At 64.7% G+C, this 228,936-nt stretch carries 212 protein-coding genes, 5 tRNA genes, 1 other RNA gene, 1 pseudogene and 2 riboswitches (1 of these 221 only partly in view); of the genes and pseudogenes, 149 read left to right on the top strand and 70 right to left on the bottom strand.

Annotated features, from left to right (window positions below; translation table 11 throughout):
- Positions 1-1,159: the 5' portion of a GH25 family lysozyme gene (locus CXX84_RS01095; RefSeq protein WP_102974888.1), read on the bottom strand. It extends 272 nt beyond the left edge of the window; 1,159 of the gene's 1,431 nt are visible here — the first part of the coding sequence; the start codon lies at positions 1,157-1,159; the stop codon falls past the left edge of the window.
- A 571-nt stretch (positions 1,160-1,730) separates the two neighbouring features.
- Here CXX84_RS01095 and galE point away from each other — a divergent pair.
- From galE to CXX84_RS01065, 5 genes and pseudogenes are all read left to right on the top strand, one after another.
- Positions 1,731-2,774 carry a UDP-glucose 4-epimerase GalE gene (gene galE, locus CXX84_RS01090; protein WP_102974887.1) on the top strand — a complete coding sequence of 348 codons (1,044 nt, stop codon included), beginning with the start codon at positions 1,731-1,733 and terminating at the stop codon, positions 2,772-2,774.
- A 109-nt stretch (positions 2,775-2,883) separates the two neighbouring features.
- Positions 2,884-3,150: pseudogene (locus tag CXX84_RS01085) on the top strand (CpaF family protein); the annotation flags it as partial.
- Between the two features lie 40 nt (positions 3,151-3,190).
- The gene (locus tag CXX84_RS01080) at positions 3,191-4,591 is read left to right on the top strand and encodes a recombinase family protein (RefSeq protein WP_102974886.1); all 1,401 of its coding nucleotides are present in this window, start codon (positions 3,191-3,193) and stop codon (positions 4,589-4,591) included.
- Between the two features lie 620 nt (positions 4,592-5,211).
- On the top strand, positions 5,212-5,925 hold the full coding sequence (locus CXX84_RS01070; RefSeq protein ID WP_102974884.1) for a hypothetical protein: 714 nt from the start codon (positions 5,212-5,214) through the stop codon (positions 5,923-5,925).
- 244 nt (positions 5,926-6,169) lie between these two features.
- Positions 6,170-6,403 carry a hypothetical protein gene (locus CXX84_RS01065; protein ID WP_102974883.1) on the top strand — a complete coding sequence of 78 codons (234 nt, stop codon included), beginning with the start codon at positions 6,170-6,172 and terminating at the stop codon, positions 6,401-6,403.
- On the opposite strand, the gene CXX84_RS01060 is transcribed toward CXX84_RS01065, so the two are convergent.
- Positions 6,400-7,599 (bottom strand): HNH endonuclease, encoded by a 1,200-nt coding sequence (locus CXX84_RS01060; RefSeq protein WP_102974882.1) that lies wholly within the window; start codon positions 7,597-7,599, stop codon positions 6,400-6,402. The two genes, CXX84_RS01065 and CXX84_RS01060, sit on opposite strands and share 4 nt — an antisense overlap.
- 429 nt (positions 7,600-8,028) lie before the next feature.
- Between CXX84_RS01060 and CXX84_RS01055 the strand changes: the two genes are divergently transcribed.
- The 3 genes from CXX84_RS01055 (at position 8,029) to CXX84_RS01045 (ending at position 11,125) form a co-directional block, all read left to right on the top strand.
- Complete coding sequence (locus CXX84_RS01055) at positions 8,029-9,207, top strand: phage major capsid protein (RefSeq protein ID WP_146031804.1); 1,179 nt, start codon at positions 8,029-8,031, stop codon at positions 9,205-9,207.
- Between the two features lie 190 nt (positions 9,208-9,397).
- Positions 9,398-10,027 carry a hypothetical protein gene (locus CXX84_RS18915; RefSeq protein ID WP_146031803.1) on the top strand — a complete coding sequence of 210 codons (630 nt, stop codon included), beginning with the start codon at positions 9,398-9,400 and terminating at the stop codon, positions 10,025-10,027.
- Positions 10,028-10,261: 234 nt separating this feature from the next.
- Positions 10,262-11,125 carry a DUF3800 domain-containing protein gene (locus CXX84_RS01045; protein ID WP_102974879.1) on the top strand — a complete coding sequence of 288 codons (864 nt, stop codon included), beginning with the start codon at positions 10,262-10,264 and terminating at the stop codon, positions 11,123-11,125.
- 87 nt (positions 11,126-11,212) lie between these two features.
- Here CXX84_RS01045 and CXX84_RS01040 read toward each other — a convergent pair whose 3' ends face one another.
- Both CXX84_RS01040 and CXX84_RS01035 read right to left on the bottom strand, forming a co-directional pair.
- The gene (locus CXX84_RS01040; protein ID WP_146031802.1) at positions 11,213-11,752 is read right to left on the bottom strand and encodes a hypothetical protein; all 540 of its coding nucleotides are present in this window, start codon (positions 11,750-11,752) and stop codon (positions 11,213-11,215) included.
- A 130-nt stretch (positions 11,753-11,882) separates the two neighbouring features.
- Entirely contained in the window at positions 11,883-12,356 is a 474-nt protein-coding gene (locus CXX84_RS01035; protein WP_102974877.1) for a DUF6416 domain-containing protein, read from the bottom strand.
- A gap of 29 nt (positions 12,357-12,385) precedes the next feature.
- On the opposite strand from CXX84_RS01035, the gene CXX84_RS01030 reads away from it, so the two are divergent.
- From CXX84_RS01030 to smpB, 12 genes are all read left to right on the top strand, one after another.
- A complete protein-coding gene (locus CXX84_RS01030; protein WP_411266181.1) occupies positions 12,386-13,492 on the top strand; it encodes a CpaF family protein in 1,107 nt (368 codons plus the stop codon).
- Positions 13,489-14,346 (top strand): type II secretion system F family protein, encoded by an 858-nt coding sequence (locus CXX84_RS01025; protein WP_102974875.1) that lies wholly within the window; start codon positions 13,489-13,491, stop codon positions 14,344-14,346. The genes CXX84_RS01030 and CXX84_RS01025 overlap by 4 nt, the downstream gene beginning before the upstream one ends.
- Entirely contained in the window at positions 14,343-15,284 is a 942-nt protein-coding gene (locus tag CXX84_RS01020; RefSeq protein ID WP_102974874.1) for a type II secretion system F family protein, read from the top strand. Before CXX84_RS01025 ends, CXX84_RS01020 begins: the two co-directional genes overlap by 4 nt.
- Positions 15,285-15,352: 68 nt before the next feature.
- Positions 15,353-15,574 (top strand): hypothetical protein, encoded by a 222-nt coding sequence (locus tag CXX84_RS01015; RefSeq protein WP_102974873.1) that lies wholly within the window; start codon positions 15,353-15,355, stop codon positions 15,572-15,574.
- 3 nt (positions 15,575-15,577) lie between these two features.
- Positions 15,578-15,994, top strand: a complete 417-nt coding sequence (locus CXX84_RS01010; RefSeq protein WP_102974872.1) for a TadE family protein — start codon at positions 15,578-15,580, stop codon at positions 15,992-15,994.
- A 109-nt stretch (positions 15,995-16,103) separates the two neighbouring features.
- Positions 16,104-16,496: a hypothetical protein gene (locus tag CXX84_RS01005; protein ID WP_189337447.1), complete on the top strand. Its 393-nt coding sequence runs from the start codon at positions 16,104-16,106 to the stop codon at positions 16,494-16,496.
- 29 nt (positions 16,497-16,525) lie between these two features.
- The gene (locus CXX84_RS01000; RefSeq protein WP_102975329.1) at positions 16,526-16,939 is read left to right on the top strand and encodes a pilus assembly protein TadG-related protein; all 414 of its coding nucleotides are present in this window, start codon (positions 16,526-16,528) and stop codon (positions 16,937-16,939) included.
- A gap of 82 nt (positions 16,940-17,021) precedes the next feature.
- Positions 17,022-18,137: a peptide chain release factor 2 gene (gene prfB, locus CXX84_RS00995; protein ID WP_102974870.1), complete on the top strand. Its 1,116-nt coding sequence runs from the start codon at positions 17,022-17,024 to the stop codon at positions 18,135-18,137.
- 179 nt (positions 18,138-18,316) lie between these two features.
- Entirely contained in the window at positions 18,317-19,096 is a 780-nt protein-coding gene (ftsE, locus tag CXX84_RS00990) for a cell division ATP-binding protein FtsE (protein ID WP_102974869.1), read from the top strand.
- Positions 19,093-20,007, top strand: coding sequence for a permease-like cell division protein FtsX (gene ftsX, locus CXX84_RS00985; RefSeq protein WP_102974868.1), 915 nt, complete (start codon positions 19,093-19,095; stop codon positions 20,005-20,007). The genes ftsE and ftsX overlap by 4 nt, the downstream gene beginning before the upstream one ends.
- Positions 20,008-20,033: 26 nt before the next feature.
- Positions 20,034-21,512: a peptidoglycan DD-metalloendopeptidase family protein gene (locus CXX84_RS00980; RefSeq protein ID WP_102974867.1), complete on the top strand. Its 1,479-nt coding sequence runs from the start codon at positions 20,034-20,036 to the stop codon at positions 21,510-21,512.
- An 84-nt stretch (positions 21,513-21,596) separates the two neighbouring features.
- Complete coding sequence (gene smpB, locus CXX84_RS00975; RefSeq protein WP_050054575.1) at positions 21,597-22,070, top strand: SsrA-binding protein SmpB; 474 nt, start codon at positions 21,597-21,599, stop codon at positions 22,068-22,070.
- A 3-nt stretch (positions 22,071-22,073) separates the two neighbouring features.
- On the opposite strand, the gene rfbA is transcribed toward smpB, so the two are convergent.
- Positions 22,074-22,955 (bottom strand): glucose-1-phosphate thymidylyltransferase RfbA, encoded by an 882-nt coding sequence (rfbA, locus tag CXX84_RS00970; RefSeq protein WP_102974866.1) that lies wholly within the window; start codon positions 22,953-22,955, stop codon positions 22,074-22,076.
- 63 nt (positions 22,956-23,018) lie between these two features.
- Here rfbA and rfbB point away from each other — a divergent pair, with 63 nt between their 5' ends.
- The 3 genes from rfbB (at position 23,019) to ssrA (ending at position 25,909) form a co-directional block, all read left to right on the top strand.
- Positions 23,019-24,017: a dTDP-glucose 4,6-dehydratase gene (rfbB, locus tag CXX84_RS00965; RefSeq protein ID WP_102974865.1), complete on the top strand. Its 999-nt coding sequence runs from the start codon at positions 23,019-23,021 to the stop codon at positions 24,015-24,017.
- Between the two features lie 4 nt (positions 24,018-24,021).
- Complete coding sequence (locus CXX84_RS00960) at positions 24,022-25,458, top strand: sugar nucleotide-binding protein (protein WP_102974864.1); 1,437 nt, start codon at positions 24,022-24,024, stop codon at positions 25,456-25,458.
- A gap of 82 nt (positions 25,459-25,540) precedes the next feature.
- Positions 25,541-25,909, top strand: a transfer-messenger RNA (tmRNA) gene (ssrA, locus tag CXX84_RS00955).
- Between the two features lie 272 nt (positions 25,910-26,181).
- Here ssrA and CXX84_RS00950 read toward each other — a convergent pair.
- The 10 genes from CXX84_RS00950 to CXX84_RS00905 all read right to left on the bottom strand — a co-directional run bounded on the left by CXX84_RS00950 (position 26,182) and on the right by CXX84_RS00905 (position 34,684).
- Entirely contained in the window at positions 26,182-26,547 is a 366-nt protein-coding gene (locus tag CXX84_RS00950) for a hypothetical protein (RefSeq protein WP_102975328.1), read from the bottom strand.
- Positions 26,548-26,620: 73 nt separating this feature from the next.
- Positions 26,621-27,040, bottom strand: coding sequence for a fluoride efflux transporter FluC (locus CXX84_RS00945; RefSeq protein WP_102974863.1), 420 nt, complete (start codon positions 27,038-27,040; stop codon positions 26,621-26,623).
- The gene (locus CXX84_RS00940) at positions 27,037-27,459 is read right to left on the bottom strand and encodes a fluoride efflux transporter FluC (RefSeq protein WP_411266180.1); all 423 of its coding nucleotides are present in this window, start codon (positions 27,457-27,459) and stop codon (positions 27,037-27,039) included. Before CXX84_RS00940 ends, CXX84_RS00945 begins: the two co-directional genes overlap by 4 nt.
- A 2-nt stretch (positions 27,460-27,461) precedes the next feature.
- Positions 27,462-28,190, bottom strand: a complete 729-nt coding sequence (locus tag CXX84_RS00935; protein ID WP_102974861.1) for a metal-dependent transcriptional regulator — start codon at positions 28,188-28,190, stop codon at positions 27,462-27,464.
- A gap of 49 nt (positions 28,191-28,239) precedes the next feature.
- Positions 28,240-28,998 carry a class I SAM-dependent methyltransferase gene (locus CXX84_RS00930; RefSeq protein WP_102974860.1) on the bottom strand — a complete coding sequence of 253 codons (759 nt, stop codon included), beginning with the start codon at positions 28,996-28,998 and terminating at the stop codon, positions 28,240-28,242.
- An 89-nt stretch (positions 28,999-29,087) separates the two neighbouring features.
- Positions 29,088-30,506 (bottom strand): aminotransferase class V-fold PLP-dependent enzyme, encoded by a 1,419-nt coding sequence (locus CXX84_RS00925; RefSeq protein WP_102974859.1) that lies wholly within the window; start codon positions 30,504-30,506, stop codon positions 29,088-29,090.
- A 34-nt stretch (positions 30,507-30,540) separates the two neighbouring features.
- Positions 30,541-30,654: riboswitch (SAM riboswitch) on the bottom strand.
- Between the two features lie 160 nt (positions 30,655-30,814).
- Positions 30,815-31,627 carry a histidinol-phosphatase gene (hisN, locus tag CXX84_RS00920; RefSeq protein ID WP_102974858.1) on the bottom strand — a complete coding sequence of 271 codons (813 nt, stop codon included), beginning with the start codon at positions 31,625-31,627 and terminating at the stop codon, positions 30,815-30,817.
- A 47-nt stretch (positions 31,628-31,674) separates the two neighbouring features.
- Entirely contained in the window at positions 31,675-32,790 is a 1,116-nt protein-coding gene (locus CXX84_RS00915; RefSeq protein ID WP_102974857.1) for a ribosome small subunit-dependent GTPase A, read from the bottom strand.
- A complete protein-coding gene (gene aroA, locus CXX84_RS00910) occupies positions 32,774-34,162 on the bottom strand; it encodes a 3-phosphoshikimate 1-carboxyvinyltransferase (RefSeq protein WP_102974856.1) in 1,389 nt (462 codons plus the stop codon). The genes CXX84_RS00915 and aroA overlap by 17 nt, the downstream gene beginning before the upstream one ends.
- A gap of 6 nt (positions 34,163-34,168) precedes the next feature.
- Positions 34,169-34,684: a DoxX family protein gene (locus CXX84_RS00905; RefSeq protein ID WP_102974855.1), complete on the bottom strand. Its 516-nt coding sequence runs from the start codon at positions 34,682-34,684 to the stop codon at positions 34,169-34,171.
- A 337-nt stretch (positions 34,685-35,021) separates the two neighbouring features.
- On the opposite strand from CXX84_RS00905, the gene CXX84_RS00900 reads away from it, so the two are divergent.
- Together CXX84_RS00900 and rsrA are read left to right on the top strand one after the other, a co-directional pair.
- On the top strand, positions 35,022-35,789 hold the full coding sequence (locus CXX84_RS00900; protein ID WP_223252913.1) for a sigma-70 family RNA polymerase sigma factor: 768 nt from the start codon (positions 35,022-35,024) through the stop codon (positions 35,787-35,789).
- Entirely contained in the window at positions 35,786-36,046 is a 261-nt protein-coding gene (rsrA, locus tag CXX84_RS00895; protein ID WP_102974853.1) for a mycothiol system anti-sigma-R factor, read from the top strand. The genes CXX84_RS00900 and rsrA overlap by 4 nt, the downstream gene beginning before the upstream one ends.
- A gap of 100 nt (positions 36,047-36,146) precedes the next feature.
- Here rsrA and CXX84_RS19505 read toward each other — a convergent pair whose 3' ends face one another.
- The 5 genes from CXX84_RS19505 to CXX84_RS00875 all read right to left on the bottom strand — a co-directional run bounded on the left by CXX84_RS19505 (position 36,147) and on the right by CXX84_RS00875 (position 42,469).
- Positions 36,147-36,221 (bottom strand): 50S ribosomal protein bL37, encoded by a 75-nt coding sequence (locus CXX84_RS19505; RefSeq protein ID WP_369299106.1) that lies wholly within the window; start codon positions 36,219-36,221, stop codon positions 36,147-36,149.
- Between the two features lie 122 nt (positions 36,222-36,343).
- The gene (locus tag CXX84_RS00890; RefSeq protein ID WP_102974852.1) at positions 36,344-36,955 is read right to left on the bottom strand and encodes a PadR family transcriptional regulator; all 612 of its coding nucleotides are present in this window, start codon (positions 36,953-36,955) and stop codon (positions 36,344-36,346) included.
- Positions 36,955-37,782: a DUF4097 family beta strand repeat-containing protein gene (locus tag CXX84_RS00885; protein WP_102974851.1), complete on the bottom strand. Its 828-nt coding sequence runs from the start codon at positions 37,780-37,782 to the stop codon at positions 36,955-36,957. Before CXX84_RS00885 ends, CXX84_RS00890 begins: the two co-directional genes overlap by 1 nt.
- A gap of 86 nt (positions 37,783-37,868) precedes the next feature.
- Positions 37,869-38,468, bottom strand: a complete 600-nt coding sequence (locus CXX84_RS00880; RefSeq protein WP_102974850.1) for a GDSL-type esterase/lipase family protein — start codon at positions 38,466-38,468, stop codon at positions 37,869-37,871.
- Positions 38,469-38,674: 206 nt separating this feature from the next.
- Complete coding sequence (locus tag CXX84_RS00875; protein ID WP_102974849.1) at positions 38,675-42,469, bottom strand: multifunctional oxoglutarate decarboxylase/oxoglutarate dehydrogenase thiamine pyrophosphate-binding subunit/dihydrolipoyllysine-residue succinyltransferase subunit; 3,795 nt, start codon at positions 42,467-42,469, stop codon at positions 38,675-38,677.
- A 547-nt stretch (positions 42,470-43,016) separates the two neighbouring features.
- Between CXX84_RS00875 and CXX84_RS00870 the strand changes: the two genes are divergently transcribed.
- From CXX84_RS00870 to CXX84_RS00850, 5 genes are all read left to right on the top strand, one after another.
- Positions 43,017-44,387 carry a hemolysin family protein gene (locus CXX84_RS00870; RefSeq protein WP_102974848.1) on the top strand — a complete coding sequence of 457 codons (1,371 nt, stop codon included), beginning with the start codon at positions 43,017-43,019 and terminating at the stop codon, positions 44,385-44,387.
- Positions 44,384-45,454 carry a hemolysin family protein gene (locus tag CXX84_RS00865; protein ID WP_102974847.1) on the top strand — a complete coding sequence of 357 codons (1,071 nt, stop codon included), beginning with the start codon at positions 44,384-44,386 and terminating at the stop codon, positions 45,452-45,454. Before CXX84_RS00870 ends, CXX84_RS00865 begins: the two co-directional genes overlap by 4 nt.
- A gap of 130 nt (positions 45,455-45,584) precedes the next feature.
- The gene (locus tag CXX84_RS00860; RefSeq protein WP_102975327.1) at positions 45,585-46,574 is read left to right on the top strand and encodes a metal ABC transporter solute-binding protein, Zn/Mn family; all 990 of its coding nucleotides are present in this window, start codon (positions 45,585-45,587) and stop codon (positions 46,572-46,574) included.
- Positions 46,571-47,386 (top strand): metal ABC transporter ATP-binding protein, encoded by an 816-nt coding sequence (locus tag CXX84_RS00855; protein ID WP_102974846.1) that lies wholly within the window; start codon positions 46,571-46,573, stop codon positions 47,384-47,386. Before CXX84_RS00860 ends, CXX84_RS00855 begins: the two co-directional genes overlap by 4 nt.
- Positions 47,386-48,264: a metal ABC transporter permease gene (locus CXX84_RS00850; RefSeq protein WP_102974845.1), complete on the top strand. Its 879-nt coding sequence runs from the start codon at positions 47,386-47,388 to the stop codon at positions 48,262-48,264. Before CXX84_RS00855 ends, CXX84_RS00850 begins: the two co-directional genes overlap by 1 nt.
- Here the strand turns inward: CXX84_RS00850 and CXX84_RS00845 are convergent.
- Positions 48,261-48,725, bottom strand: coding sequence for a Fur family transcriptional regulator (locus CXX84_RS00845; protein WP_102974844.1), 465 nt, complete (start codon positions 48,723-48,725; stop codon positions 48,261-48,263). The two genes, CXX84_RS00850 and CXX84_RS00845, sit on opposite strands and share 4 nt — an antisense overlap.
- A 94-nt stretch (positions 48,726-48,819) precedes the next feature.
- On the opposite strand from CXX84_RS00845, the gene CXX84_RS00840 reads away from it, so the two are divergent.
- Positions 48,820-49,476, top strand: coding sequence for an MBL fold metallo-hydrolase (locus CXX84_RS00840; protein WP_102974843.1), 657 nt, complete (start codon positions 48,820-48,822; stop codon positions 49,474-49,476).
- On the opposite strand, the gene CXX84_RS00835 is transcribed toward CXX84_RS00840, so the two are convergent.
- Positions 49,473-50,576, bottom strand: a complete 1,104-nt coding sequence (locus CXX84_RS00835; protein WP_102974842.1) for a PLP-dependent cysteine synthase family protein — start codon at positions 50,574-50,576, stop codon at positions 49,473-49,475. The two genes, CXX84_RS00840 and CXX84_RS00835, sit on opposite strands and share 4 nt — an antisense overlap.
- 76 nt (positions 50,577-50,652) lie before the next feature.
- Here CXX84_RS00835 and CXX84_RS00830 point away from each other — a divergent pair, with 76 nt between their 5' ends.
- The 3 genes from CXX84_RS00830 to CXX84_RS00820 are packed head-to-tail and all read left to right on the top strand — an operon-like array spanning position 50,653 to position 53,116.
- Complete coding sequence (locus tag CXX84_RS00830; RefSeq protein WP_102974841.1) at positions 50,653-51,549, top strand: sulfurtransferase; 897 nt, start codon at positions 50,653-50,655, stop codon at positions 51,547-51,549.
- Positions 51,546-52,694, top strand: a complete 1,149-nt coding sequence (locus tag CXX84_RS00825) for an NAD(P)-dependent alcohol dehydrogenase (protein WP_102974840.1) — start codon at positions 51,546-51,548, stop codon at positions 52,692-52,694. The genes CXX84_RS00830 and CXX84_RS00825 overlap by 4 nt, the downstream gene beginning before the upstream one ends.
- Entirely contained in the window at positions 52,691-53,116 is a 426-nt protein-coding gene (locus CXX84_RS00820) for an HIT family protein (RefSeq protein WP_102974839.1), read from the top strand. Before CXX84_RS00825 ends, CXX84_RS00820 begins: the two co-directional genes overlap by 4 nt.
- A 17-nt stretch (positions 53,117-53,133) precedes the next feature.
- Here CXX84_RS00820 and hrpA read toward each other — a convergent pair whose 3' ends face one another.
- Positions 53,134-57,132, bottom strand: coding sequence for an ATP-dependent RNA helicase HrpA (gene hrpA / locus CXX84_RS00815; protein ID WP_102974838.1), 3,999 nt, complete (start codon positions 57,130-57,132; stop codon positions 53,134-53,136).
- An 80-nt stretch (positions 57,133-57,212) separates the two neighbouring features.
- The gene (locus CXX84_RS19035; RefSeq protein WP_189337446.1) at positions 57,213-57,380 is read right to left on the bottom strand and encodes a hypothetical protein; all 168 of its coding nucleotides are present in this window, start codon (positions 57,378-57,380) and stop codon (positions 57,213-57,215) included.
- 81 nt (positions 57,381-57,461) lie between these two features.
- Here CXX84_RS19035 and CXX84_RS00810 point away from each other — a divergent pair, with 81 nt between their 5' ends.
- Positions 57,462-58,430 carry a GlxA family transcriptional regulator gene (locus tag CXX84_RS00810; RefSeq protein WP_102974837.1) on the top strand — a complete coding sequence of 323 codons (969 nt, stop codon included), beginning with the start codon at positions 57,462-57,464 and terminating at the stop codon, positions 58,428-58,430.
- Between the two features lie 55 nt (positions 58,431-58,485).
- Here CXX84_RS00810 and CXX84_RS00805 read toward each other — a convergent pair whose 3' ends face one another.
- The 7 genes from CXX84_RS00805 to CXX84_RS00775 all read right to left on the bottom strand — a co-directional run bounded on the left by CXX84_RS00805 (position 58,486) and on the right by CXX84_RS00775 (position 64,073).
- Entirely contained in the window at positions 58,486-58,815 is a 330-nt protein-coding gene (locus CXX84_RS00805; protein WP_102974836.1) for a protealysin inhibitor emfourin, read from the bottom strand.
- A 59-nt stretch (positions 58,816-58,874) separates the two neighbouring features.
- Positions 58,875-59,927 (bottom strand): M4 family metallopeptidase, encoded by a 1,053-nt coding sequence (locus tag CXX84_RS00800; protein ID WP_102974835.1) that lies wholly within the window; start codon positions 59,925-59,927, stop codon positions 58,875-58,877.
- A gap of 142 nt (positions 59,928-60,069) precedes the next feature.
- Positions 60,070-60,816, bottom strand: a complete 747-nt coding sequence (locus CXX84_RS00795; protein ID WP_102974834.1) for a hypothetical protein — start codon at positions 60,814-60,816, stop codon at positions 60,070-60,072.
- A 186-nt stretch (positions 60,817-61,002) separates the two neighbouring features.
- A tRNA-Arg gene (locus CXX84_RS00790) sits at positions 61,003-61,078 on the bottom strand.
- 116 nt (positions 61,079-61,194) lie between these two features.
- The gene (locus CXX84_RS00785) at positions 61,195-62,739 is read right to left on the bottom strand and encodes a ferredoxin--NADP reductase (RefSeq protein WP_102974833.1); all 1,545 of its coding nucleotides are present in this window, start codon (positions 62,737-62,739) and stop codon (positions 61,195-61,197) included.
- Complete coding sequence (locus tag CXX84_RS00780) at positions 62,736-63,608, bottom strand: FAD:protein FMN transferase (protein ID WP_102974832.1); 873 nt, start codon at positions 63,606-63,608, stop codon at positions 62,736-62,738. Before CXX84_RS00780 ends, CXX84_RS00785 begins: the two co-directional genes overlap by 4 nt.
- Before the next feature lie 3 nt (positions 63,609-63,611).
- Positions 63,612-64,073 carry an FMN-binding protein gene (locus tag CXX84_RS00775; RefSeq protein WP_102974831.1) on the bottom strand — a complete coding sequence of 154 codons (462 nt, stop codon included), beginning with the start codon at positions 64,071-64,073 and terminating at the stop codon, positions 63,612-63,614.
- Positions 64,074-64,242: 169 nt separating this feature from the next.
- Here CXX84_RS00775 and argS point away from each other — a divergent pair, with 169 nt between their 5' ends.
- From argS to CXX84_RS00725, 10 genes are all read left to right on the top strand, one after another.
- Positions 64,243-65,907 (top strand): arginine--tRNA ligase, encoded by a 1,665-nt coding sequence (gene argS, locus CXX84_RS00770; protein WP_102974830.1) that lies wholly within the window; start codon positions 64,243-64,245, stop codon positions 65,905-65,907.
- A 5-nt stretch (positions 65,908-65,912) separates the two neighbouring features.
- Positions 65,913-67,397 carry a diaminopimelate decarboxylase gene (lysA, locus tag CXX84_RS00765; RefSeq protein WP_102975326.1) on the top strand — a complete coding sequence of 495 codons (1,485 nt, stop codon included), beginning with the start codon at positions 65,913-65,915 and terminating at the stop codon, positions 67,395-67,397.
- Complete coding sequence (locus CXX84_RS00760; RefSeq protein WP_102974829.1) at positions 67,398-68,714, top strand: homoserine dehydrogenase; 1,317 nt, start codon at positions 67,398-67,400, stop codon at positions 68,712-68,714.
- Positions 68,715-69,821: a threonine synthase gene (gene thrC / locus CXX84_RS00755; RefSeq protein ID WP_102974828.1), complete on the top strand. Its 1,107-nt coding sequence runs from the start codon at positions 68,715-68,717 to the stop codon at positions 69,819-69,821.
- A 38-nt stretch (positions 69,822-69,859) separates the two neighbouring features.
- A complete protein-coding gene (gene thrB, locus CXX84_RS00750; protein ID WP_189337481.1) occupies positions 69,860-70,798 on the top strand; it encodes a homoserine kinase in 939 nt (312 codons plus the stop codon).
- Between the two features lie 296 nt (positions 70,799-71,094).
- Positions 71,095-73,272: a transcription termination factor Rho gene (rho, locus tag CXX84_RS00745; RefSeq protein WP_102974826.1), complete on the top strand. Its 2,178-nt coding sequence runs from the start codon at positions 71,095-71,097 to the stop codon at positions 73,270-73,272.
- A gap of 231 nt (positions 73,273-73,503) precedes the next feature.
- Positions 73,504-74,577 carry a peptide chain release factor 1 gene (gene prfA / locus CXX84_RS00740; RefSeq protein WP_102974825.1) on the top strand — a complete coding sequence of 358 codons (1,074 nt, stop codon included), beginning with the start codon at positions 73,504-73,506 and terminating at the stop codon, positions 74,575-74,577.
- A gap of 23 nt (positions 74,578-74,600) precedes the next feature.
- Positions 74,601-75,488, top strand: coding sequence for a peptide chain release factor N(5)-glutamine methyltransferase (gene prmC / locus CXX84_RS00735; RefSeq protein WP_102974824.1), 888 nt, complete (start codon positions 74,601-74,603; stop codon positions 75,486-75,488).
- Entirely contained in the window at positions 75,485-76,339 is an 855-nt protein-coding gene (locus CXX84_RS00730) for an L-threonylcarbamoyladenylate synthase (RefSeq protein ID WP_102974823.1), read from the top strand. Before prmC ends, CXX84_RS00730 begins: the two co-directional genes overlap by 4 nt.
- Positions 76,339-77,097 (top strand): WecB/TagA/CpsF family glycosyltransferase, encoded by a 759-nt coding sequence (locus CXX84_RS00725; protein ID WP_102974822.1) that lies wholly within the window; start codon positions 76,339-76,341, stop codon positions 77,095-77,097. Before CXX84_RS00730 ends, CXX84_RS00725 begins: the two co-directional genes overlap by 1 nt.
- Here CXX84_RS00725 and CXX84_RS00720 read toward each other — a convergent pair.
- The gene (locus CXX84_RS00720; protein ID WP_102974821.1) at positions 77,094-77,990 is read right to left on the bottom strand and encodes a glycosyltransferase; all 897 of its coding nucleotides are present in this window, start codon (positions 77,988-77,990) and stop codon (positions 77,094-77,096) included. The two genes, CXX84_RS00725 and CXX84_RS00720, sit on opposite strands and share 4 nt — an antisense overlap.
- 286 nt (positions 77,991-78,276) lie before the next feature.
- Between CXX84_RS00720 and CXX84_RS00715 the strand changes: the two genes are divergently transcribed.
- The 14 genes from CXX84_RS00715 (at position 78,277) to CXX84_RS00650 (ending at position 91,775) form a co-directional block, all read left to right on the top strand.
- Complete coding sequence (locus CXX84_RS00715) at positions 78,277-79,389, top strand: MraY family glycosyltransferase (RefSeq protein WP_102974820.1); 1,113 nt, start codon at positions 78,277-78,279, stop codon at positions 79,387-79,389.
- A 107-nt stretch (positions 79,390-79,496) separates the two neighbouring features.
- Positions 79,497-79,979: a hypothetical protein gene (locus tag CXX84_RS00710; protein ID WP_102974819.1), complete on the top strand. Its 483-nt coding sequence runs from the start codon at positions 79,497-79,499 to the stop codon at positions 79,977-79,979.
- The gene (locus CXX84_RS00705; RefSeq protein ID WP_102974818.1) at positions 79,972-80,310 is read left to right on the top strand and encodes a hypothetical protein; all 339 of its coding nucleotides are present in this window, start codon (positions 79,972-79,974) and stop codon (positions 80,308-80,310) included. Before CXX84_RS00710 ends, CXX84_RS00705 begins: the two co-directional genes overlap by 8 nt.
- 81 nt (positions 80,311-80,391) lie before the next feature.
- On the top strand, positions 80,392-81,192 hold the full coding sequence (atpB, locus tag CXX84_RS00700; protein WP_102974817.1) for a F0F1 ATP synthase subunit A: 801 nt from the start codon (positions 80,392-80,394) through the stop codon (positions 81,190-81,192).
- Positions 81,193-81,272: 80 nt separating this feature from the next.
- Entirely contained in the window at positions 81,273-81,491 is a 219-nt protein-coding gene (gene atpE / locus CXX84_RS00695; RefSeq protein ID WP_011775261.1) for an ATP synthase F0 subunit C, read from the top strand.
- 54 nt (positions 81,492-81,545) lie between these two features.
- Complete coding sequence (locus tag CXX84_RS00690; protein WP_102974816.1) at positions 81,546-82,097, top strand: F0F1 ATP synthase subunit B; 552 nt, start codon at positions 81,546-81,548, stop codon at positions 82,095-82,097.
- Complete coding sequence (locus CXX84_RS00685) at positions 82,097-82,924, top strand: F0F1 ATP synthase subunit delta (protein WP_102974815.1); 828 nt, start codon at positions 82,097-82,099, stop codon at positions 82,922-82,924. Before CXX84_RS00690 ends, CXX84_RS00685 begins: the two co-directional genes overlap by 1 nt.
- 83 nt (positions 82,925-83,007) lie before the next feature.
- On the top strand, positions 83,008-84,645 hold the full coding sequence (gene atpA, locus CXX84_RS00680; RefSeq protein ID WP_102974814.1) for a F0F1 ATP synthase subunit alpha: 1,638 nt from the start codon (positions 83,008-83,010) through the stop codon (positions 84,643-84,645).
- A gap of 73 nt (positions 84,646-84,718) precedes the next feature.
- Positions 84,719-85,609: a F0F1 ATP synthase subunit gamma gene (locus CXX84_RS00675; RefSeq protein ID WP_102974813.1), complete on the top strand. Its 891-nt coding sequence runs from the start codon at positions 84,719-84,721 to the stop codon at positions 85,607-85,609.
- Between the two features lie 84 nt (positions 85,610-85,693).
- A complete protein-coding gene (gene atpD, locus CXX84_RS00670) occupies positions 85,694-87,148 on the top strand; it encodes a F0F1 ATP synthase subunit beta (RefSeq protein WP_102974812.1) in 1,455 nt (484 codons plus the stop codon).
- A 1-nt stretch (position 87,149) separates the two neighbouring features.
- Positions 87,150-87,434, top strand: a complete 285-nt coding sequence (locus CXX84_RS00665; RefSeq protein ID WP_018760117.1) for a F0F1 ATP synthase subunit epsilon — start codon at positions 87,150-87,152, stop codon at positions 87,432-87,434.
- Between the two features lie 10 nt (positions 87,435-87,444).
- Positions 87,445-87,876 (top strand): DUF2550 domain-containing protein, encoded by a 432-nt coding sequence (locus CXX84_RS00660; protein WP_102974811.1) that lies wholly within the window; start codon positions 87,445-87,447, stop codon positions 87,874-87,876.
- A gap of 6 nt (positions 87,877-87,882) precedes the next feature.
- Positions 87,883-89,193 (top strand): alpha/beta hydrolase, encoded by a 1,311-nt coding sequence (locus tag CXX84_RS00655; protein ID WP_102974810.1) that lies wholly within the window; start codon positions 87,883-87,885, stop codon positions 89,191-89,193.
- 47 nt (positions 89,194-89,240) lie between these two features.
- Positions 89,241-91,775: a bifunctional lysylphosphatidylglycerol flippase/synthetase MprF gene (locus CXX84_RS00650; RefSeq protein WP_102975325.1), complete on the top strand. Its 2,535-nt coding sequence runs from the start codon at positions 89,241-89,243 to the stop codon at positions 91,773-91,775.
- Between the two features lie 125 nt (positions 91,776-91,900).
- On the opposite strand, the gene CXX84_RS00645 is transcribed toward CXX84_RS00650, so the two are convergent.
- Positions 91,901-92,104: a cold-shock protein gene (locus tag CXX84_RS00645; protein ID WP_011692441.1), complete on the bottom strand. Its 204-nt coding sequence runs from the start codon at positions 92,102-92,104 to the stop codon at positions 91,901-91,903.
- A gap of 294 nt (positions 92,105-92,398) precedes the next feature.
- Positions 92,399-93,094 carry an endonuclease NucS gene (nucS, locus tag CXX84_RS00640; protein WP_102974809.1) on the bottom strand — a complete coding sequence of 232 codons (696 nt, stop codon included), beginning with the start codon at positions 93,092-93,094 and terminating at the stop codon, positions 92,399-92,401.
- Positions 93,095-93,199: 105 nt separating this feature from the next.
- Here nucS and CXX84_RS00635 point away from each other — a divergent pair, with 105 nt between their 5' ends.
- On the top strand, positions 93,200-93,556 hold the full coding sequence (locus tag CXX84_RS00635) for an ATP/GTP-binding protein (protein WP_102975324.1): 357 nt from the start codon (positions 93,200-93,202) through the stop codon (positions 93,554-93,556).
- Between the two features lie 40 nt (positions 93,557-93,596).
- Positions 93,597-94,397 carry an alpha/beta hydrolase gene (locus CXX84_RS00630; protein WP_102974808.1) on the top strand — a complete coding sequence of 267 codons (801 nt, stop codon included), beginning with the start codon at positions 93,597-93,599 and terminating at the stop codon, positions 94,395-94,397.
- 35 nt (positions 94,398-94,432) lie between these two features.
- On the opposite strand, the gene CXX84_RS00625 is transcribed toward CXX84_RS00630, so the two are convergent.
- Positions 94,433-95,743 (bottom strand): AI-2E family transporter, encoded by a 1,311-nt coding sequence (locus tag CXX84_RS00625; RefSeq protein ID WP_102974807.1) that lies wholly within the window; start codon positions 95,741-95,743, stop codon positions 94,433-94,435.
- Between the two features lie 191 nt (positions 95,744-95,934).
- Between CXX84_RS00625 and CXX84_RS00620 the strand changes: the two genes are divergently transcribed.
- The 9 genes from CXX84_RS00620 (at position 95,935) to CXX84_RS00580 (ending at position 105,628) form a co-directional block, all read left to right on the top strand.
- Complete coding sequence (locus CXX84_RS00620; protein WP_189337480.1) at positions 95,935-97,647, top strand: hypothetical protein; 1,713 nt, start codon at positions 95,935-95,937, stop codon at positions 97,645-97,647.
- A 53-nt stretch (positions 97,648-97,700) separates the two neighbouring features.
- On the top strand, positions 97,701-98,681 hold the full coding sequence (locus CXX84_RS00615; protein ID WP_102975322.1) for a tetratricopeptide repeat protein: 981 nt from the start codon (positions 97,701-97,703) through the stop codon (positions 98,679-98,681).
- Positions 98,681-99,778: an NADH:flavin oxidoreductase/NADH oxidase gene (locus CXX84_RS00610; protein ID WP_102974806.1), complete on the top strand. Its 1,098-nt coding sequence runs from the start codon at positions 98,681-98,683 to the stop codon at positions 99,776-99,778. The genes CXX84_RS00615 and CXX84_RS00610 overlap by 1 nt, the downstream gene beginning before the upstream one ends.
- 11 nt (positions 99,779-99,789) lie before the next feature.
- Positions 99,790-100,113 (top strand): DUF3253 domain-containing protein, encoded by a 324-nt coding sequence (locus CXX84_RS00605; protein WP_223252912.1) that lies wholly within the window; start codon positions 99,790-99,792, stop codon positions 100,111-100,113.
- A gap of 77 nt (positions 100,114-100,190) precedes the next feature.
- Entirely contained in the window at positions 100,191-101,030 is an 840-nt protein-coding gene (locus CXX84_RS00600; protein ID WP_223252911.1) for an ABC transporter ATP-binding protein, read from the top strand.
- The gene (locus CXX84_RS00595) at positions 101,012-102,583 is read left to right on the top strand and encodes a transporter (RefSeq protein ID WP_102974804.1); all 1,572 of its coding nucleotides are present in this window, start codon (positions 101,012-101,014) and stop codon (positions 102,581-102,583) included. Before CXX84_RS00600 ends, CXX84_RS00595 begins: the two co-directional genes overlap by 19 nt.
- Before the next feature lie 20 nt (positions 102,584-102,603).
- Positions 102,604-103,386: a glucosamine-6-phosphate deaminase gene (gene nagB / locus CXX84_RS00590; protein WP_102974803.1), complete on the top strand. Its 783-nt coding sequence runs from the start codon at positions 102,604-102,606 to the stop codon at positions 103,384-103,386.
- Positions 103,387-103,505: 119 nt separating this feature from the next.
- Positions 103,506-103,847 (top strand): DUF3039 domain-containing protein, encoded by a 342-nt coding sequence (locus tag CXX84_RS00585; RefSeq protein WP_102974802.1) that lies wholly within the window; start codon positions 103,506-103,508, stop codon positions 103,845-103,847.
- Complete coding sequence (locus tag CXX84_RS00580; RefSeq protein ID WP_102974801.1) at positions 103,847-105,628, top strand: DEAD/DEAH box helicase; 1,782 nt, start codon at positions 103,847-103,849, stop codon at positions 105,626-105,628. The genes CXX84_RS00585 and CXX84_RS00580 overlap by 1 nt, the downstream gene beginning before the upstream one ends.
- A gap of 83 nt (positions 105,629-105,711) precedes the next feature.
- Here the strand turns inward: CXX84_RS00580 and CXX84_RS00575 are convergent, their stop codons facing one another.
- Positions 105,712-106,350: an isochorismatase family protein gene (locus tag CXX84_RS00575; protein ID WP_102974800.1), complete on the bottom strand. Its 639-nt coding sequence runs from the start codon at positions 106,348-106,350 to the stop codon at positions 105,712-105,714.
- The gene (locus CXX84_RS00570; RefSeq protein WP_102975320.1) at positions 106,350-107,678 is read right to left on the bottom strand and encodes a nicotinate phosphoribosyltransferase; all 1,329 of its coding nucleotides are present in this window, start codon (positions 107,676-107,678) and stop codon (positions 106,350-106,352) included. The genes CXX84_RS00575 and CXX84_RS00570 overlap by 1 nt, the downstream gene beginning before the upstream one ends.
- Before the next feature lie 214 nt (positions 107,679-107,892).
- Between CXX84_RS00570 and clpS the strand changes: the two genes are divergently transcribed.
- The 6 genes from clpS (at position 107,893) to rdgB (ending at position 112,215) form a co-directional block, all read left to right on the top strand.
- A complete protein-coding gene (clpS, locus tag CXX84_RS00565; protein ID WP_102974799.1) occupies positions 107,893-108,276 on the top strand; it encodes an ATP-dependent Clp protease adapter ClpS in 384 nt (127 codons plus the stop codon).
- Positions 108,269-108,835 (top strand): DUF2017 domain-containing protein, encoded by a 567-nt coding sequence (locus tag CXX84_RS00560; protein WP_102974798.1) that lies wholly within the window; start codon positions 108,269-108,271, stop codon positions 108,833-108,835. The genes clpS and CXX84_RS00560 overlap by 8 nt, the downstream gene beginning before the upstream one ends.
- A 123-nt stretch (positions 108,836-108,958) precedes the next feature.
- Entirely contained in the window at positions 108,959-109,957 is a 999-nt protein-coding gene (gene murI, locus CXX84_RS00555; RefSeq protein ID WP_102974797.1) for a glutamate racemase, read from the top strand.
- The gene (locus CXX84_RS00550; RefSeq protein WP_102974796.1) at positions 109,954-110,751 is read left to right on the top strand and encodes an MBL fold metallo-hydrolase; all 798 of its coding nucleotides are present in this window, start codon (positions 109,954-109,956) and stop codon (positions 110,749-110,751) included. The genes murI and CXX84_RS00550 overlap by 4 nt, the downstream gene beginning before the upstream one ends.
- Before the next feature lie 55 nt (positions 110,752-110,806).
- Entirely contained in the window at positions 110,807-111,565 is a 759-nt protein-coding gene (gene rph / locus CXX84_RS00545; protein ID WP_102974795.1) for a ribonuclease PH, read from the top strand.
- The gene (gene rdgB, locus CXX84_RS00540) at positions 111,562-112,215 is read left to right on the top strand and encodes an RdgB/HAM1 family non-canonical purine NTP pyrophosphatase (protein WP_102974794.1); all 654 of its coding nucleotides are present in this window, start codon (positions 111,562-111,564) and stop codon (positions 112,213-112,215) included. Before rph ends, rdgB begins: the two co-directional genes overlap by 4 nt.
- A gap of 97 nt (positions 112,216-112,312) precedes the next feature.
- Here rdgB and CXX84_RS00535 read toward each other — a convergent pair whose 3' ends face one another.
- Entirely contained in the window at positions 112,313-113,110 is a 798-nt protein-coding gene (locus CXX84_RS00535; RefSeq protein ID WP_102974793.1) for a VTT domain-containing protein, read from the bottom strand.
- Between the two features lie 67 nt (positions 113,111-113,177).
- On the opposite strand from CXX84_RS00535, the gene CXX84_RS00530 reads away from it, so the two are divergent.
- Entirely contained in the window at positions 113,178-114,185 is a 1,008-nt protein-coding gene (locus CXX84_RS00530) for an exonuclease domain-containing protein (RefSeq protein ID WP_102974792.1), read from the top strand.
- Positions 114,186-114,244: 59 nt separating this feature from the next.
- Here CXX84_RS00530 and CXX84_RS00525 read toward each other — a convergent pair whose 3' ends face one another.
- Positions 114,245-115,375, bottom strand: a complete 1,131-nt coding sequence (locus tag CXX84_RS00525) for an ADP-ribosylglycohydrolase family protein (protein ID WP_102974791.1) — start codon at positions 115,373-115,375, stop codon at positions 114,245-114,247.
- Positions 115,376-115,534: 159 nt separating this feature from the next.
- On the opposite strand from CXX84_RS00525, the gene CXX84_RS00520 reads away from it, so the two are divergent.
- The 4 genes from CXX84_RS00520 to CXX84_RS00505 all read left to right on the top strand — a co-directional run bounded on the left by CXX84_RS00520 (position 115,535) and on the right by CXX84_RS00505 (position 122,283).
- Positions 115,535-116,512: an aquaporin gene (locus CXX84_RS00520; RefSeq protein ID WP_102975319.1), complete on the top strand. Its 978-nt coding sequence runs from the start codon at positions 115,535-115,537 to the stop codon at positions 116,510-116,512.
- Between the two features lie 57 nt (positions 116,513-116,569).
- Positions 116,570-117,751: an exonuclease SbcCD subunit D gene (locus tag CXX84_RS00515; protein WP_102974790.1), complete on the top strand. Its 1,182-nt coding sequence runs from the start codon at positions 116,570-116,572 to the stop codon at positions 117,749-117,751.
- Entirely contained in the window at positions 117,748-120,822 is a 3,075-nt protein-coding gene (locus CXX84_RS00510; protein WP_102974789.1) for an AAA family ATPase, read from the top strand. The genes CXX84_RS00515 and CXX84_RS00510 overlap by 4 nt, the downstream gene beginning before the upstream one ends.
- 96 nt (positions 120,823-120,918) lie before the next feature.
- On the top strand, positions 120,919-122,283 hold the full coding sequence (locus CXX84_RS00505; RefSeq protein ID WP_223252910.1) for an MFS transporter: 1,365 nt from the start codon (positions 120,919-120,921) through the stop codon (positions 122,281-122,283).
- Here the strand turns inward: CXX84_RS00505 and CXX84_RS00500 are convergent.
- Entirely contained in the window at positions 122,280-123,014 is a 735-nt protein-coding gene (locus CXX84_RS00500; RefSeq protein ID WP_102974788.1) for an IclR family transcriptional regulator, read from the bottom strand. The genes CXX84_RS00505 and CXX84_RS00500 overlap by 4 nt on opposite strands.
- 275 nt (positions 123,015-123,289) lie before the next feature.
- Here CXX84_RS00500 and CXX84_RS00495 point away from each other — a divergent pair, with 275 nt between their 5' ends.
- The gene (locus CXX84_RS00495) at positions 123,290-124,621 is read left to right on the top strand and encodes an MFS transporter (protein WP_102974787.1); all 1,332 of its coding nucleotides are present in this window, start codon (positions 123,290-123,292) and stop codon (positions 124,619-124,621) included.
- Positions 124,622-124,761: 140 nt separating this feature from the next.
- Here the strand turns inward: CXX84_RS00495 and CXX84_RS00490 are convergent, their stop codons facing one another.
- From CXX84_RS00490 to CXX84_RS00480, 3 genes are all read right to left on the bottom strand, one after another.
- Positions 124,762-125,409, bottom strand: coding sequence for a phosphoribosyltransferase (locus CXX84_RS00490; protein WP_102974786.1), 648 nt, complete (start codon positions 125,407-125,409; stop codon positions 124,762-124,764).
- A gap of 136 nt (positions 125,410-125,545) precedes the next feature.
- Positions 125,546-126,373 (bottom strand): alpha/beta fold hydrolase, encoded by an 828-nt coding sequence (locus CXX84_RS00485; RefSeq protein WP_102974785.1) that lies wholly within the window; start codon positions 126,371-126,373, stop codon positions 125,546-125,548.
- 69 nt (positions 126,374-126,442) lie between these two features.
- The gene (locus CXX84_RS00480) at positions 126,443-127,846 is read right to left on the bottom strand and encodes an amino acid permease (RefSeq protein ID WP_102974784.1); all 1,404 of its coding nucleotides are present in this window, start codon (positions 127,844-127,846) and stop codon (positions 126,443-126,445) included.
- A 235-nt stretch (positions 127,847-128,081) separates the two neighbouring features.
- On the opposite strand from CXX84_RS00480, the gene CXX84_RS00475 reads away from it, so the two are divergent.
- From CXX84_RS00475 to CXX84_RS00455, 5 genes are read left to right on the top strand one after another with little or no spacing between them, the layout of a single operon-like run.
- Positions 128,082-128,792: an NUDIX hydrolase gene (locus CXX84_RS00475; protein ID WP_102974783.1), complete on the top strand. Its 711-nt coding sequence runs from the start codon at positions 128,082-128,084 to the stop codon at positions 128,790-128,792.
- The gene (gene nadA / locus CXX84_RS00470) at positions 128,789-130,093 is read left to right on the top strand and encodes a quinolinate synthase NadA (protein ID WP_102974782.1); all 1,305 of its coding nucleotides are present in this window, start codon (positions 128,789-128,791) and stop codon (positions 130,091-130,093) included. Before CXX84_RS00475 ends, nadA begins: the two co-directional genes overlap by 4 nt.
- Positions 130,093-131,841, top strand: a complete 1,749-nt coding sequence (gene nadB / locus CXX84_RS00465) for an L-aspartate oxidase (protein ID WP_102974781.1) — start codon at positions 130,093-130,095, stop codon at positions 131,839-131,841. Before nadA ends, nadB begins: the two co-directional genes overlap by 1 nt.
- Position 131,842: 1 nt before the next feature.
- Positions 131,843-132,766: a carboxylating nicotinate-nucleotide diphosphorylase gene (gene nadC / locus CXX84_RS00460; RefSeq protein WP_102974780.1), complete on the top strand. Its 924-nt coding sequence runs from the start codon at positions 131,843-131,845 to the stop codon at positions 132,764-132,766.
- A gap of 3 nt (positions 132,767-132,769) precedes the next feature.
- On the top strand, positions 132,770-133,933 hold the full coding sequence (locus CXX84_RS00455; RefSeq protein WP_102974779.1) for a cysteine desulfurase family protein: 1,164 nt from the start codon (positions 132,770-132,772) through the stop codon (positions 133,931-133,933).
- 31 nt (positions 133,934-133,964) lie between these two features.
- On the opposite strand, the gene CXX84_RS00450 is transcribed toward CXX84_RS00455, so the two are convergent.
- Positions 133,965-134,624 carry a DUF1684 domain-containing protein gene (locus CXX84_RS00450; RefSeq protein WP_102974778.1) on the bottom strand — a complete coding sequence of 220 codons (660 nt, stop codon included), beginning with the start codon at positions 134,622-134,624 and terminating at the stop codon, positions 133,965-133,967.
- A gap of 83 nt (positions 134,625-134,707) precedes the next feature.
- Here CXX84_RS00450 and CXX84_RS00445 point away from each other — a divergent pair, with 83 nt between their 5' ends.
- Positions 134,708-135,508 carry a hypothetical protein gene (locus CXX84_RS00445; protein WP_102974777.1) on the top strand — a complete coding sequence of 267 codons (801 nt, stop codon included), beginning with the start codon at positions 134,708-134,710 and terminating at the stop codon, positions 135,506-135,508.
- 69 nt (positions 135,509-135,577) lie between these two features.
- A complete protein-coding gene (locus CXX84_RS00440) occupies positions 135,578-136,384 on the top strand; it encodes a transglutaminase-like domain-containing protein (RefSeq protein ID WP_102974776.1) in 807 nt (268 codons plus the stop codon).
- Here the strand turns inward: CXX84_RS00440 and CXX84_RS00435 are convergent.
- The 8 genes from CXX84_RS00435 to bcp all read right to left on the bottom strand — a co-directional run bounded on the left by CXX84_RS00435 (position 136,381) and on the right by bcp (position 146,423).
- Complete coding sequence (locus tag CXX84_RS00435) at positions 136,381-136,875, bottom strand: MarR family winged helix-turn-helix transcriptional regulator (protein ID WP_102974775.1); 495 nt, start codon at positions 136,873-136,875, stop codon at positions 136,381-136,383. The two genes, CXX84_RS00440 and CXX84_RS00435, sit on opposite strands and share 4 nt — an antisense overlap.
- Complete coding sequence (locus CXX84_RS00430) at positions 136,875-137,984, bottom strand: LLM class flavin-dependent oxidoreductase (RefSeq protein WP_102974774.1); 1,110 nt, start codon at positions 137,982-137,984, stop codon at positions 136,875-136,877. The genes CXX84_RS00435 and CXX84_RS00430 overlap by 1 nt, the downstream gene beginning before the upstream one ends.
- A gap of 116 nt (positions 137,985-138,100) precedes the next feature.
- A complete protein-coding gene (locus CXX84_RS00425) occupies positions 138,101-141,334 on the bottom strand; it encodes an efflux RND transporter permease subunit (protein WP_102974773.1) in 3,234 nt (1,077 codons plus the stop codon).
- A gap of 69 nt (positions 141,335-141,403) precedes the next feature.
- A complete protein-coding gene (locus CXX84_RS00420) occupies positions 141,404-142,906 on the bottom strand; it encodes a malate:quinone oxidoreductase (RefSeq protein ID WP_102974772.1) in 1,503 nt (500 codons plus the stop codon).
- A gap of 79 nt (positions 142,907-142,985) precedes the next feature.
- The gene (locus CXX84_RS00415; protein WP_189337445.1) at positions 142,986-144,656 is read right to left on the bottom strand and encodes an ABC transporter substrate-binding protein; all 1,671 of its coding nucleotides are present in this window, start codon (positions 144,654-144,656) and stop codon (positions 142,986-142,988) included.
- A gap of 186 nt (positions 144,657-144,842) precedes the next feature.
- On the bottom strand, positions 144,843-145,523 hold the full coding sequence (locus tag CXX84_RS00410; RefSeq protein WP_102974771.1) for a fasciclin domain-containing protein: 681 nt from the start codon (positions 145,521-145,523) through the stop codon (positions 144,843-144,845).
- A 245-nt stretch (positions 145,524-145,768) separates the two neighbouring features.
- Positions 145,769-145,850: transfer RNA gene (locus CXX84_RS00405), tRNA-Leu, on the bottom strand.
- A gap of 99 nt (positions 145,851-145,949) precedes the next feature.
- On the bottom strand, positions 145,950-146,423 hold the full coding sequence (bcp, locus tag CXX84_RS00400) for a thioredoxin-dependent thiol peroxidase (RefSeq protein ID WP_102974770.1): 474 nt from the start codon (positions 146,421-146,423) through the stop codon (positions 145,950-145,952).
- A gap of 96 nt (positions 146,424-146,519) precedes the next feature.
- On the opposite strand from bcp, the gene CXX84_RS00395 reads away from it, so the two are divergent.
- Complete coding sequence (locus CXX84_RS00395; protein ID WP_102974769.1) at positions 146,520-146,969, top strand: MarR family winged helix-turn-helix transcriptional regulator; 450 nt, start codon at positions 146,520-146,522, stop codon at positions 146,967-146,969.
- 193 nt (positions 146,970-147,162) lie between these two features.
- Here the strand turns inward: CXX84_RS00395 and CXX84_RS00390 are convergent.
- From CXX84_RS00390 to CXX84_RS00380, 3 genes are all read right to left on the bottom strand, one after another.
- Positions 147,163-147,238: transfer RNA gene (locus CXX84_RS00390), tRNA-Lys, on the bottom strand.
- Between the two features lie 114 nt (positions 147,239-147,352).
- Positions 147,353-147,565 carry a PQQ-dependent sugar dehydrogenase gene (locus CXX84_RS00385; protein ID WP_223252943.1) on the bottom strand — a complete coding sequence of 71 codons (213 nt, stop codon included), beginning with the start codon at positions 147,563-147,565 and terminating at the stop codon, positions 147,353-147,355.
- 43 nt (positions 147,566-147,608) lie between these two features.
- A complete protein-coding gene (locus CXX84_RS00380) occupies positions 147,609-148,751 on the bottom strand; it encodes a hypothetical protein (RefSeq protein WP_102974768.1) in 1,143 nt (380 codons plus the stop codon).
- 267 nt (positions 148,752-149,018) lie between these two features.
- On the opposite strand from CXX84_RS00380, the gene ilvD reads away from it, so the two are divergent.
- The 10 genes from ilvD to CXX84_RS00330 all read left to right on the top strand — a co-directional run bounded on the left by ilvD (position 149,019) and on the right by CXX84_RS00330 (position 164,248).
- Positions 149,019-150,737 (top strand): dihydroxy-acid dehydratase, encoded by a 1,719-nt coding sequence (gene ilvD, locus CXX84_RS00375; protein WP_102974767.1) that lies wholly within the window; start codon positions 149,019-149,021, stop codon positions 150,735-150,737.
- Between the two features lie 383 nt (positions 150,738-151,120).
- Positions 151,121-153,028: an acetolactate synthase large subunit gene (locus tag CXX84_RS00370; protein ID WP_102974766.1), complete on the top strand. Its 1,908-nt coding sequence runs from the start codon at positions 151,121-151,123 to the stop codon at positions 153,026-153,028.
- A 2-nt stretch (positions 153,029-153,030) separates the two neighbouring features.
- A complete protein-coding gene (gene ilvN / locus CXX84_RS00365) occupies positions 153,031-153,543 on the top strand; it encodes an acetolactate synthase small subunit (RefSeq protein ID WP_102974765.1) in 513 nt (170 codons plus the stop codon).
- Positions 153,544-153,634: 91 nt separating this feature from the next.
- On the top strand, positions 153,635-154,660 hold the full coding sequence (gene ilvC / locus CXX84_RS00360; protein ID WP_102974764.1) for a ketol-acid reductoisomerase: 1,026 nt from the start codon (positions 153,635-153,637) through the stop codon (positions 154,658-154,660).
- A 127-nt stretch (positions 154,661-154,787) separates the two neighbouring features.
- Positions 154,788-156,377, top strand: coding sequence for a phosphoglycerate dehydrogenase (serA, locus tag CXX84_RS00355; protein ID WP_102974763.1), 1,590 nt, complete (start codon positions 154,788-154,790; stop codon positions 156,375-156,377).
- Between the two features lie 214 nt (positions 156,378-156,591).
- Complete coding sequence (locus CXX84_RS00350) at positions 156,592-159,387, top strand: ABC transporter permease (RefSeq protein ID WP_102974762.1); 2,796 nt, start codon at positions 156,592-156,594, stop codon at positions 159,385-159,387.
- Positions 159,384-160,139, top strand: a complete 756-nt coding sequence (locus CXX84_RS00345; RefSeq protein WP_102974761.1) for an ABC transporter ATP-binding protein — start codon at positions 159,384-159,386, stop codon at positions 160,137-160,139. The genes CXX84_RS00350 and CXX84_RS00345 overlap by 4 nt, the downstream gene beginning before the upstream one ends.
- A gap of 34 nt (positions 160,140-160,173) precedes the next feature.
- Positions 160,174-161,733, top strand: coding sequence for a methionine--tRNA ligase (gene metG, locus CXX84_RS00340; RefSeq protein ID WP_102974760.1), 1,560 nt, complete (start codon positions 160,174-160,176; stop codon positions 161,731-161,733).
- Between the two features lie 244 nt (positions 161,734-161,977).
- Positions 161,978-163,030 (top strand): 3-isopropylmalate dehydrogenase, encoded by a 1,053-nt coding sequence (locus CXX84_RS00335; RefSeq protein ID WP_102974759.1) that lies wholly within the window; start codon positions 161,978-161,980, stop codon positions 163,028-163,030.
- A 105-nt stretch (positions 163,031-163,135) separates the two neighbouring features.
- The gene (locus tag CXX84_RS00330; protein ID WP_102974758.1) at positions 163,136-164,248 is read left to right on the top strand and encodes a branched-chain amino acid aminotransferase; all 1,113 of its coding nucleotides are present in this window, start codon (positions 163,136-163,138) and stop codon (positions 164,246-164,248) included.
- A gap of 78 nt (positions 164,249-164,326) precedes the next feature.
- On the opposite strand, the gene CXX84_RS00325 is transcribed toward CXX84_RS00330, so the two are convergent.
- Positions 164,327-164,926, bottom strand: a complete 600-nt coding sequence (locus tag CXX84_RS00325; protein ID WP_189337444.1) for a hypothetical protein — start codon at positions 164,924-164,926, stop codon at positions 164,327-164,329.
- 122 nt (positions 164,927-165,048) lie between these two features.
- Here CXX84_RS00325 and CXX84_RS00320 point away from each other — a divergent pair, with 122 nt between their 5' ends.
- From CXX84_RS00320 to CXX84_RS00280, 9 genes are all read left to right on the top strand, one after another.
- Positions 165,049-165,852 carry an MBL fold metallo-hydrolase gene (locus CXX84_RS00320; RefSeq protein WP_102974756.1) on the top strand — a complete coding sequence of 268 codons (804 nt, stop codon included), beginning with the start codon at positions 165,049-165,051 and terminating at the stop codon, positions 165,850-165,852.
- A 42-nt stretch (positions 165,853-165,894) separates the two neighbouring features.
- Entirely contained in the window at positions 165,895-166,671 is a 777-nt protein-coding gene (locus tag CXX84_RS00315; protein ID WP_102974755.1) for a fumarylacetoacetate hydrolase family protein, read from the top strand.
- Positions 166,672-166,723: 52 nt separating this feature from the next.
- Positions 166,724-168,238 (top strand): glutamate--tRNA ligase, encoded by a 1,515-nt coding sequence (gene gltX / locus CXX84_RS00310; RefSeq protein ID WP_102974754.1) that lies wholly within the window; start codon positions 166,724-166,726, stop codon positions 168,236-168,238.
- Positions 168,239-168,251: 13 nt separating this feature from the next.
- Positions 168,252-168,998, top strand: a complete 747-nt coding sequence (locus CXX84_RS00305) for an HAD family hydrolase (protein ID WP_102974753.1) — start codon at positions 168,252-168,254, stop codon at positions 168,996-168,998.
- Positions 168,999-169,147: 149 nt separating this feature from the next.
- A tRNA-Gln gene (locus CXX84_RS00300) sits at positions 169,148-169,219 on the top strand.
- A gap of 128 nt (positions 169,220-169,347) precedes the next feature.
- Positions 169,348-169,423 (top strand) — tRNA-Glu (locus CXX84_RS00295).
- Between the two features lie 5 nt (positions 169,424-169,428).
- On the top strand, positions 169,429-170,595 hold the full coding sequence (locus CXX84_RS00290; protein ID WP_102974752.1) for an acyltransferase family protein: 1,167 nt from the start codon (positions 169,429-169,431) through the stop codon (positions 170,593-170,595).
- Between the two features lie 7 nt (positions 170,596-170,602).
- The gene (locus CXX84_RS00285; protein ID WP_102974751.1) at positions 170,603-172,396 is read left to right on the top strand and encodes a dynamin family protein; all 1,794 of its coding nucleotides are present in this window, start codon (positions 170,603-170,605) and stop codon (positions 172,394-172,396) included.
- Positions 172,393-174,006, top strand: coding sequence for a GTPase (locus CXX84_RS00280; protein WP_102974750.1), 1,614 nt, complete (start codon positions 172,393-172,395; stop codon positions 174,004-174,006). Before CXX84_RS00285 ends, CXX84_RS00280 begins: the two co-directional genes overlap by 4 nt.
- Before the next feature lie 31 nt (positions 174,007-174,037).
- Here CXX84_RS00280 and CXX84_RS00275 read toward each other — a convergent pair whose 3' ends face one another.
- Together CXX84_RS00275 and CXX84_RS00270 are read right to left on the bottom strand one after the other, a co-directional pair.
- A complete protein-coding gene (locus CXX84_RS00275; protein ID WP_102974749.1) occupies positions 174,038-174,589 on the bottom strand; it encodes a DUF1697 domain-containing protein in 552 nt (183 codons plus the stop codon).
- 53 nt (positions 174,590-174,642) lie between these two features.
- Positions 174,643-175,362 (bottom strand): IclR family transcriptional regulator, encoded by a 720-nt coding sequence (locus CXX84_RS00270; protein WP_013601431.1) that lies wholly within the window; start codon positions 175,360-175,362, stop codon positions 174,643-174,645.
- A 113-nt stretch (positions 175,363-175,475) separates the two neighbouring features.
- On the opposite strand from CXX84_RS00270, the gene leuC reads away from it, so the two are divergent.
- The 6 genes from leuC (at position 175,476) to CXX84_RS00240 (ending at position 181,999) form a co-directional block, all read left to right on the top strand.
- The gene (gene leuC / locus CXX84_RS00265) at positions 175,476-176,930 is read left to right on the top strand and encodes a 3-isopropylmalate dehydratase large subunit (protein ID WP_102975316.1); all 1,455 of its coding nucleotides are present in this window, start codon (positions 175,476-175,478) and stop codon (positions 176,928-176,930) included.
- Positions 176,931-176,938: 8 nt separating this feature from the next.
- Positions 176,939-177,541: a 3-isopropylmalate dehydratase small subunit gene (leuD, locus tag CXX84_RS00260; RefSeq protein ID WP_102974748.1), complete on the top strand. Its 603-nt coding sequence runs from the start codon at positions 176,939-176,941 to the stop codon at positions 177,539-177,541.
- Positions 177,542-177,691: 150 nt separating this feature from the next.
- Positions 177,692-179,017, top strand: a complete 1,326-nt coding sequence (murA, locus tag CXX84_RS00255) for a UDP-N-acetylglucosamine 1-carboxyvinyltransferase (protein ID WP_102974747.1) — start codon at positions 177,692-177,694, stop codon at positions 179,015-179,017.
- Between the two features lie 9 nt (positions 179,018-179,026).
- Positions 179,027-179,800 carry a lysophospholipid acyltransferase family protein gene (locus CXX84_RS00250; RefSeq protein WP_102974746.1) on the top strand — a complete coding sequence of 258 codons (774 nt, stop codon included), beginning with the start codon at positions 179,027-179,029 and terminating at the stop codon, positions 179,798-179,800.
- Complete coding sequence (locus tag CXX84_RS00245) at positions 179,797-180,849, top strand: NAD(P)H-dependent glycerol-3-phosphate dehydrogenase (protein WP_102974745.1); 1,053 nt, start codon at positions 179,797-179,799, stop codon at positions 180,847-180,849. The genes CXX84_RS00250 and CXX84_RS00245 overlap by 4 nt, the downstream gene beginning before the upstream one ends.
- A gap of 1 nt (position 180,850) precedes the next feature.
- Positions 180,851-181,999: a D-alanine--D-alanine ligase family protein gene (locus CXX84_RS00240; RefSeq protein ID WP_102974744.1), complete on the top strand. Its 1,149-nt coding sequence runs from the start codon at positions 180,851-180,853 to the stop codon at positions 181,997-181,999.
- A 50-nt stretch (positions 182,000-182,049) separates the two neighbouring features.
- Here CXX84_RS00240 and CXX84_RS00235 read toward each other — a convergent pair whose 3' ends face one another.
- A complete protein-coding gene (locus CXX84_RS00235; protein WP_102974743.1) occupies positions 182,050-182,553 on the bottom strand; it encodes a DUF3515 domain-containing protein in 504 nt (167 codons plus the stop codon).
- A gap of 261 nt (positions 182,554-182,814) precedes the next feature.
- Between CXX84_RS00235 and thiL the strand changes: the two genes are divergently transcribed.
- The 4 genes from thiL to rsmD are packed head-to-tail and all read left to right on the top strand — an operon-like array spanning position 182,815 to position 187,697.
- A complete protein-coding gene (gene thiL, locus CXX84_RS00230) occupies positions 182,815-183,765 on the top strand; it encodes a thiamine-phosphate kinase (protein WP_262982119.1) in 951 nt (316 codons plus the stop codon).
- 22 nt (positions 183,766-183,787) lie between these two features.
- Positions 183,788-184,774 carry a DAK2 domain-containing protein gene (locus tag CXX84_RS00225; protein WP_102974742.1) on the top strand — a complete coding sequence of 329 codons (987 nt, stop codon included), beginning with the start codon at positions 183,788-183,790 and terminating at the stop codon, positions 184,772-184,774.
- Positions 184,764-187,028, top strand: coding sequence for an ATP-dependent DNA helicase RecG (locus CXX84_RS00220; protein WP_102974741.1), 2,265 nt, complete (start codon positions 184,764-184,766; stop codon positions 187,026-187,028). Before CXX84_RS00225 ends, CXX84_RS00220 begins: the two co-directional genes overlap by 11 nt.
- 45 nt (positions 187,029-187,073) lie before the next feature.
- Entirely contained in the window at positions 187,074-187,697 is a 624-nt protein-coding gene (rsmD, locus tag CXX84_RS00215; protein ID WP_102974740.1) for a 16S rRNA (guanine(966)-N(2))-methyltransferase RsmD, read from the top strand.
- 43 nt (positions 187,698-187,740) lie between these two features.
- Here the strand turns inward: rsmD and CXX84_RS00210 are convergent, their stop codons facing one another.
- Both CXX84_RS00210 and CXX84_RS00205 read right to left on the bottom strand, forming a co-directional pair.
- Positions 187,741-188,520, bottom strand: a complete 780-nt coding sequence (locus CXX84_RS00210) for a spermidine synthase (protein ID WP_102974739.1) — start codon at positions 188,518-188,520, stop codon at positions 187,741-187,743.
- The gene (locus CXX84_RS00205; RefSeq protein ID WP_223252908.1) at positions 188,520-189,749 is read right to left on the bottom strand and encodes an aminotransferase class I/II-fold pyridoxal phosphate-dependent enzyme; all 1,230 of its coding nucleotides are present in this window, start codon (positions 189,747-189,749) and stop codon (positions 188,520-188,522) included. The genes CXX84_RS00210 and CXX84_RS00205 overlap by 1 nt, the downstream gene beginning before the upstream one ends.
- Positions 189,750-189,792: 43 nt before the next feature.
- Between CXX84_RS00205 and coaD the strand changes: the two genes are divergently transcribed.
- The 9 genes from coaD to ftsY all read left to right on the top strand — a co-directional run bounded on the left by coaD (position 189,793) and on the right by ftsY (position 200,444).
- Complete coding sequence (gene coaD / locus CXX84_RS00200; protein WP_102974737.1) at positions 189,793-190,293, top strand: pantetheine-phosphate adenylyltransferase; 501 nt, start codon at positions 189,793-189,795, stop codon at positions 190,291-190,293.
- A gap of 123 nt (positions 190,294-190,416) precedes the next feature.
- Positions 190,417-190,941 (top strand): YceD family protein, encoded by a 525-nt coding sequence (locus tag CXX84_RS00195; RefSeq protein WP_102974736.1) that lies wholly within the window; start codon positions 190,417-190,419, stop codon positions 190,939-190,941.
- A gap of 36 nt (positions 190,942-190,977) precedes the next feature.
- On the top strand, positions 190,978-191,181 hold the full coding sequence (gene rpmF / locus CXX84_RS00190) for a 50S ribosomal protein L32 (RefSeq protein ID WP_009356569.1): 204 nt from the start codon (positions 190,978-190,980) through the stop codon (positions 191,179-191,181).
- A 21-nt stretch (positions 191,182-191,202) separates the two neighbouring features.
- A complete protein-coding gene (gene rnc / locus CXX84_RS00185) occupies positions 191,203-191,931 on the top strand; it encodes a ribonuclease III (protein ID WP_102974735.1) in 729 nt (242 codons plus the stop codon).
- 4 nt (positions 191,932-191,935) lie between these two features.
- On the top strand, positions 191,936-192,910 hold the full coding sequence (gene mutM / locus CXX84_RS00180; protein ID WP_102974734.1) for a bifunctional DNA-formamidopyrimidine glycosylase/DNA-(apurinic or apyrimidinic site) lyase: 975 nt from the start codon (positions 191,936-191,938) through the stop codon (positions 192,908-192,910).
- A 153-nt stretch (positions 192,911-193,063) separates the two neighbouring features.
- On the top strand, positions 193,064-194,332 hold the full coding sequence (locus CXX84_RS00175; protein ID WP_102975314.1) for an MFS transporter: 1,269 nt from the start codon (positions 193,064-193,066) through the stop codon (positions 194,330-194,332).
- Positions 194,329-195,453 carry a hypothetical protein gene (locus CXX84_RS00170; protein WP_223252907.1) on the top strand — a complete coding sequence of 375 codons (1,125 nt, stop codon included), beginning with the start codon at positions 194,329-194,331 and terminating at the stop codon, positions 195,451-195,453. Before CXX84_RS00175 ends, CXX84_RS00170 begins: the two co-directional genes overlap by 4 nt.
- A 122-nt stretch (positions 195,454-195,575) precedes the next feature.
- A complete protein-coding gene (gene smc, locus CXX84_RS00165) occupies positions 195,576-199,160 on the top strand; it encodes a chromosome segregation protein SMC (RefSeq protein ID WP_189337442.1) in 3,585 nt (1,194 codons plus the stop codon).
- A gap of 75 nt (positions 199,161-199,235) precedes the next feature.
- Complete coding sequence (gene ftsY / locus CXX84_RS00160; RefSeq protein ID WP_102974733.1) at positions 199,236-200,444, top strand: signal recognition particle-docking protein FtsY; 1,209 nt, start codon at positions 199,236-199,238, stop codon at positions 200,442-200,444.
- A gap of 39 nt (positions 200,445-200,483) precedes the next feature.
- On the opposite strand, the gene CXX84_RS00155 is transcribed toward ftsY, so the two are convergent.
- Positions 200,484-201,722 carry an MFS transporter gene (locus CXX84_RS00155; RefSeq protein ID WP_102974732.1) on the bottom strand — a complete coding sequence of 413 codons (1,239 nt, stop codon included), beginning with the start codon at positions 201,720-201,722 and terminating at the stop codon, positions 200,484-200,486.
- A gap of 225 nt (positions 201,723-201,947) precedes the next feature.
- On the opposite strand from CXX84_RS00155, the gene CXX84_RS00150 reads away from it, so the two are divergent.
- Positions 201,948-203,309 carry an ammonium transporter gene (locus tag CXX84_RS00150; RefSeq protein WP_102974731.1) on the top strand — a complete coding sequence of 454 codons (1,362 nt, stop codon included), beginning with the start codon at positions 201,948-201,950 and terminating at the stop codon, positions 203,307-203,309.
- A complete protein-coding gene (locus tag CXX84_RS00145) occupies positions 203,306-203,644 on the top strand; it encodes a P-II family nitrogen regulator (protein ID WP_102974730.1) in 339 nt (112 codons plus the stop codon). The genes CXX84_RS00150 and CXX84_RS00145 overlap by 4 nt, the downstream gene beginning before the upstream one ends.
- 84 nt (positions 203,645-203,728) lie before the next feature.
- Here the strand turns inward: CXX84_RS00145 and CXX84_RS00140 are convergent, their stop codons facing one another.
- Positions 203,729-205,132: a glucose-6-phosphate dehydrogenase gene (locus tag CXX84_RS00140; protein WP_102974729.1), complete on the bottom strand. Its 1,404-nt coding sequence runs from the start codon at positions 205,130-205,132 to the stop codon at positions 203,729-203,731.
- Positions 205,133-205,249: 117 nt separating this feature from the next.
- Here CXX84_RS00140 and ffh point away from each other — a divergent pair, with 117 nt between their 5' ends.
- A complete protein-coding gene (ffh, locus tag CXX84_RS00135) occupies positions 205,250-206,833 on the top strand; it encodes a signal recognition particle protein (protein WP_102974728.1) in 1,584 nt (527 codons plus the stop codon).
- A gap of 97 nt (positions 206,834-206,930) precedes the next feature.
- A complete protein-coding gene (locus tag CXX84_RS00130; protein ID WP_102974727.1) occupies positions 206,931-207,662 on the top strand; it encodes an alpha/beta hydrolase in 732 nt (243 codons plus the stop codon).
- Between the two features lie 48 nt (positions 207,663-207,710).
- On the opposite strand, the gene thiC is transcribed toward CXX84_RS00130, so the two are convergent.
- Complete coding sequence (thiC, locus tag CXX84_RS00125; RefSeq protein WP_102975311.1) at positions 207,711-209,537, bottom strand: phosphomethylpyrimidine synthase ThiC; 1,827 nt, start codon at positions 209,535-209,537, stop codon at positions 207,711-207,713.
- A riboswitch (TPP riboswitch) is annotated at positions 209,532-209,639 on the bottom strand. It overlaps the preceding gene by 6 nt.
- A gap of 76 nt (positions 209,640-209,715) precedes the next feature.
- Here thiC and CXX84_RS00120 point away from each other — a divergent pair.
- The 17 genes from CXX84_RS00120 to CXX84_RS00035 all read left to right on the top strand — a co-directional run bounded on the left by CXX84_RS00120 (position 209,716) and on the right by CXX84_RS00035 (position 223,143).
- Positions 209,716-210,798, top strand: coding sequence for an amidohydrolase family protein (locus CXX84_RS00120; RefSeq protein ID WP_102974726.1), 1,083 nt, complete (start codon positions 209,716-209,718; stop codon positions 210,796-210,798).
- Between the two features lie 104 nt (positions 210,799-210,902).
- The gene (locus CXX84_RS00115) at positions 210,903-211,778 is read left to right on the top strand and encodes a VOC family protein (RefSeq protein ID WP_102974725.1); all 876 of its coding nucleotides are present in this window, start codon (positions 210,903-210,905) and stop codon (positions 211,776-211,778) included.
- 153 nt (positions 211,779-211,931) lie between these two features.
- Positions 211,932-212,372, top strand: coding sequence for a hypothetical protein (locus tag CXX84_RS00110; RefSeq protein WP_102974724.1), 441 nt, complete (start codon positions 211,932-211,934; stop codon positions 212,370-212,372).
- Between the two features lie 216 nt (positions 212,373-212,588).
- On the top strand, positions 212,589-213,011 hold the full coding sequence (gene rpsP, locus CXX84_RS00100) for a 30S ribosomal protein S16 (protein WP_102974722.1): 423 nt from the start codon (positions 212,589-212,591) through the stop codon (positions 213,009-213,011).
- 1 nt (position 213,012) lies between these two features.
- Positions 213,013-213,255, top strand: a complete 243-nt coding sequence (locus CXX84_RS00095; protein ID WP_013601399.1) for an RNA-binding protein — start codon at positions 213,013-213,015, stop codon at positions 213,253-213,255.
- A gap of 113 nt (positions 213,256-213,368) precedes the next feature.
- Positions 213,369-213,917, top strand: a complete 549-nt coding sequence (rimM, locus tag CXX84_RS00090) for a ribosome maturation factor RimM (protein ID WP_102974721.1) — start codon at positions 213,369-213,371, stop codon at positions 213,915-213,917.
- The gene (gene trmD, locus CXX84_RS00085; protein ID WP_102974720.1) at positions 213,918-214,730 is read left to right on the top strand and encodes a tRNA (guanosine(37)-N1)-methyltransferase TrmD; all 813 of its coding nucleotides are present in this window, start codon (positions 213,918-213,920) and stop codon (positions 214,728-214,730) included.
- Positions 214,731-215,010: 280 nt separating this feature from the next.
- Positions 215,011-215,370 carry a 50S ribosomal protein L19 gene (gene rplS, locus CXX84_RS00080; protein ID WP_050054723.1) on the top strand — a complete coding sequence of 120 codons (360 nt, stop codon included), beginning with the start codon at positions 215,011-215,013 and terminating at the stop codon, positions 215,368-215,370.
- 86 nt (positions 215,371-215,456) lie between these two features.
- On the top strand, positions 215,457-216,134 hold the full coding sequence (lepB, locus tag CXX84_RS00075; RefSeq protein ID WP_102974719.1) for a signal peptidase I: 678 nt from the start codon (positions 215,457-215,459) through the stop codon (positions 216,132-216,134).
- On the top strand, positions 216,135-216,965 hold the full coding sequence (lepB, locus tag CXX84_RS00070) for a signal peptidase I (RefSeq protein ID WP_102974718.1): 831 nt from the start codon (positions 216,135-216,137) through the stop codon (positions 216,963-216,965). It begins immediately after the preceding gene.
- A 1-nt stretch (position 216,966) separates the two neighbouring features.
- Positions 216,967-217,737, top strand: coding sequence for a ribonuclease HII (locus CXX84_RS00065; RefSeq protein WP_102974717.1), 771 nt, complete (start codon positions 216,967-216,969; stop codon positions 217,735-217,737).
- A gap of 50 nt (positions 217,738-217,787) precedes the next feature.
- On the top strand, positions 217,788-218,114 hold the full coding sequence (locus CXX84_RS00060) for a DUF2469 domain-containing protein (protein WP_018768279.1): 327 nt from the start codon (positions 217,788-217,790) through the stop codon (positions 218,112-218,114).
- A gap of 132 nt (positions 218,115-218,246) precedes the next feature.
- Complete coding sequence (locus CXX84_RS00055; protein WP_102974716.1) at positions 218,247-218,603, top strand: YraN family protein; 357 nt, start codon at positions 218,247-218,249, stop codon at positions 218,601-218,603.
- Positions 218,604-220,148 carry a YifB family Mg chelatase-like AAA ATPase gene (locus CXX84_RS00050; protein ID WP_102974715.1) on the top strand — a complete coding sequence of 515 codons (1,545 nt, stop codon included), beginning with the start codon at positions 218,604-218,606 and terminating at the stop codon, positions 220,146-220,148.
- 11 nt (positions 220,149-220,159) lie between these two features.
- Positions 220,160-221,347 carry a DNA-processing protein DprA gene (gene dprA / locus CXX84_RS00045; protein WP_223252906.1) on the top strand — a complete coding sequence of 396 codons (1,188 nt, stop codon included), beginning with the start codon at positions 220,160-220,162 and terminating at the stop codon, positions 221,345-221,347.
- 125 nt (positions 221,348-221,472) lie between these two features.
- Positions 221,473-222,399 carry a tyrosine recombinase XerC gene (locus CXX84_RS00040; RefSeq protein ID WP_102974713.1) on the top strand — a complete coding sequence of 309 codons (927 nt, stop codon included), beginning with the start codon at positions 221,473-221,475 and terminating at the stop codon, positions 222,397-222,399.
- Between the two features lie 240 nt (positions 222,400-222,639).
- Positions 222,640-223,143, top strand: a complete 504-nt coding sequence (locus tag CXX84_RS00035) for a DUF3145 domain-containing protein (protein WP_102974712.1) — start codon at positions 222,640-222,642, stop codon at positions 223,141-223,143.
- Between the two features lie 86 nt (positions 223,144-223,229).
- On the opposite strand, the gene fabF is transcribed toward CXX84_RS00035, so the two are convergent.
- The 6 genes from fabF to CXX84_RS00005 form a co-directional block, all read right to left on the bottom strand.
- Positions 223,230-224,465 carry a beta-ketoacyl-ACP synthase II gene (fabF, locus tag CXX84_RS00030; protein WP_102974711.1) on the bottom strand — a complete coding sequence of 412 codons (1,236 nt, stop codon included), beginning with the start codon at positions 224,463-224,465 and terminating at the stop codon, positions 223,230-223,232.
- A gap of 207 nt (positions 224,466-224,672) precedes the next feature.
- Positions 224,673-224,918: an acyl carrier protein gene (locus CXX84_RS00025; RefSeq protein ID WP_066292130.1), complete on the bottom strand. Its 246-nt coding sequence runs from the start codon at positions 224,916-224,918 to the stop codon at positions 224,673-224,675.
- Between the two features lie 80 nt (positions 224,919-224,998).
- Complete coding sequence (locus CXX84_RS00020) at positions 224,999-226,060, bottom strand: beta-ketoacyl-ACP synthase III (RefSeq protein WP_102974710.1); 1,062 nt, start codon at positions 226,058-226,060, stop codon at positions 224,999-225,001.
- On the bottom strand, positions 226,057-226,986 hold the full coding sequence (locus CXX84_RS00015; protein ID WP_189337441.1) for an ACP S-malonyltransferase: 930 nt from the start codon (positions 226,984-226,986) through the stop codon (positions 226,057-226,059). Before CXX84_RS00015 ends, CXX84_RS00020 begins: the two co-directional genes overlap by 4 nt.
- An 88-nt stretch (positions 226,987-227,074) precedes the next feature.
- Positions 227,075-228,319, bottom strand: a complete 1,245-nt coding sequence (locus CXX84_RS00010; RefSeq protein WP_102974708.1) for a PucR family transcriptional regulator — start codon at positions 228,317-228,319, stop codon at positions 227,075-227,077.
- Between the two features lie 154 nt (positions 228,320-228,473).
- Positions 228,474-228,936: transketolase-like TK C-terminal-containing protein (locus CXX84_RS00005; RefSeq protein ID WP_411266179.1), on the bottom strand; the 463-nt coding region annotated here is incomplete at its 5' end.

Genomic DNA, 228,936 nt, shown 5'->3' with positions numbered 1-228,936 from the left:
AGTCGCTGCCTGTTCCTCCGGCTGCCAACCATGCCTGTCCTATGGCGCCGGGTGTAAAAATCGTCTGAACCCCATTTGCTGCAGTCCAATAGGCCGTCCGGGTCTGAAACACCTGGTAGCAGTAATTAGCTGCACATTTTTCGTTGTCCAGCGCATGACCCCAGGAGCTTGATGTTCCTCCCGCTGCGAGCCATGTCTGGCCTATAGCGCCGGGAATAAAGACCGTCTTAACGCCTTGGGCGGCAGTCCAAAAAGCTGCTCGCCGCTCAAAGGTTTGGACACAATAGGTCGAGGTGCAGGTTTCATTGCTCGTCGCATTTCCATAAAGACCGTTTGCGCCGCCTGCTGCAATCCAAGCGGAGCCAATGGCCCCGCTTGTCGAGACCGTGAAGTTCCCGGCAAATCGCTTGAGCGCTGCGAGATCGCCGTTCCATACGTTGGAGTCGCCGGCAAGAGGACCTTTGCTGCTGTACTGCCAGATACTGTAGTTACTCCAACTCGCAGTCGGTACGGGTCCTGCATTGTTGGTAGGTGAGGGGGGATATGACGCCACCCATAGCGGGTAGTCTCCAAAGCCGGCGGGATTGCCCAAGCACTGGTTCCACCAGCTTGTGTTGGTGTAAATAACGGGCAACCGTCCAGTCATTGAACGGACAGTGCTGCCAAAATCCCGGACCCAGGATGTGAGCTGTGCCGGCGACATGTTGTAGCAGGTGTTGCCAAAGTAGAAGCCATTAATTGTTTCGCCCTCATAGGGGTTGAACTCGAAGTCCAAAACCGGTGGCATGGTGTAACCGTCAGCAGACCAGCCCCCGCCGTTTTGAACGAAGTAGCGGGCCTGATCAGCACCGGACGACCAGTTCGGGATAGCAAAGTGGTAAGCACCGCGAATCATTCCAACGTTTCGTGCCCCCTGATATTGAGAGCTGTAATAAGGGTTTTTGTAGTAGTTGCCCTCTGTTGCTTTTACATAAGCGAAACGAGCACCAAGATTCCATTGGTACTGCCAGTCGAGTATCCCCTGGTGACTGCTGACGTCTAGGCCTTGAACACCGAAAGTGGGCATCCACGTTTGTTCTGCGGACAGCGCTTCAATGCTGAGGCGCTTGAACGACTCTGAGGGTTTGGCTGCGGTGACGCGTGCAGACCGCTGGCCCATCTCTGCGTCTCCGGTGCGAAGCCTCTCTGCCATCGAGATGCCAGCGTTCGTCGGTGGCGCAGACGGCGCTGGGTCCGCTGGGCCAAGTGCTGCTGGAGTCGGCGTCGGTCCAGCAAGCTGTGTCGGATGCGGTTGAACGGATTCAGTTTGGGCTGGGACGGGGGTTACGGCCGACGATGGGGTTGGTTTTGGACTGGGTTCCAGGGTAGATGCCACGGCAGCCAAACCTGGAGCGGCACTCAAGGCGGCGCATAAGAGCGCAATCCCAAAGTATCTTTGAATTGAGCGAGGGGAATGAGACAGGTTCCGCTTCATGTGGGCTCCGGAGGCAATGAGGCGTTCCTGGAACCCTCATCTGGCTAGCTGCAGGGCGTTCCCCCCAGGGAACGTCCGACAGATGTATCGAGAAATAACGCGCTCACCATAGCACCGGTGGACTGCTGGGGCTAGTGTTCCCACTGTTACGGATGTTAAAGAAGACGCGTACGAAGCCTGGCGGAGATGTATCCGTTCAAAGTGGGTTTGAAGGCGGGGTCATACGTGCCTTTGAGTTTCTTCTAAGCTGGAGTGCATGAAGGTATTGGTCACCGGCGGCGCCGGGTACATAGGATCGCACACGTCACTCTGTCTCCTTGACGAAGGACACGATGTAGTAGTCCTCGATAATCTGCTGAATTCGAATCCGGAGTCGATCCGACGTGTAGAACAGCTCACGGGCAGGAACATCGATTTTCGGAAAATTGATCTTCTGGATGCAGCGGCGGTGGACCGACTTTTTGCGGCAGAACAATTTGAAGCGGTCATCCACTTTGCAGGGCTCAAAGCTGTAGGTGAGTCGGTCGAAAAGCCGCTCTGGTATTACCAAAACAACGTCGTTGGCACTCTCAATTTGCTGCATAGCATGGAGGCGCATCGGGTTCGCCGCTTGGTCTTCAGTTCCTCTGCAACTGTTTATGGTGCTTCCGAAGACGTGCCACTCGTCGAAAAAGCTCCCCTTGATGCCACAAACCCGTATGGCCGTACGAAGGAGCAAATCGAGGACATACTTTCTGATTTGGGCGCTGCTGACCCTAGCTGGAGCATCGCACTCCTCCGTTACTTCAACCCCGTTGGAGCTCACGAGTCGGGACTGATTGGCGAGGACCCGCAGGGCACGCCCAACAACTTGCTCCCGTTCGTGGCGCAGGTCGCCGTGGGACGCCGGGACAAGGTGATGGTTTTCGGCAATGACTATCCGACGCCCGATGGTACCGGCATACGGGATTACATCCATGTGATGGACCTGGCTGCCGGTCACCTTGCTGCGCTCGGTTATGTTGCGGACAAGCAGGGCGTGTTCCGCTGGAACTTGGGGACGGGCCGTGGATCGTCTGTGCTGGAGGTCATTGAAGCATTCGGCAAGGCCGCGGGTCACCCAGTGCCCTATGAGTTTGCTCCTCGGCGACCTGGCGATGCAGCGGTCAGTTATGCCGACCCTTCTGCGGCTCTCGCGGACCTGGGCTGGTCCGCCCACCGGAATCTCGAGCAGATGTGCCAGGATCACTGGCGCTGGCAGGAGAACAATCCGATGGGCTATTCCCAGGAAATAGACACCAATCCAGCTAACGTGGGATAAACGTTTTCCACATTCTCTAAAACATGACTTGGCGGCATGCCGGCTGCTCTTTATGCTTTATCCAAGTTGCACTGCCTCCGCCGGGGGCGGCAGTTGTATTGGGGAACATATGGACGCGTTGGGAATTGTCGAGGACGAGGTCCGCGAGCTTATCCGTCGCCGTGGGCTGGATCCGCTTCACCAGGCGGGTGAGGTCCGCCGTCTTGTGGAGGCGGCTGTATCGGACTACGACGAGAGGGCCTTATTGGGCCCTCTCCCTCCCATAGGTCCCCTGGACGCAGCCCGCAGGTTCCTTTTTGATGCTGTTGCCGGGTTTGGCGTGTTGCAGCCACTGCTGGATGATCCTTCGATTGAGGAAATTTGGCTCAACGCCCCCGTCTAAATACTTTATACGTTGCTTTCGCTAGGCTTTGGGTATGACCACACAGGTGCAGTCCTGCGGTATCTATGCCCGCATCTCACAAGACGATGGAACCGCGTTGGGTGTAGGGCGGCAGATCGACGATTGTGCCGCCGAGGCCCTGCGGCGTGCATGGCCTGTCGCCGAAATTTTTTCCGATAATGACGTCAGTGCGACACGAACCAAGCCCCGACCCGAGTATGAGCGCCTACTTCGTGAGATTGAACTAGGGGCCATCGACGCTGTCGTCGTTTTCGATGTTGATCGATTGACGCGGACTCCGTCGGAGCTTGAGCGGTTCATTGATCTAGCAGACCGTCACCACGTGGCCCTTGCCTCGGTAGGGGGAGAAGTAGACCTGGCGACGCCCCAAGGTCGCCTGACTGCACGCATCAAGGGAAACGTCGCGCGCCACGAGGTCGAGCAGATGTCCCGCCGCCTGAAGCGAAAGTTTCAGCAGAGTGCAGCGGAGGGAAAATCCCATGGGGTGGTCCCATTCGGATACCGCCGTTTGCGCCAGCTGGACGACCATGGCCGTGACGTTGGAGGCCAAGACGTTGTGCACCCGGAAGAGGCCGCAGCCGTCCGGGAGTTGTACAAGCTCGTCGTGGCAGGGGCGTCGCTAAGAAACCTCGCAAAATACCTTAATGACCAAGGCTTCAAGACGAAGCGGGGCAACCCCTTCCAGGGCAATGTTGTCGGCAATATGCTTCGAAAGCCGCGGTACGCAGGTCATCGAACTCACGCTAACCAGATTATTGGCAAGGGTGATTGGGAACCGCTGGTCAGTCAGGATCTCTACGACGAGGCTCTCGCCGTCCTGAGTGCGCCTGGACGGCGGCATTCCAGGGGCCTGGAGCCCAAGTATCTTTTGTCCGGTCTGGGCCTCTGCGGGCGCTGTACAAGCGTTCTCCGGCCGAATGTGGGAACACGGCGGCCTCCGTCTTACGTTTGCCCTAAATGTATGAAGCTGACGCGCCAGATTGCGCCTGTGGATGCTGTGGTGAATGCCGTCATTGTGGGCCGCCTTTCGGAGCCAAGCTTATTGGCTAATCTTTCCCCGGAGCCCTCGGCACTGATGGACTCAGTCCAAGCCAGGGATGCCATCCTGGGCCGCATGGACTCAGCCGCAGACAGTTTCGCCGCGGGGGAAATCACCGCCCGGCAACTCGGCCGAATCAACGAACAACTGCAAACCCAGCTGCAAGCGGCCGAAATCAGAGTAGCCAGAAATCAGCCGTCGCGTGTTTTAGACGGCATGACCGGTGCCAGTGCTGCTGATGCCTGGGCCGCTGCATCGATCGATCGTAGGCGCGCAGTAATTTCCGCACTGGCAAGCATAACGGTGCTGCCCACCGGCCCGGGCATCCGCTTTTCGCCCGAGCAAGTCCGCGTCGACTGGAAGGAAAACGCGTGAGCCGCTCGCGACCTCGGGCATCGCAAGTCTACGGAATGGTTGTCTTGAGGTGTCCCGACGGTCACCAGATTGGCCGTGTCATGAGAAGGAACACGGGCCGGTACTCAATAGTAGACGGGTTGTTCGCCAGCAAGGACTACAAGCGACAACCCTTGTCCGTGCGCTGCGTTAGATGTGAAGGGGTCGGCAAGTTCCGGGACCTAAGGGGTTCGTGGGAAAAAGTGTTTGCCCTTGCGGACGAATTGCAGGTCAGTACCAGGGTAAACGTTCAGGACTACTTGCTCGGCGGCTGAGCAGTGCTACAGTATTGCTCAATAGCCTGGCTTCGGCTCTGGCGGGCCCCTGCAGGACCCCTCAACATAGCAGAGTAAGAACCGAGCCCTTCCGGTGAGGTGCAGATTTATGCATCCCGAGAGGGCTCTTCCTGTGTCTGTAGAAATTAGACGGAGCAAAGCGAAGCTTGCTGCTGCTACCCGATACCACCCGAACGCCGAGCACGCCGAACTTCGTCGTGACTTGGCCGCAGCCAAACTAGAGGCGTATGTGGCCAAGACAGTGGCGGAAGCTCCGCCGCTGACCCCTTCGCAAATAAGGCGCATTGCCATTCTGCTGAGCACGCCATGACCTGGACCAAGTTGTCAGACGACTACAGCGACGACACCTGGCGGCTCTCCGACGCTGCTTTCCGATTGCATACTGAGGCCCTCGTCTGGAACAACCGGAAGCTGCTGGACTGCCTCATCCCCAAGGACGACCTGCGAAGGTTCGCCAAGAACCCGGGGCCAGTCCAGGAACTCTTGGCTGCCGGATTCTGGCAGGACTTGGGCGACAAATATCTAATCATCCACCACGCCCAGTACCAACGTGACAGTATCGCCGTCATCAAGCAGCAGGCAGCGAACAGGGCCAATGGCGGCAAAGGCGGACGCCCAAAGGGCAAGCCGAGAGAACAGAAAACCCATTCGGTTAGCGAGTCGCGAAGCGACGGCAGTACCAAAGGTTTTATGGCACCCGTGCACCTGACGAATCAGCAAACCCCTGAAAAGACGCGGGTGAAAACCCAGTCGGTTAGCGAATCGCACGGCGGCGGGGAAACCAAAAGGGCCTGGCCGGGAATAGAAGTAGGTAATTCCCCCGAACGATCACAATTTCAGAAAAACGCGGACGAGGCGTGGATGGCCTATGAACCCATCCCTGTGGGACCAGCCCCGGTACCCGTGGTGAAGGTCGAGGGTTGGTGTCCGGATTGCGGTGTCGAATTGACCACCGAGTACCTCAGGGAGACGTTGGGGCGCTGTTTCGCGTGTGAAGCCGCAAGGGTGGTCCGGGCATGAGCAGCTACGACGCCGAACGGCGGCAGGACCTTGGGTTGCCCTGGCTGCCGGCAGAACCGGAAGCAGAGCCGCACAGATGCACCAATGGATGGCTCCCAGACCTGGACGGGCGGGCAGTCCCGTGCCGCCGCTGTAAACCGCACCTTAGCCGGGAAGTACTGCCGAACGGCCAAACCTCCTGGCGCACAGCACGCGCCGCCCATCCCACAGCAACGCCGATTTCCTCTCAACGAAAGGAACAGAAGTGAGCAAGCAAGCTAATCGACAGACGAACCGCCTTGAGGCCCTTGCGGTGGTGCGACTTATGGCCGAGAACCGCCAGGATGAGGTTTCGCTGATGCTGGCGGAGTCCGAGGACCCGATCGGCCTTGCCCATGCCGCCTGTGGGCTTGCAGTTGCGGCGCTCTATGCCCTCGGGCCGGATCGGGCCAGCCGGATGTTCGATCAAGCGGCTCAGGCCGCTCTGGCGGAGGGCTAGGCGGGCTTTTTCTGCTTGGCTTGCCAGTCTGTCCAGGCCCGGCTCAGGGCCTCGCTATGCGGGAGGCGGACCAGGTGTGACAGGTCGGCACGGATGATTGCCAGGTCGTCCAGTGTCGGCCCGTCCGCTTTAGTTTGTAGTTTCAGGTCTTGGTCAATACACCAGTAACCGCGGTCGAACGCGAGATGGTGGTTGGCGCAAAGCGGCAAGCCGTTTCGGGCGTCGTCGGTTCCCTGGTTGCTCTTGGAGACAATGTGGGCCGCCTGTATCAGCCCGTCCACATCCACCGGGCAGACGGCGCAGCCGGCCCCGTAGCGCTTGAACACTTCAAACGCGAAGCGCACCTGGTTGGGACGGTTTTTGCGCCGGCTGTAGGTCTCGGGGGCTTCATCGTCGGTGATGTTGAACGCCGCCTCCAACTCTTCTTTAGTCGGCGGCGGCGGCAGTTCCCCGTCGGCAAAGGTGACGAGCAAGACCTGCCGAGCGTCGTCCATATCCTCGATGTAACCGCGATGGACTGTACGGGTGTTTTGGGGTGATCCCGTGGTGATGAAAAATACGGGCAGGCCGAGTCCGAACGCGGCTTTGGCTGCGTTGACTTCGGATTCGTCGTGCCGTCCTCTGCGGTTGGTCTTCGGGTAGTGGTAGATGGCCCCTGTTGCGGTTACTTCGTCGTCGTAGTGCTTGCCTGTGTTCAGAAAGGAGACGACAACACCGTCGGGTGTTGCTGGCGTCCTGGTCATTGCTGGGACACAGAATCCTGGCTGCCCCTCGAAAATTCCCAAGTTATTGAGGAGGCCGCGCTCCACGTTGGTAGGTCCACCGTTGTCCAAGAGTGCCTGCCACATCTGTTGCCGGCGCTCCAATTCCTGTTCCCGGCTGTATCCGGCCAAGGTCAGCGCGCGGGCCGCGGCCCACCCTTGCGGAGTGAGCGTCCAGACGTCTTCGCCGGCATGGAGTTCGAGAAGTTCGTCCTCCACCATCCGAGCGCGCTCGGTGCCGAGCCTGGACCACCATTTGGGCTCGGTTCCTCGTTTCGGAAAGCTCCCTCTGTCCCCGGCTGTCCACGTGTCGCCATAAATTTTGTTCACGCGGTTCTTGGCCTCGGTAGCGCCAAGTGAACCGGATTCCGTGGATGCAAGGACTGACAAGATGCGTTGCCGTAAAACTGAGTGTGGGGTGAGCATGAGAGCCATAGCCACATCATGCCTTGCCGGTCCGACAATCTTCGGGCCGAATCGGCGGGCCGGCGTGTCACTTGTTAATTGACACCGAGCCACGTTAATCTGGCGGCAGCGTAAGTGACCAGCGCCGGCAGGCTAAGGACGAGGGGTTTAGCGGCTCAAGTCTGAGGGCCTTTCCGGTAGGTGGGGCGCAGCGTCAGGGATACGGCCAACGGTCATACCGGAGTCTTCCGGGTCAATCCGCCCGTCTATACGGTCCCGCCGAGGAATGTGTGCCCCACCAGCGGCACCGGTGCAGGGCCAATGAACAGGCGCGCCAGCGCAATTCACAAGGCCCCGTTGGACCGGTACGCCGTCCGTCGGAGCCCGCCCGGTGTTGATCCCTATTCCACTTGAGTGCGCCTGCTTCCGGCGTACCTTCATGCCCTGGAGGGCAATCCCATGAGCACACAACGTATGGAAATGTGGCGCGGAATCGCTACCGCAGCTGCGCAAGAAGCTCGGACTATCGCGGAGAAGGCCAACGCTGCCGGCCGTGACCTCACGGCAGAGGAAAAGGCGGCCTATGACAGGCACATGACCAAGGGCCGGGAAGCCCTTGAAGAGCTCAAACGGGCAAAGTCTGACGTGGAGATTCTGGCTCAGGTAAAGACGCTGGCGGCCGAAGTCGGCGAACCGGTCAAGGTCGCGGCCGCCGGCAGCCGCGGGCGAGGGTCCTGGGCGAAAGCTGCCGCGGACCGCATGGCAAAGACCATGACAATGGAAACAGACGGGCAGAAGTCCCTCATTACGGGCAGCATCGGCGTGCCCGCGCCGATCGAAACAGACATCGTCACCATGTCCGAGGCCCCCCGTTCCCTCCTGGAACTGATCCCGGCCAAGGGCCTCAACGGAGGCTACGGCACCGGCAACAGCTTCAGCTTCCTGCGGCAGACGGTCCGGACCAACAACGCGGCCCCCGTCGCTGACGGAGCGCTGAAACCAACGTCGGTCTACTCGCTGGCAGAAGTTGAGGACCGGGTTCGGGTTATCGCCCACCTATCGGAGCCGGTCCCTGAGCGGTACTTCGCCGACCATGCAAACCTTGAAGACTTCCTGCGGACCGAGATGGAGGCTGGCCTTTACCTTGCTCTCGAAAACCAGGTGGTGCACGGCGACGGAACCGGCGAAAGCCTGACCGGCCTGCTCAACACGTCCGGCATCATTGTTCAAGCGTTCGCCACGGACACGCTGACCTCCATCCGTAAGGCCATGACAAGCCTGGAGGTCTACGGCATCACGCCCACGGCGTTGGTCCTGAATCCAGTCGACGCCGAAGCGTTGGACCTCCTACGGGACTCCGGGGCCACCGGAAAGTACTTGCTGGGCGATCCGGGCGGCGACGGCGTGGAGAAGCTGTGGAAGGTCCCGCGCGTGCCTTCCACCGCGGTTCCGGCCGGCACGGCCGTCCTGGGCGATTGGCAGCAAGCCCAGGTCATTGTTCGGGAAGATGCGACCCTGGCCCTGGACCGGTCCGGTGAAAACTTCACCAAAAACCTCGTAACCATGAGGCTCGAGGGGCGTTTCGGTTTCGCCGTAAAGCGTCCTAACGCCTTCGTAGAAGTCGCACTGGCCGCGTAGTCGGCGGTACGGGCGTCAACCTCACCCGCCGCTGTCGTCCCATCACACTACGCGGGAAGGATGGAAAGACGAGTCCCTATGGCATGAGGGGTGAAGAGGCTTTCCAGCGCCCAAAAGGCTGGCGGTCGGAGCAGGGACCAATCATTTCCGACCGTCAGTCCTTGCCCCTCTTTGGCGATAACCTCAGCTAATGGACTTACCCACACTGCTCACTACATTGCTAACCGAGACGCCTCTACCTGCCCCAACTCCCTCCGGGGCTAACCCTGTTGGTTCGGACAGCAATGGGATCTCGCAGTGGCTCCCCCTCGGGACTGCATTCATCGCCGCTGCTGCGGCTGTCGGAGCATCTGCCCTTTCGCAACACCTGTCGGCCCGCAACGAGGGGACCCGCAGAAAAGAGCAATACAGGCGTGAAGACCTCCAACGGCGACGTGATGAATTGAAGGCTACCTACAGCGAACTCATTCGCCATATGGACGAACTCAGCCTGGCTATGTACCGATACGACGGTCATCAAGATCTCCTGCGGAAGTGGGAGCAGGAAAAGAACGCAGACGGCGTCATCAAAGTGGTAACGGTTCAAAATGAACTGACAGAGCGGATACTCGTCACCGTCTCCTCGATCAACTCCTTGCTTGGCGTCGTTGACCTGCTTGAGGAATCCGCGGTGCACAAAGCTGGCACCGAGTACTTGGTCTACCTCCAACACTTGAAGGCAGGGGACCAAGAGGGAATGGCCAAGGGCCAGCGGCTCAACAGGACTATGAAGGACGCTATGCGTAGGTCATTGGCGGGCGAGCCGGAGCCGGTCATGTAGCTACCACCCAGGGGGCGTTCAAATCGCATCCAGTTATCAGTCCGGCCCTCTCTGCCGGCAGTGATCCATCTCCCCCCGGGGCTGACCGGGGGTCGCGCGCGCGAGGTAGGCCCTTCGCCACTGTCTATCGTTTATGGACGGTACCTTATGCTCAGTACTGCGGTTCCTCTTCGTGGCGGGGCCGTTTGACCTCCTAGTTGCTGGTGGTCTGGAACGGTACGGAGGTCAAACGGGTTGCGGATCTACTACTTCGACGATTCGGGGGACCGTGGCAAGGATCCGAATGCTCCTTACTTGGTGATGGGTGGCTTCGGAATTGATGCCGACCAAGTGCACGTCCTACAGGCGAATGTCCGCCGTGCCGCCAACGGTTTTGGTTTTCGGATGCAGCACCCGCATGAGTTGAAGTTCAACCATGTCGGACGCAACTCTGACAACAAAAGCAACAAGCCCCACTGGATGATCCGTGAGGGCATAACTGTTAGGGAAAAGCGGCGGGCTCTTGTGTATGCCTGCTTACGGGAGGCGCTGCGTACGCCGACGGCAAGGGTTCTGGCAGTTGCGGTCCACCAGCCGAGCATCTTCGGCAACAGAAAGCCCATAGAACACGGGCTCCATCCGTTGCTTGAGCGTATCAACATGGACTGTGCGGCCTACAACACCTCTGGCCTGATTGTGATGGATGAAGAGCAAGCAGACGACAAAGCGCTGCGTGCGGCAACCCGGGGCGGCTCTGCGTTTATGCAGTTCGGACGCCTGATCGACACGATCTCGTTTATGCCGTCGGATGAGAGCATTGGAGTGCAAATCGCCGACCTGATAGCCGGAGCAATTGGACGGTATCTGAACCACCAGGATCCTGGCTATCTCCGAGTCATCTGGCCGCGCGTCCGGCACGTACACGGCCAGCGCGATCGGTACGGCATCAAACTCTACCCAAAGGGTCAGTGTCTGACTCCACCCGTACAACCCGTACCTTGGCCCAACGGTGACCGTTTGGTCCATGAGTACGAGATGCAGTCGACGGGGAGGCATATCAACTGGCATTGGGATGGTTCGCCCGACTGGATCTTTACCGAACTCCCAGAGAACGGGTGACATTGAAAGTAGGAAACCGGGGGCTCACGTTAGCGTGAGCCACGGGGCCGAAGAACCCCTCCCGGTCAGGCTGTGAGCATACCATGCCTACATTTCGGCAGCTTTCCACTCAGGGGCGAAATGCGCGATGTACTCGCGTGTATCCCGTTGCAATGGCAGGTTTACGTCACCGTGACCTGAGCGGACCTTGCACCTGATTCTCTTTAAGTAGGACATGTCGCCTCGAGTCGCTCGTGCAATCTGCTCCAGATCAAACCCGAAGACGAACGTCGCGCCAGGTTCAATCTTTTGCGGGAGGTCATGGCTTGACGTAGCAGGTTGCACCAGCATGATTGGCCGCTTGCTCTTTTCCATGGGTATTTCCATGATGATGGATGAAATGACAGTGGAATCAACACGCCCCTCGTTCTTCACGGCGATATTGACGAAGCCCTTGCTGCCGTTGGCATCTGCTTCATCGAGGTAAGGCCAACTGAGGCCGTCAGTCTTGGCCGTGACCCGGGCCAAGGACCGGTTTTTGTCCCAAATTGTCCAGATGAGCGTGCCTAGCGATAGCACGATCGCCACTATGGGCAGCAGGTCGTTCCACCACGGACCTACGATTTCCACGCGAATTGCAGTTTTCACTGCCTGAGGTTACCGCTGGTAAGCCATGAGTTCGAATTGTGGGTCGGCGTGCCTGCACGTGTCCGCGGTGGGGGCGGAGGGGCCCTGCCCCCGAAGGTGCTCGGGCCAGGAGCCAGAGAGACGTTACCTTTCAGCCGTCGAGGTCAGCGCGCACCGCTTTGAACAGCGCCGCGACGTCAGGCTCCATCCAGTACGCGGACGGAGCACCGTCCTCGCCATCCTTCCAGCGCTGGGGCAACCGTCGGTTCATATTCCAGCAGTACCGGCCCGGCCAGGCGAGTACACCGCGGACGCCGCTCGCACCGTTGGCGATGTTCAGCTCCTTGGCGATCTGATCCCCAGTGAACTTGATTCCCGGCGCGTCGATCATGAGGTTGTATAAGCCCTTCGCGCGGCTGGTCAACTTGGACCATAACTTCTCAGCATCCTCCCGGTCCTCGTCCAACCCAGTCCAGTGCCTGCGCTTGCCCGCTTCTTTCGAATCCTCTGGGAAGGTCTGAATAGTGCCACCAGGAAGAGCCGACGAGCCTCCGAGCCACATTCCGAAAAACTGGTAAAACTCCGGAACCCGGTCGTCGGGGACGGGAACAGTGATGTCGGGCATTGCATTCTCCTTGTGCAGTTGGAGGCTCTATGTCTCCGTCTAACACAACTATGAAGCAGCTTTTACTTTCTGTCTACTTAGTCTGGCTTGCTTTTTACTTTCCCAAACTGAGCTGCGCTGTACATCGCCTCTTCGGGGTGCGTCGTCATGAAAGCAACGTTTTTCGTAATACTTCCCCCAACGAAATCTTTGTGGCACGCAACGGCGAATCCGAACTCACTTCCCTTAGCCTCACCGAGCAGCAGGTTCGGGACCTGGTCGAGAGGATGCTGAAGAGCTCTGGGCGGCGGTTGGACATGTCCTCGCCCTTCGTGGACGCTGCGCTCCCTGACGGTTCAAGGCTCCATGTGGTGATCCCGGATGTAACCCGCAAGCACTGGGCCGTGAACATCAGGAAGTTCGTCGTAAAGGCGAGCCGGCTCGACCACCTTGTGGAGTTGGGAACCCTGACTCCTCAGTCAGCCCGGTTCCTTGGCGCTGCGGTATCAAGCGGGCTCAACATCCTGGTTTCTGGTGCCACCCAGGCCGGCAAGACGACCATGCTCAACTGCCTCGCCGCCAGTATCGGCAGCAGGGAACGCGTCATCACCGTTGAGGAAATCTTTGAGCTGCAGTTTCCGCTGCGCGACGTCGTAGGCCTTCAGTGCCGCCAGCCCAATCTTGAGGGGGAGGGGGAAATTCCACTTCGAAGGTTGGTCAAGGAAGCCCTCCGGATGCGGCCTGACCGGCTGGTGGTGGGGGAGGTCCGGGAGGCGGAAAGCCTGGACATGCTCATCGCCTTAAATAGTGGCCTTCCTGGGATGTGTACCGTCCATGCGAACTCAGCTCACGATGCTGTCACCAAGATCTGCACCCTGCCCCTGCTTGCGGGCGAAAATATCTCCTCAGCCTTCGTTGTCCCCACCGTCGCCTCCTGCATCGACCTGGTAGTTCACTGCAGCCGGCACCCGAATGGACGCAGGGAAGTGACGGAGATCCTCTCCCTGGGCCGTCGGGTGGAGAACGGCATCATAGAGTCCTCCCCGGTCTTCACGATGGCAGAAGGAATCCTGCAAGCGAGGGCCAATTCGATGCCTGCCGCAGAAAAGTTCAGCCGGGCAGGGTACGACGTCGCTGCGCTGCTGGATCCGCGATGACGTCGGCACTGCTGGGGCTAACGGCAGGGACGGGTCTTTTTTTGGTTTGGTGGTCCTTTTGGGAAACACCCGAACAAGGCCCCAGAGAGAAGAAGGTCAGCCGCTTGGCTGATCTCCTCGCCTCCGCCGGTGTCGACAAGGTATCTACGGGCGGCCTGGTGGGAACCTGCGTTGGGCTCGGACTTTTCGTGGTGTTGGTGTTTTACACCATCAGCCGTTCCTGGCCCATAGCAGGCTGCTTCGGGCTGTTCGCCGCCTGGCTCCCCGTCAGTATCCTGCGTTGGCGGGCAAGAAAGAGAAGCGCGCTGTTGCGCCAACTGTGGCCAGACGTCGTTGATCATCTCCGTTCCGCCATACGCGCCGGCCTGCCGCTGCCAGAGGCTCTCATTCAGTTGGGGGACAAAGGCCCTGAGGAGCTTCGGTACGTGTTTCGCGAGTTTGGTGCCGATTACCGGGCCGGAGGACAGTTTGATGCGTCGCTCAACAAACTCAAACACCGGCTCGCGGACCCCGTTGCCGACCGCATCGTCGAGGCCCTGCGCCTTACCCGCGAAGTCGGGGGTTCGGACTTGGGGAAGCTGCTGGGAACGCTGGCTGAGTTCCTGCGCGAAAGCGCCCGCACCCGCAGCGAACTTGAGGCAAGGCAGTCCTGGACTATTAACGCGGCCCGCCTTGCGGTCGCGGCCCCCTGGATTGTCATGATCTTGCTGGCGACAAGACCGGAAGCGGTACAGGCATACAACACAGCGGTGGGTGCCGCCGTCCTGCTCGGAGGCCTTGTGGTTTCACTGGTCTGCTACTCCATCATGCTGAGGATCGGGGCCTTGCCCCAGGACGAGCGGGTGCTGCGATGATGGACATATCGCCTGCCGCTGTTGCCTGCGGCATAGTTATGGGCTGTGGCTTCTGGCTCGTCATTTTCAGATCCCCGGTAATGCGTGCGACCACGCTGACGCAACGTATTGAGCCGCAGCTCAAATCCCAGAACCTCGGATCGAGGCTATTGAGCGCGGGCGAGCACAGTTCAACGCCCTTCGGACCCCTTGAAAGAATACTGCGCCCAATCTCCCGCGACGTCGTCACGGCGCTCGGCAGGATGAACCCCTCACCGGGCGCAACATCACGACGACTGGCACAAGCAGGAATCAAGAAGACGTCCATCGACTTCCGGGCAGAGCAGCTTCTGTGGGCAGCCGCGGGCTTTGTCCTTTCTCTTGGCTTTGTCTTCCTGGGAGCAGCAGGAGGCCGGTTCAGCCCGCTGCTCGGTGCTGTCGCGGTCGTGGGCAGCGCGGTGGGCGGCTTCATGCTGCGTGACTACTGGCTCGGCGTGCAGGTCAGACGGCGCGAGGAACGGATGATGGCCGAGTTTCCAAGCCTGGCAGAGCTCATGGCGCTGGCCGTCAGCGCAGGGGAGAGCGCCACAGGGGCACTGGACAGAGTCTGCCGCAGTGCCAAGGGCGAACTCACCAGGGAGTTTTCCAGCATCCTTGCCGAAACCCGTGCGGGAAAGCCTCTGGTGCAGGCCCTGCAGGAGTTTTCCTCGCGAACAGACTTGGCGCCACTGGTCAGGTTCGTTGACGGGATCATTGTCGCCGTCGAGCGCGGGACACCGTTAGCGGACGTACTCCGCGCCCAGGCGCAGGACGTTCGGGATACGGCCAAGCGGGACCTTATGGAGGCCGCGGGAAAGAAAGAGATTGCCATGATGGTTCCTCTTGTTTTTGGCGTACTCCCGCTGACTGTAGTGTTTGCCGTTTTTCCTGGGGTTGCCGCCATAAACCTCGGACTCTAGGACGCGCCGCACATCGTCGAACCAGAAAACAAGAAGTTCAAAGAACCGAATCAGGAAGAGGACGGGATATGAAAAACAAGGGAAACCGCTTTGCAGCACTGCTTATTGCACTCGGTACTGCTTTGTGGGCAGGAGTCCCAAGCGGCGACGACAATCCCGAACGGGGCGACGTGCCGGGTTGGGTCATGATCACCTTAATGTCCGCTGTGTTGGTAGCGGCACTGCTGGCACTCGCCGGACCGGCACTAGAGTCCATGTTCAACCAGGCTATGGATACGGTCGGAAGCTGACTGGTGTCGAGGTCCTCTCACCCGCTCCGCAAGCAACATGGCCAGAGCGGGACAGGAGAGCAGGGCTCGGCAGTCGTGGATTTTGTCCTGGTGGGCGGACTCCTCACGATGTTTTTCCTGGCCATCATCCAGCTGACCCTGATCCTGCACGTCCGCAATACGCTGATTGATGCCGCAGCGTCGGGGGCCCGCTACGGGGCCCTCGCCGACCGAAGCGCCGTCGACGCCGAGGAGCGGACGCGCAACCTGATAGCGACGGCCCTCAGCCCAGGTTTTGCCGAACAGGTGAGCACCAGCGAAGCGACTGTTGAAGGTCTTCGAACCCTGGAAGTGACAGTCCGAGCGCCCATGCCGGTCATCGGCCTCATCGGCCCGCGGGATCTGCTGGAGGTGAGGGGGCATGCTGCCGTGCAGCCGTAGGGTCCCCGAGCTTCTCCTTAGAGGCAGGTTCGCCGAGGCCTTCTGCCCGGGACTGTCACCAACGGCGAAAGTGCCAAAAAACACGCAGGAACACGAACAGGGGAGCGCCGTGGTCGAGTTCATCTTGCTCGGCCTCCTGCTCATGGTTCCGTTGGTCTACTTCGTCATCACCGTGGGACAGATTCAGGGCGGCTCTTTCGCGGTAGTGGGAGCAGCGGACCAGGCCGCCAAGGTCTACGTCGCCCAGCCTGACGGGTCCACCGCTCAAGCCGCAGCTGAGCAAGCCGTCTCCATCGCGCTTGCCGATTTCGGGCACCGGCCGGACGAGGCCACCATTGCAACGACCTGTTACCCAACAGACTGCCAAGCGCCGGGGACCGCCGTCACCATCACGGTGAGCCTTACCGTGCCCCTTCCCTTTGTGCCTTTCAGTGACAGCTTTCGCCTCGCAGCCAGTGAGGTGGAAGCATCATCAACGCAACTGGTGGGCCGGTTCCGGTGACCGCAAGGATAAAGGACGAGACCGGCCAGATGATGGTGATGATTCTCGGCTACGTGACCCTGGCCCTGCTGGTCACAACTGTGGTCATTGGCATTTCATCCGTTTACCTGGAGCATAAGCGGCTGCTTTCACTGGCGGACGGCGCCTCTTTAGCGGCCGCGGACAGCTATACGCTCGGTGAGGTAGATACTCAGCGCGGCAGCCCATCAGCAACCCTGAACCCTGCCCGCGTCCGGAACGTCGCCGCCGACTTCGTCTCAAGCAGCCCCGCTGCCCAACGCTTCAACGGGCTCGCCGTCACAAGCGCCACAGGCAGCCCCGACGGTGCCACCGCCGTCGTAGTATTGACAGCCGCAGTCCATCCTCCCGTCGTCAATTTCCTGGTGCCGGACGGCATCAGGATCGAAGCGACCTCGACGGCGCGCTCGCGCTTAACGCGCTGACTGTGCCCGGCAGCGCCACCTCAGGCACGCTGAACGGTGGCCCGCCAGAGCCTGATGCCGGATAGCGTAGGCTTAATCCACCATGGCCAATATTGATTTTTCCGCTGAAATCCGCGCTCTTCGCGCCACCTACGAATCGATTGAACGAGTCTCTGACGTAGAAACGCTGAAGGAAGACATCGCCGAGCTAAGCGAGCGGGCAGGCGAGCCGGACCTATGGGATGACCCCGCAGCGGCGCAAAAAATCACCTCCAGGCTGTCCCACCGGCAGTCCGAGCTTGAGCGTCTCGACAACCTGGCCTCAAGAATCGATGACCTCGAAGTCCTGGTGGAACTGGGACAGGATGAGGACGATGCCGCTTCAATGGGGGAGGCGGCTTCGGAACTGGAATCCATCAAGAAGGCCCTGAAGGAACTGGAAGTGGTGACCCTGCTGTCCGGCGAGTACGACGAGCGGGAAGCTGTCGTCTCCATCCGGGCAGGAGCCGGCGGAGTGGACGCTGCCGACTTCGCCGAAATGCTGATGCGGATGTACCTTCGCTGGGCAGAGCGTCACGGTTACCCCACCACCATCATGGACACCTCCTACGCCGAGGAAGCGGGCCTGAAGTCTGCAACCTTCGAGGTAAAGGCGCCCTACGCTTTCGGAACCCTCAGTGTAGAGGCCGGCACCCACAGGCTCGTCAGGATCAGCCCCTTCGACAACCAGGGAAGGCGCCAGACGTCCTTCGCCGCCGTCGAGGTCATCCCGCTGATCGAGCAGACTGACTCGATCGAGATTCCGGATAACGAGATCCGTGTGGACGTGTTCCGCTCCTCGGGCCCGGGCGGCCAATCGGTCAACACCACGGACTCTGCCGTTCGCCTGACCCACATTCCCACGGGGACTGTGGTCTCCATGCAGAACGAAAAGTCGCAGTTGCAGAACCGCGCTGCCGCTATGCGCGTCCTCCAGTCCAGGCTCCTGCTGTTGAAGAAGGAACAGGAAGACGCCGAAAAGAAGGCGCTGGCGGGCGACGTCAAGGCGTCATGGGGCGACCAGATGCGGTCCTACGTCCTCAATCCTTACCAGATGGTCAAGGACCTGCGGACGGAGCACGAGGTGGGCAATACCTCCGCAGTGTTCGACGGCGAAATTGATGACTTTATCGACGCCGGAATCCGCTGGCGCACTGATAACCGCAACGCGGAGAAATAAGGCGCAGAAGCGGCTGCGCCCGTCGGATCGCGCGACACGCCCCTGATACTGGTGTGAAACGCGCTGGCTCCTGCGTATAGTCGAGGGGCCGGGGCCCTATTTCCCCAAACGAAACCCGCGCACCGGCTGCAGAACTGGGCTGCATCAGAATCAGCCATGCCTGCAGGGTACTTAGGGCCATGATCCGATTCGAAAATGTCACCAAGGTCTACGACCAGAAAGCCCGGCCTGCGCTGGACTCCGTCAACCTTGAGATTGACCGCGGCGAGTTTACCTTCCTGGTCGGCGCATCCGGATCCGGCAAATCCACGTTCCTCCGGCTCGTCCTCAAGGAAGACCGGGCAACCTCCGGCGCTGTCTACGTCGCCGGCCAGAATGTCGCCAAGATTTCCAGCTGGCGGGTGCCACGGCTTCGCCGCGGAATCGGCGTCGTGTTCCAGGACTTCCGGCTCCTTCCCCAAAAAAACGTCTTCGCAAACGTAGCCTTCGCCATGCAGGTCATCGGCAAGAGCCGGAGCGTCATCCGCGACACCGTCCCGGAAGTCCTGAAAACCGTCGGGCTTGAAGGCAAAGAGCACCGCATGCCGCATGAACTCTCCGGCGGTGAGCAGCAGCGAGTGGCCATCGCCCGCGCCGTCGTCAACCGACCCGGAATCCTCCTCGCCGACGAGCCCACCGGAAACCTGGACCCGACCACGTCGATGGGCATCATGGGCATCCTGGACAAGATCAACCAAAACGGAACTACCGTCGTGATGGCAACGCACGACGACGACATCGTCAACGAGATGCGCAAGCGCGTGGTGGAGCTCAAAAACGGCATCGTCATCCGCGACGAGGCAAAGGCGCTGTACACATCGATGATTCCGGTCGTAGGCCAGTCCCGCAGGCTTAAGGACGCCAGCGGCAGGGAGAACCCCGATGCGGAACTGCGCGGCGAGGGCGAGGGGCAGCGATGAGGCTCGCATTCATCCTTGGCGAAATTGGCAGCGGCCTCCGCCGCAACCTCTCGATGGTGGTCTCCGTTATCCTGGTCACCTTCGTCTCGTTGACCTTCGTGGGAGCAGCAGGAATGCTGCAGATGCAGATCAACCAGATGAAGGGCTACTGGTACGACAAAGTCCAGGTCGCCATCTTCCTCTGCAGTGAGGGGTCGACGGCGGCAGGTTGCGCGAGCGGTCCGGTCACCGCCGAACAACAGGGGAGCCTCAACGCACTGCTTGAGTCGCCCGCCGTGTCGCAGTATGTCAACGACTTCCAGTTCGAGTCGAAGGACGAGGCCTACAAGCACTTCAAGGATCAGTTCTCGAACTCGCCCATCGTTGATTCGGTCACCCCTGACCAACTGCCGGCATCGTTCCGGATCAACATGAAGGACCCGGAAAAGTACCAGATCATCAGCGAGACCTTCTCCTCCCAGCCCGGAGTGGAGACCGTCATCGACCAGCGCCAGCTGCTTGAGCGCCTTTTCTCGGTGATGAACGGCGCTTCCCTCGTCGCAGTCAGCATCGCCGGCGTGATGATTGTTTGCGCCATCCTGCTCATTGCCACCACCATCAGGCTCTCGGCATTCAGCCGGCGCCGTGAAACGGGCATCATGCGCCTGGTGGGCGCTTCAAAAACAGTCATCCAGCTGCCCTTCATTCTTGAGGGCGTTATCGCGGCGGTCATTGGCGCGGCCCTGGCGTCAGCCACGCTTTGGGCCGTGGCACACTTTTTCCTCGGCGAATTCATGTCCCAGCAGTACCCGGATACCGCCTTTATATCCTCCGGCCAGACCCTGATACTCATTCCTGCTCTGCTAATCCTTGGGGCATCCTTGGCTGGAATTTCGTCTCTCTTGACCTTGCGCAGATATCTTCGCGTCTAGGTATGCAAACCGAACAAGGAATGCCCATGAATTCAACGGCCAAAGATTCTCCCCCCTCCCGGCGAAACCGCGGGCGCAATGCTGCGCCCCGCACCAGCCTCCTGAGCGGCGTGCTGGCGGTTGTCCTTGCCGCTGGACTGGCGTCCTCCACTCCCGTGGCTTTCGCCGGCGAGCTCGAAGACAGGCAGAAGGCACTGGAGGCAGAGGCATCGCGAGTCCAGCAGTCTTTGGAATTTGTTGATTCGCGAATCGCCAAGGCAGCCGGCGACCTGGTGATCTACCAGGGCCAGCTTCCGGGCGCCCAGCAGGCCCTCCTTGAGGCTCAGGGCCGTGTGGCCGGGGCCGTCAAGGAAGTTGAGGCGCTCTCCGCCCGGGTGGATATGGCTCAGCAGAACAAGGCCAAAATTACGCAGCAACTTGAGTCGGACAAGCAGAAGATCGCCGATACCAAGAAACTAATAGGCCAAATCGCCACGCAGGCGTACAAGTCCGGTGGCGTGCCGTCAAACCTGTCTCTTTTCTTCGGGTCAAATAACGGCGGCAGCCTGACCGAAACCATGGACCTCGCGGACCAGGCCATGCGAAGCCAGAACGCCGCAATGGACAAGCTGTCGCAGCAGAGCGCAACGAACGTGAATTCTGAAGCTCGCCTCCAGGCGGTGGAGGCAGAAATTAAGGACCTCAAGGTCAAAGCCGATGCGGCTCTGGAGCGCGAAAAAGCGGCACGCGATGAAGCGGCGGCAAAGAAGGAGCAGGTTGACAAGCTGATAGCCGACACAACCCGCCTTGACGCGGAACTCCAGGCAGCCAAGCCGGGTATCCAGTCGCAGCTGGCAGGCGTCCAGGCGAGTCAGAACGCGGTTGCGGCTGAAATCGAGGAGCGCGACCGGCGGCTGCGTGAAGCCTGGGAAGCGGAGCAGCGCCGGCTGGCGGAAGCCGCCGCCGCAGAGCACCGCCGGCAGGCGGAAGCCGCCGCTGCTGCTGCAGCAGCAGCGGCGGCGGCTCGTAACCAGCCAGCCCCGCCCGTGCAACCTTACGTACCGCCTGCGCCGGCTGCGCCGTCGGTCGGATCGCCGTCGGCCTTTGGTCTCCGGAGCCCCTTTGACGGCGGCGTCCCCATTACGTCAGGATTCGGCTGGCGTGCAACTCCGCCCGGCACTATCGACTTCTATGGTCAGGGCGGCTACATGCACACGGGCTTGGATTTCGGTGCGTCCTGTGGCACACCCGTCTATGCTGCGGCAGCAGGAGAGGTCTTCGGCTCCGGCTGGAGCTCCGCTGACGGAGGCGGCTGGAGGGTGAAAATCTCCCACGGCCTGATGCAGGGCAACACCCTGAACACGATCTACTACCACAATGCCAGCATCGTGGTCTCCAACGGCCAGCGGGTTTCGCAGGGACAGCTAATCGCTTACTCGGGTAACACGGGCAACTCCACCGGCTGCCACTCCCACTTCGAAACCTGGTTGAACGGCAACCCTATGGATCCGATGCGGCTGCTGTAGCAGCGTTCCCGCCCTGCCGTACACTGGTATGACGCTGCGCCGGATGGCCCGGCGGACATCCGACTTGAACTGAGGAGCTTTCCCTTGCCCAAAGAAAGTGGCCGTAAAGTGGTGGCCACCAACCGCAAGGCCCGGCACGACTACCACGTGCTGGATACCTACGAGGCTGGAATCGCGCTGATGGGCACCGAAGTGAAGTCGCTGCGGGAGGGCCACGCCTCGATGGTGGACGGCTTCTGCACCTTCTACAACGACGAGCTGTGGATGGAAGCCATCCATATTCCTGAGTACAACCAGGGAAGCTGGACCAACCATGCGGCCCGCCGCCGGCGCAAGCTGCTGCTGCACCGTGAGGAACTCATCAAGATCTCCCACAAAGTGCGCGAATCGGGCTACACCATCGTGCCGCTGCAGCTGTACTTCGTGGACGGCCGCGCCAAGGTGGAGATCGGTGTCGCCCGCGGCAAGCGCGAGTACGACAAGCGCCAGACCCTCCGCGAGCAGCAGGACAATCGTGAGGCACAGCGGGAAATGCGGGAGCGCAACCGCCGCCGCTAGGGGTTAGGTTGCCTTCTTTCCCCCAGCTGCAAGCAGATCGAGCAAGTACTGGCCGTATCCTCCCTTGGCCAGAGTGTGAGCTCGCGCCTGGAGCTCGTCGTCGCTAAGGAAACCGAGCCTCCAGCCGATTTCTTCCGGGCATCCGATGGAAAGCCCCTGCCTGCGCTGTACGGTCCGAACAAAGTCGGAAGCGTCATTGAGGTCAGCGAAGGTCCCCGTGTCCAGCCAGGCTGTACCGCGCGGAAGTATCTCAACCTGGAGCTTGCCACGGTCCAGGTAGACGCGGTTGACGTCTGTTATCTCAAGCTCGCCGCGTGCCGAGGGTTGCAGGTTGCGTGCGATGTCTACTACATCGTTGTCATAAAAGTACAGGCCGGGAACCGCGTAATGGCTCTTGGGTGCCGCGGGCTTTTCTTCCAAGGAGATCGCCTTGCCCGCAGAATCAAATTCCACAACGCCGTAGGCAGAGGGATCTACTACGCGGTAACCAAAGATGGACCCGCCGTCGATGTTCTCAAAGCGCCTGAGCTGCGTTCCCAGCCCCTGCCCGTAAAAGATGTTGTCGCCAAGAACAAGTGCAACGGGGCCGTCGCCTATGAACTCCGCCCCGAGGATGAAAGCTTGGGCCAGCCCATCAGGAGACGGCTGCTGGGTGTAGGTGATGTTGATTCCGAACTGGCTTCCGTCTCCCAGGAGGCGCTGGAACTGATCGGCATCATGAGGCGTCGTTATTATCAGGATGTCCTGGATGCCCGCCAACATAAGGGTTGACAGCGGGTAGTAGATCATTGGCTTGTCATATACCGGTACCAGTTGCTTGCTGATACCAAGGGTAATTGGATGAAGACGTGAGCCGGTTCCCCCGGCGAGGATAATTCCGCGCATAGGGATAGTTTTATGGCTGGAGCAAATTCAGCCAAATCCGCGACGCCATGAAACGATAACAGCATGCAAAAGCTACTGGTAACCGGCGGGGCCGGCTTCATCGGCTCAAATTTTGTCCATTATGTACTGGATACAACGGACGATCATGTCACTGTCCTGGATAAGTTGACCTACGCCGGCAACCTTGAATCGTTACGGGGCCTTCCGGAAGCCCGATTCGACTTCGTCCAAGGTGACATCGCCGATTCAGATCTCGTCGACCGGTTGGTTGCGGACACTGACGTCGTCGTTCACTATGCAGCAGAGTCACACAACGATAACTCCCTGCACGATCCGCGCCCGTTCCTGGACACCAACATCATCGGTACGTACACCTTGATCGAGGCCGCGAGGAAGCACAACAAACGCTTCCATCACATTTCTACGGATGAGGTCTACGGCGACCTGGAACTCGATGACCCGGAACGGTTCACGGAGCAGACACCGTACAACCCGTCCAGCCCCTACTCCTCCACGAAGGCTGGCTCGGACCTGCTGGTGCGAGCCTGGGTGCGCTCGTTCGGGCTGCAGGCCACCATTAGCAACTGCTCGAACAACTACGGGCCATACCAGCACGTTGAGAAGTTCATCCCCCGCCAGATCACCAACGTCATCGACGGGATCCGGCCGAAGCTCTACGGCAAAGGCGAAAACGTCCGCGACTGGATCCACGCCAACGACCACTCCTCTGCCGTCCTGGCGATCATCGCCAAGGGTAAGATCGGCGAAACTTACCTGATCGGTGCGGACGGGGAAAAGAACAACAAGGACGTTGTTGAACTGATCCTCAAGCACATGGGGCAGGCCCCTGACGCCTACGACCACGTGATGGACCGGCCCGGACACGACCTGCGGTACGCCATTGACTCCACAAAGCTCCGCAGCGAACTGGGATGGGAGCCGCGGTTCTCCAACTTTGATGCGGGCATCGAGGACACCATTGCGTGGTACCGGGACAATGAGGACTGGTGGCGCCCCCAGAAGGCACTCACAGAGGCCAAGTACAAGGAACAGGGCCAGTAACAACATGCCAATCGAATTCTCGAAACCACTGACAGCGCACGTGACGTCCATTCCGGGTGTAGTGATATACAGCCTTCCGGTCCACGGTGACAACCGTGGCTGGTTCAAGGAGAACTGGCAGCGGGAGAAGATGATGGCGCTTGGTCTGCCTGACTTCCGTCCTGTTCAGAACAATGTTTCTTTCAACGAGAAAGCCGGAACAACCCGCGGGATTCATGCCGAACCCTGGGACAAGTTCATCTCGGTTGCCACCGGGCGCATTTTTGGTGCCTGGGTTGACCTCAGGGAAGGGCCTTCATTTGGCGCCGTCTTTACAGCGGAAATTGACCCCAGCCAGGCCATTTACATACCACGCGGCGTAGGCAACGCCTTCCAGACCCTTGAGGACAACACTGCATACACCTACCTGGTGAACGACCACTGGTCGGCAGATGCGCAGGAGCAGTACACGTTTCTGAATCTTGCAGACGAGACCGCCGCTATCGCCTGGCCTATCCCGCTCGCCCAGGCAGAGCTCTCCGGCAAGGATAAGGCCCACCCGAGGATGGCTGAAGTCAGGCCAATGCAGGACAAAAAGACTCTTGTGGTTGGCGCGGACGGGCAACTGGGCAATGCACTGCGTAAGCTCTACGACGGCGATTCATCCGTCGAGTTCGCAGGCCGCGGAGATTTTGACCTCACCAGTGCAGATTCTTTTGGCAACCGCAATTGGAAGAACTACGCAGCGATCATTAACGCAGCGGCGTACACGGCCGTGGACCATGCTGAAACATCCGACGGACGTGCAGCCTCCTGGGACATTAACGTGACCGCCGTTGCGCGCCTGGCCCGGACCGCCGTCGAACATAACCTCACTTTGGTCCACATATCGTCCGATTATGTCTTTGACGGCGTCCGGGACCTCCATCACGAAATGGAACCCTTTAGTCCCTTGGGCGTCTACGGACAAACCAAAGCGGCGGGAGACGCCGTCGTGAGCGTTGTCCCCCGGCACTACATCGTGAGAACCAGCTGGGTCATCGGCCAGGGGAACAATTTCGTCCGTACCATGGCATCCCTTGCCGAGCGCAACATCCAACCCTCGGTAGTGAACGACCAGATCGGGCGCCTTAGCTTCGCTGACGACATAGCTGCAGTCATCAGGCATCTCCTGGATTCCGGAGCCGATTACGGCACCTACAATTTCAGCAACGATGGTGACCCTCAGTCCTGGGCAGACATAGCGGCTGACGTTTTCGAACTCAAAGGCAAACCGCGGTCTGCTGTAACAGGCGTCAGCACCGAGGAGTATTTCAAGGACAAGGACGCAGCCCCGCGGCCAGTGCATAGCGTTCTCGCATTGGCCAAGATCAAAGCCACAGGATTCGTCCCGCCTTCCTCGAATGAGAGGCTGGCGGGCTTTGTAGCAGCGGAGGCGGGGCAGGGCACAGAAGTGCCATGACATGCGGGGGAATGAACACGGCGCATCATGCGTTATGATAGGTAGTCCGGCGGGCTTGCCCACCGGTTTGGTAAAAAAATATGGGGATGATCGGTTTCGACGATGTTAGTCGCGACAGGTGAAGCGGGCCGAGGATGCAGAATTATCTCGTAAACGCTTTCTGCAAACCAATAAGTGCCAATTCTAAGCGCACTGACTTCGCTCTTGCTGCTTAACCAGTAAGACAGTCCGTCAGCCCGAGGTTGCTATCGCCCCGGATCCTGGCGTCATTTAGATAGCCACTGCTGTTCACCTCCGTCATCGGGGTGAACGGGACTTTTAGATGACTGGGCCCGGATCAGCCAGCTGTTTGCAGCATGGCTGGGGCCGAGAAAATCCGACGCAAACTGCGCCCGGAGAAGCCCTGACAACACGACATCGGACGGGGGTTCAATTCCCCCCATCTCCACATTTTGTGGCGGCCGTAGACTTTCTTCGCGGAGGTCTGCAGCCACCAGGAAAACACCCCGGTCTTCTGACCGGGGTGTTTTTTGTTGCCCCCGAGGACCGTCTGGGGACCAGTAGCCGGTTGTCCTGGAGGTGCGGCAAGACAAGGCGTCGAACCGCGTGGCAGAAATGACGACGACGATGCGACGGGACCGTCATCACGATCAGTCGTGTGGAATCACCAGTGAACCGCGTGGACGGCCGCCCCTCAAGAGGCGGGGCCATTACTTCCGGAAGTCAGCCACCGGCTACGTCAGCGATGCCGACGAAGCGCGTGCCTACGCCGTCGAATTCACTCCGGATGAAGCCCGGCTGCACCGGCGGACCGTCGGCAGGGGAGTGGTGCTCGCAGACCACGTAGGTAAACTCAGGCCACCACTTCTTGGGGCGGGCTGCTTCCTCGTAGCCGCACACGGCGCATTCCAGATGGACCCACACGGGGCGCTTGCCGGTCCGGTTTGCACGGGACTGGACCAGCCAGGGCGGCGGGTTGTCCAGGATCTCACCCAGCTGGGCCTCGGTCATCCACTTGGGAAGGCCGTGGCGCTGTGCCATTTCCATGGGTACATCAAGGGCAATGGCCGCGTCACGTCTGCTAATCATCACCATCCACGATACGGGAGGCCGCCAAATCAAGTCTCCTGACCGGCAGTTCAGTCCGGGGTGCTTCCGATAGCTAGGACACCAGGGCGCTACCTGCCCCCGCAGCAGCAAAGCCCAGGACCAGGTTCACGGCAATATTCATCGCTGCTGCACCCAGGCGTTCCTCAGCCAGCAACCGTACAGTGGCGGTGGTCCAGGAGCTGAAGGTGGTCAGCCCGCCGGCCAGTCCCGTTGCCAGCCCGGCCTGCCACTCAGCAGCCAGTCCCAGCCCCGCAGTAAAGCCATGCGCCGCACCAATAATGAAGCAACCGCCCACGTTTACCAGCAGCGTGGCCCAAGGCCAGTGCAGGCTAGGGCCTGTGCCAGGGCCAGGGCCGGGGATTGCCGTTCGGTCAGTGCGGGTCGAGGCATGATGGGCAAACCAGCTGTCAATACCGAAGCGGAGAAGGGTGCCGGCCACCCCAAAAACTCCTACCAGGACCGCCGTCATCATCGCCGGCCACCGGAAGGCAGGCCAATCAGTTTGCCCAATCGCCAGCCCAGCGCCGCGGCTGCCAGCCCCGCCACCAACGACAACGCCAGGTACACAACCCAGACCATGTGTTGTCCGGCTTGCGCCAGCTGGTCCAAAGAGAAGACCACGGCAGAGAACGTGGTGAAGGACCCCAGCAACCCCGGCCCCAGCCCTGCCCGCAACCAGAATGCAGTTTGTGGGCGGGACATCCAGGCGGTAGTCAGCGTGGCCAGGACAAAGCTGCCGGCCACGTTGATGGAAAGGGTAGTCCAGGGAAAAGAGCCGGGGAGCTCCGGAAAGGCAAGCCCAAGGCCATACCGCAGTTCAGTGCCTGCCAGGCCACCCGCGGCAACCGCCAGCCAGGCCCGGGCCGACGGCACGCCGGGACGTTGCGGCACGCTCATACCGCAGGCAAATCAGCGTCCCCGAGAAGGCAGCCGGGATGCGCCTGGGACGTGTGAACCCACAAAGCGGTGGTGATTTCATCAGCCAGGTCATAGTCCCGCGTCCTGCCCGAGTTCCTGATCCTTACCACCAGGGCGCCCCCAAAGGGCCGGCGTCCCACGACTTCCACTTCTGCGTCGAGGTCTATCTCCTCCGCTGCCAGGTAGCGGAGGAGCTCGGGGTTGTCATCGCTGATCCTGGTTATTCGTCCTGTGTGGCCCTGGTCGAGCTCGGCCATGAGGTGCGCGTGGGGCATGAAGACCTCGCCGTCCGCCGTCGGGATGGGATCGCCGTGCGGATCGCGCTGGGGGTTACCCAGCTTTGCTGCCACGCGTTCTATGAAGGTGTCTGATACGGCGTGCTCCAGCAACTCGGCCTCATCGTGGACCTCATCCCAGCTGTACCCCAACTGCTGCACCAGGTAAGTCTCGATCAGGCGGTGGCGCCGCACCATGGACAGGGCAAGGCGAAGGCCGGCATCCGTGAGCCTGACGGCGCTGTAGGGCTTGTGGTCCACCAGTCCCTGGTCCTTCAGCTTGCGGACCATTTCCGAAACCGATGAGTTGGCAACCCCCAGGCGCTGCGCCAGCTGCGAGGAGGTGATGGGCTTGTCCTGCCACTCCGTGAACGAGTAGATGACCTTGACGTAGTCCTCGATGGAGGAGGAGGGCGCGCTGGTCTTCACGGCATCCAGCCTACCGGCTATCGTTGCCCGCGTGCGGAGCGGCAAATGCTCAAGCCCGGACTGCCCGCCATGCCAGGGCCAGGTAGGGCAGCTCCAGTTGGTCGTCCGGCCCATGGCCCAGATGCTCATGCAGGTACCAGTCCAGGTTCGCCATGACCTTCGCCCGGGTGGCTTCACCGGCACGCAGGTAATAACTCCGGGACTTTGCCAGTTCAATCAGGCCGGTGGTGGTGACGGAGTCCTGCCACGGCGTCACGTGGTCCTCCAGCCCCTCGAACTCGGGTCCCACCAGGGGCCGGAAACCCGGCTTGTAGACGTCCCCGGCGTGCATGATCCGGGACAGCCGGTGGACCCACGGGACGGAAGTGTCCAATTGGTTCCAGACGAGCCCCAGCGTTCCCCGGGGGCGGAGGACACGCGCTGCTTCCGTACTTGCCCTCAGGGCATCGCACCAGTGCCAGGCCTGGGCTACGGTAACGACGTCGAAGGCCGCGTCAGGCAGTCCTGTCACCTCTGCAGTACCAAGGACGGCCGTGGCAGCCGGATAGTGATTCGTCAACTGCCCGAGCATGTCCGCGGAAGGATCCACTGCGGTGACGGAATGCCCCAGACCCAGCAGCAGCCCGGTGAACTTGCCGGTTCCGGCGCCAACGTCGAGCACATCACGGGCTCCAGGGGGTACAAGCCAGCGCGCGGTTTCAGCCGGATAGCCGGGCCTCACCTGCTGGTAATGCCTTCCGCCGTCCTGGAAGCTCTGGCCCAGCTCCCTGCGCCGGCCGTGATCCAGCCGTGGGCCACCCCGTGCCACGCGCGGCCTCCTTCATCCGGTCCCTTTGGTTCCATCCGAATTTACCGTACCGGCTGCAGCGGCAGGGCACCTGGCGCCAGGGCTCCAGCTCAGTCGTCGATGCAGGGGGCCGCGCCGGCAGTTCCGGGGGTGTTGGGCGCCCAGTGGGGATAGGTGCGGTTGTCGTTGGCGGGAACCCAGCGGCCTGCGTCCACCACATAGTCCCAGCCAAGGCCCTTGCTGCGGAGGTCCCGGATGCCGGCGAGGAGCCGCTGGGCATCTTCCAGCCTGGATCCGACGCCGAAGCTGGCCCGGAGTGAGCCGGACGGCAGCCCCAGCCGCTTCAGCAGCGGGTGGGCACAGAACCGGCCGTCGCGGAGGCCCACTCCGTGCTCTGCCGAAAGGTAGGCAGCCACCAGGCCGGCGTCGTAGCCCTCGACGGAGAAGTTGACCACACCGATCGTGTCCGTATCGGTGTCTCTGAAAATCTGGTGCACCGTGACGCCGTCGATCTCCCGCAGGCCATCCACCAGGTAGGAGCGGATGGCTGCTTCGTGGGCGTGCCACCGGTCCGGGTCCAGCCCGGCAATGACCTGCGTGGCACGTGCCAGGGTGGCCGCTCCCAAAACGTTGGGTGACCCGCCCTCGTGGCGGGCAGGGCCGGTGGCCCAGCTGACGCCGTCGAGCCTTGCTTCCTTGACGGCGCCGCCGCCCGCCAGGTGCGGAGTCCCGGCGTCGAGCCAATCCGGACGGCCTACCAGCACGCCTGAACCAAAGGGTGCGTACAGCTTGTGCCCGGAGAAGGCGATGTAGTCGACGTCGTCCGCGGTGATGTTGATACGGCGGTGGGGTGCCAGCTGGGCCGCGTCCACAACAATCCGTGCGCCATGGTTGTGGGCGAGTTCGGCAAGGGTTCGGACCGGCAGGATTTCACCGGTGACATTGGACGCTCCGGTGACGGCCAGCAGGCTCACCCCGCCCTGCTGCAGTTCGGCACGCACCGCATCAACGGTTCCGGCAACCGTGTCCGCTGCCACGATGCTGCGATGCGGAACTCCCTGCCACGGGAGCAGGTTGGCGTGGTGCTCGATGTCGAGGTACAGGACGTCGCCATCGGGCCGTCCGCCGGTCACAGGCAGGCAACCGGCCAGCAGGTTGAGTGAATCGGTCGTGTTCCGGGTGAAAATCACCGAGTCATCCGGGCGGCCGTTCACAAACTCGCGGACGATGGCGCGGGCATTTTCGTACACCGAGGTGCTGATTTGGGATGCGTAGCCGGCACCACGGTGGACACTCGCGTAGAACGGGAGAATTTCATTGAGGTACGCGGACACCACGGAGAGCGCCGGCGCGGACGCGCCATAGTCGAGGTTGGCGTAGCGGACGTGTCCGCCATGGATCAGCGGCGCCTGGATTTCGGCGCCCGTGACTGCCGCGAGGGGACGGCCGGCGAGGGCCTGCCGCTGGTCAGGAAGGACAGCGGTTGCAGGCTGGATGGCGACGTTGGGGGAGACGGTGGCAGTTGTCACAGAGACCTCACTTCAGAACAGGACTCCGGGCAGGAATCCGCGCTTGCCGCATCCGTTCCGGACCGGCCTGGTCGTCACCCGGGGCACCCCGCCGCGAATGGAGGGTTGCCGGCCAGCAAACCGGGGTTTTGCGCTGGCACTCGTGACCTGCTTAAGAGCGTAGGACATGGGCGGGGAAGGCAAAAAGCGGGCAGGAATGTTAAGGGCTTTGTTACGTCCGCCTGAAAAGGAACGCTTCCACCGAACATAACGACGGCGGCCAGCACCTCTAAGGGCTGGCCGCCGTCGAAAATTCGGGGGAGGGGAAATCAGAGAAGGTCGTCCAGGTCCGGGTTCAACCGGCGCAGCACCTCCGAGTGCAGGATGGAGTTGGTGGCGAGGGCGTTGCCTCCGAAGGGTCCGTCCTCGCCTTCCAGCGAGGTGAAGCGCCCGCCGGCCTCCACCACGATCGGCACCAGGGCGGCCATGTCGTAAAGGTTCAGTTCGGGCTCGCAGGCAATGTCCACCGAACCCTCGGCCACCATGCAGTAGGACCAGAAGTCACCAAAGGCCCGGGTCCGCCACACATCCTCGGTGAGGCCCAGGAATTCGTCGAAGTTGCCCCGTTCCTTCCAGCCGCCAAGGCTCGAGTAGGACAGGGAGGCGTCGGACAGGCTGGAAACGTTGGACACCCGGAGCCTGGTGGCGGCAGCCAGCGAACGGCCCATGTAGGCGCCCATGCCCTTCGCCGCCCACCAGCGCTTGCCAAGGGCCGGGGCGCTGACTACTCCAACAACGGGCTCGCCTTCGTCCACCAGGGCGATCAGGGTGGCCCAGACCGGAACACCACGGACAAAGTTCTTGGTGCCGTCAATCGGATCGATGATCCACCGCCGTGAGCCGTGGCCCGTGCTGCCGAACTCTTCGCCGAGGACGGCGTCACGCGGACGGGAGCGGGAAAGCTGGCCGCGGATGGCCTCTTCGGCCGCCTTGTCCGCGTCCGTGACAGGCGTCAGGTCCGGCTTGGTCTCAATGTGGAGGTCCTGCGCCTTGAAACGGCTCATGGTCTGGTCATCCACGGAATCGGCCAGGACATGGGCCAGGCGCAGGTCATCGTTGTAGCTCGAAGCGGGTTGGATCATGGTTCCAAACTACCGTCTGCGCGCGATTCTGCCGGGAAGCGGGACCGTCAGTTGACGCTTCCCAGTTCCTTGGCCTCCTGGGCCTCCATCCGCGGGTCGGTGCCGAGAAGGCGCCGCAGCGAGCCCAGCCGGGCTGCTCCGGTGGGGCCGGCATGGCCCGCGGCCACCCAGGCGTCCAGTCCACAGTCCACAGCACTGGCGGTGTGCTTGCACCCGCGCTCGCAGCCCTCCGTGCCCGGGGACAGGTCAGGGAAGGACCGCAGGATCCGGTCCGGGTCCACGTGCGCAAGGCCGAAGGAGCGGATGCCCGGAGTGTCAATGATCCAGCTGCCGGCGGGAGCGTCGGCAAGGCGCAGCGCGAGGGCCGACGACGACGTGTGCCTTCCGCGTCCGGTCACCGCGTTCACCCCACCGGTAGCCCTTTCCGCTCCGGTCAGCGCGTTGACCATCGTTGACTTGCCAACACCTGAATGCCCCAGCATGACCGTCACCTTCCCGCCCAGGTAGGAACGCAGTTCCGCGACGGCGGCGCTGTCCAGCCGGGCGGACAGGCCGTCGTCGGAACGGGCATCGATACCTGACGCCCGCTTATCCGCAGTCCGGCTGATGATGACCGGGAAGTCCAGGTGGGTGTAGTTGGACAGCAGCTCCGCGGGGTCCTTGACGTCCGCCTTAGTGACCAGCAGGATCGGCTCGATGCCGGCGTCGTACGCCGCAACCAGGGCGCGGTCAATGAAGCCTGTGCGGGGCTCCGGGTTGGCTGCTGCCACCACGACCACCAACTGGTCGGCGTTGGCCACCACGGCGCGTTCAACAGGATCCGTGTCATCGGCGCTGCGCCGCAGGAGGGTCTTGCGGTCCTGGATCTTCACCAGCCGCGCCAAGGTATCCGGCTCACCGGAGACGTCGCCCACAAGCGACACAAAGTCTCCCGCGACCACCGGGTTCCGGCGCAGTTCCCGGGCCCTCGCGGCGATGACCACGCGTTCGTTGCCGGAGTCCTCGCCCACCACCGCGGTGTACCTGCCCCGGTCAACGGTGATGATGCGTCCGGTGACGGCGTCGTCGTGGCTGGGCCTGTCCTTGGTGCGCGGCCTGGAACCCTTCTTGCTGGGCCGGATCCGGACGTCCGACTCATCCCAGGAGTCAGTGCTCCGCGCCACCGCGGGAACCTTCCGCGGACGGTTCAGACGGGTTGTTCTGCGCCAGCATGCCGGCCCACAAGCGGGGGAAGTCCGGCATGGTCTTCGCGGTAGTGCCGATATCCTCCACCTGGACGCCCTCCACGGCGAGGCCAATGATTGCACCGGCGGTTGCCATCCGGTGGTCGGCATAGCTGTGGACGACGCCGGCGTGCAGCGCGGCGGGCCGGATCACCAAACCATCGCTGGTTTCCTCGGCGTCTCCGCCCAGGCGGTTGATCTCGGAGACAAGGGCAGCGAGGCGGTCGGTCTCGTGGCCCCGCAAATGGGCAATCCCGGTCAGCCGCGAGGGTCCGGTGGCCAAGGCGCAGAGGGCTGCCACGGTGGGGGCAAGCTCGCTGGTGTCGGCGAAATCCCCGCCCTTGATAGCCGGGCCCCCCGTAACCGTGAGGACGCCGTCCTGCAGCGTGACCTTCGCCCCCAGCCTGGGCAGGATACTGCGCCAGAGATCACCAACCTGCTGCGTTTCCTCCGGCCAGCCGGGAATCCGCACCGTCCCGCACGAGGCCAGCGCGGCAGCGAGGAAAGGACCGGCATTGGACAGGTCCTGCTCAATCCGCTGATCAAACGCACGGATGGGACCGGGGCTGACCACCCAGTGATTGGGCACAGAATCATCAACAACAACTCCCGCGCCCCGCAGGACTGCGACCGTCATGCTGATGTGGTCGAGGCTGGGCACGGGCTTGCCCACGTGTTCCAGGTGCAGGCCTTCCGTGAACCGGGCACCCACCAGGAGCAGTGCCGAAACGAACTGGGAAGAAGCACTGGCATCGATGACCAGGTGGCCGCCGCGCACTTCACCTGTGCCTTCCACCGCGAACGGCAACGACGACGGCGTGCCGCCCTCCTCGGCGGACACGGCCACCCCCAGCGCCCTGAGCGCCTCGATGATGGTTCCCATCGGCCGTTTGCGGGCGTGCGGGTCGCCGTCGAAGACGCTGCTGCCGTTCCGCAGCGCGGCCAGGGGCGGAACGAACCGCATGACCGTACCGGCCAGGCCGCAGTCGATCCTTGCCAGTGACGCCGCAGCGGCCGGGTCCAGTGGAACAACCTCCAGGTCGGGCCCGAAGGCGCCGTCCCCCGGTACCTCGGTAATGCTGGCACCCAACTGGCGAAGCGCCTCGATCATGAGCGCGGAGTCCCTGGAATGCAGAGGCGCCCGGAGCCGGGACGGCCCGTCCGCCAACGCCGCGAGCACCAGGTACCTGTTGGTCAGCGACTTTGAACCGGGCACCGTGACGGTGGCGTTGATGGGCCGGGACGCGAAGGGTGCGGGCCAGTGGGGGACGGGTGCTCCCGCGTCATCCCGGACGGCTGTTGCTGCGGTCATGCGTTGTTATGCCCCCGTGGCCTGTTCCACCGCGCGGCGCACGGCCTTGTCAGCCTTGGTGAGCTTCTTGTTGGTGGTCTTCCGGGCGTCAGCGGCAAGGTGCTCGGCGCGCCAGGCCAGGCCAGGCTTACCGGCCGTGTCAACGGAGGCCAGCAAGGCTCCGCCGCTCAGGGACAGGTTCTTGAGCAGCTGGTTGCGCCGGTTCTCGCGCCCTTCCCTGGTGCTGATGTCAGCGCTGCGCCATTCAACAAAGGTGTTCAAAAGAGAGATCACGGTGAGTACCGTTGCTGACAGCCTGGAGAATTTACCCAGTCCAAAAAGCACGCCGGCGCCCACCTGGGTTCCGCCAATAACGCGGGCCAGGGTCTTCTCGTCAGACTTGAACGGCAGGGATGCCGCAGCCTTGCGGAGCAGCGGCGAGAGCTGCTGTGCGGTGTCGTCGGCATTTTTGAGCTTATCCACTCCGGCGATGACGAAACTGGAGGCCAGCATTGGACGGGCAAGCGTGCGGAAAAAGGACATGAATTTCCTCCTGGATGGACGAACCGCATCGGAAGCGGCGGAGTCCGTTCTAGTCTTGCACTTTTGGGGAATATTTGCCGAAGGCATGAGGTTATTGATGTCGGACCCGGCAATACCGGGCCGAAGGAAAATCATGGGCTGAACCATGGATCAGATGGCCGGGCAATGATTGCGGGACGCAGGTGTACGGCCGGACACACAGAGCGGAGTTGGGCCCTTGGCGCGTGTTTTAGACGGAGTAGAAGCAGCAGGCCCGGTGGCGCTGGACTCGTTTGGGGCTGAACTGCCGGGGTACGACTCGCCGCGTGCTCGCAGCCTCACAGTAGACTTGGGGGCAATGAGCACCCTGGATCCGGCCGTCTCGGCCATGTATGAGGCTTCCCACAATGAAGCGAAGAGCAGCGCCCCGTCAGGACCTGAGGCTGCGGATTCCGTCGTGGCCCCTTCGTCCGGTGCCGGCGCCGGCGAAGACCTGGTGGATGTGTCCACGGAATCTGTGGAACAGCGCCGCTTGAGGTTTGAACGCGACGCGATGCAGTACGTCGACCAGCTGTACTCAGCCGCGATGCGCATGGCCAGGAACCCCTCGGATGCCGAGGACCTGGTCCAGGAGGCGTACACCAAGGCATTTTCGGCCTTCCACCAGTACAAGCCGGGAACCAACCTCAAAGCGTGGCTTTACCGCATCCTGACGAACACGTATATCAACCTGTACCGCAAGCGTCAGCGGGAACCGCTTCAGTCCAACTCAGACACCATCGAGGACTGGCAGCTGGCGAGGGCTGAGTCGCACACCTCCAGCGGACTCCGTTCGGCCGAGGCGGAGGCCCTGGACCACCTTCCTGATTCAGACGTCAAGCGGGCCCTCCAGGAAATCCCCGAAGAATTCCGGCTTGCGGTCTACTTCGCCGATGTGGAGGGGTTCGCCTACAAGGAAATATCCGACATCATGAACACGCCCATTGGCACAGTGATGTCCCGGCTCCACCGCGGCAGGAGGATGTTGCGGGACATGCTGGGGGAGTACGCCGCTGAGCGCGGATTCAAAACGGCCGCTGATTCACAGGACGCGGCAGGAAGCACACAACAGGAGAGCAGGAAATGAGCGACTGCCAGGGATTGGGCGACTGCGACGACACCAGGATGCAACGCATCTACGAGTACCTCGACGGTGCTTTGACCCGCGAGGACATCACGGAGATCAAGAACCACCTTGATGATTGCCCGGAATGCACCGAGCAGTACGACCTCGAGTGCGTAATCCGCAACCTGGTCAAACGCTCCTGCACCGAGGCTGCTCCGGAGAACCTGAAGAACGCCATTCTTGACCGGATCCATACCATTCGGCCAGTGGACGCCTAAGCACAGCAGGAGCGCCCGCTGCAGCAGACGACAGCAAAAGACCCCGGAGGCCGTGTGGCTTCCGGGGTCCTTTACTTGAACCGTAGTCCCTGGCGATTGCCTAGGTGTTGGGGCGCTTCCCGTGGTTCGCGCCGCCACGCTTACGGTCACGACGCTTGCGTGCACGCTTGCTCATAGCTGGCCTCCTTACTGTTGGTACTCAAAAGAGCTGCCCTCAAGTCTCCCACATCAACCGGCAGCCCGCGAACCAGGAACCGCTGCATGACCTGCGTTGATTCCGGCAGGCCAGGTGCGGTGCTAGGAATTAAGCGAGTTGCGAATGGAAATGCCGGCTTGCTCCAGCACCGTCCTGACGGTTTCCAGTGCAAGGGGGCTGAGCGGTTGCCGGCCGGCCTGCAGCCGCAGTTCCGCACGGAGGTCGTCCCGGAACCGCTGGAGCATCATTTCGGCTTCCTTGAGCGACCGCTGGCTTTCTGCCGGCAACCGTCCCGGGACCTTGAAATCCGCAGCCAGCGCGGTACCTCTGGCCGCTTCCGCGGTGGCGGCCAAATCTGCGCGGAGTCCCCGCATATTGCTCCGGATGTCTTCCCGGAGGTTGTCCGCCAGCCTGCGGACCGAGGCTGAAATCTCGCTTTCCACTCCGGCCAGTTCGTCACGGCGGCGGTTCAGTTCAGCGAGCCCGGATGCGGTGATGTGGTAATTTGTGCGGCGGCCCGCGGATTCGGTGGCCACGAGGCCTTCCTCCTCCAGCTTTCCCAGCCGCGGGTAAATAGTGCCGGCGCTGGGTGAGTAGGTTCCGCCGAAGCGCTCCTTCAGGGCTTTGATGAGTTCGTAGCCGTGTTTGGGGCCGGACTCAAGAAGCGCCAGAAGATAAAGCCGGAGCGCCCCATGGGCAAAGACCGGCGGCATCAGGACCCCGCTTCTGCATTTCCTGCCACGGTGCTGTGGAAAATGGAGGTCTTCCCGGACATCGAGTTGGTGCGCATCAGCATCAGCTGCCCGTCCGGGCCTGCAATCGTCTCCACCTTGCCACCGACCACAGCGTACCGCTGGTCTCCGATCACCACCGCTCCACTTGCGGACTTGGCCACTATGTCCACGCCCACGTCATGGGGCAGCCGGACTGTGAGGTCCCCGGACACAGAATTTGCACCGAAGTCCTGCGTGAAGCCCAGGAGGTCGAAGGTCATGTCACCGCTGACGGTGTTTGCCCGGATGTGGCTGAGGTGGCCGGAAACAGTCAGTTCGCCCGAGACGCTCTTGGCTGTCAGGACGCCGGTGTGGTTCCGTGCGGTGACTTCTCCGCTCACGGTCTGGATATGCAGTTCGCCGCTTGTACTGTCCGCCATGACGGAACCGGAAACAGTGTTCAGGCGTGTATTCCCGGCAAGGCCGGACACCAGCCCATCACCGCTGACCGTGCCGGCTTCAACGCTGACGTGAGCCGGAACGGCAATGCTGATGACAGCTGAGTTTTCGCTGTTGTGGTTAACAGTTCCCATCAGGTTCTTGAACCATCCCTGCGGGCCGTGCAACTGGTGCCGTACCTCCAGCCGCCCGCCGTTCAGGGAGACGGCCACGGGGTCCCCGTGCACGTCCGATATTTCCACCCTGGCAACGGGCTCCTGATGCACCACTACATCGAAGCGTCCCTTAATCATGCCCAGTTTCAGGGAAGTCACACCGTCGACGTCGATGGTCTCCGGGCTGGTGACAGTCCACTCGCGATCAGTCAAGGGTTCCTCCAGAAGCGATATATCGTGTTGGAACTTCCAACCTACGCGCACGGGCAGTGCGGGTCAAGATATATCGCGACTGCAGTTTACTCCGGTGCGTCCATCCCAAGCCATTGGAACCAGCCCCGGTGCAGCACCAGCCAGGCCATCAGGCCGTAGCCCGCCTGGCCGGGCGTGCCTCCCTGGGCTGCCAGGTCCTGGCGCCACTGTTCGTGGTTCAGGAGCGGGGAGAAGGTGTCCACGTACAGGTGCTTGCGCCGGGTGGTGACGTCGGCGAAGGCGGTATTGAGCTCGTCCAGGCGCCTGTTCTGGGCGGGGTCGAGGGTGGGCGGAGGGCCAACAACGAAAACCTCGATGCGGTTCTGCGACGCCGAATCCAGGATGTTGGCCAGGTTGAGCCGGCTGCGCGCGGTGGAGAGCCCGAACTCAATATCACGGCCGGACAGTCCGATGACCAGGCGGTTTTCTGCCCGGGCACTGAAACGGCGGCCCGCTTCCTCCAGCCACCGCGCAGCCAGGCCCTCCGTTCCTTCCTGCGGGCAGGGAAGGGCGTAGCTCTCCAGGAGCATGCTGTCCCGGGGAGTGCGGGCAAGGACGCGTCCCAGCCAGCCGAGCGCCCGGGGATCGCCCAGTCCGGCCAGCAGTTCATCTCCTACAGCTGCAATCCGCAGCTTCCTGTCTTCCACGCGTTCCTCTTTACGTCGGTGCCTTGCCGCTGCCACTGTGGATCCTATTGCTGGCCACGGGGTGCGCTGTGCATTCGATGGGGTTCTTACCTTTGCTGCTGTAGTTCGACAGCAGTACTGCGTCTCATGAGCGCTGTTCACTCCATTAAACAGAACTGCCCGGCCGGAGTCTGGGATTTCGACGTCCGGCCGGGCAGCCTTAGTGCTTATTTCCGTGCAAATGCCTGCTTAAGGAGACTATCCTGTTCCGCGGCGTGCCGCTTCATGGAACCGGCGGCTGTCGAAGCCGAGGCCGGACGCGAGACCAACCGGATGTGGCGTTCCAGGGCACCAGGGAGGTTCAGGCCAATGAATGGCCACGGGCCCTGGTTGGCGGGCTCGTCCTGGGCCCACACAACTTCGGCGTTCGGGTACTTCGCCAGTTCCTTGGCGATTTCCTCGTGAGGCAGCGGGTAGAGCTGCTCCACGCGGACGATCGCCGTCGTCTTGTCATCCGTCTTCTGCCGGGTGGACAGGAGGTCGTAGTACAGGCGGCCGGAGACCAGGAGGACGCGTTCGACGGCGTCTCCCGCCAGTTGCTCGTGGTCACCAATAACGGGGCGGAACGAGCCGGTGGTGAAGTCCTCCACAGATGAAGCGGCAGCCTTGAGGCGCAGCAGCTGCTTGGGCGTGAAGATAATCAGCGGCTTGCGGGGACGGTTGTAGGCCTGGCGGCGCAGCAGGTGGAAGTGCGAAGCCGCCGTGGTGGGGTTGGCCACGATCATGTTCTCTTCAGCGCACAGCTGCAGGAACCGCTCGATCCTGGCAGAGGAGTGGTCCGGTCCCTGGCCTTCGTAGCCGTGGGGCAGCATCAGGACGAGCGAGGAACGCTGGCCCCACTTCTGTTCGGCGGAGGAGATGAACTCGTCGATGATGGTCTGGGCGCCGTTGACGAAGTCGCCGAACTGGGCTTCCCACAGCACCAGTGCATCAGGACGCTCCACTGAGTAGCCGTATTCGAAGCCCATGGCAGCGTATTCGGAGAGCAGGGAGTCGTAAATCCACAGCTTCGCCTGGTCGTCGGAGAGGTTGCCCAGGGGCAGCCATTCCTTGCCGTTGGCGCGGTCGTGGAACACGGCGTGGCGCTGCACGAAGGTGCCGCGGCGGGAGTCCTGCCCTGCCAGGCGCACGGGGACGCCTTCCATGATGAGGGAACCGAAGGCGGCGATTTCGCCGAAGCCCCAGTCGATGCCGCCTTCCCGGGACATCTGCTCGCGCTTTTCGAGCAGCTGCTTGAGTTTGCCGTGCACAGTGAAGCCCTCGGGGATTTCCACGTGGGCCTTGCCGATCCGCGCCAGGGTATCCGCGGAGATGGCGGTGGACGCGGGAGCGTTGACGCCGGAATCCGACTGCTGGGACGTGGGTCGCTCGATATCGGAAACGGCGGCCATATCCGCGGTCACGATCGGGATCGGGGACGTCTGGGCCGCGTGGGTTTCCGCGAAGACGCGCTCCAGCCTCTCCTGGTAGTCGCGGAGCAGCTGCTCGGCTTCTTCCTCGGTGATGTCGCCACGGCCGATCAGCGATTCCGTGTACAGCTTGCGGACGGAGCGCTTGGCCTCAATGAGGTTGTACATCAGCGGCTGGGTCATCGAGGGGTCATCACCCTCGTTGTGGCCGCGGCGCCGGTAGCAGACCATGTCGATGACAACGTCCTTGTGGAACCGCTGACGGAACTCGTAGGCGAGCTGCCCGATGCGGACCACTGCTTCGGGATCGTCACCGTTCACGTGGAACACGGGCGCCTGGATCATCTTGGCAACATCCGTGGAGTACGTGGACGAGCGGGATGACGAAGGTGCCGTGGTGAAACCAACCTGGTTGTTGACCACCACGTGGATGGTTCCACCGGTGCGGTAACCGCGGAGCTGGGACAGGTTGAGTGTTTCGGCAACCACACCCTGGCCCGCGAAAGCGGCGTCGCCATGGACCATGATGGGCAGGACGGGGAATGACTCGCCCTGGTCAAGCCGGTCCTGCTTGGCGCGGACGATGCCTTCAAGCACAGAATCCACGGCTTCAAGGTGGGAGGGGTTGGCTGCCAGGTAGACCTTGGTTTCCTTGCCGTTGTCCGAGGTGAAGGTTCCCTCGGTGCCCAGGTGGTACTTGACGTCGCCGGATCCCTGCACGGAGCGGGGATCCTGCGTGCCTTCGAATTCGCGGAAGACCTGCGCGTAGGTCTTGCCGGCGATGTTGGTGAGAACGTTCAGGCGGCCGCGGTGCGCCATTCCGATGGCAACCTCGTCCAGGCCGTCGTCGGCGGCGTCGGACATGATGGCGTCCAGCAGCGGGATCAGGGATTCGCCGCCCTCCAGGGAAAAGCGCTTCTGGCCGACGAACTTGGTCTGCAGGAACGTCTCGAAGGCTTCTGCGGCGTTCAGCTTGGAGACGATGCGCAGCTGCTCTTCACGGCTGGGCTTGGAGTACTCGTGTTCCAGCTGGTCCTGGAACCACTTGCGCTCTTCCGGTTCCTGGATGTGCATGTATTCGATGCCGGTGGTGCGGCAGTAGGCATCGCGCAGGACGCCCAGGATATCGCGGAACTTGAGCATCGGCTTGCCGCCGAACCCGCCGGTGGGCCACTCGCGGTCCAGGTCCCACAGCGTCAGGCCGTAGGTCAGGATGTCGAGGTCCGGGTGCTTGCGCTGGACGTACTCCAGCGGATCGGTGTCGGCCATCAGGTGGCCGCGGACCCTGTAGGAGTGGATCAGCTGCTGGATCCGGGCAACCTTGTTGATCTGGTCTGCCGGGTCCACCTGCTTGTCGGCACTCCAGCGCACAGGCTCGTAGGGGATACGCAGGGATTCGAAAATCTCATCGTAGAAGTTCTGCGCACCCAGGAGCAGTTGGTGCACGAGCTTCAGGAACTCGCCGCTGCCGGCACCCTGGATCACGCGGTGATCGTAGGTGGAGGTGAGAGTGAGGACCTTGCTGATGGCGTTCTGGGCGATGATCTTTTCGCTTGCGCCCTGGAACTCTGCCGGGTAGTCAAGGGCACCCACGCCGATGATGGCGGCCTGGCCCTTGGAAAGGCGCGGCACCGAGTGGACGGTGCCGATGCCGCCGGGATTGGTGAGGGACACGGTGGTGCCCTGGTGGTCCTCGGCCGTCAGCTTGCCGTTGCGGGCACGCTTGATGAGGTCCTCATAGGTGTGCCAGAACTCGGAGAAGTTGAGGGTTTCAGCCTTTTTGATGTTGGGCACCATCAGCAGGCGCGTACCGTCCGGCTTCGGCATGTCAATGGCGATGCCGAAGTTGACGTGGGCCGGCTGCACGGCAACGGGCTTGCCGTCCACTTCGTCGTAGTACACATTCATGGAAGGGAACTGCGAAAGCGCACGGATGACGGCGTAGCCGATGAGGTGCGTAAAGGAAACCTTGCCGCCGCGGGCACGGGCCAGGTTCGAGTTGATGACCACGCGGTTATCGATCAGCAGCTTGGCCGGGATGGCGCGGACGCTGGTGGCGGTGGGCACCTGGAGGCTGGTGACCATGTTGGTGGCAATCGCCTTGGCAGGGCCGCGGAGGACGGAGACGACGTCCTCTTCCGGAGCGGTAGGCGCCTTGACGTTCTTGGGGAGCTGCGCGGGGATGGGCTGCGAGCCGGTTCCGGCCTCGGTCTTCTTGCCGCCATCGCGGGCCACGGTTGCCGGAGCATTCTTTGCCGGCGCCTGAGCGGAGGCCGGCGGGGTGGCCGGGGCAGGGGGGACAACGGGAGCCGCTGCCGGCGACGGTGCCGGCGCTGCTTTCACAGAGGGCATTTCCCGGGTAGGGGGATGGGCCGCGGCGTGCCCCGAATTTCCATTGGAAGAAGAACTGCCCGACTCGAACGATTCAAACAGCGGCCACCACTTGGCATCCACGGCGTTCTTGTCCTGCTGGTACTGCTCGTACAGTTCGTCAACGAGCCACTCGTTTCCGCCAAATTCCTCTGGTAGACGGTGGCTGGGCTGCTCTGGCACTTGAAATACGCCTCTTCCATGAGTTTGATTTCTCTCCGGCCCCACGGCGCTTCAGCAACACGTACGAACCGATCCCTGAGTCCTCTGAACCCAGACCTTTGCAAGTCTAGTGAGCATCTTGTGTTAACTGCCAATAAGGGTGACCCAAATCATGAAGTGACGCAGGAACGGCGGAATATGGCGAAAAACGGTGTCCCCGGGAATGTGTTTACGGGCGGTGAAACGGCCGCGATGCCGGTTGCGGCGGCCGTGGTGCCGGTGAGGCCGGGACAGGTGCCTCCTGTAGACTGAAACTCTTATGGACAGTAAATCTAGGTGCCGGCCTGGGGGCTGTCAGCGGAGCATGAAGAGCAGCGCCGCGCAGTCCACCCGCAGAGCCGGCAAACCCCGAACACGAGCCCATCACCCGCCGGCAGGCCAGCCGGCCAGAGCCCCCAAGGAAAGAGCGTCGGTTTCCGCCGACCATCCTCCGCCGGGCGGACTGGCCAGTTTCCGCACTTCCCCTTCCTTTAGCGTGTCAGCCAACGCCGCCCAGGCGGGATGCTGAATGGAGTGGCTTCTCCTTGCAGCAGGACTGCTGCTGATCGCCGGCACGGGGTTCTTCGTCGCTGTCGAATTTTCCCTCATCGCACTGGACCAGCCAACAGTCCAGCGCGCCATCGACGACGGCGACACCGGCGCTGTTCCTTTGCTCACCTGTCTAAAATCCCTCTCTACCCAGCTTTCCAGCTGCCAGCTCGGCATCACGCTGACAACGCTCCTGACCGGCTACGTCATGGAGCCGTCGGTGGGGCGCCTCCTGGAAGCCCCGCTCACCGCCGTCGGACTTCCCGACGTCGCGGTGGCGTCCGTCTCCCTGGTCCTGGCCATGGTGCTCGCCACCCTGCTGTCCATGCTCCTGGGCGAACTGGTACCCAAGAACATGGCCATAGCACTGTCCTTCCCCGTTGGCCGGGCCCTCGCCCGGCCGCAGCTGATGTTCACCGCTGTCTTCAAACCGGCGATCGTGGTCCTCAACGGCGTTTCCAACAAGGTGCTGAACGCCTTTGGACTGGAGGCGAAGGAGGAAATCTCAGGAGCCCGGACGCCGTCGGAACTCGCATCGCTGGTCCGCCGTTCGGCGGCGATGGGTACCCTTGACGCCGGCACTGCAAACTTTGTTGCGCGCACGTTGAACTTCTCCACCAGGACGGCCGCGGATGTGATGACCCCGCGCATCCGGGTGGAAACCATCGATGCCGGCCAGCCCGTCTCCGATGTCCTGAGTGCTGCGCGCCGTACCGGGTACTCCCGGTTCCCGGTGATTGGCGACTCAGCCGACGACATCCGTGGGCTGGTCCACGTCAAGAAGGCCGTGGCAGTGCCGTGGGACCGCCGCCAGAACCTCGAAGCCGGTGCCATCATGACCGAGGTGCTCCGGGTCCCCGAGACCATCCACCTTGACGCCCTGCTGGCAGAGCTCCGGGAGGGCAACCTCCAGCTCGCCGTCGTCCTGGATGAGTATGGCGGCACTGCCGGCATCGCTACCCTCGAAGACCTCGTGGAGGAGATCGTGGGAGAAGTGGCGGACGAACACGACAAGGTCCGGCCCGGGCTGCTGCAAAGCGCCTCGGGGGACTGGTACTTCCCGGGCCTGCTTCGCCCGGACGAATTGTCCGAGCAGATTCCCCGCTTGAGTGTTCCGGATGAAGCAGCTTACGAAACCGTGGGCGGGTACGTCATGAGCAAGCTGGGGCGGATCGCCGTTGTAGGGGATGCCGTCCCCGTCGGCGGCGGGACGCTGAGCGTGACCCGGATGGACGGGCGGCGTATCGACCGCATCTGTTTCCGGCCGGCCCCCGAACCGGGGCATGCCGACAGCGATAGCGGTCTTGACCGTGGCGACAGGACCGAACGCGACGACAGGGCTGAACGATGAGTGACTGGGCCGGCATCTTCTGGCTGGGCGTCCTGCTGCTCGGAAACGCCTTCTTTGTGGCTGCTGAATTCGCAGTCATGTCCGCCCGGCGAAGCCAGATCGAGCCGCTGGCAGAAGCCGGTTCGAAGCGGGCGCAGACCACGCTTCGCGCCATGGAGAACGTATCTCTGATGCTGGCGTGTGCACAGCTGGGTATCACGGTCTGCTCGCTGCTGATCCTGCTGGTGGCCGAACCGGCAATCCACCACCTGCTCGCTGTCCCGTTGGAGACGCTGGGCCTGCCGAAGGAAGTTGCCGACGTGGCCGCTTTCGCCGTGGCGCTGATGCTGGTGACGTTCCTGCATGTGACCTTTGGCGAGATGGTTCCGAAGAACATCTCGGTCAGCGTCGCTGACAAGGCAGCACTCCTGCTGGCCCCGCCGCTGATGTTCGTGGCACGGCTGGTCCACCCCGTCATCTCCGTCCTGAACTGGTCAGCGAACCACATCCTCAAGATGCTCCGTATCGAGCCCAAGGATGAGGTCAACTCCTCCTTCACCCTGGAGGAGGTGCAGTCCATCGTGCAGGAATCCACCCGCCACGGACTGGTGGACGACGACGCGGGGCTCATAACGGGCGCGTTGGAATTTTCCGACTACACCGCCGCGGACATTATGGTCCCGCTGGAGAAGCTGGTCATGCTCAGGGCCGCCACCACCCCGGTGGAGTTCGAAAAGGCCGTGAGCCGGACCGGATTTTCCCGGTTCCCCATGCTTGACGACGACGACATGCTGTACGGCTATCTCCACGTCAAGGATGTGTTGTCCATCCCCGAGCAGGCCTATGAACGGCCCATCGCGGAAAGCCGCATCCGGTCCCTGGCCAATCTGGCCCTCGGCGATGAGATTGAGAAGGCGATGTCCGTTATGCAGAGGACGGGATCCCATCTGGCCCGGGTGATTGGACCGGACGGCAACACGCAGGGCGTCCTGTTCCTCGAGGACGTCATCGAGCAGCTGGTCGGTGAGATCCGTGATGCCACCCAGGCCACCGGGATCAGGCGGCTGGGGCAGCCGAACGGCGGATAGCCCGACGGCGCCCTTCCGCAGTGCGGGGAGGGCGCGGGTTTCGGGGGAAGACTGGGCTAAATAGGAATGATTCCTATTTAGGTATAAGCTGGAGTGGTTGTTTTCGCCCTCCCTTGTGAATGAGGTTTCCGTGCGCCGTCCAGCTGCCACCCGATCGATCCTTGCCGCCCTGGCCGGGCTCGGCCTCCTGCTCACCGCCTGCAGCCCGCAGGCTGAATCGTCGCCCGAGGCCGCCGACGGGATCAACGTTGTGGCATCGACGAATGTCTACGGGGACATCGCCAAAACCATCGGCGGCGACAAAGTGAACGTCACCGCCATCATCACCAAGACCAGCCAGGATCCGCATTCCTACGAAGCAAATGCCCAGGACCGGCTGGCAGTCTCCAAAGCTGACCTTGTCCTGGAAAACGGCGGCGGCTACGACGACTTCATCCATACCCTGGCAGAGGACAGCGGCCTGGACGACGGAAAGGTGCTGAACGCCGTCGAACTCTCCGGCATGGCGCACCCGGAGGAGGAAGCCCCCTCCTCCGAAGCCCCGGCTACGGAAACGGCGGCAGGGGACGAGACTGCCCATGACCACGGTGAACTGAATGAGCACGTCTGGTATAGCCTGCCGGCCATGGAACAGCTGGCCGCTAAGATCGCAGCAAAGCTTGGTGAGCTGGACCCAGCCTCGGCGTCCACGTTCCAGGCCAATGCCTCAGCCCTGACATCCAGCATCGAGGAACTGCACGGAAAGCTGGAGGCCTTGAAGCCCGTCTCGGCGGGTGCGCGGGTTGCCGTGACCGAACCCGTTCCGCTGTACCTCCTCGAGGATGCCGGGCTGGTGAACTCTACCCCTGAGGACTACACTGCTGCGATTGAAGAAGGCTCGGACGTTCCGCCTGCGGTCCTCAAGGCAGCCACGGACCTTTTGGCTTCGAAGTCGGTGCTGCTGCTCGCCTACAACAGCCAGACTGAAGGTCCGCAGACCGAAGCGCTGAAGAAGGCGGCGGAAAATGCCGGTGTTCCAGTGGTCGACTTCAATGAAACACTGCCGGAGGGCAAGACGTACCTCCAGTGGATGACGGACAATGTGGACAACATCAGCAAGGTTCTGGAGACAAATAGTTGAAACCCGTGGTCAGCCTCACCGGCGCGTCCCTGAAGTTCGGTCAGCGGGCGCTCTGGGAGGACCTTGACCTGGACATCAAGCCCGGAGAATTCTTCGCCGTGCTTGGTCCCAACGGCAGTGGCAAGACCAGTTTCCTGAAAGTCCTGCTGGGGCTCCAGGGACTTCATCAGGGGCAGGCCATGCTTGGCGGGCGTCCCGTGGAACGGGGCAGCAGCCTGATTGGCTACATACCCCAGCAGAAGTCCTTCGCCCCCGATACCCCGATGCGTGCCAGGGACCTCGTTGGCCTGGGTGTGGACGGGCACCGCTGGGGGCTGCGACTATCTTCAACCAAAGCCAACCGCAGGATAGACCAGCTGCTTGACCTTGTAGGGGCCACGGAGTACGCCAAAGTCCCGGTAGGGCAGCTCTCCGGCGGCGAACAGCAGCGGCTCCGGGTGGCGCAGGCGCTGGCCACGGATCCCCAGGTCCTTCTCTGCGACGAACCACTTCTGTCTTTGGACCTCCACCACCAGCAGGCAGTCAGCGCCCTCATCAACCAGCAGTGCCGCGAGCAGAACAGTGCCGTGGTTTTTGTGACCCACGAAATCAACCCCATCATCGATTACGTTGACCGGGTGCTCTACCTTGCCGGCGGCCGCTTCAAGGTGGGCGCTCCCGACGACGTCATGACCACGGAAGTCCTTTCCGATCTCTACGGCAGCCACGTGGAAGTCATCCACGCCAACGGCCGCATCGTTGTGGTGGGCCTGCCGGATGCCACCACCCACCATCATGCAGAGGCGCATGCCCTGGCGGAAGAGGCTGCCTGATGGACGCAGACAGCATTCTTGGTGCAATCTTCAGCTTCGAAAATTATGGGGAGCTGCTGGTCCTGGTTCAGAACTCCATCTGGGCAGGAGCCGTCCTGGGCCTTTTGGGCGGTCTGGTGGGGACTTTTGTCATGAAGCGGGACCTGGCGTTCGCGGTCCACGGCATTTCCGAGCTTTCGTTTGCCGGCGCCGCCTTTGCCCTGCTGATCGGCGCGGACATCGTTTTTGGCTCGCTGATCGGGTCCGTTACGGCGGCGCTGCTGCTGGGCGTGATGGGCGTCCGGGCCAGGGACAAAAACTCCATCATCGGTGTGATCATGCCGTTCGGGCTGGGGCTCGGGATCTTGTTCCTGTCCCTTTACGAAGGCCGTGCAGCCAACAAGTTCGGCCTGCTGACCGGGCAGATTGTGTCCGTGGACACGGTGCAGCTGCAGGCGCTGGCCGGAACCGCGGTGGTGGTGATGGTGGCGCTGCTGGCCCTCTGGCGTCCGCTTAACTTTGCCAGCGTGGACCCGGAGCTGGCCGCGGCCAGGGGTGTTCCGGTGCGCAGCCTTGGCATAATTTTCATGGTCCTGCTGGGCGTCAGCGTGGCCCTGTCCATCCAGGTTGTAGGGGCCCTCCTGGTGCTCGCCCTGCTGATCACCCCTGCGGCGGCAGCACTCCGGGTGACGTCCTCGCCGGTTGCAGTGGTGGTACTCAGCGTGGCGTTTGCGATGACGGCCACCGTGGGCGGAATCCTGCTGGCCCTGGGGGGACGCATTCCGATCAGCCCCTACGTCACCACGCTGTCTTTCCTGATTTACGTGGTGTGCCGGGCCGTTGGATCGGTCCGTGACCGGAAAGGCATCAACGGGCGGGTCCTGGCCAAGGCGGCCTAAAGACTGCCGGCGGCCTTGCGGGCAGTGCAGTCAGGGCAGAGTCCAAAGATTTCCACCGTGTGCGCCACCTCGGTGTAGCCGTGCTCTGCTGCTGTGCGCGCCGCCCAGGTCTCCACAGCAGGCGCTTCAACCTCCACGGCCTTTCCGCAATTCCGGCACAGCAGGTGGTGGTGGTGTCCGGTGACAGCGCAGCGGCGGTACACCGCCTCACCATCACCGTTCCGCAGGACATCCACCAGTCCCTCATCGGCGAGCGACTGGAGGATCCGGTAGGCGGTTGCCAGGGAGACCGAAACTCCCTGGTTCTGCAGGATCCGGTACAACTCCTGCGTGCTGACGAAGTCGTCCAGTTCGTCCAGGGCCGCGCTGACTGCCCGGCGCTGCTTGGTGACGCGCTGTTCCTTGCCGCCACCGGTTACCGGGGACGACGTGGTGGAATCAGCCTTAGCGCCGAAAGGCATGGTTGGACCCGCTTCCTCAGGATGGTGGCAAAGATCAAGATTACCAGCCGAAGCTTCGTGGACATGGTCCGGAGGAGGACCCTAGGCTGACGCTATGAAGCTGACCAAATTCACCCATTCCTGTGTCCGGCTTGAAAAAGACGGCCGGGTCCTGGTCCTCGACCCCGGCAATTTCTCAGAGTCAGCCGAGGCCCTGGCCGGCGCGGAAGCGGTTCTGGTAACCCACGAGCACGCCGACCACATTGACGTTCCCGTGGTGGTGGAGGCCTTGCGGTCCACTACGGGCCTGGCAGTGTTCGCCCCGGCCCGCGTTGCCGGCCAACTGCAGGACAAGGCCACCGGGGAGGCCGCACGCATCCACGCCGTGAACCCGGGCTCAACGTTCCAGGCTGCCGGCTTCAGCATTCGCAGCTTTGGCGGCCAGCACGCTTTGATCCACCCGCAAATCCCCGTCGTGGCCAACATCGGCTACCTGATAGACGACAACGTGTATCACCCCGGGGATTCCTTCGTGATTCCCGATGGCATCAGCGTGCAGACCCTGCTGGTTCCCCTCCACGCGCCGTGGAGCAAATCAGCCGAAGTGCTGGACTTCGTGATCGGTGTCAGGGCGCCGCGGGCTTTCCAGATCCATGACGGGCTGCTTAATGAGAACGGCTTGAAGATCGTGGAAGGCCACGTCCAGAGGCTCGGCGCCAAATACGGCACCGAATACACGCACCTGGCCGCCCGTGAATCGGTGGAGGTCTAAACGCTGCCTCCGGTCCACGTACCCGTATCCATAAAGCGCCGAATGACCTCCTCATAAGGCGCCGGGTCCAGCCCCTGCCCAGCCAGCCAGTCCTGGTTGTAGTAGTTGCCCGCGTATCGCTCGCCGCCGTCGCACATCAAAGAAACAATGCTGCCCGTGCGGCCTTCGGCAACCATTTCCGCAACGAGCTGCCACACACCCCAGAGGTTGGTGCCGGTGGAGGGGCCGGCATGGAGCCCTGCCAGGCTGTGGAGGTGGCGCATGGCGGCCACGGAGGCAGCGTCCGGGACCTGGACCATGCGGTCGATCACGGAAGGCACGAAGCTTGGTTCCATCCGCGGCCTGCCGATGCCCTCGATCCGGGACGGAAGGCTGGCCGGTGCGCCGGAACCACCCAGCCAGCCCGGGTAGAACGCAGAATTTTCCGGATCCACCACCAGCAATTGCGTGGGATGGCTGTGGTAGCGGAGGTACCTGCCGATCGTCGCACTGGTTCCTCCGGTGCCCGCGCCAACCACGATCCACTCCGGAACCGGATGTTCCTCGAGCCCAAGCTGGCCGAAGATCGATTCGGCAATATTGTTGTTTCCGCGCCAGTCCGTGGCCCGCTCCGCGTAAGTGAACTGGTCCATGTAGTGGCCGTTGCAGTTGTCCGCAACCGCCTGCGCCGCCGCGTACACCTCTGACGCGTGCTCCACCAGCAGGCAGGACCCGCCGAACTGCTCGATGAGGGCGATCTTTTCCGGGCTGGTGGTGCGTGCCATCACCGCAACGAAGGGCAGGCCCAGGAGCTGCGCAAAGTACGCCTCGGACACCGCCGTGCTGCCGCTGGAAGCCTCCACGATGGTGGTGTCTTGCCTGATCCAGCCGTTAACCAGCCCAAAGAGGAACAGTGAGCGGGCCAGGCGGTGCTTCAGGCTGCCGGAGCGGTGCGTCGACTCGTCCTTGAGGTAGAGGTGGACGCCCCAGTGTTCCGGCAGGGGGACCGAGTAGAGGTGGGTGTCGGCGGAGCGGTTGTTTTCTGCCCTGATCCTGCGGATTGCCTGGTCTGCCCAGTCCCGGTCCGCGTTGTACCGGCTGGCGCTGTGCTCGATCTTCACCGCACAAGCCTACCCGCGGCCTGAGGGGCTGCCGTTAGAGTGGAGCCGTTGGCCCTACCGCAGCTGAAGGAGTGCAATGAACCCCCTGATGGATGTTGCCGGGCTGCAGGCCCGCCTTGCGGACAACCGGCGCACGGTCCTGCTGGATGTCCGCTGGGCCCTGGGAGATCCCCACGGCTACCGCCACTATCTGCAGGAGCACCTGCCGGGCGCCGTCTTTGTGGACCTCGGCACGGAGCTTGCTGCCCCTGCGGCTCCGGGCCGCGGGAGGCACCCGCTGCCGCCGGAGGGGGAGTTCCAGGAGAGCGCCAGGCGCTGGGGCATTAACGACGGCGACTTTGTGGTTGCCTACGATGACAGCGGCAGTATGGCGGCGGCCAGGGTGTGGTGGATGCTGAGGCACGCCGGCCTGGCCGAGGTGTACCTGCTCGACGGCGGCCTGGCCGCCTGGCGTGCCGCAGGACTTCCGGTCGAAGCGGGGTCAGTTGTCCCGGAAGCCGGCAACGTCCGCCTGACGGACGGAAGGATGCCGGTGCTCGACGCCGGCGCGGCCGCCGGCTGGCCGGACAGCGGCCTGCTGCTGGACGCTCGGGCAGGGGAGAGGTACCGCGGCGAGGTGGAGCCCGTTGATCCGCGGGCGGGTCATATCCCAGGCGCCATCAGTGCGCCGACATCGGAAAACGTGGATGCCAACGGGCGCTTCCTGCCTCAAGAGGCGCTGCGCCGCCGGTTTGAGTCGTTGGGCATCCGGGACGGCGTGCAGGTGGCCGTATATTGCGGCTCCGGCGTCACTGCGGCGCATGAGGTCGCAGCCCTGGAACTCGCCGGGTTTCCGGCTGCGCTCTACCCGGGATCATTTTCGGAGTGGTCCGGCAACCCGGACCTGCCGGTAGCCACCGGGCCTGAACCGGGAGGTATCGGCGGACCGTCGACTGGAAACACGGAGTCAGGCAAGGGTAGCGTCGCACTATGACTCCAGGACGCCCCGTACCGCCACCCCTTGCACAGCCTGCCACCCCTTCCACCACAGAGTCCGGCGGGGGCGTCCTGGCTGCCGCTTACGGAGCGACGTCCCCGGACAGCGGCCTGGTGCCGCTGACCCTTGCCCGGCGCGCGCCGAAGGCCGAAGATGTCGAAATCGCCATTGAGTTTTGCGGGTTGTGCCATTCGGATGTGCACGTCACCCGCGGTGAGTGGGGCGGCAGCACCTGGCCCCTGGTGCCCGGGCACGAAATCGTGGGCACCGTCAGCCGGACTGGTTCCGCAGTCTCGGAGTTTGCCGTGGGCGACCGGGTGGGAGTGGGTTGCATGGTGGATTCCTGCAGGGAATGCGAAAGCTGCATGGACGGCCTGGAACAGTACTGTGAAAACGGCATGACGGGTACGTACGGCGCTGTTGACCGGCGGAACGGTGGCGCTGTTACCCAGGGCGGCTATTCCTCTTCTGTGGTAGTAGACCGGCGCTATGTTGTGCGCGTCCCGGAGGGACTTGACCCGGCCGCCGCAGCCCCCCTGCTGTGCGCCGGCGTCACCACCTTTTCGCCGCTGCGGCACTTCGACGTCGAAGAAGGCGACGTTGTGGGCGTGGTGGGGCTCGGCGGACTGGGCCACATGGCCGTCAAGCTTGCCAAGGCCATGGGCGCGAAGGTGGTGGTGTTCACGACGTCGGAAGCCAAGGTGGCCGCGGCCCTGGAGCTGGGGGCCGATGAAGTCGTCCTCTCCCGGGACGAGGATGCCATGGCGGCGGCGAATCGCAGTATCGACCTCATCATCGATACCGTCGCCGCTCCGCACGATCTGAATCCGTACTTCCAGACCCTGCGGGTTGACGGGGCACTTTTCCAGCTTGGCCTCCCATCCGGGCCGATGCCGCCCGTGAACCCGGGGGCCCTGATCCGCCGCCGGATTGCCTACGCCGGATCCCTTATCGGCGGCATTGCCGAAACCCAGGAAATGCTCGACTTCTGCGCCTCGCACGGTGTGGTGGCAGACATCGAGCTGGTCGGCGCGGACCAGCTCAACGTGGCCTACGACCGGATGGTGGCAGGCGACGTGAAATACCGGTTTGTGCTGGACACCAGCACCCTGCAGGCACCCGCCAAGGAGGCAAACGCATGAGCACGCTCTTCACCAGGATCCTGAACGGCGAGATCCCCGGCCGCTTCGTCTGGCGCGAACCGGAGGTGGCGGCCTTCCTCACTACCGGTCCGCTGGCTGACGGGCACACCCTGGTGGTCCCGACTGAAGAAGTGGACCGCTGGACCGACGCGTCCCCGGAGATCCTGGCAAAGGTCATGGAAGTGGCCCGCCGGATCGGCGCGGTCCAGGTGGAGGTATTTCATGCGGCGCGGGCTGGCCTCATTGTGGCCGGCTATGAGATCAACCATCTTCACGTGCACGTCTGGCCCTCGCAGAGCATGGCCGAGTTCAATTTCGCCAACGCGGACCAGAACCCGGACCCCGACGTCCTCGACGCCAACGCCGAAAAGCTTCGCCAGGGCCTGCGGGCAGCCGGCTACGGGGAGTTCGTTCCCTCCTGAGCTGCAGCGCGTGGGGACTACACCGGAGCCAGTGCTTTGTTGAGAACAGTGCGGATCCGCTTCTCGGAAACCGAATAGGCTGTGCCGAGTTCGACGGCGAAGAGGCTCACCCGGAGCTCTTCGAGCATCCAGCGCACCTGGGTTAACTCGGGACCCGCCTTGCGTCCAGGCAGCAGGGCGGACACTGCGTCGTCGTAGTCGTCCTCGAGCCGCTGCACGACGGCCATGTTGAGCGCGTCGCGCTGGACATTGCCCGGGAGGCGTTCCAGCCGCTTCTCAATAGCGGAAAGGTACCGGGGGAGCTGGCTCAGCTGCGCGTAGCCCGTCTGTGCTACAAAGCCGGGATACACCAGGCGCTCCAGTTGGCTCCTGATGTCGTTCAGGGCACTGATGAGCGCCAGGCTGGTAGTCCCCTTCAGCTGTTTTTCGATCCGCCGGGTGCTCGCCAAAATGCGCTCCACCACAGCAGTCACACTGAACACCGTGTCAATCAGTTCGGCCCGGACCACCTCGTACAGCCGGTCGAAGGACGCCCGGTCCCACGGCAGTTCCTGGGGCGTGAGTTTGTCGATGGCCGCCAGTGCGCAGTCGGCGATCAGGGCTGAGACGGACCCGTGCGGGTTCTGGGTGAAGGTCAGTTTTTCGGTGTTGCTCAGATGCTCCAGCACGTAGCGGTCCGGTGCCGGAACACGCAGGGCCAGCAGGCGGATCACGCCGCCGCGCATCGCCTCTGCCTGTTCTGCCGCCGTCTGGAAGACCCGGAGCGACACCGACTTCCCCTGGTCCACGAGTGCGGGGTGGCCGGTGACGGTATGGCCCTTGACCATGTTGCTGACCTGCCGCTGAAGTGTCCCGAAGCTCCACTCCGTCAGGCCGTCCTGCTCCCGGAAGCCGGTGGAAGCTGAGCCTCCCGGCACTGTGGCCTGCTGCGGGGAGGGGGATCCGCCGTCGGACGCCGTGCCAAACGCCTGCGGGGCTTTCCTGCCGTTCCCGGCACCCTTGCCATTGCCATTGCCGGCGCCGGGGGCGGTGGACCCCGGCGTCGCCCCCAGCGATTCCGCAATGGCCCGCCGTGTAGCCGGAGCAAGCTTTTCCTGCAGCGCGGCAAGGTCCTTGCCTTCGTCGAGGATCTTGCCCTTGCTGTCCACCACCCGGAAGCTGACCCGAAGGTGTGCGGGAACCGCGTCCCAGTTCCAGGAGCCGGAAGGGACGATGTGCCCCCGGATGCGGCGCAAGGCAAGTTCGAGCGATGGTTCCAGCTCGTCTGCAGCCGGATCAAAGTCAGCTTCCAGGACCGCCACCGCCTGCCGTGCCACGTCCGGGGCAGGAACGAAGTTCTTGCGGATCTGCTTCGGCAGGGACTTGATCAGGGCCGTCACGAGTTCCACGCGCTGCCCCGGGATCAGCCAACGGAAGGCCCTGTCCTCCAGCTGGTTCAGGAACAGGACCGGAACTTCGGCCGTGACGCCGTCGGACGGGTTGGGCGGCGAACCCGGAGCCACCGGATGGAACTCATAACTCAGCGGGAGTTCAAAGCCCTTATGCAGCCAGGTCCTGGGATAGGCCGATTCGTCCAAGTCGTCCGCGTCGTCGCTGAGGAGGAGCGACTTGTCGTAGTCCAGGAGGTCCGGGTTCTTCTGCCGGGCCTCCTTCCACCACTTGTCGAAGTGCCGCTCGGACACCACGTCCGGCCCGATCCGCGCATCGTAGAACTCGAACAGCGTCTCGTCGTCCACCAGGAGGTCCCGGCGGCGCATCCTGGCCTCCAGCTCCTCCACCTCGTTCAGGAGGGCGCGGTTGCGGTGGAAGAACTTGTGGTGGGTTTTCCAGTCGCCCTCCACCAGGGCATGCCTGATGAAGAGCTCACGGGCGACGACGGGGTCCACCCTGCCGTAGTTGATCCTGCGCTGGGCGATGATGGGCACGCCGTACAGGGTGACCTTTTCGTAGGCCATGACGGCGCCCTGGCGGGTGGACCAGTGGGGCTCGCTGTAGCTTCGCTTCACCAGGTCCGGCGCAACCTGCTCTGCCCAGACAGGATCAAACCTGGCGGCAACCCGGGCCCAGAGCCGGCTGGTCTCCACCAGCTCAGCGGCCATGACGAACGTGGGCGACTTCTTGAAGAGGGCCGAGCCGGGGAAGATGGCGAAACGGGAGCCCCGGGCGCCGGCATACTCGCGCTTGCGCTCATCAAGGATGCCGATGTGGCTCAGGAGTCCGGACAGAAGGCTGATGTGGATGCCCTCATGGTTGCCCACGGGATCGGAAAGGCGCTTGTTGTCCAGGCTGATGCCCAGGGGCCGGGCCAGCTGGCGCAGCTGGGCAAACAGATCCTGCCATTCCCGCACCCGCAGGTAGTTGATGAATTCGGCACGGCACATCCGGCGGAAGGCCGACGACGAGAGCTCCTGCTGCTTTTCCTGAAGGTAGTTCCAGAGGTTCAGGAAACCGGTGAAGTCAGAGTTCTCGTCCTTGAACCGGTTGTGCTTTTCCGCCGCGAGCTGCTGCTTGTCCGTAGGCCGCTCGCGGGGGTCCTGGATGGTGAGCGCCGCAGCCAGGATCATGACCTCGCGGACGCAGCCGCGCTTTCCGGCCTCCACGATCATCCGGCCCAGCCGGGGATCCACCGGCAGCTGGGCAAGCTTTTGCCCGACGGCGGTCAGCCCGCCGCCGCTCCGCGCGTCACCCGTGCCGTTGCCCTGCTTGGCCGGTGCCAAGGCGCCGAGTTCGCGGAGCAGCGTGACGCCGTCGTTGATTGCCCTCGTCTCAGGGGGCTCGACGAAGGGGAAGTTTTCGACGTCCTTGGGACCGCGGGCCACGCCCATGGCGGTCATCTGCAGGATGACGGCGGCGAGGTTGGTGCGCAGGATTTCCGGGTCGGTGTAGAGCGGCCGGGATTCGAAGTCTTCCTCCGAGTACAGGCGGATGGCAATACCGTCGGAGACGCGGCCGCACCGCCCCGAACGCTGGTTGGCGGACGCCTGGGAAACCCGCTCGATGGGCAGGCGCTGGACCTTGGTGCGGTGCGAGTACCTGGAAATGCGGGCGGTGCCCGTGTCGATGACGTACTTGATGCCCGGCACGGTGAGCGACGTTTCCGCCACGTTCGTGGCGAGGACGATCCTGCGCTTGTTGCCGGGGTGGAAGACCTTGTGTTGTTCCTGCAGGCTCAGCCGGGCAAAGAGCGGAAGCACTTCCGTCCCGGCCAGCCGGCGGTTTGACTGGATGCGGGCCTGCAGCGCGTCGGCCGCATCCCGGATCTCGCGTTCGCCGGAAAAGAACACCAGGATGTCGCCGGGGGCTTCTGCTGCCAGTTCGTCGACGGCGTCACAGACGGCGTCGAGGGGGTCGCGGTCTTCCTCGAGTTCGTCGTCGGAAGCATCGTCCTCGTCCGTTGCACCAGAGGGCTGGGACAGCGGGCGGTAGCGGATTTCCACGGGATAGGTCCGCCCGGAGACCTCGACGATCGGCGCGGGTTTTTCCGGTGACCCGAAATGGTTTGCAAACCGTTGGGGGTCGATGGTGGCGGAGGTGATGATCACCTTCAGGTCCGGCCGCTGCGGGAGGATCCGCTTTAGATAGCCCAGGATGAAGTCGATATTAAGGCTGCGCTCGTGGGCTTCGTCGATGATGATTGCGTTGTACTTGCGCAGCAGTTTGTCCCGCTGGATTTCCGCCAGCAGGATGCCGTCGGTCATCAGCTTGACCTTGGTGGCGCGGCTGACCTCGCCCGTGAAGCGGACCTGGAAACCCACTTCCTGGCCGATATCCACGCCCAGTTCTTCGGCGATGCGTTCAGCAACAGTGCGCGCTGCGAGCCTCCGCGGCTGGGTGTGGCCGATGAGTCCACCCTCGCCGAGCCCAAGTTCGAGGCACATCTTGGGGATCTGGGTGGTCTTACCGGAGCCGGTCTCGCCGGCGATGATGGTGACCTGGTTTGCCGCGATCGCGGCCATCAGGTCTTCGCGCCGTTCGGAGACCGGCAGCTCAGCGGGATAGGAGATGTGAAGTGTCATGTCTGCTGACAGTCTACTGCGGGAGCCCGGGCATCCCGCTGTCGACTGCGTGCAGCTGCTCCTGGTGCTGGTGTTGCCGGCTAGAAGACCCGGAGCGTGTAGTTGATGCTCGGAAGGTCCAGCGCGGACCAGGCTTCGTGGGATTCGACGGGAGGAGTATGCCCCCGGCCGTCGCGCAGAAGCGCTGAAACGGTGGCGGCGGCAACAAGGAGGAACACGATGATGAGGACGGTTAGAAGGATTTCCATGCCTCCACTCTTCTCCTGGCGGGAAGGAAGAAGAAGTGGCAGAAATGCCCAAAAAGCTATAATTCCTGCCACAATAAAAGCATGCTCAAATCAGTGGCAGTCATCGTGGTTCCCAACTTCTCGCTGTTCGAGTTCGGTACTGCCAGCGAGGTATTCGGCATCGACAGGTCAGGCAGGGGGAGTGGTGTTCCGGCCTTTGACTTCCGCGTCTGTACGCCGTCCCCGGGAAACGTCCCGCTGAAGTCGGGGCTGTCCATGAATGTGAGTCTCGGACTTGAGGCAACGGAGGACGCAGACCTGGTCATTATGGCTCCCTACGGCAGGGACGACGACTTGCCCGAATCCGTCCTGGACGCACTGCGCGCTGCCGATGCCAGGGGAGCCTGGGTGATGTCCATATGTTCAGGCGCTTTTGCCTTGGCCCGCGCCGGCTTGCTCGATGCCCGCCGCTGCACCACCCACTGGCATTATTCGGGTCAGCTGGCTGCCAAGTATCCCCGCGTGCACGTGGACGAAAACGTCCTGTACGTGCAGGACGGCAACATCATTTCTTCGGCCGGCACCGCCGCAGGGATTGATGCGTGCCTCCACCTTGTGCGCGTGGAGCTGGGGGCACACGTGGCTGCCGCCATCGCCAGGGATATGGTTGTTCCTCCGCACCGCGACGGCGGGCAGGCCCAGTTCATCGACCGGCCCATGCCTACCTGCGGTTCAGCCCCCATGGAAGAACTGCTGCGCTGGATGGTGGCGAACCTGGACCGTGAGCACACCGTCAACGAGCTGGCAGCCCGCGTGCACATGTCCGCCAGGACCTTTGCACGGAAATTCAGGTCCGAGACCGGCGCCACCCCCGCCGCGTGGCTGAACTCCCAGCGGGTACTCCGGGCCCAGGACCTCCTGGAATCCACTGACTTGAATATCGAAGAGATTGCGAGGGAGTCGGGATTCGGGCACCCTGTGCTGCTGCGCCACCACTTTGCCAAAGTCCTGGACACCAGTCCCCAGTCCTACCGTCGCGCGTTCCGGGGCCAGCTGGCTGAGGTGGTGTAGTTCCTGCCCGGCTGAAGGGGCCTGGCCTCCGGCAACGGCCGGCTTCGGCTGCGACTCAGCCCGGTGACCCGTCATGGCGCTGCTGGGTGCGGGATTCCTCGGCTGCTGCCCGCGCGCTGTCCACCAGCACCCGCCAGGGCCCCGTAACGGCCTGCTCCGGAAGCGCGGCCTGGTGCTGCCCTGCCCGTATTGAGTAGATGAAACGGTCGGGCTGGCTCCCCGCAAATGCCTCGACCGCAGCCCTGGGCGTCCTCGGTACCGAATCCCACGGGCATGCTTCCACAATGGGCTCCCACCGGTTGATGGCGCTTTCCGATTGGGCCTCCACCGTCCACACCTTCGGTATCGCTGCGAATCCGCCAGTACGCTCAACGCTGATCTTCATGGCCTGGTCCTTGGGCTTCCCTCCAGCCCGGCGGCCCAAGGTGCGGGGCCAGGCGTCCGTTAAAGCTTGACCTTCACAGTTTCCCACGCCTGCTGGACGGCGTCATGCTCTGCTGACCCGGAACCGAAGAGTTCTACGGCAGAGGCAACCGTGGCGCGGGCAAAGACCTTGAAGGTCGCCGCAGGGGGCAGCGACCCGCCGGTGAGCGTTTCGTACCAGATGCGCCCGGGGGAGTCCCAGGCGTTTCCGCCCAGGGACTCTGCGACCAGATAGAAAGCGCGGTTGGGGATACCTGAGTTGATGTGCACACCGCCGTTGTCGGCGCTGGTTCTGACGTAGGTGTCCATCGAGTCCGGCTGGGGATCCTTACCCAGCACATCGTCGTCGTACGCAGTGCCGGGAGCCTTCATGGAGCGCAGCGCGACCCCCTCCACCTCGGCGGTAAAGAGCCCCTCGCCAATGAGCCAGCTGGCTTCGGCAGCGGACTGGTTCCTGACATACTGCTCCACCAGGGCACCAAAGACATCGGACATCGACTCGTTGAGGGCACCGGCCTGGTTGCGGTAAACAAGCGCAGCCGAGTACTGGGTAACGCCGTGTGCAAGCTCATGCCCAATGACGCTCAGGGACCTGGTGAAGCGCTCAAAGACCTCACCGTCCCCGTCCCCGAAAACCATCTGCTTCCCGTCCCAGAATGCGTTGTCGTAGAGCTTGCCGAAGTGCACGGTGGCGTTCAGGGGCAGCCCCCGGCCGTCGATGGAGTTCCGTCCGAACACGTCGGCGTAGAGGCGGTGCGTGTGGCCAAGCCCGTCATACGCCTCGTCGGCGGCAGCGTCGCCGGTAGCGGCTTCGCCTTCCTTCCGCACCAGCTTGCCGGGAAGGGTCTCAGCGCCGTTGGCGTCGAAGATGCTCCGGTTCGCCGGACCCGGTTTGGCCTGGCGGAGGCCGGCGGGGACATCGGGCGCCGGATGGGACCGTGCTGAATGAAACGACTCGACGTGGCCTAAAGCTTCCTTGGCTGCCTTGGCCGCCGATGAAAACTCCGGCGCCCCCTGTTTGGCCAGCCGCCGCAGCAGGTAGGGCGGAACGATGGAACAGAACGGAACGTGCATGGTGTACCCCCTCGACGTGGTGGAAACAGACTACGAGGAGGCGCCGACATTCCCCGGCAGGCTCACTCCAGCAGGTGCGGACCGGGAGTTTTTCACCCTGGCGGCCAGCCCGTGAGCCGTCCGCCGGCAGCGTGGGTGATCCTCACTCAACACCTCCGGCCAGGACATCCACGTGGACGTGGTCGAGGTGGCGGAGGACCTCGTTGCCGGGCTCGGGTGCATCGTAATCCTGCCACCGCCCGCGGGAGCTGTGAGTGCTCCAGAAGCGGTCGTCGAAAATGACGTACTGGATGTCAAGGTCGTCCGCGTGGGCGACGAGCCAGTGGGCCAGAAGCCACCCCTCACGCCGGTTCTCCTCAGTCACCGGGCGGAAGAAGACGTCGATCGCCCGGCCGTCGTAGTGCGTCGACTCCGCTCCGTGTCCCTGGCTGATGCCGCCCGGCGCGAATCCGCCCAGGCTTTGGTCGCCGAACACTGCTGCCATGGCATCCCGCAGCTGAGCAGCACGTGGTGTCAGGCCAGAGGGATTCAGCTGCTGCTCCTGCAGATCACTGGCGGACCGGCCACGGCAGCCCAGGCTGGGGCCGGCGTCTTCGGGTGGCCCGGCTGCCAGCCGCTGCAACACTCCGTCGTCGATTCCGGAGGTGTCAGGGGCTTCCACCCCGCGGGCAAGCAGCGCGACAGCGGTCGTGGCCAGTTGGGCTTCCTCACGGGTGAGCCCCACGTTTCCGCCGGCTGTTTCAACGACACACTCAGCGGGCCGCAGCAACGGACCGTTCCGGCCGGGCAGGCCTGGTGCGAGGAGCACCAGTGCGGACGCGAGCACCCCAAGCAGGAGAAGGCCCAGGACCAGGCGGAACGGGCTGCGGTGGCCGGTTTTGCCAACCATGACAGAGCCCTTTCGTTGCGATGCCAGCGCTTCAGTTGTAGCAGGAGGAAGGCACTGCTTGGGGTTCAACGGACAGCCCGGGTTGATTGTCCCCGCAGGGGAGATCCGTGCCGGTCCCCTCGGGCAGCAGTTGTCACGGAGAAACTGAAAAGCCGCCAGGAATGAATGGTTCCTGACGGCTTTCGCTGGTGCCCTCGATAGGATTCGAACCTACGACCTTCTGCTCCGGAGGCAGACGCTCTATCCCCTGAGCTACGAGGGCAATCCGGGGATTCCTGCCGTTGCCGGCGGGACGTCCTAGAGCTTAGCAGGAAGGTGGCCCGCAAGGGAAAATCGCCACTCCAGGACTCTCCTGGACGGCGGCCCGCCGCGGCAAAATCAGTAGCCGGAGAACGAGTCCACGCGAACCCGCCTGGCCCCCGCCTCCTTTGCCGCGCGACGCAGCGAACCAACACTTGCAGGTGAGCCCGAGATGAAAACCTCGCGGTCTGCGATGTCGGGAATGGCCGCAGTGAGAGCTTCGCCGTCCACCCTGGCAGCATCGGCCGGAAAAGCACTTATATGCGACGGCGGTGGGGAACCATCGGCAATCCGGGCCACCACACGAACGCCGGCATCCTTCAGTTCTTCCGCATACGCAATCTCGTCGGCACTTCGGGCCAGCAGCAGGAGCACCGCGTCGCGGTCCCGTAAGCCGCCGGAGGAGACATGTGACAGGAAAGGCGTGATGCCGATTCCTGCAGCAATCAGCAGGACCGGCCTGCGGGGGTCGCGGGGGAGGACGAAGTCCCCTCCAACGGCAGTGGCTGTCAGTTCGTCGCCGGGCTTCAGCGATAGAAGGACCTTCTTGGCCGCGGACACGGGCCCGGCAGTCCGAACCCCGAACTTAACCAAGCGGTCAGCCGGGGCGCCCGTCAAACTGAACACCCGGCGTCGTCCTTTTCCGTCCGACTTTGCATGCGGAAGGTCCAGCTCCATATATTGCCCCGGGACAAAGCGGACGGGCCGGGAGGGCTTGAAAGAAAATTCGGTGGTGCTGGGCGTCAGCGGCCTGGCGCCGGCGAAACTCAGTTTCACTCCGCCCCGCTGGCCCGCCATGAAGGCGGCCAGGTTGCCCAGCAGCAGCGCGGCTTCAGGAGAATTGGCCAGGAAGCCGAAATTGTAGGGGACCGCAAACACCACGCCCACCACCGCAGCCAGCGCCAGTTGCTGCCAACGCCGTGGCGGCAACGTCAGCGGCTCGGTGAGCATGAACCCCACAAAGAACAGCAACGGCCGCTGGGCGAAGGACTGCCACAACGCCATCCCACCGGACATGCCGGACTGCAGGAGCTCCGCCGTGATGATGGCGGAGGCGACGATGAGGAAGACCGAGGCCATCAGGAACTTGCGCGTGCGGTACAGGACCAGGAGGACACCGGGGACCAGCAGCCACAGCATGGCGGGAGTAGCGGCCCACCAGGTGGCGATGTTCAGTCCGGTCAGCCCAACCAGGAACGCGCCGGCCGCGGCCGGGTTGAAGACGTGGCGGCCGCGCCACGCGAGGGCGTACTTGGATGCCGACGCAAGGACGCAGGCCGCGGCCACGCCCGCAACATCCATCGGCGCGAAAGAGGGCCAGAACAGGAAATACAGCAGGAGCCCGGTGATGATCGAGGACTCGGAGTGCGGCCGGACCCGGAACAGTTGCGCCAGCCCCCTGTTGGAGGCGTAGGTGAGCCCCAGGCACAGCACCAGGTGCGCCAGCATCTCGGGAATGCCGAAAGTCAGCCAGCCAAGGGCATCAAGCACGATGCTGTACGCGGCCAGGGCTGCGAGGACCAGGAGGACCAGCCGGTACATGGTGAACCGGCCCAGGACCGTATCCAGCCGGGCGGCCAGGGAGAAGTCGGCCGGCGCTTTCGGTGTTCCAACAGGGCTCATCCGAACAGTGTCCCTTCAAATTCCGCGGAGTACGCTGCACTCCCGTCCGAGAAAACGGTCAGCCAGGAGAAATCGAAGGCCTCCTCCAGCCCGGCGCCGGAGGCAAAGAAGAGCGCCGTGGACAGTCCATCTGCCAGCATGGTGGTTTCAGCCAGCACCCACGTTGCCACCGCTGTCCTGACGGGCTGGCCGGTTTTTCCATCCAGGACGTGGTGCAAGCCGTCTCCCCACGCCCGCCGGTTCGCGGCAGACGCGCAGAGTGCGCGGCCCGCCAGTTGCACAACTCCTATGGCCTGGGCGGCGTTGTAAGGATGTTCAAGTGCCACCGGAACAGGCTCCCGGCCCTGCACCAGCAGGTCCCCGCTGGCATCGATGATGAACGCGTCTGCGCCCGCGGCCTTGAGTTCAGCCGCCAACAGGTCCACCAGCAGGCCTTTCCCGGCGGCCCCGATGTCCAGCACAACAGGCGCCGAAGTGGTGAGAGTACTGCCGGTCCAATCCAGGACGTCGTCCCAGGCCGGCGCCGGCACCGGTGGACCTGAGGGGCGCAGGGAGTAGCCGGCGTCATACCCCAGACGCTCAAGGCTCGTGCCGATGAGCGGTGTCATGGCACCGCCCGTTGCCTGATACAGCGTCCGGTAGAGCTGCCCGAGCGGAGCGCCCTCCGGTGGAAAGTCGTGCCGGCCGGCTTCCCGGGCCATGGAATGGACGCGGGAGTCCTTCCTGAACCTGGACCAGTCGGCGTCGAACCTTTCAACCCTGCCTAGGAGGCGCGACTGCAGGGAGGACCCAAGCGGCTGCGGCGTGGAGATGTCCCAGTGCGTGCCGATCCCCTCGAACGAAAACTCCTCCCAGCGCCCGCCCGGCACCGCCTACTGCGCCTCCGACTTGATCTGCTCCAGGGCCTGGTTGAAGCCGCCGCTGGTGAGGGATGAACCGGCAACTTTCGACACGTTGAGCTCATCGATGTTCTTGCCCACAACCTGTGCAGCGATCCCGCCGGCGAACTCTCCCTGGAACTTGCGGGTGTTTGGATTGGAAGGATGCTGCGTGATCTGGACGTCCGTGACAGTTCCTGATTGAAGACTCAGCTGCACGCCCACCGTCTCCGTGCCGTTTGGCGAGACGTAGTTTCCGTCCGCGCTGTAGGTCCCGTCCTTGTATTCCGTACCGCTGCCGGCCAACGCCGATGTCCCTGCCGGGGAGCTGGTTTCCGCTGCGCTGCCGGCGGGTGCGGGAGAGGTTTCGGCGGAGGGGGCGCAGCCGGCCACGGTTCCCGCCAGGGAAAGCCCGGCGATCCCGGCGTAAACACTCTTGCGGACTGACGGTCTCATAAAGGCTCTCATTTCGGTCAAGTGTTTTGATGGTGCTTACGGTGGTGTCAACGCTGAATCCAGCGTATTGGTTCAACCCGTAGTTCGCTGCGCAGCGTCCTGCGGATTCCCGGCACCGCAAAATCCGCCCAATTCCTTTGCTGTCACTGGCCCCCGGTAGGCTAGAGGGGTGACTCCCGAAGAACTCTCCCTCGCCATATCCGCCTGCCTGAAGGATGCCGTCGCTGCCGGCGACATCGCCCTTTCCGCATCAGCTGTGCCTGATGAGGTGCGCGTGGAGCGACCCAAGAACCGGGACCACGGCGACTGGGCCACCAACATCGCCCTTCAGCTTGCCAAGCAGGCTGGAACCAATCCGCGGGAATTCGCCACCATCCTCAGTGCGCGGCTGAAGTCCATCGACGGCGTATCGGCCGTGGACATCGCCGGGCCGGGGTTCCTGAACATCACCGTCGACGCCGCGGCCGCCGGTGCCCTCGCCAAAGTGATTGTCGAGGCGGGCGCGCAGTACGGCACCAACTCTGCGCTCGCCGGCCACACGGTGAACATGGAGTTCGTGTCCGCCAACCCCACCGGCCCCCTGCACATCGGCCACACCCGCTGGGCGGCATTGGGGGATTCGATCGCCCGGGTGTTGCGTGCTTCCGGCGCCGACGTCACCGCGGAGTACTACATCAACGACGCCGGCACCCAAATGAACGTCTTCGCACACTCCGTCTATAACCGGCTGCATGGGCTTCCCGTGCCCGACGGCGGCTATCCCGGACAGTACATTGCCGACCTTGGCCACGAGGTGCTCACCGAGCACCCGGACATCCGCGAGCTGACTGAAGTTGCTGCCCTGCCGGTCATCCGCGCTGCTGCCTACAAGGCGCAGATGAAGGACATCAAGGCCACACTCGCGGACTTCGGGGTGGAGTTCGACGTCTTCTTTTCCGAACAGGAGCTGCACGACGCCGGTGCCATCGAAAGTGCCGTGGCGCGCCTGCGCGAACAGGGCCACGTGTTCGACGACGGCGGCGCGGTCTGGCTGCGGACCACGGACTTTGGCGACGACAAGGACCGGGTGATGATCCGCGCCAACGGCGAACCCACCTACTTCGCCGCGGACGCCGCGTACTACCTGTCCAAGAAGGACCGGGGCTTCACCGAGAAGATTTACCTGCTGGGCGCGGACCACCACGGCTACATCAACCGGCTGAAAGCCATTGCCGCCTGCGCCGGTGATGATCCCGAGCGGCACATCGAGGTCCTGATCGGCCAGCTGGTGTCCGTCAATGGCGCCAAGCTGTCCAAACGCGCCGGGAACATCATCGAGCTCAAGGACCTGATTGACTGGCTCGGGAAGGACGCCGTCCGCTACTCGCTGGCCCGGTTCCCTGCCGACTCGCCGTTGACCCTCGACCCGGAGCTGCTGAAGAAGCACAGCAACGAAAACCCGGTGTTCTACGTCCAGTACGCCCACGCCCGTTCCCGCGGTGCCGCGCGGAACGCTGTGGCAGCCGGCGTGGAGCGCAGCGTGGACGGCAACCACAGTTTTGATGCCTCGCTGCTGGACCACGCCACGGAAAACGAACTGCTGTCCTACCTGGGCAGCTACCCGTCGATCGTGGCCAAGGCCGCGGAACTGCGCGAGCCGCACCGGGTGGCCCGGCACCTTGAAGTGATCGCCGGCGCCTACCACCGCTGGTACGACGCCTGCCGTATCGCTCCCATGGGCGACGAAGCGGTGACAGATGTCAACCGCACCCGCTTGTGGCTCAACGACGCCACCAGCCAGGTGCTGGCCAACGGCCTTGATTTGCTTGGCGTTTCCGCGCCGGAACGGATGTGATCCCCATGCCCACTCAGCGCGCAGATGCCCCGTCCCAGGGGTCCCCGCTGGCACCCGAATGGCTTTCGGTCCCCACAGACCTGAATGCCCTTGAGCCAAAGATGTGGGCCCGGGATGCGGCCCGTAACGACGCCGGCGAGCTCACCCTGGACGGCATTTCCGTCAGCGATCTTCAGCGGCAGTACGGAACCCCGCTGTTCGTGATGAGCGAGAACGATTTCCGGTCCAGGGCACGCGCCTTCAGTGACGCGTTCAACAACGCCTTTGCAGACATTTGCGGGGGAGTGGACGTCTACTACGCGGGCAAGTCGTTCCTCTGCACCGCCGTGGTGCGCTGGGTTGAGGAGGAAGGTCTGCGCCTGGACACCGCGTCCGGCGGGGAGCTCGCCGTGGCGGCCAAGGCAGGCATCCCCGGTGCTGACGTCGCCCTGCACGGCAACAACAAGTCCGACGGTGAGATCCACCGCGCGCTGGACATGAACCTGGGCCGGATTGTGGTTGACAGCCTCGGCGAACTGGTCCGGGTGGGCGACATTGCCGAACGCCGCGGAGAGCAGGCCAAGGTTATGCTGCGGCTCACTCCGGGCGTTCACGCCCACACCCATGAGTTCATCGCCACGGCCCACGAGGACCAGAAATTCGGCCTTTCCATGGCTGCAGACACCACGGAACAGGCCGGCCTGTCAGCCGCCGAGGAAGCCGTGGCGGCCGCTGCCGCGCATCCCGGCATCGAACTGCTGGGACTGCACTGCCATATCGGCTCCCAGATCTTCGAACCGGACGGTTTTGCGCTGGCCGCCGAGAAGCTCCTCCGCTTCCTCGCCGCCATGCAGGAAAAGTACTCCATCATCCTGCCGGAGCTGGACCTCGGCGGCGGTTACGGCATTGCCTACATACCGGTGGACACCCCCCGCCCTGCAGCCGAAATCGCGGAGGCGATGGCTGCCGTTGTGCGTTCCACCTGCGCTGAGCTGGGCATCGATTCGCCCCGCATCTCCATCGAACCCGGACGCGCCATCGTGGGCAGCACCACCTTCACGTTGTACGAGGCGGGAACAACCAAGACCGTCCGCGTCGACGCACCGGACGCCTCGAACGCCAGTGACGGCGGCAACAACGTTACGTATCCGCGCCGCTATGTTTCAGTGGACGGCGGCATGAGCGACAACGCCCGGCCGGTGCTGTACGACGCGGATTACTCGGCAATCCTGGCGTCCCGCACGTCTGACGCGGCGCCGCAACTGTCCCGCGTGGTGGGCAAACATTGCGAGAGCGGCGACATAGTTGTTAGAGATGTATATCTGCCCGAGGACGTGGCAGCCGGTGATCTGCTTGCTGTACCGGGTACCGGCGCCTACTGCTGGGCCCTGTCAAGCAACTACAACTATCTGGCCCGGCCGGGCGTTGTCGCGGTGCGCGACGGATCTGCCCGGCTGATTGTCCGCGGGGAAACCGAAGAAGATCTGCTGAACCGCGACATGGGAGTCTGAATGACTGAATTGCGAACCCTGAAAGTTGCCCTGCTGGGCTGTGGCAACGTTGGGGCCCAGGTTGCGCGCATTCTCATTGAGGACGCCGACACCCTTGCCGCCCGCGCAGGTGCGAAGCTGCAGCTGAGCGGCATTGCCGTGCGCAACGTCAACGCCAAACGCGACGTGGACCTGCCGCAGGAACTCTTCACCACCGACGCCGAAACCCTGGTTAAGGACGCCGACCTGGTCATCGAGCTGATGGGCGGCATCGAGCCGGCCCGCACGCTGATCCTCTCGGCACTCCGCAACGGGGCCTGTGTTGTCACGGGCAACAAGGCGCTCCTGGCGCAGGACGGTCCCACCCTTCACGAAGAGGCCGACAAGGCCGGAGTCCAGCTCTCCTATGAGGCCGCGGTTGCCGGAGCCATCCCCATCCTCCGTCCCATCCGCGACAGCCTCGCCGGTGACCGGATCACCCGGGTCCTCGGCATCGTCAACGGCACCACGAACTTCATCCTTGACCAGATGGACACCACCGGCGCGCAGTTTGCCGACGCCCTGGCCGAGGCCCAGCGCCTCGGCTACGCGGAGGCGGACCCTACCGCCGACGTCGAAGGCCACGACGCCGCCGCGAAGGCCGCCATCCTTGCCTCGCTGTCCTTCCACACCCGGTTCGCCCTGGAGAACGTCCACTGCGAAGGGATCAGCTCCGTTACCGCCGCGGACATTGCTGCGGCCAAGGACGCGGGCTTTGTCATCAAGCTGCTGGCGATCGCGGAGAAGCTTGAAGATTCCGACGGCGGCAAGGGTGTTTCCGTGCGCGTGCACCCCACGTTGCTTCCGCGCGAGCATCCGCTGGCCGCCGTCCACGGCGCCTTCAACGCGGTGTTTATCGAAGCCGAGAACGCCGGCGAGCTCATGTTCTACGGCCAGGGAGCAGGAGGCGCACCTACCGCATCCGCGGTCCTGGGCGATCTGGTTTCGGCCGCGCGCAGCCTGGTCCTGGGCGGCGCCGGCCGCATGGAGACCACCACCGGCCACGTTCCGGCGCTGCCGATCGACGCGGCTGTTACCAGCTATTACATCGGACTGGACGTCGCTGACCAGCCCGGCGTGCTGGCCAGGATCGCCCAGCTCTTCGCGGAGCACGGCGTCTCCATCGAAATCATGCGGCAGACCATCCACCGGGATGCGGAGTCCAACGTGGAATCCGCTGAACTGCGGATTGTCACCCACCGTGCACCAGAGGCTGCCCTTGCGGCCACCGTCGAGGCCGTGAAGGGCCTGGACGTTATCAATTCAGTTACATCCGTTCTGCGGGTAGAAGGAGTCTAAGTGGCTCACCAATGGCGCGGCGTTATCCGCGAATACGCTGACCGTCTGCCCGTGACGGAATCCACCAGGGTGATCACCCTGGGCGAGGGCGGCACTCCGCTGGTGCACGCCCAGAAGCTCTCGGAGCTCACCGGCTCCCAGGTGTACCTGAAGGTGGAGGGCATGAACCCCACTGGTTCGTTCAAGGACCGCGGCATGACCATGGCCATGACGGCTGCTGTCGCTTCCGGAGCACAGGCAGTTGTCTGCGCCTCGACGGGTAATACGTCCGCTTCTGCCGCTGCCTACGCCACGGCCGCCGGCCTGAAGTGTGCCGTCCTGGTGCCGGAAGGCAAAATTTCCATGGGCAAGCTCAGCCAGGCCATCGCCCACGGCGCCACGCTCCTGCAGGTGGACGGCAACTTTGACAACTGCCTGGACATTGCCCGGAAGCTGGGGGAGTCCTACCCGGTATTCCTGGTCAACTCGGTCAACCCCGCCCGCATCCAGGGACAGAAGACCGGTGCCTTCGAAATTGTCGACGCACTGGGCGACGCTCCGGACATCCATGTCCTCCCCGTGGGCAATGCCGGAAATATCACCGCCTACTGGAAGGGCTACAAGGAGTATTCCGCTCCGTTCGAGTCCGAAACTGCCGGCACCCTTCCCGCCGTTTCCACCAGGACTCCTGCCATGTGGGGCTTCCAGGCAGCCGGCGCCGCCCCGTTCGTGGCCGGCCACCCCATCACGGAGCCGGATACCATCGCCACGGCTATCCGGATCGGCAACCCGGCGTCCTGGGACGGTGCCATCGGTGCCCGTGATGAGTCCGGGGGACTGATCGACGCGGTCACGGATGAGGAAATCCTGAACGCGCACCGCTGGCTGTCTTCCCGCGAAGGCGTGTTCGTTGAGCCGGGATCTGCTGCGGGCGTGGCCGGTCTCCTGAAGAAGCATGCCGCGGGCGAAGTCCCCTCGGGCAAGACGATCGTCATCACCGTCACGGGTCACGGGCTCAAGGATCCGCAGTGGGCGCTGCGCACCGAGGACGGCAGCGACGTGCAGCCGGTCAAGGTCTCCAATGACGTGGTGACAGTTGCTGCCGAACTGGGACTGGAAGAAAAATAGCCTTGGACACCACCTCGCAGGCCGCCGTCGGACTGCACATGATCGAGGCCGGGCAACGCGTCACCGTCAGGGTGCCGGCAACGTCCGCCAACCTTGGGCCCGGCTACGACAGCCTGGGCCTGGCGCTCGGGCTGCATGACACCCTGACGGTAGAGAGCCTGGAAACGGACGAACTGCTGTTCGAGCTTCGCGGCGAAGGTGCAGAAACCTTGCCGCGGGACTCGAGCCACCTGGTCATCAGGGCCATGGAAGCAGCCTTCGACCGGCTTGGATTCCGCCACGGCGGCCTGAAGGTGACTGCGGACAACGTCAACCCCCACGGACGCGGCCTCGGTTCGTCCGCCTCCGCGGTGGTGGCCGCAGTCTCGGCGGCGAATGCCCTGGTACCGGCGGAAAGCCGCATGGGACAGGACTGGATCCTGCAGCTCACCAGTGAACTCGAGGGTCATCCGGACAACGTCGCACCCGCTATTTTCGGTGGACTGTCGCTGTCCTGGCAGGACAGCGACCGCTACAGCAGCACCAGCGCAAGCGTCACCGGCTCAGTGATCCCTGTCGTGGCAGTTCCGGATTTTGAATTGTCCACGGAAGCGGCCCGTGCCCTGCTGCCGGCGTCCGTTGGCCACCATGCGGCCGCGATGAACGCCGGCCGCGCGGCACTGTTGATCCACGCCCTGACGCACAACCCCGAATTCCTGCTGCCCGCCACCGAAGACTACCTGCACCAGAGCTACCGCGCCGAGGCCATGCGTCCCAGCGCAGCGCTGATCGCGGCACTCCGTGCGGCCGGACATGCTGCCGTCGTGTCAGGCGCCGGACCTACTGTGCTGGTGCTGGCCAACGGCGAGGCTGAAGCGGCCGCCGTCGTTGGTTTCATCGAGGAGTTCACGGCACGCAACACGCCGGACATCGGGTGGCGTGTTCTGAAGCTGGCAGTGGACGTTGAAGGTGCTAAGGTGGAGTTGCACCGGCGGTAATTCCGCCTATCTGATCTGCTCTTGCACTTAGTTGCCGCTTGGTCTCTTACTGCGCAATCTATTCCGGTGCCACCCGCTTGGTCTGTCGCAGGAATCTGCAGCACTTAAACTGCCCCTGGAACGTCAGTCCGGCGTCCCGCCGTGGGCGGAGCGCAAGGTGAATTAGTATCCGGCCCTGCTGGCCGATATCCAACCGGCAAGGCCGAGCAATCCGGCTGCAGATCTGAACTGCAGCCCAGATCAAATCATCGCGTCCAGCTCCCAGTCTGGACGCCGTCGAGGGGGAAGGATCCTTCGTGACCGAAACCACTGAGCTGTCGCCAGCTGTGGAACTATCATCTTCTGCTGCCGAATCACCGGCAGCACCCGCCAAGAGCAGCGGCCTTGCCGGCCTCAAGCTCGCCCAGCTGCAGGCCCTTGCCAGCCAGCTCGGCATTTCCGGCGGTTCCCGGATGCGTAAGGGGGACCTGGTTTCAGCCATTTCCGCCCACCGCGCCGGCACCCCCATCGCCAAGGCTCCGGTTAGGACAGCCGGAAAGGCCGTCGACAACACTGCAACAGCAGCGGTTGCCCCGGTTGTTCCTGCTCCTTCAGCTGCAGAAACAGCGGAAGCTCCCGCGGAGGGAACTCGGGCACGTGGCCGTGGCCGCAGCCGCCGTGCCGTCAGCGACGGAGTGGTGGCACCGGCCGCCGCCGAGCAGGCACCCGCTGAAGCCGGCACCGCTGCTCCGGTTGAGGCTCCGGCCGCCGCCGAGGCTCCCGAAGCGACCGAAGGTGCCACTGAACGGCGCCAGCCGCGCACCCGCAACCGCCGTCGCGGTGAAGCAGCTGCTGCACCGCAGGCTGCCGAGACCGTCGAAGCTCCCGCTGAGCAGGCCGACGCGGAACAGCAGAGCACTGAACAGCGCACCGGTGAGCAGCGCACGTCAGAGCAGCGCACCGAAGCTCCCGCTGAAGCCGGCGAGGCCGGGCAGCGCAGCGACCGCCGTGAAAGTGGACGCAGCCGCGGCCGTGACAACGCAGGCCGTGACAACGCCCGCGATAATGCTGACAGTGGCCGGGACAACGCGGGCAGCCGTGACGCCGGCCAGCGTGAAGGCACCCGCCGCGATGACAACCGCGACGAAGATGCCGACGGCGGCAGCCGCAGGAACCGGCGCAACCGCCGCGACCGGAATGACCGCAACGACCGTTCCGGCGGTCAGGACCGGGACAACAACTCCCGGAACGACCGCTTCCGCGACCGCAACGACCGCCGCCGCGGCCGTGCCCAGGGACCGGACGTCGACGACGTAGAAGTCACCGAGGACGACGTCCTGCTGCCGGTTGCCGGCATCCTGGACGTCCTGGAGAACTACGCATTCATCCGCACGTCCGGCTACCTCCCGGGCCCGAACGACGTTTACGTGTCCCTCGCCCAGGTCAAGAAGTACAACCTCCGCAAGGGTGACGCCGTCGTCGGCGCCATCCGCGCTCCGCGTGATGGCGAAGACCGCAGCCAGCAGTCCGCCCGCCAGAAGTTCAACGCCCTGGTCCGCGTCACCTCGGTCAACGGCAAGACCGCCGAAGAGCTCAAGGACCGCGTCGAATTCGCCAAGCTGGTACCGCTGTACCCGTCGGAGCGTCTGCGCCTCGAGACCGACCCCAAGAAGATCGGCCCCCGCGTCATCGACCTGGTTGCGCCGATCGGCAAGGGCCAGCGCGGCCTGATCGTCTCCCCGCCGAAGGCCGGAAAGACGCTCATCCTGCAGTCCATCGCCAACGCGATCACCACCAACAACCCTGAGGTCCACCTCATGATGGTGCTGGTTGACGAACGCCCCGAAGAAGTGACGGACATGCAGCGGACCGTCAAGGGTGAGGTCATCGCCTCCACCTTCGACCGTCCCGCTGACGACCACACCACCGTGGCCGAACTCTCCATCGAACGCGCCAAGCGGCTCGTGGAAATGGGCATGGACGTGGTGGTCCTGCTGGACTCCATGACCCGCCTGGGCCGCGCCTACAACCTGGCAGCGCCGGCCTCCGGCCGCATCCTGTCCGGTGGTGTGGACTCCGCAGCGCTGTACCCGCCCAAGCGTTTCTTCGGCGCCGCCCGCAACATCGAAAACGGCGGCTCGCTCACCATCCTGGCCACGGCCCTGGTGGAGACCGGTTCCAAGATGGACGAAGTCATCTTCGAGGAATTCAAGGGCACCGGCAACATGGAGCTCCGTCTGTCCCGCCAGCTGGCTGACAAGCGCATCTTCCCGGCCGTGGATGTCAACGCATCCGGCACCCGCCGCGAGGAGAACCTGCTCTCGCCCGAGGAAGTCAAGATCATGTGGAAGCTGCGCCGCGTCCTCTCCGGACTCGAGACCCAGCAGAGCCTTGAACTGCTGACCAACAAGATCCGGGAAACCCAGAGCAACGTCGAGTTCCTCATGCAGGTTCAGAAGACGACGCTTGGCGCGAAGTCGGATAACGACAAATAAGGCTTCGGTGAGCGGCTGATCTGCTGCCCCCGGTGCTGACGCCGCACGGATTTTTCCGCCCCCGCCCCTACGCTGGGAGGCTGACGATCTTCGATCGTTAGCCTCCCAGCTCCGGCAGGCCCGATGCCACTCCCGGGGCGGAAAAATCCGTGCGGCTTCGTCGTTAAGTCACCAGCCGCGGTCCCGTCTTTGTTTGTTACTAGACTTGTACAAGTCGAAAGAGGTTTATAGATGTTTGAGTCCGTACAGGGCCTGCTTGATGAGCATGATGCTATCCAGGCGCAGTTGGGGGATCCTGCTGTTTATGCTGACCAGCGGCTTGCCCGGAAACTGGGGCGGCGTTCGGCTCAGCTCAATGGCATTGTTGAGGCCTACCACAAGTGGGAAGGCATCCGGGATGACCTTGCTGCTGCCAAGGAGATGGCTGACGAGGATCCGGAGTTTGCTGCTGAGGTGCCTGAGCTGGAGGCTGCCCTTGAGGTAGCGGCTGCCAAGCTTCGGCGCCTGCTCATACCGCGCGATCCTGACGACGCCCGCAACGTGATCCTTGAGGTCAAGGGCGGCGAAGGCGGCGACGAGGCTGCCCTGTTTGCTGCCGACCTGCTGCGGATGTACACCCGCTACGCGGAATCGCGCGGCTGGAAGACCGAAATCATCTCCGCCACTGAATCTGACCTTGGCGGCTACAAGGACGTCCAGGTTGCCGTCAAGGGGAGCTCGAACGATCCCGCCGAGGGCGTTTTTGCGCGGCTCAAGTTCGAAGGTGGCGTGCACCGTGTCCAGCGGGTTCCCGTCACGGAATCGCAGGGCCGCATCCACACCTCTGCGGCCGGTGTGCTGGTCCTACCTGAAGTGGATGAGCCTGAAGAGCTCGAAATCAACCAGAACGACCTCAAGATCGACGTCTACCGGTCCTCCGGCCCCGGCGGCCAGTCCGTGAACACCACCGACTCCGCCGTGCGTATCACCCACCTTCCCACCGGCATCGTGGTGGCCATGCAGAACGAGAAATCGCAGCTGCAGAACCGCGAAGCAGGCATGCGCGTACTCCGCGCCCGCATCCTGGCGCACCAGCAGGAGCAGATCGACGCCGAGAACTCGGCCCAGCGGAAATCGCAGATCCGCACCATGGACCGTTCCGAGCGCATCCGGACCTACAACTATCCGGAGAACCGCATCGCGGACCACCGCACCGGGTACAAGGCCTACAACCTGGACCAGGTAATGAACGGCGACCTCGAACCGGTCATCCAGTCCGCCATCGAGATGGACGAACAGGCGCGCCTGGACGCCATTGGCGACTAATCCCGACCGGGGACGTTCCAGACATGACACTCGAGCCAGGCCAGTCGCTCGCGGATGCCGTCAGCGCGGCGACCGCCATTCTTCGTGATGCCGGCGTCCCCAGTCCGCGCGTCGACGCCGAACTGCTTGCCGACCACCTGCTGAACGTCGGACTCGGCCGTTTGCGCGCCATGATGCTCGGTGACACTCCTGCGCCGGAGGGCTATGAGGCGCTGGTCGCAGAGCGCGCCGGCCGGGTTCCGCTGCAGCACATCACGGGCGTGGCGCATTTCCGCTATCTCACCCTGGCTGTGGGCCCTGGCGTTTTTATACCACGCCCCGAGACCGAATCCGTGGCGCAACTGGTCATCGACCACGTCAAGGACATGCCCCGCCCGCGGATCGTTGACCTCGGGACCGGGTCCGGGGCCATCGCAGGCTCCATTGCCCACGAGGTGCCCGGAGCTGAAGTGCACGCAGTGGAGTTCAGCCCCTTCGCCCATGCCTGGGCCGAAAAGAACCTCGCCCCGTTGGGCGTCCGCCTTTTCCTAGGGGACCTGCGGGACGCGCTGCCCGAGCTTAACGCGACCTTCGACGTCGTGGTGTCCAACCCGCCGTACATTCCCGCCGAAGCCATCCCCAACGAGCCGGAAGTCGCCCTGCACGACCCGCCGGAGGCGCTGTACGGCGGTGGAGCGGACGGCATGGAACTTCCGACGGCGGCCGCGGCCTCCGCAGCACGGCTGCTTCGACCCGGCGGCTACTTCGTGATGGAACATGCGGAAGTCCAGGCGCAATGGATTTCAGCCATGCTGGCCAGGACAGGCACCTGGACCGGCATCACAACGCACCTGGACCTCAACGGCAAGGAGCGTGCAACCAGCGCCCTGCTCGCAGATCCGGACCGACGGAATGAAAGGATAGGCGAGTGACCACAACCTATAACTGCACCAATGACGACGAGCGTGCCAAGGGACTCGAGCACGCACAGCGCGCCATCAGCGAGAAAAAGTGCGTGGTCTTTCCCACGGACACGGTCTACGGGATCGCCGCCGACGCGTTCTCCCCCCACGCAGTAACCATGCTCCTGGCTTCCAAGGGACGCAGCCGCACTATGCCGCCGCCCGTACTCATCCCGCGGATCAACGCCCTTGACGGCCTCGCCACTGACGTATCCGCTGACGCCCGCAGGCTGGCGGAAGCGTTCTGGCCCGGCGGCCTGACTCTGATCCTCCACGCGCAGCCGTCGCTGGACTGGGATCTCGGCGAGACCAAGGGCACGGTGGCCCTCCGCATGCCGGACGACGACATCGCCCAGGAACTGCTGACTCTCACGGGACCGTTGGCGGTTTCCTCGGCCAACCGCACCGGCCAGGCACCCGGACAGACGGCCGCAGCGGCGCGGGAACAGCTGGCGGATTCTGTCGAGGTCTACCTCGAAGGAGGCGCGCGGCCGCTGGAAGGCGAAACCGCCGTCCCCTCAACGATTGTCGACGCCACTGGCCCCCGCCTCCGGGTGGTACGCAACGGTGCCGTGAGCCTGGACCAGCTCCGCCAACATGTGCCGGGTGTTCTGGGACTCGGCGAGATCCCCATGGCGGAAGAGGATCCGACGGACGAAGCACCGGCAGAAGCAGCTCCGGCCGCGGAGGCCGCTGCCGTCACGGGTCCGGCAGCCGAGGAGGCAGCCGCACCCTCCGTTACGCCGTCTGCGTCAGGATCCTCCGCGGTTGATCCCGCAGCCGCTGCGACGCCGGCGCCGATGCGGGACTCTGAATCTTGATGGCCCTGGACCGCCAGCGGATCCCCGTGCTGGAGGTCGATGCCACGCCGCTTCGGGTTCCGGACCTTGTGGCGGAACTCAGCCGCTTTGTCGAGGAAGGTTCCACCCGGACTGTCCTGGGCCACAACCTGCACAGTGTCACGCTGACGCTCTCCGACGAGGGTTTCCGCAGCCTTTACCAGCGCAGCGATGTGGTCCTGCTGGACGGTGCTCCCGTGCTCTGGCTGTGGGGGAGGACCGGCAGGGCTGAAGGGCCGGTCATGGACTACCGGCTGGGTACTACCGACTGGCTTCCGGCCCTGGGCCAGGTACAGGGACTGGAGCGGATTGCCGTGCTGGGCGCTGGTGCGGAGGCCAATGCCGAAGCTGTCAGGAAACTGGAGTCAATAGTTCCCGGCGCCCAAGTGGCGGGAATGCCCGGTGAGGGCTGGAACAACGACCTCGAAGACCAGGCAGTGGCGTGGCTTCACCGCCAGCAGCCGCAGCTTGTCCTGGTGGGGTTGGGCATGCCGTTGCAGGAGAAAGTCCTGGAGCGGCGGCTTGGCGATATGCCGCCCGCAATTTACTGCGCAGTGGGTGGAGCAATTGAACAGCTTGCCGGCTTCCAGAAACTCGCCCCCCGCTGGCTGGGCAGGATGGGATTGGAATGGGCCTGGCGGCTGCTGCTGCATCCGCGCCGTGTCGCCTACCGCGTTCTGGGGGAACCCTGGGTCCTGTTGTGGCTCCTGGCCGGCCGCCGGCTTAGGCGCAGTTCCTAGAACTTCTGGTCTTCCAAAGGCGCGAAGCCCTTCCCGCGGAGGCCGGCGGTGAAGGACCGGGCCCAGTCCAGGAACCCGGGAAGGTCCCGCCGCCGGGCGAAGTAGCCCAGGTACCCGCCGACGTCGGCTACGAGGGACTTCACCCGGAAATACCTGCGGATCAGGTAGCCGCGGTTCCGGTAATAGTAATAGCGCTTGAACGCCGATTCCGGGACGATCACGTGCCAGCCTGCGCCAAACACGTGCTGGGTTTCCGAAAATGCATGCGGATGCGTGATCGCGGTGGTGGTCACGGTGCCAAACCTGATCCCTGCCTTGCGCAGCCGAATGGTGAAGTCCACCTCGTCGCCGCGGATAAACAGCCGCATGTCCGGCAGGCCCACTTTGAAGAAAACGTCGGAACGGATCAGCGCGCCATTGAAGAAGTGGCCGTCGTGGGGAAGGAAGCCGAGCTTTTCCACCTCGGCCCGGCTGTGCGTGACCTTGCCGTCCAGGCGGAAAAAGAAGGAAAGCCGGTCGGGCTGGCCCGGCGCTGTCACCAAGGGGACCACCGCCTCGAGGTCGCGTGCCTCAGCCTCCCGCAGCAGCGTGGCAAGACATTCCGGATCGGCCGGCACGGCGTCGTCGTCCATCATCCAGATCCACGTGGCACCGCTGGCGACGGCCTTAAGCGCCGCCAGGGCGAACCCGCCCGCACCGCCGAGGTTCGCCTCCGAACGGATGTAGTCGACGTTCGGATGCTTTTCTGCCACATCAAGGGCAGCGGTTTTGCCGCTGTCCACAAGGCAGATGGTGTCCACCTGCGCCGTTTGGGAGTTGATGGAAGCCAGCAGGACGCCGAGGTCTTCCGGCCGGTCGAAGGTCACGGCCGCAACGGCTATGCGGGGGGTCATGGGGGTCCTTTCAGCATGGCTGACAGGGAGGTCCCCGCTCGCACTGCGCCCGTGTGGCGCGAAGCCATGAAGCTGTTGGCGCTAGTATCTTTGACTAGAGTCCACTGTAATACAGCCCTGTAAGGCACTGCGTCCAAGAGAAAACGTACTGTCTGCTGCGCGCTCGGCGACGGAGAAGTTTCATTTATCAAAGAACAGATTCCCGGCCAGTGAGCCCCTCAATGTTGGACCGTCCCACATCAGGGTTGCCAGGCGTCAGTGTCCCGCCTGAAAAGGTTTCCGCCCCATGATCATGTACCTGCTGATGGGCCTCACGGCTGCCGTCGTGTCCTATGCGGCAACCTGGGGCGCCCGGATTATCGGTCACCGGCTCGAGCTGCACCTGCCCATCCGCAGCCGCGACATGCACTCCATTCCTGTCTCGCGGCTTGGCGGTGTGGCAATCTTTTTTGGCGTGATGGTGGCGCTCATCGTGGCGAGCCAATCCTTCTTTGTCAAGGACATCTACCGGAACAACTTTTCGCCGTGGGGCGTCCTCGCGGGCGCTGCTGTCATCGTCCTGGTGGGGGTCGCCGATGACCTGTTGGACATCCGCTGGTGGGTGAAGCTGATCGGCCAGAGTATTGCAGGCCTGACCGTTGCCATCTGGGGCGTCCAGATGACAGTCGTTCCCTGGGTCCCTGAACCCTTCTACCTTGAGAACGAAACGGTGAGGGTGCTGTTAACGGCCGGTCTGATCGTCACCACGATGAACGCCTTTAACTTCATTGACGGGTTGGACGGCCTTGCTGCCGGAGTTGCCATCATTGGCGGCACCGCCTTCTTCTTCACCGCTTACTGGGTGCACCGCAATGCCGTCCTGCTGGACTATTCGGACCTGGCGACCCTTATCACGGCGGTTCTGGTGGGTAGTTGCCTCGGGTTCCTGCCGCATAACTGGTTTCCGTCCAAAATCTTCATGGGCGATTCCGGCGCCATGCTCATTGGGCTGCTGATGGCCTCCGCCGGTGTTGTGTCCACGGGACAGATCACGTCCGGCCTGTATGACCGGGTCAACGGTATTTCCACGGTGATTCCCATCCTGCTTCCATTCGCTGTCCTCTTCCTGCCGCTGCTGGACCTCGGACTGGCGGTGGTGCGCCGGACCGCCCGCGGCCGCTCGCCCTGGTCCGCGGACCGTGGCCACCTGCACCACAAGCTGCTCGACATCGGCTACTCGCACCGCACAGCAGTCATCCTGATGTACCTCTGGACCGGCATCCTTTCCTTCGGCGGACTGGCCTTCGCCATCTTCCCGTGGCAGATCGTGCTGTCCGCAGACCTCTTTGCCACGCTGGTCATGGGGCTCATCACTGCCTGGCCGTACCTTGCCCGCCGGGGAGTAGAGATCCGGGCGTAACACCCGCGCAGAAATATTTCTATCTCGTGTAGAATTTAGGGGCAGCCAAAGCTGCCCCTCCACACAGCCCGCGGTGTTAAGCCCTGGGTGCCGACGATTGGGATCGAATGACCTCCAACGCCGAGTCCGGACCCGCGTCCGGCAACGGACGCGTTGGCGCATCCGGCCCCACGCGGTCCGTCTGGCTTCATCTGCTCAAGATCAGTTCGGCTGCGGCGGCCGGGGGAACAGTGCTGTGCGCCGGTGCGGCCCTGCTTCTCGATGATGTGGCGGCGGCCGTTTCCAGCACTTCAGGTGCGCTGCTGGTGATGCTGTTCTTCGGAATCAGCCTCCTCGTAGGACACTTTGTGGGCCGCAACAATCCCTCCGGGGCCATCGGCATGTTCGTGGCAACCTACGTCGTCAAGGTGGTCGGCTTCGCCGTCGTTATGTTCCTGGTCGGCGCTCCGCAGTGGTTGCATGCGCGCTGGTTTGTTGCCGGCGCAGTGACCGCCGTAGTGCTGTGGCAAGCTGCAGAAATCTTCGGTTTCAGCAAAGTGCGCCTTCAGATCTACAACGATCCAGAAAACAAGGAAAACCCCGATGCGTGATCCGAAGAAGCCCACCTCAGGCCGCGACGGCGATGGCGGATCGAACGGTTCTGCCCCCGGTGTATCAAGAGACGGAACCAGCGGCGGATACAACGCCGGCATGGCCGTATTCAGCTACATCATTGGCGGAATCATCGTCTGGAGTTTGATAGGGTGGGGACTGGATTACGTGTGGGGAACGCGCTGGATTGTGCTCGCAGGCGCTCTGCTTGGAGCCGTCGGAGGTTTTTACCTTTCCCACATGCATGGCCTTACGAGTTCTCGACAAAATGCTGGGGAGCGCCATGCTTCCAGCGGGCCGTCCCAGGACGGCGACACTAATGCCAAATAATTTCACAGGGGGAACAGCAGGCCTTCAGGCTGCCGGTCCCCGCCCAACGCCCAATGATGGACACTGCAGAGAGGAAACGCGTTGATCGCGCTTGCGCTCCCGGCCCAAGATTCAGGAGAGTTTACTCCTCCTGGTATTAACGAAATGCATTTGCCGGCAATCCTGCCGTGGGGTGCCGCAGAAGGATTCTCCAAGCAGATGCTGCTGGTCCTCCTCTCTGTCGTCTTTATCGCCGCCTTCTTCGTGCTCGCCGCACGCAAGCAGCAGCTGGTACCCGGTAAGCTCCAGTTCGCCGGCGAGGCCGCCTATGGCTTCGTCCGCAACGGAATCGCCAAGGACATCATCGGCGGCAGGGACTTCATCAAGTACGTCCCGCTGCTGTTCAGCCTCTTCTTCTTCATCCTGGTGAACAACATCTACGGGGCCATCCCGTTCTTCCAGCTCCCCACCTTCTCGCATGTGGGCGGCGCGTATGTGCTGGCAGGCATCGTCTACTTCACCTGGATCGCCATCGGCGTCAAGAAGAACGGCCTCCGCTACTTCAAGCTCGCCACTGTGCCGTCGGGTGTTCCCTGGTACATCCTGCCGATCGTCATACCGATCGAGATCATTTCCAACTTCATTGTCCGCCCGGTCACGCACAGCCTCCGTCTGTTCGCCACCATGCTGGCAGGACACCTCATCGTGATGATCGCCGGCTACGGCATTGAGTTCCTCATCATGCAGGAGAACATCCTGCTCAAGGGAACCTCTCTGCTGGTCCTTGCAGGCGCCATCGCCATGTACATGCTTGAAGCCCTGATCATGGTCCTGCAGGCTTACGTCTTTACCCTGCTGACCGCGATCTACATTGAAGGCGCAATCCACGCCGACAGCCACTAGGCACCCTTAAGCTTCCCCTCGCGGGGATGATAGCAACCCAAACAACCTGCCACATGGGTGGCATCTTGAAAGGAAGAAAAATGGAAGGCACCATTAACGGCTCCCTCAACCTCATCGGCTACGGTCTCTCGGCCATCGGCGGTGGTATCGGTGTGGGTCTCGTATTCGCTGCTTACATCAACGGCGTCGCACGCCAGCCGGAAGCACAGCGCGTGCTGCAGCCGATCGCATTCCTCGGCCTTGCGCTGACTGAAGCCCTCGCCATCCTGGGTCTCGTCTTCGCCTTCGTTCTTAGCTAGTCCTTTCGGAACTTAGCGAACATTCAGAACCGAGTAGAAAAGGACGGGTGAAATATGAATCAGCTGATCATCTCAGCCGCCACTGAGGGCGAAGTCAACCCCCTGGTTCCCAATGTCTGGGAAATGGGCGTTGTCCTCGTGGGCTTTGCCATCCTCATGTTCATCGTGGTCAAGTTCGTTGTCCCGATGTTCGAGAAGACCTTCGCTGAGCGCGCCGAGGCTATCGAAGGCGGCATTGCAAAGGCTGAAAAGGCCCAGGCTGAGGCGTCTGCTGCACTCGAAGAGTACAAGCAGCAGCTGACCGACGCCCGCGCCGAAGCCAACCGCATCCGTGAGGAAGCCCGCGCCGAAGGTGCGCAGATCCTCGCGGATCTGAAGGAAAAGGCTGGTGCAGAGTCTGCCCGTATCACGGCGCAGGCACACGCACAGATCGAATCCGAGCGTCAGGCGGCCGTTGTGTCCCTGCGCTCTGAGGTCGGCACCCTGGCCACCACCCTTGCCGGCCGCATCGTTGGCGAATCGCTCAACGACGATGAGCGCGCAGCACGGGTCGTGGACCGCTTCCTGGCAGATCTGGAGACCCAGAACGCAGGTGCAGCTAAATAATGGCAGGCGTATCGAGCGAATCGCTGGCAACAGCCCTGGCAGAGTTGGAAGCAAAGCTTCCGACCGCGTCGCTGCAGCTGGCAAAGGAACTCTTCGGAATTCTGGGAATGGTGGACAGCTCGGCTGGCTTGCGCCGCGCCCTGACTGACCCGTCCCGCAACGGTGACGAAAAGTCGGCGCTGGTCAAGCAGCTGGTTGGCGGAAAAGTCTCCGCTGATGCTGCAGAGATCGCAGGCGGACTGGCCAGCTCACGCTGGGCAACTGCCCGTGATATCGGCGATGCACTCGAGACTCTTGCCGCAACGGTGGTCATTTCCGTTGCTGAAAACAAGTCGGCCGTTTCTGCCTCCGGAATCACTGGCCTGGAAGAGCTGGAGAACGATTTGTTCTCCTTCAACCAGGCTGTTGCCTCCAGCCATGAGGTACAACGTGCTCTGTCCGAACCACAGGCCGGCGCTGCAGCCAAGATCGCATTGGCTGAAAGGCTGGTTCCCGCCGCAAGTGAGGAAGCAAAAGTCCTCATTCGGCAAGCCGTCACCCAGCCCCGCGGCATCAAGCCCACCCGGCTGGTGCAGCGGTTCGCTGAGCTGGCGGCCAAGCGGCAGCAGCGCTGGATTGCAACGGTCAGTGTGACCCGTCCCCTGACGCAGACGCAGCTTGAACGCCTCCAGGCGGGCTTGAATGCACTGTACGGACGGGAATTGAAGGTCAACGTTAATGTTGACCCGGCACTCATTGGCGGCATCCGGGTCCAGGTCGGTGACGAAGTGCTCGACGCTTCGGTCCTCACCAGGCTGGGCCAATTGCAGCGCCAGCTGGCCGGCTAGCCGGACAAGCACAACCAAACTGATAGAAACCCCGGTCATCGTGAACAACGGTGATCACAAAAACAGGAGAGCAGGGACTGCAGATGGCCGAATTGACCATCAACGCCGACGACGTCCGTAATGCGCTGAACGAGTTCGCGGCGTCCTACGAACCCGGAAACGCAGAGCGCGTAGAGGTCGGCCGCGTAACCACCGCTAGTGACGGCATCGCCCGTGTTGAGGGCCTTCCCTCGGTCATGGCGAACGAGCTGCTTCGCTTCGAGGACGGCACGCTGGGCCTGGCCCAGAACCTCGACGTCCGCGAGATCGGCGTCATCATCCTCGGTGACTTCACCGGAATCGAAGAAGGCCAGGAAGTCCACCGCACCGGACAGGTTCTGTCCGTTCCCGTGGGCGATGCCTTCCTCGGCCGCGTAGTTGACCCGCTGGGCGTTCCCATTGATGACCTCGGCGAGATCAAGGCCGAGACCACCCGCGCGCTGGAGCTCCAGGCTCCCGGCGTGACCCAGCGCAAGTCGGTGCACGAACCGATGCAGACCGGACTCAAGGCCATCGACGCCATGATCCCGATCGGCCGCGGCCAGCGCCAGCTCATCATTGGCGACCGCCAGACCGGCAAGTCCGCCATTGCTATCGACACCATCATCAACCAGAAGGCCAACTGGGCTTCCGGCGATGTCACCAAGCAGGTCCGCTGCATCTACGTGGCAATCGGGCAGAAGGCGTCCACCATTGCCGCCATCCGCCAGACCCTCGAGGATAACGGCGCGCTGGAGTACACCACCATCGTGGCGTCTCCGGCTTCTGACCCCGCAGGCTTCAAGTACCTGGCACCGTACGCCGGTTCGGCCATCGGCCAGCACTGGATGTACGGCGGCAAGCACGTCCTCATCGTGTTTGATGACCTGTCCAAGCAGGCTGAGGCCTACCGTGCAGTGTCGCTGCTGCTCCGCCGTCCGCCGGGACGCGAAGCCTACCCGGGCGATGTGTTCTACCTGCACTCCCGCCTGCTGGAGCGTTGTGCAAAGCTCTCTGACGAGCTGGGCGCGGGTTCCATGACCGGCCTGCCGCTGATCGAGACGAAGGCGAATGACGTGTCCGCCTACATCCCGACCAACGTCATCTCCATCACCGATGGCCAGATCTTCCTCCAGTCGGACCTCTTCAACGCCAACCAGCGCCCCGCTGTTGACGTGGGTGTCTCCGTCTCCCGCGTGGGCGGCGCCGCACAGGTGAAGTCCATGAAGAAGGTCTCCGGCACGTTGAAGCTGGACCTTGCCCAGTACCGCGACATGCAGGCATTCGCCATGTTCGCCTCGGACCTGGACGCGGCATCGCGCCAGCAGCTGACCCGTGGCGCCCGCCTGATGGAACTGCTCAAGCAGGGCCAGTACTCGCCGTTCCCGGTCGAGAACCAGGTTGTCTCCATCTGGGCCGGCACCAACGGCTACCTGGACGACGTTCCGGTTGAGGACATCAGCCGCTTCGAGTCCGAGTTCCTGGAGCACCTGACGCACAAGTCCTCGATCCTGACGACGCTGGCTCAAACCAACGTCCTGGACGATGACACCGCAGCGGCCCTGAAGTCGGCCATTGTCGACTTCAAGAAGGGCTTCTTCGGTGAGGGTGACAACCACCTGGTGGGTGCGGGGCATGAGGAGTATGCCGCCATCGACGAGGGCCAGGTTGACCAGGAAAAGATCGTCAAGCAGAAGCGCTAGTTCCACTGATCGGGTGTGCCGGGTCCACAGGACCCGGCACACCCGGCCTACGGAACGCTAGGAAAGGATAAGTATGGGAGCCCAGATCCGGGTCTACCGCCAGAAGATCAGCTCGACCACGTCGATGCGCAAGATCTTCAAGGCGATGGAACTGATCGCTACCTCGCGCATCGGCAAGGCCCGTGCGCGCGTAGCAGCTTCACTGCCTTACGCGAACGCGATCACGCGCGCCGTTTCTGCTGTCGCAAGCCAAAGCGAAATCGACCACCCGCTGACCACTGAGCCGGAGCAGATCCGCCGTGCCGCCGTCCTGGTAATTACCGCGGACCGTGGCCTGGCTGGATCGTACTCGGCGAGTGTGCTCAAGCAGGCGGAAGGTCTCATCGAGCTGCTCCACGAAGAAGGCAAGGAAGTCAAGACTTACGTCGTAGGACGTAAGGCCCAGGCCTACTTCGACTTCCGGAACCGTGAATATGCGCGGGTCTGGACCGGAGGGACGGATGCGCCTGAGTTCACTACCGCTCGCGAAATCGGCGAAGCACTGCTGGCCGAGTTCGCTACCGACTACGAAGACGGCGGCGTGGACGAGATCCACGTGGTTTACACCCGCTTCAAGTCCATGGTTACCCAGGAGCCCACTGTCATCCGCCTGCTTCCCCTGGAGGTAGTGGAAGAACAGGCCGCTTCCGAGTCGGACCTGCTGCCGCTGTACGAGTTCGAGCCGGAAACCGAGCGCGTTCTCGACGCTCTGCTGCCGCGCTACATCGAGTCCCGCATCTTCGCGGCCATGCTGCAGGCAGCAGCTTCTGAGCTTGCTGCACGCCAGCGGGCAATGAAGTCCGCCGGCGACAACGCCACGGACCTCATCAAGAAGTACACGCGTCTGCGCAACACGGCCCGCCAGGCTGAAATTACGCAGGAGCTTTCCGAGATTGTGGCCGGCGCCGACGCCCTTGCGTCCTAGCCTGCCCCAGCCCCGGATACCGCTGGACCTGCACCACCACAGATAAACTTAAACCCACGCCATCTACTGAGTGAAGTGAGAGAGATGACTGCCACTGCTACCGAACACGTAGCCGCAACGTCCGGTGCTACCGGCCGCATTGCGCGCGTAATCGGCCCGGTTGTCGACGTCGAATTCCCGGCCGACGCAATCCCGTCCATCTACAACGCCCTCACCACCGAGATTACTCTCAACGGTGTAACCAAGACCATCACGTTCGAGACCTCCCAGCACCTGGGTGACAACCTCGTCCGCGCCATCTCCCTGCAGGCCACCGACGGACTCGTCCGCGGCACGTCTGTCGTGGACAGCGGCGCCCCGATTTCCGTCCCCGTTGGCGACGGAGTCAAGGGCCACATCTTCAACGTCCTGGGCCAGCCCCTGGACGTTGAAGAGTCGGAACTGAACATCAGCGAACGCTGGCCGATCCACCGCAAGGCCCCGAGCTTCGCCTCGCTCGAAGGTTCCACCGAGATGCTGGAAACCGGCATCAAGGTCATCGACCTCCTCACCCCGTACATCAAGGGTGGAAAGATCGGCCTGTTCGGCGGTGCCGGCGTGGGCAAGACCGTTCTGATCCAGGAAATGATCACCCGTGTTGCCCGCAACTTCGGTGGTACCTCGGTATTCGCCGGTGTGGGCGAGCGCACCCGTGAAGGCAACGACCTCTGGGTTGAAATGGAAGAGGCAGGCGTCCTCAAGGACACGGCCCTTGTCTTCGGCCAGATGGATGAGCCGCCGGGAACGCGCCTTCGCGTGGCCCTGTCCGCCCTGACCATGGCAGAGTACTTCCGCGATGTGCAGAACCAGGACGTGCTGCTCTTCATCGACAACATCTTCCGCTTCACACAGGCAGGTTCCGAGGTTTCCACCCTTCTCGGCCGCATGCCTTCCGCTGTGGGCTACCAGCCGAACCTGGCTGACGAGATGGGCCTCCTGCAGGAGCGCATTACCTCCACCAAGGGTCACTCCATCACCTCGATGCAGGCCATCTACGTTCCCGCGGATGACTACACCGACCCGGCGCCGGCAACCACCTTCGCACACCTCGACGCGACCACGGAACTGTCCCGTGAAATCGCATCCCGCGGTCTGTACCCGGCTGTTGACCCGCTGACCTCGACCTCCCGCATCCTGGATCCCCAGTACATCGGCAAGGACCACTACAACACGGCTGTCCGCGTGAAGCAGATCCTGCAGAAGAACAAGGAACTCCAGGACATCATCGCCATCCTCGGTGTCGATGAACTTTCCGAAGAGGACAAGATCGTCGTGTCGCGTGCACGCCGTATCCAGCAGTTCCTTTCGCAGAACACCTACACCGCCAAGCAGTTCACCGGCGTGGAGGGCTCCACGGTTTCCATCAAGGACACCGTCGAAGGCTTCACCGCCATCTGCGACGGCGACCTCGACCACATTGCAGAGCAGGCGTTCTTCAACGTCGGCGGCCTGGATGACGTTGAGCGCCAGTGGGCCAAGATCCAGGAACAGACCAAGTAATATGGCTGAGCTTGAGGTTGAGATTGTCGCAGCGGACCACTTTGTGTGGTCCGGAGCGGCCAAGATGGTCAAGGCCCGCACCAGCGATGGTGAAATCGGAATCCTGCCCGGCCACTCGCCCCTGCTGGCGATCCTGGCCGAAGGTGAACTGGCGATCCAGCCGGTTTCGGGAGACCGTATTGCGGTAGACGTTGACGGCGGATTCTTCTCCGTGGACAACAACCGCGTGGTCATTGTTGCTGACAACGCCCAGCTGGGCGGCTCGGCTACCGCTGGGATCCGCTAGCATCACTTTGATGGACGCACCAAGTATTCCGTTCATCGCCATGGCAATCGCCTTTGGATTGCTGGTTTTTGCACTGTGCCTTTCGGGGGTGCGCCGCTTCAATCTGCGGCGTGCCCTCGGCACGGTGGACGCCTCCATTTGCATGGCTGGAAACAGCTGGCAGATGGGGGTTTGTCGTTATCAGGACAACGACCTTGAGTGGTTCCGCCTGCTGTCTTTAAGCGTCCGTCCCAAGCACAAGTTCAAGCGGCATTCCCTGGAACTGCTTGGCCGCCGAAAGCCCACTGAGGCCGAGGCCGTCAAAGTCCAACCCGACGTCGTCATTGTTGAACTGCGGTATGAAGGCAAGGACCTCCGCCTTGCCATGAAGTTTGACGCCTACACAGGCCTTTCCTCCTGGCTGGAGGCCGGACCGGTCATCGGCGTAGGCACCTGGCGCTAGCCCAACGTGGACTGGCTTTTCGACGTCCGGCTGATGGACGGGCCGTTGTACTGGGTTTCCCTCGTCCTGGGCGTGGCGGGCGCAGCCTATCTCCTGGCGCGCCCTTCCCGTACCGGCCCGAGGCGCTGGCTGTTCCAGCTGTTGGCAGCAGCGGCTGCGGCGTTCGCCGTCGTGTGGACTGTCCACTGGGCCCTCATCAACGTCTTCTCCCTTTTCCCCGAAAACATTCCGGATACCGTGCTGCTCTGGGTTGTTCCCGGAGTGGCCGCCACCTTCCTTCTCCTCCTGCGGGTGCCGCGCAGCGGCTGGCGCAGCCGTGCCACCGGCCTCGCGGCGGTCCTTCTGGTTGCCGCCCTCTCGGCAGTGCAGATCAACGCCTACTTCGGCCTCAACCGCACGGTCAGTGACCTCTTTGGCACTGCCGTAGCACGGATCCCTGCGCTGGAGCAGGAGCTGATGCGGCAGCCAGGGGAGCCAGACGGCGCCGCCCTCCAGGGATGGACACCGCAAGGGGAGATCCCGTCCGGGGGAGTGCTCCGAAAGTCCGTCATTCCGGGCGGGGCATCCGGAATGGACGCCCGGGAAGCCTACATTTACCTCCCGCCCGCCTACTTCGCCGCAAACCGTCCGGCCCTGCCGGTGCTGATGCTGATGGCGGGACAGCCAGGGGGCCCCGCGGACTGGCTGACCGGGGGATCCCTGCAGTCACATATGGACTCCTTCGCTGCATCGCACCGGGGAGTGGCGCCCGTTGTGGTGGTGCCTGATCCCAACGGATCGCAGTCCGCAAACACCATGTGCATGGACAGCAGGATCGCCCGTGCGGATACCTATCTTTCCCGGGACGTCCCGCAATGGATCAAGTCCACCCTCGCCGTCGACACCGACCACAGCAGCTGGGCAGCCGGCGGATTCTCCTTTGGCGGCACGTGTGCCCTGCAAATGGCAACCAGGCACCCGCACCTGTTCCCCGCGGCCCTGTCCTTTTCCGGGGAAGCGGAACCGGCGATTGCCAAGGAACGCGATAAAACCATCGAGGCATCGTTCCCGGGGGACCCTGAGGCCTTCATCCGGCAGACCCCCCTTGTCATGATGGAGCAGGAGCGCTTCGACGGCAGTGGACTGTACCTCACCGCCGGGCAGGACGACCCCGAGTTCGTCGCGTATCTGCGAACCGTGGCAGCAGCAGCAAAGGCTGCCGGCTTCACGGTGCACGCCCACGAGGTGGAGGGCACGGGGCATTCGTGGGATACCTCGTCCAAGCGGATCGCCGACGCCCTGGACTTCCTCGCCGCACGGTGGGGGTTGACCGGGTGAGTTCCGAAAGGCAGGTCCGGCCTGCTGCGCTGGCCTGGTCCACGGTGATGAAGCCCGCCCTCAAGGACGCGGGGGGAGCCCTGAAGTCATGCCCCTTTACGTTGACCGTGCTCGCTGTTTTCCTGTCAGCGGGAGCAGTAACAGGGAGCTTTGCGGCAGGGCCTCCGCAGGACCTGCTGGGGTTCGCCGGGGTCAGTGGACCCGGCCTGCGGAACGGCAACTGGTGGTCGCTTTTTACCAGCCTGTTCTTTGCCACGAATCCGCTGGCCTATGCGGCGGCAGCCCTGATGATCGTGCTTCTGCTGGGATTGGCCGAGCGCAGGCTGGGAACGCGCGCGGCGGCGGCGCTCCTGTTCTGCGGCCAGTTCGCCGCCGTTACGCTGTTCCTCCTGGTGACGCAGATTGCAGGATACGTGGGGGATGGCTGGCTGGACCGGATGGCGGACGATGTCCTGATTGGGCCGTACGCCGCCCTGCTGACGGCCGGGCTCGCAGCCAGCGCGCACCTTCCGGTGCTGTGGCAGCGCCGGCTGCGGACGGCAGTGCTCTCCGTTTCGCTCCTGCTGGTCCTGTATGTGGGGCACGCGGAAACAGTTATTGGACTGCTGGGAGCAGTGCTGGGGCTGGCGGCGGGATGGTGGATCCAGGGGGACGAGGGCCATCTGCACCGGCACCGCTCAACGGGCCGCGAAACCAGGAACCTCCTGGCCCTCACGGTGGCCGTTTTTGCCATCGGGCCCATCCTGACGGGAATCACCCGGGCTCCCACAGGACCGCTGGCCCTCCTGCGCGATGTGCTCCTCAACCCGGTCCCCACCCTCGGGCAGCTGGCGCTCGACTGCGGCGCCACAGTGGAGGCCTCCTGCCTTGAAGCCGGCCAGGCGGGCTTCGCCGGTCCATTCGGACTTGCTTTGGCCGTAGTTCCCGTGGTTCTGCTGCTCATCTGCGCGGATGGCATGCGCCGCGGCCGGCGCCTTGCCCTGAACATTGCCATAGCGGTCCACCTGGCCGTCACGGCGCTGGCTGCCGTGTACCTGGCCCTCTTCGCACTGCTTCCCTCGCGCGGCCTGGTTCCGCAGCCGGCGCCCATGGGCTCAGCGTTTGTGCACGGGCTTCCGCTTGTGGTGGTGCCGTTGCTGCTGGCGTTGGTCCTCTGGCTCAACCGGCGGCAGTTCCGGGTGCAGACGGCCCCCTCCGCCCGCCGGGTGCTTGCCCTGGTGGCTGGAGGATCCTGGCTTGCCCTCGCGGCCACGTATGCCCTGGTGTGGCTATGGTCAGGCGGACCTGCCCGCGACGGGGGCCTGCTGGGCCTGCTTGCGGAGCTTGCCCGGCAATATGTGCCGGTTCCCATCCCGCAGCACTATCACCAGGTTTTCGCTGAGCGCAACGTTCTGGAAGCCGTGCTTTTTGCCGTGTCGGGACCGGTTTTCTGGATCACTTCACTGGCGGCGGTGTGGTGGGTACTGCTGCGAAAGCCCCACAGCACTGACTCCGGTACCAGGGACAGGGACAGGGCGCGGGGGCTCGTGCGCCAAGGGGGCGGTCCGCTCTCCTGGATGACCCTGTGGGAGCCCAACACCTATTGGTTCAGCCGGGACGGCAAGGGTGGAATGGCCTTCCAGCAGCATGGGAGTGTTGCGCTGACGCTCGGCGGCGCCTTCGGACCCGCGGAAAACCAGCAGCACGTCACGGAGGACTTCCTGGCCTACTGCGCCGGCCATGCACTGATACCCGCGCTGTACTCGTGCGACGACGCTGTATGGCCTGCGCTGCAGGAGCGGGGGTTTTCCCGGGTTGCCGTTGCCCAGGAAACACGCCTGCCGGTGCGTGAACTCGAGTTCAAGGGAAAGGAATGGCAGAACGTCAGGACGGCGCTGAACCGGGCCGCCAAGCTGGGAGTGGAGGCCGTCTGGGGGCCATACCACTCGCTGCCCGCCTCACTGAAGTCCAGACTGAGCGAGGTTTCCGAAGAATGGGCAGCAGGAAAATCCGTCCCTGAGATGGGCTTCACCCTGGGCGGTGTGGATGAGCTTGAGGACGAGGAGGTGCTGTGCTGCCTGGCGGTGGATGGCAAGGGAACGGTTCACGGGGTGACCAGCTGGCTTCCGGTGTACGACGGCGGAAGGCTGGTCAGCAGGACGCTGGACGTCATGCGCCGGGGCGCCGAGGGCTTTCCAGGAGTGATGGAGTTCCTGATTGCTTCTGCGGTGCTGGAGTTGCGCGACTCAGTGGAGGTCATTTCCCTGTCCGGGTCTCCGCTTGCGCGGGCGCCCGGCGACCAGCCAGGACGCCAGACGCATGGAATGGCGGGTGAAGACCAGGATGGCGGGGATGCTGACCGGTCAGGACCGGAGAACCTGGTGAAGATCCTGGACCTGGTGGGGCATGCCCTCGAACCTGTCTACGGATTCAGGTCCCTGGCGGCGTTCAAGTCCAGGTTCAAGCCCGAGTACCGGGCGCTTTACCTGTACTACCAGGACCCGTTGCACCTGCCGGCCATTGGCCGTGCCCTGACCCGCGCCTACCTCCCCGGGCTTTCGCTGCCGCAGGGTGCCCGGCTGGTACGCAACCTGGTTAAGTGATTGCCGGCGCGCGGCCGCGGCGTGCCTTGCCCGTCTGTGAACGCAGAGGTTAAAGCGATGGTCCCCGGCACATGTGCCGGGGACCATCGTTTTGCTGCCGCCGCAGTGCGGCTGGCAGGCGGGGACTAGACCAGCGTTACGCCGGTAGCCTGCGGACCCTTGGCGCCCTGGCCGATCTCGAACTGAACGCGCTGGTTCTCATCGAGGGTCTTGAAGCCACCGGTCTGGATTTCGGAGTAGTGGACGAAGACGTCCCCGTCCGAATCATCCGGGGTAATGAAGCCGAAGCCCTTTTCAGCGTTGAACCACTTGACGGTTCCCTGTGCCATGTATTTCTCCTCATTATGGAACTTTTTAAGATCGGCACACCTCGTGCCGGCCTTGGTCACTCCGCGAGAAGAATCCTGGTTCGCCGTCCGGGAAAGGAACCGGCGGTGCAGGAGCTTCGCGCTCGCAACATGTCTTGCGAGCATGAAAAACACCTACACAAAGACTGAGACAAGAATTTCATGCCCGTTCCCGCAGGTCAACGGTTTGGCCTTCAAAACGGACAAATTTTGGGCAAAAAGGAGGTTAATGCGCATGTCAGGAGCTTATGCAGGGGAAACGGAGCAGGGCCGCAGTCAGAAAAGGCGGGATTCACTGTCGTCAACGCCGCGCATCGCATCGTAGTCCAAGGTAATGCAGTCGATCCCGCGGTCGTTGGCGAGGACCTTGGCTTGCGGCTTTATTTGCTGGGCGGCAAAAATACCGCGGACAGGGGCCAGCAGCGGGTCACGGTTAAGCAATTCCAGGTATCGCGTTAATTGCTCGACGCCATCAATATCGCCGCGCCGCTTCAACTCGATGGCAACAGTGGCGCCATTCGCGTCACGGGCGAGAATATCCACCGGGCCAATGGCAGTGAAGTATTCACGGCGGATGAGCGAGTAGCCGGTGCCAAGAGTTTCGATCTGCTCTGCCAGGAGCCGCTGCAGGTCTGCTTCCACGCCGTCCTTGATCAGGCCGGGGTCGACGCCGAGATCGTGGGAGGTCTCATCGAGTTTTTCATGGATGTTGATGATGAGCCTGTCATCAGTCTTGGCAGACTGCACGGTCCACTGCTCCACCACCCCCAGCTCAAGATCCACGTCCTCGGGGGAGGAAACCCGAAGCGTGGCCGGCGGGCTCATCCAGTTGAGCGGCTTATAGGAACCGCCGTCGGAATGGACCAGGACGGAACCGTCGGCCTTTACCAGCAGAAGCCTCGTGGCGAGTGGAAGATGGGCTTTAAGCCGGCCAACGTAATCAACGGAGCATCGGGCTATGACAAGTCGCACGCCGTACAGACTACCGCCTGCCGCAGACCCAGGGAGAAGGGGATGCCCCTTCCCGGGAGGGCCGCCGGGCAGGAAGCCGGCCGGCGGCTGGGGCAGAATGAATGCATGCCCCGCTCCAACCGACCCCGCCGCCCCGTGTCAGGAAAGGGTTCCGTGTCCGGAAAAGCCGGTGCCGGGAGGAAGGGCAGCCGGGACGTCCCCGAGCTGGACCTGGAGCGGGCACGGGCCGGCATCGCCCGGCGGGAGAGCGCCCCGGACGGCGAGTGGATGGTCCGGTCCATCACCGCCAAAAACGCCGGAAAGACCTATATCTGCCCCGAATGCTCCACAGCGGTGCTGCCCGGTGTGGCCCATCTGGTGGTGTGGAAGGACGACCACCTGTTCGGTGCTGCCGCCGGCCTGGCCGAGCGTCGGCACTGGCACACCAACTGCTGGATGTCACGGAGTTACCGCTACCGCTGAGGCGGGAAAAGTTGCTCCCGCTGTCGCTAAGCTGGCAGGCATGACTTTCCATCCGCCGTCGTACGATTTCCGCCAGGGCCCAGGCCCCACTCCCATCCGTGCCTCCACAGTGTTGCCCGCCAGGCGCGAAAACGTGAAGCTGCACACGGAGGACGGCCACACCCTGGTGGCGGAGCTGTCGTTGCCGGAAAGCGGTCCCGTGCATGCCACGCTGATCACCCTGCATCCGCTTCCAACCCACGGCGGATTCATGGACTCGCACGTGTACCGCAAGGCCTCCTACCGGCTGCCCGCGCTCGCCGGAATCGCCGTGCTGCGGTTCAACACGCGCGGAACTGGATCCCCGCACGGCACCAGCAGCGGGGCCTTCGACGAAGGGATCGGGGAACGCCACGACATGGAGGCAGCGGTCCGCTTCGCAGTGGAACGCGGGCTGCCCAACCGGTGGCTGGTGGGATGGTCCTTCGGTACCGAACTTGCGCTGATGTATGGAGCCGTGGAACCGGTGGCATCGCAGATCGAGGGAGCCATCCTCCTGTCGCCCCCGCTGCACCGTGCGACGGACAAGGACCTGCTGCAGTGGGCGGCGTCAGGCAAGCCGCTCACGGTGCTTGTGCCGGAGCACGATGACTACCTCAAGCCCGATGAGGCAACCGGCCGCTTCAGCCTGGTTCCGCAGGCACGGGTCGTGGGCGTAGCCGGGGCCAAACACCTGTGGGTCGGCGAGAAGTACGCCGCCAGGGTCCTTAACGAGATCGTTGATGACGTCAGCGAGGCAGGATCAGGGGCGGACGGGCTGCCGCAGGAGTGGGACGGACCCGCGGCTACCGCCTCAGCGTAAGGCGTAAGGCGTAAGGGCCCGCCCGGCGCCGTGGATCAGTGCTGGTCCTGGCGGACGATGTAGATTTCCCTGATCAGCAGCAGGACGGCAGCCGCCGTGGGTATGGCGATCAGTGCACCGAGCACGCCCAGCAGGCTGCCGCCGGCGATGACAGAGATGACAGCCACGGCGCCCGGAACCGCCACAGCCTTCTGCATGATCCGGGGGGAGATGAAGTACGCCTCGAACTGGAGGTAGGAGAAGTAGCAGATACCGTAGATGGCCGCCGTCTGCCAGCCTTCCGTGAGCGACACCAGCAGCACCACAATCCCCGCGATCATGCCGCCCACCAGCGGAATGAAGGCGAGCAGCGCCACGACGAACGCCAGCAGCAGGGCAAAGGGGATGCCCACAATGGACATCACGATGAAGGCGAAGGTGGCGTTCAGGAGGGCAACCACTGCCTGGCCGATCACGTAGTTGCCCACGGAGCGGGTGATCTCCTCGGACAAAGCTTCCACCCGGTGCCGTCTGGACCGCGGGGCAAGACGATAGCCCCACTTCTTCATTGCAGGCAGCGCGGCCAGGAAGTACAGGCTTAGCACCAGGACAATCAGGGTGCCGAAAAGCCCATTGGCAATGGTGGAACCAAAGCCGACGACGCCGCCAAAGATTCCGCCCATTGCAGCGGGGTCGTTCACGAACTTGTCCAGCTCTTCGGTGATGCGGTCACGGACGCCGAACTGGTCGTCCAGGCTGCGGAAGAATTCGGAATCGATAAAATCGCGGATCCACTCCGGTGCCTGCTGGACGATCTCCGTGACCTGGTCCACGATGGTGGGAATCAGGGTGGCGAAAAATCCGACGACGGCGCTCACCAGAACCGTGACGGAGACCAGGATGCCGGCGGGGCGGGGGATTTTCCGGCCCTCCAGCCAGCCGACCACGGGTTCGAGTCCCAGCGCGATAAACAGCGCTGCAACGATCCACAGCAGCAGCTGGGTGGTGTTGGAACCGATCCAGTAGACCAGCAGGGCAAGCCCAACCCCGACAGTTCCCATAAAACCCAGGTACAGGGGATGCTGCGGCGAAATCCGGGGGCCGGGGCTGCCGAACTGCGGCTGCACTTCGCCCTCCTCGCTGCCGCCCTCCCCGTTCTGGCGCGCGTAGTCCGGCGGCATCTCGAACCGGAGCCGTGGCTGGGCACCCGGCAGGGGCTGGCGCAGGCGGTGAACCAGAAGCCCAAGAGCAGCCGCGGCGGGCCTCTTCCGGCGGGCAGCTGCAGGACCCTGGGGACCGGCTGCCGGCGGCTGCGTACCCCCCGGGTTCTCTGGTGCCGCGGAGGATGCGTCCGTCTTGTCAGTCACTGGTTTTGGGGGCCTGTTCCGTACATGGCGCCGCCTGCGCGGGCCGGTGTGATGATCATCGCAAACACTATCAGCAGCCTTGTCAACAGCAGATGAAGGGGCAGGTCAGTGGTCCGCGGGAGGTCCGCAGGAAAGCCCCGGGCCGGGCTCCCGATGACAAAACGGATACCATGAAGGGTAAACCCCCGCTGATGATAGGTGTTCCCTTGCGTTTAAAGACTGCAGTCGCACTTGTGCTGCTCGGCCTCCTGACACTTTTGGCAGGTATCGGCCAGAGGACCATCTGGGCTCCCTCCGAGACCTTTACTGCCTCCGCTCCGGCCGATGCTGCCGCTGCGCCGCTGACCGTATTTGACCAGGACCTGCGCACCCTTCACGGCGGGTCCGTCACCATCAACATCGAGGGTGACGGAAACTTCCTGCTGGCAGCAGGCCGTCCGGGCGATGTGGATGCATGGATCGGCCAGGCAGCCCACAACACCATCACCGGGGTTTCCGAGGACGAAAAGTCGCTTCAGGTTGAGCACGCCGACGGCGAAGCCACCGCACCCAACCCCGCGGGCTCCGACCTCTGGGTTTCCACGGAGAACGCCAGCGGCGAGCTCGAATACTCATGGACCCCGCCGGCTGACGGCGACTGGACCCTCCTGCTGGCGTCCGATGGCACCCAGCCCGCCCCGGCTTCCATCTCCATGACCTTCCCCAACGACACCTCCACCCCCTGGGCCATCCCGTTGATGGTCCTGGGTTCGATCCTGATCCTGGCCGGCATCGCACTTGCCCTGCTCTCTGCCCGCAAGCGCAACGGTGAAGGCAATGGCGAAGGCAGCGGTTTTGCCCAGCGCGCCCGCGTCCGCAGTGAAGCACGGCAGTCGTCGCGGGTATCCATGGCAGCCGCAGGTGTGGTTGCTGCAGCCGTCGTAGCCGGAACCGGTGCGGCTGCGAATGCGACTTCTCCTGCGCCCGGGACTTCCCCGGCCCCGTCATCTTCCGCATCGCCTGCCGCCCAGAAGCCGTCCGCTTCGCCCGTCCTGCTGGATGCACAGTTCCGCCGGATCCTGGAACAGGTGTCGAGCGCCGTGGACGCGGGCGATGCAGCCAAGGACGCCGCAAAACTCTCCGACCGGGTGGGCGGGACTGAACTGGAAGTCCGCACCCAGAATTACAAGATCCGCTCTCAGGTTGGTTCCTACGAGGCGCGCATGCCGGTCCGTTCCACCAAACTCCTCACCACTGTGGTGACCAGCGACCCTGAGTGGCCGAGGTCGGTCATGGCCGTGACCCAGGGTGAGGGCAATGTGGTGCCGCAACTCCTGACACTCGTCCAGTCCTCTCCGCGGGAGAACTACAAGCTGGTGGAAACCAACCCGCTCCAGCCGGGAACCACGTTCCCCACCATCAGCCGGGACGGTACCGAGACACTGGCTGCAGGCGACAAGACAGGCCTGCTCTACAGCGGTGAAGAAGCCCTGTCCGGCCTTGCCGACCGCCTCACCACCCCGGACTCGGCCTTCAAGGACAAGCTGGTTGAAGGGGAATCCTCGCCGTACATCGCCGACACCCTGTCCTACCAGGCTGAAGTGGTGAAGGCCGGCGAAAACGGCAACTTCTCCTTCACGCACAAGGTGGTCCCGGAAAGCACCGTTGTTTTCCGGACGGCCGATGGCGGTGCGCTGGTACTGGGCCGGATCAACTTCGGCTTCGAGGGCACGCCGAAGGCCGCGGGTGACAAGCTCACCATCGGTGACGATGCAGCTGCACTGGCAGGCGGCAAGGAAACCACCACGGGCATGGTCCTGAGCTTTGCCGAGTCAGTGGGCGTTTACATCCCGCCGGCGGGATCGACTGACCCGATGAGGCTTGTCGCCGCAACCCGCGGCCTGACAGGGGCCAGCTTCAAGTAACCCCGGTTCCGGCAGTAGCCCCGGCAGCGGCCGGAGTGGCTAGAGTGGAAAGCATGAGTTCGCCAGCTTCCCGCCCAGTCCCTCCTGCCGCTGCCAACCTGCTTAACCTGCGCGGCGCCGTCGACCTTTCCGCTCTCAAGCAGCGCCCGGCCCCGCCTGCCGGAAGTGGAACACCACCGCAGGAGGGCGCTCAGGCAGGAGCGCAGGCCGGTGCCCCCGAACTGAGTGTCAACGTCACGGAGGGCAACTTCCAGCAGCTGGTGGAGCTTTCGGCGCAGGTGCCGGTGGTGTTCGCCCTGTGGGCCTCCTATTCACCGGAGTCCGCAAACATGCTGGAGGTGCTGGAGCGGGTGGTGGCAGGCTACGCCGGCCGGCTGGTCCTCGGCGCCGCAGACATTGAAGCCTTCCCGCAACTGGCCCAGGCCTTCCAGGTCCAGGCCGTTCCCACCGCCGTGGCCGTCCTGAAAGGCCAGCCGGTGCCGCTCTTCCAAGGCGGCGCCGATGAGCAGCAGGTCCGCGCCCTCCTTGACGAACTGCTGAAAGTGGCAGCAGCGAACGGTGTGACCGGAAGCCTGGGCGCGGGCGCCGCCGATGAGGACGCCCCGGCGCCGCTGCCGCCGCTGCACCAGGCAGCGTATGACGCCATCGAGGCGGGGGACTACGCGGCAGCAGCTGCCGCCTACCGCCAGGCGCTGACTGAAATGCCGGCGGACCATGAGGCAAAGGCAGGCCTGGCCCAGGTGGAGCTGATGGCCAGGCTGCAGCCGCTTTCCGCCCAGGACAGCGACGCCCTCCGGACCCTGGCGGCCAACGAGCCCGACAACCTTGACGCACAGCTGGGTGTGGCGGACCTCGATGTGGCAGGCGGCCATGTGGAAGATGCGCTCAGCCGCGTGGTGTCCTTTATCGGCAGGAACTTCGGGCCGGAGCGTGAGACTGCCCGAGTCCGACTGCTGGAGCTGTTCGATGTGGTGGGCGCCGCGGACGAGCGCGTAGGCAAGGCCCGCCAGGCGCTCGCGAGGGTGCTCTTCTAGTGCCGGCGCTGTTCCAGCCGCTGCAGCTCCGCTCGCTGGAGCTCCAGCACCGCGGCTGGGTGTCGCCGATGTGCCAGTACAGCTGCGATCCCGACGACGCCCCGGGAGTCCCCAACGACTGGCACCTGATGCACCTGGGATCTTTCGCAGTGGGCGGCGCCGCGCTGATCCTCACTGAGGCTGCCGCGGTCAACGCCGGGGGCAGGATCAGTCCCCGCGATGCCGGCCTCTACAACGATGAGCAGGCGGAGGCCTGGGAGCGCGTCGTTTCCTTCGTGCACCGTCACGGCGCGGCGGGAGCCAAAATCGGCGTCCAGCTCGCCCATGCAGGCAGGAAGGCTTCCACCTACTGGCCTTTTTCCGGCAGGAGCGGCAGTGCGCCGGAGTCCGACGGCGGATGGACCACCGTCGGTCCGTCACCGGTGGCCTTCGACGGGTACGCCGTACCCGTTGAGATGACCGAAGATCAGATCAACGGTGTAATTGGCGACTTCGCTGCCGCCGCCGGGCGGGCCGTGGACGCCGGCTTCGACACGATCGAAATCCACGGTGCCCACGGTTACCTGCTGCACCAGTTCCAAAGCCCCCTGATCAATATGCGGACCGATTCCTGGGGCGGCGACGAAACGGGACGGAACCGGCTGACGCTGGCAGTGGTTGACGCCGTGCGCGCTGTCATTCCGGAGTCCATGCCGCTGCTCCTCAGGATCTCGGCCAGCGACTGGGCAGAAGGCGGCGTGGACCTGGCCGCCTCCGTACACCTGGCACGGGAGGCAGCCGGCCACGGTGTGGATCTCATTGACGTGTCCAGCGGGGGAGCAGTTGCCCATCAGCAGATCAAGGCCGGCCCTGGGTACCAGACCGGTTTTTCCGCCGCCATCCGGAAAGAAGCCGGCGTGGCCACGGGGACGGTCGGTTTGCTGACCTCGGCGGGGCAGGCTGAGCACGCCGTTGCCACCGGGCAAGCGGACGGTGTCCTCATTGCGAGGGCAGCGCTGCGGGACCCGCACTGGTGGCTGCGTGCCGCCTTCGAGCTGGGTCATGACATGGCGTGGCCGCCGCAATACGAGCGTGCAGTCCCCCGGCGATCCTTCTGATGGGACAGCGGATGGCCGGCAGCAACAGTGGAAAGGCCGCGGCCGGTGACAAGACGGCAAGGCCCGCTGACGGACCAATCCCCGCTGACAGGATTGGCCGGCAGTTGGAAGCTGTCATCCTGGAACTCCTGGCGGCCAGGGCCGCCACCTCCACCATCTGCCCGTCCGAGGCGGCCCGTGCTGTGGGCGGCGAGAACTGGCGGGACCTGATGGAGCCTGCACGCAGGGCTGCCGGGCGGCTGGTCGAAGCCGGGGAGGTCCAGGTCACCCAGGGTGGATCGGTGGTGGACCCGACCGCTGCCAGGGGGCCGATCCGTATCCGCAAGGTCCGTTAGGACGGCCGCCCCTACGCCTATTTCACTACTCCTCCGGGAGGACCCCGGGGCGGGGACCGGAGGGCTAGTCTGGCTTCATGACTGCTCCGCAACCCGACCCTGTGCTGCAACCCGACCCTGTGCTGCACTCCGGCGCAGTGGGGCAACCCCACTCCGCTCCGGCCGTGCCCGCCCTGTCCATCCGCGGGCTGGCCAAGCGCTTCGGCGGGAAGATCGCCGTCGACGGCATCAGCCTGGACGTCCCTGCCGGATCCTTCTACGGCATTGTTGGTCCCAACGGCGCCGGCAAGACCACCACCCTTTCCATGGCAACCGGCCTCCAGCGTCCGGACTTCGGAACAGCCGCGGTGCACGGCGTGGACGTGTGGCAGCGCCCGCTCGAAGCCAAAAGGCTGATGGGCATCCTTCCGGACGGGGTGCGCCTGTTCGACCGGCTGACCGGCGAGCAGCTGATCACCTACGCCGGGCTGCTGCGCGGGATGGACAAAGCCGTTGTCGCCGCCCGGGTTGCCGACCTCCTTATCGCCATGGATCTCCAGGACGACGCCGGCACACTGGTGGTGGACTACTCGGCCGGCATGACAAAGAAGATTGCGCTGGCCTCCGCGCTGATCCACGCGCCCAGGCTGTTGGTCCTGGACGAACCTTTCGAGGCGGTGGACCCCGTTTCTGCGGCCAACATCCGCTCCATCCTCGACGGCTATGTCCGGTCCGGCGGCACCGTCATCGTTTCCAGCCACGTCATGGACCTGGTGCAGCGGATGTGCGACCACGTGGCGGTGGTGGCCGGCGGCCGCCTGCTTGCCGCCGGAACCGTCGACGAGGTGCGCGCCGGTGCAACCCTCGAGGACCGGTTCGTGCAGCTGGTGGGCGGCCGGAGCCACACGGAAGGGCTGGAATGGTTGCGCACCTCCTAAGGCTCAAGCTGATCCTGCTGCGGAACGGATTGCGGCGCAGCCCGTGGCAACTGGTGGGCATGGCCTTCGCCGGGCTTTACGCTGTGGGCGTGGTGGCAACGCTGGTGACGGCACTGGTGCTGCTGCGCGGCCAGCCGGACGACCTTGCGCAAACGGTTGTGGTACTGGTGGGTTCCGCCGCCATCCTTGGCTGGGGGCTTGTTCCGCTGATTGCGTCTGCCACGGACATGACGCTGGACCCTGCACGGTTCACCACCTTTGCGATTCCCATGAAGCAGATGCTGGCAGGCCTGGCCCTCGGCGGCCTGATCGGAATTCCCGGAGTGGCAACGTCCCTGGTTGCCTTGTCCACAGTGGTTACCTGGTCCCGGGGCGTCCTTCCTGCCCTCGCCGCGTTTGTGGGAGCAGTGCTGGGCGTGCTGACCTGCGTGGTTCTTGCCAAAGTGGTAACCACCGCAACTGCAAGCCTGGCGGCCTCACGCCGGTTCAAGGACATCAGTGCCATCGCGTTCATAGTGCCGCTCGTCCTGCTGGGGCCGCTTGTGGCGGGACTGGGCCAAGGCATCTCCGTGTCTTTCGGGCAACTGCCCGGCTTTGTCCGGACGTTGTCCTGGACGCCGCTGGGCGCCCCGTGGTCTATTGCCGGTGATGTGGCGGCAGGCCAGACGGGTGCCGCGGCACTGAAGCTGCTGATTTCGGTCGCGACGCTTGCCGCCCTTGCCTGGGCCTGGAAGCTCCTGCTGGAACGGGCGCTGGTAACTCCTCCATACGCCGGCAGTGGGAAGCGGAAAGGCGGCAGGCTCGGCCTGCTGGCACTGTTGCCCGCAACGCCTGCCGGCGCCGTGATGGCACGGTGCCTCACGTACTGGCTCCGGGATCCGAGGTATTCGGGCTCACTTGTGGTGATCCCGCTGCTTCCCGTCGTGCTGGCCTTCCAGGGAGCCCAGACCGGGGACTTCACCAGCCTGGGTGTCCTGGCGCCGCTGTCCGCGTTCATCCTGGCCTGGTCCATCTCCGCAGATGTGTCCTATGACAACACTGCCTTTGCCCTTCATCTGGCCACCGGTGTCCGGGGCGTAGCGGACCGGCTGGGCCGCGCCCTTGCCTGCCTTGCCTTCGCCCTGCCGGTGGTCCTGGTGTTCGCCCTGGGCTACTCCGCCCTGACGGGGGACTGGGCGGGCCTGCCCGGCCAGCTGGGCCTGAGCCTGGGCATCCTGTTCACCGGGCTGGGGCTGTCCTCGGTTGTCTCCGCCCGCTACACCGTGGCCGTTCCGCTGCCGGGCGACAGCCCGTTCAAGAAGCCGCCCGGCAACGTGGGACAGACCCTGGCCGTACAGTTCGGAGGGCTGCTGGTCCTGATGCTCCTGGTCCTGCCCGAGGTCGGGCTCCTCATCGCCCAGGTCGTGACGGGCAACAGCCTGTTTGGCTGGCTCAACCTCGCCACCGGGACAGTCCTGGGTACGGGCCTGTTTGTAGCAGGCGTGAGGCTCGGCGGAAAATGGCTGGAAGCCCGCGGACCCGAGCTCCTGGCGCAGGTCTCGGTCAACCGCTGACAGTTCGTGGAAGGAACAGCATGGAGGTTGTGATCCTCAACGGGAGCAAACAGATTGCACAGCTTGCCGCTGACGCCATCGGGGAGCTGCTTCGGCGCAAGCCTGACGCCGTCCTGGGACTGGCTACGGGTTCGTCCCCGCTGCCGGTCTACGATGAGCTGGCCCTGAGGCATGAGCGGGACGGCCTGGATTTCAGCCGTGCCTCCGGCTTTGCACTGGACGAATACGTTGGCCTCCCTCCGGGGCACCCCGAGTCCTACCGCGAAGTGGTCCTCCGGGAATTCACCAACCGGGTGAACATCCGGCCGGAGAACGTGCATGGGCCGGACGGTTCCGCTGCTGATATCCCGGCTGCCTGCAGTGCTTACGAGGAAGCCATCGCCGCCGCCGGCGGTGTTGACCTGCAGATCCTGGGCGTAGGCACGGACGGGCACATTGCCTTCAATGAACCGGGCTCCTCCTTCACCTCAAGGACCCGGATCAAAAGCCTCATCGAACAGACCCGCCGGGACAACGCGCGTTTCTTCGACAGCCTCGCCGATGTCCCGCACCATGTCCTCACCCAGGGGCTGGGGACCATCATGGATGCGCGGCACGTCATGCTGGTGGCGACTGGGGCGCAAAAGGCCCAGGCAGTCCGCGACCTTGTGGAGGGTCCTGTTTCCGCCATCTGCCCGGCGTCGATCCTCCAGTTCCATCCGCACGCCACGGTCCTGCTCGATGAGGCCGCGGCATCAGCACTGAAGCTAGCGGATTTTTACCGGCACACCTATGACAACAAGCCCGCCTGGCAGGGGATTTAGCGGCAGCGCACCGGGGCACGTTTTCCGGTGGAAGGTCCCGGCGGCGGCCGTTGCGGAAGGGCTGTTTCTGCCGGCGGAGGCGCGCTGGCGTCGAACGCCGGGCCGCCGGAACAGCTAAGATGGTTCGCATGACTAGCACTGCGGACCCTCTCGACAACGACCCGATGCGCGAGCTTTCCGGGGCTGGAACGTCCACAGCCACCATTGAGCGCGAGGAACAGCGCCAGGAGGTGGAGCCGGGCGACCGTGAGCGCTTTTCGCACTATGTGCGGAAGGAAAAGATCATGGAGTCGGCCCTGACCGGGGACCCTGTCATTGCCCTGTGCGGCAAGGTCTGGACCCCGGGCCGGGATCCGCAGAAGTTCCCGGTCTGCCCCATGTGCAAAGAGGTTTATGACGGCCTCCGCCCGGGGAACGACGGCGGCAAGGGTCCCGGAGGGGACTCGGGCAACAACAAATAGTGACGGAGACGCTTTTTGGCGGCCCCACCCTGCCTCCGGCTTATCCGGAACGCGCAGCCTGGGGAACCGCCCCGAAACTCCGCGCCTGGCAGCAGGAAGCCCTGGACCTCTACCTGAGGACAAGTCCCCGGGACTTCCTTGCCGTGGCTACGCCCGGCGCCGGCAAGACGACCTTTGCCCTCCGGGTGGCATCCACGCTCATTGACTCAGGCGCGGTCAACAGGGTGACTATTGTGGCGCCTACGGACCACCTCAAAAGGCAGTGGGCGGATGCGGCAGCCAAGGTGGGCATTGCCATCGACCCCAACTTCAAGAACTCGGACGGCCAGCACGGCCGCGGCTTTATCGGTGTTGCCGTCACGTATGCCCAGGTGGCCAGCAAGCCGATGCTTCACCGTGCGAAGACCGAAGCTGCGCGTACCCTGGTGATCCTGGACGAGATCCACCACGGCGGCGAGGCGCTGTCCTGGGGCGACGGCCTGCGTGAAGCCTTTGACCCCGCGGTGCGTCGGCTTTCCCTGACGGGTACGCCGTTTCGTTCGGACACTTCCCCCATTCCCTTCGTGGAGTATGCCGAGGACAGGGACGGCATTCGCCGTTCCAAGGCTGACTACACCTACGGTTACGGCAACGCGCTGCGGGACCACGTGGTCCGTCCGGTGATGTTCATGGCCTATTCCGGACAGATGCGCTGGCGGACCAGCGGCGGCGAGGAAATGGCCGCGTCCCTGGGAGAAGCCGCCGTGACCAAGGACATCACGTCCCACGCATGGCGCACCGCACTGAACCCGGCGGGCGAATGGATTCCGGCTGTGCTGGCCGGCGCGGACAAGCGCCTGAGCGAGGTGCGCCGTACAGTTCCCGACGCCGGCGGCCTGGTGATTGCCACCGACCACGAGGATGCCCGGGCCTACGCCGGGCAGCTCAAGAGGATTACCGGGGAGTCACCCACGGTCATCCTGTCCGATGACGCGAAGGCATCGAGCAAGATCGAGGAGTTCACCGCCAGCGAGAAACGCTGGATGGTGGCTGTCCGGATGGTGTCCGAGGGCGTTGACGTGCCGCGGCTTTCTGTCGGCGTCTATGCAACCTCGACGTCGACCCCGTTGTTCTTCGCCCAGGCCGTGGGCCGCTTCGTGCGTGCCCGCAAACGGGGGGAGACGGCGTCGGTCTTCCTGCCCTCGGTTCCGCAGCTGATGGCACTGGCCAACTCCATGGAGGCTGAACGGGACCACGCCCTGGACCGCCCGGAGAAAGAAGACGCAGACGGGCTCTTTAACCCGGAAGACTCACTCATGGAGGAGGCCAACCGCGAGGAGAAGGCCTCCGACAGCCTGACCAAGGGCAAGTTCGAGGCCCTGGATTCGCAGGCGTCCTTTGACCGGGTGCTGTTCGACGGCGGCGAGTTCGGCACCGGCGGCGAAGTGGGTTCGGATGACGAACTGGACTTCCTGGGCATCCCCGGCCTGCTGGACGCCGAGCAGGTGGGCACGCTCCTGCGGCAGCGCCAGCACGAGCAGCTGAACCGGAAAAGCAGGAAGGCGCCCGCAGCTGCTGAACCCCAGGCCCCGGCCATCCCCGACCACCGGATGCTGATGGACCTCCGCAACGAGCTGGCCAAGAACGTGGCCGCCTGGTCTGCCCGCACAGGGACTCCCCACGGCGTGGTCCACACCAAGCTGCGAACGGTATGCGGGGGCCCGCCTGTGGCACAGGCCAATGAGGAGCAGTTGCAGTCCCGCCTGCGGAAGCTCCAGGACTGGTTTATCGGCCGCACGTAGGCGCACCCTCGCCGGCAGTGCCCCGGGTGCACCCGGGGCGCTGCCGGGCCCGCCCTGAGAGCGGCCCGGGTAGTTGTCCTGGCTCAGGAAACGTCCACGCCGCCGAGTTCCATTTCGGCAACCGCATCCTCGAGGTCCTCCGCGATTCCCGCGGTCAGGGAGCGGAGGACGGAGACGGAGTAGCCTGCCTGGACAGCGTCCAGTGCCGTGGCCATGACGCAGTAATCGGTGGCGATCCCCACCACGACGACGTCCTCGACGTCGTGGCTCTGCAGCCAGTCGTCCAGGCCGATCGCGTCCTCGTCCGGAACAAGGCTTTTGGTGTCCGCAGGGCCGGGCAGGGCTCCGGGCTGGCGTTCTCCGGTGGGCACAGCGTCCTCCGGCGCCAGCAGGCCTTCAAAGCCGGAGTAGGCAGCGGCAAACTGGCCTTTTTGGAAGTAGGCCTGGATGTATTCGGTGTCCAGGTCCGGATGCAGCTCGGCGCCCGGAGTTCCCGCTACGCAGTGCGGGGGCCAGCTGTCCTTAAAGTCAGGAGTTTCGGAGAAGTGGTCTCCCGGATTGATATGCCAGTCCTGGGTGGCAACAATGTGGTCGAACTCGCCTTGATGGGCATCAACATATTCGCTGATGGCGCCGGCGACGTCGGCGCCGCCTGATACGGCAAGCGAACCGCCCTCGCAAAAATCGTTCTGGACGTCGACGATGATCAGTGCCCGGGACATCAGTTCTCCTCATAGATGGTGGGGATGGCTGCTTCCCCGCGCTGCAGGCGGTTCACCACAGAGGGCAGCTCTGCCATGGAGTCCGCGTGGCGCTGGCGGGCGCGAAGCACTCCTTCGTGGCCGGTCCAGCCCGGCAGCAGCTCCCCGTTCTTCATGAACTGCTGCAGCAGGGGGCGGTCATTTCCGTCATCCTCCGGCCGGTGGCCAACGCCCACCACTTCCGCCGTGGCGATGCCCCGCTCGTTCAGTTTGCGCAGTGCATACTTCCGTCCGCCTACGCTTGCCTTGTTCTTGGCGGCCTTGGCCACCGAGACAAAACTGCCGTCGTCGTCCGTCCGGCTGACCAGTTTGTAGACCATGCTGGCCGTGGGTGCTCCCGAACCGGTCACCAGCGAGGTGCCTACGCCGTAGGAGTCCACCGGCGCCGACTGAAGGGCGGCGATTGCGAATTCGTCAAGGTCAGAGGTGACCACGATCTTGGTGTTTTCGTTGCCAAGGTCGTCAAGGAGCGTGCGCACCCACTGAGCCTGCGCCACCAGGTCACCGGAATCCAGCCGGACCGCTCCCAGGCGCGGACCCGCAAGGTCCACGGCCGTACGGACCGCCGTTTCGACGTCGTACGTATCCACCAGCAGGGACGTGTGGTCCCCGAGGGAGGCAATCTGTGCCTCAAAGGCGTCCCGCTCCGTATCGTGCAGCAGCGTGAAGGAGTGGGCGGCCGTTCCTACGGTCTTGATGCCGTAGCGGATGCCGGCTTCCAGGTTGGACGTGCTGTCGAAGCCGGCGATGATCGCTGCCCTGGCGGAGGCGGTGGCTGCCTCCTCATGCGTGCGCCTGGAACCCATCTCGATGCAGGGCCGGCCCCCGGCGGCACTCACCATCCGGGAAGCCGCGGAGGCGATGGCGCTGTCGTGGTTCAGCACGGACAACAGGTAGGTCTCCAGCATGCACGCCTCGGCGAAGGTGGCCTCGACGATCAGGATGGGGGAGTTCGGGAAGTACGCCTCGCCCTCGGGGTAGCCCCAGATGTCACCGGAAAACCGGTAGGACGCGAGGTACTCGAGGGTTTGCGCGTTCACCACGTTGGTGCGCTCGAGGAACTCCAGCTCGGCTTCCCCGAAGCGGAAGTTCGCGATCCCCTCGAGCAGCCGTCCGGTGCCTGCCACAATGCCGTAGCGCCGGCCATCCGGCAGCCGGCGGGCAAATGCCTCGAACACCGACTTGCGGTGAGCGGCTCCGGAATGGAGCGACGCCTGCAGCATGGTCAGCTCGTAATGGTCAGTGTAAAAGGACGTGCGGGGATGGTCCCAGCCGGCTGAGGTACTCACGAAAATCACTCTAGTCCCCACCGGCTCCCACGTCTCGCTTCGCTTCGCCGCGGGGCCCTCGCCGGAGTGGGCCCACCCACCGGCTCCCACGTCTCGCTTCGCTTCGCCGCGGGGCCCTCGCCGGAGTGGGCCCACCCACCGGCTCCCACGTCTCGCTTCGCTTCGCCGCGGGGCCCTCGCCGGCGTGGGCCCACCATCCCCATAGAATGGACAGATGACCATTAGCGTTGCGCCCGGCCCTGATACTCAGGAGGGCACCCGGACCGGAACAGCCGAATCCACCGATTCGCTGACCGCACCGGACATCCCCTGGAACCTGGTGATCTGGAACGATCCCGTCAACCTCATGAGCTACGTGAGCTATGTTTTCCAAAGCTACTTCGGCTACTCCGAGAGCAAAGCCAACAAGCTCATGATGGAGGTCCACAAGAAGGGCCGCTCGATCGTTTCCTCCGGCAGCAAGGAGCAGGTGGAGCGCCACGCGGTGGCCATGCACGGTTTTGGGCTGTGGGCCACGGTGGAGAAGGCGAGCGGCGGGCCAGGCGGCAACTCAGGCAAGTCCGGGGGCCCGGGCCAGGGCAGGGGGAAACGTGGCTAAGGCATTCAAGTACGGACTTAAGGGCATCACCGGCTATCTGGAACCGGCGGAGCGGGACCTGCTGCGCAGCCTCATCAACGACGTCATTTCCATGCTGCAGCCCGAGGAACGGGCCGGCCAGGATCCCCTGGCCGCACTGATCGGCCTGGACATGGACGTCGCCGAGCCCTCGGACCGGGCCGTCAAGCGGTTGCTTCCGAACGTGATGAAGGACGACGGCGCCGCCTCCCTTGAGTTCCGCCAGCTCACCGAGCGTTCGTTGCGGGAAACGAAGATCGGCGCCCTTCGCGCGGCAGCGCTTGACCTGGACAAGGACGAGATCGTGCTCAGCCCTGACGGCGCGCGGCACTGGTCAATGGCCCTGAACGACGTCCGGCTGGTGCTGGCCGAGCGGCTGGACATCCAGGACGAGGAGGACGCGGAACACGTCCACCTGATGCAGGACTGGTCCCAGGCCGAGGATGTGGAGAGCTACCTGGCCCTGGTCTACAACTTCGCCACCTGGCTCCAGGAGTCACTGGTCCAGGCCATGCTGCAGTCCCTGGATACGCGCCGATGAGCGGCGGCGGCCGTTTCCCGTCCTTGGGTTGTGACCCAACAGACATGAGCTGCTCGCCACAAGGCCATGGCTGGAGCTGCAGCGAAGACCTATCCTCGAATAATCATGAGTAGAGCCTCGAGCATGGACCCCACAGCCGGAGCTGCAGCCGGGTCCCAAGCCAGCGACTTCCCTGCCGCCGCCCTGGAGTCACGTCCCATTGGCGTATTCGATTCCGGGGTGGGCGGCCTGACGGTGGCACGGTCCATCATCGACCAGCTGCCCAACGAGTCCATCCTTTATGTGGGGGACACCGCGCACGGGCCCTACGGGCCGCTACCCATCGCGGAGGTGCGGGCCAACGCCCTGGGTGTGATGGACGAACTCGTGGACTCCGGAGTCAAGCTGCTCACCATTGCCTGCAACTCGGCGTCGGCCGCCGTCCTGCGCGACGCCCGGGAACGTTACACGGCCCGGTACGGCATTCCGGTCATCGAGGTCATCCAGCCTGCGGTGCGGCGCGCCGTTGCCGCAACGCGCAGCGGACGGGTGGGGGTCATTGGCACGTCCGCCACGATCGGCTCGCGGGCCTACGAGGACACGTTCGCCGCGGCGCCGGACCTGGCGATCACCTCGGTGGCGTGCCCGGAGTTCGTCAGCTACGTGGAAGCCGGCATCACCACCGGACCGGCCCTGCTGGCCGTGGCTGAGGAGTACCTGGCGCCGCTCAAAGCCGCCGGAGTGGACACCGTGGTGCTGGGCTGCACGCACTACCCGCTGCTCACCGGCGTCATCTCCTACGTCATGGGGGCGGACGTGACACTGGTGTCCAGCGCGGAGGAAACAGCAAAGGACGTCTACCGCGCCCTGGCCACCCATAACCTGCAGCGCATGGATGATGCGCCGCCGGAACACCACTTCGTCGCCACCGGGGACGCCGGGCAGTTCGAGGCCCTGGCACGGCGGTTCCTGGGTCCCGAAGTCCTCTCCGTCCGGCACGTGGACCACGTGTCCGCGCAATATCCCACCGGAAGCCTGGCCCGGATCACGCCCGAGATGATCGCCGCCGCCCAGACTGCTGCGGCACGCCCAAGGATTTCCAATTTCGTGGGCAGCTCAGTGACCGGAGGCACCGGCCTGTGAAGCTCACCATCGTAGGATGTACCGGCTCCTTTCCAGGCCCCGGATCACCGGCGTCGTGCTACCTGCTGACCGCGCACGACGGCGAGCGGACCTGGAAAGTGGTCATGGACCTGGGCAGCGGAGCACTGGGCGCCATCCAGCGGTACACCGACCTGGAGGACATCGACGCGATTTTCCTCACCCACCTGCACCCGGACCACTGCATGGACCTCTGCGGCCTCCACGTAGCCATCCGCTGGAAGCCCGGCGGATGGGGCCGCGGGCGGATCCCGGTATGGGGACCGGCCGCCACGGCGGACCGGATGGCCACCGCATACGGCCTGGACCTGGACCCCGGGATGCATGAGGAATTCGACTTCACGAACTGGACGGAACGCGAGGCCGTCACCGTTGGGCCGTTCACCGTCACGCCCTTCGCCGTCAACCATCCCATCGAGGAGTCCTACGCCCTGCGGGTGGAGGTGGTGGAGCCCGCCAAGGACGGCACCACGGTGTCCCGGACCCTGACCTATTCCGGTGACACAGACTCCTGCGCAAGCCTGGAGGAGGCCGCCAAGGACGCTGACCTGTTCCTGTGTGAAGCTGCCTTTGAGGAAGGCCGGGACGACGGCGTCAAGGACGTCCATCTGACCGGCAAGCGTGCAGGGGAGGCCGCGGCGGCGGCGGGGGCACGCAGGCTCCTGCTGACGCATATTCCGGTGTGGACATCACAGACCACGGTGATGGCCGAGGCCCGGCCGGTGTTCGGCGGCGATGTCGCCGTGGCAGTGGCCGGGGTCCACTACACCATCTAGGCTCCCAAGAATCAGGCCCGGCACTGGCCGCACGCGCAGTGGATAAGCTAAAGGCATGACTTCTGAAGCAACTGCAGTGCCCATTGTGCGTGCCGATGGCCGCGCCCCCGACCAGCTCCGGCCCATCAGCATCACCCGCGGATGGTCGAACCAGGCCGAGGGATCGGCCCTGATCGAGTTCGGCAACACCCGGGTCCTGTGCACCGCATCCCTCACCGCGGGGGTCCCGCGGTGGCTCAAGGGTGAAGGCCGCGGCTGGGTGACGGCGGAGTACGCCATGCTGCCGCGTGCCACCAACACCCGCTCCGACCGCGAATCGGTCAAGGGCAAAATCGGCGGCCGCACCCACGAAATCTCCCGGCTCATCGGGCGCTCGCTGCGCTCGATCATCGACACCAAGGCCCTGGGAGAGAACACCATCGTGCTGGACTGCGACGTCCTCCAGGCCGACGGCGGTACGCGCACGGCAGCCATCACCGGGGCCTACGTTGCGCTCGCGGATGCCATCCGCTTCGCCCGTGACAACAAACTGATCGGGAAGAACGCCCAGCCCCTCATTGACACCATTGCCGCCGTGTCCGTGGGCATCATCGACGGCGTTCCCATGCTGGACCTGCCGTACGTTGAGGACGTCCGGGCGGAAACTGACATGAACGTGGTGGTCACCGGTTCCGGGAAGTTCGTGGAGGTGCAGGGGACGGCGGAGGGCGCCCCCTTTGACCGTGCCGAACTGGACCAGCTCCTGGACCTTGCCCTGCTGGGCACCACGCAGCTCGCAGCGATCCAGCGCGAAACCCTGGCGGACACTCTGTGAGCACAGCCGGCGGCATTGTTCCCCGCCTGGTCCTGGCCACGCACAACAAGGGCAAGCTCAGGGAGCTGCGTGAGCTGCTGCGGGGGCAGGTTCCGGGGCTCGACGTCGATACCCAGGTGGTGGACGCGGCGGCGGCGGGTGCGCCGGACGTCGTCGAAACCGGCGTTACTTTTGCTGAAAATTCGCTGCTGAAGGCGCGCGCTGTTGCCGAGGCCACCGGCCTGGTCGCCATCGCCGACGACTCCGGCCTCGCCGTGGACGTCATGGGCGGAGCGCCCGGGATCTTTTCGGCCCGCTGGGCCGGAAGCCACGGCGATGACGCTGCCAACCTGCGCCTGCTGCTCAGCCAGCTCACCGATGTGCCGGACCTCCACCGCGGCGCGGCGTTCGTTTGCGCCGCAGCCCTCGCGGTACCTGACCGGGACGGCAGGCCCGGCCGTGAAGTGGTGGAATACGGGCAGCTGGAAGGCATGCTGCTGCGCGAGCCGCGGGGAGGTGGCGGTTTCGGTTACGATCCCGTGTTGCAGCCCGCTGGGGAGGACCGCAGCTGCGCGGAGCTGTCGGCCGAGGAAAAGAATGCCATCAGCCACCGCGGCAAGGCCTTCCGCGCGTTGCTGCCGGCCATTGTCGAGGCCCTGCAGGCCGGCTAGGTTCCTGCCGGCCATGTGCCTCGGCGCCATCCTTAAATACCTGTGCTCCCCGCCTGGACGGGGAGCACAGGTATTTAAGGATCGATTATGAGGGGCGCTACTCCACCGGGCGGGTGCTCTGGATATCGCGCGGAGTCTTGTGCTCAACTTCGGGGGCATGCTCTTCGATGAACTCATCCACGGGATCGGTTCCGTAGGCCTTGGCCTGCCGCCTCGCGGAGAGGCCGCGGAGGACCTCCACGCCGATGGGGAGGACGGAAACCAGGACGATTGCGATGAAGATGATGTCCAGGTTGTCGCGGACCCAGGGGATGCGGTCGCCGAGCAGGTACCCCAAAAGGGTCACGCCGCCGCCCCACAGCACCGCGCCGATGACGTTGAAAAGGAAGAACTTCTTTTTGCTCATCTGGGCAACGCCAACGATGACCGGAACAAAAGTCCTGATGATGGGGACGAAACGGGCCAGGATCAGGGCCTTGCCGCCGTGCTTTTCGAAGAACGCGTGCGCATTTTCAACGTTCTCCCGCTTAAAGAGGCGGGAGTTGGGCTTGTTGAAGATCGCGGGGCCGGCTTTTGACCCGATGAGGTAGCCGGTCTGGTTGCCCACGATGGCCGAGATGATGATTAGCAGTGCAAAGAGCCACACGTTGAACTTGATGGTATCCGTGGCCACCAGAAGGCCTGCGGTGAAGAGCATGGAGTCGCCGGGCAGGAAAAAGCCCACCAGCAGGCCGGTCTCCGCGAAGACGATGCCGCACACCAGCAGGACAACCCAGGGTGCCAGGGCAGGATCGGCCAGGAAGATCTGGGGGTTCAGCCAGTCGGGCAGGAAGGAAGCCAGCTGCGGCTGGACCGGTCCGGCCCCGCCCAGCATGGACACAGCGAGGTCATTCATCACAGGAAAGTTCACTCCTCAAGGGTACTTGACAGGTTTGGAGCGTCTCCGGCGGTAAGGTTGGCCCGTGGGTTTGGACTTTACGGCGATCGACTTCGAAACTGCGAACGGCTTCCGGGGCTCGCCCTGTGCGGTTGGCCTGACCAAGGTCAGGGGCGGGCGGATTGTGGAGGAGGCCTCGTGGCTGATGCGGCCGCCGCAGAACCACGACCACTTCGATTACCACAACGTCCGGATCCATGGCATCCGGGCTGACGACGTGGCCGGGCAGCCCCGCTTCGGTGACCTCTTCCCTGAAATCGGCGCCTTTATTGGCGACGACATCCTCGCGGCGCACAATGCCGCCTTCGACCTCGGGGTGATCCGCTCCGGGCTTGAAGTCTCGGGACTGCCGGGGCCCGCGTATGACTACGTCTGTACCGTGATGCTCTCCCGGCGGTGCTATTCGCTGGTGTCCAATTCGCTTCCTTTTGCCGCGGAGGAAGCCGGCGTGCCGCTGGTGAACCATCACGACGCCGCTGAGGACGCCCGGGCGTGTGCTGGAATCCTGATTGATATTGCCGGGCGCAACCAGGCCAACAGCATCGCCGAACTTTACCTCTCCCTGGGGCTGGTCATGCCGCGCCAGCCGGCTTTTAATCCGGCGACGGATGTGTTGTCCAAGGCCAGCCTTGCAGCACTTGCCGCCGCCGGCAGCACGGCCGCTCCGCTCAGGCCCTTCCTGGCTGGCTGGCCGGAGGAGGGGCCCAACCCGCTCCCGAACCCCGACGCCGAGCCGGGCCATCCGCTGTACGGGCAGACGGTGGTCTTCACCGGAGACCTGGCCATGGGGCGGCCCGAGGCAAAGAAGCGCTCTGCGGACGTCGGTGCGCGGCCGGAAAGCAGGGTAACCGGACGAACCACCGTCCTGGTGGTGGGGGACGGTTTTGTTGCCTCAGATCTCCGCTCGGGCAGGCTGACCGGCAAGGCTCGGAGGGTGCTGGAACTCCACGGGCGGGGGCAGGCGATTGAGGTGCTCTCCGAAGGTGAGTTCCTTCAGATGGTGGGCGATTTTGCGGTGGCAGCCCCAGCCTGAAGTGCGGGTTCCCCCAGTGCCCTGGACTGGTCCGGAGGACGTCCGCGAGGCGTACCCCCTCAGCCTTCGCCGGTCGTGACTCCCACCAGCAAACCGGCCATGCCGCGGATGGCTTCCGGCGCCTCCAGCGCTCCCAGCCAGTCGGCGGGCAGGCACTCCTCCCCGTAGAAGGCGCCCAGGATGTTTCCCGCCAGTGAACCGGTGGCATCGCTGTTCCCGCCGTGGTTTACCGCGAGGGCAACCGCCTCCCGGAAGTGCCGGACAGGGAGCGTGTCCGCGCCGCCGTCGTCCGCCCCCTTGCCGCCCTTGCCGGCGGGGGCCGTAGCGTTGCCGGCCCGGGGGAGGGTGGCGAGCACCGCGTACAGCGCGACGGCGAGGGCTTCTTCTGCCGTCCTGCCTTCTCCGAGCATTTCGGTCAGTTCTTCCGGCGCAACTACGCCCTTGGCGGCAAGCTGCAGCGCGGCGTCGAGGCGCTCCGGAAGTTCCGGCGCCACCTCATTGAGGGCATGGGAATGCGCGGATACTGCGGACGCCGCTTCCAGGAGTCCTTCGCCAGACACCAGCCGGTGAATCAGCAGGCTGAAGATCCCGGCCGTTTGCCGCGCCGCCGGGTGGCCGTGCGTCAGGGAGGCGGCATCGGCACTCAATTTGTAGACGGCCTCGGGTGTGATGTGCGGGATCAGTCCGAACGGTGCGGAACGTACCACCGTGCCGGGGCCCTTCGACCCGGCGTTCACCGGGCGGACGGACGTCCCCATCTCGCCCGTCGCCAGCCCCGAGATACATGTTTCGCAGGGCTCGCGGCGCTGGTGAAGCACAACCTGCCGGTCGATCCAGCGGGGCTGGGGCACCGGGGCGGATGACGGGGCGTCCTCCCCCTGGGTGGCAAGCCAGCGGAGGTACGCGAGCCACAGGCAGGCGTTCACATCCGCTCCCACGCCTGAATTGGCCCACTCCGGCGCCTCAACCAGCCCGTCCACGGTGTACAGGGTCAGCTCGGTCTCGTCGGAGAATCTTCCTGCGGGCAAGGCATCGAAACCGGCGATGCCACCCGCACCAAAACGGCGCCGTATTTCCGCCATCGAATCGGTGCCGACGGCGTAGCCCAGCGAATCACCCACAGCGCCCCCCAGCAGGCAGCCATGGATACGGGACGTCAGGGACGCGGGCGCGCCGGGTTCGATGCTCATGCTGTAAATTTACCGCGGCAGGCACGTCCGGCCGGACCGGTGCCGCCGCATCCAGCCCGGGAATTGTGCAGGCCCAGCAAACGTCCAGCGCGGGCTGGAATAATGGAGGGGTTGCCCGGCGGCAGCACCACCATCTTCTGCCTACCAAAAGGTCCCACCATGAGCATGTCCGCCCCTGACCGTCACGACGCTGTGCTGCCCCGCGGTACGGCGGCTCCCCGTCCCGGGCTCCTGCCGAGGCTGGGGGCCGAGGCGTTCGGAACCTTGTTCATTGTGGTGGCCGGACTCGGGGTGCCGCTGTTCACCATCCCCGACTCCAGCCCTCTCCCTGCGGCACTGGCCGCCGGCCTCGCCGTTACCGCAGCCATGCTCGCGTTCGCACGCGTCTCCGGCGGCCATTTCAACCCGGCGATCACGGTGGGCCATCTCCTGGCCGGCAGGATCCGGGCCGGAGCTGCTGCCGCCTACGTGGGCGCACAGCTGGCCGGGGGCCTGGCGGGAGCCCTCGCGCTTTACGGAATCCTCCGCACCCTGCCCGGCATCACCGACAGCCGTACTGCCTTTGATACTGTCACTGCCGGTTTCGGCGAGCACTCCATCATCCAGGCGCCGCTGGCTGCGGTGCTGCTCCTGGAAATGCTTGGCGCCGCCATCATCGTTGCGGTCTTTTTGGGTACAGCCGGCAGGGACATTACCTTTGGCAGGGAGAACGGCCGGCTGAATGCCGGGGACAACGGCGGACGGGCTGCCGTCGCCGTCGGCCTGTCCTTTGCGGTGCTCCTGCAGCTGGGCCAGTCGGTTGGGAACCTGCCGTTCAATCCAGCCCGTGCGGTCTCCTCCGCGCTGTTCAGCTCCGGCTGGGCAGTGGGCCAGCTCTGGGTCTTCCTTGCCGCCCCGCTGGTGGGTGCTGCCATCGCCGGGCTGGTTTTCCGGAGCTTCGGCGCCGCTGCTGATGCCGATGCTGCTGCCGATGCGGGGCCTGCACTTCCGGCGGAGTCCGGAGCAGCCGGCGAGGCGGGGGAGCCCGCCCCGGAAGCGCAGGCAGTCACCGCGGACGAAGGCACCGGCGGCGGCACGGACGCACCTCGGCCGCGGGCCAGCGAAGCCCAGGAGTTCTTTGATGGCAAGCGGGGCTGATACGCGGTGACTGTGGCGGTTGCCCGTGCTGTCAGTGCCTGCCGATAGCTTAAGAACATGCGGTTACTCCATACATCGGACTGGCATCTGGGGCGGTCCTTCCACGGCGTTGGCATGCTGGCTGCCCAGCGCACCTTTGTCGACCAGTTGGTCGGCACCGTCACTGAACACGGCGTGGACGTTGTCATGGTGGCCGGGGACGTCTACGACCGCGCCCTGCCAGGCGTTGACGTGGTCCGCCTGCTGGATGAAACCCTGGTGCGCCTGACCTCCGCGGGCGCACAAGTGGTGCTGACCAGCGGCAACCATGACTCCGCCATCCGCCTGGGTTTCGCATCCAGCCTCCTGGAACGCGGAGGAGTCCATCTCCGGACCAGGATCGAGAGCCTGGACACGCCCCTGCTGCTTCCTCTTGAGGGTGCGCCTGCCACCGGTGCTGAGGCTGTCCTGGCCATCTACGGCATACCGTGGCTCGAGCCCCGCCTTGTCGCTGAACAGCTCGGGGTGGACACCGCCAGCCACTTTGAGGTCACCCGGGCCGCAACAGGCATGATCCGCGAGGACATCGAACGGCGGTCAGCCTCGGCCACCGTCCATTCGGTGGTACTGGCGCACACCTTTGCCAGCGGCGGGATCAGCTCGGACAGCGAACGCGACCTCAGCATCGGTGGCGTCGGAGCGGTCCCGCTGGACCTCTTCGACGGCTTCAGCTATACCGCGCTGGGGCACCTGCACGGACGGCAGACCCTTTCACCACAGGTGAGGTACTCGGGCTCGCCGCTGGCGTACTCCTTTTCCGAGGCCAGCCACCAGAAGGGCGGCTGGCTCGTGGATGTTGGAGCCGAGGGCGTCCGTTCTGTCCAGGAAGTCCTGTGGGAAGGGCCCCGCACACTGGCCGTGCTGCGTGGCCCGCTCGCAGAGCTTCTGGAATCACCGGATCACCAGTGGGCGGAAACAGCCTATTGCCAGGTCACCCTCACGGATTCCCAACGCCCCGCCCGGGCCATGGAGCAGCTGCGAACCCGGTTCCCGGACACCCTTGTCCTCGGTTTCGATCCGGAAGGGGGAACGGCCGCCGGCACCTCCAGTTACAGCAGCAGGCTCGCTGAGGCACCGGACGATCTCTCTGTATGCTGCGGCTTTCTGGAACATGTGCGCGGCCGCGTTCCTGATCAAACCGAAAAAGCCGCGCTTGCAGCCGCGCTGGAAAATGTGCGCGCCATGGAGGCTTCACGATGAGGATCCACCGCTTGCTGATTTCCGGTTTCGGCCCTTTTGCCGGCACTGAGGAGATCGATTTCGACAGGCTCAGTGCCCACGGACTCTTCCTGCTCAACGGGCCCACCGGTGCCGGAAAGACCAGCGTCCTCGATGCCATCTGCTTTGCCCTTTACGGCTCCGTGCCGGGAGCCCGCCAGGACGGCAAGCGGCTCCGCAGCGACCATGCGGAACCGGCGCAGGAACCTGCCGTGACCTGCGAGTTTTCCGCCCAGGGCCGCCGCTTTGAAGTGACACGGTCCCCGGCCTGGGACAAGCCGAGCACCCGGGGGAAGAACGGCTTCACCACCCAGCAGGCCAGGACGTTGCTGCGCGAACGCGTATCCGGAACATGGACGGACAAGTCCGCCCGCAACGATGAGGCCGGCGTTGAAATCCTCGCCCTGCTGGGTATGGACCGGGAGCAGTTCACCCGCGTTGTGATGCTGCCGCAGGGCGACTTTGCTGCATTCCTTCGGTCCAAGGCCAGCGACCGCCTGGACCTTCTGCAGAAGCTGTTCGGCACCGAGCGGTTCGAATCAGTGGAACAGGAACTCTCGCGCCAGGCGCAGGAAGCCAAGGAGGACGTCGCCGTCCTCGTTGGCCAGCTCGAACTCCTGGCTGCACGGGCAGAAGCCGAGACCGCCCGCCTCGCCCTGGACGGCGACGGCGACGACGCGCCTTCGCCCGACAACACCCCTGCACGCCTCGGCTGGCTCGAGGAAGCAGTGTCTGGACGGCTTCAGGACCTGGCAGGGCTGGCAGAACGGGCAGAAACGGCCAGCAGCGAGTGCAGGAAGGCCGTGGAACTCGAAGCGGCACGCGGGGACCGGCGACGGAAACTTGATTCCGCATCAGCCCGGAAGGCGGCGGTGGAGCAGGGGGCGCACCTGCTCCAGAACCAGCTCCTCAGGCTGTCCCGGCACCGGAAGGCGGAGGTCCTGGCGGGGCAGCTGGGCACCGTGGATGCCAGCGCCGCCAAGGCCCGGAGCGCAGCCACCGCCGTGGAATCCGCCTTCACCCTGCTCAGCCTGGCCTCGGGGGAGGACCCCGAACTGGCCGAACTGGAACTTCAGCTTGGGGCAGATGCCGCCGCCGGCCAGCCGGGCCCTGTTGCCGGTGCTGCCGCGGAGCTGGGACGCCTGCGCTCCCTCCTCGCCGTGGTTGAAGCGCGGCTTCCTGACGAGGACCGCCTGCAGGCCCTTCGGAAGCGGCACAGTGGGCTCGTCAAAAAACAGCAGGAGCTGGTCACCGCGCTCGCCGCAGCGGGCAGGCACAGCCAGGAACTGCAGGACGAGCGGGACCGCCTCACTGACGGACTTCAGGACCTGGAGGAGCGCGCAGGGGCCGCGGCCCTGCGCCTCAAGGAAGCCGCCGCCGCGGAGGAACTGCTGGACGTCGTCAGGCGCTACGGTTCCGCTGTTGCTGCCCGCGACCAGGTAAAGGTCCGCTACGAGGAATCCCGTGAACGGCAACTGGACGCAAAACGCCTCTGGCTGGATCTGAGGGAGCAACGGCTTGCCAATGCCGCTGCTGAGCTGGCAGCCAAACTGGTGCCGGGGGACCAGTGTCCCGTCTGCGGCAGCGAAGACCACCCTGTCCCGGCCACCGGCGGCTCCGGAGGTCCGGCGCTCGCGCAGCAGGAGGAAGATGCGCGGCTGGTGTATGAAGCAGCAGAGGCTGCACATGCCGTGCTGGCCGGCCAACTCGGGGACGCCAGCCAACTGGTGGCCGTCCTCGCCGGGCAGGGCGGGGACACGGAAGCGGACGAGGCCCTCAGCGGAGCCGGGAATGCGCGGAGGGCAGCCGCCGATGCCGGCGAAGCGGTAAAGGAACTCAAAGCCGTACGGTTGCGGCTCGAAAAGCTTGACGCGGACAGTGCGGCAGCTCTGGAGGCCCGCACCGGCACTGAAGGCGAGCTTGCCCGCACCAAGGCATCGCTGGCCGACGCCGCCGAACAGACCGCAGCCCTTGACCAGGCGCTGGCCGGACTGAGGGGAAGCCATCGCAGCCTGTCCCTGCGATTGCGGGCGCTGGAGGACGCGGCAGCGGTGCTCGCCAAGGCCGTTGAGGCACAAGCGCAGCTCGAGCGGACGGAGGCACAGGCTGCCGAGGCTCTGGAACAGCTGAACCTGGCGCTGCCCGCAGCCGGTTTCGCGTCGGCTGAGGAGGCCCGGGAGCAGTTGCTCGACGATGCTGAGGCAGCAGCACTCCAGATGCAGGTGCGGGCAGCCCAGGATGAGGAAGCCCGGGTGGCGGAACTGTTTGTTTCCGAGGACGTCCTGCTGGCACTGGAGGAGAAGTCCGCGGGCTACCAGGTGGACGTGGAGCGGCTTGGTGCCCTCCGTGAGGCCGCAGCCCGTGCCCTCCAGGACGCCCGGGATGCGGACCTCGCTGCCGGGTTGGCCGCCCGGTGCCTGGCCTCGGTGCGCAGCATCCGGGCCGAATACAACGAGCTGGCAGGGGCGGCACGGCAGCCTGCAGAGCGGGCACAGATGCTTGCCGGACTGGCCGACGCCGCCGCTGGACGAGGCGAGAACACCTACAGGATGAGTTTGAACAGCTACGTCCTGGCTGCCCGCCTGGAACAGGTGGCGCTGGCGGCCTCCGAACGCCTGGTGGCCATGAGTGACGGCCGCTACCTGCTCCAGCACACGGACGCCAGGGCTGCACGGGGCGCAAAGTCCGGGCTTGGCCTGGAAGTCGTGGACCAGTGGACCGGGTTCCGGCGGGACACTTCCACCCTGTCCGGCGGAGAATCCTTCATGGCCTCCCTGTCCCTGGCACTTGGACTGGCGGACGTCGTCCAGCAGGAAACCGGCGGAGTGGAAATTGAGACCCTGTTCGTGGACGAGGGGTTCGGAAGCCTGGATGAACAGTCCCTGGAACAGGTGATGGACGCCCTGGAAGGGCTGCGGGACGGCGGCCGCGTGGTGGGGCTGGTCAGCCACGTCGCGGAGATGAAGCAGCGGATTGGTGCCCAGCTCCAGGTACTGAAGGGACGGAACGGCTCCACGCTCCGCATATCGGACGGGGCGGAAGCTCCAATGTGACCGGAAGGCTGCCTTCCGGCCGGATATACTGGGACAGTTACCGGGTTGCGTGCATCGGGAGGAGGGACGATGCGCACGATCTGAACGAGCCCGGAATTGAACTCACCACTTTCACCCGACAACACCAAAGTCTCCCGCTCCGCCGTCGAAGAACCGCCATCGCTCCCGGCGCCTTCACGAGCTCCCGCTCCCGCAGCCCAGGCCCCAGTGGAAATCCCCGCTGCCGCCCGCGGCAGGTTCGCCACATTGCCCCTTCTGGCGGGCCGTGCCTTTATTCCCCTGGGCCTGTTCGCCCGTCTTCCGCTGGCGATGCTGACGGTGGGGACACTCACACTTGTCACGTCAGCCAGCGGTTCCTACGCATTGGGCGGGATGGCCGCCGGGGCCGTGGGCATTGGTTCTGCTGTGGGCGCTCCTCTGCTGGGAGCCCTCGCCGACCGGCGGGGACAACGCCCCGTCCTTTTGCTGGCCGCACTCCTCAACAGCATCGCCGTGTTCTCCCTGATCCTCGTGGTCTGGGCGACCGGAGGGGCGCCTGGTGTGCCTGCCGCAGTACTGGCTGCCGCCTTCCTCTCCGGCGCCAGCTGCCCCCAGGTGGGGCCGCTGGCCAGGGTCCGGTGGATGGCACTCACCTCCAGCGGCGCTGCCACTGACCAGGCACGCAACCTGGACACGGCACTTTCCTACGAGAGCACCGCGGATGAAGTGACCTTTGTCCTGGGCCCGGCGCTGGTGGGGCTCCTGGCCAGCCTCGTCGCGCCCTGGCTGCCCCTCGCCCTGGCGGTGGTCCTGACCATCACGCTTGTTCCCGCCTTTGCCGTCCACCCCACCCACCGGGCGGTTCCGCTAAGCCGCCCTGCGACGGAGAACTACACGCCCGCCCATGAAAAGACCGTTCGCCGGCCGTTCCCGGCAGCAGTTGCCCTCCCGGTACTGGCCATGGTGTGCATGGGTACCTTCTTCGGCTCCACCCAAACCGCCCTGAGCTCCTTCTCGGCTGGCTTTGCGGGCTCGGAAGCGGCCGGGCTGTTGTACGCCGTGATGGGCCTGAGCTCAGCCGCAACGGCGCTGTCCGTTGCGTATTGGCCGCAGGGCTTCAGGCTCTCCTGGCGGTGGGTATCGTGCGCCGGGCTGATGGCCGCGCTGTCCCTGCTGCTGTTCCTGCCGTCATCGATGCCCGCAATGGTGGCAGTGCTGCTGATCCTGGGCCTCCCGGTGGGGCCGGTCATGGTCACGGTCTTCGCCGTCGGCGGTCTCGTGGCTCCTGCCGGCCGTCTTGGCACGGTGATGACCGCCTTGGCCAGCGGCATTGTGGCCGGCACGGCGCTCGGCTCATCCATTGGCGGCCAGCTCGCCGAAAGCCACGGTTACGCGGGTGCCTTCCTTGTCCCGGTCTGCGCGGCGGCTGCGCTTGCGCTCCTGGGTGCGGGAGCCGCCGTCGTTCTTCGCAAGAAAGCTTAGGCCAACTGCCGCTCAATCCTTGCGGCGCTGTCCGCCAGGGCAGCGCCTACCGTGGCGGGGTCATGGTTTGAGCGGATGTAGACGACGGCCAGTGCGGCGGGGCGGCCGCCGGGAACCCGGACGGGCGCCGCCAGGGAGGAAACCCCGGCAATGACTTCGTCGTGGCTGGCCGAGTAGCCGGTGTGCCGCGCTTCGGCAGCCTCTGGCCGGTAGGGGACGCCCGTTGCCAGCCGGTCCCATTCAGCTTCAGTAAGCGCAGACTGGATGGCGATGCCCGGGGCGCCGGCGTTGATGGGGTGGCGGGTGCCGGGATGCTGGGCCACCGTGGCGCCGGAGTGCCGGGGTTCCACGGTGAGCAGGGTGATGCAGTCGTGGTGGTCCCAGACAGCCACGAACGCAGTCATGTCCAAGGTGTTCGCCAGTTGCGTCAGTTCCGGGAGGGCGGCAGCCTGCAGGTTGCGGGACACGCCGCGAGCCAGAACGGCAAGCCCCGGACCTGGCTGGACCCGCCCGGCGTCATCGCGCACGAGGAGCGAGTGATCCTCCAGCGTGCGGAGGATCCGGTAGGCCACCGACCGGTGGACGCCCATGGCGTCTGCCAGTTCCGCGATGGTCAGCGGCCCGGCGGCCGCCGCCAGGATCTCCAGGGCGCGGATCCCCCGGGACAGGGTCTGGGAGGGGGAAGCCTGCGCCGGCGCTGCTCCGGCCGGGGCTGAAGCGGTGGGATTCATGATGTCCATCCTAGGTGGCGGGCGTCGGTGGCAGCTGCCGGCCTTGGCTGCTCTTCCGATGTGCCGGCCCGGTGCCGGCGTCCTGAATATGAAACGGCAGTCCAAATATAGAACTGGAACCAGATGCTGGTCTATTACCGCCGCCACCCAGAATAATTTTCACCGGAGCGTGTCCCGTCTCACATTTTCGTAGTACCCTACTAACTAACTGACCGTTCTGTCGGTAATCCTGAAGGCGTCCCGGCAGCGCTGCTGCCTTGAACAATGGAGTTTCAATGACCACACCTTCCAAGGTGGACACACTCGCCGGTCCCAGTTCCCGGCGGGAGGAACGCAAGGTCCTCGCCGGCACCCTCGTCGGTACCACCATTGAGTGGTACGACTTCTTCATCTTTGCGCAGCTGACCGCAACGCTGCTGTCGCCGCTGTTCCTCGCGCCGTTGAACCAGTCCAACCCGGGGCTGGCGCAGATCCTGTCCTTCGCCCTCATCGGCATCAGCTTCCTCTTCCGGCCGCTTGGCGCCGTTGTGGCCGGGCACCTTGGCGACCGCCTCGGCCGCAAGGCAATGCTCGTCTTCACGCTGGTGATGATGGGTGCCGCCACCGCCCTGATCGGTATGCTGCCCACCTACGCACAGATCGGTGCCTGGGCCCCGATCCTCCTGATCCTGCTCCGCATCATCCAGGGCTTCTCGGCCGGTGGCGAGTGGGGTGGAGCCGCACTCATGGCCGTTGAACACGCGCCGCTGAACAAACGCGGCCTGTTTGGTGCCTACCCGCAGATCGGCGTGCCCATCGGCATGATCCTGGCCACCGGCCTCCTGTTCTTCCTGAACAGCAACATGTCCAAGGAGGACTTCGCTGCCTGGGGCTGGCGGGTGCCGTTCCTGCTCTCCATCGTCCTCATTGTGGTGGGATACCTGATCCGGCGTGCCGTGGCCGAAAGCCCCGTGTTCCAGGAAATGGCCGCCCGGAAGCAGGAAAGCAAGGCGCCGCTGGGAGAACTGGTCCGGAGCCACAAGAAGCCGGTTCTGTACTCCACCATGATCTTCATCGGCAACAACGCTGCGGGATACCTGCTGATCGCGTTCTTCATCGCCTACGCCACCCGAACACTGCAGATGCCCACACCGCAGGTTCTCCTGGCCACCACCCTGGCATCCTTCGGCTGGCTCATCTTCACCCTGGCCGGCGGCTGGCTCTCGGACCGCATTGGCCGGGTCAAGACATTCCTTACCGGCTACGCCATCATCTTTGTGTGGATGATTCCCATGTTTGCCCTCATCGACACCAAGAACATCTGGCTGTACGGCCTGGCGCTGTTCGTCCTCACCATTGGCCTCGGGTTGTCCTACGGCCCCATGTCCGCCATGTACGCCGAGATGTTCCCCGCCAATGTGCGTTACTCGGGGATCTCCATTGGTTACGCCTTCGGCGCTATCCTGGGCGGCGCTTTTGCGGCGACCATCGCTGAAACCCTGCTGCAGGCCACCAAATGGACAGGCTCCATAGGCATCTACATCATGATCCTTTGCGTGATCTCCGCTGTCGGGGTCGTCCTGGCAAAGGAGACCAAGGGCCGCCCGCTGGGAGTCAGCCACCACTAATCCCCACCGTCCCCCTGGCCTCGCTTCGCTTCGGTCAGGGAACCCTGACGGAGTGGGCCCCACCCGTAATGAGGGCGGGTCCGGACCTTGCAGTCCGGGCCCGCCTTCATCGCGTTCGGGGTGCCCCGTCTCCGGTGCTGTTACTGCCTCAGGAAGCTGATGGCATCGTCGTCGGACAATTGCTCAAAATGCCGGTAGAAGCTGCCAACCGCCCGGAACTTGCCCGGCAGGTGCAGGCACAGCACGGCATCGCATGCCCGTTCCACGGAGGCCTCTGCGTCAATGGAGCCAACCGGGGCAGCGGCTACCACGGTCGCCGCGCCGCCCTCGCGCACAGCTTCGACTGCCGCCCTCATGGTGGCCCCGGTGGCCAGTCCGTCGTCAACCAGCAGGACGGTTTTTCCTGCCACGTCCAGATCCACTCGCGGGTAGACCTCTACGCGGCGGAGCAGTTCCGTCCGTTCACGCTGCTCCACCTCATCCAGCCACTCCTGGCGGACGCCGTGTTCGAGGACGCGGTCCAGCAGGGGCTTGTTAATCAACCTGACCGTACGGCCGCGGACCCAGGCCAGTGCCCCGAAAGCAGTTTCTTCATGGCCGGGTATGCCGAGCTTCCGGACAAGGACTGTCCCCAAAGGAAGGTAGAGGGCTTTGGCGACGGCGGCCGCAACCGGAATGCCGCCCCTCGCCAACCCCAGGACGACCGTGTCCGGCCGCTCCCGGAACTGCGTCAGGATGGCAGCGAGGCGTTCGCCGGCGTCCGTGCGGTCTTCGTAAAAGGTGCCCATCAATCCCTCCAGGCTTCTCCGGCCTGAAAGTCAGCCTACCGTTTGTGGATGCAGCCGGCGCCATCAAATGCTGCCGGATCAGGCGTCTGCCTACGGCGAGCCGGCCGCCAGGAGGGCACGCCCGCCAGCCCTGCTCCTAGGTCCCCAGGAACGAGACAGCCGCCTGCTTGAAAGCCCTGCTGGTGACGGCGTTTGTGTGGTTCCGGCCCGGCAGGATCAGCTGCTCGGCCATGGAGCCTGCATTCCTGGCCAGCTCGGCCAGCTGCGGCAGGCTGCTGAGCCGCTCATCCTTGTCCCCGGACACCAGGAGCATCGGGACGCGGGGGACAGCCTCCGAGGGGTCGTAGGGCTCGGCTTTGATGGCTTCCACCAGGGAAAGCAGCGCAAAGATGTTGTTGTTCGGAAGCAGCAGGGCCATTTTGAGCAGCTGGGCGGTGGACTCATCCGCGATGGGCGTGCCGTCCGCCAGGTAGTCCTGTGCAGCACGAAGGTCGAACTCGGCCAACGGATCAGAGACGTTGGGACCTCCCAGGACGAGGCGGTGGGTAATCTCCGGTTGGGTGGCGCCGAACTCCCACGCGAGCCGGGAGCCCAGCGAGTAGCCAACCATGTCAAGCCCGCTGGAAGGCTCGCCCTCCTCCAAAGGCCGCACGCCGGCGTCGAATGCGGTCTGCAGCAGGTCTGCCCGGATCCTGCTGGGGGAGTAGGAGTCGCGGTCTTCAGGGGCTCCGCTGCGGCCGTGGCCGGGCAGGTCCACGGTGATGACGCGGCGGCCGGCGGCCAGGAGTGCCGCCACCCAGCCGGTGTCCTCCCAGTTGAGCTTGCTGGAGGAGGAAAAGCCGTGAACCAGAAGGACTGGGCGCAGCCCCGCGTCCGCACCTGGTTCATGTACTGCCACATAGAGTTGCGGGTCCGTGCCCTCCACGGTGTGCGTCTGCTGTTGGCCGGTGTGCCTGCCGCTCATGGTGTCAGTCCTCATCAGGTACGGCGCCGGACGGACCCGGCGCTTCGGTGCCTCTTGCTTTGAAATACTCTACCTGCGGGCACGCTGCCGGGGCTGGCCGGTCCTTTGCGTGAACCGGGCACCCACAGCAGAGGCCAGTGCGATCCCGGCGACGAGGGCAAATGTGCTGAAGAGCTGGATCCGGCTGCCTTCCGCACTGAAGCCCACGGCGAAAATCAGGGCCAGCAGGACAAGGCCCAGGATGGTCAGGCCGGGAAATCCCTTCATCCGCAGGGGCAGGGCCGTGCCTGCCCGGTCTGCGCGACGCCTCAGGATCAGCTGCGAAACAAGGGCGCTGCCCCATACCACCAGGCACGTGGATCCCACGAGCTGGAACAGGGCCGGCAGGATCCGTTCGGGGAAGAGGAGTTCCAGGACTGTGGCGATGAACCCAAAGGCTACTGACACGCCGACAGCCAGCATGGGCACGTTCGCGCCGCCCAGCCGGGAGAGGAAGCGCGGGGCGGCGGAGCGCTGCGCGAGGGAGTAGGCCATGCGGGACGCCCCGTAAAGGTTCGCGTTCAGTGCCGAAAGGAGGGCGACGACGGCTACCAGGGTGATGGCGGTGCCGGCGCCGGGGATCCGCGCCGCGTCCAGAACGCCGGCGAAGGGTGAGGCCAGGCTCTCCGAGGTTGCCGGAAGGACAGCGGCGATGACAAAAACGGAACCGATGTAGAACACCAGGATGCGCCAGACAACAGTGCGGATGGCCTTGCCGACGCTGCGTTCCGGGTTTTCCGTTTCCGCTGCCGCCACGGACACGATTTCCGTTCCCCCGAACGCGAAGATGACCACGAAGAGGGCGGAGGCAATGCCGCCCAGGCCGTTGGGCGCGAAGTCAGCGGTCAGATTGGACAGACCGGGCGAGGCGACCCGCGGCAGGAGGCCCAGGAGCAGGGCGGCGCCCACTGCCAGGAACAGCACGATGGCAGCGACCTTGAGAATGGCAAACCAGAACTCGAATTCGCCAAAGTTCCGCACCCCCGCCAGGTTGATGGCGGTGAAGACCACCATGAACACCAGCGCCAGCGCCCACACCGGAATCACCGGCCAGACGGAGAACAAAAGGGCTGCAGCCCCGAGCGCTTCGGCCGCAATCACCACCACCAGCTGGAGCCACCACAGCCAGCCGATGGTGGCCCCTGCCGTTCGTCCCAGGGCGCGCTCAGCGTAGACGGAGAAGGCGCCGCTGTTCGGGTTGGCAGCGGCCATTTCGCCCAGTGCCCACATGACCAGGATGATGAGGGTTCCGGCGACGAGGTAGGAGATGAGGACGGCAGGACCGGCCGCCTGCACGCCCGCGCCTGAGCCCAGGAAGAGCCCGGCTCCAATGGCGCTCCCGAGCCCCATCATGGTCAGCTGGCGGGGCTTCATGCTGTGGACAGGGTGCAGACGGTGCCCTTTGGTGCGGGTTGTGGTGGACTTCATCGTCATGCCGTGGACCTTCTTGGGGTTTTGATGGTGGCTCCTTGTGCGACCACTTGAATTTACCGTCTCCGCCCGGCAGTTGGTATTCGGTGCGGGGACCGGAGCGGGCAGTCCCGGGCAGGGGTACGGAAACATTTGGCAATTACGGGGTGCAGGGCCGTAGAATTAGTTTTGGTCAAAGTGACCATAACTGACCCGGCGCAATGCCGGACAAAGCCTGCACCAGTGAAGGCGGTGGAACATGTACTCCAGCTCGGCCAACGTCTCCGAGCGGCAGGCGGCACCCCCGTCCCTGGCCATCTCCACCGTCATCTTCGCCCTCCGCCCCAGCGAGAGTTCCGGCCGTCCCACGCTCTGGCTGCCTCTGGTCCGCAGGATCCGGGAGCCTTTCAAGGGGTTGTGGGCACTGCCCGGCGGGCCGCTCAGCCATGCGGAGTCGCTCCAGGACGCCGCGTCCCGCAACCTGCGCGAGACCACCGGACTTGCCCCCAGCTATTTGGAGCAGCTGTATGCCTTTGGTGGCCTGCACCGCTCGCCCACCCAGCGGGTGGTGTCGATCGTCTACTGGGCACTGGTCCAGCCGACCGAAGCCGCGCTCGCTGATGAGTCCGAAAACGTCCGCTGGTTCCGGGCGGACCGCTTGGGGGAGCTCGCATTCGACCACAACGCAATTGTTGACTACGCCCTCTGGCGCCTTCGCAACAAGCTGGCCTACGGTTCGGTGGCCTACCACCTGCTGGGGGAGTACTTCACGCTTGCCCAGGTCCGCGAAGTCTACGAGGCAGTGCTGGACCGTGAGCTGGACCCGGCGAACTTCCGCAGGCAGCTCAAGTCCACCCCCGAAATAGAGGAAACCGGCGAGTTTCTCCAAGGCGGCAAACACCGCCCCCCGCGCCTTTACCGCTTCACCGGCCGGCCCGGCCTTGACCCAGACAACAGGAGCACAGTATGAGCAGCGTCAACACAGCAATCCAGCTGATCACGCGCGAGCAGGCAGAAAAAGGCGCGACGGCGGCGGGCAGCACGTGCAGCCCTGCCCTGGCGAAGGGCCCGTGGGACTACGACCTGGCCGAGGCGTTGGCCGGCGTTCCCGCGTACGGCCCCGGTGCCTCCAGCGCAGACGTGGCGCCCGCTGCGACCCCGCGGCAGGGCCAGCTGCCCGAGGAGTACAAGCTCGCCGGCGATGCCGAACTGGGGGAGCGGATCCTGGCTGCGAAGGCTGCCCTCGGTGAGCGGGCCGTCATCCTGGGGCACTTTTACCAGCGGGATGAAGTCATCCAGTACGCCGATTTTGTGGGCGATTCCTTCCAGCTGGCGAACGCAGCACTCACCAGGCCGGATGCAGAAGCGATCGTGTTCTGCGGCGTCCACTTTATGGCTGAAACGGCTGACATCCTTTCCGCGCCTGACCAGGCTGTCATTTTGCCCAACCTGGCGGCAGGCTGCTCCATGGCGGATATGGCGGACGAAGACTCAGTCGCCGAGTGCTGGGAGCAGCTCGAGGAAATTTTCGGGACCGAGCCCGACGCCGAGGGCCGCGTTCCGGTCCTTCCCGTCACCTACATGAACTCCTCGGCAGCACTGAAGGCATTCTGCGGCGAGCACGGCGGGATTGTGTGCACCTCCTCCAACGCCAAAACCGTCCTTGAGTGGGCGTTCCAGCGGGCGCAGCGGGTGCTGTTCTTCCCCGACCAGCACCTGGGCCGCAACACCGCCAAAGCCCTGGGAGTGCCGCTGGAGCAGATGCCCATGTGGAATCCGCGCAAGGACCTCGGCGGCAACGACGAACAGGCGCTGCTCGATTCCAGGGTCATCCTCTGGCACGGTTTCTGCTCGGTCCACAAGCGCTTCAACGTGGGACAAATCGAGAAGGCCAGGAACGACTTCCCCGGCGTCCAGGTGATTGTGCACCCCGAGTGCCCCATGGACGTCGTGGACGCCGCCGACTCTGCCGGCTCCACCGACTTCATCAAGAAGGCGATCGCCGCGGCCACGGAGCCCACCACGTTCGCGATCGGCACCGAAATCAACATGGTGAACCGGCTGGCGGCGGAGTACCCGCAGCACACCATCTTCTGCCTGGACCCGGTGATCTGCCCCTGCTCCACCATGTACCGCATCCACCCGGGTTACCTGGCTTGGGTGCTGGAGGAACTGGTGGCCGGCCGGGTGGTTAACCGCATCACCGTTGCGGAGTCCGTGCAGGACAACGCCCGGACCGCCCTCGAGCGCATGCTCGCCGCCAGGCCATAATGTCTGCCGGCCCCATTGCGCCCGGCGGGCGCCGTCTGATCGTTGCAGGCAGCGGCATTGCGGGACTTTATGCTGCGCTGCTGGCCGCGGATGCCGGGGCTTCCGTGGTGCTGCTGACGAAGGGAGAGCTGGAGGACAGCAACACCTGGTTCGCCCAGGGCGGGATCTCAGCGGTGCTGGACGAGCCCGCCCCAGGCGACACCGTAGCTGCTCATATCTCCGACACGCTTCAGGCAGGGGCCGGCCACTGCAACGCAGATGCAGTCCGCCTGATGTGCACCGAGGCCGGGCGCGGCATTGCCGGACTGCGGCGCTTTGGCGTGCACTTCGATCTTGAGTGCGGCGGCGGTCCGGCGCTGGGATTGGAAGCCGCCCATTCCGCGCCCAGGATCCTCCACGCAGGTGGTGACGCCACCGGGGCGAAGGTGGCCGGGGCACTTATCCAGTCGGTGTTGTCCCGGCGGGCGGCCGGTGCCCTCACTGTCATCACCGCTGCGCACGCCACCGCCCTCCTGCAGGACAACGGCGCAGTCACTGGAGTGGAGTTCCTGCGCAACGGGAACAGGACACGTTTGCATGGAGACGCCGTGCTTCTGGCCACGGGAGGCGCAGGCCAGCTGTTTGCCCAGACCACCAATCCCGCCGTCGCCACCGCCGACGGCCTGGCGCTCGCGGTCCGCGCGGGAGCCCAGGCAGCCGACCTGGAGTTCTTCCAGTTCCACCCCACCTGCCTTGTTCAGACGAGCCGTCCCACGGCTGGAAACACTGCCGGCGGGCCGCTGCTGATCTCTGAGGCCGTCCGCGGGGAAGGGGCCATCCTGGTGGACGGCAACGGAAAGCGTTTCATGACGGCCTACCACCAGGACACAGAGCTTGCTCCTCGCGACGTCGTCTCCCGCAGTATCGCCTTGCACCTGGCCAAGCTCGGCGACCCCAACGGCCACGTGTACCTTGACGCCCGTGTCATCGAGCAGGTTCGGGGACCGGGCTTCCTGGCGGCCCGCTTCCCCACGCTGACGAAACGGACACTGGACGCTGGAATCGACTGGACCCGGGAACTGGTCCCCGTGGCCCCGGCAGCGCACTACTGGATGGGCGGGGTGCGCACAGACCTGCACGGCCGCACCTGTGTTCCCGGCCTTTACGCTGCCGGTGAGGTGGCATGCACGGGAGTTCACGGTGCGAACCGGCTGGCCAGCAATTCCCTCCTTGAAGGACTCGTGTTCGGCCGCCGCGCCGTTGAAGACTTCCTCTCAGGTGACCCGGGCTGGGGGGCGTCGTCCGACGCTGTTCCTCCGTTCGCTGTCTCGGCCGCGGGCGGCCTCCCCTTGACGCTCTCTTCCGGAACACCCTCGGCCGACGTCGGCCACCACGCGTTGGGTGCCGCCGTGGAAACACAACAAGCGGGCGGGGCCGGGTGTTCAGAACAACCCAAGCCGGTTGAAACTCCGTTCTCACGTGATGCGCTGCGGCGGTTGATGACTGCTCAGGCCGGGGTGCTCCGGAAAGGTGCTTCGCTCCGGGAGGCTGGGGAGACTCTTGGCCGCTGGGCCGCCGTCGTCCCTCCTGATGCCGGAGCCTCCTCTGCTGATCCTGCCGTGCACGAGGACCGGAACCTCCTGTTGGCGGCCCGCCTGCTGGTGGCGGCAGCGCTCGGCCGCCCGGAATCCTTGGGCGCCCACTACCGAAGCGACGAACCCGAAGAGACCTTTGAATTGCGTCCGAAAGCGAGCCTTGTCCTTGACTGAAATGTTCCTGACTGAAAACACTGTGATTGCCCCTGCCGCCGCCGGCAGCGCGCATCCGGACCTCACCCTGCCGCCCGCGCCGGTCAGGGAAATCCTGGAACGCGCCTTCGCCGAGGATGCTCCGGGCGGGGACATCACCTCACAGCTGCTCATTCCGGCCGCTGCCCGCGCCACCGCTGTCCTCAATGCCCGCGTGGCAGGCGTCTTCAGTGGAGGCACCGTCTTCCGGGACGCCATGCTGCTGGCGGACCCCGGCACCGAGGTGGAACTGCTGCTTGGGGACGGCGAGAGGTTCGACGCCGGAACGCACCTTGCGCGGGTCAGCGGGCGGGCACGGTCCGTCCTGCTCGCCGAACGGGTGGCCCTGAACCTGGTCCAGCGGATGTCCGCGATAGCCACCAGGACAGCAGAGTTCGTGCAGCTGACGGAGGGCACGCCGGCCCGGATCACCGACACCCGGAAGACCACCCCGGGACTGCGGATCCTGGAACGGTTTGCGGTGCGGTGCGGCGGAGGCGCCAATCACCGGTACAGCTTGTCCGATGCCGTGCTGGCGAAGGACAACCACCTGGCCGTCATGACCGGAGGGGATCCCGCCAGGCTGACGGAACTGCTCCTCGCGGCAAAGGGCCGGCTGGGGCACACCACCCACTTTGAAGTCGAAGTGGACCGGATGGACCAGATCGAACCGGTCCTGGCAGCCGGGGTGGACACCATCATGCTGGACAACTTCACGGTGGAAGAGCTGAGGGAGGGCGTTGCCCTGGTTGCAGGACGGGCACGCGTGGAAGCCAGTGGCAACGTAAACCTCAACACCGTGGCCGGAATCGCTGCCACCGGTGTGGATGTCATTTCCGTCGGTGCCCTTACCCACACTGTGGCCGCCCTCGACCTGGGCCTGGACGTGGAACTGACTGCGGGCTGAGCCGTGATCTTCCTTGATGCTGCCGCCACCACCCGGGTCCGCCGCGAGGTGCTGGAAGCCATGTGGCCGTACCTGACCGGTGATTTTGGCAACCCCTCCAGCCACCACAGCCTGGGCGAAACAGCTGCCGCTGCCCTGGCCGGTGCGCGGGCCTCAGTGGCGGCCGCGCTGGGCTGCCGGCCGGGTGAAGTGACGTTCACCTCCGGCGGCACCGAGGCAGACAACCTCGCGGTCAAAGGCATCGCCCTGGCCCGGCAGGCTGCCAACCCGCAGCTCAACCGGGTGGTGATCAGCGCCGTCGAACATCCCGCCGTTGAGGAATCGGCGCGGTACCTGGAGCGCTTCCACGGGTTTGTGGTGGATGTGGTGCCCGTTGACGGGACAGGGCTGGTGGCGCCGGAAGCCCTCCGTGCAGTCCTGCGGCCCGAGACCGCGCTGGTCAGCGTCATGTACGCCAACAACGAAGTGGGGACCATCCAGCCTGTCGCGGAACTGGCCGCCATATCCCGCCACCAGGGGATCCCTTTCCACACCGATGCCGTCCAGGCCGCGGGATGGCTGCCGCTGGACGTCAAGGCGCTGGGCATCGACGCCATGAGCGTGTCAGGCCACAAGCTGGGGGCGCCCAAAGGATGCGGCGTGCTCTTTGTCCGGGGCCGGACCAGGCTCGAGCCGCTCCTTCACGGCGGTGGCCAGGAACGGGGCCGGAGATCCGGGACGGAGAATGTGTCAGGTGCTGTCGGCATCGCCACCGCGCTGACGCTTACCCAGGCAGGCCAGCAGGAACAACGACGACGGGTGGCAGCCCTGCGGGACACCTTTATCAGCGCCGTGCTCACCGGCGTGCCGGGAGCGGTCCTCACCGGCCATCCTTCCTGCCGGCTGCCATCGGTGGCGTCCTTTTGTTTCCCCGGAACCAGTGGCGAGTCCGTGCTGCTGGAAGTCGAGCGCCAAGGGGTTGTCTGCTCAAGCGGTTCTGCCTGCGCAGCAGGCTCCGACGCGCCGTCGCCCGTTCTTACAGCACTGGGTTACGACCCCGGGGTGGCCCAGACGGCCGTCCGGTTCAGCTTTGACTCAGCCGTGACTGCGGAGGACCTGGCCGCGGCTGCCACTGCTCTCCGGCAGGCCGTGGAAAGCGTGCGGGCGCTCGGCATCCGGCCTGGGTAGGCGCAGGGGAGAGGACTGCTGCCGGCCGTCGTCAGTAGAGTTCGCCGACCGGAATCTCCACGGCCAGCCGGTTGGAAGGCCCCGGCAGGGGGCACGCCCAGGCCTCGTTGTAGGCGCACGACGGGTTGTAGGCAAAGTTGAAGTCCAGGACGAAGGTGGCATCCGGTCCGGTCCCGTTGACGCCGTGGAAGGCACCCTTAATGGTGTCCAGCAGATACCTGCCGGCGCCATAGCTTCCGCCGGGCTGGCCCGCCGTCGCGTCCCGGAACGGCACAAAGATGCCGCCGCCGTAACCCCTGAGCTTCCACACGGCGAGCTGCCCCATCTCGGGCAGGTCGAAAGTGCCCAGCCGGACGAAGTTCACCACCCCGTCAGTGCCGGTTTCCACGCTCATTTCCCGGCCGGCCCCCTCCTTCGTCAGGGGGACGTGGAAACGGTAGATCGGATCGTAGTCCGCCGTCTTGAGGCCGGAGAAGCGCCCTTTGTCCGCCATCGACAGTGCGGAGGCGGGGTGGGTGGCGAACATCAGGTCGCGCTGATGGCGCCAGTAGGTATGTGCTTCAGCCGGATCTTCCACCGAGAGCTTGCGGACGTTGGCGTACAGGGCAAAAATCCGGAGCCGCCAGTCGGCGACGTCGACGGCGGAAATGTCCGCCAAATCTTCTTCGGCCGTGCCGTGATGGGCTTCCATAGCCACCAGCCTAGTCCCCGCTGCCGGAGAAACACCGCACGACGCCGGCTCCCGCCACTGGGCCCTCCGGTTAGGCTGGCTGGATGAGATGCATGGCGCCATCGACCATCCTGACCACTGCGTCCGCGCTCCTCGCCGGCGCACTCCTTGCCGGCTGCGCAGCACCCTCTAACAGCGGTCCCGGATGGACAGCGCAGCCCGGGGCCCCAAGCTCCCCGGCAACCGCCGCTGCTTCCCCTGAAGCATCAGCATCAGCATCAGCCACCCCTGGCGCATCCGGAACCGCCACAGCGCAGGCCGCAGCCACGGCCGGGGCCTGGAAGACCTTCTCCGATCCGGAAAAGACTGTGAGCTTTGAGCTGCCGGAGACGTGGATAGCGCAGTCGGTACCACCCGAGGAGGGTGCCCTGCCCGGCGCGCTGAAAGTCGAGGTAAAGAAGCCCGACGGCACCTTCATGGCCGCACTGCGGACGGGACTGCCGCCGTCGTCCGCTGACTGCCCTGAGGCCGCCCGGCGGGCGTACACGGTGATCAGCAGCGTGCCGGTCGGGCTCTCGGCTGAGGGCGGGGAAGGAACCATACCGCCGCGGGCGGTGTTCCGGGTCATCCAGGGCTACCGGTATTTCGGATCCTACGGGATAACGAACGTGGTGGGCGGGGCCGACGGACAGGCCTGCGAACTGCGCAACATCGTCCGTGGTCCGGCGGGCAAAGGTGACTATTCCTTTGGCGACCTGGTGTCCCTCCGGGCTTTTGCGACTGATGAGAAGGTGGCGCCCGCCAAAGCCTTTGACACGCTGGGCCAGGCCGCCCGGTACGTCCGCGAAAGCTCTGACTTCGCCAACGTCCAGCGGATGCTAATGTCTCTGGAGATCAAAAACTAGTCCCGTTCCCGGCCCACACCTTCGGCCGGCACAAGCGGCGACCTTCCCTGCCGACACCCCCGGAGAGTCATGGAACGCACTGTTTCCGCACGCCTGGTTTTCAGGACCACCGCCAACACAAAGGTGGCCATGGCCATAGCCGCGGCGCGGAATGACGGCTATTCCTCCTTTGATGAAAGCCTGTCCGTCACAGCCGGCGGAGTGCAGGTTCCGCTCAGGGAGGTGCCGGACCATCACGGCGGGCGGCTCCACTACATGGAGTTCACCGAACCCGCGGAAGTGGCCGTGGACTACTCGGCAACAGTGGGCGGAAAGGCGGTCCCGGAGGAGGCTGCACTGGCGGACCGCATCCGCTACGTCCGGCCAAGCCGCTACGCGGAATCGGACCGTCTCCTGCCAACGGCATACGCGGAATTCGAAGGAGTCCAGGGCGGGAAACTGCTGCACGCCGTGCGGAACTGGGTGAACGGGGAACTGCGGTATATCAGCGGCTCCTCCCGCGGCACGGACGGTGCAGTGGAAACCCTCCTCAGCCGCCGCGGCGTCTGCCGGGACTTCGCCCACCTGGCCATCGCCCTGTTGAGGTCAAAGGACATTCCCGCGCGCCTGGCCGCCGTATACGCCCCCGGCCTGAGCCCGATGGATTTCCACGCCGTGGCCGAGGCCTACGTGGAAGGTGCCTGGCACGTGATCGATCCCACGGGGCTGGCCCCGCGGGAATCGATGCTGCGGATCACTGCCGGCCGGGACTCAGCAGACACCGCCTTCCTATCCACGGTGGGGGGAAGCCTGACACTGGAGCAGATGCAGGTCACAGCGGTAGTCAACGGCACCCTGCCGGCCGAGGACCCCGCCCGGCTGGTGACCCTGGGCTAGGCCTGCTGCCGGGCTGCTTCCTCCCTGGCCGGCCGCGGTCCCAGTGAACTCCGCAGCTTGCTGGTGAGCCTCGTCAGTTCTTTCTGTTCGGCCGGCGTCAAGGCCGGGCCCACGAGCTCCGCGATATCACGCACATGCTCACGGCCGATCTCCTTCTGGAGTTCCCGCCCCTCGTCCGTCAGCTGCAGCAGCACGCCGCGGCCATCCTCCGGTGCCGGCATCCTCGCCACGAGCCCTCGCTTCTCAAGGCGCTCCACCAGCCGGCTGAGGCTGGACTGGCTCAACAGGACATTGTCGTTGAGTTCGTTCAGGCGCAGCCAGCCCGTCGGGCACCTGGACAGCGTGAACAGGACGTCGTACTCGTTAACCGGAATTTTCCGGAAGGCCGGGCCGGACTGCAGCTTCCGCATGACCGCCACCTGGGCCCGGAACAGCGACTCCCAGGTTTCCGCCGCCAGCCGGACCGGCGACTCTGGACTCTTGCCGGCCATCACGCCTCCGCGGCGGACTTTTCCGCGTCCTGGGCGGCCATCAGCGCAGCCACCCGGCCGGCATGGGTGGGCGGATCGGGAACGTGCGCCGGCTTCCGGGCCGCGTATTCCTTACGCAGGACGGGCAGGACTTCCTCGCCGAAGAGGTCCAGCTGCTCCAAAACGGTCTTCAGCGGCAGGCCGGCATGGTCGATCAGGAAGAGCTGCCGCTGGTAATCGCCGAAGTACTCCCGGAACGTCAGGGTCTTCTCAATGACCTCCTGCGGACTGCCCACGGTCAGCGGCGTCTGCGACGTGAAGTCCTCCAGGGACGGTCCGTGACCGTAGACCGGCGCGTTGTCGAAGTAGGGCCGGAACTCCTTGACAGCGTCCTGAGAGTTCTTCCGCATGAAGAACTGGCCGCCCAGGCCCACGATTGCCTGGTCCGCCTTGCCGTGGCCGTAGTGCTCGTAGCGCTCACGGTAGAGGCCGATCAGCTGCTGGTAGTGCTCCTTGGGCCAGAAGATGTTGTTGGCAAAGAAGCCATCCCCGAAGTAGGCCGCCACCTCGGCAATCTGCGGCGTGCGGATGGAGCCGTGCCACACGAAGGGGGCCACGCCGTCGAGCGGGCGCGGGGTGGACGTGAAGTTCTGCAGCGGGGTCCGGAACTTGCCGGACCAGTTCACGGTGTCCTCGTCCCACAGCTTCCGGAGCAGGCTGTAGTTCTCGATGGCCAGTTCCACGCCGTCCTGGATGTTCTTGCCGAACCACGGGTAGACCGGAGCAGTGTTGCCGCGGCCCAGGACCAGGTCCACCCGGCCGTCCGCCAGATGCTGGAGCATGGCGAAGTCCTCGGCGATTTTGACCGGGTCATTGGTGGTGATCAGCGTGGTGGCGGTTGAGAGCGTGATCCGTTCCGTCTGCGCCGCGATGTAGGCAAGGGTGGTGGTGGGGGAGGAGGAGAAGAAGGGCCGGTTGTGGTGCTCGCCCAGGGCGTAGACGTCCATCCCGATTTCCTCGACCTTTTTGGCGATGGCCACCGACGCCTTGATGCGTTCGTTCTCGGTGGGGGTCCGACCTGTAGTGGGGTCCGTGGTGATGTCGCTGACGCTGAAAACACCGATCTGCATGATGTGCCTTTCCCTTCCCTGGACTCTCCGGGCTTGGTCCCAGTGTAGTCCTAATTAGATGCATTTGCATCTATCGCCGGGTATAACGCATCCCGCCGGGGATTATTCCGGGTTGCCTACTCCGGGCTGACGGGGGCGGCGCGGCGGCCGCTGGTCTTGGGGACCATGCCGGTGGTCCAGTCCCGGAATTCCTCGTCCACGTCGGTCCCGGCCCCGAATTCCGGGCGTGCCTGCAGCTGCCGGAGCAGCGCCTTCTTTTCACGCCGGCCCTCCACCAGCCGGTACAGGACCGGCACCAGGACCAGGGTCAGGGCAGTAGAGGATATGAGCCCGCCGATGACCACCACCGCCAGCGGCTGCGAGATAAAGCCGCCGCCGCCGGTGAGGCCCATGGCCATGGGCGTCAGGGCGAACACGGTTGCGAGTGCGGTCATCAGGATGGGGCGCAGGCGCTGGCGCGAGCCGTGGGTGATCGCATCAGCGACGTTCATGCCGGGCCGTCCGTCCCGGGGCAGACGGTATTGGTTGATGAGGTCAATGAGAACGATGGCGTTGGTCACCACGATGCCCACCAGCATGAGCATGCCGATCAGGGAGGGGAGCCCCAGGGGCACACCTGTCACCAGGAGCAGCGCCACCGCGCCGGTGGCTGCAAACGGGACGGACACCAGGAGGATCAGCGGCTGGATGAGGGATTTGAAGGTGGCCACCATGATCACGTACACGATGGCGATCGCTGCCAGCAGTGCGAGTCCCAGCTGCTGGAAGGACTCCTGCTGCTGCGTGGTGGCGCCGCCGATTTCGGCGGTGACTCCCGGCGGCAGCTGTACGTCCGCCAGCCGCTCCTGGACTTCCGCGTTGACGGCACCCAGGTTGGAGCCCGACGGCGTGACGGATACCCGGGCGGTGCGCTGGCCGTTGCTGGCCGTAATGGATACAGGCACGTCCACCTGCTCCACGGAGGCGATGCTGCCCAGGGGCACCGGGCCGCCTGCTGCCGGGAGCGGAATGCGCCGGACGGCGTCGATGCTGGTGAACCTGGTGCCCTCGCCGATCTGGACGGGGAAGTCGTTGGTGTCGATCCGGACTTCTCCGGCCGGGATGGGGCTGATGGTGGACGCAAGGACACCGGCCACCTGCTCCTCGTTGAGCCCTGCCGCCGCCGTTTTGGCCCTGTCCACCCGGACCTGGACCACCGGCTGGCTGGCCGCAAGGTTTGTCACTACCTCGCTGGTTCCGGGCACCCCGGTCATGGCCGAAACCATCGTGTCGCTGGCTTCCTGGAGGTCCGCGGTGGTCGCGGCCTTCAGGGTGATGTCCACGGTGGACGATGTGCCGAAGCCGCCCTGCTGGGTCCCCACCGAGACCTTGCCGGAATCGGGCACTTGGGTCAGTTGGTTCCGCACCGTCTCCTGCAGCTGCTCCTGGTCCGCCTTCTCGTCCGTCACCACGGTAAAGGTGGAGTTGGATGAACCCGAGGAGGTCAGGGCAGCGAACCCTGCCTGGGCGTTGCCCGACGTCACCTGGACGTCCTTGATTCCGTCAATCCCGCGGAGCACCTCCTCCAGCCGGATGGCTGCGGCGCTGGTGTCAGCAAGGCTGGTGCCGGCCGGCAGCACCTGCCGGACGGTGAGGCTGTTCTGGCCGGAGTTGCCCAGGAGATTGGTTGCCAGCAGCGGCGTCATGGCTGCCGTGGCGCCCAGCACCAGGACGGCGGCAACCAGCGTGACCACAGGGTGCTTCTGGGTCCTGGTGAGGATCGGCAGGTACCCGCGCTGCAGCCTGCTGCGCTGTTCCGCTTCGAGCGCCTTTTGCCGGGCCTCGTCCGCGTTCCGGCGGGCAGCTGCAGAACCTGCCGGACCTCCAGCAGCCGGGGCGCCGGTGTTCTTCAGGAACCAGTAAGCCAGGACCGGGACGATGGTCAGCGAGACCAGCAGCGATGCGAGCAGTGCCATGGTCACCGTGAGCGCGAACGGACGGAACAACTCGCCCGCCAGCTCGCCAACGAAAGCGATGGGGAGGAAAACCGCAACGGTGGTCAGGGTGGACGCCGTGATGGCCCCTGCCACCTCCCTGATGGCGGTCAGGATCGCGGTGACCTTGTCTTCGCCGTAGCTCAGGTGCCGCTTGATGTTCTCGATCACCACGATGGAGTCGTCCACCACGCGGCCGATGGCGATGGTGAGCGCACCCAGGGTCAGGATGTTCAGGGAGTAGCCGGTGGCAGACAGGCCGATAAAGGTGATCAGGAGCGAGAGCGGGATGGAGACCGCCGTAACCAGGGTGGATCGTGCAGACATCAGGAAGACCAGGATCACCGCAACGGCGAAGCCAAGGCCCAGCAGGCCCTCCGTGGTGAGGTCCTTGATGGACTTTTCAATGAACGGCGCCTGATCGAACACTGGAGTGAACTTGGCATTGGAGCCCAGCTCGGCCTCAAGCTCATCCAGGGTGTCACGCACCGCATGTGAAATGGCCACCGTGTCGCCTTCAGGCTTTTTAGTGACGGACACAGCCAGCGTTTCTTTACCGTTGGTCCTTGTGATGGATGTCCGCTCGTCGTCCTTCAGCGACACGTCCGCTACGCTGCCAATGGTTGCCGCGTCCTTGGCGCCGGCCAGCGGCAACGCCTCAATTGCCTCGAGGGAATCCACAGGGCTGCCGATCTGCAGTGACAGGGTTTTGCCCTGCTCTTCGAGCGTGCCGGCCGGAACAAGGGCGCCATTGTTGGCGAGCGCGTCCCGGATGGAGGTGATGCTTGCCCCCGCCCTTGCCATGGCCTCGGGGCGCGGAAGGATCTCGATGTGCTGGGAGGCGCCACCTGTCACATCGGCGCCGCGGACGCCGTCGATCTTCTGCAGCCGGGGCACGCTCAGCCGCTGGAGGTCCGCATTAAGCCCGCTCAGCGTTTTATCAGAGGAAACGGCCAGGAAGACGATGGGGAAGTCGCTGATGCTTCCGGCAATCGCCTGGGGCTGGACGTCTTCGGGCAGGGACCGCTTCGCGTTGGAGATCGCGCGGTCTATCTGGTTCCTTGCCCGGTCCAGGTTCGCACCGTAGGTGAACACCATGGTGATCTGGGAGACGCCGTTGCGGGACGTGGAGGAGGTGGATTCCAGCCCCTCCACGCCGTTGAGCGCTGTTTCCAGCGGCCCGCTCACCTGCTTGTCCACAACTTCCGGAGACGCGCCGGGCATGGCGGTCAGCACCGTGATCTGCGGGAACTCGATCGAGGGGATGAGTTCCTGCTTCAGCGACGTCATGGTGATAACACCGAAGACGGAAGCGAAGACGGTGATCAGTGCGATCAGTGCCCGGTTTGCCAGTGAAAGTTGTGCCAGCCGGAACATCGCATGATCTCCTGTGGGATTGAGTGACGGATACGGACCCTGCCGGGGCCGGCCGCCGGCCCCTCAGGGTCAGCGGCTGGCGGAAACGCTCTCCAGCTGAAGCGACTTGGCCGTTGCCTTCTCCAGCTCGATGGCAAGGTCCGGGTTCTCGTCCAACTTGACCCCGTAGCCGGGCATCATGTCTTTGAGCTTGGACTGCCAGCCCTTGAAGTTCCGGGGGAAGGTCTTCTTCAGCAATTCGATCATGATCGGTACCGCAGTGGAGGCCCCGGGGGATGCGCCCAGGAGCGCGCCGATGGAACCGTCACGGCCGGCGATCACTTCAGTTCCAAACTGGAGGATGCCGCCCTTCTGCGGATCTTTCTTGATGATCTGTACACGCTGGCCGGCGGTGATCAGTTCCCAGTCCCCGTCTTTGGCCTCCGGGTAGTACTCGCGCAGCGCCTCCACCTTGTCGGCGTGCTTCTTGGCCACTTCCTTCACCAGGTACGCGGTGAGGTCCATGTTGTCCTTCGCCACCGCCAGCATGGGGATGATATTGCCGGGCCTGATGGACAGCGGAAGGTCCAGGTAGGAGCCGTTCTTCAGGAAGTTTGTGGAGAAGCCGGCGTAGGGGCCGAACAGCAGTGAACGCTTGCCGCCGACGTACCGGGTGTCGAGGTGCGGCACGGACATGGGGGGAGCGCCCACCGAGGCCTGGCCGTACACCTTGGCGCTGTGCTGGGCGGCAATGGTCTCATCGGTGCAGCGGAAGAACTGGCCGGAAACAGGGAAGCCGCCGTAGCCCTTGCTTTCCGGGATGCCGGACGCCTGCAGCAGGTGCAGGGCGCCCCCGCCGGCGCCGACGAAAACGAACTTGGCGTGGATCTTGCTGTGCTCCCCGGACTTGGGGTACTTCAGCGACAGGTTCCAGCCGCCGTCGGATGCCCTGGAGATCCCCGTGACGTCATGGCCGTAGTTGATTTCGACGCCGTTGTTGCCGAGGTAAGAGGTGAGTTCGCGGGTCAGGGCCCCGAAGTCGACGTCGGTCCCCTCGGCTGCGCGCGTGGCGGCGATGCGCTGCTGCGGGTCACGCCCCTTCACGATCAGTGGCGCCCACTTGGCAATCTGGGCGTGGTCCTCGGAGAACTCCATGCTCCGGAACAGTGTGTGCGGCTTGAGCGCCTCGTAACGGGTCTTCAGGAAGCGGGCGTGGTCCTCGCCGATGACGAAGCTCATGTGCGGCACCGTGTTGATGAAGCCCTTGGGGGAGCCGATCAGGTTCTGGTCCACCAGGTGGGACCAGAACTGCCGGGACAGCTGGAACTGCTCGTTGATCAGCAGTGCCTTGGAGGGGTCCACTGAGCCGTCTTTGGCTGCAGGGGAATAGTTGAGCTCGCAGAGAGCGGCGTGGCCGGTTCCGGCATTGTTCCAGGGGTCGGAGCTCTCCAGGCCCGGCTGGTCCAGCCGCTCGAACAGGGAGATGGTCCAGTCCGGCTCCAGCTGCTTAAGGAATGCCCCCAGCGTGGCGCTCATGATGCCGCCGCCAATCAGGACGACGTCGGCATGTGGGGTCTTGGAAATGAAAGTCACGATCAGTCTCCGATTGCAGCGGCTCTGGCTGTCACAGAATATCCCCGGGCAGCGGACATACTGAAATTGGACGGGTCCGTCAAGGCTTTAGCTGCACCTTCGTGAAAACTTCATTTAAGACCGGCGACGCCGGATAACTGACCACACGGTCGGACAGGGCCAGCGCGGAGATCGGAAAGGCCACGGGGACGGCGGGGACAGTGGCCGCGATCTGGGCGTTGATCGTGTGATACAGCTCATCCCGCTCCTGGCCTTCCGGAAGCCGCCGGCCACGGTTGATTTTCGAAAAGACCTGGGGGTCGTGGTAGCCGAACTCCCCGTTTTTCTCCCCGAACAGGGGGCCCACAAAATTGTCGGCGTCGGAGTAGGAACCATTCCATCCCAGGAGATGGAGTGCATGGTCGCCCGGGGACTGCACCTTCTGCAGGTACCCGTCCGCCCAGTCCACCGGAACCGGCTGGATGTTGAAGCCGACGGCGGTGAGCTGCCGGCTGATCTCGGCGTAGACCTTCTCGGGAGTGGGAAGGTAGGGGCGCGTGACATTCAGCGGATAGTAGAACTTAAGCTCCTCACCGGCGTAGCCGCCCTCTTTGAGGTACTCCCTGGCCTTGGCCGGATCATGGCCAAGCTCCGGCGCATCGTTGTTAAAGCCGCTGATTTTCGGCGGGACGAACTGGGTGGCTTTGGCCGTGTTGTCGATGAAGAACCGTCGGATCAGGGTGTCCTTGTCGATCGCCATTTCGATCGCCTGCCGGACCTTCAGGTTTTGGAGCACGGGGATGTCCTGGTTGATACCCACGTACATGACGGAGAACGGGTCCCGCTGGACGATCTGCTTTCCTCGCTTGACCAGCTGGTCAAAGTTGCCCACCGTCACGGCATCGTAGCCATCGATCCTGCCGTCCAGCAGGGCCTGAAGGCGGGCCTGGGGGTGGTCGTAGGCCACGAAGTTGATGGTGGCAATCTGGCCACGTTCGCCCCAGTAGGACGTGTTGCCCGCCAGGGTGACGCTGCCCTCGTCCCATGAGGCGAGGGTGAAGGGTCCCGTTCCCACCGGGCTGGTCCCAAAGACGGAGACGGGCTGGCCGCTGCGGCTTTGGTCCAGGACATCGGCAGTCCCGGCGGCCAGGGCTGCGGGGGAGGCCATGGCGAACGCGGGCAGGGTCAGGGCCTGCAGGAAGGCCGTGAAAGGCTGGGTCAGGTCTATCCGCACAGTGTCCGCCGCCAGGGCCGTGCAGCTCTTGAAGATAGACAGTTCGGGCTCGTCCGAGTGGGCCTTAAAGACCCCCTTGAAGGAGCTGCCGGGTGCCTGCCGCCTCAAATCCGGGGAAAAGGCGAACCAGCGGTTGAAGTTGGTGCACACAGCGTCAGCGTTGAACGCGGTCCCGTCCTGGAACACAACATCCGTCCGGAGCTTGAAGGTGTAGGACCGTCCTTCGTCGGATTCGCTCCACTCGGTGGCCAGCAGCGGCGTCGGCTTTCCCGTGATCTGGTCCACGCCCACCAGTCCTTCGAGGATCTGGCGGGTGATGCGCTGGGACTCGACGTCACTGGAAAGGGCCGGATCCAGCCCCAACGGCTGGGCGGCGGTTCCGAAATTGAAGGTGGCGGCGGGCTCGGCGGCAGCCGTTGTGCTGGGCTGGCCGGAAGACGGCGAGGGAGCCGGAACACCGGTGCACGAGGTGACGCCCAGGGCCAGGAGGACTGCGCCGGTTTTAATGACTGTCCGGCGCGATGTACTGCTGGGCACTCGATGATCACCTCTGGATATTCGCGGCGCCGCCGCGTGCGCGCCGGAGCCCAGTCTAGTAGACGGCACCCGAAGGAACCTGAACCGGCCGGCCTGCCGGTTCAGCGGCAGAAGCCGGGGGCCATCCCTGTGGATGACCCCCGGCTTCGCGTAACCGGCTGGACCCGTGATGCTGCCGGCCTGGTGCTACTTGGGCATCAGTACCGAGTCGATCAGGTAAACGGTTGCGTTCTTGGTCTTGACGCCGCCGCAGATCACGTTGGCGTCATCCACCTTGAGCTCGTCACCGCTGCCCGCCACGGTAACGGAACCGCCCTGGACAGTGGCATGGGTGCCGGCGATCATGTCGGGAGTGATCTGGCCGGGCACCACGTGGTAGGTCAGGATCTTGCTCAGGAGCGCGTCGTCGGTCTTCAGGGTCTCGATGGTGGCTGCATCGATTTTGGCGAACGCCTCATCCACCGGAGCGAAGACAGTGAATTCGCCGCCGTTCAGGGTGTCCACCAGGTCCACCTTGGGGTTGAGCTTGCCGGAGACGGCGCTGGTCAGGGTGGTCAGGATGGGATTGTTTGATGCTGCCACAGCCACGGGATCAAGGGCCATGCCCTCAACTGAACCCGCACCCGTGGGAACCTGCTCGGCGTAGCCGGCGCACCCCGGACCCACCAGGTTGGCCGCGGGATCCATGGCGCCGGCGGAAGAGCTGGCCGAGGGGGAAGGGGCCATGCTGGATGCCATGGCCGAGGGCGAATCTGCGGGGGCGGATGAGCTGGTGGTGGATGCTGTGCCGCCACAGGCGGTGAGGCTGAACAGAGCTGCTGCTGCAACGCCTGCGACGGTGAAAGTTGTGCGCTTGGTGGTCTGCATTTCAGTTCTCCTTGGAATGGTGGCTTTTGCCCGCCACGGACGTGCTGTCTCACGGCGTTGTTCGAATCTTGCTGGTGGGCACCTGCCCTTGGCTGGTGTCTCACTGGGTATTCGGCCGGGTGCAGGAAGTGGATGGGTGAGTTCCCTGGAGTTTTTCGGCTGCCCTGCAAAAATCGGTACCCGGGACAGTTGGAGGCACCGCTTAAATGCAGTAATCCCCCGGCTGCTGCCGGGGGATTACATAGTGCGCAAGGGGGGACTTGAACCCCCACGCCCGAAGGCACAGGAACCTAAATCCTGCGTGTCTGCCAATTTCACCACTCGCGCGGGGCTTCCTGCGGCCGCTCCCTGCAAAAGGGCCCGACGGCGGATGCCAGTGTCCATTGTAGCGTCGCCAAGGCAGCACCCCGGGTCAGCTGCGACCCCTCAGGCGTCCAGGTTCAGGTCGCGCCGAAGTTTAGCCACATGGCCGGTGGCCCGGACGTTGTATTGGGCAAGTGCAACCTTCCCTTCCGGGTCCACCACGATGGTGGAGCGAATGAGTCCCTCGTAGGTTTTGCCGTAGTTCTTCTTCTCGCCCCAGGCACCGTAGGCTTCAGCAACTGCATGGTCGCCGTCGGAGAGCAACGGGAAGCTCAGCTCTTCCTTGGCAGCAAACTTTGCCAGTTTCTCCACCGGGTCGGGGGAGATGCCCAGGACGTCGTAACCCGCCGACTGGAGGGACGCCAGATTGTCACGGAAGTCGCACGCCTCCTTCGTGCAGCCCGGTGTTGCGGCTGCAGGGTAGAAATAGACGATGGTGTGGCGGCCTTGCCCGGGCGACAGGCTGATGTCTGCGCCTGACGAGTCCTGCAGCGTGAAACCGGGCGCGTCGTCTCCGGTAACGAGTCTTTCAGCCAATGTTTTTCTCCTTTTTGCAGCCGGGACACACCAGCCTAGTAAGCAGTGCGGACCAGTGCTAATCCCCTCTTGGCTATACTTGCTGCTATGCCTGATATGGATCACTGGCCCACGGGGCGCCTCTTGTCCACTGCCGCGCGCCTCGTAGAACACTCCTGGAACGAAAAACTTGGCGCTATCGGCCTCACCCACGCCGGGGTCATCGCCATCGAGGTCCTCGATGCCCAAGGCCCCATGACACAAGCGCAGCTTGCCCAATACGTTCGGGTCCAGGCACAGACCATGGGCAAGACACTCAGCCGGCTGGAGTCGCACGGACACATCGTCCGGGTCCGCAGCACTTCGGACCGCAGAAGCCATGTTGTGTCGCTCACCGAGCAGGGCAGGGAAGCCGTGGCGGCCGCGGTGGAAATGGAACGCTCGGTGCTTGCGTCTGCCTCTATTGACCCTGACCTGCTGCGGCAGGAACTCCAGGCAGTGGTCAGGGAACTTGCCAGCCAGTTCGCCACCTCTCCCGGCGGGGCCCTGGTGGAAAATACCCCCTGACCGCCTGCTGCGCTGCCTTGCTGCAGCCCCGGCGTGATCACAGCCTTCGCAGGCTGCGGTCACGCCTTTTTTCTTGCCCGCCACTCAGTACGTATGGACAGCGCCTGCGCGGGCGGCGCGACGGCAATCAATGAACACACAAACAAAACAGCCTCCGGTTCGCGTTCCCGCGAGCCGGAGGCTGTTTTCCCTATGGTGCACCCCCCGGGACTTGAACCCGGAACCCATTGATTAAGAGTCAATTGCTCTGCCAATTGAGCTAGAGGTGCATCTTGTTTGCTGTGGTCAGCGGGCTTTTCTTTCCCCGTTGACCTCCGCAACGACATGAAACTCTACACGAACTTTCTGTCCATGTGAAATCGAAGCCTGCGGGAGGGGGACGCTCACTGTGGCGGGGGCAAAACCAGCACAAAATCAGGGTTTTTGTTGTTGGTCAGGAGCCAGAACCCGCCCTCCGGGGTGCGCGCGACGTCACGGATCCGGCCGTACTCCCGTGTGAAATGGACCACAGCGGTGCCGGCCTCTCTGCCTTCGAGCGGCACCGTCCACAGCCGCTGTGCCCGGAGGGACCCCGGACAGGCAGTGGAACCGGCGATCTCCAGGCCTGCCCCATCCGGACCTCAGCAGCGCTTTGGGCCGTTAGAGCCGTCTCCGCCGCGGAGCGCGGAAACCCGCCGCCTCAGCATGGGCCGCCGATTCAAACCAGACTTCGGCCCTGGCCTCTTCATAGCCGGGGTGCCCCTCCTCGTAGTAGACCATTGCACCGGCATCACCTTTCACGGTGTAGCCGGCCGGACCGCTGCCGTCTGCTGAGGCGGCTGCTGAGCCTGCGCCGTACGGCTCGTCGGCGGCCAGATGGCCTGCCGGTTCGTGCACTGCAGCAGCTTGGGGCTGCCGGGAATGGTCCGCGCCGGATTCGACGACGGCGGAGGATTGGGTGCGGTCAGCAGTTTCGGCTGCGGCAGCATCCCCGGGCGCAACGCCGGTGCCCGGCGACGACTGCGTGGTGCCGGCGACTGGCTGGTTGTCAGCGTTGGTGCCTGCGGGGCCGGGAGCCGCGCCGCCGGCGTCGTAAGCTTCCTCCACTGCCGCCGACTCGGCACCGGGCAGGGTCGGGGCCTGCGGAGCCGTATATTCGGCGTGGTGGACCGGGCGGGATGCCGCAGCCGGCGCTGCCGGCTCCGCATGGAGGTCCCCCTGCTCCGGTGTGCGGCGGCCTTCCTCGGAACGGCCTGGGTCTGCACTGTCAGGGGTTGCATCGGCCGTGCGGGCGGGAGTGTCCGTCCCGGATGCGCCGGCACTGCTTCCTGCCGGGGTAACGGCGGAGGAGCCTGAGGCTTCCGACCATTTGGTTTCCCACTCATCGTCGTCCCGAAGGCGGCGTTCGTCCATGTCCGGCGCCTCCCGGGCCGGCTCCGCCCCTGGTGCCCCGGTTGTTGATGCAGGCGACTGGATGGCGCCCGGACCTTCGGGGCCCCTGGTGTCGGCCGGCTGAGCCGGTGATACTTCCGGGGCTGCCCTTTTCGCCTCAGAATGTTCGTCTGCTGTGGTGGGCGCGGCAGGTTCAGCAGGACGGCCGAATCCTGCAGCGGTGGCAATGCCCGTGGTTCCGGCAGCTTCTGCCGACGCGGCAGCGCTGCCGCCCGAAAGGGCTCCGTCCGGTCTCCGGCCCTCCGCGCTGCCGGCAGCCCCGGATCCCTTGGCGGAACTGTTGCGTTTCAGCAGCCACCACACAACACCAACGGCGACAACAATCAGAATGATCCAGAAAACAAAATCCATGGCAAGCCCTTCAGTCCGGATGGCAAGGTGTCTTTTCCCTGACGCTACGTCCGGCGGCCTTAACTGTCCAGATTGGCGCCGGGGCGTCGTGCAGCCGTATGGGGGAGTGCCCGGCGTGAGCGGCACCACACCAAGGCCGGGCGGGGCCAGGCTTTGTCTCACTATATGAAATGAACGTCCACATATTGAGGAAAATTTTCCGCATTTTCGTCCCAAGGGTCCCCGATCTGTCCTTCCCGCCGTCGCCGGAGCCATAGACTTTCCCCTATGAGTGACACCCAGATCGCAACCGCCAACAAGCCTGACATCAAACCCCGGAGCCGGGTCGTAACCGACGGAATCCACGCTGCACCGGCACGTGGCATGTTCAGGGCGGTCGGCATGGGGGATGACGACTTCGCCAAGCCCCAGGTCGGTGTCGCAAGTTCGTGGAACGAAATTACTCCCTGCAACCTTTCCCTGAACCGGCTCGCCCAAGGCGCCAAGGAAGGCGTTCACGCGGGTGGCGGCTTCCCCATGCAGTTCGGCACCATCTCCGTCTCCGACGGCATCTCCATGGGTCACGAGGGCATGCACTTCTCCCTGGTGTCCCGCGAAGTCATTGCCGACTCGGTGGAAACCGTCATGCAGGCGGAGCGCATCGACGGGTCTGTGCTGCTGGCGGGCTGCGACAAGTCCTTGCCGGGCATGCTGATGGCGGCAGCCCGCCTGGACCTCTCCAGCGTGTTCCTCTACGCCGGCTCCATCATGCCCGGCTGGGTCAAGCTCGAGGACGGCTCCGAAAAGGAAGTCACCCTTATTGATGCCTTCGAGGCCGTGGGCGCCTGCGCCGCCGGCAAGATGAGCATGGAAGACCTGACGCGCATTGAAAAGGCAATCTGCCCGGGCGAAGGAGCCTGCGGCGGAATGTATACGGCCAACACCATGGCCTGCATCGGGGAGGCGCTCGGCATGTCCCTGCCCGGCTCCGCCGCGCCGCCCTCGGCAGACCGCCGTCGTGATGAATTCGCCCGCAAGTCCGGGGAAGCCGTGGTGAACCTGCTGCGCCTGGGCATCACCGCCCGCGACATCATGACCAAGAAGGCTTTCGAGAATGCCATCGCCGTCACCATGGCATTCGGCGGCTCCACCAATGCCGTGCTGCACCTGCTGGCCATCGCCCGCGAGGCAGAGGTCGAGCTGACCCTCGACGACTTCAACCGCATCGGCGACCGTATTCCGCACCTCGGTGACCTGAAGCCTTTCGGCCGCTATGTGATGACGGACGTCGACAAAATCGGCGGCGTGCCCGTCATCATGCGCGCACTGCTCGACGCCGGCCTGCTGCACGGCGACTGCCTCACCGTTACCGGCAAGACCGTTGCCGAAAACCTCGAGGCCATCAACCCGCCGGATCTTGACGGCAAGATCCTGCGCGCACTGGATAACCCCATCCACAAGACCGGCGGCATCACCATCCTCCACGGCTCGATGGCTCCCGAGGGCGCCGTTGTCAAGAGCGCAGGCTTCGACGCCGACGTTTTCGAAGGCACCGCCCGCGTCTTCGAGCGCGAACAGGGTGCCCTCGACGCGCTGGACAACGGCCAGATCCACGCCGGCGACGTCGTGGTCATCCGCTACGAAGGACCCAAGGGCGGCCCGGGCATGCGCGAAATGCTCGCCATCACCGGTGCCATCAAAGGTGCCGGGCTGGGCAAGGACGTCCTGCTCCTCACCGACGGGCGCTTCTCCGGCGGCACCACCGGCCTGTGCATCGGCCACGTGGCCCCGGAAGCGGTCGACGGCGGTCCCATCGCCTTCGTCAAGGACGGTGACCGGATCCGCGTGGACATCGCAGCCCGCAGCTTCGACCTCCTGGTGGACGAGGCCGAGCTCGAAGCCCGCAAGGTGGGCTGGGAGCCGCTGCCGGCCAGGTACACCAAGGGTGTGCTGGCCAAGTACGCCAAGCTGGTGCACAGCGCGTCCACAGGCGCCTACTGCGGGTGATGCCTTTCCCTTGCGTGGGGCGCTGAGCGCCCCACGCAAGGGGCCCCGCGGCATCACCCTTATTAAGCCCTTCCGGGCCAGGTGATGCGCTAAAGATTTGATCCCTTCCATAGAAAGGATCAAAAGGTGGACAATGATGTCCATATGGTGAGATCGGTGAGCGGCTCGTTGACACGTATCCCACCAGAGGGAAAACTGAACGCATGACCTTCGTTACCAGCTGCGCTGCTGCAGATGCAGTCGTCGTCCTTACCCGGCGCGTGGCACCTTAGCCCCGGTAACGAACCGTCACGCGCAAACCCCTCAAAGAGCCGCCAGGCTGAGGGGTTTTTTTATTCCCTGCACTTTCCACGCACCACAGATGATCCACAAGGAAGAGTCCGATGAGCAAAGGATCGCCGATCAGCCCCTCGCTGATGGCTACTAAGTCCGCTGGAGCCACCAAGGCTCCGGAACGCGCCGACCGGACGGCTGACCAGGCCGTCGTCGTCGCTGATCTTGCTGCCGCCTCTCCTGTCCTTGGGCCGAACACCGTTGTACCCCCAACGGTGATGACCGGCTCGCAAGCTATTGTCCGCTCGCTCGAAGAACTCGGCGTCGACGATATTTTCGGTTTGCCCGGTGGCGCAATCCTGCCCACCTATGACCCCTTGATGGCCTCCAGCATGAACCACGTGCTGGTCCGTCACGAACAGGGAGCCGGCCACGCCGCGCAAGGCTACGCCATGGTCACGGGGCGGGTGGGCGTGTGCATTGCCACCTCAGGCCCCGGTGCCACCAACCTCGTTACTGCCATCATGGATGCGCATATGGACTCCGTGCCGCTGGTGGCCATCACCGGCCAGGTGTCCAGTGGAGTCATTGGCACCGATGCCTTCCAGGAAGCCGACATCGTGGGCATCACCATGCCCATCACCAAGCACTCCTTCCTGGTGACCGACCCCAACGACATCCCGCACGTCATGGCGGAAGCTTTCCACCTGGCTTCCACCGGGCGCCCCGGCCCCGTCCTGGTGGACGTCGCCAAGGATGCCCAGGTTGGCCAGATGACCTTCTCCTGGCCGCCCAAGGTGGACCTGCCCGGCTACCGCCCGGTCACGCGCGGCCACAACAAGCAGGTGCGCGAGGCTGCCAAGCTGATCGCCGCTGCCAGCAAGCCTGTGCTGTATGTGGGCGGCGGCGTGGTGAAGGCGCATGCCTCCAAGGAACTCCTTGCCCTCGCAGAGGCCACCGGTGCTCCCGTTGTCACCACGCTGATGGCGAAGGGCGCGTTCCCGGACTCCCACCCGCAGCACATGGGCATGCCCGGCATGCACGGCACCGTTTCGGCCGTGACGGCCCTGCAGCAGTCCGATCTCCTGATTACCCTCGGCGCGCGTTTTGATGACCGCGTGACCGGTGTCCTCAAGACTTTTGCTCCCATGGCAAAGGTCATCCATGCTGACATCGACCCCGCCGAAATTTCCAAGAACCGGACCGCCGATGTGCCGATCGTGGGATCCGTCAAGGAGATCATTCCCGAGCTCACCGAAGCGGTCCGAACACAGTTCGAGGCTGCCGGAACGCCGGATCTCACCACCTGGTGGGCTTTCCTGAACAATCTCAAGGAGACCTACCCGCTGGGCTGGACGGAGCCGGATGACGGACTCAGCGCACCGCAGCGCGTCATCGAGCGTATTGGTGCGCTGACCGGACCCGAAGGCGTTTATGTTGCCGGAGTGGGCCAGCACCAGATGTGGGCTGCACAGTTCATCAAGTACGAGCGCCCGCATGCCTGGCTGAACTCGGGCGGCGCCGGCACCATGGGCTACGCGGTTCCGGCCGCCATGGGCGCCAAGGTCGGTGAGCCGGACCGCGTGGTGTGGGCAATCGACGGCGACGGCTGCTTCCAGATGACCAACCAGGAACTCGCCACCTGCGCCATCAACAACATCCCCATCAAAGTTGCCGTTATCAACAACTCCTCGCTGGGCATGGTCCGGCAGTGGCAGACCCTCTTCTACGAGGGCCGGTACTCAAACACTGACCTCAACACCGGCCATGACACTGTCCGCATCCCGGACTTCGTCAAGCTGGGGGAGGCCTACGGCTGTGCTTCGTTCCGCTGCGAACGTGACGAGGACATCGACGCCACCATCCAGAAAGCCCTGGAGATCAACGACCGCCCCGTGGTCATCGACTTCGTGGTGAGCCCCAACTCCATGGTGTGGCCGATGGTGCCCGCCGGCGTGAGCAACGACCAGATCCAGGTTGCCCGCAACATGACCCCGGAATGGGAAGAAGAGGACTGACCATGAGCCGCCACACACTGTCCGTCCTGGTTGAAGACAAGCCCGGCGTGCTGACCCGCGTCGCGAGCCTCTTCGCCCGCCGTGCCTTCAACATCAACTCCCTGGCCGTTGGCCCCACTGAAGTTTCGGGCATCTCCCGGATGACGGTCGTCGTCGACGCCGATGGCGACCTTATCGAACAGGTCACCAAGCAGCTCAACAAGCTGATCAACGTCATCAAGATTGTTGAGCTGACCTCAGAATCTTCCGTACAGCGAGACCACATCCTGGTCAAGGTACGTGCGGATGCCGCGACACGTCTGCAGGTGACCCAGGCCGCAGACCTGTTCCGTGCCGCCGTCGTCGACGTGTCCACAGACTCGTTGGTGATCGAGGCAACCGGTACACCGGAGAAGCTTGCAGCGCTGCTGTCAGTGCTCGAGCCCTTCGGCATCCGCGAAATTGTGCAGTCCGGCACCCTGGCCGTTGGACGGGGATCCCGCTCCATGAGTGACAGGGCGTTGCGCTCCGCCTAGGAAGCTGCCGGGCCCCGCCCGGCCGCAGGCAACGCCCGTAACCGCACCACAAAGACACCTATCTACAATCCACTCAAGAGGAGTTACGCAAGTGACTGAAATGTTTTACGACGACGACGCCGACCTGTCGATCATCCAGGGCCGCAAGGTAGCCATTGTTGGCTACGGCTCCCAGGGCCACGCCCACGCGCTCAACCTGCGCGACTCCGGCGTCGAGGTTGCCATCGCCCTCAAGGAGGGCTCGACGTCGATCGCCAAGGCCGAGGACGCAGGCTTCCAGGTCAAGAACGTTGCCGACGCCGCCGAATGGGCCGACGTCATCATGATCCTGGCGCCGGACCAGCACCAGCGCTCCATCTACAACGACTCCATCAAGGACAAGCTGAAGCCGGGCAAGGCCCTTGCCTTCGCCCACGGCTTCAACATCCGCTTCGGCTACATCCAGGCCCCGGAAGGCGTCGACGTCATCCTCGTCGCCCCGAAGGCCCCCGGCCACACCGTCCGCCGCGAATTCGAAGCCGGCCGCGGCATCCCGGACATCATCGCCGTGGAGCAGGACGCCACCGGTTCCGCCTGGGACCTGGCCAAGTCCTACGCCAAGGCCATCGGCGGCACCCGCGCCGGCGTCATCAAGACCACCTTCACCGAAGAGACCGAAACGGACCTCTTCGGCGAGCAGGCTGTCCTGTGCGGCGGCGTGTCACAGCTGGTCCAGTACGGCTTCGAAACCCTGACCGAAGCCGGCTACCAGCCGCAGATCGCCTACTTCGAGGTGCTCCACGAGCTCAAGCTCATTGTTGACCTCATGTGGGAAGGCGGCATTGCCAAGCAGCGCTGGAGCGTTTCAGACACCGCCGAGTACGGCGACTACGTCTCCGGTCCCCGGGTCATCACCCCCGAGGTTAAGGAAAACATGAAGGCCGTCCTGGCCGACATCCAGTCCGGCGCCTTCGCCAAGCGTTTCATCGAGGACCAGGACAACGGCGGTGCTGAGTTCAAGGAACTGCGTGCCAAGGCTGAGCAGCACCCCATCGAGGCTGTTGGCCGCGAGCTGCGCTCCCTGTTCTCCTGGCAGCAGCAGGACGTGGACTACGTAGAAGGTTCCGCGGCCCGCTAAGGCACCCTCAGGGCGCCGTTATAAAGCCGGACTGTGAGGCCGGGTTCACACTTAACAATGTGAGCCCGGCCTTTCCGTCGGCCTAGACTTGTTTTCATTCCCCGGACTGCAACGCAGAGGATCAGCCGTGTCAAAACCCGTAGTACTGCTCGCCGAAGAACTTTCCCCCGCCACCGTCGAGGCCCTGGGCCCGGACTTTGAAATCCGCCAGACCGACGGCGCCGACCGTTCCCAGCTGCTTTCCGCCATCAGCGACGTTGACGCAATCCTGGTCCGCTCGGCAACACAGGTGGACGCCGAGGCGATCGCCGCTGCGAAGAACCTCAAGGTCATCGCCCGCGCGGGAGTCGGCCTGGACAACGTGGACATCAAGGCGGCCACGCAGGCCGGCGTCATGGTGGTCAACGCGCCCACCTCCAATATCGTTTCGGCAGCTGAACTCACAGTGGGCCACATCCTCAGCCTGGCACGCCACATCCCGCAGGCAAGCGCAGCCCTGAAGGACGGGGAGTGGAAGCGCTCCAAGTACACGGGCATCGAGCTCTTCGAAAAGAAGATCGGCATCATCGGCCTCGGGCGGATCGGAGCCCTGGTGGCAGCCCGGCTGAAGGGCTTTGACACCAAAATCCTCGCTTACGATCCCTACATCACCTCCGCACGGGCAGCGCAGCTCGGAGTGCAGCTGGTGACTCTGGACGAGCTCCTTGCCCAGGCCGACTTCATTACCATCCACATGCCCAAGACGCCCGAGACGGTGGGCATGCTCGGCGCGGACGCCTTCAGGAAGATGAAGCGCACCGCCTACGTCGTGAACGTGGCGCGCGGCGGACTCGTGGACGAGGAAGCCCTTTTCACTGCCCTGCAGGACGGTGAGATCGCCGGTGCCGGCGTCGACGTTTTCGCCAAGGAGCCCAGCACGGACCTGCCGTTCTTCAAGCTGGACAACGTGGTGGTCACCCCGCACCTCGGCGCCTCCACGGACGAGGCCCAGGAGAAGGCCGGGGTGTCGGTGGCGAAGTCTGTCCGCCTCGCCCTCGCCGGCGAACTCGTTCCCGATGCTGTCAACGTGGCCGGCGGCGTCATCGCCCCCGACGTCCGTCCGGGCATCCCGCTGATTGAGAAGCTGGGCCGGATCTTCACGGCGCTGACGCATGCTTCCCTGACCCAGTTCGATGTTGAAGTCGCCGGCGAGATCTCCTCCCTCGACGTCAAGGTCCTGGAACTGGCTGCGCTCAAGGGCATCTTCGCCGACGTCGTGACCGAACAGGTTTCCTACGTCAACGCCCCGGTCATCGCCGAGCAGCGGGGCATCAATGTCCGCCTGATCACCACGCCGGAAACCGAGTCCTACCGGAACGTCCTGACCCTCCGGGGCGCCCTCAGTGACGGCAGCCAGATCTCCGTGGCCGGTACCCTGACCGGACCCAAGCAAATCGAGAAGCTCGTCGGCATCAACGGATTCGAAGTCGAAATTCCCATCAGCGAGCACCTGGTGGTGGTGGCCTACACCGACCGTCCCGGCGTCATCGGAACCATCGGCCACATCCTCGGCATGAACAACATCAACATCGCCGGCATGCAGGTGGCCCGCTCCAACGAAGGCGGCCAGGTACTCGCGCTGCTCACGATCGACAGCTCCGTACCCCAGCAGGTCCTGGATGCCATCAAGGCAGGTATCGGCGCCGAGATGGTGCGTGAAGTGGACCTGGAGGACTAGCCCAGCCAGGGGGAGACACCGTACCGCCAGCCTCCCCTCGGCGAGTCCAGGGAAGGCCACGTATAATTGGCCGGTCTGCTTACAATGGCCAGGTCCTGATTCAGGACCGGGCCGGCAGGCCGGCCATTACCTTTTGCACATCCGTCCGTAATTTTCCATGTCCGCCTGGGGCGGACTCGGGTGTGCCCACGCAATCCAGGTTTCAGGGAGTTCCATGAACGCCGTCCAAAGGTTCATCAGAAGCAGGGTGCTGCTGTTGACCGCGGCCATCTTGATCGCAGCCATGTGCTTGTCGGTCCTCGTCCAAAGCCAGTCCCAGGCAGCGCTCAACCGGACGGTGGATGAAAATTCCCGGGGCCTCTACGACGTCCTGGTCCAGGCGAAGGCGCCTTCCGGTGCGCTCATGCAGCCCGAGATCGCCAACGGGACCGGCGGGATCAGCTTTGAGCAGCTCGAGGCCATCAGGAAGCTCTCAGGGACCTCTGTTGCAGCGCCCATCAGCCTTGTCTCCCGGGTGACGCAAAACCTTGAATCTCCCCGCCTTGAAGCCATGGATTTCCTCGGCTACAACGCCGGGCTCGCGGGAACCGCATCGTCAGACCAGGCTGCCGGGGCAACGCCGCCGGATAAGTGGCCGGCCGCCGAGTCGGTGCTGGCCGATGAGACCAGGAAGTACCGCCTGACTGCCAGCGCCGTCAGCTCCGACGGTGTTTCCGAACAGACTTTGTTCAAGTCCACCGCCGAGGGCACCCTGGGCAAGGCCAAGCTCGTTGAAGAGCGGGCCGCGGGCGGCAGCAGCATCCGCATCGCAGCGCCGGAGGATGAAACCGGCATCAAGTTCCCTGCCCCGGCCGGCGGGTCCGAGCACAACCTGTTCAACGTTTCCGTCTCACTGCCCCTGGCTCCCGAAGTCACGGAATCCGTGGTGGCCGTTGACCCGGCTGCCGAGCGGGCCCTGCTGGGTTCCGCCGGCGATTTCCTGTCCCCGCTGGAAAAGGCACCGCCGGCCGACGCCCGCAACGCCGGCGCCGTGGGACGGTACTTTGAAGGCCTCTTCACCAATGGCATCAGCCTTGAGGAGCTGGAAGAGGGACCCGACTTCCTCGGCGTCAAGCTCAAGTACTGGGCGCCGCTGATGACCCAGTACCAGCAGGCAAAACGGACCGGCCAGCTGACCGCCGATTCCCAGGCCATTCCGCTGATCGTTCGCTCCGGCACCTCCCTTGACCTCAAGTACAACGTCGAAATCGAAGAGATCGACGCCGCCGGAAAAGTAGTCAAGGACGTCGGAACCGTGTCCCGCTCCCTGGACAAGGACTACCTGCCGTTCGTCTCAAAGGATCCCTTCGTCCTCTCCTGGCCGGGCTCCACGGACCACTCATCTCTCCTTGGAAGCAGCGGCAACTTCAACCCGGGCCTTTACACCCCGGCCACCTGGAGCACCGACTTTGCTGCGGCGCCAAAGTACACGGACGACGAAACTGCCGCCAACGGCGCTATCGAAAAGACGGCGGTTCCCGGCGAGTGGGTTACCGTAAACCGGCTGCCTGAGAAGAGCTCCAACGGCATGCCTGTTGACCAGACACAGCGCGAACCCGTGGATGAGCGCTCCTACCGGGAGAACCTGGAAACAGGGGAGAAGTCGGCCGCCCCGCTGGCCATGGTCTATGGCACGTTCGACCCCTCCGCAGTCGCTGCCGCGGCCGGTGACGTCAACAAGCTCCCGCTGGGCGGCTACGACCCCGCGCCCTTCACCCTGGTGAAGGACGCGGCGGGCACCGAAGTTCCTGCCACTGAGCTGGAGCCTTCCCTGAGCGCATCGGGGCTCGCCAGCCAGTCCGCCGGTGCCATCACTGATTACTATGGCCTTGCCGCCGCCCGCGGCTACACCGGGAATGCCAGTGTGATCGACGCCATCCGCGTACGTGCCAAGGCGCCCGGCAGCTGGAAGCAGGCGCAGCCCGACGTCGAGAAGCTCGCCGGCGAGATCCGCGGGATGGGCCTCGAAGCCACCGTAGTGGCCGGTTCCGCCCGCGAGGACGCCAGCATCTTTGTCCCGGGCTACTCCAAGGACGACGCCGGCAAGGAATCTGCGCTGGGGACGGTCCAGCAGTCCTGGGTCCGGCAGAACGCTGCCGATGCCGTCACCGGATCCCTGTCCGGCACCAACGTCACCCTGCTCTTCCTCACACTCTGCGGCGGGGCCCTCCTGACCGGCGCCTCCACGGTGAGCTACATCCGCAAGCGCCGGAGCGAGGCGGGAACCCTTCGCGCGATGGGCTGGACCCAGGGCCGGATCCGCCGCTGGGTGCTGGAGGAGTTCGGGGTAGGCGCCGTCCTGCTGGCCGTGGCCGGAACCGTGCTGAGCCTGGTCAGCTGGAGCCTTTCCACTGCCCTCGTGTCCGCAGCGGTCCTGGTGCTGTACGCGGCAGCGGCCTTCTTCGCCGCGCAGCAGCTGCGCCACCGTGACGTGATTGACCAGGAACCCCAGCACGACGAACGGCTGATTCCGGTGGACTCGCCGCTGACCTTCGCCAACCGCCAGCTGAGCACCAACAAGTTCAACACCTTGTCCCTGGCCGTCGCCGTGGGCGTCTTCGGTGCTGCAGTGGGCGGGCTCATTGCGCTGCTCATCGACATCCCGCGGGCTGCCGGTGCCAGCGCCCTGAGCGGATTGGCCGCCGCCAGCGTTGCCTTGCCCAGCATCCTCCTGGCCCTGGCCGGAGTGGCTGTAGGACTGGTGCTCACCCTGGTTACCGGCCGGTTTGAACTTATTGCCAAGCGCCAGTACCTTGGCATCCTCGAGGCCATGGGCTGGAACCCGGACATGCTCCGCCAGGTGCGGCTGTTCGAGAACGCCCTGGTGGGAACCGTGGCCCTGCCGCTGGGTGTTCTGGGCGCCCTGGGCATCGGACTGCTGCTGGCCCCCTATGCCGCGATCTGGGCGGGCGTGGCCGGCCTGGTGGCTGTACTTTGCTGGATACCGATTGCAACGAAAGTGGTCCAATGACAAACCCGACGAATGTCCAGCGGAGCCGCAGGTCCGGCTCCGGCGAGGCCCCCCTGCAGACCCGGGCCAACACCATCGTCAAGTCCGCTGACCACGCAACGCCGCTGGAACTGAGCGACATCACCATCCGCTACGGCGGCGGCAAGGGCGGGGCCGAAGCAGTCAGCGTGGTGGAAGGGTTCGACCTGACCCTTCACGCGGGCGAGATGCACTGTGTTGCGGGCCGAAGCGGGTCAGGCAAGACCAGTATCCTGACCGTCGGCGCCGGACTGACCCTCCCGACGTCGGGACGCGTCTTCTGGGAAGGCGATTCCCTTGAGAGCATGGGCGACGACGAAATTGCCGACCGCCGTCGTGCCCTCATCGGTTACGTGGACCAGGGCGGCGCGCTGATCGACGGCATGAGCGCCCTCGAAAACGTGCTCCTGCCGGCGGTTCCGGACGGTGAAGTGGACCAGCGCCGCGACATGGCCAAGGACCTGCTTGACCTTGTGGGCCTGGGCCGGCGCATGCGGCACCGTCCTGCCCAGCTGTCCGGCGGCGAACGCCAGCGCGTGGCCATTGCCCGGGCCCTGATCCTGGGCACCCGGGTCCTGGTGGTGGACGAGCCCACCGCCAGCCTCGACCGTGCCTCCGCCAACCGCATCATCAGCATCCTGAAGGACACCACGTCGGACGGAATCGCCGTGCTGGTGGCCTCGCACGACCACGAACTGGTCCGGCTCAGCGATACCCTGACTGAACTCATCTAGCCCGTCCCTCCGCACCGAAGGTAACGTCCTCCACGTGACTGCTTCAGAGAAAACGCCGTTCTACATCACCACGGCCATCACCTATCCCAACGGCCTGCCGCACATTGGCCATGCCTACGAGTACATCGCCACTGATGCGATGGCGCGCTTCAAGCGGCTGGACGGCTTTGACGTGATGTTCCTGACCGGCACGGACGAGCACGGCATGAAGATCGCCCAGACGGCGGAGAAGGAAGGCATCACGCCCAAGGAGCTGGTGGACCGGAACGCAGAAGTCTACAAGGCGGCCCACTCCGCCCTCGGGATCACGTACGACCGCTTCATCCGGACCACGGACGAGGACCATTACGCTGCCTCCCAGGCCATCTGGAAGAAGATGGAGGCCAACGGGGACATCTACCTGTCCAAGTACGAGGGCTGGTACTCGGTCCGGGACGAGGCGTTCTATGGCGAGGACGACACCGTGGTCAAGGACGACGGCGTGCGCTACTCGAAAGAGACGGACACCGAGGTGACGTGGACGGCGGAGGAGAGCTACTTTTTCCGGCTCTCGGCCTACCAGGACAAGCTTCTCGCCCTGTATGAGGCCCACCCGGAGTTTGGCGCCCCGCAGTACCGCTTCAACGAGGTCATCAGCTTCGTGAAACGGGGGCTGGAGGACCTGTCCATCAGCCGCACCACGTTCGACTGGGGCGTTCCGGTTCCGGGTAACGACAAGCACGTCATGTACGTCTGGGTGGACGCCCTGACGAACTACCTCACCGGTGTGGGGTACCCGGACGTCGAGTCGGAAAAGTTCCGGAAGTACTGGCCCGCCGACGTCCACATCATCGGTAAGGACATCTCCAGGTTCCACGCCATCTACTGGCCCGCCTTCCTGATGAGCGCCGGGCTGGAACTGCCTAAGCGGGTGATGATCCACGGGTTCCTGAACAACAACGGCGTGAAGATGTCCAAGTCCCTGGGCAACGTGGTTGCTCCCGCGGATTTTGTGGCCCAGTACGGCCTGGACCAGGTGCGCTTCTTCTTCCTCCGCGAGGTGCCCTTTGGAGCGGACGGAAGCTACAACCACGACGCCATCGTGGGCAGGATGAACGCGGACCTGGCCAACAACTTCGGAAACCTGGCCCAGCGTTCGCTGTCCATGGTGGCCAAGAACTGCGAGGGCAAGGTGCCTGTCCCGGCCGGCTTCACCGCCGGGGACAACGCCATCCTGGCGCAGGCGGACGCCCTCCTTGAGACGGCCCGGGCAGCCTTCGAGAAGCAGGAGTTCAGCCGCGCCCTCGAAGCGATCTGGGGTGTCCTTGGCGACACCAACGCCTACTTCGCCGAGCAGGCGCCATGGGTGCTGCGGAAGACCGACGTCGAACGCATGAACACCGTGCTCTACGTGACGCTGGAAGTCCTGCGGATCGTGGCCATCCTGGCGCAGCCCGTCATGCCGAAGGCTGCCGGCGCCCTGCTGGAAACCCTGGGCCAGCCCGAAGGGGAGCCGCGGCAGTTCGCCGCGATTTCCGCGCGAATCGTTTCGGGGACCCAGCTGCCCGCACCTTCGCCGGTCTTCCCCAAGTACGAGGAGCCCGCTGAGGCCTGACCGCCAACGCCGGTTCACCTCCTGCGGGTTTTCCTCAAACCCTCGCTCACCTTTTGCGCATTCCAGATGAACGCTCTGTCGCTGCCTGCGCAGGTGGGTTAGTGACAGAGCGTCCGCCGTCCTCCTGCAGGAAGTGAGGGAGCGTCCAGCGTCCTCCTGCAGGAAATGAGGGGGCGTCTGAAGGATGTGTTCGGATGCTGAGACAGCTTGACCAGCATATGGATGCCTTGGCTACCCTGAAAGCATGAGCGCATCCTCCATCGATCTTGCAGTTATTCCCGGCGACGGCATTGGCCCCGAGGTGATTGCCGAGGCAGTCAAGGTCCTTGAGAAGGCAGTGGCTGCCGAGGGCGTCGAGCTCAAGCAGACCCACTACAAGCTCGGCGCCGAGCACTGGCTCGCTACCGGGGAGACCCTGCCGGACCACGTCCTGGCCGATCTCCGGACCCGGGATGCCATCCTGTTCGGGGCAGTAGGGGCAGCCCCGGGAGATACCCGGATCCCGTCCGGCATCATTGAGCGCGAAATGCTGTTGAAGCTCCGCTTCAGCCTGGACCACTACGTCAACCTGCGGCCCTCCCGGCTGTACGGAACAGTGGGCAGCCCGCTGGCCAATCCAGGCGTCATCGATTTCATCGTGGTCCGCGAAGGCACTGAAGGCCCCTACGTCGGCAACGGTGGCACCCTGCGCGCCGGCACTCCCCACGAGGTGGCCACCGAAGTCTCGCTGAACACCGCGCACGGGGTGGAGCGCGTGGTCCGGGATGCCTTCCGGCGCGCCAGCGCCAGGGAACGCAAGCACGTGACCCTGGTCCACAAGCACAACGTCCTGGTCTACGCCGGGCACCTCTGGAAGCGAACGGTCGAGGCCGTTGCACAGGAGTTTCCGGAGGTCACCCACGACTACCTGCACGTGGACGCGGCAACGATCTTCATGGTCACTGACCCGTCCCGCTTTGACGTGATCGTCACCGACAACCTCTTCGGCGACATCCTCACCGACCTCGCCGCTGCCATCACCGGCGGCATCGGCCTGGCGGCTTCAGGCAACATCAACATGGACCGCACAGCGCCGTCCATGTTCGAGCCGGTGCACGGCTCCGCCCCGGACATTGCCGGCCAGGGCAAGGCCGATCCCACCGCTGCCATTCTGTCCGCTGCCCTGCTCCTGGACCACCTCGGCTACACCACCGCGGCGCGCAGGATCGAAGCGGCAGTAATTGCCGACGTCGAAAAGCGCGACGGCGGTACACGCACCACCAGTGCCGTGGGCGACGCCATCGGAGCCGGGCTCTAAGCCTCGCCAGGGGTAGCAGGGCATCGGGCGTAAGCTTGTCTCGAATCACCAAATGCCGCCTTGCCGTTCAGTGCTGAACCCGGGGCGGCCGATCGTGGAGGAACCATGACCCAGACCGCCCATGGCGTCGAATTCAGCCAGCAGCCCTCGGCCAACCCGAGGTCTGCTGAAGAGCGTGCAGCCATCCTGGCAAACCCGGGATTCGGCAACCACTTCACCGACCACACCGCCATCGTGGACTACAGCGTGGACGCGGACGGCAATGGCGGCTGGCACAACGCCCGCATCGAAGCGTACGGACCAATCGTCCTTGACCCGTCCGCTGCAGTGCTGCACTACGGCCAGGAGATCTTCGAAGGGCTTAAGGCTTACCGCCACGCGGACGGCTCCATCTGGTCCTTCCGTCCGGAGGCCAATGCAGCGCGCCTGAACAAATCCGCCCGCAGGCTCGCCCTGCCTGAGCTGCCTGCCGAGTACTTCCTCGGGGCAATCCGTGAACTGGTTGCCGCCGACAAGGACTGGGTTCCCGGCGGCGACGGTGAGGCGCTGTACCTGCGGCCGTTCATGATCGCCACCGAGGCCTTCCTGGGCGTCCGCGCCGCACGCGAGGTTTCCTTCCGGGTGATTGCTTCACCGGCCGGCAACTACTTCGGCGGCGAACTGAAGCCCGTGTCCATCTGGATCTCCCGCGAGTACGCACGCGCCGGCCGCGGCGGGACCGGTGATGCCAAGTGCGGCGGCAACTACGCAGCGTCGCTGATCGCCCAGCAGGAAGCCGAAGCCAACGGCTGCAAGCAGGTCCTCTTCCTGGACCAGTTTAATGACAACGCGGTCGAGGAACTGGGCGGCATGAACGTCTTCTTCGTGATGAAGGACGGCTCCCTGGTTACCCCTGCGCTGACCGGCACCATCCTGGAAGGCATCACCCGGATGTCCGTGATCCAGGTTGCCAAGGACATGGGCCGCGAAGTCACCGAGCGGAAGATCACCCTCGATGAATGGCGCGACGGCGTTGCTTCCGGTGAGATCACGGAAGTCTTCGCCTGCGGCACGGCAGCCGTCATCACCCCGATCGGAGTTTTGAAGGACGCTACCGAGTTCATCGGCTCCGAGGACTCCAAAGCGGGGGAGACCACCATGGCCATCCGTGAGCAGCTGCTGGGCATCCAGACTGGAACCGTGCCGGACACCCACGGTTGGCTGACCCGCCTGGCCTAGCAGGCTTCAGCACCACGAATAACGACGGCGCCTGCCGGGCTTGGGCCCGGCAGGCGCCTTTCGTTATTTGCGGCGCCGTCAGCGCCGGGCGGCTTTGCGGGCGGCGTTCTTCAGCGCCTTCCTCGAGACGGGCTTCAGTGCCTTCCGTGCCGCCTCTTCCGCGATGGCCTGGTTGCGGCGGGCATCGATGATGTCATTCCACACTGCCGTCGCAAATGCGCCGCCGTCCTGGGCGTACACGTCGTAGGGATAGTCAGCGAATATTGAAGGCGTTGTGCTGCCGGCGGGCAGGTCCTGCCCCTTGGCTTTCGCGGCAGCGTCACCAACAGCCCAGGTCCGCGTCAGGTGCTTAACAAGGTTCTCCTGCAGAAAAATTTTGGCGTCACCCGCGGCGGCGGCGCGTTTCAGCAGCAGGTCCAGGTCCTGGGCCAGGAGCCCGGAAGCAGATTCCTCCACTGCTCCCGTCCCTGACCTGAGCTCCCTGGTGACGCCGTCCACCGCTTCGCTCCAGTCGGCGGTCTCACGGAACTTTTTCCACGTGGGAAACCAAACAATGCTGCCGGTCGCATGGTTGTGGATGTGCTGAAGTCCGCTGTTCTTCTCTGTTGCGGCGTGGTCGTGGCCTGCGGCATCAGCGGCGGCGAGGAGATCTGCAAGGGTAGTTGTGGTGCTGCTCATGGTGTCTGGTTCCGGCTTCCTGGAGATCGTGTGGTGTTCACTGGTGGTCAACCCGGACCGGCGGGCGTTCTATTCCGGATGGCCGCAGGTCACCGTGATCCAGCGGTCGGTGCAAGGATGGGATGGTGATTCCAGCTTCCGGTTCCGTCCTGCAGCGCAGCTCCGCCCTGACGCACTTCGTCCTGGCACCCAACCCGGGGCCGATGAGCCTGGATGGGACAAACTCCTACGTCCTGCGGGCCCCGGGCCGGCCTCATGCCGTAGTGGTGGATCCCGGCCCGCTGGATGCGGCGCATCTTCAGGCCCTCGCCGACGCCGGCCCGGTTGAACTGATCCTCATCACCCACCGTCACGCAGACCATACAGCCGGTGCCGTACGGCTGCACGAACTGACGGGGGCCCCGGTCCGGGCTGCAGACGGCGCGCACTGCCATGGCCGCGGTGTTCCTTTGCAGGACGGTGAGATCCTCGATGCGGCGGGACTTGAGATCCGGGCGGTGGCCACCCCGGGGCACACGTCGGATTCAGTCTGCTTCCACCTTCCCGCCGACGGCCCCCATGGTTCGGTCCTCACCGGCGACACCATTCTTGGCCGCGGCACCACCATGCTCGACTACCCGGACGGTACCCTGGGCGGCTACTTGACGTCGCTGGACAAGCTTGAGGCGCTCGGGCCTGCCGCCGTCCTCCCTGCCCACGGCCCGAGCCTTCCGTCCCTGGAAGAGGTTGTCCGCGCCTACCGCAGCCACCGCCTGGAGCGGTTGGAACAGGTGCGTGCCGCGCTGGCCCGCCTGGGCACGGAAGCCTCAATCGGCGACGTCGCCGGCGTCGTCTATTCCGACGTCGACCCTTCCGTGCGGCGCGCGGCCGAAACCTCCGTCGCGGCACAGGTCCACTACCTCCGGGAAGGCCCCGCACAGCGGTAGAGCTGCGCGTCCGCAGCCTGGCAAGACGGTAGGGTAGGGGCCATGCGTATTGCCAGGTTTGTCGTCGATTCTGATCCCCTCTACGGCGTTGTCGAAGGTGACACGGGCAGTGAAGAAATCACTGTCATCCATGGAGATCCCTTCTTCAACGGGGTGGAGCGCACCTCCGTCCGCCACAAGCTGGAAGACGTCCGGCTGCTGGCCCCCATCATTCCCCGCAGCAAAGTCATCGGCGTGGGCCGCAACTTTGTGGAGCATGCCCATGAACTCGGCAACGAGGTCCCTGCCCAGCCCCTGCTGTTCCTCAAGCCCAACACCGCCGTCGTCGGCCCCAACGATCCCGTGGTGCTGCCGGACTTTTCCGAGGAAGTCTCCTTCGAGGCCGAACTGTGCGTGGTGATCGGCAGGATCTGCAAAGACGTTCCGGAGGAGCGTGTGGACGACGTCATCTTCGGCTACACCTGCGGCAACGACCTCACCGCCCGGGACGTCCAGAAGACGGACCTCCAGTGGACCCGGGCCAAGGGCTTTGACACCTCGGCACCCCTGGGACCGTGGATCGAGACGGACCTGGACACCGAAGACCTGCAAATCCAGGGCCGGCTCAACGGCGAGCTTCGGCAGGATGGCAGCACCAGCCAAATGATCAGGGGAGTCCGGGAACTGGTGTCCGTCGTCTCCCAGGCCTTTACGCTCCTGCCCGGTGACGTCATCATGACCGGAACGCCGGCCGGCGTGGGCCTGGTGAACGCAGGTGACCGCTTTGAAGTGGAGATTGAGGGTATTGGACGCCTGTCCAACCCGATAGTGCGCCGCTGACGCCTGCCACCCGCCCGGACCGCCGGCGGCAGACGGTAAAGTTGGAGCCACTATGACTACTGCTTCCGCGTCGAATGCTGCCTCCCTGCCCTCCGTTTCTGCCGACACGCCCGTGCGGGTCCGGTTCTGCCCGTCGCCCACCGGGACCCCACACGTCGGGCTGATCCGGACGGCACTTTTCAACTGGGCGCATGCCAGGCACACCAAGGGCACGTTCGTGTTCCGCATCGAGGACACGGATGCGGCACGGGACTCGGAGGAGAGCTACCAGCAGCTGCTTGAAGCGCTGAAGTGGCTTGGCATCACCTGGGAAGAAGGCGTCGAAGTCGGGGGCCCGCACGAGCCTTACCGGCAGTCGCAGCGCCTGGACCTCTACAAGGACGTCGTGGCCAAGCTCATCGAGGGCGGCTATGCGTACGAGTGCTACTCGTCTCCGGAAGAAGTCGAAGCACGCCACCGTGCCGCCGGCCGCGACCCCAAGCTCGGCTATGACAACTTTGACCGCGAGCTGACGGAAGAACAGGTGGCCGCTTTCCAGTCCGAAGGCCGCCAGCCCGTACTCCGGGTCCGGATGCCCGACGAGGACGTCACCTTCACCGACCTGGTCCGCGGCGAGATCACCTTCAAGGCCGGCAGCATTCCGGACTACGTCATTGTGCGCGCTGACGGATCCCCGCTGTACACCCTGGTGAACCCGGTTGATGACGCCCTGATGGGTATCACGCACGTGCTGCGCGGCGAGGACCTGCTCTCCTCCACGCCGCGCCAGGTGGTCCTCATCCGTGCCCTGATGGAACTTGGCGTGGCAGGCTACATGCCGGAATTCGGCCACCTCCCGTACGTTATGGGCGAAGGCAACAAGAAGCTGTCCAAGCGGGATCCGCAGTCCAACCTGTTTCTCCTGCGGGACCGCGGGTTCATTCCCGAGGGCCTCCTGAACTACCTGTCCCTGCTGGGCTGGAGCCTCTCCGCCGACGAAGACATCTTCACCGTGGACCAGCTCATTGAAAACTTCGACGTCCATGACGTCCTGGCCAACCCGGCACGTTTCGACATCAAGAAGGCCGAAGCCATCAACGGAACGCACATCCGGATGCTCGCCCCGGAGGACTTCCGGGAGCGGCTGGTGCCTTACCTGCGCAGCGCAGGCTTCGTGGGCGAGCAGCTCACGGGGCGGCAGGAGGAAGTCCTGACCGAAGCCGCGCCGCTGATCCAGGAACGCATCGCGCTCCTGGGTGAGGCGCCGGACATGCTCGGATTCCTGTTCAAGGACGACGACGCCATCGACGTTGCGGACGACGCCAGGAAAGGCCTTCCGCAGAACCTCGACGAGGTACTGGACGCGGCAATAGCTGCCCTTGACTCTGTGCAGGACTGGACGGCTGAAGACATCCAGTCAGCACTCAAGCAGGCGCTCGTGGAAGACTTGGGACTCAAGCCCCGCCTCGCCTTTGGGCCGGTGCGCACTGCTGTTTCAGGGCGGCGCATTTCGCCGCCGCTGTTCGAGTCCATGGTGATCCTGGGGCGGGACTCCTCTCTTCGCAGGCTCCGGGCTTTCCGTGGCTGATGCAGGCCCGGTAATGACGGTTCACGGCTCGGCGGGGACGGGTGTCCTGGACACGCCCTTCGGTGCGGTCCGGGGGATCCTGTTTGATATCGACGACACCCTGGTGGACCTTGAGTTTTCGATGACCACCGCACTCCGGGAGGTCAGCGAACACCTCCTGCCCGGCATGGACCAGGCCGGGTGGGAGAAGTTCGGCCGGATCTTCACGCACGAAACCACGCATTACTACGACCGGTACCTGGCTGGGGAGCTGACGTTCAACGAACAGCGCCTGCTGCGTGGCCGTGCCGCCCTGGGCCACTTTGGGATTGAGCTTGCAGAAGGCGAACAATCGCACCAGTGGCTCACGGCCTACATGGAAAAGCAGCCGGCCTACGTGAAGCCTTTTCCGGATGTCGTGCCGCTCCTGGACGTGCTGGACCGGGCCGGTATTCCGTACGGCGCGGTCAGCAACAACGTTCATGACTATCAGCGGGCCAAGCTGGATGGTGCAGGACTGGAACGTGTACGGCGGCTGGTTGGAACAGACACGCTCGGCGTGGCCAAGCCCCACCCGTCCATCTACCTGGAAGGCGTCCGGCTCCTGGGCACGGAGCCGGCGGACACGCTGTACGTGGGTGACAACCGCCTGCTCGACGCCGAGGGCTCGACGGCGGCCGGGCTCCTGGGCGTCTGGCTCAACCGGACAGGGGAGAAGGTGCAGGAATTCCGGGGCAATGCGGTGTCCTCCCTGGCGGAGCTGATCGCCCAAGAGTCCTGACCGCCGGCAGCACTCACCCCCGCCGGCGCAGGCTGGCGGGGGGAGTGCGCGCCGATTTGTGCGAGCAGGAAGTCTCGGGTAAAGTAATTTCTCGTGCTGAGGCGCACGGAGCAGGGTAAAAGCCCTGAAAACCGGCCCGAAAGTATCATTGGGATATGGTGTAATTGGCAACACTACGGTTTCTGGTACCGTCATTCTAGGTTCGAGTCCTGGTATCCCAGCTCTGGTTTGAGTGGCAATCAGCAGCTCAGAACAGAAGGTTTCAAGCGGTTCGCCGATTTGAAACCACAGCGAAGTGTATGAAACAATCACTGAGCTTGATCAGCGGAAACGCTGGCGAAAAGTACGCGGCCCCATCGTATAGCGGCCTAGTACGCCGCCCTCTCACGGCGGTAACGCGGGTTCGAATCCCGCTGGGGTCACCAACAAAATGGTCCCGGGCACACGCCCGGGGCCATTTTTCGTTAAGGGTGCGCTAATCCTGACCCAGCCTTGCGGAACGCGCCCTAGCCTGAACGCAGTCGATGTCGGGGGCGTATCTGCGCTGGGAAATCGCTTTGCAGGGAACAGGAATTCACTTAACGCAATCCGGTTGCTCTTGGCGGCAGCCGTCATCCTGTCGCACTCCTGGTGGCTGGGTGGCTACGGGCCCGAGCCTGCTCCCGGCGGGGTAAAACTGGGCAGTTGGGCAGTCCTGGGGTTCTTCGGGATCTCCGGATACCTGATAACCAGGAGCCGGGTGCGGGCAACAACTCCATTCGCCTATTTCAGGGCGCGGTTCCTGCGCATCTTTCCGGGGCTGGCGGTGTGCGTCGCAGATGTGACGTTCATTATTGCCCCGGTAACAGCCGGTTTGGCCGGCGGGACGTACTCCCTGCCTGATGCTTTGCTGTACTTTGTGACCAATCTGTCCGCCGGCACCCCCGGTGTTGCGGTTGGCGGTATCCCTGGATCGCTGGAGGGGCTGCCCGATCCCCGCCTCTGGAACGGCCCGCTCTGGACCCTGTTCTGGGAGATAGTCTGCTACCTCTTTGTTGGCATCGTGTTCTCGATCCTTCGGCCCGAGCTGGGCCGGATCGCTGTATTGGTGCCATTTGTCGTCGGCTCGGCCTATGTCTTCACGCTCGATGCCGGCCGGGGACCCGTGGCAACCCCGCCGGACTGGCCGTTGATCCCGACCTTGACTTTCCTTGCAGGATCACTGGTTTACCTTTTTCAGGATGCGATACCGGCAAACAGGACAGTGCTCGTCACCGTTGTCGGCGTGGTGGCACTGGTTGCCTCCTTGGGGTTCTCGCCCTCCCTGGTTCACCTGCCGCTGACAGTTCTCCTCCTGATCTGTTCCTTGCATCTGCCGCTGTCCCGTATGGGGTCCAGGTTCGACATTTCCTATGGTGTCTATATCTACGGGTGGCCGGTCCAGCAGTTCCTTGCTTCCCTTGGCCTTCATGCCGCAGTGCCGCCTTTGGTGTTTGCAGCCGCCTCCCTGCTGCTTGTCGCTCCGGTGGCCTGGTTGTCCAGCCGCTACGTGGAGGGACCCGCCCAGCGTTGGCGTGGACCAGCGGTCATTCAGCGAAAAGTAAGGGAACTGGCATGATGTTTCTGTGACCTTCCGGAACGAGCAGGACCACCCGCATGATGAGCAGCGTCAGACTTCGGGCAGCGCCGGAGCACTGGCGGCCGTAGCGCTGCTGGAAGAGGTGCGGGGTGATCTGGCCGCCGCCAAACTGCCGCTTGCCTTGCCTGATGCAGAGCAGGCGCGGCGCGAAGCTTCCAGCGCCGTTGCCCAGCTGGAGGACTACATCCTGCCGCGGTACCGCAGCCTTGACGCCCCGCTCCTGGCCGTCGTCGGCGGTTCCACGGGAGCCGGCAAGTCAACACTGGTCAACGGAATCGTGGGACACCCGGTGACCCGTTCGGGTGCCATCCGGCCCACCACCCGCCAGCCCATCCTCCTGCACCACCCGTCCGAGGCGGAGTGGTTCGAGGGCCAGCGCGTGCTGCCGAGCCTGAGCAGGATCCGCGGATCCATCACCGGCGGCTCCGTCCCCGCAAGCCGGGCCGGTGCGGCCCCGGATGCCGCTGCCATGTCTTCCCTTGTCCTCGTGGCCGACCCCGGGGTGCCCGCGGGAATCGCCGTCCTGGACGCCCCCGATGTCGATTCCATCTCGGATGACAACCGGAAACTGGCCGGGCAGCTCCTGGCCGCCGCCGACCTTTGGGTCTTCGTTACCACTGCCAACCGCTACGCCGATGCCGTTCCCTGGAAACTGCTCCTGGACGCGGCATCGCGGGACATCATGGTGGGGGTGGTCCTGGACCGCGTTCCGCCAGGCGCCGAAGCAGAAGTCAGTGAGGACCTGCGGGGCCTGCTGGACCGTGAAGGCCTGCGCGCCGCCCAGCTGTTCGTCATACCCGAGACCACTTTGGACCCCATGGGCATGCTGCCCGCCGGGGCCGTCCAGCCGCTCCGGGGTTGGCTGGCGGATCTGGCTGCCGATGCCGCCGGCCGCTCCGACATCGCCCGCCGCACGCTTAACGGAACGGTCAGGGCGCTGGCGGACCGGGTCTCCGCCGTTGCGCAGGCCGCACGGGAGCAGCAGCGTGCCGCGGCAAACCTGGAGGGTGCCGCTGTCGCTGCCTACGGGGACGCTGCAGACCGCATCCTGGACGCCACAAGGGACGGGGCGCTCCTCAGGGGAGAAGTGCTGGCACGCTGGCAGGATTTCGTGGGGACGGGGGAGTTCTTCCGGACCCTTGAGCAGAACGTGGGCCGGTTCCGCGACCGGGTTGGCGCGTTCTTCCGTGGGGAACCAGCCCCTGCGGTGAGGGTGGAAGCCGCTATCGAAACCGGCCTGCAGGCCGTCATCGTCGACGAAGCCGCCAACGCCGCCGAGGACACGGACCAGCGCTGGCGCACTGACCCCGCCGGACGACAGCTGCTGGGCACGTACGATCTTTCCGGGACGACCCCCGGATTTGAAGACCGCGCCGCCGCTGAGATCCGTGCCTGGCAGGAAGCACTGATGGAGCTGATCCGCACCGAGGGCCAGGGGAAACGGACCCAGGCGCGCTGGCTTTCCTTCGGCATTAACGGGCTGGGCGCCGCCCTGATGATCGTGGTGTTCTCCATGACCGCGGGGCTCACAGGCCTGGAGGTAGGCGTCGCAGGAGGCACCGCCGTCGTAGGCCAGCGGTTGCTTGAGGCCGTCTTCGGCGAGGATGCCGTCCGGCGCATGGCCGAAAAAGCCCGGGAAGACCTTCACACGCGTTGCCAGCGCCTGCTGCAGGAAGAGCGGCGCAAGTTCCTTGCCCGGCTGCCTGAGTATGACGACAGCGCCCCGCAAAACCTCGCCGCGCACGCCGCCGCCCTGGTCCGGCTGGCGGACAAAGCATGAGCCGCCACAGCGATACCCGGGAAGCATCCCGGCTGGACCGCCGGCTTTCGGCGCTCAACGACGCCCGGGAACTCGGCGAAGGCGTCCTTCCTGATGAGTCCCTCCAGGAGGTCTTCAGCGTCCTGGAACGCGCAAGTTCACGGCGGTCGCTCTCCGCGGACCACACGGTTGTCGGGTTCTTCGGCGCCACCGGAAGCGGCAAGTCTTCCCTGTTCAACGCCGTCAGCGGAGCGGAAATTGCGACGGCGGCAGCGCGGCGTCCGACCACCTCGGAACCTCTCGCCGGGGTGTGGGGAGCCGAAGGCAGCGAGCCCCTGCTGGACTGGCTGGAAGTCCGCAACCGCCACCACGCAGCAGCCGTCGAAGGATTCGCGGACGACGATACCGGCCTGATCCTCCTGGACCTGCCGGATTTTGACTCCACCAAGGCGGCCAACCGTGAAGTGGTGCAGCGGATGGTGGGCCTGGTAGACGTCCTGGTATGGGTTTTGGACCCGCAGAAGTACGCGGACGCTGCAGTGCACAACGATTTTCTTTCCCGGTTGGCTTCCCACGGCGCGGTGACCCTGGTGGTTCTGAACCAGGTTGACCGGTTGCCGGAGCGTGATGTCCAGCCGGTCCTGGAATCCCTGCGGTCGATTTTGGCCAGGGATGGGCTTGGCAAAGTCCAGGTGCTCGCCGCGTCAGCATTAACCGGGACCGGCGTTGAGCAGGTCCGGGCCGCCATCCGTGGTGTTGCCGTGAAACGCAAAGCCCAGTCGCAGCGGCTTGCCGCCGATATCACGAAGGCATCGGCCGACCTGGGTGCTGTATCCGGCCAAGGAAGCGCAGCCGGTGTCCGGCCTGCAGCCAGAACGCGCCTGGCTGATGAACTGGCCGTGGCAGCGAACGTACCGGTGGTGGTCCGCGCAGTAGGCCAGTCCTACCGGCTGGAGTCAGTCAAACGCACCGGGTGGCCCGTGACCCGTTGGCTGTCCAGGTTCCGTGCGGATCCCCTGCGGCGGCTCAATCTGCGCAGCGCGGCACCGTCGGAACTGAACCGGACATCGCTGCCGCCGGCAGGAGCGCCGGAACGGGCACGAACGGATGCCGCTGTGCGTGAATTCGCCGACGCCGCGAGTGCAGGTGCCCCCGGTCCCTGGCGTGCTGCCATCCGGGGAGCCGCCCGGGAGGGAAGGGAACTGTTGCCCGACGCCCTTGACCAGGCCATCGCCGGAACGGACCTTGCCGCAAACCGTAAATCCTGGTGGTGGGGGGTCTTCAACGTGGTGCAGTGGCTGGCGCTGTTGACCGTCGTGGGCGGCCTGGGCTGGCTCGGTGTCCTGGCGGGCCTGGGGTATTTCCAGATGCCCGTCCCCGAAGTGCCCCGGGTTGAGGGCTGGCCGGTCCCCACGCTGATGATCGCCGGGGGAGTGGTGCTGGGAATCTTCCTTGCCATCACCGGCCGGTTTGTTGCCGCGGCTGCCGCGAACGCACGGGCGGCGAGGGCGCGGAGACGGCTCAATGCGGCCGTGGCGGCAGTGGCGCAGGAACTTGTGGTGGAACCGGTCGAGATCGAGGTCAGCAGGCAGGCTGCCTTTGACGCCGCCCTTAAGACGGCCGCCGGCTGACCCTGCTGCTGACAGCCAATGCTGCAGGGCGTTATCCGGGGTCTGCGGGGAGCTCGGCGGCAGCGTCCCTGACCTTGATCAAGGTCCTGAGGTTCCGCGTTGTGGTGCCGGCCTTGAACCTGGGTTTGGCGGAGACCTTGCTGAAGGGGCTGTCGAGCGTCCCTCCGGCCGGGGCGAGCCAGGCCAACGCCTCCGGGCCAAGCCTCAACTGCTCGTTTCCTTCAAGTGCGGCGCCCGCCGCCTCAAGTTCGTCGAGCATTGCTTTGTCGGAGGAGAGCGTGATGTAGGTGTGGGTGGTTTTGTCGTCATCCGGGTAGGGGCAGGCCGCCACGAGTTCCGAGATCCGGGCTGCGTCGAGAACCACCACCCAGGCGTCGTAGCCGAATGCGTCCCGGAGGCACCTCTCACACCCGCGCTTTACAGCAGTAGCGTCCAGGTCGCTGCTGAGGACCACGTTGCCGCTTGCAAGCAAAGTGCGGGCATCGGCAAAGCCCGCAGCCTTCAGGGCCTCCCGGAGCCCGGCCATTTTGATATTGATGCCGCCCACGTTGATGCCCCGGAGAAAAACCGCATAGGTGCCCATCCCGAAATCCTAGCGGCGGCACTGCCGGTTGGAGCCGGCAGCCGGATAGTTGTTCAGTCGTTGTTCTTGCGCAACGCCTCGGTGAGGACCCGGCCGGCGTTGCACACCACTTCCGCGTGCAACCGGCCCGGCTGGCGGGTGAGCCGCTCGATGGGGCCGGAGATGGAGACGGCAGCTATCACGCGGCCGGAAGGTCCCCGCACCGGTGCGGACACGGAGGCGACCCCCGGCTCACGTTCGCCGAGGCTTTGGCCCCAGCCCCGCCGTCGTACGCCGGCCAAAACTGTTGGCGTGAAGCGGGCTGACTGCAGCCCTTCGAGGAGGCGGTCGTGGTCTTCCCAGGCGAGCAGCACCTGGGCCGCTGACCCGGCCTTCATGGACAGCTGCGTGCCTACCGGGATGGTGTCACGCAGGCCGATCGGACGCTCGGCGGACGCGACGCACACGCGCCAGTCACCCTGGCGCCGGAAGATCTGGGCGCTTTCGCCGGTGGCGTCGCGCAGCTGCATCAGCACGGGGCCGGCGGAAGCTATCAGGCGGTCCTCGCCGGCGGCGGATGCGAGCTCGACCAGCCTGCTTCCCAGGACAAAGCGGCCCTGGATGTCGCGGCTTACCAGGCGGTGATGCACCAGGGCCAGGGCCAGGCGGTGCACGGTGGGCCTGGCCAGTCCGGTTGCTGCAACAAGCTGCGCCAAAGTAGTGGGGCCGGCCTCAAGTGCGTCAAGCACCTGGGCTGCTTTATCTATGACACCGACTCCACTAGAATTGTCCATGTAATGATATTGCCGTCTCATTATCTGAGATGCAAATCTTTCGGCTGGCGCAGTGCGAAGGCGTACTGGTTCAGTAGATCTCATCAGCCAAACAGCAGTGAAGGGAGATGGCCATGGCAAAGACATTGGCCGAGAAAGTCTGGGACGCACACGTGGTGCGCAAAGGTGATGGCGACGGAGCCAACGCCCAGCCCGACCTTCTCTTCATCGACCTCCACCTGGTCCACGAGGTAACGTCCCCGCAGGCATTCGAAGGTTTGCGGCTGGCCGGCAGGAAGCTGCGCCGCCCGGACCTCACCATCGCCACGGAGGACCACAACACTCCCACGCTGGACATCGACAAGCCTATCGCGGACCTGACCAGCCGCACCCAGATCCAGACCCTCCGCAACAACTGCGCCGAGTTTGGTGTCCGGCTGCATTCCCTCGGTGACGCCGAGCAGGGCATCGTCCACGTGGTGGGACCGCAGCTGGGCCTGACCCAGCCGGGGATGACCGTGGTGTGCGGTGACTCCCATACCTCCACCCACGGCGCCTTCGGTGCGCTGGCCATGGGCATCGGGACCTCCGAGGTGGAGCACGTCATGGCCACCCAGACGCTGTCCCTTAAGCCGTTCAAGACCATGGCGATCAACGTCGAGGGGACCCTGCGCCCCGGCGTCACCGCCAAGGACATCATCCTGGCCGTGATCGCCAAGATCGGCACCGGCGGCGGGCAGGGCTACGTCCTTGAGTACCGCGGCTCCGCCATCCGCGCGCTGTCCATGGACGCCCGCATGACCATCTGCAATATGTCGATCGAGGCGGGTGCCCGTGCCGGCATGGTGGCGCCGGATGAAACCACCTACGAGTTCATGAAGGGCCGCCCGCACGCCCCCGAAGGCGCTGACTGGGACGCCGCCGTCGAGTACTGGAACACCCTCCGCACCGATGACGACGCCACCTTCGACGCCCAGGTTGACCTGGACGCCGACACGCTGGAGCCGTTTGTCACCTGGGGCACCAACCCGGGCCAGGGCGTGTCCCTGTCCGAGTCGGTGCCATCCCCGGAGGACTTTGGGGACGAGAACGCCAAGGCCGCCGCTGAACGCGCCCTGCAGTACATGGGCCTCGAAGCCGGTACGCCGATGAAGGACATCCGGGTGGACACCGTTTTCCTTGGCTCCTGCACCAACTCCCGGATGGAGGACCTGCGTGCCGCAGCAGACATCATCCGCGGCCGCCGGAAGGACCCCAACATCCGGATGCTGGTAGTGCCCGGTTCCGCGCGTGTCCGCCTGGAAGCTGAGGCCGAGGGCCTAGACCGGGTGTTCAAGGACTTTGGTGCTGAGTGGCGTTTTGCCGGCTGCTCCATGTGCCTGGGCATGAACCCGGACCAGCTGGAGGTGGGGGAGCGCTGCGCTTCCACCTCGAACCGCAACTTCGAAGGACGCCAGGGGAAGGGCGGCCGCACCCACCTGGTTTCCCCGGTGGTGGCAGCGGCCACTGCCATCCGCGGCACCCTGAGTTCGCCGTCGGACCTCGATCCGGCCCCCGAATCAGCCGCCATCCGCACCGACGCAGCCTAGGACACGCCATGGAAAAGTTCACCACCCACACCGGAATCGGCGTCCCGCTGCGGCAGAGCAACGTGGACACGGACCAGATCATCCCCGCTGTCTACCTGAAGCGCATCACCCGCACCGGGTTCGAGGACGCCCTGTTCTCCGCCTGGCGCAAGGATCCTTCCTTCATCCTCAACCAGGCACCCTTCACCGCCGGTTCCGTCCTGGTCGCGGGCCGGGACTTCGGCACCGGCTCCTCCCGGGAACACGCCGTGTGGGCGCTCAAGGATTACGGCTTCAAAGCCGTCCTCTCCTCCCGTTTCGCCGATATCTTCCGTGGCAACTCCGGCAAGCAGGGCCTGCTTGCCGCCGAGGTCTCGCAGGACGACATCGAACTCATCTGGAAGGAACTGGAGCACGCTCCCGGGACCGAGGTCACCGTGGACCTGGTGTCCAAGACCGTGGTGTGCGGAAACATCGTTGCGCCCTTCGAGATCGACGACTACACCCGCTGGCGGCTGCTCGAAGGCCTCGACGATATTGGCCTGACCCTCCAGCATGAGGCGGACATCACGGCCTATGAAGCCACCCGGCCTTCCTTCAAGCCGAAAACCCTGCCGGCCCGCCTTTCCTGATCCCCCTGAAGCAGCTTTGAAAGGGGCGGCGGCGGCGCGCCACGCCCTGCCGCCGTCGTCCGCGTATTTCGGTTCGGTAACACGACCTCCTATGCTTGGTTGGAGCCTTTGCACGGATTTGAGGGCTAGTGATCGTAAGGAAACCGGTATATGAGTAGTGTTCTGACAATCCGCGGCGGCGTCCCGCTTACAGGCCGCGTCAGCGTCCGGGGAGCAAAAAACCTGGTCCCCAAGGCGATGGTGGCAGCATTGCTGGGCAACGAACCGTCGGTGTTGCGGAATGTTCCGGAGATCAAGGATGTTGAGGTCGTTACCTCGCTCCTGCAGCTCCACGGCGTCACCGTTGTCAAGGATCCCGTGAACGGCGACCTGACGCTTGATCCAAAGGCGGCCAAAACGGCGTCGAGCACCGCCATCGACGCCCACGCAGGCGACTCCCGGATTCCCATCCTGCTCTGCGGACCACTGATCCATGCGATCGGCGAGGCCTTCATCCCCGATCTCGGCGGCTGCAAAATCGGCGACCGCCCCATCGACTACCACCTGGACGTGCTGCGCCAGTTCGGTGCCGTAGTGGAGAAGCGGCCGGGCGGAATCCACATCTCGGCCCCCAAAGGCCTGCACGGAGCAAAGATTTCCCTGCCCTACCCTTCCGTCGGAGCCACCGAGCAGGTCCTGCTGAGCGCCACCCGGGCTGAGGGCATCACCGAACTGTCGGGCGCCGCGACCGAGCCCGAGATCGTGGACCTCATCGCCGTCCTGCAGAAGATGGGCGCCATCATCAGTGTCCAGACGGACCGCACCATCCGCATCGAAGGCGTCCGCGACCTCGGCGGCTACAACCACCGGGCGCTCTCGGACCGCAACGAATCCGCGTCCTGGGCCTCGGCTGCCCTGGTAACCAAGGGCGACATCTTTGTTGAAGGCGCCTCCCAGCGCGACATGATGACCTTCCTGAACACCTACCGCAAGGTGGGCGGCGGCATGGACATCGGTGAAGACGGCATCCGTTTCTACCACCCCGGCGGCAAACTCAATCCCCTGGTCCTGGAGACGGACGTCCACCCCGGCTTCATGACGGACTGGCAGCAGCCGCTGGTCGTGGCCCTGACCCAGGCCGAAGGCGTGTCCATCGTCCACGAGACCGTCTACGAAAACCGCTTCGGCTTCACGGACGCCCTCATCCGGATGGGCGCCAGCATCCAGGTGCACCGCGAATGCCTCGGCAGTGTGCCGTGCCGGTTCGGCCAGCGCAACTTCCTCCACTCCGCAGTGATTTCCGGGCCCACGCAGCTCAAGGGAACCGACATCGACGTTCCTGACCTGCGCGGCGGTTTCAGCCACCTCATAGCCGCCCTCGCAGCCTCGGGCACGTCCCGCGTGACGGGCATCGACATCATCAACCGCGGCTACGAGCGGTTCACCGAAAAGCTGGCCGGCCTGGGTGCCGACTTCGACATCACCACCACGAAGTAGCGGGCAGACGTGAACGAACCGGCCAAGAGCCGCGCGACCCTTGCAGTGGTCGCAGGAATAGTACGTCCCCTGTTCAACCTCATGATGGACAAGACGTGGGAAGGCACCGAAAAGCTGCCGGCCGGGGGTTTCATCGCGGCGCCCAACCACTGCACCGAGATCGACCCCCTGATCATCGGCCACCTCCTGTACAACCACAGGATCGCGCCGCACTTCCTGGCCAAATCCGGTCTCTTCAAGGTTCCGGTCCTGGGCTGGGTCCTGCGGGCCACCAAGCAGATACCGGTGGAGCGTTCGACGGCGGGTGCGAACCGCTCGCTCCAGCTCGCCCAGGAGATTGTTGCCGAGGGTGGTGCCATCATCATTTACCCCGAGGGCACGCTCACCCGGGATCCGCAGCTGTGGCCCATGAAGGGCCACACCGGTGCGGCGCGGCTTGCCCTGGAGGGCGGCATCCCTGTGGTCCCGATCGCCCACTGGGGCGCCCACGAGGTCTTCCCGCGGTACGGCAAGCGGTTCCACCTTTTCCCGCGAAAAAAGTCCAGGGTAGTGGTGGGCGAACCGGTCGACCTGAGCGCCTTCACCGGGCGTCCGCTCGACAAGGCCACGTTGACCGCAGCAACTGACGCCATCATGGACGCCATCACCGCCCTCCTGGCGGAGGTCCGGGGAGAAGAGCCTCCCGCGGAGCGCTGGGATCCGGCCAAGCAGCAGCAGGCGAAGCACGGCAGGTTCGTGGAACGCGGACAGCAGCAGCCCGGTACCGGAACGGAAAATTCGTGAACCCTGGGGGAAAACAGGCGGGCTCGGCCCGCTCCGTTGCTGTCCTCGGCGCCGGTTCCTGGGGGACCACTTTCGCCAAGATCCTGGCCGACGCAGCGGCCGCTGCCGGTGACGAGCGCAGCATCCGGCTCTGGGGCCGGCGCGCCGAAGTGGTGGACCAGATCAACGCCAACCACAGCAATGACCAGTACCTGAAGGACATCCCGCTGCCTGGAAGCATCTCAGCTTCCACCGATGTGGCCGCCGTCCTCAAAGGGGCTGACCTTGTGGTCATCGCGGTGCCGGCACAGTCACTCCGGCCCCAGCTGCGGGAGTGGAAGGGCATGATCGCCCCCGACGCCATGGTTGTGTCCTTGATGAAGGGCCTTGAACTCAGCACGGACGCCCGCATGAGTGAAGTCATTGGGGAGGAGCTCGGGCTGCCTGCCGCACGCATTGCCATCGTGTCCGGGCCGAACCTGGCCATGGAAATTGCCAGGGAGGAACCCACCGCGTCGGTGGTTGCCTGCGCTGATTCCGATGCCGCCGGCTGGATCGCCAGGAGCTGCACGGCTCCCTACTTCCGGCCCTACACCACAGCGGACGTTGTCGGAGTGGAGATCGGCGGAATCGTCAAGAACGTCATTGCGCTGGCTGTCGGCATCTGCGAGGGCAAGCAGATGGGGGACAACACGAAGGCTTCCGTTATCACCCGCGGACTTGCAGAAACGTCCCGCCTTGCTTTGGCACTCGGCGGTGAAGCCAAGACGATGGCCGGCCTGGCCGGACTTGGTGACCTTGTGGCCACCTGTTCCTCGCCGCTCTCGCGCAACCACACCGCCGGGCGGCTGCTGGGCCAGGGCCTGACGCTCGAGGAGGTGGGCCAGAAAATGACCCAGACCGCCGAAGGCATAAAATCCGGCCAGGCCGTCCATGAACTGGCAGGCAAGCTGGGCGTCGAAATGCCCATCACAGCCGCCGTCGTTGCCGTCCTGGCCGGCAAGCTCTCCGTTGACCAACTGGGGCCCGTCCTGCTGTCCCGGGAACTGAAACCTGAAGGCGATTACTGAGATGTCCCATGAGAACCTGGCTGCAGCGGAATCTGCGCCGCGGACGAAGCCCCGGGTGGCGATACTTTTCGGCGGCCGCTCCAGCGAGCACGCCGTGAGCTGTGTGACGGCTGCCGGTGTTTTGGGCGCCATCAACAAGGACAAGTACGAGGTGATTCCGATTGGTATCGCCAAGAGCGGGCAATGGGTCCTCGCATCCGCCGATACCGCGCAATGGTCCCTGGCGGCAACGTCCCTGCCCGAGGTGGCACCTTCGCCGGAGACCGTAACCCTGGCGGAGATCGGAGGCGAGCACCAGCTGATCGTGGCGGCGCCAAACGAGGTGCCGCAGGAACTCGGAACTGTAGACGTGGTTTTCCCGCTGCTTCACGGCCCGTTCGGTGAGGATGGGACCATCCAGGGGCTGCTGGAGCTCTCAGACACCCGCTACGTGGGCGCCGGAGTCCTGGCGTCGGCCGTGGGCATGGACAAGCACTACATGAAAGTGGTGTTTGAGGCCGCCGGACTGCACGTGGGACCGTACGTTGCCGTCACGGACAGGCAGTGGCGCAAGGACCCGGAGCTGGTCCGTAAACAGGTGGACAGGCTCGGATTTCCGGTTTTCGTCAAACCCGCCCGGGCCGGATCCTCCATGGGCATCTCCAAAGTCGATTCCCTGGCGGACCTGGACGCAGCGATCGAGGAAGCCCGCAGGCATGACCTCAAGCTCGTCATCGAGGCCGGCATCATTGGCCGGGAGATCGAATGCGCTGTCCTCGAAGGCAGGGGAACTGATGTTCCCCGGACCTCGATGCCGGGCGAAATTTCCGTGGCCGGCGGCACCCATGACTTCTACGACTTCAACGCCAAGTATGTGGAAGACGACGCCGCATCCCTCAGCTGCCCGGCAGATATTCCGGAGGAAGCCATCTCGCGCGTACGCGAGCTCGCGGCGGCAGCGTTCGACGCCGTTGGCGCTGAGGGCCTCAGCCGGGTGGACTTCTTCTATACTCCTGCCGGCGAACTCATCATCAACGAGATCAACACCATGCCCGGGTTTACCCCCAAGAGCATGTACCCCCAAATGTGGGCAGCCTCCGGGCTCAGCTACGCCGACCTCATCGACGAGCTGATCTACCTGGCGCTGAACCGCAAGACCGGGCTTCGCTGACCCCACCTGCCGGTTCCCTTACCGGGTTCCGCATCGGCCAGGAATCTCACCTATTGGCTGGGCGGCAGGTTCTGCAGGTCCTCCTGGCCCACGCAGTTCCTTGCCGCCGGCACCTTGCCGGCGGCTGCTGCAAGGTCTGCAAGGACGGTGGCAGAGCTGATCTTGTCCGGGTCCATCAGGATCTCGGTCGCCGGTTCGCGCCCATACGTCGTCAGGGTCCACACGGGGTTGCCTTCTTTAATAACCCAGTCGATGCCGTTGACGGTCACGCAGCGGTCCGTGGTGGGGCCGGGGACGTTCACGCCGCAGCGGAGGATCACCAGGGACGGATCGCCCCAGGCCGCCGTCGCCTGGCTGTTCGTTTTCCGCAGCGCGTAGTCACCGATCGCGTCCGGCAAACCCACCATCATGGGCGCGCAGGCGGGGTTGGCGGCGTCTTTGGCTGCAGGAACATCCACGGGAGGCGAGCATGACGTTAAAGGAATGGCCGCAAGGCTCCCAATCAGTGCCAGCCTGGCAGCGCGGGCGGGCAGGGAAAGCTGGGGACGGTGCATTCCCCAAGCCTATCGCCGCATCGGCAGCCAGGCCGACGCCGGGCATGAGCTGCCAGGAATGTCCGGCCCCCGCGATAGCGTAGTGGCGTGCCTGAAAAGCCCTTAGCCCCCCGCCCGCAACCGGACAGCCGGCCTCACCAACAGCCACGCCCGGAACCCCATAGCCGGCCCGTCCGTCAGGCGTCCGCCACACTGCAGGAGCTGACAGTCTCTGCCCTGTCCGAGGCTGAGCTGCTGGCCCGGATATTCCCGCGCCTGGCCATGCAGGGCAAGCACAGCGCCGGCACCCTCCTCGGCCCCGGGGACGACGCCGCCGTCGTGTCTTCTCCGGACGGCAGGACCGTCATCAGCATCGACACGCAGGTGCAGGACCAGGACTTCAGGCTTGAATGGCCCAATGGCTACAAGACCACCGGCTTTGACGTCGGCTGGAAAGCAGCGGCGCAAAATTTGAGTGACATCAATGCCATGGGCGCCAGCGCAACCGCCCTGGTTGTCAGCCTTACCCTTCCCCCCGGCACCCCTGTCCACTGGGTGGAGGACCTGGCGGACGGCCTTACCTCCGGTATCAGTGAGCTCGGTGCCGGCAACTGCTCGGTAGCCGGTGGAGACCTGGGGCGCGGGCGGGAAATCTCCGTAACGGTTGCTGTGCTCGGCACCCTCGCCGGGGGCGCGGCAGTCCTTCGCTCCGGGGCAAAGCCCGGGGACGTCCTTGCCCTCGCGGGAACCGCCGGCCACGCGGCCGCCGGCCTCGCCCTGCTGGAGGCACCCATAGACGTCAATACCCTCAGCGCCGCGGACCGGGGCTTGGTGGAACTGCAATGCCGGCCGCGGCCGCCCCTGGCCGCCGGGCCCGCAGCGCGTGCCGCGGGGGCCACGGCCATGCTCGACATCTCGGACGGCATGCTGCGGGACGGACTGCGGCTGGCTGCAGCCAGCGGTGTCATCGTGGACCTCGATCCGGACCCCCTGAAGCAGCTGGCGGACGTGCTGGTGCCCGCGGCGGAACTGTTGGGCACGGACGCCCGGGACTGGGTGCTTGGCGGCGGGGAGGACCACGGGCTGCTGGCCACGTTCCCCTCCGGCACTCCGCTGCCCCCTGGATTCACTGCGATAGGCTCAATACAAGCACTGGGAATCAACGAAGGCCCGGGCGTCAGGATAGCGGGCCGGTCCGCGGAGACCGGGGGATGGGATCACTTTGCACACTAAGGTTGCCGCCAACGCGCAAGCGATGAAGCGGTGGTTGGGCAAGGCTGAGACGGCACTTGGCAACCACAGCGACCGCCTGAATGCCATCAATATCTTCCCGGTGGCCGACGGCGATACCGGGACCAACCTTTACGTCACCGTTCGTGCAGCGGCGCGTGCCGTGTCCGACAGCGGAGACCAGCCTCTCCAGATGGACGTGGGTGCCGTCCTGGCCACTGCCGGACAGGCGGCCATGGAGGAGGCGCGCGGAAACTCCGGAACACTTTTATCGGTGTTCCTTTCTGCCGCAGCGGAGCCCCTGGCCGGGCATACCCGCCTGACTTCCACGCTGCTCGCGGCAGCCCTCAACCGCGCACAGATCCGCGCCTGGTCGGCCCTGAGCGACCCCGTTCCCGGAACCATGCTCTCCGTGATGGAAGCGGCGGCACGCGCGGCTGCCGCTGTGGACGCCGGGCAAAACGGCGACGACAGCAACCACGCACTGGGTCTCGCCCTGGACGCCGCCGTCGAAGCGGCCCTCGCCGCGGTGATCCACACCGAGGACCAGCTGGACGCCCTGACCTCCGCGCATGTGGTCGACGCAGGCGGCGTCGGCATGCTTCTGATCCTCGATTGCCTGCGGTCAGCCATTCTCGGTGAGGAACTCCAAAGCGAGCTTCTGGACGGACTGCACGGCTACGACGTGTCCGATCCACACATCCACACGGCCTTGCCGGACGACGACGGCGTGGAAGTCATGTGCACCATCAGCCTTTCCCCGCTCAACGCGGCCACCCTCCGCCAGCGGCTGGATGAGATCGGCGAGTCGGTGATCATGAGCCAAGTGGGCAGCGGACCGGATTCGGACGGCAATTACCGGTGGCGGGTCCACGTCCACGTTGCTGAGCCGGACCCCGCCGTCGAGATCATCCGCTCACTGGGGGAGCCCGCCAACATCAGCGTCAGTGACCTCGCGCCGCCGCAAAGTCCGGCAACAGATGCAGTGAACTCCAGCGGGCATGAGCGCTGAACTGGACCTGGCGCTGGAACGCCGCTTAGGGAAACGTTCCGCCGCAGTCATTGAGAAGCACCTGGGCATCACCACGGTCGAGGGGCTGCTGAACTACTACCCGCGCCGCTACATGAGCCGCGGTGAACTGTCGCCGATCAGCGACATTCCACGGGATGAGGAGGTCACCCTGATCGCCCGGGTGCTGTCCAGCAGCACCCGGCGCATGCAGGCACGCCGCGGCACCATCACCGACGTAGTGGTTTCCGACGACGACGGCAGGCAGGGTTTGCGGCTGGTGGGCGGCACGGAGTACCACGGCAAAGCGCCGGGTACGCTCAAAATCAGCTTCTTCAACGGCTACAAGGCCCAGGCGGAACTGCTGCAGGGCCGCAGGGCTCTGTTTTCCGGCAAGGTCACCAGTTTCAAAGGGGCGCTGGGCCTCACCAACCCCGACTACCAGCTCCTGGACGACGACCCGTTCAGCGACGGCGGACGCGACCCGGAAAAAATGGCCGCGATGCCCATTCCCATTTATCCGGCCACCGGGAAGCTCCCCAGCTGGAAGATACAAAAGGCCGTCTCAACACTGCTCGAAACCGCGGACCTGGACTCCCTGCCCGACCCCGTGCCTGCAGACATCGCCGCCCGGGAAAAGTTCCTGTCCATAGCCCAGGCTTACCGGCTGATCCACGAGCCGGAGTCAGTGGCTGACTGGCAGCAGGCCCGCCGCCGCTTCCGCTACCAGGAAGCCCTCGTCCTGCAGTCCGCACTTGCCCGCCGCCGCGCGCAGCTGGCTGCCGAGGAAGCAACGGCCCGCCGGCCCGTCGCTGAGGGGCTCCTGGCCCGCTTCGACGCAGCCCTTCCCTTTACCCTTACTGCCGGGCAGGCCGCCGTCGGACAGACCCTCGCAGACGAACTGGCCCGGGACGTACCCATGAACCGGCTGCTGCAGGGCGAAGTGGGCTCCGGCAAAACGGTTGTGGCCCTCCGGGCAATGCTGCAGGTGGTGGATGCCGGAGGGCAGGCAGCCCTGCTGGCCCCCACCGAAGTCCTCGCGGCCCAGCATTTCGAATCGATCCGGCGCACGCTGGGGCCATTGTCCGGCGACGGCCTGCTGGGCGGGCTGGACGGTGCCTCCGTCCAGGTCTCGCTGCTCACCGGTTCCATGCCCACCGCTGCCCGACGGCAGGCGCTGCTGGATGCGGCGTCAGGGACGGCTGGAATCGTCATCGGGACGCATGCCCTGCTCAGCGATAATGTGTCCTTCTACGACCTCGGACTCATTGTCGTGGATGAGCAGCACCGGTTCGGGGTGGAACAGCGCGACGCCCTTCGCGCCAAAGCCAGGAAGCCGCCGCACCTGCTGGTCATGACGGCCACCCCCATCCCGCGCACCGTTGCCATGACCGTGTTCGGTGACCTCGAAACGTCCGTCCTGGACGAACTGCCCGCTGGAAGGGCTCCCATCGCCACCCATCTGGTGGGGCTCGCCGAGAACCCGGCATGGGCCGGCCGCATCTGGGCCCGCGCCCGCGAGGAGGTTGACGCCGGGCACCAGGTGTACGTTGTCTGCCCCAGGATCGGAACGGACGACGACGGCGACTTCAGCCCGGGGGAAGCGGCGCCGCCCGGGGACGGGGACAGCGACGGCGGGCGGGAGCTCGCGTCGGTAACCGGCGTCGTCGAGCACCTGGCGGAGGAGCCTGCCTTGTCCGGGGTTCCCCTGGCTGCACTCCATGGGCGGCAGGAACCGGACCTGAAGTTCGGCGTGATGGAGGATTTTGCGGCCAACCGGATCAAACTGCTGGTCTCCACCACGGTGATCGAAGTAGGCGTGGACGTGCACAATGCAACCCTGATGGTCATTCTCGACGCCGACAGGTTCGGAATTTCCCAGCTGCACCAGCTCCGCGGCAGGGTGGGCCGCGGCGGTCTCCCCGGGACCTGCCTGCTGGTTACCTCCCTCGAAGCCGGCCACCCCAGCCGGCGGAGGCTTGAGGCGGTGGCAGCGACCACCGACGGGTTCGCACTCTCCGAAGAAGACCTTAAACTCCGGCGCGAGGGCGACATCCTCGGTGCCTCGCAGTCGGGCGGCCGCTCCACCCTGAAGCTGCTGCGGGTCCTCGAACACGGGGACGTCATTGCCCGGGCAAGGGAAGATGCCCAGCAGATTGTGGGCGGGGACCCTGACCTGTCGGCACGTCCTGAGCTTGCCGGGGCGATCGAGAAGTACCTTAATCCGGAAAAGGAGGCGTTCCTTGAACGCGGATAGCATGGTGCACGCCGGATGTCCTGGCGGCGGAGACAGGAGCGTCAGATGAGCCGAATCGTTGCAGGTGCCGCCGGGGGCACTACCTTGACGCCCGTCCCCGGTTCCCTCACCAGGCCGACGACGGACCGCGTCAAGGAGGCGCTCTTCTCCCGCCTCGACGCCTTCAATGTCATCGCCGGCGCCAGGGTGCTGGATCTTTACGCGGGCTCCGGCTCCCTTGGCGTCGAGAGCGGCAGCAGGGGAGCGCAGTCAGTCGACCTGGTGGAATCCGATGCCAAGGCAAGCGCGGTGTGCCAGCGGAATGCCGATCTCGTCAACGGCGTCCTGGGCCGCAAAGCCGTCACCGTGCACCGCTCAAAAGTCGAACCTTTCCTGGACCGTGCCCCGGAGCCGGCAGTGTGGGACCTTGTCTTCCTCGACCCGCCCTACCCGCTCCAGGAGGTGGCCCTGCATGCTGCGCTCCTGAAGCTTGCCCCCCACCTGTCGCCTGCTGCAGTGGTGGTGGTGGAGCGGTCTTCCCGCTCCCCGGAGCCGCAGTGGCCCGGGAGCCTCGCCCGCTTCGCAGAAAAGAAGTACGGGGAAACCAAACTGTGGTTCGCGGAGCCTTTCGTGCCGGATGCGATCGACAGTGAGGACGTTCCGGACACAACGGAAGCAGAGGAACGCTAGCCCCGCCGCTGCCGGCTGCTGCCCGGCATGTCCGGATCAGGGGTCACCCGGCAAAGGGGTCAAGGTCAAGCCCTGCCAATACCTTTGCCGGATGAGGCCCGAGCGCCGTCAGTTCCGCAGTCCAGTCCTCCGGCCACGGGGTCTGCGTGCCGGCGAGGATGATGTTGCCGGGGTGGCGGCCCTCGAACATTCCCGCCTCCGCGAGGGCACCGACGTCGGCCATGGCTTCCCGCATGGCCGTCACCTGGCTCCGGACCAACGTGAGTCCGGGTTCGTCACCCACGTTAACAATCAGCATCCCGGTGGGGCTGAGCCGATCACGTACTTCACGGTAGAAGCCGCTGCATGCCAGGTGCGCCGGGGCGTCCGGGCCGGAGAAGATATCCAGGATGACGACGTCGAACCGGAGCCCGGTTTCAAACCGGGCAAGGGACTCGCGTGCGTCACCGGTGACCGTTTGCAGTCTGGTGCCCTCCGGCAGGGGGAGCTGCCGGAGGACGAAATCAAGCAGCTCACGTTCCAGCTCGACGGCATACTGCTCTGACCCGGGGCGGGTGTCCTGGATATAGCGCGCCAGGGTCAGCGCCCCGGCACCCAGGTGCAGCGCGCGGACCGGGGTTCCGACAGGTGCCGCCAGGTCCACCAGGTGCCCGATCCGGCGAAGGTACTCGTAGAAGATTTCCTCCGGCCGGAGAAGGTTGACATGCGATTGCTCAGCACCGCCGATGCTGAGGACGTAGCTGCCCCCGGTGAAGGCGTCCGGCTCTATGGATGCGTGCTGCCCGCTGGTCCGCAGGAACCGGCTCTCCCGCCCGCCGGGCATCAGAGCCTCCCGCTGAGTGAGGCCAGGCGGCCGGCAGCCTCCTGCAGGACCTCGGTTTTCTTGCAGAACGCGAACCGGAGCAGGCTTCTGGTCCGCTCCGCCCCTTCCGGGTGGCAGAACACCGGGACGGGGATTGCGGCCACGCCCACGAGTTCCGGAAGCCTCCGGGCCAAATCGACGGAATCACTGATGCCCAGGGGTGCCGTGTCCACATTGACGAAGTACGTGCCCTGCGGGGAAAAAACATCGAAACCTGCGGCGTGCAGGCCCTCGCTCAGGATGTCGCGCTTGGCCTGCAGGGATGCGGCAATGCCCGCATAGAAGGAGTCCGGCAGGGCAAGGCCCAGGGCGATGGCTGCCTGGAACGGCGTTCCCGAACTGTAGGTGAGGAACTGCTTCACCGTCCGGACGGCGGCCACCAGATCCTCCGGGCCCGTGAGCCAGCCGATTTTCCAGCCTGTCAACGAGAAGGTCTTTCCCGCGGAGGAAATGGTGATGGTGCGGTCCGAGGCGCCGGGGAGCGAGGCTACGGGTATGTGCCGGACGCCGAAAGTGAGGTGTTCATAGACCTCATCCGTGATGATGACGCTGTTGTGGGTCTGTGCCAGCTCGACGATCCGTTGCAGCACGTCCCGGGGAAAGACGGCGCCGGTGGGATTGTGCGGGTTGTTGAGGAGCACAACCTTGGTCCGCGTGCTGAAAGCGGACTCCAGCGCTGCCATGTCCGGCATGAAGTCCGGGGCCAGCAGCGGCGCGGTCACGTGGGTTGCGCCGGACAGGCCTATGACGGCGCCGTAGGAGTCGTAGAAAGGTTCAAGGGTCAGCACCTCGTCCCCGGGACCGGCGAACGCCAGGAGCGAAGCGGCGATGGCCTCGGTGGCGCCGGTGGTGACCACTACCTCGGTGGCGGGGTCGGGCGAAAGGTTATAGAAGCGCTGCTGGTGGGCAGCCACTGCTTCCCGCAGTTCCGGGAGCCCTTTGCCCGGTGCATACTGGTTGGCGCCTGCTGAAATGGCGGCCCGGGCTGCGTCCCGGATCTCCAGTGGTCCGTCTTCATCGGGAAACCCCTGGCCAAGGTTGATCGCGCCGGTGCGGACAGCAAGGGTTGTCATCTCTTCGAAGATGGTGACGCCCAGCCCTCCGCCGGGGGCCAGGAGGTTCGCTCCCAGGGCCGTACGCTGCCAGGGGGCAGGTGCCAAGGGGGTGGAAAGTTCCCGTGGTGGATGCATCCAGTCATGGTATCCCGGCCTTTCCATGGGGTAGGTTCGGACCATGAGACGAGCTGTCTGCCCAGGATCCTTCGACCCCATCCACAACGGCCATCTCGAGATTATTGCCCGTGCGGCCGGCCTCTTCGACGAAGTCATCGTCGCGGTGTCCACCAACCAGGCCAAAAAGTACAGGTTTACCCTGGCCGAGCGGCTGGAGATGGCACGGGAGACGCTCGCCTCCCTCAAGGGCATCGTGGTGGAACCTGTCGGGGAAGGGCTGCTTGCCGAGTACTGCCGGCAGCGGGGCGTCTCGGCCATCGTCAAAGGGTTGAGGTCCTCCTCCGATTTCGATTATGAGCTGCCTATGGCCACGATGAACCGTCAGCTCAGCGGCGTCGAAACAGTATTCCTGCCGGCCGAAGCGCACTACCTGCATCTGTCCTCCACCCTCATCAAGGAGGTGGCAGGCCTTGGCGGAAATGTGTCCGAGTATGTGCCGCGCTCGGTGCAGCGGCGGATGGTTGCGGGCGAGTCTTCGCCCAACCAGCAGCCGAAAGGGTAGGCTTGTCCGGTACTTCGGCGCTCCGTGCCGGCCGGTTTGAGTCCCCGCGGCTCTTCAGGCTAAGATGGTACGTCGGTCATATGTTCAACAGGAGTTCTCATTAAAAGAGATGCTGGTTCGCCCTTGGCGTTCGACGTCAAGGACCTCGGGCGCAGCCCGGGAAGCATGCGGACACTGACGGAACATGTACCCGCACCAGGTGATCTTGGTGTGGCACTCATTGGCGTTCAGGAAGGCTCGGATGTCGAGCTGGATCTGAGGCTTGAGGCCGTACACGAAGGAATTTTGGTATCAGGTACCGTACTCGCCGAGGTAACAGGCGAATGCGGCCGATGCCTGGATCCCCTTGCGTATGACCTTGAGGTCAATGTGCAGGAACTTTTCTTCTATGAGGGCGTTCAGCTTTCGGACGAAGAAGAAAATGAAGAGCAACGTCGAGTCGAGCACGATGTAATCGATCTTGAACCGGTGTTGCGGGACGCAGTGGTGACCGCCCTGCCGTTCCAGCCGGTGTGCCGGGAAGACTGCCAGGGCCTCTGCTCCGAATGTGGAGTTCGCCTGGAAGACGAGCCGGGGCACCACCACGAGGTCTTGGATCCTCGCTGGGCTGCCCTAGCTGATATGGCTAAGCCTGACCGGCAAAATTGATGTGTACGTGTTTGTCTAGAGAGAAATGAGTTAGCCGTGGCTGTTCCCAAGCGGAAAATGTCTCGCTCGAATACCCGCGCCCGCCGCTCCCAGTGGAAGGCGACCGCCCCCCACCTGGTGAAGACCGTCGAGAACGGCCAGGTCACCTACAGCCTGCCGCACCAGGCAAAGGTTGTCACCGACTCGGCCGGCACTGCGCTGTTCCTTGAGTACAAGGGACGCAAGGTCGCTGACGTCTAATCGGCCACTCAGGCTGACATGATGTCTTCAACTGAAGAGCTTCTGAAGCGTCTCGGTGTCTCTATTGACGCCGGGACGCTTCGTCTTGCGCTCACTCACCGTTCCTACGCCTACGAAAACGGCGGCATCCCCACCAACGAGCGGCTGGAATTCCTGGGCGACTCCATCCTTGGGTTCTCCGTGACGGACGCGCTGTACCGGGACAACCCGGACCTTCCCGAAGGTGACCTGGCAAAGCGGCGCTCTGCCGTCGTCAGCACGCGGGCGCTGGCCGGTATCGGACGCAGCCTGGGTATCGGGGACTACATCTACCTGGGGCAGGGCGAAAAGCTGACCCAAGGCAAGAACAAGGCTTCCATCCTGGCAGACACCATGGAAGCGCTCATTGGTGCCACCTACGTCTCCAACGACATCGAGACGGCCCGCCAGCTGGTGATGCGCCTGATCGGTCCGTTGCTCAAGGATGCCGCAGCCCTGGGGGCCGGGACTGACTGGAAAACCAGCATTCAGGAACTGGCCGCCAGCCGCCAGCTGGGCACCATCCACTATGCGGTGGATGGTTCAGGGCCGGACCACGCGCGGACTTTCACGGCAGTCCTGCACGTTGGCGGCACTGCCTATGGCAAGGGCTCCGGCCATTCAAAGAAGGAAGCGGAACAGGAAGCGGCAGCCGACGCCTGGCGTGTGCTCTCCGGAGCTGCCCCGGCTGCGGAAGCAAGCAGCTCCGCCGGTTCCGTTCCCGCCTCGTAGCCCCGTGCCCGAGCTTCCCGAGGTTGAGGTGGTCCGCCGCGGACTGGTGAGCTGGGTCCGGGGGCGGACTGTTGAGTCGGTGGAGGTCCTTGACCCACGCTCGATCCGGCGCCACGCACTCGGAGCGGAAGACTTCACCGGGAACCTGGAAGGCGCCCTTGTGGCGGACGTCGTGCGGCGCGGGAAGTTTCTCTGGATGCCGCTTCTGGACAGCGGGCACGGTGAACAGCCGGCGGGAGTTCAAGGAGACACGGAGCGGCCGAAGGTGGCGCTCCTGGCCCATCTGGGCATGAGCGGCCAGCTCCTGATGCAGGACAGTAATGTCCCTGATGAGAAGCACCTCAAGGTCCGTTTCCGGCTTAGCCCCCGTGACAGCATGCCCGAACAGCTGCGGTTCGTGGACCAGCGCATTTTCGGCGGGCTGTTCGTTACGGCAATGGTTCCAACTGACGACGGCGGTCCCGGCGGCCTCGCAGAATCGCCCTTGCCGCTTATAGCCGAGGAGGCATCGCACATTGCCCGCGATCCCTTGGACCCCGCATTCTCCTTCGACCTTTTCTACCGGCGGCTCCGAAAGCGGAAGACCGGCCTGAAGCGGGCACTGCTGGACCAGGGCCTGGTATCCGGCATCGGCAACATCTACGCCGATGAAGCATTGTGGAGGGCGCGGCTGCACTACGCCCGGCCTACTGACACACTGCGGCGGGCCGAAGCGGAAAGGGTCCTCGCCAGCGCCCGCGAAGTCATGCTGGATGCGTTGGCAGCGGGCGGAACCAGCTTTGATTCCCTGTACGTCAACGTCAACGGGGCCTCTGGATACTTCGACCGGTCCCTCAACGCCTACGGCCGGGAAGGGCAGGCCTGCACACGGTGCGCCGAAGCGGGTATCTACTCGTCCATCCGGCGGGAGCAGTTCATGAACCGGTCATCCCACACCTGCCCGGTCTGCCAGCCGCGCCCCCGGAACGGGCGCTGGTAGAAACCGGCAGGATGCAGCCGCTGCAAATAATGGAGTATCTCTTGATTGAGCGGTTATGCCCGGGCTGCAAGACTGTTCTTAAATGCGGTGTGCAGCCCGCAGCAGTACCCCGCTATCCCGTCCCCCAGGAGCAGGCCGCCGTTGTACATTTCCATGTCGGACCGCGAAGGCGGCAAGAAGGACCATGTGGCGCCAGGGTCTGCAGCCGCCAGGACCGCCTTCCGGCTGTCTCCTGTCATCATCTGGCTTGGCATCGTCAGCATGGTGACCGATATTTCATCGGAATCAGTTGCGGCCGTTCTTCCGCTCTACGTGACCGGTTTCCTCGGGCTGTCCACCATAGCTTTCGGGGTCATTGACGGTATCAACCAGGGTGCCAGCGCGATCGTCCGCATCGGCGCAGGGTGGGCGTCCGACCGGAGCGGCCATCCAAAGCGCGTGGCGGTGGCCGGCTACGGACTTTCCATGCTCGCCAGAATCGGGTTCCTTTTCGCTGGCGGCTTCTGGGCGGTTGCAGGGATCGTCACCGGGGACAGAATCGGCAAGGGCATCAGGACCGCACCCAGGGATGCCATGATTTCAGCCGCCGCCCAGCCCGACTACCTTGCACGGTCCTTCGGCATGCACCGGATGCTCGACAACATTGGTGCCGCTGTGGGCCCGCTCCTCGCCTTCCTCATCCTGATGCTGATCCCTAACGGTTTCACCACCGTGTTTGTGGTGTCGCTGGCATTTTCCGTCATTGGCGTCGCTGTCCTGATCCTGATGGTTCCAGGCCGCAGCCGGAATGCGCCCCCGCCCGCGGCGGCTGCCGCCCCATTTTTCCGGCGGCCGCAGCTGAAGTGGTCCCATCTGAAGCACCGGGGTCTCGCCCGGCTGATGCTCACGGCCGGGCTCCTCGGCGTCCTGACCATCGGTGACGGCTTCATATACCTTCTGCTGCAAAGCCGGGAGTCGTTCGCCGTCCAGTGGTTCCCCCTCCTGTACGTGGGCACCAATGTGGCGTTCCTGCTGTTTGCCATTCCCCTGGGGCGCCTGGCGGACCGGATTGGACGTGTGAAGGTCTTCCTCGCCGGCCACATCGCCCTCCTGCTCTGCTACCTGCTGGCGGGCCTTCCCGCCGGCGGAATCACCGCAACCCTGGGCTGCCTGCTGCTCCTGGGCCTGTTCTACGCCGCAACAGACGGCGTCCTGGCCGCCCTGGTCAGCAGACTTGCCACACCCGGGAGCCTTGGCACAGCACTGGGAACGGCGCAAACCATCGTGGCATTGAGCAGAATGGCGTCAGCCGCCGGGTTCGGGGTGCTCTGGTACGCGCTGGGTGCGGAGACGGCTGTGATGGCTGTGGCGGTTCTCCTGGCCATTGCGCTCGGTGCGTCCGCCATGCTGCTGCGGACCGCTACCGAGACGGCGGAGCCATGAGCCGCTCCAGGCAGGGGACCGCCGAAAACACGCCGGCCGTTCCGGAAGATGCCGCAGGCGGCACCGCCGGAACCGGCGTGCCGGAACCTGCCGCGGACGCGCCGGCAAGGGGACTGCGGCGCCTGGTGGTTTTGCTGGCAGTGGTCGCGCTGACGCTCGCCGCGGCGGGTGTCTACGCCGTGTGGTCTTTCCAGGAGACGGCATCGGGCCAGGAAGCCGCGTCAGCAGTCCGGGTTGGCACTGCCGATGCCCTGCCCGGCGAGCCCTTTGTGATGTTCAGGAATACTGCGCCGGGGCAGGGATACGGACAGGCGGCGACGGTGCCGCTTGCTGACCCTTCCGGTGAACGCGCTCTCACCGGAGAAGCCTGCTACCGCGTTTACGCCACCAGGACGCTGGTCAGCTGCCTGGCCATCAGCAACGGGGTTCCCACGACTTTTGAAGCCGCTGCCTACAGTTCCGACCTGGAACCGGTCACTTCCTGGGCCCTGGGCGGGATCCCCAGCAGGACACGCATCAGCCCGGACGGTTCGCTCGTTGCCACCACGGTCTTCGTCTCCGGCCACTCGTACGATTCTGCCGGTCTCTCCACCGAGACGGTCATTCACGGAGTCGATGGCACAGACTACGGAAACCTCGAGGACTTCGCCCTCCTGTCCGGCGGCACCGGGATCACGGCGCCGGACCGGAACTTCTGGGGTGTCACGTTTGTCCCTGGCCACCCTGGCGACTTCTATGCCACAGCCACCTCCCAGGGCAACATCTGGCTGGTGCGCGGGAGCCTTGCCGGCCGCACCCTCACGGTGGTGGCATCCGGCGTCGAATGCCCCTCCATCTCACCCGACGGGACCAGGATAGCCTTCAAGAAGAGCACCTCCGGGACGCTCCTCGGCCACAGGAATGCCGCGGTGCTGGACCTTGGGACGGGGGCGGTGACGGTCCTGGCCGAGGAACGGAACCTCGATGACCAGATTGAATGGCTTGATAACAGCACGGTGGCCTACGGCCTCCTGAGGGACGATACGGGCAGGGACAGCGACATCTGGTCGCTTTCCACCAGTCCAGAGGCTGTTCCCAAACTCCTGATCGAGCATGCGTCGTCTCCGGCCGTGGTGCACTGAACGGCCGTTCCCAGGGCCAGGAGCCGTGGAAAGGCAGCGGGAATCCCGGACTTTCGGCTGGAACCCAGTAGATTTAGGACAGCGAAGCAGCCGCCTCAGCCACTCAGGAGATCCGAAAAGCCTTGCACCTCAAAAGCCTGACCGTCCGGGGGTTCAAGTCATTCGCGTCCGCCACCACCTTCAATTTCGAACCCGGAGTCACCGCGGTCGTCGGCCCGAACGGCTCCGGAAAGTCCAACGTGGTGGACGCCCTGGCCTGGGTGATGGGTGAGCAGGGAGCCAAAACCCTCCGGGGCGGGAAGATGGAAGACGTCATCTTCGCCGGGACGTCAGGCCGCCCGCCGCTGGGCCGCGCCCACGTCTCGCTGACCATCGACAACGCTGACGGCGCACTGCCCATCGAGTACAGCGAAGTGACCATCTCACGCACCCTGTTCCGCACCGGCGGATCCGAATACGCCATCAACGGCGCCGGCTGCCGGCTGCTGGACATCCAGGAACTGCTGTCCGATTCCGGCCTGGGCCGTGAGATGCACGTCATTGTTGGCCAGGGGCAGCTGGACCGTGTCCTGCACGCCACCCCCGAGGACCGCCGCGGCTTCATTGAGGAAGCTGCCGGCATCCTCAAGCACCGCCGCCGCAAGGAAAGGACCGTGCGCAAGCTGGAGGCCATGCAGGCAAACCTGCAGCGCCTCACCGATCTCACCGGGGAGATCAGGCGCCAGCTGACGCCGTTGGGGAAGCAGGCCGAAGTGGCCCGCCGCGCCCAGCGGGTCCAGTTCGATGTGCGCGATGCCCGCGCGCGCCTGCTGGCTGACGACCTTGTCCAGCTCCAGCTCGCACTGGAACGGGATGTGGCTGATGAAGCCGCGCTGAAGGAACGGCGGGCGCTTGCCGGCCGGCAGCTGGATGCCGGCCGGCGGGAGCAGGCTGCGCTGGAGCAGCTCGCAGCAGAGGCAACTCCGCAATTGAACGCGGCAAGGGACACCTGGTACCGCTTGTCCGCCACAAGGGAGCGGCTTCGTTCCCTGGGGTCACTGGCGCAGGAACGCAGCCGCCTGCTCGGCTCCGTGGAAGCACCGCCGTCCGGGCGGGATCCGGAACAGCTGGAACGCCAGGCGGCCAGGGTCCGTGACGAACTCGCCGAGCTTGAACGCACCGTGCTTCATTGCCGGAACGCCCTTGGCACGGCCAGCACGGACAAGGCCGAAGCAGAGCGCGTGGCGCTCGCAGAGGACAAGCGCCTCACTGCAGAACTGAGGGCTGCAGCGGACCGCCGTGAGGGGCTGGCGCGGCTGGCCGGCCAGGTGGCCGCGGCCAGGTCACGGGTGGAATCAGCCCAGGCTGAACTGGGCAGGCTGCGCGAGTCCCTTGCTGCTGGCACTGAGCGGCGTGCCCGGGCCCAGGCAGAATTCGCCACCCTTGAAAACCAGGTGGCAGGCGTCGAGGAGGGAGAGGAATCCCTGGACGCCGATTACGAGGCAGCCAGCAGCGCACTGGACACAGTGGTCCAGGAGATTTCAGAACTCAAGGCGGCAGTAAGTGAGGACGTGCGGCAGCGTGATGCCTTAGTGGCGCGCCGCGATGCGCTGAGGCTCGGCCTCGAGCGCAAGGACGGCGCCAGGCATGCGCTGCATGCCAACCTTGATGGGGTGCTCGGAACGCTGGCAGCGGAACTGACGGTGGAACCAGGCTTTGAGACGGCGATCGCCGCGGCTTTGGGAGAGGCGTCCGAGGCAGTCATTGTCCGGGATGCTCCGGCCGCGGCTGCCGTGGTCCAGCTGCTGAAGGACGACGACGCCGGGCGCGCGTCGCTGCTCCCGGCATCGGCGGCGGCTGATGCGGATGTCCCGGACACGGGCAAGGCCCTCCCCCCGGGCGCGCGCTGGGCAGCGGAACTCGTCACCTGTTCTCCCCCCTGCACAACGCTGGTTTCGCACCTGCTGTCCCGCACCGCCGTCGTGCCCGGCATCCAGGCAGCCTCCGCCCTGGTGGCGGACCATCCGGAACTTACTGCCGTCACCAGTGCCGGGGACATCTTCACCGCCCTGTCAGTGACGGGCGGCTCGGCGAAGGCGCCGTCGCTGCTGGAGGTGCAGGCAGCCGTGGACGACGCCGAGAGCCGGCTAGCCGGGGTCACGGCAGGTTTGGAGCGGAACAGGTTCGCCCTCGCAGGCGCCGAGGCCCGGCAGGCTGAGGCACAGGAACGGGCGGACGCTGCCCTGGAGAGGCTGCACGACTCCGACGCCAGGCTGGCCGCGGTGGCAGAACGGCTCGGGCACCTGAACTCCGTGCTGCGCAGCGCCGTCGGCGAAAGTGACCGCCTGGCCGCTTCCCTGGCCAAAGCAGAGGCAAACGTTGCAGCTGAGGAAGAGGCGCTCGCAGCAGTAGCCGCGCGCCTTGCCGCCGCGCAGGAAGCACCATTGGAGCAGGAACCCTCCACGGAGCGCCGTGACGCCCTTGCACAGGCTGCCTCCCGCGCACGGACTGCCGAGGTTGAGGCGCGGCTGTCGCTGCGAAGCGCCGAGGAACAGCTCACGGCAACAAAGAACAGAGCGGCATCATTGGAACGGGCCGCCGCCACCGAACGCCGTGCCCGCGAAGAAGCTGCAGAGCGCGCCCGCCTGCGCTGCATCCAGGCGCGCCGGGCAGCTGCCGTATCTGCCGCCGTCGGTCTGGCGCTTCGCTGCGCCGACGTCTCGGTGGACCTGGCACAGCATGAACGGGACCTCGCGGAGGAGAACCGGGAACAGCGGGACCAGGAACTGGCCGCAGTGCGGACCGCCAATGAACTGCTGGCCCGTGAACTCGCCGATCTCACGGACAACGTCCACCGTGACGAGCTCGCCCGTACCCAGCAAAAGGCACGGATCGAAGCTTTGGAGACCCGTTCCATTGACGAGCTGGGCATAACCCCCGACGCCCTGGTCGCCGAATACGGGCCCGATGTACCCGTTCCTGTCCCCGCAGGGGAGAGCGGGGACAAGTGGGCCGCCCTCCGCGCGCCCGTGGACGAGACCGGTGCGGACATCCTGGAAGGAAAGCCCTACGTCAGGGCAGAGCAGGAGAAACGGCTGCGCAAGGCCGAACGGGACCTCGCCGGCCTGGGCCGGGTCAACCCCCTGGCGCTCGAGGAATTCGCCGCGCTGGAGGAACGCCACCAGTTCCTCAGCACCCAGCTCGAGGACCTGAAAGCCAGCCGGAAGGACCTGCTGGACATTATCAAGGAGGTGGATGACCGGGTCCAGCGGGTTTTCACGGAGGCCTTCGAGGACACCCAGGCCCAGTTCGTCAGGGTTTTCGCCCGGCTCTTTCCAGGCGGCGAGGGGCGGCTGGTCCTCACCGATCCGGGGGACATGCTTACCACCGGCATCGAGGTGGAGGCGCGTCCGGCCGGCAAGAAAATCAAACGGCTGTCGCTCCTGTCCGGCGGCGAACGGTCCCTGACCGCCGTGGCCCTGCTCGTCGCCATCTTCAAGGCCCGGCCATCACCGTTCTACGTCATGGACGAGGTGGAAGCAGCCCTGGACGACACGAACCTGGGCCGGCTCATCACCATCTTCGAGGAACTCCGGGAGTCCAGCCAGCTCATCGTCATCACCCACCAGAAGCGGACCATGGAAGTGGCGGATGCACTGTACGGCGTCACCATGCGGGGGGACGGCGTCTCCACCGTGATCAGCCAGCGGCTCGGCGCCGAGGTATAGCGGCCCCCGCGTAACGGCAGATCAACTGGCCGAAAGCCCCAAAACCGCGTCCGGTGTGTATGAGAAGCTAGGGGAGTGAACGACATCCTTCCCATACTTCTGTCCATTCTTGCTGCCCTGGTGGTTGTCGGCGGGCTGATCCCGGTCCTGATGAAGACCCGGAAGAACATCACCCGCTACCCGGGAACCCGTGACGCCAACGACCCCGTGACCCCCCGGAGCGGCAGCACTGCCGTGGAGGACCGGCCGGCTCCGGCGACTGACCGCAATGCGCCGGACGGCGTGGACCTGGAGGGGCTGGAAACCACCGAAGTCCCGGACGACGCCGCCGGTCTTGAAGTCATATCTGTCGAGACCCCGCTGCCGGTGGCCGGCAGGCTGGTCCGGCTCCGCGAGCGTCTGGTCCGCTCCAACAACGTCATGGGCAAGGGCCTCCTCGCACTGCTCTCCAGTGACAGGATCGACGAGGACGTCTGGGATGAAGTGGAGGAGACCCTCCTTCTGGCAGACCTCGGCACCGAACCCACCATGCAGCTGGTGGACGCCCTCCGTGAGCGCGTCAAGGTCCTGGGCACGCGGACCCCGGAGCAGGTCAAGGCGCTCCTGCGGGAAGAGCTCATCAAGATCGTCGATCCCACCATGGACCGCACCCTTAACGTCCAGCGGCACGCTGACCGCCCCGCCGTGATGATGGTGGTGGGTGTTAATGGCGTCGGCAAGACCACCACGGTGGGCAAGCTCGCCCGCGTTCTGGTGGCGGAGGACAAGGACGTCCTGCTCGGCGCCGCGGACACGTTCCGCGCGGCGGCCGCCGAGCAGCTGGCAACCTGGGGCCAGCGCGTGGGCGTTCCCACCGTGAAGTCGGACATCGACGGCGCCGACCCCGCCTCGGTTGCCTATGAAGCGGTCAAGGCCGGGATCGAGCAGGAAGTCGACGTGGTCATGATCGACACCGCCGGCCGGCTGCAGAACAAGGTTGGCCTCATGGACGAACTGGGCAAGGTCAAGCGCGTGGTGGAAAAACTGGCCGAGGTGGACGAAGTCCTCCTGGTGCTGGACGCCACCACCGGGCAGAACGGCCTGAACCAGGCCCGTGTGTTCTCCGAAGTCGTCAACATCACCGGCATCGTCCTGACCAAGCTGGACGGCACGGCCAAGGGCGGCATCGTCGTCGCAATCCAAAAGACCCTGGGCGTTCCGGTGAAGCTGATCGGTTTGGGGGAGGGCGCAGACGATCTTGCCCCCTTCGAAGCGGAGAGCTTCGTGGACGCGCTGCTGAACTAGCAGCTGCACCCGGCCAAGGGGTGGCCCGGGTGGTGCTGGTCAGGCCTTGGTTTTGCGCAGGCTTTCCCGGGTGGGCAGCCAGGTGCAGGCCGCCACGAGCATGATCCCGCCGGTGACGCCGAAAGCCCAGCCATAGCCCAGCCGGTCGGCCAGCACGCCGGCCAGGACCGGCCCGACGATTGCACCGACGTCGGAGGTCATCTGGTAGACCGCCAGCACCTTGCCGCCGGACCGGCCGGTTCCGATCACATCAGCGACCGCCGCCTGCTGGGCCGGGCCGAAGAGACCCGACCCCACGCCGGCCAGCGCCGATGCGGCCAGGAACCAGCCCAGCTCAGAGGTGAAGCCGATGGCAGCGGTGGAGGCACCAGCCACGAGCAGCCCGGTGATCATCATGGGCTTGCGGCCCAGGGTGTCGGCCAGCCGGCCCGAGAACGTCAGCGCTGCGGCATTGCCGGCAGCGAACACCGCCAGCGCAAACCCTGCCGCTTCAGGACCCGAGGCGAGGGCGGCCACCGCGAACAGCGGAACGGTGGCCATCCGGACCCCGAAAGTCGCCCAGCCGTTCACGAAGCTGGAAATCAGGGCTGTCCTGTACGTGCCTGCAGCAAGGGCCTCGGCCAGGGGCATGTCAGCGCGCTCCTGCGCTGGACCGCTGCCCTGGCGCTGGTGGCTTAGCTGCGTCTGGACCACGACGGCGGCCACCACCAGGGCAGCGGCATAAGCCAGGAAGGGAACCCGCAGGCCGAAGCCTGCCAGCAGCCCGCCAACGATCGGACCGCACACGTTGCCAATGAGGAATGCTGAAGCGTACGCCCCGGAGACACGCCCCCTGCTCTCCGGCGGTGCGAGCCGCACCACCAGAGCCATCGACGCGACCGTGAACATCACCGATCCCGCACCGCCAAGCCCGCGGAAGAGCAGCAGCTGCCAGTAATCCTGGGCGAAGGCACAGGCGGCGGTGGAGGCTGCAACGATCAGCAGGCCCGTCACGTAGACGGGGCGCTCGCCCAGCCGCCCGATCAAAGCGCCGCCCGCCGGCGCAAAGACCAGCCGCATGAACGCGAAGATCGCCACAATCACGGAAGCCTCGGTGTTTCCCACCCCGAAGGTCGTGGCAAACTGCGGCAGCACGGGGGCCACAAGCCCAAATCCGAGGGCAATCAGGAAGGCCGCGGCCAGCATCACCTTGATGTCGCGCGGAAGCTTCTGCCTGTCCCGCCGCAGCAGGGAAAAAATCCGCGATGTGCCGCGGCTCACGCGGGGCTGTGCCGTCATGGTGCTGGGGTCCTTGCATGCTTGGGTGCCGGGGAGCGGCTGGAGAGGGGAAACATAACCGTAACAAGCACGATATGCACCATTTACTTCCTACAGGTTGTTGTAACAACGCCGCAACCTAATTCCTCCGCGGCTGAAACACGGCGCCGACACACTCGTTACAGGACGCAAAAGGCGTTGGCAGGCGGAGCATCTCCGCAGTTTCGATCAGAGAGGACGTGCACCATGGAACTTACCGCAGGTCACGTATGGATCATGGTGTCGGCGGCGCTCGTGCTGTTGATGACACCGGGTCTGGCATTTTTCTACGGCGGCATGACCCGGGCCAAGGCCGCGCTGAACATGATGATGATGAGCTTCATCTCCATTGGCATGGTGGGCGTCATCTGGATCCTGTGGGGTTACTCCATGTCATCCGGAGACGGCTTCCTGCAGATGGTGGGCAACCCCTTCGCCAACTTCGGCCTTGAAGGCATCGACACCCCGGACGGGCTTATCACTGTCGGCTTTGGCGCCACCTTTGCCATCATCACCGTCGCCCTTATCAGCGGGGCGATCGCCGACCGCGCAAAGTTTGGAGCCTGGACCGTCTTCGTCCCGGTGTGGGTCACCCTGGTCTACTGCCCGCTCGCCTACATGGTCTGGGGCGGCGGGCTCTTCAGTGAAGAGGGAGCAGTCGGATCTGCCCTCGGTGAAGCCATTGACTTCGCCGGTGGCACCGTGGTCCACATCAACGCCGGTGTTGCTGCGCTGATCCTCGTTTTCATCGTGGGCAACCGCAGGGGTTTCGGCAAGGATCCCAACCACCGCCCGCACAACATCCCGTTCGTCATGCTCGGCGCAGCCATGCTGTGGTTTGGCTGGTTCGGTTTCAATGGCGGTGCTGCCTCCACCGCAGAGCAGGGCGGCCTCATCTGGGTCAACACCCTCGCAGCCCCGGCCGCAGCGATGCTCGGCTGGCTCGTGACCGAGCGCATCCGTGACGGGCACCCGACGTCGCTTGGTGCAGCCTCCGGCGTGGTGGCAGGCCTGGTGGCGATCACCCCCGCCTGTGCCAACGTCAGCCCTGTCGGCGCCCTCGGTCTGGGCGTCGTGGCGGGCGTGGCATCCGCCCTGGCGGTTGGACTGAAGTTCCGCTGGGGCTTCGATGATTCGCTCGACGTCGTCGGTGTCCACCTTGTCTCCGGCATCATCGGTACCGTGGCCCTGGGTTTCATTGCCCTTCCTGAAGAGGGCGCAGGCGGCGGCCTTTTCTACGGCGGCGGCATGGGACAGATGTGGGCGCAGCTGGCGGCGGCTGGCATTGCCATCGCATACTCCGCGGTCCTGACCACGATCATCGCACTGGCCATCCACAAGACCATGGGCTTCCGGGTCTCGCAGGAACAGGAAACGGTGGGTGTGGACCTCAGCCTGCACGCCGAAACTGCCTACGAGTTCGGCGTCGGGGGGCACGGTGGAAGCTTCCAGCCCCTGCACGACATGATCACCGGCAAGACCCAGGCGGAAGCCGCCCAGGTTTCCGGCCCGACAGCGGGTGCGGAGAAGACCGAATCAGCAACAGGCAAGGAAAGCGTGGGGGCATGAAACTGATTACTGCGATCGTCAGGCCGGAAAAGCTCGAAGCCATCCGGGAAGGACTGGAGGCGTACGGCGTGCAGGGCCTGACGGTCAGCGCGGCCAGCGGCTACGGCCGGCAGCGCGGCTACACGGAGGTCTACCGCGGTGCGGAGTACAACGTGGACCTGCTGCCGAAGCTCCGGGTGGAGGTCCTGGCCACAGACGATCAGGCGGACGACATCCTGGACGTCATCATCGCCAGTTCAAACACCGGCCGGGCCGGCGACGGCAAGGTCTGGACCATGGACGTCTCGGAGGCAGTCCGGGTCCGCACCGGCGAACGCGGCGTCGCCGCAATCTAGGGCCGCAATGCACCGAAACTGAATAACGAACAGCAGGGCGGGCAGGGAAACCGGAAGGTTCCCTGCCCGCCCTGCTGTTCCGGCCTAGTCTCCGTCCACCGTGGCAGGCCATCCGGCGGGGCCAGCCGATCCGGCGTCGTACTCCGCCAGCGGGACCAAGTCCTGCTGCCAGGCCCTGAGGACCGGCTCAACAATCCGCCAGCACTCTTCGGCGGTATCACCGCGGACGGAAAGCAGCGGGTCTCCGGCCAGCACGCCCTCCAGGACTTCGCCGTAGGGAAGGAGGTCGGACCCGCTGAGTTCCGCCTCCAGGGTGGTCCGGCCCAGGCTGAAGATGTTGCCTGGCCCGTTCACGTCGACATCGAACGCCAGTGTGTCCGGCCCGAATCCGATCCGCAGCCTGTTGGGGGAATCAACGCCGGTGAAGCCCCGGGGAAGATGGGGAACGGGCCGGAAGGTCACCACGGCCTCCTTGCGTTTTACGCCCAGCGCCTTTCCGGAGCGAAGGATGAACGGAACGCCTTTCCAGCGCCAGTTGTCGATGTTCACCTGGATTTCTGCCAGCGTCTCGGTGCCCCGTCCGGCATCCACCCCCTCCTCCTGCGCATAATCGGGAACCGCTTTCCCTCCCACCGCGCCGGCTGTGTAGCGTGCCCGGCGGGTGGAACCGGAATCCTGAACCGGGACACTGCTGGCACGCAGGACGGCGGAAATGGCATCACGGAGGTCCCGTTCCCCGATGGTGGCGGGAGGCTCGATGGCCATCAGCGCCATGATCTGCAGGAGGTGGCTCTGGATCATGTCCCGCAGGGCGCCGGCATTATCGTAGTAGCGCGCACGCCCCTCCAGGGCAAGGTCCTCGTCGAAGATGATTTCCACTTTCTCCACGTGGTGCCGGTCCCAGACGGGTTCCAGGAAGTTGTTGGCGAACCGCAGCCCCAGGATATTCAGCACCGTGGCTTTGCCCAGGAAATGGTCCACCCGGTGGATGTGGTCCTCGGGGACCAGCCGGACCAGGGTCTGGTTGAGGGAGCGGGCCGATTTCTCGCTGGATCCAAAGGGCTTTTCCATCACCAGCCGGGTCCCCGGCGGGACCTGCTCCGGTTTGAGGGACTCACAGGCGAGCTGGCTGATCCGGGGCGGCAGGGCGAAGTAGACGGCTATTGGCCCCTCAAGGGTGTTCAGGAGCGAGGCCAGGGCACCGTCGGCGGTGACATCCACCTGGTGGTACACCGTCTCCTTCTCGACGGACTGGAGCGCGTCCTTCCCCTCGGCCCCTTCGGACCCGGCGGCTGTTTCGAAGGACGCGTGCACCCGCTCCCGCCACTGTTCCGGCGTCCAGGGATCTGACCCGGCGCCCACGAGCCGGAGTCCCGTGGCCCGGCCCTTTGCCAGCAGCCGGGCCAGGCCGGGCAGGAGCAGCCGGCCCGTCAGGTCCCCCGAGGCGCCGAGGATGAGCAGGGTCTTAACACTTGGTTGGCTCGTCATTTTGCCAGCATGCCACCTTGCGGGTCCGACTTGGTACCCTAGATAGTCGAGTCCTGATCATCCACAGCCTTTGATCATCCACTGCCCTGATCATCCACTGAAAGAAGTGCACGTCGCGTGTTCAATTCACTCTCTGACCGGTTGACAGCAACCTTCAAGAACCTGCGCGGTAAAGGCAGGCTCACCGAGGCCGACGTCGATGCCACAGTCCGCGAGATCCGCCGCGCCCTTTTGGACGCCGATGTTGCCGTTCCCGTTGTCCGTGAGTTCACCGGCCGGGTGCGGGAACGCGCCCTGGGTGCCGAGGTCTCGGGTGCACTGAACCCGAGCCAGCAGATCGTCAAGATCGTCAACGAGGAACTGGTGGAGATCCTCGGTGGTGAAACACGCCGGATCCGCCTGGCCAAGAGCGGCCCCACCATCATCATGCTGGCCGGCCTGCAGGGCGCCGGCAAGACCACCCTGGCCGGCAAGCTGTCCAAATGGCTGAAGGCCCAGGGCCACAGCCCCCTGCTTGTTGCCTGTGACCTCCAGCGTCCCAACGCGGTCAACCAGCTGCAGATCGTGGGCCAGCGCGCCAAGGTGCCTGTGTTCGCGCCGCACCCCGGCGCCACGTACACCGAACTTGAGCACCCTGCCGGGGACCCGGTTGAGGTTGCCCGTGCCGGTGTTGAGGAAGCCCGCCAGAAGCTGCACGATGTCGTGATCGTGGACACCGCCGGCCGGCTCGGCGTCGACGTGGACATGATGGAGCAGGCACGCCAGATCCGCCGCGCCATCGTGCCCAACGAAGTCCTGTTCGTCATCGACTCCATGATCGGCCAGGACGCCGTCAATACGGCGCTCGCCTTTGATGAAGGCGTCAACTTCACGGGCATCGTGTTGTCCAAGCTCGACGGCGACGCCCGGGGCGGTGCCGCCCTCTCGGTCGCGTCGGTCACCGGTAAGCCGGTGATGTTCGCTTCCACCGGTGAGGGACTGGACGACTTCGAACTCTTCCACCCCGACCGGATGGCATCACGCATCCTGGACATGGGTGACGTCCTCACCCTGATTGAGCAGGCCGAGAAGTCCTGGGACAAGGACGAAGCCGCCCGGATGGCGAAGAAGTTCGCCGACCAGGAGGACTTCACGCTTGAGGACTTCCTGGCCCAGATGCAGCAGATCCGCAACATGGGCTCCATGAAAAAGATGCTCATGATGATGCCGGGCGCGCAGAACATCCGCCAGCAGCTGGAGCAGTTCGACGAACGCGAGATCGACCGGGTTGAGGCCATTGTCAGGTCCATGACTCCGCACGAGCGGGTGGCGCCCAAGATCATCAACGGCTCCCGCCGTGCCCGCATCGCCCGCGGTTCCGGTGTCCACGTGTCCGAGGTCAACGGCCTGCTGGAACGCTTTGCCCAGGCCCAGAAGATGATGAAGAAGATGGCCCAGGGCGGCATGCCGGGAATGCCCGGGATGCCGGGAATGCCGGGAGCCGGCGGCGGAGCCCGGAAAAATGCCAAGAACGCGCCCAAGAAGAAGGCCAAGTCAGGCAACCCGGCGAAAGCCGCGCAGGAGCGCAAGGAAGCAGAGGCCCGCCGGGCGAATGCTGCCAAGGCGCTGCCCACCGGCGCCGCCTTTGGCCAGCAGCCGGGCGACTTCGACCCTTCGCAGCTGAACCTGCCCAAGGGCTTCGACAAGTTCCTCGGCAAGTAACCGCATCTGCGTTTGGTCAGAGCCAGGTTGTGATCCGGCACTACGACACTTGGCGCTGCTCAGTTGGGATGTCGGTGCCGTCGAATAGGGTTGGGTCATGTTCAAGCAGAGGGTAGTGTTCGTGCACGGCGCGGGCAGCTTCGGTGCCGCCGCGTGGCCCCGCCAGCACGGCATGGCCCTGGACTATGACGCCTTGTTCCTGCGGCGCCACGGCTTTGACCCCGTCGCCGAGCCCGTGGAGTCCTCGTTCGCAGAGGACGCCGCCATCGTGCTGCGTTCCCTGGCAGGTGTTGACCGGGGGATGGCCGGAGGCCATGTGGTGGCTCATTCCCAGGGCGCCATCGCAGCGATCATGGCTGCGGTGGAGCGTCCGGACCTGGTCCGTTCCCTGACCCTCGTTGAGCCGTCGTGCCTGTCGTTGACTGCTGAATTGCCGGCGACGGCCGCCCACATTGAGTTGATGAAGCCCTTGTTCGATGTACGGCACCAGCTCAGCGACCAGGACTTCCAACGCGAGTTTGTGCGCCGGATGTTTGCCGGGGATTCAAAGGAGCCGGCCACGCCCGAGGAACAGCGGCAGGCCAGGCGGCTTCGCCTGCAGGCACCGCCCTGGGAAGCGCCGCTGCACATCGTTCCCGGCGTACCCACGCTCGTCCTGACCGGCGGCTGGGAGCCGCTTTACGAAGAAATTGCCGGCTACCTGAGGGAAACCGGCGCTCTGCACCGCACTGCGGCAGGCGGGCACCGGCCCCACGATTCCCTGGAGGGGGACCGGATCATCCGCGCCTTTATCAGGGATGCCGGCAGCATCCAGGTCCGCGCCTCCTGACTCCGTCCGGCCGGCCCCCAATGGCCGGCCGGACGGGATCTGCCGCCGCTAGCGAGGACCGCCCAGCGGAACGCTGAGCTCCGGCAGGTAGACCTTCCCGCCGGCAGCCAGGAATTCCTCGCTCTTTGCCTGCATCCCGGCGGCCGCCGCGAGGGCGGCCTGCGCTTCCGCTGAGCCGTACTCATCCCTGATGTCCTGGCTGATCCTCATCGAGCAGAACTTTGGACCGCACATGGAGCAGAAGTGCGCGGCCTTGGCCGGTTCGGCGGGCAGCGTCTCATCATGGAACGCCTCGGCCGTCACGGGATCCAGGGACAAAGCGAACTGGTCCCGCCACCGGAACTCGAAACGTGCCTTTGACAATGCGTCATCGCGTTCGTGGGCGCCGGGATGGCCCTTCGCAAGGTCTGCGGCGTGGGCAGCGATCTTGTACGTGATGACTCCTGTTTTCACGTCATCCTTGTTGGGCAGCCCCAAGTGCTCCTTCGGCGTCACATAGCAGAGCATCGCCGTACCGTAACGTGCAATCTCCGTGGCACCAATGGCCGAAGTGATGTGGTCGTACCCCGGAGCCACGTCCGTGACAAGCGGGCCCAGCGTGTAGAAGGGCGCCCCTTTGCACAGCTCCTGCTGGCGTTCGACGTTTTCCCGGACGAGATGGAACGGAATGTGGCCGGGCCCCTCCACCATGACCTGGACGTCGTGCTCCCAGGCGCGCTGCGTGAGCTCGGCGAGGATGTCCAGCTCAGCGAACTGCGCTGCGTCATTGGCGTCCGCCGTCGCTCCCGGCCTCAGGCCGTCACCGAGGGAAAACGCGACGTCGTACCGTGCGAAGATTTCGCAGAGCTCATCAAAGTGGGTGTAAAGGAAGTTTTCCCGGTGATGGGCCAGGCACCAGCCGGCCATGATCGATCCGCCGCGGGACACGATGCCGGTCACGCGGTTGGCGGTCAGGGGAACGTACCGCAGCAGGACGCCGGCGTGGATGGTCATGTAGTCCACGCCCTGTTCGCACTGTTCAATAACGGTGTCGCGGAAGATCTCCCACGTCAGGGCGTTGGCTTCACCGTTGACCTTCTCCAGCGCCTGGTAGATCGGGACCGTGCCGATGGGAACGGGGGAGTTGCGGATAAGCCATTCCCGGGTGGTGTGGATATCGTCGCCGGTGGAAAGGTCCATGACAGTATCAGCGCCCCATTGGGTGGCCCACTGCAGCTTGTCCACTTCCTCGGCGATGGAGCTGGTGACGGCCGAGTTGCCGATGTTCGCATTAATCTTCACCAGGAAGGCCTTGCCGATGATCATCGGCTCGGATTCCGGGTGGTTGATGTTGTTCGGGATGATGGCCCGGCCTGCGGCCAGCTCGCTCCTGACCAGCTCAACACTGCAGTTTTCGCGCAGTGCGACGAACCGCATTTCCGGGGTGATGGTGCCCTGCCGCGCATAGTGCATCTGCGTCACGGTTCTCCCGTCGACGGCGCGCCGGGGCACGGGACGTGCTCCCTTCCATTCCGCGCTGGCGGCACCGCGGCGGACAGCCGAGCGGCCGTCGTCGAGCAGGTTCCTTTCCCTGCCGCTGTACGCTTCCGTGTCTCCACGCCCTTCAATCCATTCCTTCCGGAAAGGTTGAAGGCCATGCACGGGGTCGCTGCCCGGGCCGGCGGTCCGGTACGTCCGGAAAGGCTGATTCGGGGAGCCGTTGGGTGAAGCTTCCAGCGCAATCTCTGTCACGGGTACCCGGATGCCGCCATCGGCGTCCTCAAGGTAGGCGAGCGAGTGGGATTTCAGGGACTCGGTAACCCGGGGACGGCTGCCGGACGCGGCCGGCTGCTGGTTGTTTTGGGCAGGGTTCGGCTCTTTATTGGGTGTACTCACGGAATACTCACTTCCTTCGCCGGCATTACCCGGACAGGTTCAACGGTCGCAGGCTGCGTCAGCCCGATCTCAGCCCCTGCAGGGGCACCCGTGTGGTCAAGATGAAAGCTACCACAGCCTTTCCTGGGGGACTTGTCACAATGCGGGTGCTAGCCTGTCCGGCGGGAAAGAGGGTGGAATGGCGGAAATCATTGAGTTCCCAGGAACGGTCCTGGCCGGTCCGGCCAGTGAGCGGCACGGACTCTGGTCGGTTGACGGGAAGCTAACATTTACCAGGCCCCGGCAGGCGCCGGACCGCGTGCTGGACGGCTGGGTGCTGCCGGGATTCGTGGATGTCCACTGCCATATCGGGCTGGGTGCCGGGGGAGCGGTGGACGCCGCAACCGCAGCGGAACAGGCCCGGGCCGACCTTCACGCGGGGACCTTGCTGATCCGCGATGCCGGTTCCCCGGCCGATACCCGCTGGATGCAGGGCAGCCCGGACTTCCCTGTCCTGATCCGCGCCGGCCGCCATGTTGCCCGCGCCCGGCGGTACTTGCGGGGGTTCGCCGAAGAGGTGGAACCGGCCGGCCTTGTCGAAGCGGTCCGGAAGCAGGCCAGGGCTGGTGATGGTTGGGTGAAACTCGTGGGGGACTGGATTGACCGCGACGCCGGCGACCTGGCGCCTTCGTTTCCTGCCGCCGTCGTCCGTGATGCCGTCCACGCCGCCCACGATGAAGGGGCGCGCGTTACCGCACACTGCTTTGCCGAGGAGACGCTCGACGACGTGCTGGACGTCGGCATCGACTGCGTGGAGCACGCCACGGGCCTGCTGCCCCGCCACGTTCCCCGGTTCGTGGAGCAGCAGGTGCCCATCGTGCCCACCCTGATCAACATCGCCACCTTCCCGGACATTGCGGCGCAGGCAGCGGGCAAGTTTCCGCGCTACTCGGCCCATATGCGTTCGCTGTGGGAACGGCGTGGGGAGCGTGTGCTTGAGGCGTACGAAGCCGGCGTGCAGATTTATGCCGGAACCGACGCCGGCAGCGTGATCAGGCACGGCAGGATCGCCGCGGAGATCCTGGCCCTTCACGCGGCCGGGCTGCCCATGGCGTCCGCACTGGACGCGGCGTGCTGGAGTGCGCGGACATGGCTGGGGGCGGAGGGCATTGAAGAGGACGCGCGGGCAGACGTTGTCCTTTGCCGGGAGGACCCGCGGAAGGCGCCGGAAACAGTCGAAGACCTGGCACACGTCGTCCTGGGCGGACGGGTCATCAGGTAGAGCCGGGGTCACCAGGAAACCTGCACTTGGAATAAATTGAAGCTTCAAGTAATTTTAACTGTGACAGGCCCGCAATCCGAGGGCCCCAGCACCGGGAGTTTTCAATGACTGCACAAGCCGCCAGCCAGGACCTTCTTCCTGCCGACCTCGCCATGGGCACCGTGATGCTCAAGGTCGGCGACATGAAGGTCATGACCGATTACTACCAGCGGGCACTTGGCCTCGAGGTCATTGCCGAGCAGGACGGCGGGCTGTACCTCGGCCGGCTGCAGAAGCCGCTGGTCCACCTCGCGCCGGCTCCGGGGCTGAACCTTCCGGGCAGGGGAGAGGCCGGCCTGTTCCACACGGCACTGCTGTTTGAGAACCAGGCGGACCTGGCCGCCACCATAGCCACCGCCGCCCGCTTCGAACCCCGTGCCTTCACCGGCAGTGCCGACCACCTGGTCAGCGAGGCCTTCTACTTCAACGACCCCGAAGGCAACGGCATCGAGCTCTACTGGGACCGTCCGCGCAGCAACTGGTCCTGGAACGGCACGGACGTAGTAATGGACAGCCTGGCGCTCCCGCCTCAGCGCTACCTGGAGCAGCACCTTACGGAAGAATCCCTGGAGCGACAGCTCGGCTCCGTGGCGGGTGTCGGCCACGTGCACCTCCAGGTGGGCGACGTCCAGACGGCCCGTGATTTCTACGTGGGTACGCTGGGCTTCGAGAAGACCGCCGGCTGGCATGGGCAGGCCCTTTTTGTCTCCGCGGGCCGGTACCACCACCACATGGCCATGAACGTTTGGAACAGCCGGGGCGCGGGTCCGCGCAAGGACACCCTCGGCCTGGGTGAGGTCCTCATTGAAGTGCCGTCCGGGGACGACGTCGGCGCTCTCGCCGACCGTCTGCGGGTTGCCGGTGTTGCCGCCCATCACACCGGGGCTGAACTCCGGTTCGAGGATCCGTGGCGCAACCGGATCCGGGTGGCGGTACGCTGACCGCTGGGTCCATCGGTGCGGGGAAGACAGTTGCGCTGGCGGCCGGCCGTATCCCCGTGCCGCGGCCGGGCCGGGCTGCTGTACTAGGCTGAACCCAAACGGCCGGGCAGGCGCTGCCGCCCGGTGGCCGCACCAACGGAATGAGGGCAACCCATGGGCTTCACCGAGATTTTTGTCGCCACACACGATGCAGCACTGAAACGTGCGGGCGTCCTCGACCAGGGCGGCAGCGCCGCCGCAGGCGACGCGGTGCGGATCCCGGAGATCAGTGATTTTGAAGTGGAGCAGCTGGGCGACCTGGCCGGCACTGCCGTCCACGCCGGTGGCGCTGACTACGAGCTGACCATGGTGGATGTAGCCAGCGATTCGCTCCTGGCAGTTCCGCCCGCGATGGTACGCGCTTTGGCAGACCTGTTGTCCTACGAAACGGAGGGTGAGGGCAATATCCTCGAAGACGTTGCCGCTCAGTGGGCAGCGCAGGACGACATGCCCTTTGGTGCTGCCGAGGCGCAGACCTACGTGCAACGGCTGGCCGAACTCGCCGGCGGGATCGACGACTCGGAGCGCACGGGCCTCTACGTCTGGTCCGCCTGACCTGCTCCCGTGCGCACCAACCGCGTACAGGTGCCCGCGCCGAGGCGCGTCAGGTCGAAATCCTGACGCTGATCTGGCACAATAAACAGGTACTCGATCTGCGTGGCCCCTCTCTCCGCGTCCGGATCCTGTCCTTCGAACCCGCAAGTACGGCCCGCCCCACGGGTGCAGAACGCCGGGCTCACCCCCTTTTCTGAAACAGGAGTGACCACAACAGTGGCCGTAAAGATTCGCCTTAAGCGCTTTGGCAAGATGCGCGCACCGTACTACCGCATCGTCGTCGCGGACTCACGCACCAAGCGTGACGGACGCGCCATCGAGGAAATCGGCAAGTACCACCCCACCGAAGAGCCCTCATACATCGAGGTTAACTCCGAGCGTGCGCAGTACTGGCTGTCCGTCGGTGCCCAGCCGTCCGAGCAGGTCGCCGCGATCCTCAAGATCACCGGTGACTGGCAGAAGTTCAAGGGCCTGCCGGGCCAGGAAGGCACCCTGAAGACCAAGTCTGAGAAGGTGGCCTTCGTTGCCCCGGAAAAGGGTTCCGTGATCATCCCGGAAGCCATCACCAAGAAGGCATCCAAGTCTGATGCAGCTGAAGCACCTGCCGAGGCCGAAGCAGAGACCACCGAGGCTGAGTAAATTGCTGGCAGAAGCGCTGGAACACCTGGTCCGCGGAATCGTTGATTCCCCGGACGACGTCAAGGTCAGCTCCAAGAGCAACCGCCGCGGGGACACCCTCGAAGTGCGTGTCCACCAGGACGACCTCGGACGGGTGATTGGCCGCCAGGGCCGCACGGCGCGCGCACTGCGCACCGTTGTGGCAGCCCTGGCCGGTGGCGAGCCGGTACGGGTCGACGTTGTCGACACCGACCGCCGCCGCTGAGCGCTCGGCACTAACCAGCTTTAGCTCCGGCCCCTCCACCCACGCGGTGGAGGGGCCGGAGTGCTTTCACCAGAACACCGTGGACCAACCACAACCCGAAAACAGAGGAACACATGCAGCTTCAGGTGGCACGAATTGGCAAACCCCACGGCATCCGCGGCGAAGTGACGGTCCAGGTCCTGACCGACGCCCCCGGAGACCGCTTCGTGCCGGGCACCGAGTTCGTGGTCGAGCCGGCGTCAGCAGGCCCGCTCACTGTGAACAGCGCACGCTGGAACAAGGACATCCTGCTGCTGGGCTTCGACGAGATTGAAACCCGCAACGAAGCGGAAACCCTGCGGGGGGCCAAGCTATTCATCGAAACTGAAGAGCTGGACGAGGACGACGACGAGGGCTGGTACGAGCACGAACTCGTCGGCCTGGAGGCAAGGATTGGTTCACGCGTGGTCGGCAAGGTCAACGCGCTGAACACCATGCCTGTCCAGGACCTGCTGATGGTCACCACACCTGACGGCAAGGAAATCCTGATCCCGTTCGTCGAGCAGATCGTGCCCGAGGTGAACATCGAGGAAGGGTTTATCCTCCTCACGCCGCCGGACGGCCTCTTCGAGCTGAATGCGGAGGACGAGGCTGCCCCTTCGGAACCTGAGGGCAAGGCCTAAATGCGGATCGACGTCGTCAGCATCTTTCCCGAGTACCTTGCGCCGCTGGAACTGTCGCTGATCGGGAAAGCGCGCCAGGAAGGGATCCTGGACCTGCACGTCCACGACCTCCGAACCTTCACCACCGACAGGCACCGGACAGTTGACGACACGCCCTACGGCGGCGGTGCAGGCATGGTCATGAAGCCTGAACCGTGGGCGCAGGCCCTGGCGTCCATCGCCGATGAGCGCCCGGAAGGGGCCGCCAGGCCGGTCCTCATCGTCCCGTCACCGGCGGGGGAGCGGTTCACGCAGGCGCTGGCCTACGAACTGGCTGAACAGGACCACCTCGCTTTCGCCTGCGGACGCTACGAAGGCATCGATGAACGCGTCCTTGAGTGGTCCCGGGAGCATTTTGACGTCCGCCCGGTAAGCCTCGGCGACTATGTCCTGAACGGCGGGGAAGTTGCGGTGCTGGCCATGGTGGAGGCCATCGGCCGCCTGCTCCCGGGTGTGGTGGGCAATCCCGAGTCGCTGGTTGAGGAATCCCACTCCGACGGACTCCTGGAATACCCCGTCTACACCAAGCCCTCCGTGTGGCGCGAGCGTGAAGTCCCTGCCGTGCTCCTCAGCGGCAACCACGGCCGGATTTCCCAGTGGCGCCGCCACGAACAGTTCCGGCGGACGGCAGAGCGCCGCCCGGACCTCCTCGAAGCTTTCGACGCCGGGAAGCTGCCCCGTGCTGATCGTGCGGAACTGCAGGAGTTGGGGTACGACGTCGTGGACGGCCGCCTGCGCCCGCGGCCCGCTGCCGGCGGGGACCACGGGGACTGACGGCGCCACACGGCTGCCGACCGCAGGCCGGTCCCCGGGTGCCCGCAGCGCCGGGATTGGCTGTAACCTCCGCAGTGTGGCAAAATTAGTCCTTGTGTCTGCTGGGTCCGCACCTGCTACAGGGGGAGCGCAACCAACAGCTTAGGCAACCGGCCACATCAATCAGTGAAGCGGCCGGACTACTTAACTTTCGGCGGAAATCTCCGGTGCGCCCCGCGCCCCGGGCTTGCCCGCCGTGACCCAAAGTGAATGACCTGTGGCGTTCACCAGGAGTGCAATTATGCATATTCTCGATTCCGTAGATGCAGCCTCGCTGCGCACCGATGTTCCCGCGTTCCGTGCAGGTGACACCCTCAAGGTTCACGTGAACATCATCGAAGGCAAGAACACCCGTGTCCAGGTATTCCAGGGCTTCGTCCTTGGCCGCCAGGGCGAAGGCGTCCGCGAAACCTTCACCGTCCGCAAGGTGTCCTTCGGTGTTGGCGTGGAGCGTACCTTCCCGGTTCACTCCCCGATCATCGAAAAGATCGAGGTCGTTACCAAGGGTGACGTCCGCCGCGCCAAGCTTTACTACATGCGTGCACTGCGCGGTAAGGCTGCGAAGATCAAGGAAAAGCGCGACTTCAGCACCGCCAAGTAAGTCCTTCCGGACCTACAAAGGCTGGGCCGCAGCCGTATCCGGCCAGCGCCGGAGCCATTTCAGCACCAGCGCCCAGGATACGGACCATGGACCAGACAAAACGCCAGCCCCGCAAAATGGGCTGGCGTTTTGTGTTCCTCGCTGTCCTCCTGGCGGTCGCAGCCAGCGGACTGGTCCGGTCGCTCTGGCTTGACGTCTACTTCATCCCATCCGACTCCATGGAACCAGTGCTGCAAGGCGGGGACCGCATTCTGGTTTCCCGGACCGACTTCCAGGCCGAACCCATCAGGCGCGGGGACATCGTGGTCTTTGACGGCCGGGGCACTTTCGCCCCGCTCAACAGCGGCAACGGTCCGTTGGTGGAGACGGCGGCTTCCATCACGCAGTGGCTTGGCCTTACCGGCAGCGACACCACGTACGTCAAAAGGGTTATCGGCCTCCCTGGCGACTCAGTTGCCTGCTGCAATGCCGGGGGGCGTGTGACGGTAAACGGCCGGCCTTTGGCCGAACCCTACGTTTTCAGGGGAGATGCCCCCAGCACCCAGAAGTTCAGCGCGGTGGTTCCGGACGGACGGCTGTGGCTGATGGGTGACCACAGGTCCGTCTCGGCCGACTCACGCAGCCTGCTCGGTGCCCCCGGCGGCGGCATGGTCCCGCTGGACAGGGTGGTAGGACGGCCGGTCCACATCATCTGGCCACTTGATAGATTTGCTTCAATACCACGTCCGCCTGCGGCAGGACCAACAACAGAGAACGGACAGTAGATGCCCGAGAACCACGCGCGGACTCCCGAACCGCGTCATGACGGCGCTTCGGACACTCCGCCCAAGCCAGCTCCCGGGACAGCCGGCCAGGGCCCTGACTCGCCGGAACCCGCTGCTGCAGGCAGCAGCCGCTCCGCCGCGAAAGCAGCCGCGAAGCCTGCGGGCAGCCCCGTGTTCGCGTGGCTCAAGGAGGTGGCCACGGTGGTGGTCATCGCCGTCGTCCTGTCCTTCCTCATCAAGACGTTCCTGTTCCGGGCCTTTTTCATTCCGTCGGAATCCATGGTCAACACCCTCGAAGTTGATGACCGTATCTTCGTCAACCTCCTGGTCCCCGAACCGTTCTCGCTCAGTCGCGGCGACGTCGTGGTTTTCCGGGATACCAAGGGTTGGCTCCAGCCCACACCGGAAGAACCACGCGGGCCGTTCACGTGGGTCCAGGACGGGCTGACCTTCGTTGGCCTCTTGCCGGACAACTCAGAGCAGCACCTCGTCAAAAGGGTCATCGGACTCCCGGGAGACCATGTGGTCTGCTGCGATGCCGGCGGTAAACTGACCATCAACGGGACCGGCATCAACGAAAGCTACATCAATCCGGCCGAAGTTCCGCAGGTCCACAACTTCGATGTCACCGTCCCTGAAGGCAAGGTGTGGGTCATGGGCGACAACCGGAACCATTCCGCCGACTCCCGTGCCCACATGGATTCCGGCGGCGGATTCATCGACATCGCCGATCTCGAAGGCAAGGCCGCTGTCATCGCGTGGCCGTTGAGCCGGATCACAACCCTGGGCAACTACCCCGACGTGTTCCGAAACGTACCGGCAGCGCCCTGACATGCCCACCGCAGTCAAAACCCGGTCCGGGTCCACGAAGGTTCCCGCACGCGCAAAAGCTCCTACGCTAAGGCACGAGCGGACTTTCAAGGCCCAAGGCATCCGCTACCTTGCAGGGGTTGACGAAGTAGGCCGCGGGGCGCTTGCCGGGCCTGTCAGTGTCGGGATTGCCGTGGTTGACCTGGAACGCCAGAAGCCCCTGGCCGGGGTGCGGGACAGCAAACTCCTGAGCCCGGCCGAACGGGAACGGCTTGACCCGCTGGTGCGCCGGTGGAGCGTTGCCTCCGCGGTGGGGCACGCCTCTGCCCAGGAAATCGACGCGCTCGGCATCATCGCTGCGCTGCGGCTTGCCGGAACGCGGGCGTGGCGGGAAGTCCTGGCCACGGGGGTCAGCCCTGAGGCTGTACTCCTGGATGGAAGCCACAACTGGCTGTCACCCGTGGAGCAGCCGTCGTTGTTCGACGAACCGGTTTTCGAAGCCGGCTGTGATGCTCCGGTGCACACCAGGATCAAGGCGGACATGCAGTGCCTGAGTGTGGCAGCTGCGAGTGTCATCGCAAAAGTTGAACGGGACCGGATGATGCGGGACCTTCATGTCGAGTTCCCGGATTTCGGCTGGGACATCAATAAGGGCTACGCCACCGCCCTGCACCGGGATGTCCTCCGTGCTGCCGGACCCACGCCTTACCACCGGGTCAGCTGGCGCCTGCTCGGCGGCGAACTCCTTGACGGTGGGCTGCCGGACGGGGAACAGCCTGCCGGCGGGGACTGAACTGCTGCGTTCCGGACGCCGGTGCCCTGCCAATGGTGCAAGATGGAAGCATGAGTGCTGAGGATCTTGAAAACTACGAAACCGACATGGAGCTTCAGCTCTATCGTGAATACCGCGACGTCGTCGGGCTGTTCAGCTACGTTGTCGAGACCGAACGCCGCTTCTACCTGGCCAATCACGTGGATCTGCAGGCCCGCAGCGCCGACGGCGAAGTCTACTTCGACCTGACGCTGCAGGACGCCTGGGTCTGGGACGTGTATCGTTCCGCCCGGTTCGTCAAAAGTGTCCGGGTCCTGACGTTCAAGGACGTGAACGTGGAAGAGCTTCCGCGCAACGAGGAACTGGCATTGCCGAAGGACGTCGACCTGGGCAGCTAGCTCTTCCGCAGCCCGCACTCCTTCTGCGCGGCTGACTTTCCCTGCACACGTCGTGCGGGCTTTATCCACATAGCCGATTGCCGTCCTGTCCTCCGTGCCCCCGGCCCCCGCAGTCTGGTTGCGGAGGTAGAAATGAAATCGAAGGACTTGTTGGGCCGGCACGGTGAGGACCTCGCCGCGGGCTATCTGGAAACCCTTGGCATGCTGGTGGTGGAGCGTAACTGGCGCTGCACCGAGGGCGAAATAGACATTGTTGCCCTCGACGGCGACGCCCTGGTGATCGCGGAGGTGAAGACCCGCCGTACCCTCGATTACGGCCATCCCTTTGAGGCCGTGGGACCGGAAAAACTTGCACGGCTGCACCGGCTGGGCGCAGCCTGGTGCCGCGACCGTGAGCTGAGGATGCCGTTGCGGAGGGTTGACGTCATCGCGGTGATAGACGACGGCGCCGGGTCGCCCCTGGTGGAACACCTCAAGGGGGTCGGATAGATGCCGCTGGGCCGCACCTACTCCATCGCCCTGGTGGGCCTGAACGGGTACATCGTGGAGGTAGAGGCCGACATCGGCCAGACCCTCCCGGCATTCGTGCTTCTTGGCCTTCCGGACGCTTCCCTCAACGAGGCAAAAGAGCGCATCCGGTCCGCTGCGAAAAACTCCGGCATTCCCCTCAGCCGCCGGAAGATCACGGCCAACCTCATTCCTGCCTCCCTGCCCAAGCGCGGATCCGGGTTCGACCTCGCCGTCACCATGGCTGTGCTCCGTGCGGCCAATGACATCAAACCCACCGGGCGGACCGTCTTCATCGCAGAACTGGGGCTCGACGGCCGGCTGCGGCCGGTCCGGGGCATCCTTCCGGCCGTGATGGCATCGGTGCAGGCGGGATATCCGGAGATCGTTGTAGCGCAGGCAAACCTGGCGGAGGCATCTTTGGTGCCCGACGCCAAGGTGCGCGGGTACAGCACCCTGGCGCGGCTGGCACTGGATTTCGGTGCGGACCCCCAGGAGCTGGCACTTGATTTCGAGCCCGACGACGCGGACGGCAGGGCGGCCGCCGGTGTTGATTCCGGCACGTGCCCCGACATGGCCGACGTCTCCGGCCAGGGGGATGCCCGGCGTGCGCTGGAGGTAGCTGCCGCGGGAGCCCACCACCTGCTCCTGACAGGCCCGCCGGGTGCAGGCAAGACCATGTTGGCGGAACGCCTGCCCGGGCTCCTGCCGGATCTGGGGGACCAGGAGTCCATGGAGGTTACGGCCATCCATTCGCTGTGCGGGCTGCCATCATCCGCAGTGCAGCTGCTCCGCCGGCCGCCCTTCGAGAGCCCGCACCATTCGGCAACTTCTGCGGCCATCATCGGCGGCGGCTCAGGGCTTCCCAGGCCAGGAGCCGCGTCCCGCGCCCACCGCGGCGTCCTGTTCCTCGACGAGGCACCGGAGTACGAGCGACGCGTGCTGGATGCACTCCGACAACCGCTCGAGAGCGGGGAACTGGTGATCCACCGCTCAGCTGGAACCGCAGCGTATCCAGCCCGGTTCCAGCTGGTCCTCGCAGCCAACCCCTGCCCTTGCGGCAAGGCCTCCGGGAAGGGACTCGACTGCACCTGTACGCCCATGATGCGGCGGCGCTATCTGGCCAGGATGTCCGGTCCGCTGCTGGACAGGGTGGATATCCAGCTCCAAGTCGAAAGAGTCTCCCTGGCGGACTTTGGCCAGGCGGGTGCCGAAGAGGACACCGCCACCGTAGCGCGGCGTGTACTGGACGCACGGGCACGCCAACTGGAGCGCCTGGGGGCTTACGGACTGGAAAACAATGCACAGGTACCCGGCCGCGTCCTGCGGGGGGCACTTCGGTTGCCACCGGCAGTCACGCGCATTCTGGACCACTCACTCGAACGGGGTGTCCTGACCGCACGCGGCTACGACCGGGTGCTGCGCCTGGCGTGGACGCTGGCGGACCTGGGGCACCGGGAGCGTCCGGACCTTAACGACATCGGTCAGGCGCTGGGGCTTCGACAGGCAGCGGCGGCCGCAGCATGAAGGAAGCAACCATGGAACTGGACACCGAGCGGCGTTCCCGGGCCGCCCTCTCGCGTTTGATGGAGCCACAGGACGCCGCGGGCCTTGCCCTCGTTCACGTGGCTGGGGCCGTGGATGCACTGCGCATCGTCACAGGCCAACTACGTGCCGGGCCGGAGCTGGAGCAGGAGATCACTGGGCTGCTGACGGAAAGCGGCTCCACCACCAGCTGGGCCGGGATGGCGGCGTCCCTCAAACGCTGGCAGCCCCGGATCCCCGATCTCGCGCCCGAACGGGACCTTGCAACCATGGCCCGGTTGGGCGGGCGGCTGATCATTCCCTCCGACGACCTGTGGCCTGGTCAGCTGGCCGACCTCGGAGTCCAGGAGCCGTTGTGCCTCTGGTGGCGGGGAGAGGAACAGCAGCTGCCCCCGGCAGCAACGTCCGTAGCCCTTGTTGGCTCCAGGGACAGCACCAGTTATGGCGCCGCTGTCACCGGGGATATGGCATATTCGCTGGCCCAGCGCGGGTTCACGATCGTCTCGGGCGGGGCCTACGGCATAGACGCGCATGCCCACCGTGCTGCCCTCGCCGGAGCCTCGGACGCAGTGCCCACCATAGCCGTGATGGCCGGGGGAGTGGACCGGTTCTACCCGTCAGGAAACGAGGACCTCCTGCGGGCTGTTTGTAATCAGGGGGCTGTCCTTGCCGAGGTTCCACCGGGTTCCGCACCCACGCGGTACCGGTTCCTGCAACGCAATCGCATCATTGCCGCCCTGTCCGCTGTGACCGTCGTGGTCGAGGCCAGATGGCGGTCCGGGGCGCTCAACACCGCCCACCATGCCGAGTCGCTTGGCCGTGCTGTCGGGGCGGTTCCAGGATCTGTGCACAGCGCAAACTCCGCAGGATGCCACCGGCTCCTGCGGGATGGTGGTGCTGTCTGCGTCACTGACGCGACCGAGATTGCTGAGTTAGCGGGACCTGCCGGTTCTGTTCTTCCTGATCCCCGTCATGGGCAGGCTGCCGTACAGGACGGACTGACGCTGGAGGACCTGATCCTCCTGGACGCCCTGCCGCTTCGCGCCACGACATCCGTCGAAAAGCTGTCCGTGGTCGCCGGGCTGAGCCTTGAGTCGGTGCGGGCCGGGCTCGGCCGGTTGGGTCTGCTGGGCCTGGCCGTCTCCGAACGGGGAGGCTGGAAACGCGGCAAAGCCGGCTGACGGCCGTGCCGTGCTGTGCAGGGGCAGGGGCAGGGGCAGGGGCAGGGCCGGGGCCGGGACAGGGACCCGAAAGCGAGGAGCGTGTCAGCCAACCGTTTCCTTGCCCGAGCTGAGACAGTAGGGGAGTGGAAAACGAGGGACTGCCGGCAGAGCTGGGTGAGGCGCTTGACGCGTACGCCCAGTACCTGTCCGCTGAACGTGCCGTCTCTCCACACACCCTCCGCGGATACCTGGGCGACGTTCGCAGTCTCCTGTCCCATGCTGCGTCCGAAGGCGCCACCGGACTTCGGGACCTGGAGCTAGGGACGCTCCGGCGCTGGCTCGGCGTGCAAAGCCAGGACGGCGCAGCGCGCAGCACGCTGGCCCGTCGGTCCGCCTCCGTCAGGGTCTTCACGGCCTGGGCCCTCACGGAAGAGCGCATCGCCATCGATCCCGCCCTTCGGCTGAAGGCTCCGAAACGCGAACAAGGCCTGCCGGCGGTCCTGCAGGCCGGGCAGTTGACCAGACTACTGGCAGCCCTGGAAGAAGGGGCAGCCCACGGCGCACCGCTGGCGCTGCGCAACCGTGCCATCGTGGAGCTGCTGTATGCCACAGGTGTCCGGGTAGGAGAGCTGGCAGGGCTCGACGTTGACGACCTTGATCCGGACCGGAGAACGCTGCGCGTCATCGGCAAAGGAAATAAGGAGCGCACGGTGCCGTATGGTGTGCCGGCCGCGCTGGCCGTGGACGACTGGTTGCGGCGCGGCAGGCCGCTGCTGGCCAGGGAGAACAGCGGGCCTGCGCTGTTCCTGGGATCACGCGGCGGCAGGGTAGACCAGAGGCAGGTCCGCACGCTGGTCAACGGCATTTTCGCTGCCCTGGGTGATACGTCCGCGTCAGGGCCGCACGCGCTGCGGCATTCCGCGGCCACGCATCTGCTGGACGGAGGGGCCGACCTGCGCGCGGTCCAGGAGATCCTCGGCCACAGCAGCCTGGCAACCACCCAGATCTACACCCACGTCTCGGTCGACCGGCTGCGAAAGAGCTACCAGCAGGCCCATCCCAGGGCGTGAGCCCGTCCCGGGAATCGCACTGGCGTAATTTGGTGGGGTACGGCACAATAAGAGTCACGTCCGGCAACTTTCAAGTCCCGCTTGAAGCTAGCAGCTTTTCGCGTCACGATAAGCCCGGACACAGCTTTATCTGATACATCTGAATACGAAGGCAGGAACCACAGCCGCAGTGCACGGCACAGCAGTTCCATCCAGGCAGAGGTCGTTGGGGAAGACGTACCTAGAGCTATGGAGGATGGAATGTCTGTTGCAATGACCCGCGGTGTGCTGTTCGTTCACTCGGCCCCTACGGCCCTGTGCCCTCATGTTGAGTGGGCCATCGGATCCGTCGTGGACAAGCGGACGGACCTTGAATGGACCCCTCAGCCTGCTGCGCCCGGAATGTTCCGGGCAGAGCTGTCCTGGACCGGTGCACCCGGGACGGGAGCGAAGCTTGCGTCGTCCCTGCGGGGGTGGGCGCACCTTCGCTATGAGGTCACGGAGGAGCCGAGCCAGGGGGTGGACGGAGGGCGCTGGTCCCACACTCCCGAACTGGGAATCTTTCACGCCGTGACGGATGTACACGGCAATATCATGGTGTCCGAGGACAGGATCCGCTACGCCTACGAATCCGGCGCCGGGGACCCCGCGGCGGTCTATCACGAGCTCTCGCTGGCACTCGGCGAAGCCTGGGACGAAGAGCTGGAGCCCTTCCGGCACGCTGCCGAAGGCGCACCCGTCCGCTGGCTGCACCAGGTGGGCTGACAGCCGTCTGACCGTTCTTCCATAGCAAAGAGGAGGCCCTGCTATCTGGCAGGGCCTCCTCTCGCGTCAGCAGCAGGTCAGAGACTTTAGACGCTACGGACCGCAATAACAGCGTTGTGGCCGCCGAAGCCGAACGAGTTGCTCAGCGCCACGATGTTGCCGGCGGGCAGGTCGCGGGCGGAGGTGACGACGTCGAGCGGAATTTCCGGGTCCTGGTTTTCCAGGTTGATGGTGACGGGTGCCTTCCGGTCGTACACGGCCAGTACTGTCAGTACGGCTTCGACGGCACCGGATGCTCCCAGGAGGTGGCCCATCTGCGACTTCGTCGCTGAGACGGCCACGTTGTCCACGTGGTTTCCCAAGGCGGCGCGGAGGGCGGTGTACTCCGGCTTGTCACCCACTGGCGTGGAGGTCGCGTGAGCGTTGACGTGTACCACGTCCTCAGGCTGGATCCTGCCATCGAACATTGCAGCTTTCAGTGCACGGGTGGCGCCCAGGCCTTCGGGGTCCGGAGCAGTGATGTGGTAGGCATCGGCAGTGACAGACGTTCCTGCCAGTTCACCGTAGATGCGGGCACCGCGGGCCAGCGCGTGCTCTTCAGCCTCAAGCACCAGGGCGCCTGCGCCTTCACCCATAACAAAGCCGTCACGCGCGGTATCGTACGGGCGTGAGGCCCGCTCCGGGTCGTCATTGCGGCGGGAGAGGGCCTGCATGGACGCAAAAGCGGCGAGGGGCATCGGGTGGATGGCGGCTTCAGCACCGCCGCACATGACGACGTCTGCCTTGCCGGAGCGGATCAGGTCCAGGCCGAGGTGCAGGGCTTCCGTGCCGGAAGCGCAGGCGGAAACAGGGGTGTGGGCGCCGGCGCGGGCGCCAAGGTCCAGGCTGACTGCTGCGGCAACACCGTTGGGCATCAGCATCGGAACGGTCATGGGGAGGACCCGGCGGGGACCTTTTTCCTTCAGGGTGTCCCAGGCATCCAGCAGTGTCCAGACGCCGCCGATTCCGGTGGCGAAAGCAACGGCGAGCCTATCCTTGTCGAACTCCGTGATGCCGGAGTCTGCCCATGCCTCACGGGCGGCAATGACGCCGAACTGGGTGGAAGGGTCCATGCGTTTGGCTTCAACGCGGCTGAGCACGTCCAGGGCAGGGGTGCTGCAGCGCGCGGCGAAGTGGACGGGCAGTTCGTACTTTGCTACCCAGTCGTCCTCCAGGGTGCGGGCACCGGAGACCCCCTTGAGCGCGTTGTTCCACATTGTGGGTACATCGCCGCCGATGGGTGTGGTGGCACCCAGACCGGTAATGACTACTTTGCGTGTCATGGGATCACTCTCTGTCGGTGGGGATCCGTCGTCCGGAGGTCCCGCGTTTTGATGTTCGGCAGCCTGCCGGGAGGGACAGCGCCGAAAGGAACAGCGCCGCCAGGCATAGCGAAGCGTGAAGCAGCCTGCCGGATAAATGCGGCGGGCTGCCGGTCCGGTCATCCGGACCGGCAGCCCTGCCAAGCCGTGGAACGGCGTAAGCCTTGACTAGGCCTGGGCTCCGGCGATGAAGCTGACGGCGTCGCCGACGGTCTTCAGGTTCTTGACCTCTTCGTCGGGGATGCGAACGCCGAACTTCTCTTCGGCGTTGACCACGATGGTCATCATGGAGATGGAGTCGATGTCCAGGTCCTCGGTGAAGGACTTGTCCAGCTCTACGGCCTCGGGGGCCAGGCCGGTCTCTTCGTTGACGATTTCAGCCAACCCGGACAGGATCTCTTCGTTGCTAGCCATTGATGGCTCCTTTTCTTATATTGCCGGCAGTGGCTGCCGGAAATGGTTCAGGCCGCGGATGCGGCCCGTTTGGGGCGTTCCTAAGGAAGGACAATTACCTGGGCGCCGAACACCAGGCCGGCGCCGAAGCCGATCTGGAGGGCCAGGCCGCCGCTCAGCTCCGGGTTCTCCTGCAGCAGGCGGTGGGTGGCGAGCGGAATGGACGCTGCGGAGGTGTTGCCTGCGTCAGCGATGTCCCGTGCCACTGTAACTGTCTCGGGCAGCTTCAGCTTCTTCACCATCTCGTCGATGATGCGCATGTTCGCCTGGTGGGGGATGAAAGCCACCAGGTCCTCTGCTTCGACGCCGGCTGCCTCCAGGGCCTGCTGGGCCACCTTGGCCATTTCCCACACGGCCCAACGGAAGACCGTCTGTCCGTCCTGGCGGAGGGTGGGGTACAGTTCCTGCGCTTCTTCCAGGAGTGCCAGGTCGCCGGTGGAATCGGACTGACGGGCTGCCATGCCAAGGTCGCGGACGTCCAGCATGGAGCGCGTCATGCCGATCGCATCCCACTTGCTGCCGTCCGATCCCCAGACAGAAGGGGCGATGCCGGGGGTATCAGAGGGGCCGATGACGACGGCGCCGGCGCCGTCGCCGAGCAGGAAGGAAATGGTGCGTTCCCGGTTGTCGATGACGTCGGACAGCTTCTCGGCGCCGACCACCAGGACGTACTTCGCGGCGCCGGAGCGGACCAGTGAGTCGCCTTGGGCGATGCCGTAGCAGTATCCCGCGCAGGCAGCCGAAATGTCGAAGGCAGGAGCCGGAGTTGCACCGAGGCGGTCCGCGAGGCTGGCGGCAGCGGAAGGGGTGGCATACGGGTGGGTCACCGTGGAGACAATGACGGCGCCGAGGTCTGCAGCGTCGATGCCTGCCTTTTCCATTGCCTCCCGGGCTGCGCCTTCTGCCATATCGATGACGCTGACATCGGCGGCGGCACGATGGCGGGTGACGATTCCGGTCCGCTGGCGGATCCACTCGTCAGAGGAATCAATCCACTGGCACACGTCCTCGTTGGTCACGATGACGTCGGGGCGGTAGGCGCCAAGTCCCAGGATGCGGGTGTGCTCCTGGATGGGAGCCTGCTTCAGCGTGGGGACGCTCATGCGTTTCCCTCCAATTCTGCGAAAAGCGCCAGGGCGGCGGAAAGATCGTCGGGTGTTTTGACGGCTACGGTTTTGACACCCGGCATGCCCCGCTTGGCGAGGCCGGCCAGGGTTCCGGCAGGAGCAAGTTCAATGACCCCGGTGACGCCGCGCGCAACCATCGTTTCCATGCACCGGTCCCAGCGGACGGGGCGTGAAACCTGGGCGATGAGGCTGTCGACGGCGGCACCGCCGTTGGTGACTTCCCCGCCGTCGTAATTGGACAGCAGGGGCACCTTCGGGGACTGGGGCTTCAGGTGCGGTTCCAGTGCCTTGAGCGCGCTGACGGCGGGAGCCATGTGGCTCGTGTGGAAGGCGCCTGCAACCTTCAGGGGAATCACCCGGGCCTTCGCCGGCGGGTTTTCGGCAAGGGCCTTCAACTGTTCGAAGGTGCCGGCGGCAACGGTCTGGCCTGCGCCGTTGACGTTGGCGGGAGTGGCGCCCGCGGCCGTGATGGCTGCCAGGACTTCGGCGGGGTCGCCGCCCACCACGGCGCTCATGCCAGTGGGAGTGACGGACGCGGCCGCTGCCATGCTGTTGGCGCGTTCGCGGACGAACGTCATGGCTTCCTGCTCGGTCAGGACGCCGGCGAGGGCGGAGGCAGTGATTTCACCTACCGAGTGGCCGGCCAGGATGACCGGAAGGGAACTGAGCTCAACATCGAACAGCGACGCGGCAGCAACAAGGCCGGCCGCGACGATCAGGGGCTGCGCCACGGCAGTGTCCTTGATGGTTTCCTCGTCCGAGGTGGTTCCGTGGGCGATCAGGTCAATGCCTGCAATGTCGCTTAAGGAGGCCAGTTGGCCCGCCACCGGGGGCAGTTCCAGCCAGGGGGCCAGAAAACCCGGGGTCTGTGAGCCCTGTCCAGGGCAGACTATTGCAAGCACGTATCCAGCTTTCCAAATTACTGTGTGATCCAGCGGTGTTTGTCCGCACCAAGCTCACGGGGTCAGGTTGTAGGAAGTCTACAACGGCTCAGGGCTGATTCCGGGACGGCTGGCGTTCCGCAGCGGCTTTCGGCGGCGTTGAAAGACGGCCCACCACAAGCGCGGCCTGCAGGACAAACGCCTCCCTTGGGAGGAGTGGATCCCAGCCCGTGACGTCGCAGACGCGCTTCAAACGGTACCGCACCGTGTTCGCGTGAACGAAGAGCTCCCGGGCGGTGGCCTCCAGTGAATGTCCAAGCTCCAGGTAGGTGCCAAGGGTCTCAACGAGCCCGTTGGAGGCCGCCAGCAGGGGACGGTAGATGTTCTTGACCAATGAACGGCGGGCGGCGTCGTCCCCGGAGATGACCCGTTCGGGCAGCAAATCGTCGGCAGCCACCGGGCGGGGCGCGGATGGCCACGCCCTGGCCGCAGTGAGGCCCGCAAAAGCCGACTGCGCAGATCCGCTCGCCTCCAGCAGTGAACCGGCCTCAGCGCCGTAAACAACGGGTCCGGGGGCAAACATTTCGCTGAGCTTCACATACGCGGTTTCCCGGTCCTGCACGCCTCCGAGGATCAGGATGAGCCGGTCACCCTGGATGCCCACCAGCGCGTCCTCCGCGTACCGGCCCGCCATCCGGCGCAACTCGCTGACGTAGCTGGCGCTGGGCTCGGACGGTGAGTTGCCCACCATGACAGTGAAACGTTCCTGGGCCTTCCAGCCCAACGCCGCGATTCTGGAGCGCAGGGCATCGGTGTTTTCGCCGCGCAGAATCGCATCGACGATCAGGGCCTCGAGCCGGGTGTCCCAGGACCCCCGCGATTCGGCGGCGCGGGCATAAACGTCTGCGGCAGCGAAGGCCACCTCACGGGAATAGCGGAGCACTGCTTCCCGGAGTGACGGCTGGTCAGCCTCCGGCGCGATGACGGGGACCTGGTCCTCCACCACCTCAACAACAATCCGGATCAGCTGCAGCGCCTTCTGCAGGCTGATGGACCGGGTCAGTTCTGTGGGCGCTGTCCCGAACACGTCAGTCAGGATCCAGGACGGAGAGCTGGGCCTTTCGTACCAGGTGACAAAAGCTGCAATGCCGTTTTGTGCCACCATGCCCAAAGCCGACCGCTCGTCGGAACTGAGCCGGCCGTACCAGGGGAGAGACTTTTCCAGTTCCCGCATGGTGGTGGTGGAAAGCTGGCCCACGTTCGCCCGCAGCTTTTTCAGCGTCTCGGACTTTTCCGGCGTGACCCTCGGCGTGGACGGTTTGCGCTTGGCGGACGGGGTGGCGGGTGCTGGCATTCTTTGAGCATACGGGCAGCGACCCGCAACCTCCATTTGTGCAAAGGCTACAATCAGCTTTGCCCTGCGTCACATGCATCCAGGGCTTAAAGGACGACGGCGGCCCCCCACCTTGCGGAGGGAGCCGCCGTCGCGGTATTGCTCAGGGGGTGTGTTACGCCTCGCCGCCGGCGTTGCCGGTGGTGCCCGCATTGACGTTGTGAAGCCTGTACTTCTCAATCGCCTTGATCGGGGCCTGGGCATCCACCTCGCCGCGGCGTGCCAGCATCTCCAGCGAACGCACCACGATGGAGTGGGTGTCGTTTTTGAAGAAGCGGCGGGCTGCGGCGCGGGTGTCGGAGAAGCCGAAGCCGTCGGCGCCGAGGGTGGCGAATTCGTTGGGGACGAATTGGCGGATCTGGTCGGGGACGGCTTTCATGTAGTCGGACACGGCGACGACGGGGCCGGTGGCGCCTTCGAGTTGTTGGGTGACGAAGGGGACGCGGGCGGGTTCGCCGGGGTTGAGGAAGGCTTCCTCTTCGGCGGCGAGGCCGTCGCGGCGCAGTTCGTTCCAGGACGTCACGGACCAGACGTCGGCGGAAACGGACCAGTCTTCGGCGAGGATGCGCTGGGCCTCG

Source organism: Arthrobacter sp. AFG7.2 (assembly GCF_002892835.1).
GTDB lineage: Bacteria > Actinomycetota > Actinomycetes > Actinomycetales > Micrococcaceae > Arthrobacter.
Note: the sequence above shows the minus strand (reverse complement) of the source record. Positions and strands in the feature narration are given on the sequence as shown.

Excerpts from the sequence above, each read along its gene's own strand:
- CXX84_RS00645 (WP_011692441.1), bottom strand. The coding sequence starts at position 92,104 with ATGGCACAGGGAACCGTCAAGTGGTTCAACGCTGAAAAGGGCTTCGGC.
- CXX84_RS00890 (WP_102974852.1), bottom strand. The coding sequence starts at position 36,955 with ATGCCGCCGGTCTTTGCCCATGGGGCGCTCCGGCTTTATCTTCTGGCG.
- CXX84_RS00060 (WP_018768279.1), top strand. The coding sequence starts at position 217,788 with ATGAGTGCTGAGGATCTTGAAAACTACGAAACCGACATGGAGCTTCAG.
- murA (WP_102974747.1), top strand. The coding sequence starts at position 177,692 with ATGAGTAGTGTTCTGACAATCCGCGGCGGCGTCCCGCTTACAGGCCGC.
- CXX84_RS00900 (WP_223252913.1), top strand. The coding sequence starts at position 35,022 with ATGAGCACCCTGGATCCGGCCGTCTCGGCCATGTATGAGGCTTCCCAC.
- thiL (WP_262982119.1), top strand. The coding sequence starts at position 182,815 with ATGCAGGGCAAGCACAGCGCCGGCACCCTCCTCGGCCCCGGGGACGAC.
- CXX84_RS00220 (WP_102974741.1), top strand. The coding sequence starts at position 184,764 with ATGAGCGCTGAACTGGACCTGGCGCTGGAACGCCGCTTAGGGAAACGT.
- rnc (WP_102974735.1), top strand. The coding sequence starts at position 191,203 with ATGTCTTCAACTGAAGAGCTTCTGAAGCGTCTCGGTGTCTCTATTGAC.
- CXX84_RS01000 (WP_102975329.1), top strand. The coding sequence starts at position 16,526 with ATGATGGTGATGATTCTCGGCTACGTGACCCTGGCCCTGCTGGTCACA.
- CXX84_RS00630 (WP_102974808.1), top strand. The coding sequence starts at position 93,597 with ATGACTTTCCATCCGCCGTCGTACGATTTCCGCCAGGGCCCAGGCCCC.
- CXX84_RS00485 (WP_102974785.1), bottom strand. The coding sequence starts at position 126,373 with ATGAGCGGCAGGCACACCGGCCAACAGCAGACGCACACCGTGGAGGGC.
- CXX84_RS00170 (WP_223252907.1), top strand. The coding sequence starts at position 194,329 with ATGAGCCGCTCCAGGCAGGGGACCGCCGAAAACACGCCGGCCGTTCCG.
- CXX84_RS00395 (WP_102974769.1), top strand. The coding sequence starts at position 146,520 with ATGGATCACTGGCCCACGGGGCGCCTCTTGTCCACTGCCGCGCGCCTC.
- CXX84_RS00305 (WP_102974753.1), top strand. The coding sequence starts at position 168,252 with ATGACGGTTCACGGCTCGGCGGGGACGGGTGTCCTGGACACGCCCTTC.
- CXX84_RS00840 (WP_102974843.1), top strand. The coding sequence starts at position 48,820 with ATGAAGCTGACCAAATTCACCCATTCCTGTGTCCGGCTTGAAAAAGAC.
- rph (WP_102974795.1), top strand. The coding sequence starts at position 110,807 with ATGACTTCTGAAGCAACTGCAGTGCCCATTGTGCGTGCCGATGGCCGC.
- CXX84_RS00330 (WP_102974758.1), top strand. The coding sequence starts at position 163,136 with ATGACCCAGACCGCCCATGGCGTCGAATTCAGCCAGCAGCCCTCGGCC.
- CXX84_RS00665 (WP_018760117.1), top strand. The coding sequence starts at position 87,150 with ATGGCTGAGCTTGAGGTTGAGATTGTCGCAGCGGACCACTTTGTGTGG.
- CXX84_RS00155 (WP_102974732.1), bottom strand. The coding sequence starts at position 201,722 with ATGACGGCACAGCCCCGCGTGAGCCGCGGCACATCGCGGATTTTTTCC.
- CXX84_RS00150 (WP_102974731.1), top strand. The coding sequence starts at position 201,948 with ATGGAACTTACCGCAGGTCACGTATGGATCATGGTGTCGGCGGCGCTC.
- CXX84_RS00980 (WP_102974867.1), top strand. The coding sequence starts at position 20,034 with ATGAATTCAACGGCCAAAGATTCTCCCCCCTCCCGGCGAAACCGCGGG.
- ilvD (WP_102974767.1), top strand. The coding sequence starts at position 149,019 with ATGAGTGACACCCAGATCGCAACCGCCAACAAGCCTGACATCAAACCC.
- clpS (WP_102974799.1), top strand. The coding sequence starts at position 107,893 with ATGACCATTAGCGTTGCGCCCGGCCCTGATACTCAGGAGGGCACCCGG.
- prfB (WP_102974870.1), top strand. The coding sequence starts at position 17,022 with ATGGCCAATATTGATTTTTCCGCTGAAATCCGCGCTCTTCGCGCCACC.
- CXX84_RS00445 (WP_102974777.1), top strand. The coding sequence starts at position 134,708 with ATGAGATGCATGGCGCCATCGACCATCCTGACCACTGCGTCCGCGCTC.
- CXX84_RS00795 (WP_102974834.1), bottom strand. The coding sequence starts at position 60,816 with ATGGTTGGCAAAACCGGCCACCGCAGCCCGTTCCGCCTGGTCCTGGGC.
- CXX84_RS00140 (WP_102974729.1), bottom strand. The coding sequence starts at position 205,132 with ATGACGAGCCAACCAAGTGTTAAGACCCTGCTCATCCTCGGCGCCTCG.
- CXX84_RS00775 (WP_102974831.1), bottom strand. The coding sequence starts at position 64,073 with ATGAGACCGTCAGTCCGCAAGAGTGTTTACGCCGGGATCGCCGGGCTT.
- CXX84_RS00785 (WP_102974833.1), bottom strand. The coding sequence starts at position 62,739 with ATGAGCCCTGTTGGAACACCGAAAGCGCCGGCCGACTTCTCCCTGGCC.
- atpD (WP_102974812.1), top strand. The coding sequence starts at position 85,694 with ATGACTGCCACTGCTACCGAACACGTAGCCGCAACGTCCGGTGCTACC.
- CXX84_RS00055 (WP_102974716.1), top strand. The coding sequence starts at position 218,247 with ATGAAATCGAAGGACTTGTTGGGCCGGCACGGTGAGGACCTCGCCGCG.
- CXX84_RS00510 (WP_102974789.1), top strand. The coding sequence starts at position 117,748 with ATGAGGATCCACCGCTTGCTGATTTCCGGTTTCGGCCCTTTTGCCGGC.
- ilvN (WP_102974765.1), top strand. The coding sequence starts at position 153,031 with ATGAGCCGCCACACACTGTCCGTCCTGGTTGAAGACAAGCCCGGCGTG.
- CXX84_RS00705 (WP_102974818.1), top strand. The coding sequence starts at position 79,972 with ATGCGTGATCCGAAGAAGCCCACCTCAGGCCGCGACGGCGATGGCGGA.
- lepB (WP_102974719.1), top strand. The coding sequence starts at position 215,457 with ATGGACCAGACAAAACGCCAGCCCCGCAAAATGGGCTGGCGTTTTGTG.
- rfbB (WP_102974865.1), top strand. The coding sequence starts at position 23,019 with ATGCAAAAGCTACTGGTAACCGGCGGGGCCGGCTTCATCGGCTCAAAT.
- CXX84_RS00430 (WP_102974774.1), bottom strand. The coding sequence starts at position 137,984 with ATGCAGATCGGTGTTTTCAGCGTCAGCGACATCACCACGGACCCCACT.
- CXX84_RS00615 (WP_102975322.1), top strand. The coding sequence starts at position 97,701 with ATGAGTTCGCCAGCTTCCCGCCCAGTCCCTCCTGCCGCTGCCAACCTG.
- CXX84_RS00495 (WP_102974787.1), top strand. The coding sequence starts at position 123,290 with ATGACCACACCTTCCAAGGTGGACACACTCGCCGGTCCCAGTTCCCGG.
- thrB (WP_189337481.1), top strand. The coding sequence starts at position 69,860 with ATGATCGAGGCCGGGCAACGCGTCACCGTCAGGGTGCCGGCAACGTCC.
- fabF (WP_102974711.1), bottom strand. The coding sequence starts at position 224,465 with ATGACACGCAAAGTAGTCATTACCGGTCTGGGTGCCACCACACCCATC.
- nadC (WP_102974780.1), top strand. The coding sequence starts at position 131,843 with ATGTTCCTGACTGAAAACACTGTGATTGCCCCTGCCGCCGCCGGCAGC.
- CXX84_RS00800 (WP_102974835.1), bottom strand. The coding sequence starts at position 59,927 with ATGCACGTTCCGTTCTGTTCCATCGTTCCGCCCTACCTGCTGCGGCGG.
- CXX84_RS00345 (WP_102974761.1), top strand. The coding sequence starts at position 159,384 with ATGACAAACCCGACGAATGTCCAGCGGAGCCGCAGGTCCGGCTCCGGC.
- CXX84_RS00275 (WP_102974749.1), bottom strand. The coding sequence starts at position 174,589 with ATGGGCACCTATGCGGTTTTTCTCCGGGGCATCAACGTGGGCGGCATC.
- CXX84_RS00380 (WP_102974768.1), bottom strand. The coding sequence starts at position 148,751 with ATGGATTTTGTTTTCTGGATCATTCTGATTGTTGTCGCCGTTGGTGTT.
- CXX84_RS01070 (WP_102974884.1), top strand. The coding sequence starts at position 5,212 with ATGACCTGGACCAAGTTGTCAGACGACTACAGCGACGACACCTGGCGG.
- CXX84_RS00175 (WP_102975314.1), top strand. The coding sequence starts at position 193,064 with ATGTCGGACCGCGAAGGCGGCAAGAAGGACCATGTGGCGCCAGGGTCT.
- CXX84_RS00635 (WP_102975324.1), top strand. The coding sequence starts at position 93,200 with ATGCCCCGCTCCAACCGACCCCGCCGCCCCGTGTCAGGAAAGGGTTCC.
- atpE (WP_011775261.1), top strand. The coding sequence starts at position 81,273 with ATGGAAGGCACCATTAACGGCTCCCTCAACCTCATCGGCTACGGTCTC.
- CXX84_RS00050 (WP_102974715.1), top strand. The coding sequence starts at position 218,604 with ATGCCGCTGGGCCGCACCTACTCCATCGCCCTGGTGGGCCTGAACGGG.
- CXX84_RS00110 (WP_102974724.1), top strand. The coding sequence starts at position 211,932 with ATGGGCTTCACCGAGATTTTTGTCGCCACACACGATGCAGCACTGAAA.
- atpA (WP_102974814.1), top strand. The coding sequence starts at position 83,008 with ATGGCCGAATTGACCATCAACGCCGACGACGTCCGTAATGCGCTGAAC.
- CXX84_RS00595 (WP_102974804.1), top strand. The coding sequence starts at position 101,012 with ATGGTTGCGCACCTCCTAAGGCTCAAGCTGATCCTGCTGCGGAACGGA.
- CXX84_RS01030 (WP_411266181.1), top strand. The coding sequence starts at position 12,386 with ATGTCTCCGTCTAACACAACTATGAAGCAGCTTTTACTTTCTGTCTAC.
- CXX84_RS00845 (WP_102974844.1), bottom strand. The coding sequence starts at position 48,725 with ATGCCTTTCGGCGCTAAGGCTGATTCCACCACGTCGTCCCCGGTAACC.
- CXX84_RS00205 (WP_223252908.1), bottom strand. The coding sequence starts at position 189,749 with ATGCATCCACCACGGGAACTTTCCACCCCCTTGGCACCTGCCCCCTGG.
- leuD (WP_102974748.1), top strand. The coding sequence starts at position 176,939 with ATGGAAAAGTTCACCACCCACACCGGAATCGGCGTCCCGCTGCGGCAG.
- CXX84_RS00715 (WP_102974820.1), top strand. The coding sequence starts at position 78,277 with ATGATCATGTACCTGCTGATGGGCCTCACGGCTGCCGTCGTGTCCTAT.
- murI (WP_102974797.1), top strand. The coding sequence starts at position 108,959 with ATGGACCCCACAGCCGGAGCTGCAGCCGGGTCCCAAGCCAGCGACTTC.
- lepB (WP_102974718.1), top strand. The coding sequence starts at position 216,135 with ATGCCCGAGAACCACGCGCGGACTCCCGAACCGCGTCATGACGGCGCT.
- nadA (WP_102974782.1), top strand. The coding sequence starts at position 128,789 with ATGAGCAGCGTCAACACAGCAATCCAGCTGATCACGCGCGAGCAGGCA.
- CXX84_RS00525 (WP_102974791.1), bottom strand. The coding sequence starts at position 115,375 with ATGAGCATCGAACCCGGCGCGCCCGCGTCCCTGACGTCCCGTATCCAT.
- CXX84_RS00905 (WP_102974855.1), bottom strand. The coding sequence starts at position 34,684 with ATGTCCTTTTTCCGCACGCTTGCCCGTCCAATGCTGGCCTCCAGTTTC.
- CXX84_RS01015 (WP_102974873.1), top strand. The coding sequence starts at position 15,353 with ATGAAAAACAAGGGAAACCGCTTTGCAGCACTGCTTATTGCACTCGGT.
- CXX84_RS00280 (WP_102974750.1), top strand. The coding sequence starts at position 172,393 with ATGAGCCGCCACAGCGATACCCGGGAAGCATCCCGGCTGGACCGCCGG.
- CXX84_RS00865 (WP_102974847.1), top strand. The coding sequence starts at position 44,384 with ATGAGTGACTGGGCCGGCATCTTCTGGCTGGGCGTCCTGCTGCTCGGA.
- CXX84_RS00315 (WP_102974755.1), top strand. The coding sequence starts at position 165,895 with ATGCGTATTGCCAGGTTTGTCGTCGATTCTGATCCCCTCTACGGCGTT.
- CXX84_RS00235 (WP_102974743.1), bottom strand. The coding sequence starts at position 182,553 with ATGCACCGTCCCCAGCTTTCCCTGCCCGCCCGCGCTGCCAGGCTGGCA.
- CXX84_RS00425 (WP_102974773.1), bottom strand. The coding sequence starts at position 141,334 with ATGTTCCGGCTGGCACAACTTTCACTGGCAAACCGGGCACTGATCGCA.
- CXX84_RS00325 (WP_189337444.1), bottom strand. The coding sequence starts at position 164,926 with ATGAGCAGCACCACAACTACCCTTGCAGATCTCCTCGCCGCCGCTGAT.
- CXX84_RS00720 (WP_102974821.1), bottom strand. The coding sequence starts at position 77,990 with ATGACCCCCCGCATAGCCGTTGCGGCCGTGACCTTCGACCGGCCGGAA.
- hrpA (WP_102974838.1), bottom strand. The coding sequence starts at position 57,132 with ATGACACTTCACATCTCCTATCCCGCTGAGCTGCCGGTCTCCGAACGG.
- prfA (WP_102974825.1), top strand. The coding sequence starts at position 73,504 with ATGTTTGAGTCCGTACAGGGCCTGCTTGATGAGCATGATGCTATCCAG.
- CXX84_RS00035 (WP_102974712.1), top strand. The coding sequence starts at position 222,640 with ATGTCTGTTGCAATGACCCGCGGTGTGCTGTTCGTTCACTCGGCCCCT.
- CXX84_RS00120 (WP_102974726.1), top strand. The coding sequence starts at position 209,716 with ATGGCGGAAATCATTGAGTTCCCAGGAACGGTCCTGGCCGGTCCGGCC.
- CXX84_RS00025 (WP_066292130.1), bottom strand. The coding sequence starts at position 224,918 with ATGGCTAGCAACGAAGAGATCCTGTCCGGGTTGGCTGAAATCGTCAAC.
- CXX84_RS00435 (WP_102974775.1), bottom strand. The coding sequence starts at position 136,875 with ATGGCCGGCAAGAGTCCAGAGTCGCCGGTCCGGCTGGCGGCGGAAACC.
- CXX84_RS00520 (WP_102975319.1), top strand. The coding sequence starts at position 115,535 with ATGAGCATGTCCGCCCCTGACCGTCACGACGCTGTGCTGCCCCGCGGT.
- CXX84_RS00820 (WP_102974839.1), top strand. The coding sequence starts at position 52,691 with ATGAGCACGCTCTTCACCAGGATCCTGAACGGCGAGATCCCCGGCCGC.
- CXX84_RS00810 (WP_102974837.1), top strand. The coding sequence starts at position 57,462 with ATGCTCAAATCAGTGGCAGTCATCGTGGTTCCCAACTTCTCGCTGTTC.
- rplS (WP_050054723.1), top strand. The coding sequence starts at position 215,011 with ATGCATATTCTCGATTCCGTAGATGCAGCCTCGCTGCGCACCGATGTT.
- CXX84_RS19035 (WP_189337446.1), bottom strand. The coding sequence starts at position 57,380 with ATGGAAATCCTTCTAACCGTCCTCATCATCGTGTTCCTCCTTGTTGCC.
- CXX84_RS00515 (WP_102974790.1), top strand. The coding sequence starts at position 116,570 with ATGCGGTTACTCCATACATCGGACTGGCATCTGGGGCGGTCCTTCCAC.
- CXX84_RS00020 (WP_102974710.1), bottom strand. The coding sequence starts at position 226,060 with ATGAGCGTCCCCACGCTGAAGCAGGCTCCCATCCAGGAGCACACCCGC.
- CXX84_RS00605 (WP_223252912.1), top strand. The coding sequence starts at position 99,790 with ATGGCCGGCAGCAACAGTGGAAAGGCCGCGGCCGGTGACAAGACGGCA.
- trmD (WP_102974720.1), top strand. The coding sequence starts at position 213,918 with ATGCGGATCGACGTCGTCAGCATCTTTCCCGAGTACCTTGCGCCGCTG.
- CXX84_RS00210 (WP_102974739.1), bottom strand. The coding sequence starts at position 188,520 with ATGCCCGGCGGGCGGGAGAGCCGGTTCCTGCGGACCAGCGGGCAGCAC.
- rfbA (WP_102974866.1), bottom strand. The coding sequence starts at position 22,955 with ATGCGCGGAATTATCCTCGCCGGGGGAACCGGCTCACGTCTTCATCCA.
- CXX84_RS00690 (WP_102974816.1), top strand. The coding sequence starts at position 81,546 with ATGAATCAGCTGATCATCTCAGCCGCCACTGAGGGCGAAGTCAACCCC.
- CXX84_RS00480 (WP_102974784.1), bottom strand. The coding sequence starts at position 127,846 with ATGACGATGAAGTCCACCACAACCCGCACCAAAGGGCACCGTCTGCAC.
- CXX84_RS00440 (WP_102974776.1), top strand. The coding sequence starts at position 135,578 with ATGGAACGCACTGTTTCCGCACGCCTGGTTTTCAGGACCACCGCCAAC.
- CXX84_RS00145 (WP_102974730.1), top strand. The coding sequence starts at position 203,306 with ATGAAACTGATTACTGCGATCGTCAGGCCGGAAAAGCTCGAAGCCATC.
- CXX84_RS00825 (WP_102974840.1), top strand. The coding sequence starts at position 51,546 with ATGACTCCAGGACGCCCCGTACCGCCACCCCTTGCACAGCCTGCCACC.
- CXX84_RS00475 (WP_102974783.1), top strand. The coding sequence starts at position 128,082 with ATGTACTCCAGCTCGGCCAACGTCTCCGAGCGGCAGGCGGCACCCCCG.
- CXX84_RS01060 (WP_102974882.1), bottom strand. The coding sequence starts at position 7,599 with ATGGCTCTCATGCTCACCCCACACTCAGTTTTACGGCAACGCATCTTG.
- CXX84_RS00320 (WP_102974756.1), top strand. The coding sequence starts at position 165,049 with ATGGTGATTCCAGCTTCCGGTTCCGTCCTGCAGCGCAGCTCCGCCCTG.
- CXX84_RS00225 (WP_102974742.1), top strand. The coding sequence starts at position 183,788 with ATGAAGCGGTGGTTGGGCAAGGCTGAGACGGCACTTGGCAACCACAGC.
- CXX84_RS01035 (WP_102974877.1), bottom strand. The coding sequence starts at position 12,356 with ATGCCCGACATCACTGTTCCCGTCCCCGACGACCGGGTTCCGGAGTTT.
- CXX84_RS00945 (WP_102974863.1), bottom strand. The coding sequence starts at position 27,040 with ATGATGACGGCGGTCCTGGTAGGAGTTTTTGGGGTGGCCGGCACCCTT.
- ftsE (WP_102974869.1), top strand. The coding sequence starts at position 18,317 with ATGATCCGATTCGAAAATGTCACCAAGGTCTACGACCAGAAAGCCCGG.
- rimM (WP_102974721.1), top strand. The coding sequence starts at position 213,369 with ATGCAGCTTCAGGTGGCACGAATTGGCAAACCCCACGGCATCCGCGGC.
- CXX84_RS00335 (WP_102974759.1), top strand. The coding sequence starts at position 161,978 with ATGAGCGCATCCTCCATCGATCTTGCAGTTATTCCCGGCGACGGCATT.
- CXX84_RS00115 (WP_102974725.1), top strand. The coding sequence starts at position 210,903 with ATGACTGCACAAGCCGCCAGCCAGGACCTTCTTCCTGCCGACCTCGCC.
- CXX84_RS00685 (WP_102974815.1), top strand. The coding sequence starts at position 82,097 with ATGGCAGGCGTATCGAGCGAATCGCTGGCAACAGCCCTGGCAGAGTTG.
- CXX84_RS00500 (WP_102974788.1), bottom strand. The coding sequence starts at position 123,014 with ATGAATCCCACCGCTTCAGCCCCGGCCGGAGCAGCGCCGGCGCAGGCT.
- rsrA (WP_102974853.1), top strand. The coding sequence starts at position 35,786 with ATGAGCGACTGCCAGGGATTGGGCGACTGCGACGACACCAGGATGCAA.
- CXX84_RS00760 (WP_102974829.1), top strand. The coding sequence starts at position 67,398 with ATGACTGAATTGCGAACCCTGAAAGTTGCCCTGCTGGGCTGTGGCAAC.
- CXX84_RS00830 (WP_102974841.1), top strand. The coding sequence starts at position 50,653 with ATGAACCCCCTGATGGATGTTGCCGGGCTGCAGGCCCGCCTTGCGGAC.
- rsmD (WP_102974740.1), top strand. The coding sequence starts at position 187,074 with ATGAGCCGAATCGTTGCAGGTGCCGCCGGGGGCACTACCTTGACGCCC.
- CXX84_RS00270 (WP_013601431.1), bottom strand. The coding sequence starts at position 175,362 with ATGGACAATTCTAGTGGAGTCGGTGTCATAGATAAAGCAGCCCAGGTG.
- leuC (WP_102975316.1), top strand. The coding sequence starts at position 175,476 with ATGGCAAAGACATTGGCCGAGAAAGTCTGGGACGCACACGTGGTGCGC.
- CXX84_RS01020 (WP_102974874.1), top strand. The coding sequence starts at position 14,343 with ATGATGGACATATCGCCTGCCGCTGTTGCCTGCGGCATAGTTATGGGC.
- CXX84_RS00575 (WP_102974800.1), bottom strand. The coding sequence starts at position 106,350 with ATGTCCCGGGCACTGATCATCGTCGACGTCCAGAACGATTTTTGCGAG.
- CXX84_RS00950 (WP_102975328.1), bottom strand. The coding sequence starts at position 26,547 with ATGATTAGCAGACGTGACGCGGCCATTGCCCTTGATGTACCCATGGAA.
- CXX84_RS00130 (WP_102974727.1), top strand. The coding sequence starts at position 206,931 with ATGTTCAAGCAGAGGGTAGTGTTCGTGCACGGCGCGGGCAGCTTCGGT.
- CXX84_RS00410 (WP_102974771.1), bottom strand. The coding sequence starts at position 145,523 with ATGCAGACCACCAAGCGCACAACTTTCACCGTCGCAGGCGTTGCAGCA.
- CXX84_RS00850 (WP_102974845.1), top strand. The coding sequence starts at position 47,386 with ATGGACGCAGACAGCATTCTTGGTGCAATCTTCAGCTTCGAAAATTAT.
- CXX84_RS00600 (WP_223252911.1), top strand. The coding sequence starts at position 100,191 with ATGACTGCTCCGCAACCCGACCCTGTGCTGCAACCCGACCCTGTGCTG.
- nadB (WP_102974781.1), top strand. The coding sequence starts at position 130,093 with ATGTCTGCCGGCCCCATTGCGCCCGGCGGGCGCCGTCTGATCGTTGCA.
- CXX84_RS00290 (WP_102974752.1), top strand. The coding sequence starts at position 169,429 with ATGGTCCCGGGCACACGCCCGGGGCCATTTTTCGTTAAGGGTGCGCTA.
- CXX84_RS00710 (WP_102974819.1), top strand. The coding sequence starts at position 79,497 with ATGACCTCCAACGCCGAGTCCGGACCCGCGTCCGGCAACGGACGCGTT.
- CXX84_RS01025 (WP_102974875.1), top strand. The coding sequence starts at position 13,489 with ATGACGTCGGCACTGCTGGGGCTAACGGCAGGGACGGGTCTTTTTTTG.
- CXX84_RS00675 (WP_102974813.1), top strand. The coding sequence starts at position 84,719 with ATGGGAGCCCAGATCCGGGTCTACCGCCAGAAGATCAGCTCGACCACG.
- CXX84_RS00535 (WP_102974793.1), bottom strand. The coding sequence starts at position 113,110 with ATGAATGACCTCGCTGTGTCCATGCTGGGCGGGGCCGGACCGGTCCAG.
- CXX84_RS00960 (WP_102974864.1), top strand. The coding sequence starts at position 24,022 with ATGCCAATCGAATTCTCGAAACCACTGACAGCGCACGTGACGTCCATT.
- CXX84_RS00010 (WP_102974708.1), bottom strand. The coding sequence starts at position 228,319 with ATGCCAGCACCCGCCACCCCGTCCGCCAAGCGCAAACCGTCCACGCCG.
- CXX84_RS00650 (WP_102975325.1), top strand. The coding sequence starts at position 89,241 with ATGAAGCCCGCCCTCAAGGACGCGGGGGGAGCCCTGAAGTCATGCCCC.
- gltX (WP_102974754.1), top strand. The coding sequence starts at position 166,724 with ATGACTACTGCTTCCGCGTCGAATGCTGCCTCCCTGCCCTCCGTTTCT.
- CXX84_RS00065 (WP_102974717.1), top strand. The coding sequence starts at position 216,967 with ATGCCCACCGCAGTCAAAACCCGGTCCGGGTCCACGAAGGTTCCCGCA.
- CXX84_RS00585 (WP_102974802.1), top strand. The coding sequence starts at position 103,506 with ATGGTTCGCATGACTAGCACTGCGGACCCTCTCGACAACGACCCGATG.
- CXX84_RS00240 (WP_102974744.1), top strand. The coding sequence starts at position 180,851 with ATGTCCCATGAGAACCTGGCTGCAGCGGAATCTGCGCCGCGGACGAAG.
- CXX84_RS00620 (WP_189337480.1), top strand. The coding sequence starts at position 95,935 with ATGATAGGTGTTCCCTTGCGTTTAAAGACTGCAGTCGCACTTGTGCTG.
- CXX84_RS00805 (WP_102974836.1), bottom strand. The coding sequence starts at position 58,815 with ATGAAGATCAGCGTTGAGCGTACTGGCGGATTCGCAGCGATACCGAAG.
- CXX84_RS00870 (WP_102974848.1), top strand. The coding sequence starts at position 43,017 with ATGGAGTGGCTTCTCCTTGCAGCAGGACTGCTGCTGATCGCCGGCACG.
- CXX84_RS01055 (WP_146031804.1), top strand. The coding sequence starts at position 8,029 with ATGAGCACACAACGTATGGAAATGTGGCGCGGAATCGCTACCGCAGCT.
- prmC (WP_102974824.1), top strand. The coding sequence starts at position 74,601 with ATGACACTCGAGCCAGGCCAGTCGCTCGCGGATGCCGTCAGCGCGGCG.
- dprA (WP_223252906.1), top strand. The coding sequence starts at position 220,160 with ATGGAACTGGACACCGAGCGGCGTTCCCGGGCCGCCCTCTCGCGTTTG.
- CXX84_RS00350 (WP_102974762.1), top strand. The coding sequence starts at position 156,592 with ATGAACGCCGTCCAAAGGTTCATCAGAAGCAGGGTGCTGCTGTTGACC.
- CXX84_RS00725 (WP_102974822.1), top strand. The coding sequence starts at position 76,339 with ATGGCCCTGGACCGCCAGCGGATCCCCGTGCTGGAGGTCGATGCCACG.
- ftsX (WP_102974868.1), top strand. The coding sequence starts at position 19,093 with ATGAGGCTCGCATTCATCCTTGGCGAAATTGGCAGCGGCCTCCGCCGC.
- galE (WP_102974887.1), top strand. The coding sequence starts at position 1,731 with ATGAAGGTATTGGTCACCGGCGGCGCCGGGTACATAGGATCGCACACG.
- coaD (WP_102974737.1), top strand. The coding sequence starts at position 189,793 with ATGAGACGAGCTGTCTGCCCAGGATCCTTCGACCCCATCCACAACGGC.
- CXX84_RS00660 (WP_102974811.1), top strand. The coding sequence starts at position 87,445 with ATGGACGCACCAAGTATTCCGTTCATCGCCATGGCAATCGCCTTTGGA.
- CXX84_RS00450 (WP_102974778.1), bottom strand. The coding sequence starts at position 134,624 with ATGGAAGCCCATCACGGCACGGCCGAAGAAGATTTGGCGGACATTTCC.
- CXX84_RS01080 (WP_102974886.1), top strand. The coding sequence starts at position 3,191 with ATGACCACACAGGTGCAGTCCTGCGGTATCTATGCCCGCATCTCACAA.
- CXX84_RS18915 (WP_146031803.1), top strand. The coding sequence starts at position 9,398 with ATGGACTTACCCACACTGCTCACTACATTGCTAACCGAGACGCCTCTA.
- CXX84_RS00370 (WP_102974766.1), top strand. The coding sequence starts at position 151,121 with ATGAGCAAAGGATCGCCGATCAGCCCCTCGCTGATGGCTACTAAGTCC.
- nagB (WP_102974803.1), top strand. The coding sequence starts at position 102,604 with ATGGAGGTTGTGATCCTCAACGGGAGCAAACAGATTGCACAGCTTGCC.
- hisN (WP_102974858.1), bottom strand. The coding sequence starts at position 31,627 with ATGATCCAACCCGCTTCGAGCTACAACGATGACCTGCGCCTGGCCCAT.
- CXX84_RS00490 (WP_102974786.1), bottom strand. The coding sequence starts at position 125,409 with ATGGGCACCTTTTACGAAGACCGCACGGACGCCGGCGAACGCCTCGCT.
- aroA (WP_102974856.1), bottom strand. The coding sequence starts at position 34,162 with ATGACCGCAGCAACAGCCGTCCGGGATGACGCGGGAGCACCCGTCCCC.
- lysA (WP_102975326.1), top strand. The coding sequence starts at position 65,913 with ATGCCCACTCAGCGCGCAGATGCCCCGTCCCAGGGGTCCCCGCTGGCA.